This is a genomic window from Curtobacterium sp. MCBA15_012 (assembly GCF_001864935.2).
GTDB lineage: Bacteria > Actinomycetota > Actinomycetes > Actinomycetales > Microbacteriaceae > Curtobacterium.
On sequence record NZ_CP126267.1, the window covers coordinates 401,983 to 630,431 of the forward strand.

Annotated in this window: 209 protein-coding genes, 1 tRNA gene and 2 pseudogenes (2 of these 212 only partly in view); 122 read left to right on the forward strand and 90 right to left on the reverse strand. The window is 72.1% G+C overall.

What is annotated here, in order from left to right:
- The 3 genes from QOL15_RS01910 to QOL15_RS01920 form a co-directional block, all read left to right on the forward strand.
- Positions 1-2,932 carry the 3' portion of a PA14 domain-containing protein gene (locus QOL15_RS01910; protein WP_071246525.1) on the forward strand. It extends 434 nt beyond the left edge of the window, so 2,932 of the gene's 3,366 nt are visible here — the last part of the coding sequence; its start codon lies beyond the left edge, outside the window; the stop codon is at positions 2,930-2,932.
- A 131-nt stretch (positions 2,933-3,063) separates the two neighbouring features.
- Entirely contained in the window at positions 3,064-3,771 is a 708-nt protein-coding gene (locus QOL15_RS01915) for an RHS repeat-associated core domain-containing protein (RefSeq protein WP_139197420.1), read from the forward strand.
- A gap of 4 nt (positions 3,772-3,775) precedes the next feature.
- A complete protein-coding gene (locus QOL15_RS01920; RefSeq protein ID WP_065964829.1) occupies positions 3,776-4,186 on the forward strand; it encodes a hypothetical protein in 411 nt (136 codons plus the stop codon).
- A gap of 410 nt (positions 4,187-4,596) precedes the next feature.
- On the opposite strand, the gene QOL15_RS01925 is transcribed toward QOL15_RS01920, so the two are convergent.
- Positions 4,597-5,415: an SDR family oxidoreductase gene (locus QOL15_RS01925; RefSeq protein ID WP_071246521.1), complete on the reverse strand. Its 819-nt coding sequence runs from the start codon at positions 5,413-5,415 to the stop codon at positions 4,597-4,599.
- A gap of 234 nt (positions 5,416-5,649) precedes the next feature.
- Here QOL15_RS01925 and QOL15_RS01930 point away from each other — a divergent pair, with 234 nt between their 5' ends.
- The 5 genes from QOL15_RS01930 (at position 5,650) to QOL15_RS01950 (ending at position 10,112) form a co-directional block, all read left to right on the forward strand.
- A complete protein-coding gene (locus tag QOL15_RS01930; protein ID WP_071246519.1) occupies positions 5,650-6,537 on the forward strand; it encodes an SDR family oxidoreductase in 888 nt (295 codons plus the stop codon).
- A gap of 282 nt (positions 6,538-6,819) precedes the next feature.
- Positions 6,820-7,107, forward strand: a complete 288-nt coding sequence (locus tag QOL15_RS01935) for a Dabb family protein (protein WP_175473819.1) — start codon at positions 6,820-6,822, stop codon at positions 7,105-7,107.
- Between the two features lie 102 nt (positions 7,108-7,209).
- Positions 7,210-7,935: a phosphatase PAP2 family protein gene (locus QOL15_RS01940; RefSeq protein ID WP_071246515.1), complete on the forward strand. Its 726-nt coding sequence runs from the start codon at positions 7,210-7,212 to the stop codon at positions 7,933-7,935.
- A 192-nt stretch (positions 7,936-8,127) separates the two neighbouring features.
- Entirely contained in the window at positions 8,128-9,468 is a 1,341-nt protein-coding gene (locus tag QOL15_RS01945; RefSeq protein ID WP_083393916.1) for a sensor histidine kinase, read from the forward strand.
- Positions 9,465-10,112, forward strand: a complete 648-nt coding sequence (locus tag QOL15_RS01950) for a response regulator transcription factor (RefSeq protein WP_071246513.1) — start codon at positions 9,465-9,467, stop codon at positions 10,110-10,112. The genes QOL15_RS01945 and QOL15_RS01950 overlap by 4 nt, the downstream gene beginning before the upstream one ends.
- 22 nt (positions 10,113-10,134) lie before the next feature.
- Here QOL15_RS01950 and soxR read toward each other — a convergent pair whose 3' ends face one another.
- Positions 10,135-10,650 (reverse strand): redox-sensitive transcriptional activator SoxR, encoded by a 516-nt coding sequence (gene soxR / locus QOL15_RS01955; protein WP_071246512.1) that lies wholly within the window; start codon positions 10,648-10,650, stop codon positions 10,135-10,137.
- A 155-nt stretch (positions 10,651-10,805) separates the two neighbouring features.
- Here soxR and QOL15_RS01960 point away from each other — a divergent pair, with 155 nt between their 5' ends.
- Both QOL15_RS01960 and QOL15_RS01965 read left to right on the forward strand, forming a co-directional pair.
- Positions 10,806-12,032, forward strand: coding sequence for an MFS transporter (locus tag QOL15_RS01960; RefSeq protein WP_071246510.1), 1,227 nt, complete (start codon positions 10,806-10,808; stop codon positions 12,030-12,032).
- A gap of 53 nt (positions 12,033-12,085) precedes the next feature.
- Positions 12,086-13,063 carry an NAD-dependent epimerase/dehydratase family protein gene (locus QOL15_RS01965; protein ID WP_071246508.1) on the forward strand — a complete coding sequence of 326 codons (978 nt, stop codon included), beginning with the start codon at positions 12,086-12,088 and terminating at the stop codon, positions 13,061-13,063.
- A 1-nt stretch (position 13,064) separates the two neighbouring features.
- On the opposite strand, the gene QOL15_RS01970 is transcribed toward QOL15_RS01965, so the two are convergent.
- The 6 genes from QOL15_RS01970 to QOL15_RS01995 are packed head-to-tail and all read right to left on the reverse strand — an operon-like array spanning position 13,065 to position 19,398.
- A complete protein-coding gene (locus tag QOL15_RS01970; RefSeq protein ID WP_083393915.1) occupies positions 13,065-13,421 on the reverse strand; it encodes a monovalent cation/H(+) antiporter subunit G in 357 nt (118 codons plus the stop codon).
- Positions 13,418-13,759, reverse strand: a complete 342-nt coding sequence (locus tag QOL15_RS01975) for a hypothetical protein (protein WP_071246506.1) — start codon at positions 13,757-13,759, stop codon at positions 13,418-13,420. Before QOL15_RS01975 ends, QOL15_RS01970 begins: the two co-directional genes overlap by 4 nt.
- On the reverse strand, positions 13,756-14,337 hold the full coding sequence (locus QOL15_RS01980) for a Na+/H+ antiporter subunit E (protein ID WP_071246504.1): 582 nt from the start codon (positions 14,335-14,337) through the stop codon (positions 13,756-13,758). The genes QOL15_RS01975 and QOL15_RS01980 overlap by 4 nt, the downstream gene beginning before the upstream one ends.
- Positions 14,334-16,025 carry a Na+/H+ antiporter subunit D gene (locus QOL15_RS01985; RefSeq protein WP_065961480.1) on the reverse strand — a complete coding sequence of 564 codons (1,692 nt, stop codon included), beginning with the start codon at positions 16,023-16,025 and terminating at the stop codon, positions 14,334-14,336. The genes QOL15_RS01980 and QOL15_RS01985 overlap by 4 nt, the downstream gene beginning before the upstream one ends.
- A complete protein-coding gene (locus QOL15_RS01990; RefSeq protein WP_083393914.1) occupies positions 16,022-16,480 on the reverse strand; it encodes a Na(+)/H(+) antiporter subunit C in 459 nt (152 codons plus the stop codon). Before QOL15_RS01990 ends, QOL15_RS01985 begins: the two co-directional genes overlap by 4 nt.
- Positions 16,477-19,398 (reverse strand): Na+/H+ antiporter subunit A, encoded by a 2,922-nt coding sequence (locus tag QOL15_RS01995; RefSeq protein WP_071246502.1) that lies wholly within the window; start codon positions 19,396-19,398, stop codon positions 16,477-16,479. The genes QOL15_RS01990 and QOL15_RS01995 overlap by 4 nt, the downstream gene beginning before the upstream one ends.
- Positions 19,399-19,619: 221 nt before the next feature.
- Between QOL15_RS01995 and QOL15_RS02000 the strand changes: the two genes are divergently transcribed.
- The 3 genes from QOL15_RS02000 to QOL15_RS02010 all read left to right on the forward strand — a co-directional run bounded on the left by QOL15_RS02000 (position 19,620) and on the right by QOL15_RS02010 (position 22,690).
- The gene (locus QOL15_RS02000) at positions 19,620-20,489 is read left to right on the forward strand and encodes an SMP-30/gluconolactonase/LRE family protein (RefSeq protein ID WP_071246501.1); all 870 of its coding nucleotides are present in this window, start codon (positions 19,620-19,622) and stop codon (positions 20,487-20,489) included.
- 17 nt (positions 20,490-20,506) lie between these two features.
- A complete protein-coding gene (rlmC, locus tag QOL15_RS02005; RefSeq protein ID WP_071246499.1) occupies positions 20,507-21,658 on the forward strand; it encodes a 23S rRNA (uracil(747)-C(5))-methyltransferase RlmC in 1,152 nt (383 codons plus the stop codon).
- A 366-nt stretch (positions 21,659-22,024) separates the two neighbouring features.
- Complete coding sequence (locus QOL15_RS02010; protein ID WP_071246497.1) at positions 22,025-22,690, forward strand: transglycosylase family protein; 666 nt, start codon at positions 22,025-22,027, stop codon at positions 22,688-22,690.
- 85 nt (positions 22,691-22,775) lie between these two features.
- On the opposite strand, the gene QOL15_RS02015 is transcribed toward QOL15_RS02010, so the two are convergent.
- A complete protein-coding gene (locus tag QOL15_RS02015; protein WP_071246495.1) occupies positions 22,776-23,831 on the reverse strand; it encodes an LCP family protein in 1,056 nt (351 codons plus the stop codon).
- A gap of 68 nt (positions 23,832-23,899) precedes the next feature.
- Positions 23,900-24,298, reverse strand: a complete 399-nt coding sequence (locus tag QOL15_RS02020) for a MarR family winged helix-turn-helix transcriptional regulator (protein ID WP_071246493.1) — start codon at positions 24,296-24,298, stop codon at positions 23,900-23,902.
- Between the two features lie 72 nt (positions 24,299-24,370).
- Here QOL15_RS02020 and QOL15_RS02025 point away from each other — a divergent pair, with 72 nt between their 5' ends.
- The 5 genes from QOL15_RS02025 to QOL15_RS02045 all read left to right on the forward strand — a co-directional run bounded on the left by QOL15_RS02025 (position 24,371) and on the right by QOL15_RS02045 (position 30,283).
- Positions 24,371-26,497: an efflux RND transporter permease subunit gene (locus QOL15_RS02025; RefSeq protein WP_071246491.1), complete on the forward strand. Its 2,127-nt coding sequence runs from the start codon at positions 24,371-24,373 to the stop codon at positions 26,495-26,497.
- Between the two features lie 12 nt (positions 26,498-26,509).
- Positions 26,510-27,160, forward strand: a complete 651-nt coding sequence (locus QOL15_RS02030) for a GntR family transcriptional regulator (RefSeq protein WP_065961462.1) — start codon at positions 26,510-26,512, stop codon at positions 27,158-27,160.
- A gap of 151 nt (positions 27,161-27,311) precedes the next feature.
- On the forward strand, positions 27,312-28,817 hold the full coding sequence (locus QOL15_RS02035) for an LCP family protein (RefSeq protein ID WP_071246489.1): 1,506 nt from the start codon (positions 27,312-27,314) through the stop codon (positions 28,815-28,817).
- A 96-nt stretch (positions 28,818-28,913) separates the two neighbouring features.
- Positions 28,914-29,474: a sigma-70 family RNA polymerase sigma factor gene (locus QOL15_RS02040; RefSeq protein WP_175473112.1), complete on the forward strand. Its 561-nt coding sequence runs from the start codon at positions 28,914-28,916 to the stop codon at positions 29,472-29,474.
- 26 nt (positions 29,475-29,500) lie between these two features.
- A complete protein-coding gene (locus tag QOL15_RS02045) occupies positions 29,501-30,283 on the forward strand; it encodes an endonuclease/exonuclease/phosphatase family protein (protein ID WP_071246485.1) in 783 nt (260 codons plus the stop codon).
- Positions 30,284-30,343: 60 nt separating this feature from the next.
- Here the strand turns inward: QOL15_RS02045 and QOL15_RS02050 are convergent, their stop codons facing one another.
- On the reverse strand, positions 30,344-31,189 hold the full coding sequence (locus QOL15_RS02050; RefSeq protein ID WP_139197406.1) for a hypothetical protein: 846 nt from the start codon (positions 31,187-31,189) through the stop codon (positions 30,344-30,346).
- A 225-nt stretch (positions 31,190-31,414) separates the two neighbouring features.
- Between QOL15_RS02050 and QOL15_RS02055 the strand changes: the two genes are divergently transcribed.
- Entirely contained in the window at positions 31,415-32,341 is a 927-nt protein-coding gene (locus QOL15_RS02055) for an SDR family oxidoreductase (RefSeq protein WP_065961500.1), read from the forward strand.
- 109 nt (positions 32,342-32,450) lie between these two features.
- Here the strand turns inward: QOL15_RS02055 and QOL15_RS02060 are convergent, their stop codons facing one another.
- Positions 32,451-32,774, reverse strand: coding sequence for a hypothetical protein (locus tag QOL15_RS02060; RefSeq protein WP_065961453.1), 324 nt, complete (start codon positions 32,772-32,774; stop codon positions 32,451-32,453).
- 151 nt (positions 32,775-32,925) lie between these two features.
- On the opposite strand from QOL15_RS02060, the gene QOL15_RS02065 reads away from it, so the two are divergent.
- Positions 32,926-33,603 (forward strand): TetR/AcrR family transcriptional regulator, encoded by a 678-nt coding sequence (locus QOL15_RS02065; RefSeq protein ID WP_139197405.1) that lies wholly within the window; start codon positions 32,926-32,928, stop codon positions 33,601-33,603.
- A gap of 166 nt (positions 33,604-33,769) precedes the next feature.
- Positions 33,770-33,964: a DUF2795 domain-containing protein gene (locus QOL15_RS02070; protein WP_071246479.1), complete on the forward strand. Its 195-nt coding sequence runs from the start codon at positions 33,770-33,772 to the stop codon at positions 33,962-33,964.
- 164 nt (positions 33,965-34,128) lie between these two features.
- Here the strand turns inward: QOL15_RS02070 and QOL15_RS02075 are convergent, their stop codons facing one another.
- Both QOL15_RS02075 and QOL15_RS02080 read right to left on the reverse strand, forming a co-directional pair.
- On the reverse strand, positions 34,129-35,637 hold the full coding sequence (locus QOL15_RS02075; protein ID WP_071246474.1) for a threonine/serine exporter ThrE family protein: 1,509 nt from the start codon (positions 35,635-35,637) through the stop codon (positions 34,129-34,131).
- A 219-nt stretch (positions 35,638-35,856) separates the two neighbouring features.
- On the reverse strand, positions 35,857-36,297 hold the full coding sequence (locus QOL15_RS02080) for an OsmC family peroxiredoxin (protein WP_071246472.1): 441 nt from the start codon (positions 36,295-36,297) through the stop codon (positions 35,857-35,859).
- Between the two features lie 279 nt (positions 36,298-36,576).
- On the opposite strand from QOL15_RS02080, the gene QOL15_RS02085 reads away from it, so the two are divergent.
- Positions 36,577-37,200, forward strand: a complete 624-nt coding sequence (locus QOL15_RS02085; RefSeq protein WP_139197404.1) for a DNA alkylation repair protein — start codon at positions 36,577-36,579, stop codon at positions 37,198-37,200.
- Positions 37,201-37,254: 54 nt separating this feature from the next.
- Here the strand turns inward: QOL15_RS02085 and QOL15_RS02090 are convergent, their stop codons facing one another.
- Positions 37,255-38,067 (reverse strand): polysaccharide deacetylase family protein, encoded by an 813-nt coding sequence (locus QOL15_RS02090; RefSeq protein ID WP_071246468.1) that lies wholly within the window; start codon positions 38,065-38,067, stop codon positions 37,255-37,257.
- Positions 38,068-38,352: 285 nt separating this feature from the next.
- Between QOL15_RS02090 and QOL15_RS02095 the strand changes: the two genes are divergently transcribed.
- From QOL15_RS02095 to QOL15_RS02110, 4 genes are read left to right on the forward strand one after another with little or no spacing between them, the layout of a single operon-like run.
- Positions 38,353-39,543: a zinc-dependent alcohol dehydrogenase gene (locus QOL15_RS02095; RefSeq protein WP_071246466.1), complete on the forward strand. Its 1,191-nt coding sequence runs from the start codon at positions 38,353-38,355 to the stop codon at positions 39,541-39,543.
- Positions 39,544-39,577: 34 nt separating this feature from the next.
- Positions 39,578-40,636, forward strand: a complete 1,059-nt coding sequence (locus QOL15_RS02100) for an NAD-dependent epimerase/dehydratase family protein (protein WP_071246464.1) — start codon at positions 39,578-39,580, stop codon at positions 40,634-40,636.
- Positions 40,637-40,657: 21 nt separating this feature from the next.
- Positions 40,658-41,086: a DUF6314 family protein gene (locus QOL15_RS02105; protein ID WP_065961437.1), complete on the forward strand. Its 429-nt coding sequence runs from the start codon at positions 40,658-40,660 to the stop codon at positions 41,084-41,086.
- Between the two features lie 47 nt (positions 41,087-41,133).
- The gene (locus QOL15_RS02110) at positions 41,134-41,811 is read left to right on the forward strand and encodes a pentapeptide repeat-containing protein (protein WP_071246462.1); all 678 of its coding nucleotides are present in this window, start codon (positions 41,134-41,136) and stop codon (positions 41,809-41,811) included.
- An 18-nt stretch (positions 41,812-41,829) separates the two neighbouring features.
- Here QOL15_RS02110 and QOL15_RS02115 read toward each other — a convergent pair whose 3' ends face one another.
- A complete protein-coding gene (locus QOL15_RS02115) occupies positions 41,830-42,813 on the reverse strand; it encodes an NAD(P)/FAD-dependent oxidoreductase (RefSeq protein ID WP_071246460.1) in 984 nt (327 codons plus the stop codon).
- A gap of 66 nt (positions 42,814-42,879) precedes the next feature.
- On the opposite strand from QOL15_RS02115, the gene QOL15_RS02120 reads away from it, so the two are divergent.
- The 3 genes from QOL15_RS02120 to QOL15_RS02130 all read left to right on the forward strand — a co-directional run bounded on the left by QOL15_RS02120 (position 42,880) and on the right by QOL15_RS02130 (position 44,964).
- The gene (locus QOL15_RS02120; RefSeq protein ID WP_065961432.1) at positions 42,880-43,500 is read left to right on the forward strand and encodes a helix-turn-helix domain-containing protein; all 621 of its coding nucleotides are present in this window, start codon (positions 42,880-42,882) and stop codon (positions 43,498-43,500) included.
- Positions 43,501-43,654: 154 nt separating this feature from the next.
- The gene (locus tag QOL15_RS02125) at positions 43,655-44,338 is read left to right on the forward strand and encodes a hypothetical protein (RefSeq protein ID WP_139197403.1); all 684 of its coding nucleotides are present in this window, start codon (positions 43,655-43,657) and stop codon (positions 44,336-44,338) included.
- Positions 44,335-44,964, forward strand: coding sequence for a hypothetical protein (locus QOL15_RS02130; RefSeq protein ID WP_071246456.1), 630 nt, complete (start codon positions 44,335-44,337; stop codon positions 44,962-44,964). Before QOL15_RS02125 ends, QOL15_RS02130 begins: the two co-directional genes overlap by 4 nt.
- A 203-nt stretch (positions 44,965-45,167) precedes the next feature.
- Here the strand turns inward: QOL15_RS02130 and QOL15_RS02135 are convergent, their stop codons facing one another.
- A complete protein-coding gene (locus tag QOL15_RS02135; protein WP_254780205.1) occupies positions 45,168-45,929 on the reverse strand; it encodes a glycosyltransferase family 2 protein in 762 nt (253 codons plus the stop codon).
- 166 nt (positions 45,930-46,095) lie between these two features.
- On the opposite strand from QOL15_RS02135, the gene QOL15_RS02140 reads away from it, so the two are divergent.
- The 8 genes from QOL15_RS02140 (at position 46,096) to QOL15_RS02175 (ending at position 52,592) form a co-directional block, all read left to right on the forward strand.
- Positions 46,096-47,025 (forward strand): hypothetical protein, encoded by a 930-nt coding sequence (locus tag QOL15_RS02140; RefSeq protein WP_071246452.1) that lies wholly within the window; start codon positions 46,096-46,098, stop codon positions 47,023-47,025.
- Positions 47,022-47,465: a phage holin family protein gene (locus QOL15_RS02145; RefSeq protein ID WP_065961421.1), complete on the forward strand. Its 444-nt coding sequence runs from the start codon at positions 47,022-47,024 to the stop codon at positions 47,463-47,465. Before QOL15_RS02140 ends, QOL15_RS02145 begins: the two co-directional genes overlap by 4 nt.
- Positions 47,462-48,055 (forward strand): DUF3618 domain-containing protein, encoded by a 594-nt coding sequence (locus QOL15_RS02150; RefSeq protein WP_071246450.1) that lies wholly within the window; start codon positions 47,462-47,464, stop codon positions 48,053-48,055. Before QOL15_RS02145 ends, QOL15_RS02150 begins: the two co-directional genes overlap by 4 nt.
- Before the next feature lie 154 nt (positions 48,056-48,209).
- Positions 48,210-48,851, forward strand: coding sequence for an MBL fold metallo-hydrolase (locus QOL15_RS02155; RefSeq protein WP_065961418.1), 642 nt, complete (start codon positions 48,210-48,212; stop codon positions 48,849-48,851).
- Between the two features lie 132 nt (positions 48,852-48,983).
- On the forward strand, positions 48,984-49,664 hold the full coding sequence (locus QOL15_RS02160) for an HAD family hydrolase (protein WP_071246448.1): 681 nt from the start codon (positions 48,984-48,986) through the stop codon (positions 49,662-49,664).
- A 41-nt stretch (positions 49,665-49,705) separates the two neighbouring features.
- A complete protein-coding gene (locus QOL15_RS02165; RefSeq protein ID WP_253181601.1) occupies positions 49,706-50,188 on the forward strand; it encodes a GNAT family N-acetyltransferase in 483 nt (160 codons plus the stop codon).
- A gap of 47 nt (positions 50,189-50,235) precedes the next feature.
- Positions 50,236-50,859: a TetR/AcrR family transcriptional regulator gene (locus QOL15_RS02170; protein ID WP_216093112.1), complete on the forward strand. Its 624-nt coding sequence runs from the start codon at positions 50,236-50,238 to the stop codon at positions 50,857-50,859.
- Positions 50,856-52,592, forward strand: a complete 1,737-nt coding sequence (locus QOL15_RS02175) for an MDR family MFS transporter (protein WP_071246446.1) — start codon at positions 50,856-50,858, stop codon at positions 52,590-52,592. The genes QOL15_RS02170 and QOL15_RS02175 overlap by 4 nt, the downstream gene beginning before the upstream one ends.
- A gap of 378 nt (positions 52,593-52,970) precedes the next feature.
- Here the strand turns inward: QOL15_RS02175 and QOL15_RS02180 are convergent, their stop codons facing one another.
- Positions 52,971-53,978 (reverse strand): LacI family DNA-binding transcriptional regulator, encoded by a 1,008-nt coding sequence (locus QOL15_RS02180; RefSeq protein WP_305405209.1) that lies wholly within the window; start codon positions 53,976-53,978, stop codon positions 52,971-52,973.
- Positions 53,979-54,205: 227 nt separating this feature from the next.
- On the opposite strand from QOL15_RS02180, the gene QOL15_RS02185 reads away from it, so the two are divergent.
- The 4 genes from QOL15_RS02185 (at position 54,206) to QOL15_RS02200 (ending at position 58,536) form a co-directional block, all read left to right on the forward strand.
- On the forward strand, positions 54,206-55,261 hold the full coding sequence (locus QOL15_RS02185; protein WP_305405211.1) for a nucleoside hydrolase: 1,056 nt from the start codon (positions 54,206-54,208) through the stop codon (positions 55,259-55,261).
- A gap of 5 nt (positions 55,262-55,266) precedes the next feature.
- The gene (locus QOL15_RS02190; RefSeq protein WP_065964007.1) at positions 55,267-56,676 is read left to right on the forward strand and encodes an MFS transporter; all 1,410 of its coding nucleotides are present in this window, start codon (positions 55,267-55,269) and stop codon (positions 56,674-56,676) included.
- Positions 56,673-57,530 (forward strand): ribokinase, encoded by an 858-nt coding sequence (locus QOL15_RS02195; RefSeq protein WP_065964003.1) that lies wholly within the window; start codon positions 56,673-56,675, stop codon positions 57,528-57,530. Before QOL15_RS02190 ends, QOL15_RS02195 begins: the two co-directional genes overlap by 4 nt.
- Before the next feature lie 70 nt (positions 57,531-57,600).
- Positions 57,601-58,536, forward strand: coding sequence for a Ppx/GppA phosphatase family protein (locus tag QOL15_RS02200; protein ID WP_065964002.1), 936 nt, complete (start codon positions 57,601-57,603; stop codon positions 58,534-58,536).
- A gap of 78 nt (positions 58,537-58,614) precedes the next feature.
- Here QOL15_RS02200 and QOL15_RS02205 read toward each other — a convergent pair whose 3' ends face one another.
- The 3 genes from QOL15_RS02205 to QOL15_RS02220 form a co-directional block, all read right to left on the reverse strand.
- On the reverse strand, positions 58,615-59,220 hold the full coding sequence (locus QOL15_RS02205) for an antibiotic biosynthesis monooxygenase (RefSeq protein ID WP_065964001.1): 606 nt from the start codon (positions 59,218-59,220) through the stop codon (positions 58,615-58,617).
- Between the two features lie 765 nt (positions 59,221-59,985).
- Complete coding sequence (locus tag QOL15_RS02215) at positions 59,986-60,366, reverse strand: hypothetical protein (RefSeq protein ID WP_065963999.1); 381 nt, start codon at positions 60,364-60,366, stop codon at positions 59,986-59,988.
- A 247-nt stretch (positions 60,367-60,613) separates the two neighbouring features.
- On the reverse strand, positions 60,614-61,633 hold the full coding sequence (locus QOL15_RS02220; RefSeq protein WP_305405214.1) for a Ku protein: 1,020 nt from the start codon (positions 61,631-61,633) through the stop codon (positions 60,614-60,616).
- 89 nt (positions 61,634-61,722) lie between these two features.
- On the opposite strand from QOL15_RS02220, the gene QOL15_RS02225 reads away from it, so the two are divergent.
- The 3 genes from QOL15_RS02225 (at position 61,723) to QOL15_RS02235 (ending at position 65,843) form a co-directional block, all read left to right on the forward strand.
- The gene (locus QOL15_RS02225; protein ID WP_305405216.1) at positions 61,723-62,349 is read left to right on the forward strand and encodes a hypothetical protein; all 627 of its coding nucleotides are present in this window, start codon (positions 61,723-61,725) and stop codon (positions 62,347-62,349) included.
- A gap of 34 nt (positions 62,350-62,383) precedes the next feature.
- Positions 62,384-63,274 carry an SDR family oxidoreductase gene (locus QOL15_RS02230; RefSeq protein ID WP_305405218.1) on the forward strand — a complete coding sequence of 297 codons (891 nt, stop codon included), beginning with the start codon at positions 62,384-62,386 and terminating at the stop codon, positions 63,272-63,274.
- An 85-nt stretch (positions 63,275-63,359) separates the two neighbouring features.
- On the forward strand, positions 63,360-65,843 hold the full coding sequence (locus tag QOL15_RS02235) for an ATP-dependent DNA ligase (RefSeq protein ID WP_305405220.1): 2,484 nt from the start codon (positions 63,360-63,362) through the stop codon (positions 65,841-65,843).
- A gap of 274 nt (positions 65,844-66,117) precedes the next feature.
- Here QOL15_RS02235 and QOL15_RS02240 read toward each other — a convergent pair whose 3' ends face one another.
- From QOL15_RS02240 to QOL15_RS02255, 4 genes are all read right to left on the reverse strand, one after another.
- Positions 66,118-66,291 (reverse strand): hypothetical protein, encoded by a 174-nt coding sequence (locus QOL15_RS02240; protein WP_171898813.1) that lies wholly within the window; start codon positions 66,289-66,291, stop codon positions 66,118-66,120.
- Positions 66,288-67,247: a sugar phosphate isomerase/epimerase gene (locus QOL15_RS02245; RefSeq protein WP_071283500.1), complete on the reverse strand. Its 960-nt coding sequence runs from the start codon at positions 67,245-67,247 to the stop codon at positions 66,288-66,290. The genes QOL15_RS02240 and QOL15_RS02245 overlap by 4 nt, the downstream gene beginning before the upstream one ends.
- A gap of 206 nt (positions 67,248-67,453) precedes the next feature.
- Entirely contained in the window at positions 67,454-68,125 is a 672-nt protein-coding gene (locus tag QOL15_RS02250; protein WP_305405223.1) for a fumarylacetoacetate hydrolase family protein, read from the reverse strand.
- A gap of 32 nt (positions 68,126-68,157) precedes the next feature.
- Positions 68,158-70,629 carry a phosphoketolase gene (locus tag QOL15_RS02255; protein WP_071283493.1) on the reverse strand — a complete coding sequence of 824 codons (2,472 nt, stop codon included), beginning with the start codon at positions 70,627-70,629 and terminating at the stop codon, positions 68,158-68,160.
- Between the two features lie 206 nt (positions 70,630-70,835).
- On the opposite strand from QOL15_RS02255, the gene QOL15_RS02260 reads away from it, so the two are divergent.
- Positions 70,836-71,513, forward strand: a complete 678-nt coding sequence (locus QOL15_RS02260; protein ID WP_071248329.1) for a hypothetical protein — start codon at positions 70,836-70,838, stop codon at positions 71,511-71,513.
- Positions 71,514-71,681: 168 nt separating this feature from the next.
- Here QOL15_RS02260 and QOL15_RS02265 read toward each other — a convergent pair whose 3' ends face one another.
- Both QOL15_RS02265 and QOL15_RS02270 read right to left on the reverse strand, forming a co-directional pair.
- Entirely contained in the window at positions 71,682-72,284 is a 603-nt protein-coding gene (locus QOL15_RS02265) for a DUF1992 domain-containing protein (protein WP_065963850.1), read from the reverse strand.
- Positions 72,285-72,320: 36 nt separating this feature from the next.
- On the reverse strand, positions 72,321-74,135 hold the full coding sequence (locus QOL15_RS02270) for a glycoside hydrolase family 15 protein (protein WP_071249127.1): 1,815 nt from the start codon (positions 74,133-74,135) through the stop codon (positions 72,321-72,323).
- Between the two features lie 582 nt (positions 74,136-74,717).
- Between QOL15_RS02270 and QOL15_RS02275 the strand changes: the two genes are divergently transcribed.
- From QOL15_RS02275 to QOL15_RS02290, 4 genes are all read left to right on the forward strand, one after another.
- Entirely contained in the window at positions 74,718-75,884 is a 1,167-nt protein-coding gene (locus QOL15_RS02275; protein ID WP_071249125.1) for an RtcB family protein, read from the forward strand.
- 148 nt (positions 75,885-76,032) lie between these two features.
- Positions 76,033-76,866 (forward strand): DUF1206 domain-containing protein, encoded by an 834-nt coding sequence (locus QOL15_RS02280; protein ID WP_139197574.1) that lies wholly within the window; start codon positions 76,033-76,035, stop codon positions 76,864-76,866.
- Between the two features lie 169 nt (positions 76,867-77,035).
- Positions 77,036-77,908 carry an SMP-30/gluconolactonase/LRE family protein gene (locus tag QOL15_RS02285; RefSeq protein WP_071249123.1) on the forward strand — a complete coding sequence of 291 codons (873 nt, stop codon included), beginning with the start codon at positions 77,036-77,038 and terminating at the stop codon, positions 77,906-77,908.
- A gap of 44 nt (positions 77,909-77,952) precedes the next feature.
- Positions 77,953-79,104: an alpha/beta fold hydrolase gene (locus tag QOL15_RS02290; protein ID WP_071249121.1), complete on the forward strand. Its 1,152-nt coding sequence runs from the start codon at positions 77,953-77,955 to the stop codon at positions 79,102-79,104.
- A gap of 171 nt (positions 79,105-79,275) precedes the next feature.
- Here the strand turns inward: QOL15_RS02290 and QOL15_RS02295 are convergent, their stop codons facing one another.
- The 5 genes from QOL15_RS02295 to QOL15_RS02315 all read right to left on the reverse strand — a co-directional run bounded on the left by QOL15_RS02295 (position 79,276) and on the right by QOL15_RS02315 (position 83,179).
- Positions 79,276-80,469 carry an NAD(P)/FAD-dependent oxidoreductase gene (locus QOL15_RS02295; protein WP_071249119.1) on the reverse strand — a complete coding sequence of 398 codons (1,194 nt, stop codon included), beginning with the start codon at positions 80,467-80,469 and terminating at the stop codon, positions 79,276-79,278.
- A 24-nt stretch (positions 80,470-80,493) separates the two neighbouring features.
- Entirely contained in the window at positions 80,494-81,294 is an 801-nt protein-coding gene (locus tag QOL15_RS02300) for an SDR family NAD(P)-dependent oxidoreductase (RefSeq protein WP_071249117.1), read from the reverse strand.
- 2 nt (positions 81,295-81,296) lie between these two features.
- On the reverse strand, positions 81,297-81,803 hold the full coding sequence (locus QOL15_RS02305; protein WP_065963833.1) for a Dps family protein: 507 nt from the start codon (positions 81,801-81,803) through the stop codon (positions 81,297-81,299).
- Positions 81,804-81,933: 130 nt separating this feature from the next.
- The gene (locus tag QOL15_RS02310) at positions 81,934-82,446 is read right to left on the reverse strand and encodes a MarR family transcriptional regulator (protein ID WP_083230340.1); all 513 of its coding nucleotides are present in this window, start codon (positions 82,444-82,446) and stop codon (positions 81,934-81,936) included.
- Positions 82,447-82,621: 175 nt separating this feature from the next.
- Positions 82,622-83,179: an NADPH-dependent FMN reductase gene (locus tag QOL15_RS02315; RefSeq protein ID WP_071249115.1), complete on the reverse strand. Its 558-nt coding sequence runs from the start codon at positions 83,177-83,179 to the stop codon at positions 82,622-82,624.
- A gap of 137 nt (positions 83,180-83,316) precedes the next feature.
- Between QOL15_RS02315 and QOL15_RS02320 the strand changes: the two genes are divergently transcribed.
- The 6 genes from QOL15_RS02320 to QOL15_RS02345 all read left to right on the forward strand — a co-directional run bounded on the left by QOL15_RS02320 (position 83,317) and on the right by QOL15_RS02345 (position 89,627).
- Entirely contained in the window at positions 83,317-84,960 is a 1,644-nt protein-coding gene (locus QOL15_RS02320) for a glycoside hydrolase family 13 protein (protein WP_071249112.1), read from the forward strand.
- Between the two features lie 114 nt (positions 84,961-85,074).
- Positions 85,075-87,075, forward strand: coding sequence for a DUF11 domain-containing protein (locus QOL15_RS02325; protein ID WP_071249110.1), 2,001 nt, complete (start codon positions 85,075-85,077; stop codon positions 87,073-87,075).
- Between the two features lie 174 nt (positions 87,076-87,249).
- Positions 87,250-87,891, forward strand: a complete 642-nt coding sequence (locus QOL15_RS02330; protein ID WP_083394102.1) for a DUF308 domain-containing protein — start codon at positions 87,250-87,252, stop codon at positions 87,889-87,891.
- Positions 87,888-88,154 (forward strand): hypothetical protein, encoded by a 267-nt coding sequence (locus QOL15_RS02335; protein WP_065963824.1) that lies wholly within the window; start codon positions 87,888-87,890, stop codon positions 88,152-88,154. The genes QOL15_RS02330 and QOL15_RS02335 overlap by 4 nt, the downstream gene beginning before the upstream one ends.
- A gap of 185 nt (positions 88,155-88,339) precedes the next feature.
- Entirely contained in the window at positions 88,340-88,873 is a 534-nt protein-coding gene (locus QOL15_RS02340) for an RNA polymerase sigma factor (protein WP_254780214.1), read from the forward strand.
- The gene (locus QOL15_RS02345; RefSeq protein ID WP_139197573.1) at positions 88,863-89,627 is read left to right on the forward strand and encodes a hypothetical protein; all 765 of its coding nucleotides are present in this window, start codon (positions 88,863-88,865) and stop codon (positions 89,625-89,627) included. Before QOL15_RS02340 ends, QOL15_RS02345 begins: the two co-directional genes overlap by 11 nt.
- A 139-nt stretch (positions 89,628-89,766) precedes the next feature.
- On the opposite strand, the gene QOL15_RS02350 is transcribed toward QOL15_RS02345, so the two are convergent.
- Positions 89,767-90,678: a LysR family transcriptional regulator gene (locus QOL15_RS02350; protein WP_217641015.1), complete on the reverse strand. Its 912-nt coding sequence runs from the start codon at positions 90,676-90,678 to the stop codon at positions 89,767-89,769.
- Between the two features lie 48 nt (positions 90,679-90,726).
- Here QOL15_RS02350 and QOL15_RS02355 point away from each other — a divergent pair, with 48 nt between their 5' ends.
- Complete coding sequence (locus tag QOL15_RS02355) at positions 90,727-92,013, forward strand: MFS transporter (protein ID WP_083394100.1); 1,287 nt, start codon at positions 90,727-90,729, stop codon at positions 92,011-92,013.
- Between the two features lie 125 nt (positions 92,014-92,138).
- Complete coding sequence (locus tag QOL15_RS02360) at positions 92,139-92,819, forward strand: hypothetical protein (RefSeq protein ID WP_071249100.1); 681 nt, start codon at positions 92,139-92,141, stop codon at positions 92,817-92,819.
- A 58-nt stretch (positions 92,820-92,877) separates the two neighbouring features.
- On the opposite strand, the gene QOL15_RS02365 is transcribed toward QOL15_RS02360, so the two are convergent.
- A complete protein-coding gene (locus QOL15_RS02365; RefSeq protein WP_065964656.1) occupies positions 92,878-93,792 on the reverse strand; it encodes a cation diffusion facilitator family transporter in 915 nt (304 codons plus the stop codon).
- A 66-nt stretch (positions 93,793-93,858) separates the two neighbouring features.
- Here QOL15_RS02365 and QOL15_RS02370 point away from each other — a divergent pair, with 66 nt between their 5' ends.
- Together QOL15_RS02370 and QOL15_RS02375 are read left to right on the forward strand one after the other, a co-directional pair.
- A complete protein-coding gene (locus tag QOL15_RS02370; protein WP_071249098.1) occupies positions 93,859-94,575 on the forward strand; it encodes a DUF4166 domain-containing protein in 717 nt (238 codons plus the stop codon).
- Positions 94,548-95,525, forward strand: a complete 978-nt coding sequence (locus QOL15_RS02375; RefSeq protein WP_071249095.1) for an epimerase — start codon at positions 94,548-94,550, stop codon at positions 95,523-95,525. The genes QOL15_RS02370 and QOL15_RS02375 overlap by 28 nt, the downstream gene beginning before the upstream one ends.
- On the opposite strand, the gene QOL15_RS02380 is transcribed toward QOL15_RS02375, so the two are convergent.
- Entirely contained in the window at positions 95,494-96,519 is a 1,026-nt protein-coding gene (locus tag QOL15_RS02380; RefSeq protein ID WP_071249094.1) for an EamA family transporter, read from the reverse strand. The two genes, QOL15_RS02375 and QOL15_RS02380, sit on opposite strands and share 32 nt — an antisense overlap.
- A 71-nt stretch (positions 96,520-96,590) precedes the next feature.
- On the opposite strand from QOL15_RS02380, the gene QOL15_RS02385 reads away from it, so the two are divergent.
- Positions 96,591-97,505, forward strand: coding sequence for a LysR family transcriptional regulator (locus QOL15_RS02385; protein WP_071249093.1), 915 nt, complete (start codon positions 96,591-96,593; stop codon positions 97,503-97,505).
- A gap of 183 nt (positions 97,506-97,688) precedes the next feature.
- Here QOL15_RS02385 and purB read toward each other — a convergent pair whose 3' ends face one another.
- From purB to QOL15_RS02400, 3 genes are all read right to left on the reverse strand, one after another.
- Complete coding sequence (gene purB, locus QOL15_RS02390) at positions 97,689-99,074, reverse strand: adenylosuccinate lyase (protein ID WP_065964666.1); 1,386 nt, start codon at positions 99,072-99,074, stop codon at positions 97,689-97,691.
- Entirely contained in the window at positions 99,071-99,583 is a 513-nt protein-coding gene (locus QOL15_RS02395) for a low molecular weight protein-tyrosine-phosphatase (RefSeq protein ID WP_065964671.1), read from the reverse strand. Before QOL15_RS02395 ends, purB begins: the two co-directional genes overlap by 4 nt.
- Before the next feature lie 140 nt (positions 99,584-99,723).
- Complete coding sequence (locus tag QOL15_RS02400) at positions 99,724-100,122, reverse strand: phage holin family protein (protein ID WP_071249091.1); 399 nt, start codon at positions 100,120-100,122, stop codon at positions 99,724-99,726.
- Between the two features lie 157 nt (positions 100,123-100,279).
- Here QOL15_RS02400 and QOL15_RS02405 point away from each other — a divergent pair, with 157 nt between their 5' ends.
- The 5 genes from QOL15_RS02405 (at position 100,280) to QOL15_RS02425 (ending at position 105,884) form a co-directional block, all read left to right on the forward strand.
- Positions 100,280-101,359: a histidinol-phosphate transaminase gene (locus QOL15_RS02405; RefSeq protein ID WP_065964669.1), complete on the forward strand. Its 1,080-nt coding sequence runs from the start codon at positions 100,280-100,282 to the stop codon at positions 101,357-101,359.
- Positions 101,360-101,382: 23 nt separating this feature from the next.
- Positions 101,383-102,516, forward strand: coding sequence for a thiamine pyrophosphate-dependent enzyme (locus QOL15_RS02410; RefSeq protein WP_071249089.1), 1,134 nt, complete (start codon positions 101,383-101,385; stop codon positions 102,514-102,516).
- Between the two features lie 89 nt (positions 102,517-102,605).
- Positions 102,606-103,565 carry an alpha-ketoacid dehydrogenase subunit beta gene (locus QOL15_RS02415; protein WP_065965218.1) on the forward strand — a complete coding sequence of 320 codons (960 nt, stop codon included), beginning with the start codon at positions 102,606-102,608 and terminating at the stop codon, positions 103,563-103,565.
- 32 nt (positions 103,566-103,597) lie between these two features.
- Positions 103,598-105,187 (forward strand): dihydrolipoamide acetyltransferase family protein, encoded by a 1,590-nt coding sequence (locus tag QOL15_RS02420; RefSeq protein ID WP_071249087.1) that lies wholly within the window; start codon positions 103,598-103,600, stop codon positions 105,185-105,187.
- Between the two features lie 124 nt (positions 105,188-105,311).
- A complete protein-coding gene (locus QOL15_RS02425; protein ID WP_071249084.1) occupies positions 105,312-105,884 on the forward strand; it encodes a GNAT family N-acetyltransferase in 573 nt (190 codons plus the stop codon).
- Between the two features lie 117 nt (positions 105,885-106,001).
- On the opposite strand, the gene QOL15_RS02430 is transcribed toward QOL15_RS02425, so the two are convergent.
- From QOL15_RS02430 to QOL15_RS02460, 7 genes are all read right to left on the reverse strand, one after another.
- Positions 106,002-106,655 carry an ABC transporter ATP-binding protein gene (locus tag QOL15_RS02430; protein ID WP_065962467.1) on the reverse strand — a complete coding sequence of 218 codons (654 nt, stop codon included), beginning with the start codon at positions 106,653-106,655 and terminating at the stop codon, positions 106,002-106,004.
- Entirely contained in the window at positions 106,652-108,673 is a 2,022-nt protein-coding gene (locus tag QOL15_RS02435) for a hypothetical protein (RefSeq protein WP_065962468.1), read from the reverse strand. The genes QOL15_RS02430 and QOL15_RS02435 overlap by 4 nt, the downstream gene beginning before the upstream one ends.
- A gap of 57 nt (positions 108,674-108,730) precedes the next feature.
- On the reverse strand, positions 108,731-109,120 hold the full coding sequence (locus QOL15_RS02440; RefSeq protein WP_083230237.1) for a lactococcin 972 family bacteriocin: 390 nt from the start codon (positions 109,118-109,120) through the stop codon (positions 108,731-108,733).
- Between the two features lie 93 nt (positions 109,121-109,213).
- Positions 109,214-110,545 carry an esterase family protein gene (locus QOL15_RS02445; protein ID WP_071249082.1) on the reverse strand — a complete coding sequence of 444 codons (1,332 nt, stop codon included), beginning with the start codon at positions 110,543-110,545 and terminating at the stop codon, positions 109,214-109,216.
- The gene (locus QOL15_RS02450) at positions 110,542-112,584 is read right to left on the reverse strand and encodes a bifunctional lysylphosphatidylglycerol flippase/synthetase MprF (RefSeq protein WP_139197572.1); all 2,043 of its coding nucleotides are present in this window, start codon (positions 112,582-112,584) and stop codon (positions 110,542-110,544) included. The genes QOL15_RS02445 and QOL15_RS02450 overlap by 4 nt, the downstream gene beginning before the upstream one ends.
- 123 nt (positions 112,585-112,707) lie before the next feature.
- Positions 112,708-113,907: a sensor histidine kinase gene (locus QOL15_RS02455; protein WP_083230238.1), complete on the reverse strand. Its 1,200-nt coding sequence runs from the start codon at positions 113,905-113,907 to the stop codon at positions 112,708-112,710.
- Complete coding sequence (locus tag QOL15_RS02460; RefSeq protein ID WP_071249078.1) at positions 113,900-114,535, reverse strand: response regulator transcription factor; 636 nt, start codon at positions 114,533-114,535, stop codon at positions 113,900-113,902. The genes QOL15_RS02455 and QOL15_RS02460 overlap by 8 nt, the downstream gene beginning before the upstream one ends.
- 115 nt (positions 114,536-114,650) lie before the next feature.
- Here QOL15_RS02460 and QOL15_RS02465 point away from each other — a divergent pair, with 115 nt between their 5' ends.
- The gene (locus QOL15_RS02465) at positions 114,651-115,379 is read left to right on the forward strand and encodes a GntR family transcriptional regulator (RefSeq protein ID WP_071249076.1); all 729 of its coding nucleotides are present in this window, start codon (positions 114,651-114,653) and stop codon (positions 115,377-115,379) included.
- 25 nt (positions 115,380-115,404) lie between these two features.
- On the opposite strand, the gene QOL15_RS02470 is transcribed toward QOL15_RS02465, so the two are convergent.
- Together QOL15_RS02470 and QOL15_RS02475 are read right to left on the reverse strand one after the other, a co-directional pair.
- Positions 115,405-115,857, reverse strand: a complete 453-nt coding sequence (locus QOL15_RS02470) for a PTS glucose transporter subunit IIA (protein WP_071249074.1) — start codon at positions 115,855-115,857, stop codon at positions 115,405-115,407.
- On the reverse strand, positions 115,854-116,090 hold the full coding sequence (locus QOL15_RS02475) for a PTS transporter subunit EIIB (RefSeq protein ID WP_065962481.1): 237 nt from the start codon (positions 116,088-116,090) through the stop codon (positions 115,854-115,856). The genes QOL15_RS02470 and QOL15_RS02475 overlap by 4 nt, the downstream gene beginning before the upstream one ends.
- Positions 116,091-116,264: 174 nt before the next feature.
- Between QOL15_RS02475 and QOL15_RS02480 the strand changes: the two genes are divergently transcribed.
- The 12 genes from QOL15_RS02480 (at position 116,265) to QOL15_RS02535 (ending at position 126,934) form a co-directional block, all read left to right on the forward strand.
- Complete coding sequence (locus QOL15_RS02480) at positions 116,265-117,530, forward strand: PTS transporter subunit EIIC (RefSeq protein WP_065962484.1); 1,266 nt, start codon at positions 116,265-116,267, stop codon at positions 117,528-117,530.
- A 179-nt stretch (positions 117,531-117,709) separates the two neighbouring features.
- Positions 117,710-118,615 (forward strand): metal ABC transporter solute-binding protein, Zn/Mn family, encoded by a 906-nt coding sequence (locus QOL15_RS02485; RefSeq protein WP_071249072.1) that lies wholly within the window; start codon positions 117,710-117,712, stop codon positions 118,613-118,615.
- On the forward strand, positions 118,612-119,499 hold the full coding sequence (locus tag QOL15_RS02490; RefSeq protein ID WP_171898775.1) for a metal ABC transporter ATP-binding protein: 888 nt from the start codon (positions 118,612-118,614) through the stop codon (positions 119,497-119,499). Before QOL15_RS02485 ends, QOL15_RS02490 begins: the two co-directional genes overlap by 4 nt.
- Positions 119,499-120,419, forward strand: coding sequence for a metal ABC transporter permease (locus QOL15_RS02495; protein WP_071249070.1), 921 nt, complete (start codon positions 119,499-119,501; stop codon positions 120,417-120,419). The genes QOL15_RS02490 and QOL15_RS02495 overlap by 1 nt, the downstream gene beginning before the upstream one ends.
- Entirely contained in the window at positions 120,416-120,829 is a 414-nt protein-coding gene (locus QOL15_RS02500) for a Fur family transcriptional regulator (RefSeq protein WP_083230239.1), read from the forward strand. The genes QOL15_RS02495 and QOL15_RS02500 overlap by 4 nt, the downstream gene beginning before the upstream one ends.
- 10 nt (positions 120,830-120,839) lie before the next feature.
- Positions 120,840-121,535: an alpha/beta fold hydrolase gene (locus tag QOL15_RS02505; RefSeq protein WP_071249068.1), complete on the forward strand. Its 696-nt coding sequence runs from the start codon at positions 120,840-120,842 to the stop codon at positions 121,533-121,535.
- A 592-nt stretch (positions 121,536-122,127) separates the two neighbouring features.
- Positions 122,128-122,364 carry a 50S ribosomal protein L28 gene (gene rpmB / locus QOL15_RS02510; RefSeq protein WP_022903747.1) on the forward strand — a complete coding sequence of 79 codons (237 nt, stop codon included), beginning with the start codon at positions 122,128-122,130 and terminating at the stop codon, positions 122,362-122,364.
- Positions 122,364-122,534 carry a 50S ribosomal protein L33 gene (gene rpmG, locus QOL15_RS02515; RefSeq protein WP_022908193.1) on the forward strand — a complete coding sequence of 57 codons (171 nt, stop codon included), beginning with the start codon at positions 122,364-122,366 and terminating at the stop codon, positions 122,532-122,534. The genes rpmB and rpmG overlap by 1 nt, the downstream gene beginning before the upstream one ends.
- Positions 122,535-122,536: 2 nt before the next feature.
- Positions 122,537-122,842 carry a 30S ribosomal protein S14 gene (gene rpsN, locus QOL15_RS02520; RefSeq protein ID WP_065962491.1) on the forward strand — a complete coding sequence of 102 codons (306 nt, stop codon included), beginning with the start codon at positions 122,537-122,539 and terminating at the stop codon, positions 122,840-122,842.
- Positions 122,843-123,166: 324 nt separating this feature from the next.
- A complete protein-coding gene (locus QOL15_RS02525) occupies positions 123,167-123,454 on the forward strand; it encodes an HU family DNA-binding protein (RefSeq protein WP_058727660.1) in 288 nt (95 codons plus the stop codon).
- A 226-nt stretch (positions 123,455-123,680) separates the two neighbouring features.
- Positions 123,681-125,630, forward strand: a complete 1,950-nt coding sequence (locus tag QOL15_RS02530) for a cytochrome c oxidase assembly protein (protein ID WP_071249066.1) — start codon at positions 123,681-123,683, stop codon at positions 125,628-125,630.
- The gene (locus QOL15_RS02535) at positions 125,627-126,934 is read left to right on the forward strand and encodes an ATP-dependent RecD-like DNA helicase (RefSeq protein ID WP_071249064.1); all 1,308 of its coding nucleotides are present in this window, start codon (positions 125,627-125,629) and stop codon (positions 126,932-126,934) included. The genes QOL15_RS02530 and QOL15_RS02535 overlap by 4 nt, the downstream gene beginning before the upstream one ends.
- Before the next feature lie 83 nt (positions 126,935-127,017).
- Here the strand turns inward: QOL15_RS02535 and QOL15_RS02540 are convergent, their stop codons facing one another.
- On the reverse strand, positions 127,018-127,476 hold the full coding sequence (locus QOL15_RS02540) for a DUF4383 domain-containing protein (RefSeq protein ID WP_175473063.1): 459 nt from the start codon (positions 127,474-127,476) through the stop codon (positions 127,018-127,020).
- Between the two features lie 238 nt (positions 127,477-127,714).
- On the opposite strand from QOL15_RS02540, the gene QOL15_RS02545 reads away from it, so the two are divergent.
- Complete coding sequence (locus tag QOL15_RS02545; protein ID WP_071249060.1) at positions 127,715-128,611, forward strand: phosphatase PAP2 family protein; 897 nt, start codon at positions 127,715-127,717, stop codon at positions 128,609-128,611.
- 259 nt (positions 128,612-128,870) lie between these two features.
- Positions 128,871-130,010, forward strand: a complete 1,140-nt coding sequence (locus QOL15_RS02550; protein WP_071249057.1) for an LLM class flavin-dependent oxidoreductase — start codon at positions 128,871-128,873, stop codon at positions 130,008-130,010.
- Positions 130,011-130,207: 197 nt separating this feature from the next.
- Here the strand turns inward: QOL15_RS02550 and QOL15_RS02555 are convergent, their stop codons facing one another.
- Positions 130,208-130,582, reverse strand: a complete 375-nt coding sequence (locus QOL15_RS02555) for a multidrug efflux SMR transporter (protein WP_071249055.1) — start codon at positions 130,580-130,582, stop codon at positions 130,208-130,210.
- A gap of 1 nt (position 130,583) precedes the next feature.
- Positions 130,584-130,898 carry a multidrug efflux SMR transporter gene (locus tag QOL15_RS02560; RefSeq protein WP_071249053.1) on the reverse strand — a complete coding sequence of 105 codons (315 nt, stop codon included), beginning with the start codon at positions 130,896-130,898 and terminating at the stop codon, positions 130,584-130,586.
- Between the two features lie 112 nt (positions 130,899-131,010).
- Between QOL15_RS02560 and QOL15_RS02565 the strand changes: the two genes are divergently transcribed.
- The 4 genes from QOL15_RS02565 to QOL15_RS02580 all read left to right on the forward strand — a co-directional run bounded on the left by QOL15_RS02565 (position 131,011) and on the right by QOL15_RS02580 (position 135,087).
- On the forward strand, positions 131,011-131,589 hold the full coding sequence (locus tag QOL15_RS02565) for a TetR/AcrR family transcriptional regulator (protein ID WP_071249051.1): 579 nt from the start codon (positions 131,011-131,013) through the stop codon (positions 131,587-131,589).
- Positions 131,590-131,743: 154 nt separating this feature from the next.
- Positions 131,744-132,757, forward strand: coding sequence for a permease (locus tag QOL15_RS02570; protein WP_065962507.1), 1,014 nt, complete (start codon positions 131,744-131,746; stop codon positions 132,755-132,757).
- On the forward strand, positions 132,744-133,682 hold the full coding sequence (locus tag QOL15_RS02575; RefSeq protein WP_071249049.1) for a TIGR03943 family protein: 939 nt from the start codon (positions 132,744-132,746) through the stop codon (positions 133,680-133,682). Before QOL15_RS02570 ends, QOL15_RS02575 begins: the two co-directional genes overlap by 14 nt.
- A complete protein-coding gene (locus QOL15_RS02580) occupies positions 133,672-135,087 on the forward strand; it encodes a hypothetical protein (RefSeq protein WP_071249048.1) in 1,416 nt (471 codons plus the stop codon). The genes QOL15_RS02575 and QOL15_RS02580 overlap by 11 nt, the downstream gene beginning before the upstream one ends.
- Positions 135,088-135,177: 90 nt before the next feature.
- Here the strand turns inward: QOL15_RS02580 and QOL15_RS02585 are convergent, their stop codons facing one another.
- From QOL15_RS02585 to QOL15_RS02620, 8 genes and pseudogenes are all read right to left on the reverse strand, one after another.
- A complete protein-coding gene (locus QOL15_RS02585; protein ID WP_071249046.1) occupies positions 135,178-136,149 on the reverse strand; it encodes an AraC family transcriptional regulator in 972 nt (323 codons plus the stop codon).
- Positions 136,150-136,433: 284 nt separating this feature from the next.
- On the reverse strand, positions 136,434-137,480 hold the full coding sequence (locus QOL15_RS02590; protein ID WP_071249044.1) for an NAD(P)-dependent alcohol dehydrogenase: 1,047 nt from the start codon (positions 137,478-137,480) through the stop codon (positions 136,434-136,436).
- 430 nt (positions 137,481-137,910) lie between these two features.
- The gene (locus QOL15_RS02595) at positions 137,911-138,963 is read right to left on the reverse strand and encodes a glycerate kinase (protein ID WP_071249042.1); all 1,053 of its coding nucleotides are present in this window, start codon (positions 138,961-138,963) and stop codon (positions 137,911-137,913) included.
- 9 nt (positions 138,964-138,972) lie between these two features.
- On the reverse strand, positions 138,973-140,097 hold the full coding sequence (locus tag QOL15_RS02600) for an FAD-dependent oxidoreductase (protein ID WP_071249040.1): 1,125 nt from the start codon (positions 140,095-140,097) through the stop codon (positions 138,973-138,975).
- A gap of 96 nt (positions 140,098-140,193) precedes the next feature.
- On the reverse strand, positions 140,194-140,832 hold the full coding sequence (locus QOL15_RS02605; RefSeq protein WP_139266361.1) for a hypothetical protein: 639 nt from the start codon (positions 140,830-140,832) through the stop codon (positions 140,194-140,196).
- 248 nt (positions 140,833-141,080) lie between these two features.
- Positions 141,081-141,476: a hypothetical protein gene (locus tag QOL15_RS02610; RefSeq protein ID WP_139197571.1), complete on the reverse strand. Its 396-nt coding sequence runs from the start codon at positions 141,474-141,476 to the stop codon at positions 141,081-141,083.
- Between the two features lie 38 nt (positions 141,477-141,514).
- A complete protein-coding gene (locus QOL15_RS02615) occupies positions 141,515-142,189 on the reverse strand; it encodes a hypothetical protein (RefSeq protein WP_071249034.1) in 675 nt (224 codons plus the stop codon).
- A gap of 149 nt (positions 142,190-142,338) precedes the next feature.
- Positions 142,339-143,499 (reverse strand): annotated as a pseudogene (locus QOL15_RS02620) (IS3 family transposase).
- Between the two features lie 141 nt (positions 143,500-143,640).
- Here QOL15_RS02620 and QOL15_RS02625 point away from each other — a divergent pair.
- Positions 143,641-144,084, forward strand: coding sequence for a hypothetical protein (locus tag QOL15_RS02625; RefSeq protein WP_071249030.1), 444 nt, complete (start codon positions 143,641-143,643; stop codon positions 144,082-144,084).
- 457 nt (positions 144,085-144,541) lie between these two features.
- On the opposite strand, the gene QOL15_RS02630 is transcribed toward QOL15_RS02625, so the two are convergent.
- Positions 144,542-144,946: a very short patch repair endonuclease gene (locus tag QOL15_RS02630; protein ID WP_083394097.1), complete on the reverse strand. Its 405-nt coding sequence runs from the start codon at positions 144,944-144,946 to the stop codon at positions 144,542-144,544.
- A 30-nt stretch (positions 144,947-144,976) separates the two neighbouring features.
- Between QOL15_RS02630 and QOL15_RS02635 the strand changes: the two genes are divergently transcribed.
- From QOL15_RS02635 to QOL15_RS02655, 5 genes are read left to right on the forward strand one after another with little or no spacing between them, the layout of a single operon-like run.
- Positions 144,977-149,794 (forward strand): sacsin N-terminal ATP-binding-like domain-containing protein, encoded by a 4,818-nt coding sequence (locus QOL15_RS02635; protein ID WP_217641013.1) that lies wholly within the window; start codon positions 144,977-144,979, stop codon positions 149,792-149,794.
- Positions 149,791-151,308, forward strand: a complete 1,518-nt coding sequence (locus QOL15_RS02640; protein WP_071249028.1) for a nuclease-related domain-containing DEAD/DEAH box helicase — start codon at positions 149,791-149,793, stop codon at positions 151,306-151,308. Before QOL15_RS02635 ends, QOL15_RS02640 begins: the two co-directional genes overlap by 4 nt.
- A complete protein-coding gene (locus QOL15_RS02645; protein WP_071249026.1) occupies positions 151,305-154,496 on the forward strand; it encodes a helicase-related protein in 3,192 nt (1,063 codons plus the stop codon). Before QOL15_RS02640 ends, QOL15_RS02645 begins: the two co-directional genes overlap by 4 nt.
- Positions 154,477-156,309, forward strand: a complete 1,833-nt coding sequence (gene drmB, locus QOL15_RS02650; protein ID WP_071249144.1) for a DUF1998 domain-containing protein — start codon at positions 154,477-154,479, stop codon at positions 156,307-156,309. Before QOL15_RS02645 ends, drmB begins: the two co-directional genes overlap by 20 nt.
- Positions 156,310-156,362: 53 nt before the next feature.
- A complete protein-coding gene (locus QOL15_RS02655; RefSeq protein ID WP_071249142.1) occupies positions 156,363-157,457 on the forward strand; it encodes a DNA cytosine methyltransferase in 1,095 nt (364 codons plus the stop codon).
- Between the two features lie 583 nt (positions 157,458-158,040).
- On the opposite strand, the gene QOL15_RS02660 is transcribed toward QOL15_RS02655, so the two are convergent.
- Positions 158,041-158,111, reverse strand: a tRNA-Gly gene (locus QOL15_RS02660).
- A gap of 249 nt (positions 158,112-158,360) precedes the next feature.
- Here QOL15_RS02660 and QOL15_RS02665 point away from each other — a divergent pair.
- Both QOL15_RS02665 and QOL15_RS02670 read left to right on the forward strand, forming a co-directional pair.
- Positions 158,361-159,452, forward strand: a complete 1,092-nt coding sequence (locus QOL15_RS02665; RefSeq protein WP_065964468.1) for a DUF6177 family protein — start codon at positions 158,361-158,363, stop codon at positions 159,450-159,452.
- Position 159,453: 1 nt separating this feature from the next.
- Positions 159,454-159,789: a hypothetical protein gene (locus QOL15_RS02670; RefSeq protein WP_139197570.1), complete on the forward strand. Its 336-nt coding sequence runs from the start codon at positions 159,454-159,456 to the stop codon at positions 159,787-159,789.
- Between the two features lie 15 nt (positions 159,790-159,804).
- Here the strand turns inward: QOL15_RS02670 and QOL15_RS02675 are convergent, their stop codons facing one another.
- Positions 159,805-161,850, reverse strand: a complete 2,046-nt coding sequence (locus QOL15_RS02675) for a cytochrome c oxidase assembly protein (RefSeq protein WP_071249024.1) — start codon at positions 161,848-161,850, stop codon at positions 159,805-159,807.
- Between the two features lie 110 nt (positions 161,851-161,960).
- Complete coding sequence (locus tag QOL15_RS02680) at positions 161,961-163,058, reverse strand: GNAT family N-acetyltransferase (protein WP_071249022.1); 1,098 nt, start codon at positions 163,056-163,058, stop codon at positions 161,961-161,963.
- A 101-nt stretch (positions 163,059-163,159) separates the two neighbouring features.
- On the opposite strand from QOL15_RS02680, the gene dcd reads away from it, so the two are divergent.
- From dcd to QOL15_RS02695, 3 genes are all read left to right on the forward strand, one after another.
- Positions 163,160-163,750, forward strand: a complete 591-nt coding sequence (dcd, locus tag QOL15_RS02685; RefSeq protein WP_065964215.1) for a dCTP deaminase — start codon at positions 163,160-163,162, stop codon at positions 163,748-163,750.
- 107 nt (positions 163,751-163,857) lie between these two features.
- Complete coding sequence (locus QOL15_RS02690) at positions 163,858-164,367, forward strand: helix-turn-helix domain-containing protein (protein ID WP_217637621.1); 510 nt, start codon at positions 163,858-163,860, stop codon at positions 164,365-164,367.
- Positions 164,364-164,756 (forward strand): DUF86 domain-containing protein, encoded by a 393-nt coding sequence (locus tag QOL15_RS02695; RefSeq protein WP_071249020.1) that lies wholly within the window; start codon positions 164,364-164,366, stop codon positions 164,754-164,756. Before QOL15_RS02690 ends, QOL15_RS02695 begins: the two co-directional genes overlap by 4 nt.
- Before the next feature lie 216 nt (positions 164,757-164,972).
- On the opposite strand, the gene QOL15_RS02700 is transcribed toward QOL15_RS02695, so the two are convergent.
- The 5 genes from QOL15_RS02700 to idi form a co-directional block, all read right to left on the reverse strand.
- Entirely contained in the window at positions 164,973-166,085 is a 1,113-nt protein-coding gene (locus QOL15_RS02700) for a sugar-binding protein (protein ID WP_065964211.1), read from the reverse strand.
- Between the two features lie 84 nt (positions 166,086-166,169).
- Positions 166,170-167,462, reverse strand: coding sequence for a multiple monosaccharide ABC transporter permease (gene mmsB / locus QOL15_RS02705; protein ID WP_065964209.1), 1,293 nt, complete (start codon positions 167,460-167,462; stop codon positions 166,170-166,172).
- Positions 167,459-168,982, reverse strand: coding sequence for a multiple monosaccharide ABC transporter ATP-binding protein (mmsA, locus tag QOL15_RS02710; RefSeq protein ID WP_071249018.1), 1,524 nt, complete (start codon positions 168,980-168,982; stop codon positions 167,459-167,461). Before mmsA ends, mmsB begins: the two co-directional genes overlap by 4 nt.
- Positions 168,983-169,439: 457 nt before the next feature.
- Entirely contained in the window at positions 169,440-170,459 is a 1,020-nt protein-coding gene (locus QOL15_RS02715; RefSeq protein ID WP_065964205.1) for a LacI family DNA-binding transcriptional regulator, read from the reverse strand.
- Positions 170,460-170,648: 189 nt separating this feature from the next.
- Entirely contained in the window at positions 170,649-171,191 is a 543-nt protein-coding gene (gene idi, locus QOL15_RS02720) for an isopentenyl-diphosphate Delta-isomerase (protein WP_065964218.1), read from the reverse strand.
- Positions 171,192-171,212: 21 nt separating this feature from the next.
- Between idi and QOL15_RS02725 the strand changes: the two genes are divergently transcribed.
- The 7 genes from QOL15_RS02725 to QOL15_RS02755 all read left to right on the forward strand — a co-directional run bounded on the left by QOL15_RS02725 (position 171,213) and on the right by QOL15_RS02755 (position 177,884).
- Complete coding sequence (locus QOL15_RS02725; RefSeq protein WP_071249013.1) at positions 171,213-172,271, forward strand: polyprenyl synthetase family protein; 1,059 nt, start codon at positions 171,213-171,215, stop codon at positions 172,269-172,271.
- Entirely contained in the window at positions 172,268-173,185 is a 918-nt protein-coding gene (locus QOL15_RS02730; protein WP_071249011.1) for a phytoene/squalene synthase family protein, read from the forward strand. Before QOL15_RS02725 ends, QOL15_RS02730 begins: the two co-directional genes overlap by 4 nt.
- Positions 173,182-174,819 (forward strand): phytoene desaturase family protein, encoded by a 1,638-nt coding sequence (gene crtI, locus QOL15_RS02735; RefSeq protein ID WP_083394096.1) that lies wholly within the window; start codon positions 173,182-173,184, stop codon positions 174,817-174,819. Before QOL15_RS02730 ends, crtI begins: the two co-directional genes overlap by 4 nt.
- Positions 174,819-175,205 carry a lycopene cyclase domain-containing protein gene (locus tag QOL15_RS02740; RefSeq protein ID WP_071249007.1) on the forward strand — a complete coding sequence of 129 codons (387 nt, stop codon included), beginning with the start codon at positions 174,819-174,821 and terminating at the stop codon, positions 175,203-175,205. The genes crtI and QOL15_RS02740 overlap by 1 nt, the downstream gene beginning before the upstream one ends.
- Complete coding sequence (locus QOL15_RS02745) at positions 175,202-175,696, forward strand: hypothetical protein (protein ID WP_305405291.1); 495 nt, start codon at positions 175,202-175,204, stop codon at positions 175,694-175,696. Before QOL15_RS02740 ends, QOL15_RS02745 begins: the two co-directional genes overlap by 4 nt.
- Positions 175,693-176,619, forward strand: a complete 927-nt coding sequence (locus QOL15_RS02750) for a prenyltransferase (protein ID WP_071249003.1) — start codon at positions 175,693-175,695, stop codon at positions 176,617-176,619. Before QOL15_RS02745 ends, QOL15_RS02750 begins: the two co-directional genes overlap by 4 nt.
- A gap of 221 nt (positions 176,620-176,840) precedes the next feature.
- Entirely contained in the window at positions 176,841-177,884 is a 1,044-nt protein-coding gene (locus QOL15_RS02755) for a Gfo/Idh/MocA family protein (RefSeq protein ID WP_071249001.1), read from the forward strand.
- Between the two features lie 337 nt (positions 177,885-178,221).
- Here QOL15_RS02755 and QOL15_RS02760 read toward each other — a convergent pair whose 3' ends face one another.
- On the reverse strand, positions 178,222-178,962 hold the full coding sequence (locus tag QOL15_RS02760; RefSeq protein ID WP_071249138.1) for an MBL fold metallo-hydrolase: 741 nt from the start codon (positions 178,960-178,962) through the stop codon (positions 178,222-178,224).
- Positions 178,963-179,025: 63 nt separating this feature from the next.
- Here QOL15_RS02760 and QOL15_RS02765 point away from each other — a divergent pair, with 63 nt between their 5' ends.
- From QOL15_RS02765 to QOL15_RS02775, 3 genes are all read left to right on the forward strand, one after another.
- Positions 179,026-179,547, forward strand: a complete 522-nt coding sequence (locus tag QOL15_RS02765; RefSeq protein WP_065964760.1) for a hypothetical protein — start codon at positions 179,026-179,028, stop codon at positions 179,545-179,547.
- Between the two features lie 4 nt (positions 179,548-179,551).
- The gene (locus tag QOL15_RS02770) at positions 179,552-180,610 is read left to right on the forward strand and encodes a YihY/virulence factor BrkB family protein (RefSeq protein WP_065964758.1); all 1,059 of its coding nucleotides are present in this window, start codon (positions 179,552-179,554) and stop codon (positions 180,608-180,610) included.
- A gap of 212 nt (positions 180,611-180,822) precedes the next feature.
- Entirely contained in the window at positions 180,823-181,521 is a 699-nt protein-coding gene (locus QOL15_RS02775; protein WP_071248999.1) for an SDR family oxidoreductase, read from the forward strand.
- A gap of 13 nt (positions 181,522-181,534) precedes the next feature.
- Here QOL15_RS02775 and QOL15_RS02780 read toward each other — a convergent pair whose 3' ends face one another.
- Complete coding sequence (locus QOL15_RS02780; protein WP_071248997.1) at positions 181,535-183,115, reverse strand: ATP-binding cassette domain-containing protein; 1,581 nt, start codon at positions 183,113-183,115, stop codon at positions 181,535-181,537.
- 288 nt (positions 183,116-183,403) lie between these two features.
- Here QOL15_RS02780 and QOL15_RS02785 point away from each other — a divergent pair, with 288 nt between their 5' ends.
- Positions 183,404-183,829, forward strand: a complete 426-nt coding sequence (locus QOL15_RS02785; protein ID WP_065964751.1) for a DUF3151 domain-containing protein — start codon at positions 183,404-183,406, stop codon at positions 183,827-183,829.
- Positions 183,830-184,004: 175 nt separating this feature from the next.
- Here QOL15_RS02785 and QOL15_RS02790 read toward each other — a convergent pair whose 3' ends face one another.
- The 8 genes and pseudogenes from QOL15_RS02790 to QOL15_RS02820 form a co-directional block, all read right to left on the reverse strand.
- Positions 184,005-185,000, reverse strand: coding sequence for a hypothetical protein (locus QOL15_RS02790; protein WP_139197568.1), 996 nt, complete (start codon positions 184,998-185,000; stop codon positions 184,005-184,007).
- Positions 184,997-185,569 carry an SdpA family antimicrobial peptide system protein gene (locus QOL15_RS16650; protein ID WP_139197567.1) on the reverse strand — a complete coding sequence of 191 codons (573 nt, stop codon included), beginning with the start codon at positions 185,567-185,569 and terminating at the stop codon, positions 184,997-184,999. The genes QOL15_RS02790 and QOL15_RS16650 overlap by 4 nt, the downstream gene beginning before the upstream one ends.
- Before the next feature lie 3 nt (positions 185,570-185,572).
- Positions 185,573-186,247 (reverse strand): hypothetical protein, encoded by a 675-nt coding sequence (locus QOL15_RS02795; protein WP_065964748.1) that lies wholly within the window; start codon positions 186,245-186,247, stop codon positions 185,573-185,575.
- Positions 186,248-186,326: 79 nt separating this feature from the next.
- Positions 186,327-186,665, reverse strand: a complete 339-nt coding sequence (locus QOL15_RS02800) for an SdpI family protein (protein WP_083230413.1) — start codon at positions 186,663-186,665, stop codon at positions 186,327-186,329.
- 466 nt (positions 186,666-187,131) lie between these two features.
- Complete coding sequence (locus QOL15_RS02805; protein WP_083230264.1) at positions 187,132-190,248, reverse strand: glycoside hydrolase family 2 TIM barrel-domain containing protein; 3,117 nt, start codon at positions 190,246-190,248, stop codon at positions 187,132-187,134.
- A 2-nt stretch (positions 190,249-190,250) separates the two neighbouring features.
- Positions 190,251-191,186, reverse strand: a complete 936-nt coding sequence (locus tag QOL15_RS02810) for a carbohydrate ABC transporter permease (RefSeq protein ID WP_253181646.1) — start codon at positions 191,184-191,186, stop codon at positions 190,251-190,253.
- 182 nt (positions 191,187-191,368) lie between these two features.
- Positions 191,369-192,286: pseudogene (locus QOL15_RS02815) on the reverse strand (carbohydrate ABC transporter permease); the annotation flags it as partial.
- Entirely contained in the window at positions 192,283-193,647 is a 1,365-nt protein-coding gene (locus QOL15_RS02820) for an extracellular solute-binding protein (protein ID WP_065962782.1), read from the reverse strand. The gene QOL15_RS02820 and the pseudogene QOL15_RS02815, both read right to left, overlap by 4 nt.
- 372 nt (positions 193,648-194,019) lie before the next feature.
- Between QOL15_RS02820 and QOL15_RS02825 the strand changes: the two genes are divergently transcribed.
- On the forward strand, positions 194,020-195,177 hold the full coding sequence (locus QOL15_RS02825; protein ID WP_065962780.1) for a hypothetical protein: 1,158 nt from the start codon (positions 194,020-194,022) through the stop codon (positions 195,175-195,177).
- 216 nt (positions 195,178-195,393) lie between these two features.
- Here the strand turns inward: QOL15_RS02825 and QOL15_RS02830 are convergent, their stop codons facing one another.
- On the reverse strand, positions 195,394-196,599 hold the full coding sequence (locus QOL15_RS02830) for an MFS transporter (RefSeq protein ID WP_071248995.1): 1,206 nt from the start codon (positions 196,597-196,599) through the stop codon (positions 195,394-195,396).
- Positions 196,600-196,686: 87 nt separating this feature from the next.
- Between QOL15_RS02830 and QOL15_RS02835 the strand changes: the two genes are divergently transcribed.
- Entirely contained in the window at positions 196,687-197,475 is a 789-nt protein-coding gene (locus QOL15_RS02835) for a GntR family transcriptional regulator (protein WP_217637644.1), read from the forward strand.
- Here the strand turns inward: QOL15_RS02835 and QOL15_RS02840 are convergent.
- A complete protein-coding gene (locus QOL15_RS02840; RefSeq protein WP_175473136.1) occupies positions 197,462-197,614 on the reverse strand; it encodes a hypothetical protein in 153 nt (50 codons plus the stop codon). The two genes, QOL15_RS02835 and QOL15_RS02840, sit on opposite strands and share 14 nt — an antisense overlap.
- 247 nt (positions 197,615-197,861) lie before the next feature.
- Here QOL15_RS02840 and QOL15_RS02845 point away from each other — a divergent pair, with 247 nt between their 5' ends.
- The 7 genes from QOL15_RS02845 (at position 197,862) to QOL15_RS02875 (ending at position 206,733) form a co-directional block, all read left to right on the forward strand.
- Positions 197,862-198,965 (forward strand): LacI family DNA-binding transcriptional regulator, encoded by a 1,104-nt coding sequence (locus QOL15_RS02845; protein ID WP_071248994.1) that lies wholly within the window; start codon positions 197,862-197,864, stop codon positions 198,963-198,965.
- A gap of 117 nt (positions 198,966-199,082) precedes the next feature.
- Positions 199,083-200,807 (forward strand): ABC transporter substrate-binding protein, encoded by a 1,725-nt coding sequence (locus tag QOL15_RS02850; protein ID WP_175473861.1) that lies wholly within the window; start codon positions 199,083-199,085, stop codon positions 200,805-200,807.
- A complete protein-coding gene (locus tag QOL15_RS02855; protein ID WP_065962774.1) occupies positions 200,804-201,784 on the forward strand; it encodes an ABC transporter permease in 981 nt (326 codons plus the stop codon). Before QOL15_RS02850 ends, QOL15_RS02855 begins: the two co-directional genes overlap by 4 nt.
- 120 nt (positions 201,785-201,904) lie before the next feature.
- The gene (locus tag QOL15_RS02860) at positions 201,905-202,861 is read left to right on the forward strand and encodes an ABC transporter permease (protein WP_071248992.1); all 957 of its coding nucleotides are present in this window, start codon (positions 201,905-201,907) and stop codon (positions 202,859-202,861) included.
- The gene (locus QOL15_RS02865) at positions 202,858-204,645 is read left to right on the forward strand and encodes an ABC transporter ATP-binding protein (RefSeq protein WP_083394093.1); all 1,788 of its coding nucleotides are present in this window, start codon (positions 202,858-202,860) and stop codon (positions 204,643-204,645) included. Before QOL15_RS02860 ends, QOL15_RS02865 begins: the two co-directional genes overlap by 4 nt.
- Positions 204,642-205,514 carry an alpha/beta fold hydrolase gene (locus QOL15_RS02870; RefSeq protein WP_071248989.1) on the forward strand — a complete coding sequence of 291 codons (873 nt, stop codon included), beginning with the start codon at positions 204,642-204,644 and terminating at the stop codon, positions 205,512-205,514. The genes QOL15_RS02865 and QOL15_RS02870 overlap by 4 nt, the downstream gene beginning before the upstream one ends.
- Positions 205,515-205,536: 22 nt before the next feature.
- Positions 205,537-206,733: a family 1 glycosylhydrolase gene (locus QOL15_RS02875; RefSeq protein WP_139197565.1), complete on the forward strand. Its 1,197-nt coding sequence runs from the start codon at positions 205,537-205,539 to the stop codon at positions 206,731-206,733.
- Between the two features lie 307 nt (positions 206,734-207,040).
- On the opposite strand, the gene QOL15_RS02880 is transcribed toward QOL15_RS02875, so the two are convergent.
- Positions 207,041-207,946: an ankyrin repeat domain-containing protein gene (locus QOL15_RS02880; RefSeq protein ID WP_139197564.1), complete on the reverse strand. Its 906-nt coding sequence runs from the start codon at positions 207,944-207,946 to the stop codon at positions 207,041-207,043.
- Between the two features lie 81 nt (positions 207,947-208,027).
- Between QOL15_RS02880 and QOL15_RS02885 the strand changes: the two genes are divergently transcribed.
- Complete coding sequence (locus tag QOL15_RS02885; RefSeq protein WP_071248985.1) at positions 208,028-209,251, forward strand: glycosyltransferase family 4 protein; 1,224 nt, start codon at positions 208,028-208,030, stop codon at positions 209,249-209,251.
- Positions 209,248-209,901 (forward strand): sugar transferase, encoded by a 654-nt coding sequence (locus QOL15_RS02890; protein ID WP_071248983.1) that lies wholly within the window; start codon positions 209,248-209,250, stop codon positions 209,899-209,901. Before QOL15_RS02885 ends, QOL15_RS02890 begins: the two co-directional genes overlap by 4 nt.
- Before the next feature lie 147 nt (positions 209,902-210,048).
- On the opposite strand, the gene QOL15_RS02895 is transcribed toward QOL15_RS02890, so the two are convergent.
- The 10 genes from QOL15_RS02895 to QOL15_RS02940 all read right to left on the reverse strand — a co-directional run bounded on the left by QOL15_RS02895 (position 210,049) and on the right by QOL15_RS02940 (position 223,112).
- Positions 210,049-211,179 carry a glycosyltransferase gene (locus tag QOL15_RS02895; protein ID WP_071248981.1) on the reverse strand — a complete coding sequence of 377 codons (1,131 nt, stop codon included), beginning with the start codon at positions 211,177-211,179 and terminating at the stop codon, positions 210,049-210,051.
- On the reverse strand, positions 211,176-212,420 hold the full coding sequence (locus QOL15_RS02900) for a glycosyltransferase family 4 protein (protein ID WP_139266367.1): 1,245 nt from the start codon (positions 212,418-212,420) through the stop codon (positions 211,176-211,178). The genes QOL15_RS02895 and QOL15_RS02900 overlap by 4 nt, the downstream gene beginning before the upstream one ends.
- A gap of 11 nt (positions 212,421-212,431) precedes the next feature.
- Positions 212,432-213,652 (reverse strand): hypothetical protein, encoded by a 1,221-nt coding sequence (locus QOL15_RS02905; protein WP_175473860.1) that lies wholly within the window; start codon positions 213,650-213,652, stop codon positions 212,432-212,434.
- Positions 213,649-214,917 carry a hypothetical protein gene (locus QOL15_RS02910; RefSeq protein WP_071248976.1) on the reverse strand — a complete coding sequence of 423 codons (1,269 nt, stop codon included), beginning with the start codon at positions 214,915-214,917 and terminating at the stop codon, positions 213,649-213,651. Before QOL15_RS02910 ends, QOL15_RS02905 begins: the two co-directional genes overlap by 4 nt.
- Positions 214,914-216,059, reverse strand: coding sequence for a non-hydrolyzing UDP-N-acetylglucosamine 2-epimerase (gene wecB, locus QOL15_RS02915; protein WP_071248975.1), 1,146 nt, complete (start codon positions 216,057-216,059; stop codon positions 214,914-214,916). Before wecB ends, QOL15_RS02910 begins: the two co-directional genes overlap by 4 nt.
- Complete coding sequence (locus QOL15_RS02920; protein ID WP_071248973.1) at positions 216,056-217,138, reverse strand: NAD-dependent epimerase/dehydratase family protein; 1,083 nt, start codon at positions 217,136-217,138, stop codon at positions 216,056-216,058. Before QOL15_RS02920 ends, wecB begins: the two co-directional genes overlap by 4 nt.
- A complete protein-coding gene (locus QOL15_RS02925) occupies positions 217,135-218,196 on the reverse strand; it encodes an SDR family NAD(P)-dependent oxidoreductase (RefSeq protein ID WP_071248971.1) in 1,062 nt (353 codons plus the stop codon). The genes QOL15_RS02920 and QOL15_RS02925 overlap by 4 nt, the downstream gene beginning before the upstream one ends.
- 107 nt (positions 218,197-218,303) lie before the next feature.
- Positions 218,304-219,710 carry a polysaccharide biosynthesis tyrosine autokinase gene (locus QOL15_RS02930; protein ID WP_071248969.1) on the reverse strand — a complete coding sequence of 469 codons (1,407 nt, stop codon included), beginning with the start codon at positions 219,708-219,710 and terminating at the stop codon, positions 218,304-218,306.
- A gap of 131 nt (positions 219,711-219,841) precedes the next feature.
- On the reverse strand, positions 219,842-220,270 hold the full coding sequence (locus QOL15_RS02935; RefSeq protein ID WP_071248967.1) for a DUF3060 domain-containing protein: 429 nt from the start codon (positions 220,268-220,270) through the stop codon (positions 219,842-219,844).
- Between the two features lie 103 nt (positions 220,271-220,373).
- Positions 220,374-223,112, reverse strand: coding sequence for an Ig-like domain-containing protein (locus tag QOL15_RS02940; RefSeq protein WP_071248965.1), 2,739 nt, complete (start codon positions 223,110-223,112; stop codon positions 220,374-220,376).
- A gap of 205 nt (positions 223,113-223,317) precedes the next feature.
- Between QOL15_RS02940 and dnaK the strand changes: the two genes are divergently transcribed.
- From dnaK to QOL15_RS02965, 5 genes are all read left to right on the forward strand, one after another.
- Complete coding sequence (gene dnaK, locus QOL15_RS02945; protein ID WP_071248963.1) at positions 223,318-225,183, forward strand: molecular chaperone DnaK; 1,866 nt, start codon at positions 223,318-223,320, stop codon at positions 225,181-225,183.
- A 2-nt stretch (positions 225,184-225,185) separates the two neighbouring features.
- Positions 225,186-225,860, forward strand: a complete 675-nt coding sequence (locus QOL15_RS02950) for a nucleotide exchange factor GrpE (RefSeq protein ID WP_071248961.1) — start codon at positions 225,186-225,188, stop codon at positions 225,858-225,860.
- 23 nt (positions 225,861-225,883) lie between these two features.
- Positions 225,884-226,885: a DnaJ C-terminal domain-containing protein gene (locus QOL15_RS02955; RefSeq protein WP_065964182.1), complete on the forward strand. Its 1,002-nt coding sequence runs from the start codon at positions 225,884-225,886 to the stop codon at positions 226,883-226,885.
- 143 nt (positions 226,886-227,028) lie between these two features.
- Complete coding sequence (locus QOL15_RS02960; RefSeq protein WP_065964189.1) at positions 227,029-227,442, forward strand: heat shock protein transcriptional repressor HspR; 414 nt, start codon at positions 227,029-227,031, stop codon at positions 227,440-227,442.
- 139 nt (positions 227,443-227,581) lie between these two features.
- On the forward strand, positions 227,582-228,449 hold the 5' end (the start) of the coding sequence (locus tag QOL15_RS02965; protein WP_071248958.1) for a hypothetical protein. 1,229 nt of this gene lie beyond the right edge of the window; 868 of the gene's 2,097 nt are visible here — the first part of the coding sequence; the start codon lies at positions 227,582-227,584; the stop codon falls past the right edge of the window.

Sequence of the window (228,449 nt, forward strand, 5' to 3'; positions counted from 1 at the left end):
ATGCGCGCCGCCGTCCGGGTCCGCGTACCCGACCGCGGTCACCACGACCGCACCGGGGTCGCAGTCCGACGCCGGGATGCTGTGCCAGATCCTGTACCCGGACGGCACCACCACGCAGCTGTACTACGACACCACCGGACAGCTCGCCCGGGTCGTGGACCCCGGCAACGAGGTCACCGACTTCGGGTACACGCTGAGCTCGAGCAGCGGGACCTACCTGCTGTCGACGATCCGGAACTCCCTCACCAACGACTGGCTGGCTGCGGACAGCAGCCGGAACGCTGCCGGGCCGGTGACGACCGACATCCGCTACGACGGAACCGACCGCGCCACCTCGGTGACGCTGCCCGCCCCGGACGGGGTGACCAGCGCCTCCCGTCCGCAGAAGACGTACGGCTACGGCGCCCCGGACACCAACGGAAACCGCACCAGCACGGTCGACGTCGCCGGGATCACGGTCCCGAACGGGCACGCATCGACGGTGACGATGGACGCCGCGCTGCGGCAGACGTCGGCGGCGTCCGCGTCCGGGCTGACCAGTACCGCGGTGTGGAACAGCCGCGACAACCAGCTTGCCTCGATCGACCCGCAGGGTCGTGAGTCGAGCACCGTCTACGACCAGCAGGACCGCGCGGTCGCCTCCTACGGCCCCGCACCGGCGTCGTGCTTCGGACAGGTGCAGCCCGCGACCGCGATCCAGAACGCCAACGGTCCGCTGCCCACGGGCGGGGTCTGCGCCGGCACCGGGACCCCGGTGGCGCAGACGACGACCGCGATCGACGGGAACCTCCGCGGGCTGGCCGCGTCCTGGTACAACAACCAGACCCTCTCCGGCGCCCCTGCGGCGATGACGCTCGGCGTGCCGACGGCAGCGGGCGCGAACGGTGGGAAGACCGACGGCGCGGTCGACTACGACTGGTCGACCGGCGACAACGCCGTCAGCCCGATGACCACGCCCACCGGGACGGTCGTCGGCGGAACCGGCGGCGCGAACTGGACCGTGTCGTTCACCGGCCTGGTCACGTTCCCGACCGCGGGGACGTACCGCTTCTACACGTGGGCGGACGACGGCACGAAGCTCTGGATCAACGACCAGCTGCTCATCAACGACTGGGGCCCCCACGGCCCGCACGTCCAGGCCGCCACGAAGCCGATCACCGTCTCCGCGGGCCAGAGCCTCCGGATCCGGTTGAACTACCTGCAACAGACCGGGACGTCCCGGCTCGCGCTGGCCATGACGACCGGCAACACGCCGAGCACGTACACCGCAGCGGACGTGGTGCCCGCGTCGATGCTGTCCCCGGCGTACAACCTGGGTACCTCGTCGACGACCGCCGACGCGGTCCCGTCGGGCGCGCAGGCCAGCCAGATCAGTCCGATCACGACGGCCACGACGTACTCGCGTCCCTGGTACGGCACCGTCGACGGCACCACCGTCGACCCCGCCGGCCTGGCCCTGAAGACGTCGACCACCACAGAGGCTCCCGGTGCCGGCTACCTCCGCTCCCTGACCCGGACCCTGCCCGCGCAGGCCGCGGCAGCATCGACGAACGCGTACTTCGGAGCCGCGCAGACGATCAAGGACGCCTACGGCACCACGGACGGACAGATCTGCGGCGTGGACGTGTCCACCCCGCAGAACGGGATGCTCAAGTCGACCACCGGGCCGACGCCCGCGACGGGCAGTGCCGTCGTGACGTCGTACCTGTACGACGTGTGGGGTCGCACCGCCGGGACGAAGACCACCGGCGACGACGACTGGTCGTGCGTGACCTTCGATGCCCGAGGCCGGACGGTGAAGGCGGTCACCGCCGCGTTCAACGGGCAGCCGAGCACCACGGCGACGTCCTCCTACTCCGCCGACGGTCTCACCGCAGCGGTCTCCGACGGAGCGGTGTCCGGGTCCCCGAACGGCTCGACGACCACGGCCAAGACCGACCTGCTCGGCCGCGTCGTCAAGTACGTCGACGTCTGGGGCACCACGACCACCACGTCCTACGACCAGGCTGGTCGGATCACCTCGACGCTGGCGGTGACCGCGGACGGTGTGCAGCACTCGACGGGGCAGTCGTACGACGTGGACTCGAAGGTGACGCAGTTCACCGCGGACGGGAAGATCGTCGCGGTCCCCACCTACCAGCAGGGTGAGGTCACCGCGGTGGCGTACCCGGCGGGTGCCGGGAACGCCGGCAACGGCACCTCGGTCACGGTGACGAAGGACGGTGCCGGTGCACTGACCGGGTTGGCGTGGTCGTTCCCGAACAACCAGCCGCAGGTCACCGACCAGGTGGTCCGGTCCCAGTCCGGTGACGTCCTGAAGGACACCACCGCCCTCGGGGCGGCGTCGAACGCGTCGACGTACTCCTACGACACGGCCGGGAGGCTCGTGGCCGCGTCGATCCCGCGGCACCGGTTGACCTACGGCTTCGGTGCCAGCACGTGCGCCCAGTCGGGTGGGGTCGCTGCGGCCGGGAAGAACGGGAACCGGACGGCTTCGTCGGACCAGCTCCTCGACGCCTCGGGCAACCCGGCGGGTGCGGCGACGCAGGTCGCGTCCTGCTACGACGCAGCGGACCGGCTCATCGGGACCACGGTGACGAACCCGGTCACGGGAGCGACGCCGGTGAACCAGTCCTTGACCGGTGCGCAGCTGGTCTACGACGCGCACGGGAACACGACCACCCTGGCTGACGAGACCCTCGTCTACGACGGGCAGGACCGGCACGTCCAGACCGCACTGACGGACGGGTCGAAGGTGTGTCGTACGTGCGGGACGCGTCGAACCGGATCGTGCAGCGCACGGAGCAGACCCCGAACGGAACGAAGACCGTCACCCGGTACGGGTTCACCGGCGACGGTGACACCCCGGACTTCGTCTACGACGGCGCGAGCAAGCTCACCGAGTGGGACCTTCCCCTGCCGGGCGGGGTGACCGCAGAGCTTCGTGGGACGAGCGCGGTGTGGTCGTACCCGAACATCCACGGGGACATCGTCGCCACCACCGACGGTACAGGGCAGCTCGCATCCCAGGTGCTGCCGGTGTTCGACCCGTTCGGGCAGGTCATGGACCAGGCCACCGGCCTGTTCGGTACGACGACGGCGAACCAGTCCGGGCCGGACACGCAGCAGGGCAACGCCGACTACGGGTGGCTCGGGCAGCACCAGAAGCTCAGCGAACACCTCGGCTCGATCGCCACGGTCGAGATGGGCGCCCGGCAGTACGTCGCAGCACTCGGACGGTTCCTGCAGGTCGACCCCGTCGAGGGCGGCACCGACAATGCCTACGCGTACGTCAACGACCCGTTGAACGGACTCGACCTTGACGGTAACAAAGCGTGGAAGGTGGGGGACTGGGTCAACCTGGCAGACAACATCAGTTCAGGCCTCGGCGTGGCCGCACTTTTCGGCTGTGGCGTCTGCGGCATCATATCGTCCGTCCTCGCCGTCGGTGTTGGAGTGTACAAGCTTTCAAAGGGTGACAAGTCGGGCTGGCTTGATCTAGCGGGAGCAGCAAGTTTCGGCGTGGGGCGAGGGCTTGAAGCGGGAGTCAAGGCCTATCGTGGAGTTCAAGCGGCTTCGAAGGTGGGAAGAGTTGCGCGGAAGGCGGCGGCAATCGGTCGAGCCAGAGGTGCCCGTGTTGCCAAGTACGTGTTCAATTCCCACAAAGCGGCCGACTTTGTTTACGGAGCCGGAAGAGGGGCAACATGGATTCATCAGTCCGTGAGCAACCGGCAGTCTTGGCTTTACCCCCCACGACGCAAGAAACGGTAGAAGGTTGGAGTTGATCGCATTTTTCGCCTTCATCGGGGCGACGGTGATCGTGACGATCACTGGAGTCGCTGCGGGAAGGAGAAGCGCATTGAGGAGCGCATTCCGGAACAACAGAGTTCTTTGGGAAGCGCATTCCGATGAGGAGATGCAGAGGATCCTGGGTGCTCGAGGTGCGCCCTTGATCGCGGTGCATAAGCGGAACTCCCAGCGATATCTCCAGTGGCTCTTCATTGATGACGATGGAGCATACGCAGTCGAGACATGCAAGCTCGACCCTCGGGTCGAGTTCGTCAGTCCGCGATCAGGGCTCACCTTGACGGAGTTGCGCGACCTCACGCGGGAAGCGCGGGTACCGGCCCGCCCCCGGATCAGCTACAGAATCTGGTCGGACTACTTCGACGAGATCGGCAAGTAGCTTACTGACAAGAGGCTCATTTCGACTTCAAGTCGGCGTCGTCCCTGATCCACCCGCCTAACGGCATCTGTTGAAAGCAGGGACAGGGTGTTCCGATGTTCCAAATTCGCTGGCGCAGGCGTGGTATGGGGGTGACGGAGGTCGTCGGACTTCGCGGCCCGGCTACCTCTCGGGATGGTTTTTCCGGGCATCGTCGATCGGCACTACCGTGATGCCCTGCTCCTTCGGCACTCCGGGACCGTGTTGGCAGATTGCGGCGTCGGCCCGCCGAAGCGTCTCCTCAGTAGTTCGTCCTAGCTGGTTCGACGGACGAGCCCCGCGCCTCCGATCGCGAGACGTGGCTCGAGAAGGCAAGGAGGGCGCGCCGCCGGTCCGCACCAGCGACGCGCCCCTCCCACAGTCCTCCCGGATCAGGCCCCGTGCGCCTCCTCCGCGACCGGCTGCCACGCACGCCACGTCGCCAGCCGCGACTCGTAGTCCCGCTCGGCGATGCCCAGCGGTGCCTTGCCGAAGAAGACACGCAGCGGCGGCTCCTCGGCATCGACGACCTTGAGGATCGCGGACCGCGTCGCCTCCGGCTTGCCGGGGTCCGCTGCCGACGGACGCTTCGACGCCGCCTCACGCACCTCGGCGTACGCGTCGAGCTCGTCGCTGTGCTTCGACGACGGACCCGACCAGTCGGTCGAGAACCCGCCGGGTTCGACGAGGGTCACGTGGATCCCGAAGCCCGCGACCTCCTGGGACAGCGACTGCGACAGGCCCTCGAGCGCCCACTTCGACGCGTGGTACGCGCCGACGGTCGGGAAGGCGCTGATCCCGCCGATGCTCGACACCTGCACGATGTGGCCGGAGCCCTGCTCGCGCATGATCGGCAGCGCGGCCTGCGTGACCCAGAGCGCGCCGAAGAAGTTCGTCTCGAGCTGCGCGCGGACCTCGTCCTCGGTGAGCTCCTCGACCATGCCGAAGTGGCCGAAGCCGGCGTTGTTCACGACCACGTCGAGGCGGCCGAAGTGCTCAGCAGCCTGCTGCACGGCGGCCACGTCGGCCTCGCGGTCGGTGACGTCGAGGCGGATCGCCAGGAACGTGTCGGGGTACTGGTCGACGAGCGCCTGGACGTCGTCGGTGTTCCGTGCGGTGCCCGCGACGGAGTCGCCGCGCTCCAGGGCGGCCTCCGTCCACTCGCGGCCGAAGCCCTTCGACGCTCCGGTGATGAACCAGGTCTTGGCCATGTCGCTCCTCGTGTTCGGTTGCGGTGACCCCGGCAGGCAACGCCCGTCGCCCCGGCGCGACCTGAGCGGCCGGGTGACAGGCGGCCGACACCGCCCCCGCAGGCGGTCGACACCGCCCCCGCCGGCGGCCGCCGGCCGCCGCACGACCGGACCACCAGCGCCGGACCACCGGACCACGGCCCCACCGCCCGCCTGCTGACAGCCCGCTCGCCCACCCCCGAGCACCATGGCCCCATGAGCCAGTACGACAAGCGCGACCCGAACTCCCTCTACCCGAAGCCGCCGTTCCCCGAGCAGGAGCAGTCGCTCCCGGGCGCCGCGTACAAGATGGACCCGAAGCCCGACCACGGCGAGGACAGCTACGTCGGCAAGGAGCGCCTCACCGGCTTCCGCGGCATCGTCACCGGCGCCGACTCCGGCATCGGTCGCGCCGCCGCGATCGCCCTCTCCCGCGAGGGCGCCGACCTGGTCCTGTCCTACCTGCCCGACGAGCAGGAGGACGCCGAGCAGGTCCGCGACCTCCTCGAGTCCGAGGGACGCCGCGCGGTGCTCGTGCCGGGCGACATCTCCGACGAGCAGTACTGCCGGGACCTCGTGCAGCGCGCCGTCGACGAGCTCGGTGGCCTCGACACCCTCGTCATGGTCGCCGGTCGGATGGACAGCAACGACGACATCCTGACCCTGACCACCGAGCACTTCGACTCGACGTTCAAGACGAACATCTACTCGCTGTTCTGGCTCACCCAGGCCGCGGTGCCGCACCTCGAGCCCGGCTCGACGATCGTCACGACCGGCTCGATCCAGGCCGCGACGCCCTCGCCCGACAAGGTCGACTACGCGATCTCGAAGAGCGCCGTGAAGACCTTCACCGAGGCCGTCGCGCAGCAGCTCGCCCCGAAGGGCATCCGCGTCAACTCGGTCGCGCCGGGTCCGGTGTGGACGCCGCTCCAGCCGGGTTCCGACGACGCCGAGACCGTCGCGCACTTCGGTGAGCAGTCGCCGTTCGGTCGCCCCGGCCAGCCCGCCGAGCTCGGGGCGGCGTACGTACACCTCGTCAGCCCGGAGTCGAGCTACCAGTCCGGCTCGACGATCACGATCGCGGGCGGCACGCCCGCCTTCTGAGCCGGGTCCGACGCGGCGCACCGGACGACGCAGGTCGCGTCCGACGCGGCTCCGGACGACGCACGCCGCGTCCGACGCGACCACGGGACGGACGGGAGGCACGGTGCCAGCCCGCACCGCGCCTCCCGTCCGTCTCCCGGTCGCGTCCGCGACCCGATGCGCTCGGTCACCTGACGCCGCGGAACGCAGGGGGCGTCCATGCGGAGGCGCGACCCACCGGTGGGCTGTCCCAGTCCGGTGCTGGCAGGGTGGGCGACGACGACGGGAGCGACGATGGCCGGTGTGACGCACGTGGTGCTGGTGGCGTGGGACGGCACGGGCGGTGACGCCGAGCGAGCCGATGCGCTGTGCCGGGAGCACCTGCCCCGGATCGACGGTGTCGAGTCGGTGCGCTCCGGGCCGAGCGTGAGCACCGAGGGGCTCGAGGGCGGCTTCGACTGGATGCTCGTCGTGCGCTTCCGCGACCGGGACGCGCTCACGGCCTACCTCCCGCACCCGGAGCACCGACCGGTCGCCGACCACATCGGCGGGTCGAGCTCCCGCGTCGTGGTCTTCGACGTCGAGGACTGACCCCGGCGGAAGGGGTGCGGCGTCCGCCGGTCCTGTGTGGTCTCTGATGCTTCCTCGGGTGGTGCACCGTCGCGCGCGCCCGTGCCCTGCCACCATGGTCGGATGACCGACGCGCCCGAACTCCGCCGCAGCAGGCGAACGGCCGACGTCGTCGGCATCCTCGAACCGAACCCCTACCCGCTCGTCGCGATCGCCGTGGCCGTCGTGTCCGTGGTCGTCCTGACGATCATCGGGTTCTTCCTCGGAACGGTCGACCTCGGTCTGTCGAAGGCGTTCAACGAGCTGCACGTCGGTGCGCTCGGGGCCTTCACGACCGCGGTCTACCACGTCATCAGCCCGGTGCCGGCGATCGCGCTGACCTTCGTCGTCGCCGGCGTCATCTGGTGGCGGGCACGGGACATCCGGCCGGCGTTGGGTTTCGGGATGACGATCGCGATCACGTGGTTGCCCTCCGCGGCGGTCAAGGAGATCGTGCACCGGGCACGTCCCGACGTGGCGCTCCTGCCGCACCCGTTCCCCGTGCAGCCCGACCCCGGGTACCCGAGCGGGCACACGGTGTACATCACGGCGTTCGTCATCGCGCTCGTGTGGGTCGTCCGCGAGACGCGGTGGCACCGACTGGCGCAGGTGCTCGGCGTCGTGGCGATCGTCGTCGTGTTCCTGTCGGTGTCGATCGACGCCGTGCACTACCCGACCGATGCGGCGGCCTCGGTGCTGTGGGCCCTCGCGGTGACGCCGGCGGCGCGCGTGGTGTGGGTCGACTGGGTGATGCCGAAGGTGCCGATCCTGCGGCCGCGCGAGGGAGCGGCGGTGCCGGTCCGGCGCTGACCGGGACCGCACTGGCACTGACCGGTGCCGCCCCGGCACTGACCGGGACCGGGGGCGCGGTGGCGCCGGTCGGACGCTGACCGGGACCCGGGGGGAGCCCCCACCCGGTCGGAGGGCCCGCCGGGTGCTGCCGGAGGTCACGGACCGCGAGGCTCGAGGAGCACTACACTTCCCGAGTCACGAAGAGGTCTCATGTCCCGCTCCGCCACCGTCCCGCCGTTCGCCGTCGCACCCCGGTTCCACTTCACCACCGCGCTGTTCCGGGCGACCACCTGGCGACAGTTCGCCTTCCACGCAGCGCACCTGCCGATCGCCGTCGCGGCGCTGGCCTGGTTCGCCGTGACGATCGCCGTCGGCGTCCCCGCCGCGGTCACGTGGTTCGGGCTCGTCGTCTCCGCGTTCCTCCTGGGTGGTGGCGCCTGGTTCGCCGCCGTGACCAGACGGATGTCCGCGGCGCTGCTCGAGCAGGAGGTCGCGCCGCCCCGCTTCCGTGCCCGCCGACCGGGGCTGCTCGGATGGGCGACGACGCGGTTGACCGACCCGGCACGCTGGCGTGCGTTCGCCTACCTGCTCGTCGGGTTCGTCGTCACGACGTGCTCGTTCGCCGTCTCGACGGCCGTCCTCGTCACCTCCCTCGGCGCCGTCACGCACGCCGCCTGGGGCCGGTACCTCCCCGCGCAGGTCGGCGCCGACGGCCGTGAGCACCGTGGCGCCCAGCTGCTCGGCACGTTCGTCGACACCGTGCCGATGCAGCTCGCGTTCGCCGCGCTCGGGGTCGTCCTGCTGCTCGCCGTGTGGCCCGCCGTCAACCACGGGCTCGGGTCGCTCCAGCGCGTGGTCATCCGCTCGCTGCTCGGGACCACCCGCCGTGCGGAGCGCCTCGCCCAGGTCACCGCCTCCCGCGACGCGGCCGTCGTGGACGCCGACGCGACCCTGCGCCGCATCGAGCGCGAACTCCACGACGGCACGCAGGCTCGGCTCGTCGGCCTCGCCATGACGCTCGGCGACGCCCGGGACCGCCTGCAGCACGGGCAGGGCGGCGCCGGCGTCGAGGCGCTGGTCGACCAGGCGCACGCGGCGACGAAGGAGGCCCTCGTCGAACTGCGCGCCCTCGCCCGCGGGATCCACCCGCCGGTCCTGGACGCCGGTCTGGAGGCGGCGCTCACCTCCGCCTGCGCGCGTGTGCCGTTCCCGGTGACGCTCCGCACCGACCTGCCGGTCCGCCCGGCGCCGGTGGTCGAGGGCATCGCGTACTTCGGGGTCCTCGAACTCCTGACGAACGTGTCGAAGCACGCCGGGGCGACCTCGGCCGTCGTCGACGTCGCACTGGTCGGCACCGACCTGGTCGCCACGGTGCAGGACGACGGCGTCGGCGGCGCCCACGTCGCACTCACGGCCGAGGACGGGCACGGCACGGGGCTCGCCGGGCTGCTCGAACGCCTGCGCGCGGTCGACGGGTCCCTGCACGTCGACAGCCCCGCGGGTGGACCGACCTCGGTGCGGCTGGTCGTGCCTGCGGGAGCCGCCACGTGAAGGTGCTCATCGCGGACGACAACACGATCGTCCGCGAGGGGCTCGCGGCGCTCCTCCGGGGCCGCGGGCACGACGTCGTCGCGGCCGTCGGGGACGGCGAGGCGGTGCTCCCCGCACTCGCCGCGACACCGGCCGACGTCGTGGTGATGGACATCCGGATGCCGCCGACCCACACGGACGAGGGCGTGCAGGCCGCGGTCCGCGTCAAGGCCGCCCGGCCGGACGTCGGGGTGCTGCTGTTCTCGCAGTACGCCGAGGTGCGGTGGGCGCGCACGCTCCTCGACGTGGCGACGGTCGGCGTCGGCTACCTGCTCAAGGACCGGGTCGCCGAGGTCTCGACGTTCATCGACTCGCTCCAGCAGGTGGCCGCGGGCAACGTCGTGCTCGACCCCGAGGTCGCCGCTGCGCTCGTGCAGGCACCCCGACCGATCCGCGACCGCCTCGACACGCTCACCGCCCGGGAGACCGACGTCCTGCGCCTGATGGCCGAGGGGCGCTCGAACGGGGCGATCGCCGAGGCGCTGTTCCTCTCCGGGGGCACCGTCGAGAAGCACGTCACGGCGGTGTTCGCGAAGCTCGGGCTCGAGGCGGCGCCGGGCGACCACCGGCGCGTGCTCGCCGTGCTGCGCTTCCTCGCCACCTGAGCAGGGCACGGTCGGGCCGGGGTCAGGCCGGGGCTGCCCCGTCGTCCTCGAACGGCAGGAGCCGACGTGCGCCGTGCCCCTCGGCGCCGAGCGCGTCGCCGGGGTTCACCACCAGGCAGGCGTTGAGCGAGACGCACCCGCACCCGATGCACTGCGTCATCTCCTGCTGCAGGCGCTCGAGCTCGAGCTGGCGGGCCCGGAGCCGTGCGCGCCACCGCTCGTTGAGCCGGTCCCAGTCCCGCAGCGACGGCATCCGGTCGGCGGGCAGGGCCGCGAACTGCTCGGCCACCTCGCCCAGGGGGATCCCGAGCCGCTTCGCCACCTGGATGATCGCGATGCGGCGCTCCACGTGCCGGGGGTACAGCCGGGTGCCGCCGGTGGTGCGCTCGGGGTGGATCAGGCCCTTGCGTTCGTAGAAGTGCAGCGCCGAGGCCGCGACCCCGGTCCGGCGGACGACCTCGCCGATCGACAGCAGGTCGGTCGGCCGCGGCGGCGCGGCGTCCGACGGTCCGGTCCTGCCGTCGTCGATCTCCACCATGGTCGAGATCCTACGACCGGTCCGGCACCAGGAGCGCTTGGTACGATCGAGCACGCAATCCGTGTATCTACCGGCCGCCGGCACCCCGGCGGACAGCGGCGGCACCCGATGGGCCCGCCGCTCTCGCACCTGGTGGGCCGAGAAGGCACACCCCCATGCTCCAGGAACGACGCTCCGACGCGTCCCTCGTCTCCCTCGCCGGTCGTTGGTACTTCCCGATCGCCTTCGTCGCGCGGCTGCCCTTCGCGATGATGGTCGTCGGCGTGCTGACGCTCGTCGTCGCCACCCGCGACTCGGTCGCCCTCGGCGGCATCAACTCCGCGTTCGTCGGCTTCGGGTCGGCGCTCTTCGGGCCGCTCGTCGGTGCCGCCGCCGACCGCTTCGGCCAGCGGGCTGTCCTCGTCCCGGTCGGTCTGGCGAACGCCGTGCTGCTCGCGCTGTTGCCGTTCGTCGTCGCCGGCTCGGCCCCCGACCTCGCCGTGCTCGCGATGTCGTTCGGCATCGGTGCGACCGCCCCGCAGGTGGCCCCGATGTCCCGCACGCGACTCGTCGCGATCATCCGGCAGCGGATGGCCCCTCGCCGCCACGAGAAGGTCCTCAGCGGGACGATGGCGTACGAGTCGGCCGCCGACGAGACCGTGTTCATCGTCGGCCCGTTCCTGGTCGGCCTGCTCGCGACCGCGATCGCCCCGTGGGTCGCCGTCGCCGGTGCGGCCGCCCTGACCTTCGTCTTCGTGACCGCGTTCGCCCTGCACCCGACCGGGCGGCTCGTCGTCCGCGGCGGGGACCACGAGGAGACCGCCCCCGCGCGGCAGCTGCTGCGCCCCCGGCTCGTCGTGGTCGTGGTCGGCATCCTCGGCATCGGACTGTTCTTCGGGTCGACGCTCACCGCCCTGACCGCCTTCATGGAGCAGCACGGCGAGTCATCCCAGGCCGGCCTGCTCTACGGCGTGATGGGCATCGGCTCCGCGGCGCTCGCCCTCGGGTCGGCCGCGTTCCCCCGGGCGTTCGGGGTCGGCTGGCGCTGGCTCGTGTTCGGGGTCGTGCTGCTCGGCGGCGCGATCGCCTTCGCCACGGCCGACTCCGTCGTCGCCGTCGCGGTCGTGCTCGGCCTGATGGGCATCGGCATCGGCCCGACGCTCGTCGCGCAGTACAGCCTCGGGTCCGACCGTTCCCCGGTCGGCCGTTCCGCCACCACGATGACGATCCTCGGCTCGGCGGTCATCGTCGGGCAGTCCGTGGCATCCGCCGTCGTCGGCGAGGTCGCCGAGCGGGCCGGCACCGGGGCGGCCATGGCGTTCCCGGCGTACGCGGCGGCGCTCGTCGTGGTCGCGGCGGTCGTGAACGTCCTGCTCAACCGTCGGAGCCCGGTCGCACGCTAGGCACACCGGCCCTGGCCCACGGCACCCGGAGGTGACCCGGGCAGGGTGGGGTCATGCGCATCCTCGTCCTCGGCGGCACCGCGTGGCTCGGTCGGACCGTCGTCCGGCACGCCCTCGACCGCGGCCACGAGGTGACGTGCCTCGCCCGCGGCACCGACGTCCCCGCGGGCGCCCGGTCCGTCGTGGCCGATCGCGACCGCGACGACGCCCTCGCCGAGGTGCTCGACGGCTCCCGCTGGGACGCGGTCGTCGACGTCTCACGGACGCCCGACCACGTCCGGCGGGCCGTCACCGCACTCGAACCCGTCGCCGACCGGTACGTCTTCGTGTCGACCGTGAGCGTCTACGCGTCCCAGGGCGAGCGCGGTGCCGACGAGCGCGCTCCCGTGCTCGAGCCGTCCGACGACCCCGCCGAGTACGGCGCCGCCAAGGTGGCGTGCGAACGTGCCGTCCTCCACGCCTTCGGGGTCGAGCGCGCGTCGATCGCACGCGCCGGACTCGTCGGCGGACCGGGCGACCACACCGGACGCTCCGGGTACTGGCCGTGGCGGTTCGCCCGCGGGGCCGAGACTGGTCGACCGGTGGTGGTGCCCGCGCGCACGGACCGTCCCACCTCGGTGGTCGACGTCCGCGACCTCGCGGCCTGGCTCGTCGGGGCGGCCGAGGGCGGACGAGCGGGCGTGCACGACGTCACCGGCGAGGTCCGCACGCTCGACCGGCACCTCGAGGCAGCACGGACGGTGGCTGCCGCGGACGTCCCGGTCGTGCCGCTGGCGGACGCGGTGCTCCTCGAGCGCGGCGTGGCCCCGTGGGCGGGGGAGCGGTCCCTGCCGCTGTGGATCCCCGACGACGAGCACCAGGGCATGAACGACCGACCGGCGGTCCGTGCGCGATCGGCCGGGTTGACGCGGCGGCCGCTCGCCGAGACGCTGGCGGACGCGCTCGCCTGGGAACGGCAGCAGCCCGTCCACCCGCACGGCGCGGGCCTCTCGGACGACGACGACGAGGACGCGGTCCGCGCGGCCGGGTGAGTCAGTCCTCCGTGTCGTCGACGAGCAGGTCCTCGTGCCGGTAGTCGTTCGACCGCAGCCCCGCACGAGCGATCATGTGCGACGACACCGGCACGAGCACCAGCTGGAACACGAGCACCGGGACGACCACCCACAGTGCCGTCCAGGTCCCCACCGCGACGACGACCGCCGCCAGGGCCAGTGCCAGACCGAGCACCTGCGGCTTCGCCATCGCGTGCAGCCGGACGAGGGGGTCCGGGAACCGGACGATGCCGATCGCGGCGGACAGGGACAGCGCCGAGGCGACGAGCAGCAGCGCGAGGGCGATCCACGCCCGCACGCCGGCGCCCGCGACGAACGACTCCAGGATGGCGATCACGGGCGTTCCTCCTCGACGGCGTGCTCCGGCGTGGTGACGTCGACGCCCTCGTCGGAGGGGTCGGACGACGGGGTGACGATCCGGGCGACCGCGATCGTGGCGAACACGCTCGTCGCGGCGATCACCACGAGGACGGGCACCGCGGTCAGGTCCTGCCGGATCGCCATCGCTGCCGCGATCACGACGAGCGCGGTGGTCAGCACGATGTCCGAGCCGATCATGCGGTCGAGGATCGTCGGCCCGCGGACGATCCGTCCGACGGCCAGCGCCAGGGTCGCCCCGAGCAGCGCGAGGACGAGCAGGACGCCCACGGCCATGACGACGACTGCGGCGCTCATCGGGTGACCTCCGGCAGGGGATCGGACAGTTCGGACACGTCGTGGCGGGATCCGATCGCGCGGATCACGAGCTCGTCGATCCGGTGCGCCTCGGCCTTCGCCGCCTCGACCTGCTCGATCCGCTCGGTGTCCAGGACGTGCAGGAGCAGGCGGCGTCGCGGCAGGTCGACGTCGGCGACGTACGACCCCGGCACGAGCGAGATCGCCAGCGTCGCGAGCGTGAAGGTCATCTCGGAGGTGGTGTGCAGCTGGACGAGCACGATCGAGCTCCGGCGGACGCCTCGCGGTCGGACCGCGACCCAGGCGACGCGGAACGACGCCCGCACGACGAGCCCGGCCCACACGACCAGGAACAGCAGCACGCGCGGCACCGAGAAGCGCTTCGACAGGGGCACCGGCGGCAGGGGCAGCGCCTGTGTCACGAGCAGCGCCACGACCACGCCGCACAGCAGGGTGAGCACGGTCCACGAGCCCCAGAGCAGCGCCCAGAGCACGGTCAGTCCGGCGACGAGCGGCACCTCGTAGCGCCACGCGACGGCGATCCGTCGAGCGTTCGAGATCCGTCGGGTGTCGCTCACCGGGCACCTCCCAGCACGGCCTGGACGTAGCGGTCGGGGGACTCCAGCGACTCGGCCGCGCGGGTCGCGTAGCCGTACAGCGGCCCGGCGACGACGGTCAGGGCGACCGAGCCGAGCACCGCGACCGTCGTCACCGCGACGAGCATGCGGGGCAGGCGCGCCGGTTCCGGCGCCTCGCCTGCGGTGGCCGTCGACCCGGTCGCCGGACGGGAGGCGCTGCTCGCGTGCGGTGCGTCGGTGACGGTGGTCGAGCCTCCAGGGTGGTACGCCTCGCCCGTCTCCTCGGAGACGGTCAGCGGCGCCGGTTCCGGCGACCGCAGGTGCGCGTGCGGTTCCGCCGTGGTCACGTGGGGCGCGGCCGCCTCGGCGGCCGGCTTCGGCCGCCAGAAGGCGGCGTCCCAGACGCGCATGAGCGCGTACAGGGTCAGGAGGCTCGTGAGGACCCCGGCGGCGACCGTCACCCACGCCATCGGGGAACCGTCCTCCGCCGCCGCGCGGAACAGGCCGAGCTTGCCGATGAAGCCGGAGAACGGCGGGATGCCGCCCAGGTTGAACGCCGGCACGAGGTAGAGCGCCGCGAGCAGCGGTGCGGCCTTGAGCAGGCCGCCGAGCGAGCGGCTCGACGTCGTGCCGCCGATGCGCTCCATCACCCCGGACACCAGGAACAGCGTGGTCTGCACGACGATGTGGTGCACCGTGTAGAACACCGCGGCGGCCGTGCCCGCGACCGAGCCGAGCCCGATGCCCATCACCATGAACCCGATGTGGCTGATGAGGGTGAAGGACAGCAGGCGTTTCACGTCGGTCTGCGACACGGCCCCGAGCACGCCGACCACCATCGTCAGCACGGCGACGACGAGCAGGACGTCGTTGAGCTGCGGCCTGGGGAAGATGATCGTCTCGAGCCGGATGATCGCGTAGATGCCGACCTTGGTGAGCAGGCCCGCGAACACGGCCGTGACCGGGGCCGGTGCCGTGGGGTACGAGTCCGGCAGCCAGAACGCCAGCGGGAAGACGGCCGCCTTGATGCCGAAGCCGATGAGCAGCATCGTGTGGAGCAGCAGCTGCACGTGCTCGGGCAGCTCCGCGACGCGCTGCGAGATCTGGGCGATGTTGACGGTGCCCGTCGCGCCGTAGACCAGGCCGATCGCGGCGAGGAAGATCGCCGACGCGATGAGGCTCGTGACGATGTACGTCGTGCCGGCCCGGACGCGCTGCTCGCTGCCGCCGAGGGTGATGAGCACGTAGCTCGCCACGAGCAGCATCTCGAACGCCACGTAGAGGTTGAACAGGTCGCCTGCGAGGAAGGCGTCGAGCACGCCCGCCGCGAGCACCAGGTACGTCGGGTAGAAGATCGTGACCGGGGCGTCCTCGTCGTCGGCGGCGAGCCCCTGCCCGATCGAGAAGAGCAGCACGAGCAACAGGACGCTCGCGCTCACCGTGAGCAGGAGCGCGCTCAGCCGGTCGACCACGAGCGAGATGCCGTACGGGGCCTCCCACCCGCCGACCTGCACGACGATGGTGCCGTGCTGGTCGACGAGCACCATGAGCGTCGCGGCGAGGGCGACCGCGACCGCGAGCACCGCGACGGTGATCGCCCGCTGCAGCTCCTGGTGCCGCAGCAGGCCGAGCGCGATCGCGGCGCCGAGGAGCGGCACGAGGACGAGCAGCGGGACGAGCCAGGTCATCGGGAAGCCTCCTCGGTGGGCTGCGGTGCACCGTCGTGCGGGTCGTCGGCGTCCTCCGGGGACTTCGGGTCGAAGTCCGCCTCGGGGTCGTCGTCGTGGTCGGCGCTGCGGGACCGGCCGATCGCGGCGTCGGCTTCGTCGACCTCGACCTCGTCGGCGCGCGAGAGCTTCCAGGAGCGGTGGATGAGCGCGAGCAGGAACGCGCTCACGGCGAAGGTGATGACGATCGCGGTGAGGGCGAACGCCTGGGGGAGCGGGTCGGTGATGCCCTCGGCGGTCTTGCCGATCGGGGGCCGGCCGGCCGCACCGGACATGATCAGGAGCAGCAGGTTGATCGAGTTGCCGAGCAGCAGGAAGCCGAGCAGCATGCGCGTGAGGGACCGTTCGAGCAGCAGGTAGACCCCGCACGAGAACAGCACCGCCATCGCGATGACGAGCACCAGGGTGATGGTCACACTGCGCTCCCTTCCGGGGTCGAGGCGGCGGCGGTGTCGTCGACGTCGCCCTCGGTGGTGTCGTGCACGGTGGCGCGGGAGTCCTCGAGGCGCTGGCGGTCGACCTCGGCGCCGAGGCTGCGCAGGACGTCGAGCACGAGGCCGACGACCACGAGGTAGACGCCGATGTCGAAGAACGTCGCGGTGACGAACTCGACGTGGCCGAGCACGGGGACGGTTGCCTCGAAGAACTCGGAGTACAGGGCGTCCTTGCCGAAGAAGAGCGGCACGATCGCGGTGGTCGCGGCGGTGGCGACCCCGAGTCCGAGCAGCCGACCGGCACGCACCGGGGCGGCGGCGCCGAGCTCGGCCGGTCCGCCCGCGAGGTACCGCCCGGCGAGGGCGATGCCCGCGACGAGCCCGCCCGCGAACCCGCCGCCGGCGGCGTTGTGCCCGGCGAACAGCAGGTAGACCGACAGCACGACGAGTCCGTGGAACAGCAGCCGCACGACGACGTCGAGCAGGGCCGAACGGCCGGTGGGGATCGCGGCGCTCGTCGGCAGCCAGGCGCGGGGCCCGCCGTCGCGGTGCCGGTCGTCGGGGGAGTCGGGCATGTCCCGGAGGCGGGGCAGCGTGTCCTCGCGGGAGTTCACGAAGATCAGGCTGGCGACCCCGGTGGCCGCGGCGACGACCACCGTCAGCTCGCCGAGGGTGTCCCAGCCGCGCAGGTCGACGAGGGCGACGTTCACGACGTTCAGGCCGTGCCCGAACGAGCTCGTGAGCGCGGGCAGGTCGGGCCAGAGCGGCTCGGCGGTGCGGGCCGATGCGGCCACGACCACGACGATCGCGAGCGTGACGCCGGCGAGCGCGGCGAACAGCGCCCGGACGACCCGGAAGCGCGACGGGTTGGCGGTCGCGATGCGCGGGGGCAGGCGCCGGAGCACGAGCACGAAGGCGATGAGCGTGACCGTCTCGACGACGAGCTGCGTGAGGGCGAGGTCGACCGCGCCGTGCAGCACGAACAGCACCGACATGCCGTAGCCGGTGACGCCGACGAGCACGGCCGCGGCGAACCGGGTCTTCGCGGTGAGGACGGCGATCGCGGCGACGGCCATCACCGCGACGACCGGCACCTGGCCCCACGAGTCGGCGAACCGGACGTGGAACGCCCACGGGCCGCCGAGGACGAGGTTCGCCAGGGCCCCGGCGACGAAGACCGACAGGATCACGGTCAGGTAGTACGGCAGCGAACCGCGCTGGACGCTCGCGGTCAGCCCGGTCGCGAAGCGGTCGAGCCCGCGCATCACGTGCCGGTAGGTGCCGGACGCGCTGGGGGACCCGGCGAGCCGGTGCTGCAACGCCTCGACCGGGCGGCGGAGCAGGAACAGCGCAACACCGCCGACGAGCGTGACGGCGGATATCCCGAGCGCGGGCTCGAGGCCGTGCCACAGCGCCAGGTGCGGGACCTCGCCGTCGGCCAGCGCGGCGGCCCGGGCGGCGGGCTCGATGCCGTGCGCCACGACCGGGGTGAGCAGCCCGAGCACGAGACCGGTGCCGGCGAGGAGGGACGGCACGACGCCGAGGCCGTGCAACCCGTGCGCCTCGGTGTCCGGCACGCCGGGCTTGCGGGCGAAGGTGCCCCAGAGGAAGCGGAGCGAGTACGCCACGGTCAGGACCGACCCGAGCGTGATGCCGACGAGGGCGAACCACGCCCACCCGGCCTGCGGTCCGTGCAGTTCCTCGACGAAGCTGGTGAGCACGGCCTCCTTCGCCACGAAGCCGATCGCCGGCGGGATGCCGGCCATCGAGGCCAGCGCGAGCACGCTGACGACCACGAGCCATGGCATCCGGCGGCCGAGCCCGCTGAGCCGGGTGAGGTCCCGGGTCCCGGTGACGTGGTCGACGGCCCCGACGACCAGGAAGAGCGTCGACTTGAACGTGGCGTGCGCGACGAGCAGGGCCACGCCGCCGAGCGCCACCGCGGGGGCACCCCACCCGGCGGCGACCACGAGGAAGCCGAGCTGGGCGACGGTGCCGTAGGCGAGCAGGAGCTTGACGTCGGTCTGCCGCAGTGCGCGGTACCCGCCGACGAGCATGCCGAGGACCCCGAGCAGGGTGATCGTCTCCCGCCACCCGGTGAGCAGGGCGAAGGCGGGTGCCAGACGGGCGACGAGGTAGATGCCGGCCTTCACCATCGCGGCGGCGTGCAGGTAGGCGCTGACCGGGGTGGGCGCCGCCATCGCCGCGGGGAGCCAGAAGTGGAACGGCACGATCGCCGACTTCGTGAGCGCGCCGAGCAGCACGAGCACGACCGCGACGGGCACGAGCGGCCCGGGACGGTCGACGAGCTCCGGCGCCCGGGCGATGATGCCGGACAGGCTCGTGGTGCCGGCGGTGACCGACAGGGCGACGAGCCCGGCGAGCATCGCCAGCCCGCCCGCGGTCGTCACGACGAGGGCCTGCATGGCCGCGGCCCGGCTGGCGCGCTTCGCCGCGTCGTGCCCGATGAGCAGGTAGGAGAAGACCGTCGTCGCCTCCCACAGCACGAACAGCACGATGACGTCGTCGGCCACGACCAGGCCGTACATCGACCCGGCGAACGCGGTCAGGACCCCGGCGAACCGACCGGTGCCGGGCTCGTCGCGGCCGAAGTACGACGCGCAGTAGACGAGCACGAGGGCACCGACGACGGACACCACGAGGGCGAGCACCCACGACAGGGCGTCCATCCGCAGGGCGATCGCGAGGTCGAGCTGCGGGATCCACTCCCAGCTGCTGGTGACACCGGCACCGAGGGCGCGGGGCGTCTGCACGACCGTCAGGACCGCCGCGGCCGCGGGTGCGAGGGCGGCGACGTAGAAGACGCGTCGACCGAGCAGGGGGGTCAGGGCGGGGACGATCAGGGCGACGATCGCGAACGCGACGAGGACGGAGACCATCGGGCACCTCCTCGGGGTCGGGCTGCAGTCCGGCTCACTGGGCCCTCACAGCCTACGAGCAGGCGGTTGGCAACTCCCTGTACGGCCGGACAGCCGCCGGCTCTGCGGAGCCGACTCCTCAACCACTCTGCCCCGCGCGGCGGCCACGCGTCCGGACCGTGTCCGTGCACGTAGCCTGGGCGGGCCGACACCGGTTCGGCCACCCGTTCGGAGGAGGACCCGTGCAGCTCACCGACCTCGTGCCCGACCCCACCGCGCTCGAGCGGATCGCGACGGGCAGCACCTGGGCCGAGGGGCCGTGCTGGATCCCGGCGACCAGGAGCCTGCGGTGGTCCGACATCCCCGGCGATCGGGTCCTGCAGTGGCACGAGGACACCGGGGAGACGAGCGAGTACGCCACCGGGGTCGAGTTCACGAACGGGCGGGTCCTCGACCGGGACGGGTCGGTCGTGCAGTGCTCCCACGGGCGCCGGCGGGTCGAGCGGGACCGGGACGGGGTCGTGACACCGATCGTCGACGCCTGGGCCGGTGTCCGGTTCAACTCCCCGAACGACGTCGTGGTCGCGCGGGACGGCAGCGTGTGGTTCACCGACCCGGCGTACGGCATCACGCAGCCGCGCGAGGGGCACCCCGGCGAGCGGGAGTACGGCGACCACTGGGTGTTCCGGTGCGGCCCCGCCGGTGAGGACCTCCGCCCGGTGGTGCTCGACTGCGAGGAGCCGAACGGTCTCGCGTTCTCCCCCGACGAGCGCGTGCTCTACGTCGCGAGTTCCTCCGGGGACCGGCCGGTGATCCGCGCGTACGACCGGGACGGTGTGCGCGTGAAGAACGGCCGCGAGTTCGTCCGGCTCGACCCGGGCGAGGGCGTCCCCGACGGCATCCGGGTGGACGAGCACGGCAACGTCTGGTCCTCGACGCACCGCGGGGTGTCCGTGTTCGCGCCGGACGGCACCCGGATCGGCGACGTCCCCGTGCCCGAAGTCGTCGCGAACCTGTGCTTCGGTGGTGCCGACGGCCGCACGCTCTTCGTCGCCGCGACCACCTCGGTCCACCGCATCCGCACCACCACGCGGGACGCGACCGCCCGCTGACGTAGGCTGACCCGGCCATGCAGTGCGACTACTTCGACCGCGGGGTGTGTCGTTCCTGCACCCTGATGGGCCAGCCCTACGCCGACCAGGTGCTCGACAAGGAGCTCCGCACCCGCGAGCTCCTGCACGACGCCGTCGAGCACGCCGGCGGGCCCGGAGCGGTGACCTGGCTCCCGGCGATCACCAGCCCGGAGTCCGGCTACCGGAACAAGGCGAAGATGGTCGTCGGCGGTTCGGTGCAGCACCCGACCGTGGGCATCCTCGACCACCGGCAGCGTGGCGTCGACCTGCGGCGCTGCGGCATCTGCACGCCCGGCATCCAGCGCGCCCTGCCGGTCCTCGCCGCGTTCGTCGCGGACGTCGGGCTGATCCCGTACGACGTCGCCGCGCGTCGGGGCGAGCTGAAGTTCGTCCTCGTCACGGAGTCGCCGGACGGCGAGCTGATGGTCCGGTTCGTCCTCCGCTCCGAGGGGCAGCTGCCGCGGCTCCGCGACCACCTCGACCGGCTGCGCACGGTGCTGCCGCAGGCCGTCGTCGTCACCGCGAACCTGCTGCCGGAGCACAAGGCCGTGACCGAGGGGGACCGCGAGGTCGTCCTCACCGCGCAGGAGACGCTGCCGATGCGCTTCGGCGACGTCACGATGCACCTCCGGCCGCAGTCCTTCTTCCAGACGAACGCGTCCGTCGCCGCACAGCTCTACGACCAGGCGTCGACCTGGATCGACGAGGTCGCACCGGCCAGCATGTGGGACCTGTACTGCGGCGTCGGCGGGTTCGCCCTGCACGCCGCCCGGCCCGGACGGTCGGTGACCGGCATCGAGACCAGCCGCGAGGCGATCCGGTCGGCCGCGCAGTCCGCACGCGAGGCCGGTCTCGCCGACGTCCGGTTCGCCGCCGACGACGCCACCGAGCACGCCCTGCGCGCCCGCCCGGGAACGGTCCCCGAGCTCGTGGTCGTGAACCCGCCGCGGCGGGGGATCGGCGAGACGCTGGCGACCTGGCTCGAGGAGTCCGACGTGCAGCACCTCGTGTACTCGAGCTGCAACCCGGTGACCCTGGCGAAGGACCTCGCCCGCATGCCGTCGCTGCGGCTGCGCCGCGCACGCGTGCTCGACATGTTCCCGCAGACCGGGCACCTCGAGGCGGTCACCCTGCTGTCCAGGGACTGACCAGGAGGTGACCAGGAGACGGACGGGAGGCACGGTGCCAGCCCGCCACGGGCCTCCAGGTCGGCGCATTGCCAGGGAACTGCCAAGGTCGTGTACCCGGGTACAGCCCGATCGCCGCGGATGCGGCGATCGGTGTGTACAGGAACACGGGAGGGGTACGCAACGGTCGAGGGGTCGACTCTTGGTCTCGGTTTGATAACGGCGGCGAGTTTCCTATGGTTGCCGACCGAGGCGCCCCCGGCACGAGACCACTGCCCCCGGAGGCGCACCCCCACAACGTGACCGCGATCGGTCGGGACGGGCAGTGGCGACCGGAGCAGCGCGTGCGCAGCACCCGTGTCCGTGGTCCCGGTGGAGCGATCAACCATGAAGAAGCTTTCTCGTACCCGCACCATCGTCGGCGGCCTGGCCTTCGCCGGCATCGCCGCGACCGGTGTCGGCCTGGCGGCAGCACCCGCGAACGCCGCATCCGGATCGACCTGGGACGCCCTCGCGCAGTGCGAGTCCGGCGGCAACTGGGCCATCAACACCGGCAACGGATACTACGGCGGCCTGCAGTTCAACCTCCGCACCTGGCAGGCGAACGGCGGCGCCGGCAACCCGGCCTCGGCCAGCCGCGAGGCCCAGATCGCCGTCGCCGAGCGCGTCCTCGCCTCGCAGGGCTGGGGCGCATGGCCCGCCTGCTCCGCGAAGCTCGGCCTGAGCGGGACCGCCGGTGCGGCCCCGCAGGCAGCGGCCCCGGCCGCCCCGCAGCAGGCGGCGCCGAAGCAGGTCGCCCCGAAGGCGACCCCGCAGCGCACCGCCCCGAGCACGCCCGTGCAGGCCGCCCCGAAGGCGACCGCGCCGAGCAAGCCCGCCGCGGTCCCGACCAGCGGGAAGACGTACGTGATCCAGTCGGGCGACACGCTCGACAGCATCGCGACGAAGCTCGGCATCGACGGCGGCTACCAGAAGCTGTGGGCCGCGAACACGTCGACCATCGACGACGCGAACCTGATCTACGCCGGCCAGGAGCTCCAGCTCCCCGCCTGATCGACCTCCCGATCCGACACGAGACCCCCGCGACCACGCGTCGCGGGGGTCTCGTGCTGTGCGGGCGGGGTCCCGTCCCGCGAGGTCAGCGGACGCCCGCGCTCCACGTGTCGAGGTCGTCGGCGCGCAGGGCAGTGGACAGTGCCTGGCGGTCGGCCTCGGTCACGGTGACGTACGCCTGGCCGTCCGGGCTCGTGCCGCTGCCCGACGTCGGCATCGTGACCGTGTGCAGGTCGTCGCTGCCGATCCCGCGGAGCGACCACCCGAGGTCGGCGAGGGTCCGCGCGTCCAGGCCCTCGTCGACGGACAGGTGCGCGCTCGTCGCCGCCACGAAGTCCCCGAGCCGGGCGGGGTTCGTGAGCGTGCCCGCCGACAGCGCCTGCTGGAACACGCCGCGCAGGAACGCCTGCTGGTTCCGGACACGGGTGCGGTCGGCATCCGGGAACGCGTACCGCTCGCGGACGAAGGCGAGCGCCTGCTCGCCGTCCAGGCGGTTCGGTCCGGCGACGAAGTCGTGGCCGCGCGACCGGAAGGCGCTGGGCGACTCGACGGTCACCCCGCCGAGGGCGTCGGTCACGTCCTCGAACCCGGCGAAGTCGATCTCGGCCACGTGGTCGATCCGGACGTCCAGGAACTGCTCGACGGTCTGCACCGTCAACGGCACCCCGCCCCACGAGTACGCGGCGTTGACCTTCGCGCGCCCGTGCCCGGGGACGTCGACCCAGGTGTCCCGGAGCACCGAGACGACCGTGACGTCGTGCCGGTCGGCCGGCACGTGCGCGAGCATGAGGGCGTCCGAGCGGCCGCCGCCCGTGCCGTCCCAGGCCGCGCCCCGGGCCGACGCCCGGGAGTCCGACCCGATGAGCAGGACGTTCACCGCGGTGCCGGACGGCGCGGGGCGCTCGCCGGTGGGGAGCGCGTCCGCGATCACGGTGCGGCCGTCGTCGTAGCTGCGGACGAGGTCGCCCACGAAGACGGCCCCGGCCGCGGCGAGCACCGCGGCGACGCCGACGAGCGACGCGACGGCGACGGCCAGGGTGCGGAGGAGCGGACGTCGTCGTCGCTGCCCGGGCGCCCTGCTGGTGCGGGCGGCTGCGGCTGCGGCGGCCTCGGCTGCGCGGGCGGCTCGGCGTTCGGACACGGGACTCCTCGGGTCGGGCCGGCAGGGTCGCCGACTCCGAGGAGGTTACAGCATCTGATATGTGAATGTCACGTACTGCGCAGGACCTGGAGCAGCCGTCGGCGCAGGTCCGGGTCGTCCGGCAGGACCTCGCGCTCGATGTGCCGCGCGGTGTCCCAGGCCCGCTTGCCGGCCTCGGTGACCGCGACGACCCGCCGTCGGCCGTCCTCGGGGTGCGGCGTGCGCTCGACCAAGCCGTCCCGCTCGGCGCGCTCGAGCGTGCGGGACATGGTCTGCGGCTGCACGCGGGCGGTCCGGGCGAGGGTGTCGGCGCCGGTGGGCCCTGTGCGCAGCAGGATGTCGATCGCGACGAGTGCGGCGTGCGTCAGGCCGACGGCGCGCAGGCGTTCGTCCCAGTCGCGCTCGACGGCCCGTGCGGCGGCGGAGAGGAGCCGTCCGAGCGGCCACTCCTCGGCGGACTCGTGCATGCTCGGAGTCTACGGCCGCACCCGACGCCGGAAACTAGTCAGCATGCTGACGATCGGTGTACGCTCGCCGTCGTGTCCCGCTTCCTCCGCATCGTGCTGCCCGCCGTCGTCATCGTGGTCTGGCTCGTCGTCGCCTCCGTCGGTGGCCCGGTCTTCGGCACGATCTCCGACGTCGCCACGAACGACCAGACGTCCTTCCTGCCCGCCTCGGCCGACGCGACGAAGGTGCAGGAGCGCTCGGCGGCGTTCCGGCAGGCCTCGGGCGCCCCGGCGATCATCGTGCTCGACCGGGACGGCGGACTCCGCGACGGCGACCGGACCGCGGCCGAGCAGCTCGCGGCCACGCTCGGCGACCGGAGCGACGTGCAGGGGGTCAGCCCGGTCATCCCGAGCGAGGACGGCGACGCGGTCGAGATCGTCGCGACGCTCACCCAGGACGCCGAGACGGGCGACGCGGTGGCCGCGATCCGCGCGGACGTCGACGACGCCCTGCCGTCGGGGCTCCGTGGGTACGTCACGGGCCCGGCGGGCTTCACGGCCGACCTGACCGAGGCCTTCGCGGGCATCGACGGCATCCTGCTCGGGGTGGCGCTCGCCGCGGTCTTCGTGATCCTCGTCGTCGTGTACCGCTCACCACTCCTGCCGGTGCTCGTGCTCGGCACCGCGACGTTCGCCCTCTGTGCCTCGATCCTCGTCGTGTACTGGCTCGCGGAGGCCGGCGTCGTCACGGTGAACGGGCAGGTGCAGGGCATCCTGTCGATCCTGGTGATCGGTGCCGCGACCGACTACGCGCTCCTCTACACCGCGCGCTACCGCGAAGCGCTCCGGGACCACCGGACCGGCTGGGACGCGACCAAGGCGGCCCTGCGCGGTGCGTTCGAGCCGATCGTCGCCTCGGGCGGCACCGTCATCGTCGGCGTGCTGTGCCTGCTGTTCTCCGACCTCAACTCGAACAAGGCGCTCGGACCGGTCGCGGCGATCGGCATCGCGTTCAGCCTGCTCGCCGCGCTGACCCTGCTGCCGGCACTCCTGCTGGCGTTCCGCCGTGCCGCGTTCTGGCCGCTGCGACCGGCGTACGGCAGCGCGCACCGGGTGCTCACCGGCCCGGACGCGAAGGGCCTCTGGGCGGGGGTCGGGCGGCTCGTGGCGCGTCGGACCCGCACGGTGTGGGTGGTCTGCACGGTCGCCCTGCTCGCGATGGGCGCGGGCGTCGTCGGGCTCCGGGCGGACGGCGTCCCGCAGAGCGACCTGGTGATCGGGGCCTCGCAGGCGCGGGACGGGCAGGACGTCCTGGCGGACCACTTCCCGGGCGGCTCGGGCAGCCCCGCGCAGGTGATCGGCCCGGAGCGCGACCTCGACCGGCTCGTCACGGCGATCCGATCGGTGGACGGGGTCGACGGTGTCGTGGCCGCGGCGAAGGACAGTCCGTCCGGGACCACCCCCGTGGGCAGCGACGCCGCCGGTGCCCGCGGGCCGTCGGTCGACCCGACGGTGTCGCGGGGTGACGTCCTCCTCGAGGCCACGCTCGCCGCGCCCGCGGACTCCGAGCGGGCGGAGCAGACCGTGCGGGACCTGCGGACCGCGGTCGAACGGGTGTCGCCGGACGCCCTCGTCGGCGGCGTCACCGCGACCGCCCTCGACACGAACGACACCGGCATCCGCGACCGCACGGTCATCATCCCGGTGGTGCTCGTGGTGATCCTGCTCATCCTGATGCTGCTGCTGCGGAGCATCGTGGCGCCGCTCGTGCTCATCGGCAGCGTGATCGTGTCCTTCGCGGCCGCGCTCGGCGTCGGCGCGCTCGTCTTCGACCACGTCCTGCACCTGCCGGGCGCCGACCCCTCGGTCCCGCTGTTCTCGTTCGTGTTCCTCGTGGCGCTCGGCGTCGACTACAACATCTTCCTCATGACCCGCGTGCGCGAGGAAGCGCTCCGGCACGGCCCGCGCGAGGGCGTGCTCCGCGGCCTCGGGGCGACGGGCGGGGTGATCACGTCGGCCGGCATCGTCCTCGCGGCGACCTTCGCTGCCCTCGGCGTCATCCCGATCCTGTTCCTCGTGCAGATCGCGTTCATCGTGGCGTTCGGCGTCCTGCTCGACACGGTCGTGGTCCGGTCCCTGCTCGTCCCCGCCGTCGTCCACGACCTCGACCGCCGCGCCTGGTGGCCGTCGCGCCTGTCGCGTCCGGCCCATGACATGTGACACGCTGGTCCCATGCCCGTACCCTCCACGCAGCCGGCCGCCGAGCGGAAGCTCCTCCGCGACACCGTGCAGGACAAGATCCGTGACGCGATCATGGACGGCACGCTCGAGCCGGGCGAGCGGCTCAACGACGACGACCTGATCGCCTGGCTCGGGGTCTCCCGCACGCCGATCCGCGAAGCCCTCGCCGAGCTCGCCCGCGCGGGCCTGATCGAGATGGCGCCGAACCGCTACACCCGCGTCGCGTCGCCGACCAAGGAGGAGCTGCTCGACGCCTACCGCACGCTCGGTGTGATCTACGGCGGCGTCGTCCGGCTCGCGGTGCCGCGCTGCACCGACGACCAGCGCGACCGGATCGTCGCGATGCTCGACGACGTGGCGGCGCGGGTCGAGGGCGACCAGGCGGACCAGGTCGCACGCGAGGGCGCCGACGTCTACGCGCTGTGGGCGGACGCCTGCGGGAACCCGACGCTCGCGCAGCTCTGCCGGGCGACGACGGACGGGCTCGCGTTCCGGCTGCGGGTCCCCGAGCTCGCGGAACTCGTGCCCGCCGAGGTGGTCCTGCCGGAGCTCGCGAAGCTCCGCGCGGCCGTGCTCGCGGTCGACCCGATCGCGGCGGAGCTCGCGATGGAGGCGATCCACCTGCTGCCGGCGCGCGACTGACGCGCGGGTCGCGACGCGACCACACCGACGGACGGGAGGCCCGTGGCGGCGCCGCCACGGGCCTCCCGTCCGTCGGTGGTCCCGTCGCGCCGGCCAGGCGATCCCCAGCGGTTTCCCTGTCCGTTCTGCGACGGGCCGTTATGGTTTCCGGGTGAGCATCGAACCGGAGCAGACGACGCGCCGTGCCCGCCGCGGCCACGTGCCGCCGCGCCACGGGCGCCAGAAGCGAGGGGGCGGGGTCGTCCTGCCCGCGGTCGCCGGGGTCCTCGCGATGGGGTTGGCGCTGACGGGCGGGTACGCGGCGTTCGCGTACGCCAGCCTGTCGAACGGCATCACCAAGATCGACGCGATCGCCCCGCGGGCGTCCGGTGACGACGAGGACGACGTCGACGGCCGGGCGCAGAACATCCTGCTCGTGGGCGACGACCACCGGCCGGACAACGCGACGCCCGAGGAGATGGCGGAGCTCAGCACCGAGTCCGACGGCGGGGCGACGAACACCGACACGATGATCGTGCTGCACATCAGCGCCGACGGCTCGCAGGCCACGATGATCTCGTTCCCCCGCGACTCGTACGTCCCGATCCCGGGCGTCGGCAAGGGCAAGCTCAACAGCGCCTTCTACTACGGCACGCTCAACGGCGGCGGCGACACCGATGGCGCGAAGCTCCTCATCCAGACCATCCAGGACCTCAGCGGCCTGACGATCGACCACTACGTGCGGGTCTCGCTGCTCGGCTTCTACCAGGTCGTCAAGGAGCTCGGTCCCGTCGACGTGTGCCTGAACGACGCCGTGCGCGACCCGTACTCCGGCGTCGACCTGCCGAAGGGCAACTCGACGCTCGACGCGAAGCAGGCGCTGTCCTTCGTGCGCCAGCGGCACGGGCTGCCGAACGGCGACCTGGACCGCAGCGTCCGTCAGCAGTACTTCCTGTCGCAGGAGGCCCGCAAGGTCCTGTCCGCCGGCACCCTCCTCAACCCCGTCAAGATGAACGCGATCCTCAGCGCCGTCGGCGGCTCGGTGCAGACCGACACCGACCTCGTGTCGCTCGCGACGCAGATGCGCAACCTGCGGCCGGGGAACATCAAGTCGGCGACCATCCCGATCCTCGGCACCCCGACGATCAAGGTCGGTGGGTCGTCGCTGTCGATCGTCCAGGTCGACACCGTCGGTCTGCCCGCCTTCGTGCAGGGCCTGGTGGGCGAGCCCGAGGAGTACACGAAGGCGACCGCCGCCGAGCCCGCCGCGACGACCGTCACGGTGCGCAACGGCAGCGGCGTCACGGGCGCGGCTGCCGCGGCCGGGGCGAACCTGACCGCCCGCGGGTTCCAGGTCGGGACCCCCGGCTCGTCGGACACCACGCAGACGACCCAGGTGCAGTACCCCGCGGGTCAGGAGGCCCAGGCGAAGGCCGTGGCCGCGGTCGTCCCCGGCGCCGTCGCCGTCCGCACCGCCGCGGTGACCGGCGTCACGCTCGTGCTCGGCACCGACGGCAAGACGGCCGCCGCGCCCGACGCCCCCGCGTCCGACACCCCGGCGACCGGGGAGTCGGCGCCCGCCGCGGCTCCCGCGCAGCCGGAGACGCCCGCGGGTCCGGACGCCGCACCGAGTGCTGCCGCGCAGAGCTACGGCAAGGACGGCGTCTGCATCAACTGACAGCCCGCCGACAGGGCGCCGGGGAAGTCCCGGGACCCCGTCGTCCCACCGCGCGTCGGTTCGTCACCGACGCGCGACGGAATGTGGAATGTCACGGTGTCCGCCGAACTCCACGCGCTCCGCGACGAAGAGCGTGCCCTGATGACCGCCGTCGCGAACGGTGACCGCCAGGCCTTCACCCGCCTGCACGCCCGGTTCCGCCCGCTCGTCGAGCGCTGGGTCCGTCACCACCTCGTCGACCCGTGGCAGTCGGAGGAGGTCGTGCAGGACGTCTTCCTCGAGGTCTGGCAGCTCGCCGACCGCTACGACCCGCGGTGGTCGGTGGTGGCCTGGCTCCGGACGATCGCGCAGCGCCGGGCGATCGACCGGGTGCGCACGAGCCAGGCGGACCGGCAGCGCGACCTGCGCATCGGCGCCCGGACGGTCGAGCTCGTCGACCACGCCTCGGTCGAGCGTGCCGAGGGCGTGCTCGACCGGATCGCCCTGCATCGCGCGGTCCGGACGCTCCCGCCCCGACAGCGCGAGGCGGTCGTGCTGCGCCACCTCTCCGAGCTCAGCGGCCCGGAGCTCGCGGAGCGGCTGGGCGTCCCGCTCGGGACCGCGAAGACCCGGGCGCGCGACGGTGTCCTGACCCTCCGCCGTTGCCTGACGCCCTGACAGACGTCCCTCGGTAGGTTCGACCTGTGAGCCACGCCGCGCGTCCGATCACCCTGATGACCTACAACGTGAAGAACCCGGACCCCCGGCACGACTGGCCGGCCCGGCTGCCGCTGGTCCTCGACGTGATCCGCCGCAACGACCCCGACGTGCTGTGCGTGCAGGAGGCCTTCGCCCACCAGATGGACGACCTCCGCGCCGGGCTGCCCGACCACGACGACGTCGGGCAGGGCCGCGAGGGCGGCACCGCGGGGGAGCACGCCGCGGTGTTCTACCGGCGGGACCGACTGCGCCCGGTCGACACGGGGTCGTTCTGGCTGTCGGACACCCCCGACGAGCCGGTCTCGAACACGTGGGGCAGCCTGTACCCGCGGATCGCGAACCACGCCCGGTTCCTCGACGCCGAGGGGGAGGCCTTCACGCTCCTGACCTCGCACTTCGACCACGAGGCGAACGACCACGGCGACGACGTCCGGCGCCGGAGCGCTGCCCTCGTCGTCGAGCGGCTCAGCGTGCTCGACGGGCCCCACGTGTTCGCCGGGGACTGCAACGAGCCGGCCGGCGCGGGTCCGGCGTGGCGCGTGTTCACGGACGCGGGCTACCAGGACGCCTGGCTCGCCGCGGGTGACCCCGGGGACCGCACCGCGACGTACAACGACTGGCGCGCGCCGGTCGACTCCGGGGAGCGGATCGACTGGGTCATGACGCGTGGGGTGGCCGGCGTGGACCGCGTGCGCATCGACCACGACGGGCCGGAGACCTGGGCGGCGAGCGACCACTTCCCGGTGGTCGCGACCATCCGGGTCTGAGGGGTCACGGCCCGCCGCGGGGGCTCGCGGTCAGCGGGGCACACGGCGCGGACGCCGGCGTCAGCAGGAGCGCTGCGCGTGCACCGGCATCGGTGACCCGAGCACGCTGACCACGGTGCCGTTCGTCAGCGCCGAGACGCCGTTCGTGCCGGACTCGTCGTCGCCGGTGTCGTGCCCGTCGCCCGCGCCCGCGTCCTGACCCTGGCTCTCGTCCAGGTCATGGCCCTGGCCCTGGCCCGCCTGGCCCGCCTGGCCCTGTCCCTCGGCCGCGCGGTCGTCGGCGGTCGGTGCCCATCCGGCCTCGAGCAGCAGCTGCCAGGCACGGGCGTCACCGTCCCCGAAGGAGACCTTGTCGGAGCGGGGCGCGTCCTGCAGCCGGTCCCCGACGTCGTCGCCGACCTGGACGCCGTCCGGCCCGGTGAGCTCGACCTCCGCGCCCGTGCGCGAGCGGACGCTGTCGCGGAGCACCCGGATCTCGACCGCGTTGCCGAGCGTGCTGGGCGTGGTGAGGGCTGCGACGCGCACGGCCCCGCCCCACGTGTAGGTGGTGCCGGACGGGAAGCACGCGCCGCCGTCGCCGACCGCGGTCTGGGTGCGGGACGGGGTGCCGAGCAGACGGTTGAGCAGGTCGACGGTCGACGCGGCGTCGCGCATGGAGACGTCGGCGACGGTCTTGTCGTCGTCGCGGAACACGAGCGACTCGGCACCGAGCTCGATCGTGTCGATCCGCTTCAGCTTGCCGGCCGAGACGGACACGGACGGGGTCGAGGTCGTGGTGGTACCGGCCGGTTCCTCGGCGGCACGGGCGGACGGCACGCCGCCGATGCCGGTGGCGTCCACGCCGACCGAGCCCGCCGTGAGGGCGAGCAGGGCAGCGCCGAGCGCCAGCTTGGTCCGGAGGGTCACCACTCGACCGTACGGGGCGCCGACCGGCAGGACGACAGGTGTTACCGGATCGCGTCCTGGTCGTCACGTGTTCGTGATCTTCGAGGACACGTCACCCGAGGGCGCCACGGCCTGGCACCGGGACGCCCCACGACCCGTCCCCCCGGGCGCCCCACGGCCCGTGCCCGACCGCGGGGGACACCCGCCTGGGCGGGCCGGGGTCCGCCCGTGCGTAGCGTGCGGGACATGACGGAGCAGCAGAACGACGCGGCAGCGGTGGACCAGTACACGATGCAGGACCCGACGGCGATGTACGCCGACAAGAAGCCCGACGAGCAGTACCTCGAGGGTGCCGGGACCGACGAGGAGATGGCGAAGAACGTCCCCGCGGACCACGGCGAGGACACCTACCGCGGCTCCGGCCGTCTGCAGGGCCGCAAGGCGCTCGTGACCGGCGGCGACTCGGGCATCGGCGCGGCCGTCGCGATCGCCTACGCACGCGAGGGCGCCGACGTCGCGATCGTGTACCTGCCCGAGGAGCAGGAGGACGCCGACCGCATCGTCGGGCTCATCGAGGCTGCGGGTCGCAAGGCCGTCGCGCTCCCGGGGGACATCACCGACCTCGCCTTCTGCGAGGAGCTCGTGCAGAAGACCGTCGACGAGCTCGGCGGGCTCGACATCCTCGTGAACAACGCCGGCAAGCAGCAGAACGTCGACGACATCACGAAGATCTCCGACGAGGAGTTCGACGAGACCTTCAAGACGAACGCCTACGCCACGTTCCGCATCACGAAGGCCGCGGTCCCGCACCTGAAGCCGGGCTCGACGATCATCAACACCACGTCGATCCAGGCGTACGCGCCGTCGCCGCACCTCGTGCACTACGCCGCGACGAAGGCGACCGTGAACAACATGGCCAAGGGCCTCGCCGCCCAGCTCGCGCCGAAGGGCATCCGCGTCAACGCGGTCGCCCCGGGCCCGATCTGGACGCCGCTGCAGCCCGCCGGTGGCCAGCCGCCGGAGGCGCTGCCCTCCGCCGGCGAGCAGACCTACCTCGGTCGCTGGGGACAGCCGGCCGAGCTCGCCCCCGCGTTCGTGTTCCTCGCGAGCGGCGAGTCGTCCTACGTGGTCGGCGAGACGCTCCACGTCGACGGCGGCATGCCGACGCCGTAGTCGTCACCACCCGCGCGACGCGCGTGGGGACGGACGGACGGGAGGCGCGGTGCCGGCTGGCACCGCGCCTCCCGTCCGTCCGTGGGTCGCGTCCACCGGCCGCGACCCGTCAGGAGTCCGCGGCCACCTGTGCGGCCATGCGTTCGAGCAGTTCGCGTGCCGACATGGCCGCGGTCAGCTCCACCTCGACCGGGTTGATGCCGACGGCCCGCTCGAAGGCGCGTCGCCGGGCCTGCTCGGCGACCGGGACCTCGGGACGCTGGGGCAACGCGGCGATCGCACGGGCCGCCGCGGCGAACGCACCGGTCGGTGCACCGAGCTGCTGCCACATGGTCCGGACGTCGTGGGCGACCTGCTCGTCGTCGCCGCCGAACTCGAAGCCGGCCGAGGCCATGGTGGCGAGCCCCTGGGCGATCGGGTCCTCGGGAGTCATGTCCCGATGGTCGCACGGCGCGGTGCACGGACGTCGGGAGGACTCCCGTTGTCCCCCGACATGCCGACACTCGTGCGGGGGGCTGCTGACCCCTCGCCGAACCGGTTGGATGGTCGTGGTGGACAGGACGTCCACGGCGACGGAGGGCACGATGCTCGAACACACCAGCGCGGACACGCAGGCGGCAGCCGCCGCGGCCGCCACCCTGCACCTGCGGATCACGATCGTCGGGGCGACGGTCGACCTGTTGCGCGACGTGCCCTTCCACGAGGCGCACCCCGGCCTGGTCGCCGAGCGCATGGACATCCCGCTCGAGGAGCTCCGTCGGCACTTCCCGTCGTGGGACGGCCTCGTGCTCGCGGCCCTCGACCGGTGGAACGGCGCCCGGATGGACGAGGTCACGCACGAGGTCGGCGACGGGTCGACCGTCGACCTGCTCCGTGCGATCGTGGCCTCGAGCGCCGAGGACCCCGCCCTCATGCGGCTGCTCGTCGCCCTGCTGTCCGTCGCGGGCAACCCCGCGCACCCGATGGCGACGTACCTGCGCTCGCGCTACCAGCTGTTCTACGCGCAGATCAAGCGTGGGCTGGAGCACGACGTCGCGGTCGGTCGAGCCCCGCACACGATGGACCCGCGACGGGGTGCGGAGCAGCTCATCGCCCTGTACGAGGGGCTCCAGCTGCAGGCGCTGCTGCGTGCCGACCTCGACCTCGTCGCCGCGTTCGACCGGGCCGTGGCGCGGCTCGAGCGCGGGTGGATGGAGCGGTACGAGCCCGCTGCTGCCGCCCGGTTCTCGGCATGGCGCGAGGGCGGCAGCTGGGAGATCTGAGCCGGGGAGCGCGCTGCCCGCGACCGGCCCAGCGACGGGCCGTCGGCGCTCCCGTGGGCGGCTGAGCCGCTGAGCGCGCTGGGCCGCTGAGCCGCTGAGCGCGCTGCCCGCGACGGCGCGCAGGGGTGCGCGCATACTCAGTGGGTCCCCGAGCGAAGGAGCCGACATGGCAGCACCGAACCCGATCCAGGTCCAGAAGTACCTCAGCGGCATCGACTACCCGGCGTCGAAGGACGACATCGTGTCGAAGGCCGAGCAGGAGGGTGCCGACGGCGACGTCCTGGACGCCCTGAAGAACATCCCGGACGGCGACTACGACGCCCCCACGGCGGTCTCGAAGGCCGTCTCCGACGCGGGCTGACGCACGCGTGGCGGCGGGCCCGGGGCTCGCCGCCGCCCCCGCCCGTGCGGACGCCGTCCGATCTCACGCGCTGGGCGACGGCTCACGGCCCGACACGGGCGTGAGGTGTCGCCCAGCGCGTGACGTCGTCGAGGGGTCGGCAGGCACCGCCCCGCCCACCGCCGTCAGCGCGGCCGCGGACCCCGGGGGACGGTCCCGTTGCCGGGGTCGTACCCGGTGTCGCGCAGGACCGGGATCGCCCTCGTGTCGTTGTGGACCGAGTGCACCGTCACGCGGCGGGCACGGCGCAGGGCACGCCTGGCACCGGGCGTCGCGAGCAGGCCGCCGAGCACGAGCCCCGCTCCGATGCCGAGCGCGACCGACACCGCCGCGACGAAGTCGATCGCCGACCCGGACGAACCGGACATGAAGTCGAGCAGCGCGCTCGACACCGCGACACCGGGCAGCAGTGCTCCGCAGAACGCCGGGACCGCGATCGCCGCCACCGCCGTCCGCATCCGTGCGGCCGCGATCGTGGACAGGACGCCGAGCACCACCGATGCGAGGAACGTCGCCCCGAGCAGCGGCAGGCCCAGGTGTCGCATGCTCCACAGTGCCGTGCCGGACACCACCGAGAACACCACCGCGACCGGGATCACGCGCGCGCTGGCCTGCTGCACGAAGCAGTTCGCCGCCGCGGACACCACCGTCAGCGACAGGGATGCCCAGAGCGGCAGCGGGCGCAGGGCGATCCCGGACGGGTCGACCTCGATCCGGAGCCACTGCAGCACCGCGATGCCCGCCGGGACCCCGACGACGATCGCGGCGATGACCAGGCCGATGTAGAACGCCCGGGCGACGGCCATCGCCCGGAACCCCGAGATCGCGTCCTGCGCCCACGTCACGAGCGACACGTGCGGCAGCAGCAGGACGACCAGGGCCGCGACCATGGTGGCCGCTCCCGTCGCGGTGAGCACGTCGGCCCAGATCGCCAGGGTGCCGAGCGCCGAGGCCACGGCGGCCTGCGCACCGGACACGAAGAACTGCGGGAAGCCCCGACCGGTCAGCCACCGGCCGGACAGGATGATCCCGAGCATGAGGACGAACGCGCCGATGCCGGCCCGCCACCCACCGCCGGCCTGCATCGCGATCGACGTGCCGAGGACGGACAGGCCGACGTCGGCGAGCCAGGTCGGCCACCGCGGCGGCAGGCGGAGCACGGCGACGAGGGCGCTCACGGCCGAGGTCATGTCCCGCTCGCCGTGCACGAGGTCGTCGACGATCTGGTTCGCGCGGGCCAGCCGGTCGAGGTCGGAGCCGTCGGACTGCACCGACCGGACCTTGACGAGCGGCGGGCCCTCGGACGGGGCGTACTGGATGGTCACGGAGCTGCCCGAGAAGTCGAGGTCGAGCGGCGCGAGGTTCCACTTGGTGGACACCGCGACGACGGCGGTCTCGACGCTGCGGGTGTCGGCCCCCGAGGCGAGCATGACCTCGGCGAGGTCGAGGCAGAAGTCGACGATCTGCACCGGCGAGTACTGCTCGCGAGGCCGGGTGTCCGGCGTGACGTCCTCGTACAGGGTGCCGCGCAGCCGGGCCCGGGCGTCGCGGATGTCGTGCTGCGCGAGGGCGCGGACGCGGGGTCGTGGCGGGCGGCTCGGCCGCGGGACACCGGGGAGGAACTGCTCGGCCATCCCGCCATGGTGCCAGTCGTGGTCCGCCGAGTCCGGGTGCGGGCTGAGCGCCGCCGGTGGCGGCGCGGGGCGTCTGCTCGGCGCGGGCTGACGTGCCCGGGCGGGTCGCGTCCTGGTGGTGCCCCGTGACGGACTGGAGGCGCGGTGCCAGCCGGCACCGCGCCTCCAGTCCGTCACGTGCGTCCGTCACGTGGTGACGTCCGTCACCCCGGGTGGGGACTACTGCTCGAAGGTCGCCTTGAGCGCGATGTCGACGCCGGTGAGCGCCTTGCTGACCGGGCAGGTCGCCTTGGCTTCGTCGGCCGCCTTGAGGAAGGTGGCCTCGTCGATGCCGGAGACCTCGCCGCTGACGGTGAGGGTGATGCCGGTGAGCTTGAAGCCGCCGTTGCTGTCCGGGCCGAGCGAGACGTCGGCCTTGACGTCGAGGGCCTCGACGGTGCCGCCGGCCTCGCCGAGGACGGCCGAGAACTGCATCGCGTAGCAGGCGGAGTGGGCTGCGGCGATGAGCTCCTCGGGGCTGGTGGTGCCGCCGGCCTCGTCGGCGGCGCGCTTCGGGAAGGAGACGTCGTAGGTGCCGACCTTGGAGCTGGACAGCTCGACCTGGCCGGAGCCGTCCTCCAGGCCGCCGTTCCATGCGGTGCGTGCGGTGCGCGTGGGCATGCCGTTCCTCTCGTTGCGGGGGTGGCGTCGGTCCCGGCGCCGAGTCAGAGTCAATCGGAGAACGAGCGTTCTCGCAACCGGCTCTCGGGGAAGACGCAGGCTGCCCGCGACGGGTGCGCAGACCGGCCAGGAGGGTCGTGTCGATGGAGCAGGAATCGTCGGGTCGGGGCCGCGCACCCGACGGTTGCTGCTCCATCCGCGGTGGCAGGCCGACCGTCACGGGCGGGCGGGCGCAGGACACGTGTGGAGCAGGACCGCGCGACGACTACCGTGTCCGGGATGCAGACACGTGACGCCGAGGCGGTCCTCGCCGCCCTCGCCCGCACGTCCGGCGACGTCCCGGGGGCCCGCCGGGTCGCCCGGCAGTTCGCCGACCTCGACGCGGGCGAGCGCTCCGCACTGCTGTGGAGCGAGGACGCCGGGGCCCGGCTCGTCGCGGTCCTGCTGCTCGTGCAGGCGATGCGCGATCGGCCCGACGCCGAGCTGACCGACGAGTACCTCGCCGCCGCGAAGGCCGAGCGGTTCGAGGACCCGGCGCTGGTCGACCTGGCAGCCGAGGAACTCGTCGGCGCCCCGCTCGTCGGCGGCTCGACCGGGCCGCTGTTCGCGCTCGCGAAGTCCGACGTGGCGATGGTCCGGCGGATCGCGGTCGTGGCGACGCTGGCGTTCGTGAAGCAGGGCGACGCCGAGGTCCCGCTCGGGATCGCCGGTCGGCTCGTGCGGGAGCGCACCGAGACGGTGCAGTCGGCCCTCGGGTGGGTGCTCCGCGAGACCGGGAAGCGGGCGTCCGAGGCGGCGCTCGTCGCGTTCCTCGAGCGGCACGGGCGGTTCCTGACACCCGCGGCCCGGGCGACCGCGACCGAGCACCTGCCCCCGGCGGAGCGGGACCGGCTGCGCGGCTGACCGCCCAGCCTCCCCGCCGCCCGCACCCTCGCGCGCCACGCGGGCCGGACGGCGTCAGCGCGCGAAGACGTCGTCGAGCGTGTACGTCGCCAGACCCCGCTGCTCGAGCAGGGCGTGCAGCCGCGGCAGCGCCTCGATCGTGCCGGGGTGGTTCGCGTGCCCGATCACGATGTGCGCCGGCTGGAACCACTGCTCCGCGAAGCCGAGGATCTGGTCCGCGGTGATGTCGCCCGAGTCGGCCAGGGTGCCGTACCAGAGCAGGGGCGTGGTGTAGCCGACGGCCGCAGCGGCCCGGTCCACCCGGGCGTCGTGGTAGCCGAACGGCGGCCGGAAGTACGGCTTCGCGTCGACGCCGAAGGTGTCCTGGATGAACGCGTGGTTCCGCGTCAGCTGGTCCTGGACCGCCTGGTCACCGAGCTTCGTCAGTGCCGGGTGGTCCCACGTGTGGTTGCCGAGCTGCACCTGCCCGGAGGCGACGAGCGGCCGCAGCAGGTCGGCGTGCTCGGTCCACGCCGGGCGGACGCCGTTCACGAAGAACGTCAGACGCGTGCCCGTCTCCGCGGCGAAGCGGGCGTAGGCGCCGACGACGTCCGAGGAGGCCCCGTCGTCGACCGTCCAGGCGATCCCCGGCGTACCCTCGGGGAGCCCGGTCACGGTGCCGGGCGGCAGCGGCACCTTCGTCAGCGTGGGCCGCGTCGGCGTCGGCGTCGGTGTCGGTGTCGCCGTGTGCGTGGGAGAGGAGGGCGGCCGCGCCGACGGGGAGCGTCGCGGCCCGTCGGACCCCGGTGAGCAGGCCGCGAGGAGCCCGGCGGCGAGGGTGCCGGTCGCGCTCGCGAGGAGCGTCCGGCGCGTGGTGCTGTGGTCCATCGCGCCCAGCGTGACGCGCGCGGGGTGCGGCGCGCATCGGCGGTCGGGCGGAGACCGCGCTGGCCGACCGGCCATGACGTCGGACACGGGACGGGAGGCGCGGTGCGGGCCCGCCCCGCCGGCGCGGTCGGGCGACGAGGCCGGAACCGGACCACGGTGCGGGCCCGCACCGACGGTGCGGCCCGGGACGGGGCTGGGAACGCACCACGGGGCGGGCGCGTACCGACGAGGGTGACGTGGGTCGCGCCTCCAGGCCGGCCCCGAGCTCCACGAGAGGAACGCGACGTGCGCGCACTGACCTGGCAGGGCACCGAGAAGGTGTCCGTCGAGACCGTCCCCGACCCGACCATCCAGGAGCCGACCGATGCGATCGTGCGGATCACGTCGACCGCGATCTGCGGCTCCGACCTGCACCTGTACCGGGTCCTCGGCCCGTACATCGACAAGGGCGACGTCCTCGGGCACGAGCCCATGGGCATCGTCGAGGAGGTCGGCTCGGCCGTCACCAACCTGAAGGTCGGCGACCGCGTCGTCATCCCCTTCAACATCTCGTGCGGCCACTGCTGGATGTGCCAGCACGGCTTCCAGTCGCAGTGCGAGACGACGCAGGTGACCGAGTACGGCACCGGCGCCTCCCTGTTCGGCTACACCAAGATGTACGGCCAGGTCCCCGGCGGGCAGGCCGAGTACCTGCGCGTGCCGCACGCCGACTACGGCCCCATCAAGGTGCCGGACACCGGTGCCGACGACCAGTGGCTCTTCATGAGCGACATCCTCCCGACCGCCTGGCAGGCCGTGCAGTACGCCGACGTGCCCGAGGGTGGCACGCTCGCGGTGCTCGGCCTCGGCCCGGTCGGCCAGTTCGCCGCGCGGATCGGCAAGCACCTCGGCTACCGGGTGCTCGCCGTCGACCCCGAGCAGGTCCGCCGCGACCTCGGTGCGAAGCACGGCATCGAGGTGTTCGACATGTCGGACGACCTCGTCCCGCAGCTCGTCGACCTGACCGACGGCCGCGGGCCCGACGGTGTCGTCGACGCGGTCGGGATGGAGGCGCACGGCAACCCGGTCGCCGGGTTCGCGCAGCGCGCCGCGGGCCTGCTGCCCGACAAGCTCGCCCAGAAGGCGATCGAGACGGCCGGCGTCGACCGGCTCGCGGCGGTGCACACCGCGATCGACCTGGTGCGCCGCGGCGGCACGGTGTCGCTCTCGGGCGTGTACGGCGGCATGGCCGACCCGATGCCGATGATGACGATGTTCGACAAGCAGATCACGATCCGCGAGGGGCAGTGCAACGTCCGCCGCTGGGTCGACGACCTCATGCCGCTCGTGTCCGACTCCGCCGACCCGCTCGGCACGCTCGACCTGACCACCCACCGGGTGTCGCTCGAGGACGCGCCGCACATGTACTCGGTCTTCCAGAAGAAGGAGGACGGCTGCATCAAGGTCGTGCTCGACCCCGCGATGGCCGCCGCCTGATGACGGCCCCGACCGGACCCGGGCGGGTGCGCTGATGCGCGTCGTCGTGGTGGGCGCCACCGGCAACGTCGGTACGGGCGTGCTCCGACGGCTCGCGGCTGCGCGCCTGGCCGGGGACGGTCGGGCCGGCGAGGCCGACGGCCTGCAGGTCGTCGGTGTCGCCCGTCGTCTGCCCGACGCCCGGGTCGCGCCCTACGACGTGGCGGAGTGGCACCGGGTGGACGTCGGTGACCCGCACGCGGTCGACGCCCTCACCGCGGTGTTCCGGGATGCCGACGCCGTGGTGCACCTGGCGTGGGCGCTCCAGCCGACGCACGACATCCCGGCGCAGCACCGGACGAACGTCACGGGGACGGCGAACGTCCTCGAGGCCGTCGCGCGCGCCGGCGTCGGGCAGGTCGTCGTGGCGTCGTCGGTCGGCACCTACCGCGGCGTCGACGTCGCGGGCAAGCGGACCCCCGTCGACGAGTCGTGGCCCGCGACCGGGATCCCGACGGCGACGTACTCGGTGCACAAGGCCGCGAACGAGGCCGCCATGGACGACTTCGAGCGGGAACACCCCGACATCGTCGTCACCCGATTGCGGCCCGGCCTGGTGTTCCAGCGCGGGGTGGCCGCCGAGCTCCGCGGGCTGTTCCTCGGGCACCTCGTGCCGATGCGGATCGTCCGGTGGATCCGCTGGGCCGTGCTGCCGCTGCCGTACCCGTTCGTGTTCCAGGCCGTGCACGCCGACGACCTCGCCGACGCGTACTGGCGCGCAGTGGACCGCCGAGCGGCCGGGGCGTTCAACATCGCCGCGGCCCCCGTCCTCACCCCGCCCCGGGTGGCGCGGGCGTTCGGCATGCTCGGCGCGGTCCGGGTGCCGCTCCGGCTCGTCCGCGGGCTCGTCACGCTGACCTGGCGGCTCCGCCTGCAGCCGACGGACGCCGGGTGGGTCGACATCGCCGCCGGGGTGCCCGTCATGCGCACCGACCGCGCCCGGGCCGAGCTCGGGTGGGAGCCGCGGCACTCGGCGGAGGAGGCCCTGCGGGTGCTCGTCGACGGCTTCGCGGACGGCGCGCACGTCGCGGCGTCCGGGCCGTTGCGGGGCTGACCGGGGTCGTACCCTGGTCGGGTGCTGACGCCGACGGACCTGCTCGGGGAGTGGCGCCTCGACCGGACGATCGAGGACCGCCTCGCCGGGCAGCACGGGACCGTCACCGGGACCACGACGCTCACCGCGACCGCTCCCGACGAGGTGCGCTGGGACGAGTCCGGCACGATGACCCTCGGCGGCCGCACCACCCCGGTGTCCCGGACGCTGACCGTGCGCCGTGGCCCGGACGGCACGTGGACGGTGCACTTCTCGGACGGACGGGTCTTCCACCCGTGGACCTGGGGGTCGACGGTCGAGCACGCCTGCGCGCCGGACGACTACCGGGGGATCCTCGACGGCGACCGGACCCGGTGGACCGTGCGCTGGGTGGTGGCGGGCCCGGCGAAGGACCACACGCTCGACAGCGTCCTGACGCGGCCCGGCAGCCGGGGTCGCACCGAGTCCTGACCCGCGGCCCGTCCCACCGCGTCGGTCGTCCGCGGCAGACTGACCGCATGGCCCGCAGAACCTCGTCCCCCGACGGCACCGACGCCCCGCGCCTGACCGCGACGGCACCGACCGACCTCGAGGACTGGACGCCGGCCCCCGGTGACCTGCTCACGGGCGACCGCGTCGAGGGCAAGCGCATCGGCGTCCTCGACGTCGCGGGGGAGCGGCTGCCCGACGTCGAGCTCGAGGAGTGCGTCGTCGACACGCTCCGGGCGGACGACACCGACCTGCGCGGCCTGCGGGTCCGCGACTCGACGATCGAGACCCTCGACGCCCCGGTCCTGCGGGCGTCGAGCAGCTCGTGGCGCGGGGTCCGCATCGGCGGCGGTCGCGTCGGTTCGGCGGAGCTGTACGACGCGGAGCTCAACGACGTCGTGTTCACCGGCCTGAAGCTCGGCTTCGTGAACCTGCGCGGCTCGACCCTCACCGACGTGGTGTTCCGCGACTGCGTGATCGACGAGCTCGACCTCGGCGACGCCCGGCTGCTGCGGGTGTCGTTCGAGGGGTTGACGATCCGCGCGGTCGAGGGCACCGGGACCCGGGTCGAGCACGTCGACCTGCGCCGCGCGGACCTCGACCGGGTCGAGCGGCTGGAGGGCCTGCGCGGCGCGACGATCGGCTCGGACCAGCTCTTCGCGCTCGCCCCGCTCCTCGCCGCGCAGGCCGGCTACCGCGTCGGCTGACCCGCCGCCCAGGCCGGGTTACCGCGTCGGCTGACCCGCCGGTACCGCGGCCAGCGCCGCCGCGAGGTCCGCCCGCACCAGGTCCCCGTGCACCGCGGCCCCCGTCTGCGTCCCCGCCGCGGCCGAGGCGATCACGGTGGCCATCGGCGTGGTGACGTTCCCGGCCGCGTAGACCCCGCGCACCGACGTCTGCCCGGTGCCGTCCACCGGGAGCGTGCCGCCGAACCGGAAGCCGTCGACCACGAAGTCCTCGACCGCCAGCCCGAGCCCGTCGAGGTGCTCGACGCGGGGCTCGGCCGTGCTCGACGCGGCCAGGGCGTCGAGCGCCACGACCTCGCCCGACCCGAGCCGGACGCCGGTGAGGCGACCCGCGTCCGACTCGACCCGTGCGACCCGTTCGTCGCGCACGGTGATCCCGCGCGCTGCGAACCCGGCCCGCGCGGTCGCGTCGACCAGGTCCGGGTCGGCGACGAACGCCGTCACCCGGTCGCTCAGGGTCCGGAACATGAGCGCGTGGTGCGGCCCCGTCGGCGAGGTCACGAGCACACCGATCCGCTGGTCGCGGACCTCCCACCCGTGGCAGAACGGGCAGTGCACGACGCCGCGCCCCCACTGCTCCGCGAGCCCCGGCACGTCCGGCAGCACGTCGACGGCGCCGGAGGCGACGACCAGCCGACGGGCGGTGACGCGCCTGCCGGAGTCCAGCGTGACCGAGAACGCGACCGCGTCGGGACCGTCGGTCGGTGTCGCGGACGCGGCCACGATCCTCCCGTCCGTCACCGCGACGCCGTAGGAGACGACCTCCTGCCGACCGATGCGGTGCAGCTCGCGGGGCGCGACGCCCTCGCGGCCCAGGTAGTTGTGTGCGCCCGCCGCGGGCGCGTTGCGCGGTTCGCCGGAGTCGACGACCAGGACGGACCGGCGTGACCGGCCGAGGATCAGTGCTGCGGACAGGCCGGCGGGGCCACCGCCGATGACGACGACGTCGAAGTGGTTCTGCATGCGGACACCGTCCCGCCGTGCGTGCCGCGCTGGCAACCATCCTTGCCGGTCTGGCAACATGGCGGCATGGACACCAGCCGGGAGGAACGGATCGCCACCCGCACGACGGCCCAGGTGGTCGAGGCGGTCGGCCCACGACTCCGCGCCCTGCGTGCGCGACGAGACGTCACGCTGGGCGCGCTCTCCGAGCGCACCGGCATCTCCGTCTCGACGCTGTCCCGGCTCGAGTCGGGGCAGCGGAAGCCGACGCTCGAACTCCTGCTCCCGCTCGCGAAGGCGTACCAGGTGCCGCTCGACGACCTGGTCGGGGCGCCGCAGACCGGGGACCCGCGCGTGCACCTCAAGCCCGAGCAGCACGGCGGACGCGTGGTGGTGCCGCTCACCCGACGCACCGGGGGTGTCCGGTCGTTCAAGCAGCTGTACCCGCCCGAGCCCCCGACGGCCGACCGCACGCAGCGCACGCACGAGGGCTACGAGTGGCTCTACGTGCTGTCCGGACGGCTGCGGCTGCTCCTCGGCGACCGCGACTTCGACCTCGGGCCGGGTGAGGTCGTCGAGTTCGACACGCACACGCCGCACTGGGTCGGCAACACGAGCGACGAGGTCACCGAGGTGCTCTGCCTGTACGGGCCGCAGGGCGAGCGGGCGCACGTGCGGTCCCGCCCGGGGCGCAGCGACGGGGCGTGACCGCGGGCCGGGACGGACGTGGTCGGAGCCGCGCGGCGGTGTCGTGCAGCGTCGATGCGTCGGCGTCGATCCACCGTGGAACATGACATTCGGAATGTTCTCGGCGCTCGGGCCCGACGATGGCACCTCCCTGTCCCCGACCGGAGGAGGCACCGTGCCCCGTTCCCCCCGTCCCGTCCGCCTGGCGCTCGCCGGCACCGTGATCGCGCTCGCCGCGTGCGCGGTCGCCCCGGCCACCGTCGCCAGCGCCGCCCCGACCGTGCCCGCGTCCGCCAGCACCGCCGCGGACCGTCCGCTCGTGACCTCGTTCGCCCAGCAGACGTTCGTCCGCGACCAGCTCGTCGTGGTCCGGGTCGCGCTCGGGCTGTCCACCCCGAACCCGGTCGACGTCCGCGACGACCAGGGCCGCCTCGTCGCCACCACGCCGACCGGCGGGCAGACCTCGCTCATGCTCCGCCCGGACGGGCAGGACCACGCGCGCTACACGGTGGTCTCCCGCGACGGCGCCGAGCGCACCGACACGATCACGGTCGACTTCTCGGGGCTGCCGCTCGACGCGCCGTCCGACCACACCGACACCGACGAGGTCCAGCGCATCTCGCGCGCCGTCGCGGGCGGGTCGCTCGACCACACCCTGCGCGTCACGGGTGTCCCCGGTGCGACGATCACCCTCACGGTGAACGGTGTCGCGACCTCGGCGACGGCCGACGCCACCGGCAGCGCGGCACTCCCGGCGCACTTCACCCCCGGGCAGAACGCGATCGCGCTGTCGCAGTCCCTCGGCGCGAAGCAGTCCGTCGTCCGGACGTACGGCTACCAGCTCGGGGGCGGCCGGTGAGCGCCCGCCGCCTCGGGGTGACCACGGCCCTCGTGCTCGGCGTCGGTGCCGCCCTCGTCGTACCGACCGCCGCCACCGCGGCGACCGCGACAGGGGTGCCCACCCCGACCGCTCCGTCGACCGTCGCCGCGGCGTCCGCGCACGCCAGCGCGCTGCACGTGGACGCGGTCCGCGCCACCCGGACCGGCTACACCGTCCTGGTCAGCGGCGGGACGCCGTACGCCTCGGCGAGCATCCGTACCGCGCTGCCGCACTCCCCGGTCCACGAGGAGTGGCTCGACGCCGACGGCTCCGGGGTGTTCTCGATCCGCGCGTCCACGGCGTTCTCGTTCGGCGTGGTGATCGAGGACGAGACCGGCGCGCGCCTCGAGACCGTCGTGGGTTCCGGGCGGCGCGGTGACCAGGGCCTCGCTGCCGTGGTCGAGCACCGGGACTGGTCCGGCCCGGTCGTCCGGGTGGCGGGCGCCGACGGGTTCGCCGTCGTGACCGACGAGCACGGGCGGGAGCTCGGCGCCGACGTGGTCGGGGCGCTCGGCCTCGACACCGTGCAGCTGCCGTCCTCGGTCCGCGCCGGTGACGTCGTGCACGTCGCGGTCGACGGTGAGACGGTGTCGCTGCGGGTCTGACCCGTCGGCACTCCCGTGCCGTCACCGCACCCCCGGTCCCGCCGTGGACCGGGGGTGCGGTGCGTCCGGGCCAGCGGTGCTTCCGGGGCCGGCGTGCGTCCGGGCCAGCGGTGCTTCCGGGGCCGGCGTGCGTCCGGCGTCAGCGGTGCGACCGGGACCGATGGCGTGTCGGGGAGCACCGTTCGTCCGGTGGTGCGTCCGGGTCAGCGGTGCGTCCAGCGCCCGCCGGCCCGACGCCGGAACGCGACCCGGAACCGCCGCGCCCACCGCCGCACCGGGTTCGCCCGCCGCCCGTTCACCCGGAACGTGTGGAACGCCCGCCGCGTGCGGAGCAGCGCCGAACCGATGCCCGAGAACGGCCGCGCCGACACCTCGACCGTGAGCGCACGGTCGACCACGACCCGCCAGGCCGGGTCGAACGCCATCGCCAGGTCGACGTCGTCGTGCACCTCGGGGTCGTCCCGGTGCACGCGCCCACGGGCCGCGGTCCAGGTCGAGCGCCGCAGGGCCGTCGCCGAGCCGAACAGGGGCGCCCGCCCGAGCGCCGACCAGACGAGCAGGAAGTACGGGCCCATGTAGAGCAGGTCCCACACGCGGCGCACCACGGGACCGCCGTCGTAGGGGCGTCCGGGACCGGTGACCGCGACGACGTCGGACCGCTCGAGCAGCCGCAGGGCGGTCGCGATCCACCCGGGCGGCGGGACCGAGTCGGCGTCCAGGCGCACGATGACGTCGCCGGCGGCGTGGTCGTACCCGCGGGCGGACGCCCGGGCGATGCCGCGGACGGGTTCGTGCAGCACGACCGCCCCGGCACGCCGTGCGACCGCGACGCTGTCGTCCGTGCTGCCGTTGTCGACCACGACGACCTCGTCGGGCGGTCGGGTCTGCGCCGACAGGGCACGCAGACAGCGGGCGAGGTGCTCGGCGTCGTCGAGCACCGGGACGACGACGGTCACACTCGGCACCCCTGCGATCCTGCCGCAGCCGCGCTGGACGGACGGCAGGATCCGCGTTGCACGGACGGATCCGCGCTCCGTGGCGTTCCTGGGCGAGGCCGCAGTGCGGTCCGCGCACGGTCGGCTCCAACGCCCCGGGTGACCTGCCCGTGGCGACCCGACCGGAAGGCCGACCATGACCACGAACCCACCCGGGAACGACTCCGGGACGCCCATCCACGACGCGACGGCAGCGGCCGAGGGCCACGAGGTGCGCCCCGGCGTCTTCGTCCCGTCCTTCGCCGGCGGCTCGACCGACACCCCGTCCGGCGACAGCACCTTCGACGACGCCGCCTTCGACGACACCGTCCGTCGCCCCGAGGGCTTCGACGACGTCGAGCCGCTCGACGCGCTGCCCGCCGACGAGCAGCTCCCCGCGACACCGTCCGCCGCGGGCGCCGCTGCCCCCGTGACGTCGAGCACGACGACCGGCGGCGGCTTCGACGACGCCGTCGGCGGCCCGCTCGGCGGTCCGTCGTCCGGCATCGGCGGCACGACCGGCTCCGTCCCGAGCACCGGCGGGCCGACCGGCGGCGACTCAGGCTCCGGATCCGGTGGCAAGGCCGACGCAGCCAAGGGTGCCGCCCAGGACGTCGCCGGTGACGCGAAGGCCAAGGCGGCCGACGTCGCCGGCACGGCCAAGGAGCAGGCGGCCAACGTCGCATCCGAGGTCGGTGACCACGCCAAGCAGCTCTACGGCCAGGCGTCCGAGACGCTCAAGGGCCAGGCCGCCGACCAGCAGCAGCGTGCCGCCGGGGGCCTCCGCAGCCTCGGCGAGCAGCTCGGTCGGATGGCCGAGAACGACGACGAGCAGGGCGTCGCGTCGAAGGTCGTCCGCGACCTGTCGACCCGTGCCACCTCGGTCGCCGGCTACCTCGAGGACCGCGACCCCGGTTCGCTCCTCAGCGAGGTGAAGTCCTTCGCCGCGAAGCGCCCCGGAACGTTCATCGCGCTCGCCGCCGGCGCCGGGCTGCTCGCCGGCCGCCTGACCAAGGCGCTCACCGCCGAGGTGAAGCACGAGAAGGAAGCCGAGCACCACACCGACGGGACGGTGGACGGCGCATGAGCCAGAGCACGCCCGGGGGCTTCCCGGCCGCGGAGCCGTCACCCGAGGAGCGCGCGGCCACGACCCCGCTCGGCCAGCTGCTGTCCGACGTGTCCCAGGACCTGTCGACGCTGTTCCGTCAGGAGGTCGCCCTCGCCAAGGCCGAGCTGACCCAGTCGGCCAAGAAGGCGGGCAAGGCCGGCGGCATGTTCGGCGGCGCCGGACTCACCGCGCTGTTCGCCCTGCTGTTCCTGTCGATCGCCGCCTGGTGGGGTCTCGGGTACCTCATCGGCAACGCGTGGTCGGCGGTCGTGATCGCCGTCGTGTACGGCATCGTCGCGGCGGTCCTCGCCGTCCGCGGCCGCCGGGAGATCAAGGAGATCCAGGGCGCCCCGCAGACGGTCGAGACCGTCAAGGAAGTCCCCGAAGCACTCAAGCCGAACACCGGGAGGAACCGATGAGCACCCCAGATGAGATCCGCGCCGACATCGAGCGCACCCGCGGCACGCTCGGCTCCGACGTCGACGCGCTCGCCGACAAGGTCAGCCCGTCGTCGATCGCGCACCGCCAGACCGAGAAGGTGAAGAGCCGCTTCCAGGGCGTCCGCGAGTCCGTCATGGGCGCGGCCGACTCCGCCCGGTCGAGCGTGTCCGGCTCGGCGTCGAGCGTGTCCGACTCGGCCTCCGGCGTCGCCGGGCAGGCGAAGGACGTCGCGCACCAGGGCGTCGCGAAGGCGAAGGGCAACCCGCTCGCGGTCGGCCTGATCGCGTTCGGTGCCGGGTGGCTCGTGTCGTCGCTGCTGCCCACGACGGACAAGGAGGAGGAGCTGGTCGGTGAGCTGAAGGACCGCGCCGCACCCCTCGTCGAGGACGTCAAGGAGCAGGCGAAGGACGTCGGTTCGCAGCTCGGGGACGTGGCGAAGGAGCACGCGCAGGACCTGAAGGGCACCGCGCAGGACGCGGCCCAGACCGTCAAGGACGAGGCGCAGGGCGCCGCGTCGGACGTGCAGGACCACGCGAAGAGCGCTGCGGACGACGTGCGCAGCAACTGACGGTCGCCACGACCGCGACCGTGACCACGGTCGGACGGGAGGCGCGGTGCCAGCCGGTACCGCGCCTCCCGTCCGTCCCCTGGTCGCGTCGCGACTGAACGGGCCCTCAGAGCGCGACGGCATGCCGTCGCGCGGCCGGGCGTTGACTGGTGCCATGCAGCTGACGAAGTACAACCACGCCACGGTCGTCCTCGAGCGGGACGGCGCGACCATCGTGCTCGACCCCGGGACGTTCACCCCCGAGGCGGCCGACCTCGTCCGTGCCGCCACCGCGGTGCTCGTCACGCACGAGCACTTCGACCACCTCGACGTCGATGCCGTGCGCGCCGGGCTCGCCGCGAACCCCGCGCTCGTCGTCCGCGGACCCCGTCCGGTCGTCGACCAGCTCGGCGACCACGACGGACGCGTCGTCGCGGTCGAGGCCGGCGACTCGTTCTCGGTCGGGCCGTTCGCGGTGCGGGTGTTCGGCGAGGAGCACGCCGTGATCCACCGGGACGTGCCGGTGGTCGCGAACGTCGGGTACCTCGTCGACGGTGCCGTGTTCCACCCCGGCGACGCGTACCTGGCGCCGGGCGTGCCGGTGTCGACGCTCCTCATGCCGACGAGCGGTCCGTGGACGCACATGGCCGAGGCCGTCGACCACGTGCGCGCGGTCGCGCCGGAGCGTGTCGTGCAGATCCACGAGGCGATGCTCAGCGAGGTCGGGCAGCAGTCGACCGCGCGGTTCCTCGGGCCGGAGATGCTCGGGACGGTGCCGGTGACGATCCTGGCGTCGGGGGAGTCGATCGAGGTCTGAGCGACCGGGCCGGCCGGGCGGGCGCGCGCCGGGCGGGTGCGGGCTGCGTCGGGCGCGCAACCGGGTGCCCCGGTGCCGGTCGGTCGCCTGCGCCTGGGCGGGCACCGGTGAGAGGGGGAGCAGGCTGGACGGATGGCTGACGCTCCCACGACCGCTGTCCTCTTCGACATCGACGGCACCCTCGCCGACTCGAACTACGCGCACATCGACGCGTGGTGGCGCGCCTTCCGGGCGGCCGGTGAGTCGGTGGACGCGTGGCGCATCCACCGCGCGATCGGCATGGACTCGGGCCGGCTGCTCGAGGAGCTGCTGCCCGACGCATCCGACGAGGTCCGCGACCAGGCGAAGCAGTTCCACACCGCCTACTACTCCGAGCACATGCCGCAGCTGCGCCTGCTGCCCGGGGCGCGCGAGCTGCTCGAGGAGGTCGCCGCGCGCGGGCACGCGGTCGTCCTCGCCACGAGCGCGCCCGAGTCCGAGTTGTCCGTGCTCCGCGAGCTCCTCGACGCGGCCGCGTGGGTGACCGCCGAGACGAGTGCGGAGGACGTCGGCGAGGCCAAGCCCGCGCCCGGCATCGTCGAGGTCGCGCTGGACAAGGTCGGCGTCGACCCGTCGCGAGCGGTCATGGTCGGCGACGCGATGTGGGACGCCGAGGCGTCCGGCACGGTCGGCGTGCGGTGCGTCGGCGTGATGACCGGCGGCATCGGCGGCGACGAGCTGCGGGGCGCCGGGGCCGCGGTCGTGTACGACGACGCGGCTGCCGTGCTCGCGGCGCTGCGGGCGGGCGAGGGGCCGATCGCCGAGCTCGGCTGAGGCGCTGGCGCCGTCGCCGGCGCGTGCGAGGATGGTCGATCGTGATCACGATCGAGCGCGTCGGCTGGGACGACCCCCGTGGCGTGGAACTCCGCGCCACCATGGACCAGGAGATGCACGAGCGCTACGGGCCCGGCAACGCCGGTGAGGACCCCGCCGTGAACGCCGAGCGGAACCGCGTGCTCGCCGTCGATCCGGCGACCGTGATCTCCTCGGTCCTGGCCATCGACGAGGACGGCAGCGCCCTCGGGCACATCGCCGTCCGGTGGCTCGGCGACGAGGTCGAGCTCAAGCGCCTCATCGTGCTCGCCGCCGCGCGGGGCAAGGGCGCCGCGACCGCGCTCCTGGCCGAGAGCGAGCAGATCGCCCGCGAGCAGGGCGTCGCCCGCGTGATCCTGCAGACCGGGGACAAGCAGCCCGAGGCCGTCGCCCTGTACGAGAAGACCGGCTGGGAGCCGATCCCGATCTACGAGCCGTACGCGGCGACCATGCCCTTCTCGCGCTGCTTCGCGAAGGCCCTGTAACCCGTCCTCCTCTTGCACTCTCAGCGCCAGAGTGCAATTCTTGCCCGGTGAGCACCACCGAACGCACCCGCGCGCTGCGCCGACGCATGGTCGTCGAGGCACGCCGGGCGACGATCGAGCACGGGCTGCACGGCTTCACGATCGAGCAGCTCTGCGAGACCGTCGGCGTCTCGCGGCGCACGTTCTTCAACCACTTCGCGTCGAAGGACGACGCCGTGCTCGGCATCGAGCAGGGTGCGTCGGAGCAGATGCTCCGCGCCTACGCCGAGGGCTCGCTCGTCCCGGGCGACCTCGACCCGCTCGGGTCGATCGTCGCGCTCGCCATCGAGCAGATGCACGTCGTCGGGCTCGACCGCGCCGACGAGGCCCTGGTCCGCCGGGTCTTCGAGCGCGAGCCCGTGATGGTCGCGAAGTTCCTCGCCGCCGCCGACGTCCAGCTCACCGCGGTGGGCCGGGCCGTGCGGGAGCGCTTCGGCTGGACCGACCCCGACGACCGGCGCGCCCAGCTCGTCGCCGAGGCCGCCGCCGGCCTGCTCAAGGTCACCGCCGGCACCTACTTCGACGACGCGTACGACGAGGCGACCGGCCCCACGTTCGACGTGTTGCTCACCGAGAACCTCCGCCAGTTCAGGGCGGCCGTCACCACCACCGGACAGGACCACACCGCATGAGCGCGACCGCGCAGGGCACGAAGCGTGCCCGCCCCGGATCCGACGGCCCGCTGCTCCTCACGCAGCGCCGCATCTGGATCATCTTCTCCGCCCTGATCGCCGGCATGCTGCTGTCGAGCCTCGACCAGACCATCGTCTCCACGGCGATGCCGACCATCGTCGGCGAGCTCGGCGGCGTCGCGCACCAGGCGTGGCTGACGACCGGGTACCTGCTCGCCTCGACGATCGTGATGCCGATCTACGGCAAGTTCGGTGACGTCCTCGGCCGCCGCAACCTGTTCCTCGTCGCGATCGCGCTGTTCACGATCGCCTCGGCCGGGTGCGCGTTCGCGGGCGACTTCACGCAGCTCGTGGTGTTCCGCGCCATGCAGGGCCTCGGCGGCGGCGGCCTGATGATCCTGTCGCAGGCGATCATCGCCGACATCGTGCCGGCCTCGGAGCGCGGCAAGTACCTCGGTCCGCTCGGCGCGATCTTCGGGCTCTCGGCGATCGGTGGCCCGCTGCTCGGCGGTTTCTTCGTCGACCACCTCACCTGGAACTGGGCGTTCTACATCAACATCCCGGTCGGCATCGCGGCGTTCTTCGTCGCCTGGTTCGCGCTGACCCTGCCGACCAAGAAGGCCGAGAAGAAGATCGACGTGCTCGGCGTCGTCCTCATGTCCGCGGCGACGACCTGCCTGGTGTTCTTCTCGGAGTTCGGCGGCAGCAAGGACCACGGCTGGGACGCCCTCGAGACGTGGGCCTGGTTCGCGGGACTCGTCGTCTCGGCCGCGCTGCTCGTGCTCGTCGAGTCGCGCGTCGAGGACCCGGTCCTGCCGATGTCGTTCTTCCGCAACCGCACGTTCCTGCTCGCGACCGGCATCGGCCTCGTGCTCGGCATCGGCATGTTCGCGGCGATCGGCTTCGTCCCGACGTTCCTGCAGATGGCGTCGGGCACCTCGGCCGCGGTCTCCGGTCTGCTCATGCTCCCGATGATGGTCGGCCTCATCGGCACCTCGATCGCGTCCGGCAACCTCATCACGAAGACGGGTCGCTACCGGCTGTTCCCGATCGTCGGCACCGTGCTCGTCGCCCTCGCGATGCTCGCCATGACGCAGCTCGCCGCGGACACCCCGATCTGGCTCATCTGCGCGTACCTGTTCGTCTTCGGCGCCGGGCTCGGGCTCATCATGCAGGTGGTCGTCCTCGTCGCGCAGAACGCCGTCCCCGCCGACCAGGTCGGGACCGCGACGTCGACGAACAACTACTTCCGCGAGGTCGGCGCCTCCCTCGGCACCGCGGTCTTCGGTGCGCTGTTCACCGCCCGGTTGACGAGTGCGCTGACCGACGTGTTCACCTCGGCCGGCGGCTCGGCGACCGACGCGGCGTCCTCCGCGGGGAGCATCGACCCGGCGACGGTCGCGAAGCTGCCCGAGGCCGTGCAGGACGGCATCGTGAACGCGTACGCCGACTCCCTGGCGCCGGTGTTCTGGTACCTGCTGCCGTTCATCGCGATCGCGTTCCTGCTCGCCCTGTTCCTGCCGCAGATCACGCTGTCGGACACGGCCGGCATGGTCGCCCGTGGCGAGGCCGTCGGCGGCGCCGAGGCCGACGAGCTCGAGCGGGCGCAGCGCGCCGGCCGGGCCGGCGCGACGGCTCCCGGCGCGGCCACGAGCGCGGCCCCGGACAGTGCCGACGGCACTGCCGACACGGAGGTCGGTGCCGACGCGGAGCGCGGGGCGCCCCGCGCCTGACGCGCTCGGCCACACCGAGCGGTCGCGGTGACCACGTGACGGACGGGAGGCGCGGTGCCGGCTGGCACCGCGCCTCCCGTCCGTCCGCGCACCCGCCCACCGCCCCTGCCGCGCCGGTCCAGTCCCGTCACCCGCCGCCCGTCACCCGCCACCCGCCACCCGCTGTCCGCCGCCCGCCGTCCGCTGGCGGGCCTCTCGCGAAAGCGACAGATCACAGCCGACTGTCGGCGGCGATCTGTCGCTTCGGCAGGGGTGACGGCCGACCCGACACGGGATCTGTCGCCCTCGCGGGGACGACGGCTGACCGACGTGGCCCGGCCCGGCCCGTGATCTGTCGCTTCGGCGACGGCAGGGGACGAGCGTGCGGACCGCGACCCGTCAGCCGCCGGTGCTCGCGCGCCGCACCAGGCGCGTCGGCAGCGCGACGGGCTCGGGTGTGGTCCCGTCGATCGCGGCGAGGAGCCGGAGCGCGGCCGCCCGACCGAGCTCCGCCCCGGGCAGGGCGACGCTCGTCAGGGCCGGGGCGGTGACCGAGGACGACGGCAGGTCGTCGAAGCCCGCGACCGCGAGATCCTCGGGCACCCGCAGCCCCATCGCGCCGGCGACCCGCAGCACTCCGTAGGCGAGCGTGTCCGCGGCGGCGACCACAGCGGTGACCCCGTCCTCGTGCCAGGCCTCGATCGCGTGCTCGGTCGCGGCGGCCGCCGCGTCGACGGTCAGGTCCGCCCGCGCGCCGAGCTCCGAGACGGTGATGCCGGCGGCCGCGCAGGCCTCGTCGAACAGCCGGTGCCGGACGCCGAACGTCGCGACGCGCGCGGTGCCGTCGAGGTACGCGACCCGCTCGTGTCCCCGTTCGCGCAGGTGGGCGACGAGCTCGTCGATGCCCAGGGTCAGGTCGTAGTCGACGGCGACCGCTCCCGCCGGGGCGTCCGGGGCGTCGAGCAGGACGACCGGGACGGCGGCGTCGAGGACCTCGCCCGCGGCCGGGGCGTCCACGAGGATGCCGGCCGGACGCAGCCGCTCGAACCGGCGCAGGTCCGCTGCGGACGGCTGGGCGCCGCGCTCGGTGACGGAGAACACGAGCTGGTGGCGGTCGCCGAGCGTGTCCCGGACGCCGCGGATGACCTCGGCGAAGAACGGGTTCGACAGGTCGGGGGCGACGAGGACGACCAGGTCGCCGGTGCCGCGGGCCAGGGAGCTCGCGGCGTGGTCGACGACGTAGCCGAGGTCCTGCACGGCCTCGCGGACCCGGGCGGCGATCGGTGCCGAGACCCGTCCGCGCTCCTTGCCGTTCACCACGAGGGACACCGTCGCGATGCTCGTGCCGGCGCGCTCCGCCACCATCGCCGCGGTGACACGGCGGGCCGGGAGGGCGGAGGACGGCACCCGACGAGCCTAGCGACGCGACCGGCCGACCGAGGCGAGAACCGCTCGGCGAGTTGACGTCAAGCGTTTGACGTGGTGTGATGTCAAACGCTTGACGCGCCGTGCCGGAGTTGGTTCCTCCACGTCACGGACCCCACCGCGTCAAGCACAGACATCCGTCCGCCCGAGCGCGGACACCCGGACACGAGCCGTCCGACCCCGATCCCCGACGAAGTGGAGCGCCCAAGGTGCCCGATGCAACGAAGCAGAAGATCATCCTCGACTGCGACCCCGGCCACGACGACGCCGTCGCCATGCTGCTCGCACACGGGAGCCCCGCGATCGAGCTCCTCGCCGTGACGACCGTCGTCGGCAACCAGACCCTGCCGAAGGTCACCCGCAACGCCCTCGCCGTCGCGCGCATCGCCGGGATCACCGGGGTGCCCTTCGCCGCCGGCAGTCCCCGACCGCTGCTCCGCGAGATCGAGGTCGCCCCCGAGATCCACGGCGAGAGCGGCCTCGACGGGCCGATGCTCCCCGAGCCGTCCTTCGCGCTCGACGAGCGGCACGCGGTCGACCTCATCATCGACACCGTGATGGCGCACGAGCCGGGCACCGTCACCATCGTGCCGACCGCCGGCCTGACGAACATCGCGCTCGCCGTCCGCAAGGAGCCGCGCATCGTCGAGCGGGTCAAGCAGGTCGTGCTCATGGGCGGCGGCGTGCACGTCGGCAACTGGAGCGCGGTCGCCGAGTTCAACATCGTCATCGACCCCGAGGCCGCCGACATCGTGTTCCGCGCCGGCTGGGACGTCGTCATGGTCGGCCTCGACCTGACGCACCAGGCGCTCGCCACCCCGGAGGTCGCCGCGCGCATCGCCGCCGTCGGCACCGGGCCCGCGGCGTTCGTCGGGGAGCTGCTCGACTTCTTCGGCAAGGCATACGAGGACGCGCAGGGCTTCGACTCGCCGCCCGTGCACGACCCCTGCGCCGTGGCGTACGTCATCGACCCGACGATCGTCCGCGCCGTGAAGGTCCCGATCACGATCGAGACCCACGGCACGCACACGCTCGGCATGACCGTCGCCGACTTCCGGTCCCCGGCGCCCGAGGACTGCCGCACGAGCGCCGCGATGGAGCTCGACCACGAGCGCTTCTGGGACCTCGTCGTCGACGCGCTCGAGCGCATCGGCGAGACGCCCGACACCGGGTGGACCCCGCGTGCGGCCGCCGAGGCGGTCGCCGACACCGACACCGACACCGACACCGACACCGACGTGACCGTCGTCGCGCAGGAGCGCTGAGCGCCGTGACCACCACCTCGACGACGAAGTCGACCGCCGCCCTCACCGCGGCACTGCTCGCGGCGTGCATCGCGTTCCAGCTGAACGCGAGCATGCTCAGCCCCGCGCTGGCGACGATGGCCGACGAACTCCGCACCGACGACGCCACCATCGGGCTGTCGCAGACGCTGTTCTTCACGATCGCGGCGCTGTTCTCGCTGTTCCTGCCCCGCCTGTCCGACATCGTCGGGCGCAAGCGGGTCCTGCTCGCCATGCTCCTCGTGATGCTCGTCGGCAGCGTCGTCGCCGCGCTCGCGGTGAACGTGCCGATGCTGTTCGTCGGCCGGATGATCCAGGGCGTCACCGGACCCGTCGTGCCGATCGGCCTGCTCGTCCTGCGCAACGAGATCGCGGACCCCAAGCGCTACGGCGCCGCCCTCGGCCTGCTCACCGCGGTCAACGGTGGCATCGCCGGCGTCGACGCCCTGGCCGGCGGCTGGATCGCGACGCACTTCGGGTTCCGCGGCATCTTCTGGGTGATCGTCGTCGTGACGGCGGTCGCGGCGCTCATGGTCGCGCGCTGGGGCGTCGAGTCCCGGCCGTCGGCGGGCACCCGGATGGACTGGGTCGGCGTCCTGCCGCTCGTCGTCAGCGTCGGCGCGCTGTTGACCGCGTGCAACGAGGCCGGCAAGCTCGGCGCGGCGAACTGGGCCCTCGTGGTCGGCGGGATCGTCGTCGCGCTCGTGGCGTTCGGGGTCTTCTGGGCGATCGAGTCGCGGGTCCGGGAGCCGCTCGTCGAGACCCGGTACCTGCGCCGTCGCGGCACGTGGGCGCTGCTCGTCACGACGCTGCTGACGATGACGGGCGTGTTCGCGGTGGTGAACGGCCTGGTCACGAGCCTCGCGCAGAACCCCGACGTCGGGTTCGGCATGGAGCCGGACCTCGCCTCGCTCGCGTTCCTCGTGCCGTACGCCCTGGTCGGGTGGATCGTCGGACCGTTCGCCGGCCGGCTCGCCCCGACCCTCGGGTACCGGGCGGTGCTCCGCGTCGGCCTGGTCGGCAGCATCGTCGCGACCGTCGTGATGGCGCTCGTCGGCGTGCACTCGCTGCCCGTCCTGGTCGCGGCCACCGTCCTGATCGGCATCACCTACGCCGGTGTCGCGAACATCATCCTCAACGGCCTCGGCATCGTGCTCTCGCCGGCGTCGAACCCCGGGTTCCTGCCCGGCCTGAACGCCGGTGCGTTCAACCTCGGTGCGGGCATCAGCTTCGCGGTCCTGCCGGCGCTGCAGACCGCGCTCGGCACCGGTGGGTCCGCGGGCACCGCGGGCTACTCGGGTGGCATGCTGCTCGGTGCCGTGATCACCTGCGCGGCCCTCGCCACGTCCTTCCTCATCCCGCGCCCGGCCTCGGCCGAGACAGGAGTCACCGCATGAGCGGCATCGTCGTCGTCGGCAGCCTCAACGCGGACCTCGTGGTCCGCACCGAGCGCTTCCCGCAGCCCGGGGAGACCCTGCACGGGTCCGACCTCGCGGTCCTGCCCGGGGGCAAGTCCGCCAACCAGGCGGTGGCAGCCGGGAGGCTCGGGGGAGCGGTGCGCATGATCGGTGCGGTCGGCGACGACGGGAACGGTCGACTGCTCCGCGACTCCGTCGCGGCTGCCGGGGTCGACACGACGCTGGTCGCGTCCCGCGAGGGCGTCGCCACGGGCACCGCCGTCATCACGGTCGACGCCGCGGGCGAGAACACCATCGTGATCTCGGGCGGCGCGAACGCCACGCTCACGCCGGACGACGTGCCCGCCGACGCGTTCGACGGCGCCGGGGTGCTCGGCCTCTGCCTCGAGGTCTCGATCGACGTCGTGCTCGCCGCCGCGCGGGCCGGTCGGGCGGCGGGCGCCACGGTGCTGACGAACCTGTCGCCGTTCGGGGCCGTGCCGCAGGAGCTGCTCGACCTGACCGACGTGCTCCTCGTCAACGAGCACGAGGCCGCCGAGCTCGGCGACCACGGCGTCGCGCGGTCGATCGTCACGCGCGGCGGTGCCGGGTGCGTCGTGCACGACGGCGACAGCGCACCCGTCGAGGTCGCGGCCGTCCGGGTCGACCCGGTCGACACCACGGGCTGCGGCGACGCGTTCATGGGTGCGGTGGCGCTCCGGCTCGACGCGGGGGACTCCCTGGTCGAGGCAGCGCGGTTCGCGGTCGGTGTCGGGGCGTACGCCGCGACGAAGCCGGGCGCACAGGCCTCGTACCCGACCACGTCGGAACTGGAGTCCTTCCTGCGGGGCTGAGCCGGGCCTCCCGTCCGTCCTTCCCGGCCTCCCGGCCATCCGGGGACAGCACGGCCGCTAGCGTTGTGCCATGCGCGTGGGAGTCCTCGACATCGGGTCCAACACCGGCCACCTGCTCGTGGTGGACGCCCACGGCGGGGCGGCGCCGCTGCCGGCGTCGTCGTTCAAGCAGCCGCTGCGGCTCGCCGAGCACCTCGACGACTCCGGCGCGGTGACCCCCGAAGGCGTCGACGCCCTGACGTCGTTCGTCGCCGAGTCCGTGCGCGTCGCCGAGGACCGCGGGTGCGAGGACATGCTCGCGTTCGCGACCTCGGCCGTCCGCGACGCGGTGAACTCGGACGCGGTGCTCGCGCACGTCGAACGGGAGACGGGTGTCGAGCTCGCCGTGCTCTCGGGCGGGGACGAGGCGCGCCTGACGTTCCTGGCGGTGCGGCGCTGGTTCGGGTGGTCCGCCGGACGCCTCGCGGTGTTCGACATCGGCGGCGGTTCGCTCGAGATCGCCGGCGGTGGCGACGAGGCGCCGGACGTCGCCTGGTCGATGCCGATCGGCGCCGCGCGGCTCGCTCGCACCTACTTCGCCGACGGCACACCGAGCGAGGACGACGTCCGCCGCATCCGACACGAGATCCGGGTCGCGATCGCCCGTGACGCCGGGCTGCTGCTGCGCTCCGGGCGACCGGACCGTGCCGTCGCGACGTCGAAGACCTTCCGGTCGATCGCGCGCATCTGCGGTGCGGCACCCTCGGCGGCCGGCCCGCTCGTCCCGCGCGCGCTCGACGGCGCCGAGCTGCGGCGCCTGCTGCCGTCGCTGCTGACGAAGTCGGTCGCCGAGCTGGCCGCGCTGCCCGGCGTCTCGCCGAGCCGGGCGCACCAGGTCGTGCCGGGCGCGCTCGTCGCCGAGGCGTGCCTGGACATCTTCGACCTGCCGGCGCTCGAGATCTGCCCGTGGGCGTTGCGCGAGGGCGTCATCCTGGAGCGGCTCGACCAGCTGTCGGTGCTCGGCTGAGACGGTCCGGCGGCGTGAGCCGCTGCGGCTGGCGGTGGACCGGCGTCGGCCGCAGCGGCTGGGGCCCGGTCGGCGGGGTCAGCCGGCGCGCGGCGGGGCGAGCAGCCAGGGGCGGATGAGCTTCGTCACGAAGGGCAGCACCCAGAAGGTCATGATCGGCGTCAGCACGAGCGTGGTGACCAGCACCCGGGGCAGGACCGCGACGTGCGCGAACGCGGGGACGAGCCAGGCCATCAGGTACGTGAAGGCGAGGTTCACCGGGAAGAAGCCGAGCCAGATGCTCACCGCCTGCTTCCACCGCGGCGGGGCGCTCGACTCCGGGGCGTCGGCCGGGGCGTCGAACCAGCCCTCGATGCCGGTGCGCTTCTCGACGCGGGACTCCACCACGAGGTCACGCCCGAGGTCGAGCCAGCGGAGGCGGTCGTCGGAGTTCTCCCACGTCGCGAGCTGCTCGTGGTCGGCGAAGCGGTAGAGCATGTGCCACTCGCGGCTGGTCGCGTGCGAGCGGACCCACCCGGAGCCGAGGAAGCCCGGGTAGCGGTTCGCCAGGTTCACGCCGGACTGCACCCAGGCGGTGGCCTCGGGGATGCGGTCGGGTTCGACGAGACGGGTGATGGACACGGTGACGGGCGGGCCGGCGGTCACGGATGACGACTGCAGGCTCCCAGGCTCTTGTGGAGTCATGGGGACAGTCTCCCGGACGCGTGTTTCGGGTTCGTGACGGCGGGGTCGGTCGTCCAGCGTCAGCCCGTGCAGGGTCATCGCGGCGACGACGTCGGGATGGTGGCTCGTGAGCGGCCCGACCTCGACGTCGCGGAGCAGGGCGCTCCGCTCGCCGTCCGTCGAACGTTCGAACACCGTCCAGAGCTCCAGGTCGGATCCGTGCCGCGAGAGGAACCGGACGCCGTCGAACGTCGGGTTCGCCGCTGCGTCCGTCTCCGTGTAGACGGCGAGGCCGACCTGCTGTGTGAGTGCACGGCGCTCCGCGATCTGCAGCGCGGCGGCATCGAAGTCCGGGAGTCCTGCGGACCGAGCAGCCCCGAGGAACCTCGGGCGCAGTTCCGCGATCGTCGCGGCGGCGGAGACGTCGCAGTAGACGCCGAGGAGTCGCGCTCGAGCGAGTCGCCTGGCATGGAACCAGGACGCCGGGATCGTGCCCGCGCTGACGGTCGGGTAGAGCGCGTCGACCTCGTCCTCATCGATGCCGGCCAACGCCTCGTGCAGCTCCGGGTCCGGACGGAACTGCGCGAGGACCTCGACCAGGGCCGCGTACGCCGAGGACGCCGCGTAGGTCGTCCGGTATGTCCGGTTCGGCGCGTCCCACCGTCCCGGGAAGGTGCCCCCGTCCGCCCACTTCCAGTCCACCCACGCCCACGGCGACGGCGCACGGCCGACTCGCCAGACCGGTGCAGCGGGAGTCTTCGTCGCGAACGCCCCCATGCGCGGCGGTCAGGCGTTCCCGACGAAGGAACGTGCGGCGGCGAGGACGCGGGGACCGGCCTCGTCGAGGTCTCCGTCGCGGAGCACGCGCGCTGGTGAGGTGTCCTCGAGTCGCGGGTTGAGGCCCTGGAACCAGGCCTGCGCCACCCGGTCGCCGTCGTTCGACGCGATGAGCTCGGCCACACGGAACGTGAGCTTGAGGCGCTGCTCGACCGTGCTCGACGGGCGTCGACCGCCCGCCTCGGCCCACTGGTGCACCGCGCGGGTCTCGTTCACCCCGGCGATGAAGGCGACGAGCTTCGAGCCGAGCACCGATCGGAGCTCGTCGACGATCTCGGGGAGGTCGGCGCGGACGGAGCGCTCGAACGCCTGGAGCTCTGAGGTTGCCATACCGTCCAAGATAGTCGTCACTGGTCGGATCACGACGAGATGCCCACCCCGATCACAGCTGCAGGGAGGTTCCGGGCATGAGCGGAACCAGCGGCGAGCGCGCTGCTCTTCTCGGGCAATGTGCTGTTCGTGTTCGACGTCGTGGTCGGGGACGTCGGCGGGGTCGTCGGGAGTGTGGTGGTGTTCGTGGGGACGGCGGCGCTGTGGGTGTCGATCCCGCTCGCACTCCGCGGACGAGCAAGGACGGCTAGCTGGCCTGCTTCTTCGCCGCTGGCTTCTTCGTGGCGGGCGCCTTCTTCGCGGCCGCCGTCGTCTTCTTCGCTGCCGTCGTCTTCTTCGTCGCCGTGGTCGTCTTCTTCGCGGGCGCCGCCTGCTCCGTGCTGCCGGCCTCCTCCGGAGCCTTCTCCTGGCCGGCCTTCCGTGCCGACCCGCCCTGCCCCCGTGAGCCGGACGACGGACGCGACCCCGATCCTCCAGACCGCTTCTTGTCGACGGACGCCCGCAGGGCGGCCATCAGGTCGATGACGTCCCCGCCCGCGTCGTCGTCCTCGTCGTCCGAGCGCTCACCGAAGGTCTCCGCGGTGTCGACGTCGTCGCCGGCCTCGAGCTTCGCGTCGATGAGCTGCTGCAGCTCCTCCTGGTACGCGTCGGTGTAGCGGTCCGGGTCGAAGTCGGTGGACATGCTGTCGACGAGGGACGACGACATCTTCAGCTCGTTCGCGCTGACCTTGACCGACGCATCGAGGGCCTTGAAGTCGGGAGCGCGGACCTCGTCGCCCCAGAGGAGCCCCTGGAGCAGGACGACGTCGTCGTGCACGCGGAGGACCCCGAGCCGGGTCTTCTGCCGCAGCGTGAACTGCACGATCGCGAGCCGGTCGGTCTTCGCCAGGGTCTCCCGCAGCAGGACGTAGGCCTTGGGGGAGCGGGAGTCGGGCTCGAGGTAGTACGTCTTCTCGAACATCATCGGGTCGACCTGGTCGACGGGCACGAACTCCAGGACCTCGATCTCGTGCGACTGCTCCTGGGGGAGCTGCTTGAAGTCCTCCGGGGTCAGCACGACGGTCTTGTCGCCGTCGTCGTAGGCGCGCTGGATGTCGCCGTACTCGACCTCGTGGCCGAACTCGCACACGCGCTTGTACCGGATGCGGCCCTTGTCGTCGTCGTGGACCTGGTGGAGCGACACGTCGTGGGTCTCCGTCGCCGCGTACACCTTGATGGGCACGTTGACGAGCCCGAACGCGATGGAGCCCTTCCAGATCGACCTCATGCGCACATGATGCCCGCGCGGGTGCGGACGGGCGCTCAGTTGTCGGCGGATCGGCAGCTGTGGTCGGCGGAGGGCGTAGCCTCGCGCTCATGACGGGGGAGCAGGACGGCACTGGCGAGCAGGACCGCACGGGGGAGCAGGACCGCGTGGCCGACCGCATCGACGCCGCGGGGTGGTGGCAGCTCGTCGGGCTCGCGCTCGTCGGCGCGCTCGTCCCCCTGGTCTTCTTCGTGATGTTGGACGTCCCGACGCCCTGGACGGCCGTCGTCGTGCTCGGGCTCGTCCTCGCGGTCGTGCTCCCGGCGTCGCAGGTGTGGAACTGGTCGCGACGGGGTGGCCGTGCCGAGGTGGTCGAGACCCGACGCTGGATCCGCGCGGGCAGCGTGCCGGCGGACGTACCCGAAGCCGTCTGGCGGCCCCGCGTGCAGCAGTGGACGAGCGACCTGGGACGGCGCCGCGTGAGCGGTTGGTTGTCCGCCGTGGTCGCTGCGCTCTGGACGCTCACGGCCGTGACCGGGTCGCCGCAGAACTGGGGCCTCGCCCTGGTGTGGGCGCTCATCGCCGCCGTCGGGCTCGTCGGGGACCCGGGCGGCCGCGCCGCGGCCGGACGGCTGCTCGCCGCGCCCGTCCGCTCGTCCGCCGGACACGTGTCCGGGAACGGGGGCCGCGACGCCGACACCACGCACCAGGCGGGCCGCACCTCCGACCACCCCTGAGACCCGTCCCCGCCACCGCGAGCACCATGGGCCCATGAGCCAGCTCGACAAGCAGGACCCGCGCTCGCAGCACCCCCGTCCGCCGTTCCCGGCGCAGACGCAGCAGGGTGCCGGCCTCGCGAGCGCGATGGACCCCACGCCCGACCACGGCGAGTCGAGCTACCTCGGCACGGGCCGGATGCCCGGTTACCGGGTGCTCGTCACGGGCGCCGACTCCGGCATCGGGCGCGCCGCGGCGATCGCGATGGCGAAGGAGGGCGCGGACGTCGCACTGAACGCCCTACCCGACGAGCTCGAGGACCTCGAGCAGGTCCGCGACGTCGTCGGCGACCTCGGCCGCAGGGCGGTGCTGCTGCCGGGCGACCTGACCGACGAGGCGTTCTGCGCGACCCTGGTCCGGGACGCCGTGAGCGCGCTCGGCGGCCTCGACGCCCTGGTGCTCGTCGCCGGACACCAGCAGGTGCACGAGGACGTCACGCAGCAGTCCACCGAGGACTTCGACCGGACGATGAAGGTCAACCTGTACTCGCTGTTCTGGCTGGTGCGGGCGGCGGTGCCGCACATGGCGCCGGGCAGCGCGATCGTCACGACGAGTTCGGTCTCGGCGCACCAACCGCAGGACCGGATGATCGACTACGCGGCGACCAAGGCCGCGATCACCACGTACACGAACGGCCTGGCCCGGCAGCTCGCGGCGAAGGGGATCCGGGCGAACACGGTCGTCCCCGGGCCGGTGTGGACGCCGCTGCAGCCGACGAGCTACCCGGGCGACGAGATCGCCCACTACGGCGAGGACACCCCCTTCGGCCGTCCCGCGCAGCCGGTCGAGCTCGGCAGCGCGTACGTGTACCTGGCGGGACCGGAGTCGTCGTACACGTCCGGCAGCACCCTCACGGTGGCGGGAGCGACCGGGGTCGCGCTGTGAGCGCGACGAGCGCCGGGCGTGCCCGCGCGGCCCGATCCCGCACCGCGCGGGTCCGCGCGGCCCGCCCCCGCCGGGCGGCCACCCCGTGAGCCCGGTCTCCCGCCGCACCACGGTCCTCGTCGGCGACCGTCGGCTCGCGCTGTCGAACACCGACAAGGTCCTCTACCCCGCGACCGGCACCACGAAGGGGCAGGTGATCGCCTACTACGAGCGGGTCGCCCCGTGGATGATCCCGCACGTCAAGGACCGTCCGGTCACCCGGAAGCGCTGGGCGAACGGCGTCGACGGCAAGGTCTTCTTCGAGAAGAACCTGCCCGACTCCGCCCCCGAGTGGGTACGGCACCACACGATCGCGCACAAGGAGCACGACACCGAGTACCCGGTCGTCGACGACCTGCCGACGCTCGTCTGGATGGCGCAGCAGGCCGCCCTCGAGCTGCACGTCCCGCAGTGGCGCTTCGGCCCGCGCGGAGCGCAGCAGCACCCGGACCGCCTCGTGCTCGACCTGGACCCCGGCGAGGGCGTCGGCCTCCCGGAGTGCGTCGAGGTCGCGGTCGCCGCCCGCGAGCTCCTGCGCGGCATGGGCCTGGACCCGTACCCGGTGACGTCCGGGTCGAAGGGCATCCACCTGTACGCCGCCCTGGACGGGCGGGCCACCGCGCAGCACGTCTCGGACGTCGCGCACGAGCTCGCGCGGGCGCTCGAGCAGGACCTGCCCGACCTCGTGCTGTCGTCGATGGGCCGCGCCGAGCGCGCGGGCAAGGTGTTCGTCGACTGGTCGCAGAACAACGGCAACAAGACCACGATCGCGCCGTACTCGCTGCGCGGCCGTGACCGGCCGACGGTCGCGGCGCCACGGACCTGGGACGAGCTGACGACGAAGGGGCTCGCCCAGCTGGAGCTGGCCGAGGTCCTCGACCGCCTGGAGGCGCGTGGGGACCTCCTGCACCCGGTCGCGTCCGCCTCGCTGTCGGTCGGGAGGCCCGACTCCGGTCACTGGGACGGCGACCGGACCCAGCGTGCGAACGCCGCGGAGCAGCCGGGTCGCGACCGGCTGGCCGCCTACCGCGCGAAGCGCGACGCGTCGCGCACCCCGGAACCGGTGCCCGAGGACGCGCCGACGGTGCGGCGGGACGGGAAGCCGACGTTCGTCGTCCAGGAGCACCACGCCACCCGGGACCACTACGACTTCCGGCTGGAGCACGAGGGCGTCCTCGTCAGCTGGGCGCTCCCGAAGGGCGAACCGACCGACCCGGGGAAGAACCACCTCGCGGTGCAGACCGAGGACCACCCGCTCGAGTACGGCGGCTTCGAGGGCACGATCCCGCACGCCGAGTACGGCGGCGGCACGGTGACGATCTGGGACGACGGCACGTACGAGCTCGAGAAGTGGCGCGAGGGCGAGGAGGTCATCGTCACGCTGCACGGCCGGACGAACGGCGTCCGACGCCTCGCGCTGCTGCACACCCGGGGTCGTGGGCGGGACGGCGACGAGAAGAACTGGCTGATCCACCGCACGAAGGACCAACCCGACCGCACGGCGGACGGTGGCGGCGGGGCGGACGTGAGCCGCGCCTCCCGTCCGGCCGGGCGACCGGACGCCGGACGCGAGCCGACCGAGCGCCGGGCCATGCTCGCGTCCCCGGCGACGGGCACACCGACGTTCGACCCGGCGCACTGGGCGTTCGAGATGAAGTGGGACGGCGTGCGCGCCCTCGCGACCGTCCGCGACGGGCGGGTGACCCTGCGCAGCCGCAACGACAACGACCTGACCGACCAGTACCCGGAGCTGCAGGAGCTCGCCGAGCGGGCCGGTGTCGACGGCGTGTTCGACGGCGAGGTCGTGGCCACCGACGACCGGGGCCGCCCGTCCTTCGGGCTGCTGCAGGGCCGGATGGGGCTCACCCGGCGGCGGGAGGTCGAAGCGGCCCGCGCGACCACACCCGTGCAGCTGCTGCTCTTCGACGTGCTCGAGGCCGACGGGCACGACCTCACCCGGCTCGGCTACGACGCACGACGTGACGCCCTGACGACCGTCGTGGAGCCGGGCGGTGCGATCGCCGTGCCGCCCGCCGCCGCGGGGGACTTCGCCGCCGCCGTCGCGGAGTCGGCGGCCCGCGGGCTGGAGGGCGTCGTCGCGAAGAAGCGGTCCTCGCGGTACGCCGAGGGCCGCCGGTCCGAGGCCTGGGTCAAGGTGAAGCACCACCGCACGCAGGAGGTCGTCGTCGGCGGGTGGAAGCCCGGGGCCGGTCGACGCGCCGGCGGGGTCGGGTCCCTGCTGCTCGGGGTGCCCGGCCCGGACGGGCTGGAGTACGTCGGCAAGGTCGGGACGGGGTTCAGCGACCGCGACCTCGACGCGATCGCCGCGGTGCTGCGGTCGCGGGAGCGGAAGACCCCACCGTTCGTCGACGTCCCGCGGGCGGACGCCCGTGACGCGCACTGGGTGCGTGCGGACCGGGTCGGCGAGGTCGTGTTCGCCGAGTGGACGGGTGACGGGCGGCTCCGGCAGCCGTCGTGGCGCGGGTGGCGGCCGGACAAGGCACCGGGGGACGTGGTCCGCGAGTCGTGAAGACGGCCCGTGCGCCGGATCAGGGGACGCACGGGCCGCCGCCGAGGCGCCGTGGTCGACCGTCCAGGGGGGGAGCCGACCACGGCGCGTCTCGTCGCCCGCAACGTCGTCGGTCCGGGCCGCCGGGACCCCCACGGTCCCGGAACTCACTGGTGTGACGAGTCGGACCGGGGATTCGTCACACCCGGATCGGAGATTCCCGGCGACGGCACGACGGAGCGCCCGGGAGCTGGTGCTCCCGGGCGCTCTCGGCGTCCGTCCGGTGGGGTGCGGGTCAGGCCGCGGGGGCCGGGCCGTCCGCCGGAGCTGCGTGGTCTGCGGCGGGCAGGTCCTCGTCGATCAGGTCCTCCTGTTCGGGGAGGTCGACCTCGGCCGCCGCGGCCTTCGCCTCGTCGATGGACTCCTGCGAGCGGCGGAGGAGGGCGTCGTCTGCTGCGTGATCCGTCATGGGGCCGACGGTACGCCGGGGCGGCTGCGCCCGTGTCCGTGCCGGTGCGGGGTCGGCTCGAAGTCGACGGCGGACGTCGGGGCGGGGGTGGACGGCATGGCCGGGGCGGCCGGTTCGTCGGCGGCGTCGGCCGCGTCGAGCACCGCGCGGGTCGCCGCGGCCGCGGTGCGCAGGGCGTCGGCGAGCGGCATGGCGCGGTGGGCGGCCGTCCGGACCTCGACGCCCCACGGTTCGTCGTGGCCGAGCCCGCGGAGGACCCGGACGAGCCCGGGCAGGTCCCACGCCCCCGCGCCGGGCAGGTACCGGGCCGTGCGGGACTCCTCGGCGAGCGTCATGCCGGACGGGGTGTGCAGCAGGCCGTCGCTCAGCTCGACCGCCGCGAGGACCCCGGGGGCCACGCCCTGTGCGATCGACGCGAGCGTGGAGCCGCCGCGGAGCGCGTGGGCGGCGTCGAGCAGGAGCCCGGCGTCGGGGTGGTCGGCGGCGCGGACGAACCGCGACGCGCGCTCGACCGTCGGCAGGTTCGACCACGGTTCCGGTTCGAGCACGAGCTGTGCGCCGACGGTCGCCGTCCGGGTCGCGAGGTCGACGAAGTCGTCGAGCAGCGCGGTCGGGGAGAGCGGGCGGACCCGGCCGTCGGCGTGCGCGACGACCTGCCACGCACCCAGGGCCGCTGCCGCCTCGAGCACGACACCGCGGTCGGCCTCGTCGTCGGGTGTGCGGTCGGGGGAGGCCCACCAGCGGTCGAGCGGTCCGAGCTGCACCCAGACGATGCCGGCGCGGTCCAGCACCCGCCGCAGCGCCGCGAACCCGGTGGTGGCCCGGACCTCGTGCAGGTCGTCGAGCGAGAGGGACAGCCCGGCGAACCCGGCGTCCCCGACGGCACGGACCCGGTCGGCGACGGGGGCGTCACCGGCCCAGGTCCAGGACGTCGCGAGCAGGTCGTGTTCCCGCACGGCGCACCTCCTGGCTCCGGACGGGCTCCGTCGCACGTGCCACGGCTGGTCGTCCTGGTGGATCGGCGTCACCGGTCCCCGACGCCTGGGTCCGTGGTACGCCGTCGGTCTGCGCGGGCTCCCAGCCGGGCGTGTCGCGGGCTCGGTCCGGTCGAGTCGGGCCGGGCTGGTGTCGTGTCGTGTCGTGTCGTGCCGGCCCGGCCCGGTCAGGTGATCGTCGTGCCGACGCTCCCCACGCCCGCGATGCGCCCCACCAGGACGTCGCCCCGTCGCAGCGGTCCGACGCCCTCCGGGGTGCCGGTGAACAGGAGGTCCCCTGGTGCCAGCGCGACCGACCGGGAGAGCTCGGCGAGCGTCTCGGCGACCGACCAGAGCTGGTCGCCGAGGTCACCCGACTGGCGCAGCTCGCCGTCCACGTGCAGCGTCACCGCGCCGGAGGTCGGGTCGACGCCCGCGGCCGGGACGAGCGTGCCGACCGGGGCCGACGCGTCGAACCCCTTCGCCAGGTCCCACGGCCGCCCCAGTCGCTTCGCCTCGGCCTGGAGGTCGCGGCGGGTCAGGTCGAGGCCGACGCCGTAGCCCCAGACGAGGTCGAGCGCGCGGTCGACCGGGACGTCACGCCCACCGGCGCCGAGGGCCACGACGAGCTCGACCTCGTGCTCGAGCTGCGCGGTCTGCGGCGGGTACGGGGTGTCCGCACCGTCCGTCACGACGGCGCTCGCCGGCTTGGTGAAGAAGAACGGCGGCTCGCGGTCGGGGTCGTGCCCCATCTCGCGTGCGTGCGCCGCGTAGTTCCGGCCGACGCAGAACACGCGCCCGACCGGGAACCGGCCGCCCGTGGTGGTCGGCAGGGTCGGGCGCTCGGGTGGAGGGATCACGGAGTCGTGCACCCCTCCACCCTGGCACCGGGTCAGGCGCCCGGTGCCGCGTCCTCGGTCTCGCCGGCCCCGGGGTCGCCGCCGGTCCCGCCGGAGGTCGGTTCGTCCTGCGGCCAGCCGGCGAACTCCCACCCGGCGAGCGAGGGGTGGTCCTCGCCGCGGGTGTACGCGAAGGTCCGCGCCGCGTCCCGCGCCTCGGTCAGCTTCGCGAGGAGGTCGGCGTGCGCCTCGGCGTCGACGCGGGTCAGCGCGTCGTGCGCCAGGGCGAAGCGGTCCATCTCGCTGAGCATGAGCATGTCGAACGGGGAGGTCGTGGTGCCCTGCTCGAGGAACCCGTGCACGTGCAGGTCGTCGTGCCCGTGCCGGCGGTACGTCAGCTGGTGCACGAGCGACGGGTAGCCGTGGAACGCGAACACGACGGGGGTGCCCGGCAGGAACACCTCGTCGTACCGCTCGTCGCTCACCGGGTGCTCGTGCTTGCGCGGGTCGCCGAGGGACAGCAGGTCGACGACGTTCACGAAGCGGACGCCGACCCCGGGGGCGTGGTGCCGGATGATGTCGGCCGCGGCCATCGCCTCGACCGTCGGCACGTCACCGGCGCTCGCGAGCACGACGTCGGCACGGCCCACCTGCTGCTCGGTCCCGGCCCACTCCCACACGCCGAGGCCCGCGTCGGCGTGCGCGACGGCGTCCTCGAGCGACAGGAACACCGGCTCCGGGTGCTTGCCCGCGACGATGACCTCGATCCGGTCGGTCGTCTCGAAGGCGTGCGCGGCGACGGCGAGCAGCGTGTTCGCGTCGGCGGGCAGCTTGATCCGGACGAGGTCCTGCTGCTTCGAGGCGACGACGTCGAGGAACCCCGGGTCCTGGTGCGAGAACCCGTTGTGGTCCTGCCGCCACACGTGCGACGACAGCAGGATCGACAGGTTCGACACCGGTGCGCGCCAGTCGATGTCGGTCGACGACTCGAGCCACTTGGCGTACTGGCCGACCATCGAGTCGATGATGTGGGCGAACGCCTCGTACGTGTTGAGCAGCCCGTGCCGCCCGGTGAGCACGTAGCCCTCGAGCATGCCCTCGAGCAGGTGCTCGGACAGGACCTCGACGACCCTGCCCTGTGCACCGAGGTGCTCGTCACCGGGGCCACGGCGCGCACGCCAGACCCGGGAGGTGACGTCGAACACCGCGTCGAGCTTGTTCGAGATCGTCTCGTCCGGCCCGAACAGCCGGAAGGACGACCCGTTGCGCTCGACGAGCTCGGCGAGCCACGGTCCGAGCGTCGCCGTCGAGCTGGCAGTCGTCCCGGCCTCGACGCCGTACGGCTCGAGTGCCGGACGGTCGAGCGGCGTGCGGATGCGGCCGCCGTTGGCGTGCGGTGTCGCGCTCATGCGGTGCTCGCCGGTCGGACGGATGGTCGTCATGATGCCGATCGGCTGCCCGTCGGCGTCGAAGAGCTCGTCGGGGCGGTAGGACCGCATCCACTCCTCGAGCTGCTCGCGGTGTCCGGCGTCCTCGCGGACCGCGGGCAGCGGGACCTGGTGGGCGCGGAAGGTGCCCTCGACACGCTCGCCGTCGACCTCCTGCGGACCGGTCCAGCCCTTCGGGGTGCGGAGCACGATCATCGGCCAGCGCGGGCGCAGGTCGGCGGCACCGGCTGGCTGCCCCGCGGCGGCACGGGCCGCCTGGGCGCGCGCGGCGGCCTGGATGTCGTCGATGGACGCCAGGGCGCGGCGGAGGGCACCGTCGAACAGGGCGTGCACGGCGAACGGGTCGTGGTCGACCCGCGCCGAGTCGACGACGATCGGGTCGTAGCCGAGGCCGCGGAAGTAGGCGGTCAGGTCCTCGTCGGGGATGCGCGCGAGGACCGTCGGGTTCGCGATCTTCCACCCGTTGAGGTTGAGGATCGGGAGCACGGCACCGTCGGACACCGGGTCGAGGAACGTGTGCGCCTGCCAGGAGCCGGACAGCGGACCGGTCTCGGCCTCGCCGTCGCCGACGACGCACGCCACCACGAGGTCAGGGTTGTCGAGCGCGGCGCCGTACGCGTGCGCGAGGGAGTAGCCGAGCTCACCGCCCTCGTTGATCGAACCGGGCGTCTCCGGCGCCGCGTGCGAGGGGATGCCGCCCGGGAACGAGAACTGCCGGAAGAACTTCCGCAGCCCCTCGGGGTCGGGGGTGATGTCGGGGTACAGCTCGCCCCACGTGCCCTCGAGGTACGCGTTCGCGTTCATCGCCGGTCCACCGTGCCCCGGGCCGCACACGTAGAGCAGGTCGCGGTCGGTCTCCGCGATGAGGGCGTTGCAGTGCGCGTAGACGAGGTTGAGCGCCGGGGACGTGCCCCAGTGCCCGAGGAGTCGTGGCTTGACGTCGTCCGGGTCGATCGGGCGCGTCAGGAGCGGGTTGTCGAGCAGGTAGATCTGCCCGACCGTCAGGTAGTTCGCGGCGCGCCACCAGGCGTCGATCGCACGGATGCGGTCCGTGCTCGCGATGTGTGCAGGAGCCATGGCACCACGGTACGGAACGGGGGACAGCCACTGCCCAGGAAGTCGGACCAAACCGTTCGGTGGGGGGTGTCGAATCACCTGCACAAGCCGGGAAACACCCGGAGCGCTCACCAGCCGCAGGTAGCTGGTTCTCCACCCCTGTTCGGGGTGTGTTCGGCGCGCATCCAGGGATTCGCGCCGAGCGCGACAACGAAAGGAACGCAGACATGCGCAAGAGCCTCAAGACCTCCATCACCCTCGCCACCACGGGTGCGCTCGTGCTGGGCGGTGCCGCGTTCGGTGTCTCCGCCGCGCAGGCCGACGGCAGCATCCACACGGTCTCGTCCTCGTCGTCGAAGATCCCCGGCCCGGTCGCTTCGGTGCCCGAGGTCAAGGGTGGCAACACCGCGGTCGCGCTCGACAAGGGCTTCACCGACGCGCTGACCTCGCTGGGCCTGACCCCGGGTGTGTCGGGCAACGCGAAGCTCGAGAACGGGTCGGTGTCGTTCCCGATCACCGCCGGTTCGGTGACGTACTGGTCGCCGGACGGCAACTACCGCCCCTACGTGCAGGGCCTGCTGGACCACGACGACTCGGGGCTGACGCTCTCGGCCGGTGACACGACGGTGACGCTGGAGAACTTCGTCGTGAACCCGGGCTCGTCGAAGCTCTACGGTGACGTGTTGGTCAACGGTCAGGTCGCCGTGTCGAACGCGTACCTGTTCTCGCTGCACGGTGGCACCCTGAAGCCGCTCCAGCTCGAGGGTGACAACGCGATCCTGACCGGCACCACGGTCCACGTCTCCGACGACGCCGCGAAGCTGCTCAACAGCACCTTCAAGACCGACGCCGTCAAGGGTGGCCTGCTCGTCGGGACCGCCACGATCACCGCCCAGATCAAGTAACACCCAGCACCACCAGCACCACCAGCACGACACGCGAACGGCGCCGCCCCCGATCAGGGAGCGGCGCCGTTCCACGTCCACGGCCACACAGTCGCCGCGCCCGGAGCCGGGCACCGCCACCAGCACCAGCAGCAACACCAGCGGCACCACCAGCAGCAGCGAGCAGCCTCAGCCGCGCCGCCACCACCGACGGGGCCGCGCCGCCCGCTCCGCCGCGAGCCGCTCGGCCGCCGCCCGCTCGTCGGCCGCGGCCCGTTCCCGACGGCGCTCCCGCCACCGGTCCACCTCGGCGTCGACGTCCCGCATCGGCGTGACCACGGGTGGCCCGCCGAGCAGCTGCCTCCTGGCCTCCTTCACGCGGGCGTTGAAGTCCACCAGGACCGCACGCACGTCGTCCTCGGCACGCAGCGCGTCGAGGTGGTCGTCGAGCTCAGCGTCCTCGGTGCGCAGGGCCAGGGCGGGCGGTGCGATGCCGCGGATGTCCTCGCGCTCGATCTTCGCCTTGATCCACCAGTCCGGGTCGTGCTGCCCGTCGTTGCCCGGCAGGGGCTTGCCGCGGTAGGGGTTGCCCTCGAAGACGCCGCGGCGGTCGGCCTCGTCCACGAGTGCCCGGGCGAGCGGTCCGACGTCCTGCGCGCGGAGCAGCCGGCGTTCCTCGCGGACCTCGTCCGGGTCGAGCGTGCCGCGCTCCACCTCGCTGTCCACGAGCTGCTGGTACCGGTACCGAGCGGCTCGGCGGAGCCGGTCCATCCGGGCGTCGACGTCGTTCATGGTCGCTCCATCATGCAACGCGCCGACGACAGCCGCTCAGGACTCCGCCGCGACCTCCTCGATGGTGAGCGCGGCCTGGATGAGCGCGAGGTGCGACAGCCCCTGCGGCAGGTTGCCCATGAAGTCGCCGTCCTCGCTGATCATCTCGCTGAACAGCCCGACGTCGTTCGCCTGCTCGACCATCTCGTCCATGAGCTCGCGGGCGTCGTCGACCCTGCCGACGCACGCCATCGCGGCGGCGAGCCAGAACGAGCACGCGACGAAGGGTGACTCCTCGCGGTCCATGCCGGAGTACCGGTAGACCAGGGGACCGCGTTGCAGCTGTTCCTCGACCGCGCGGATCGTCGACTCCATGCGCGGACCGCGGTCGAACGCCGACATCGCGTGCAGCAGGATCGAGGTGTCGAGCGCGTCCGATCCCGGGTACATCACGTAGTGGCCGCGTTCCTCGTCCCAGCCGTGCTCGGACACCCACTGCTCGATGAGCTCGCGGTTCTCGACCCACTTGTCGCGCGGGCCGTCGATCATCCCGGCGTCGTGCAGCTCGACCGCGGCGTCGAGGGCCTGCCAGCAGCCGATCTTGCTCGACACGTAGTGCTGCGTCTCCTGCAGTTCCCACATGCCCGAGTCCGCCTCGGGCCAGCGGTGGCAGGCATCGTCCGCCAGGCGCTGGAGCACGCCGGCCGTCGCGCGGTCCAGGACGTTCCCGGCCCGGACGTACTGCCGCATGATCTCGAAGACGTCGCCCCAGACGCCGAGCTGCAGCTGGTCGCCGGCGCGGTTGCCGACGGTGACCGGACCGATGCCGTTCCAGCCGGGGACGTCGCGTTCGTCGACCTCGTCGGTCTTCGTGCCGTCCAGGCGGTAGAAGATCGGCATGGTCTCGTCGTGCTCGCCGATCGTGCGCATCACCCACGACACCGCCGCGTGCGTCTCCTCGCGCAGGCCGAAGCGGGTGAGGGCGTGCACGGTGTACGACAGGTCGCGCACCCACGCGAAGCGGTAGTCCCAGTTCTTCCCGCCGGTGCGGTCCTCGGGCAGGCTCGTGGTCGGGGCCGCCGCGATCGCGCCGGTGGGCGAGTAGATGAGCAGCTTCAGGGCGAGCGCGCTCCGCTGCACGGCCTCGGCCCACGGCCCGTCGTACGAGAACTCCTCGGACCACGTCGACCAGTTGTCGATCGTGCGGTCGACCGCGGCGAGGGTGCGCTCGGGCTCGGGCAGGAAGATCGGTTCGTCCTGCGTGCCGACGATCGTCAGGATCGACTTCGAGCCCTCGCTCGTCGAGAACCGGCCGGAGAACCGTGGCCCGTCGTCGTGCACCGGCTCGAAGCCCTGCTCGACGATCGCGATCGTGATGCCGTCGATGCCGATCACCGTGCCGTTCGCCGTGTCCAGGCGTCGCGGCTCCGCGGTGTTCAGCAGCGTGCCCGGCACCACCGCCCACTCCATCTCGACCGAGCCCTCGACGCCCTGCACGCAGCGGCCGACCTCGGCCCACGGCAGCCGGCCGGCGACGCCCGTGACCATCGCGTCGGTGACCGTGCAGGAGCCGGAGTCGGTCGTCCACGTGGTGACGAGCACGTTCGTGCCGGGCAGGTAGCGGCGCTCGACCGTGGCGTCGCCGGTCGGTCGGAGCGCGACGTGCCCGCCGTGCTCGGCGTCGAGGATGCTCGCGAAGACGGGCGGTGAGTCCATCGCGGGGATCGGCAGCCAGTCGATGCGGCCGTCCAGCGCGACGAGCGCGACCGTGCGGCCGTCCCCGATCGCGCCGTACGAGCGGAGCGGGACGAAGCCGTCGGTGCGCTCCTCGTTGTCGTGCGCGTCGGGGGTGTCTCGCGTCCGCTCGGTCATGGCTCCAGCCTGCCCGCGGGTGCGGGGTGACCCCCAGGCGGGCGTACCCCGCGCGCACAGGGTGGGTCGCGCCTCCCGGCCGTCCCGTTGCGCACCTGCCGGACCGTCACCTCCGCGGTCGTCCCGACCCCGCGCGGAGCCGTCCCGCGATCCGCGGCGATGCCGACCGCAGCGCGACACGCCCGGGCGTCTTGTGCCGGCCGGGCGTGTCGCACTACTGTCGGTCCTCCTGCCGGACGTCGTCCGCGCAGCGCCCGCCCCGGGCACCCGCCGGAAGGAACGCGATGCACGCCGTGCAGCACCTCGACATCCGCGACGAGCGTCAGCTCGCCGCGCTCGTCGCGCTGCCCGTCACGCAGTACGCGAGCGATTCCCTCCGCGAACCCGCGTAGGCACGGACCGTCTCCCGACGCCCCGTGCCCACCCGGCCCGGGGCGTCCCTCCCGTCTCCTCCACAGGTGCTGTCGCACCGGCCTGGAGGCGCGGGTCCCGTCCGCCCCGGACCGTCACCACGACGGCCTCCCGCCGTCACCACGACGGCCGTCCGGCCGTCGTCGACCGTCACGACGAAAGGCGACGACGATGCAGAAGATCACCGACCGATTGCTCAGCTGGGCCTCGATGCTCGAGGAGAACACCGAGCAGCAGGCCCGCACGACGGCGGGGATGCCGTTCGTGTACCCGCACCTGGCGCTCATGCCCGACGCGCACCTCGGCCTCGGCGCCACCGTGGGCTCGGTCATCCCGACCCTCGGCGCCGTGATGCCCGCGGCCGTCGGCGTGGACATCGGCTGCGGCATGATCGCGGTCCGCACGCAGTTCACCGCCGGTGACCTGCCGGCCGACCTGCAGCCCCTCCGCGAGCAGATCGAGCGGGCCGTGCCGCTGTCGGCGGGCGCCTCGAACCGGAAGATCGTGGCGACCGCAGCGCCGCGGATCGCGGAGCTCGAGGCGATGGCCGAGCGGGCCGGCTTCGACCCGACCGGCGTGCACGGCGGCTGGCGGAACCAGCTCGGCACGCTCGGCTCCGGGAACCACTTCATCGAGGTGTCCCTGGACGAGCAGGACCGGGTCTGGCTGTTCCTGCACTCCGGGTCGCGGGGCGTGGGCAACAAGATCGCGCAGCGGCACATCGCGGTCGCGAAGCGCATGATGCAGCGCTGGTGGATCGAGCTCGCGGACCCCGACCTGGCGTACCTGGTCGAGGGGACGCCGGAGTTCGACCGGTACATCGCCGAGCTCCGGTGGGCGCAGCACTTCGCCCTGCTCAACCGCGAGGAGATGATGGACCGGGTCGTCCGGCAGCTGTCCGAGGTCGTCGGCGCCCCCGTGGACGAGCAGGAGCGGATCAACTGCCACCACAACTTCACGCAGCGTGAGACGCACTGGGGCAAGAGCGTGTGGGTGTCCCGCAAGGGCGCGATCCAGGCGCGGGCCGGGCAGCCCGGGCTCATCCCCGGGTCGATGGGCACGGCGTCGTACGTCGTCGAGGGCCTCGGGAACAAGCCGTCGCTCGAGTCGTCGCCGCACGGTGCCGGGCGGCTGTACTCGCGGTCGGCGGCGCGGCGGACCTTCACGCACGACGAGCTCCGCGCGGCGATGGTCGGGATCGAGTACCGGGACACCGACGCGTTCCTCGACGAGATCCCGGCCGCCTACAAGCCGATCGACCAGGTGATGGCGGACGCGACCGACCTGGTGGCGATCCGGCACACGCTGCGGCAGGTCGTCAACGTCAAGGGCGACTGAGGTCGCGGGCGGGTCCGGGTCGGCCCTACCCGTCCGTGCCGGCCCTGCCCGTCTGGACGGGGTCGGCCCGGGCGGAGCCGGCGGTGGCCCGGCACGGACACGGGTGGCTCCGACGGACACGGGTCGCTCCGACGGGCACGCTGGTCGGGTGAGCAACCAGACGGAACGAGCAGCACGCGAGACCGGACGACAGGCGCGGCGCGCTGCCGACAGCAGGTGGTTCGAGCTGACCGCACGCGCCGGCTTCGTCGGGAGCGGGGTCGTGCACCTGCTCCTCGGGTACCTCGTGGTGCTGCTCGGCGTCGGCAACGGCTCCTCCGGCCGCGAGACCGACCAGTCGGGCGCACTGCAGCAGCTCGCCGCGGTCCCCGGCGGGATCGTCCTGCTCTGGGTGGTCGCCGTCGGCACCGCGGCGCTGACGCTGCACCTGCTCGTCGAGGCCGTCGTCGGCGGGCGGTCGGACTCCGCACGCGGCTGGGCCGCCCGCGCGAAGGCCGTCGGGAAGGCCGTGGTCTACGGCGTCGTGTCGTACTCGGCGGTGACCTTCGCGCTCGGCGCCGGCAAGAGCTCGAGCGGGTCGAGTCGGAGTGCCGCGGCGACGGCGCTCGCGACGCCCGGCGGGGTGTTCCTGCTGCTCGCGGTGGCGGCCGTCGCGGTCGTGGTCGGGGTCGCCCTCGTCGTGATCGGCTGCCGTCGCTCCTTCTGGAAGCAGCTCGTCCGCCCGCGACAGCCGCTCGACCGGGTGGTCTCCGTGCTCGGCACCGTCGGGTACGTCGGCAAGGGCATCGCCGTGGTGGTCGTCGGCGTGCTCGTCGCCGTGGCCGGCTTCCGGAGCGACCCGGACCAGGCCTCCGGGCTCGACGGGGCGTTCGATGCACTGCACGGGCTGCCCGCCGGATCCGCGGTGCTCGTCGCGGTCGGCGTGGGGTTCCTGGCGTACGGCGTCTACAGCTTCTTCCGGGCGCGGTACGCGCGGCTCTGATATACTGGCTGCGCTCGCCTCCTGCTGGGGGGACCGAGAAGCAGAGCCGGTGCAGCTGGGGTATACCAGGTCCCGGCTCTTGCGCTGTCCGGGGGTCCATGACCGACCGATCCCACGCGCACTGAACATGTTGGACGCGCGCGGAGGTGACCGGCGGTAGGGACGGAGCATGGACAACGCGACGACCGGACCCGTGACCGTCTTCTGCGACGAGCAGGCGGTGCTCGTCGAGAGCATCGTCTGGGACCCGACCACCGAGCGCCTGCGCTGGACCGACATCACGCTCGGCCTGCTCACCACCGCCCGCGCCGACGGGACGGTCGAGTCGAGCGTGCCGCTCCCGCCGCCCCTCGCGAGCTTCCAGCCCCGCGTCGGCGGCGGCTTCGTCGCGGCGCTCGGCGACACCGTCGTGCTCACCGACGAGCAGGGGGTCGTCGAGCGGGAGCTCACCCGGGTGCAGCACGCGACGGCCGGCATGCGGTTCAACGAGGGCAAGTGCGACCCGTTCGGGCGCTTCCTCGTGGGCAGCATGGACCTCACCGACCAGGACCCGGCGGGCGCGCTGTACTCCGTCGAGCCGGACGGGACGACCCGGGTGCTCCGCGGCGGCTTCGGCGTGACGAACGGCATCGAGTGGTCGCCCGACGGCAGCACGATGTACGTCACCGACACGAGCACGAGCACGATCTACCGCGCCTCCTACGGCCCCGAGGGGGACCTCGGCGAGCTCGTCCCGTTCGTCAGCGGCGCCGCGCACGACGGCCTGGTCCGGGACGACGAGGACTGCTTCTGGACCGCCGTGTACGGCAGCGGCCGCGTCGAGCGGTGGAGCGCCGCGGGGGAGCACCTCGAGACCGTGGAGGTCCCGGCGCCCAACGTGACCTCGGTGGCCTTCGGCGGGCCGGACATGTCGACGCTCTTCATCGGCACCGCGCGCGAGAACATGACCGAGGAGCAACTCGAGCAGGCGCCGCACTCCGGGGCGGTGTTCGCCGTGCCGACGCGGGTGCGAGGCTCCTCAGCGTCCGCGTTCGGCGGCTGAACGGACGGTATCGTGGGCGGTCGCCAGCACCACAGGAGGCCGACGTGCACGACGAGGACCACCCGGACGCAGCACGACCCGCCGCGCCGGCACCCGACGCCCCCGCGGCGAGCGCCGCGCCGGCACCCCAAGCCCCGCCGGCCCCCGACCCCGCCGGTGAGCTCTCCGACGCCGAGGACGCCGACGTCACGGTCCGCGTCGACCGCATCGCCGTCGACGGCACCTACGTCCGGGTGAGCTCGATCGGCGCACCCGGCGACCGGGCCTTCGTGCTCGTCGCCGGCCTCGGCATCGCGTCGACCTACTACGAGCGGCTCGCCCCACACCTCAACGAGCACGGCCCCGTGCACGCGCTCGACCTGCCCGGCTTCGCGGGCGTCCCGCGCTTCCGCGGCGGAGTGTCGATCGAGCGGTACGCCGACGCCGTCGAGCAGGTCCTGCGCGAGCTGCGACTCGAGGACCCGGTGCTCGTCGGGCACTCGATGGGCACGCAGGTCGTCACCGAGGTCGCCGCCCGCAACCCCGGTCTCAGCGACCTCGTCCTGATCAGCCCGGTCGTCGACCGGTCGGCGCGCACCATCCGGCAGTCGGCGTTCCGCTTCCTGCGCTCCGCGCTGCACGAGCCGGCGGCGGTCCGCTGGCACGCCGTGACGGCCTACGCCCTCTGCGGCTGGCACTGGTTCCGCCGGGTCCTGCCGCGCATGATCGCGTTCCCGATCGAGGAGCGCGCAGCCGACGTCCGCGCCCGGACGCTGATCGTCCGCGGCGAGCACGACGCGATGGTGCCGCGCGACTGGGTGCGGTCGCTCGCGCGGGTCTTCCCGCACGCGGTCCTCCGCGAGGTCGTCGACGGCGCGCACTCGGTCATGCACGCGCAGGCCGACGCGGTCGCCCGGCTCGCGGTCGCGCACGTCGACGGCCGCATCGCCGACCGCGGGGTCGGGTCGCTGCAGCGGGTCCGCGACCACACGACCTCGTCGGACCTGGCGCGGCTCGGGGCGGCGGACGCCTGGCTCGTGTTGAAGTCACGGTTCCGCGAGCTGTTCGGCATGGCGCGCGGCGACGACGAGGCCCTCGAGGAGGCCAAGTCCGCGCACGCGGTCGCGATGGCCGACGGCGACGGTATCCCGGTGGACCCGTCGGACCGCCGCGAGGTCGTCGACGAGGTCGCGCCGGAGGTCCGCGACCGCTCCTGACGGCCCGCCACCGTTCCGGTCCAAGGGCCGGGCCACGTCCGCGACGTGACCCGGCCGGCGGTGCCGCCCACGGCCGTGGACGCACGCACGGGAGGCCCGGTGCCGGTCCCACGGACCGGCACCGGGCCTCCCGGCGGTCACCACCACGGCACGTGGCGGCACCGCGCGCCGCTACGGGGTGATGCGTCCCGGCAGCGCGTCGCGCGTGAGCGCGCTCGCCTCGGCGAGGACCTTGCGGGCCTCGTCCGTCTTGTCCCAGACGTTCCAGAGCAGCACGCCGCGGACGGTGTCGTCGTCGTCCAGGTAGTAGACGACGCCCGTGACGTTCGGCTCCTGCCAGTCCTCGACGGTGTGCAGCGCGGTCGAGACCTGGCCCACCGCCTCGTACCCGGCGTCGAAGACGTCCGAGTAGAACATCGGCGTGTGGTCGTAGGTCTCGTCGGCGTCCGCGAGGTTCCGGCCGGCCTGCCGACCCTGCTGCTGCGCGTTGTCGACGTGCTCGACGCGGCGCGTGCCGAGGATGCGGTCCGGGTACTCCGCGACGTCGCCCGCGGCGAACACCGACTCGTCGTCCGTGACCAGGGTCGAGGACACGACGATGCCGTCGTGCACCGTCAGGCCGGCATCGGCGGCGAGCTGCGTCTGCGGCTCGATGCCGAGCCCGACCACGACCGCGTCGGCCTCGAGGGTCGAGCCGTCGTCGAGCGTGAGCGTCACCCCGGTCGCCGTCTCGGAGCCCTCGTCGACGCGACGACCGAGCCGGAGCTCGACGCCGTGGTCGATGAAGCGCTGCTGGAACGCGCGTGCGAGCCCCTCGGGGAACATGCGGGCACCGACGACCTCGTCCGGGTCGACGAGCGTGACGCGGGCACCGTTCTGCACGATGCCGGCCGCGACCTCGGTGCCGATGTACCCGCCGCCGACGACCGCGACGTGCGCGCCGGCGTCCGCGAACTCCCGGAGCTTCCGGTAGTCGGCGGCGCTCCGGTAGTCGAGGACGCGGTCGGACGGGGCGAGGCCGGGCAGGCTGCGCGGCTTGCCGCCCGTGGCGAGGAGGAGCCGCTCGTAGCCGTGCGTCGCGCCGTCGGCGGTCGTCACGGTCTTCGCGGCGCGGTCGATCCCGGTCACCCGCGAGCCGAGCAGGAGCGTCGCGCCGGTCTCCTCGGTGTGCAGGTCGACCTTCTCGTCCCAGCTGAAGTCCGGGTCGGTCCACAGCTTCTTGGACAGGGCGGGGCGGGCGTAGGGCGGGTCGACGTCCTCGCTGAGGACCCCGATCGAGCCGTCGGTGTCGAGTTCGCGGATGCCGCGGGCGGCGGCGTCGGCGACCATCCCGCCGCCGACGATCAGGTAGCGGAAGTCGGTCATGGTGCTCCCAGGCGTGAGGGTGGACTAGATGGTGGCGACCGAGCCGGAGTCGACCCGGTAGTTCGACCCGTTGACGAAGCTCGCGAGGTCGGAGCACAGGAAGGCGACGACGTTCGCGACCTCCTCGGGCTCGCCGCGACGGCCGAGCTCCATGTACGGGCGCTCCTCGTCGAGGAAGCTCGTGATGGCCTCGTCGACGGTGGTCCCCTGCTGCTCCGCGCGCTTCTTCATCATCGCGTCGGTCATCGGCGTGTGGATGAAGGCGGGGCTGACGGTGTTCACGAGCAACCCCTCGGACGCGTACGAGCGCGAGAGGCCCTTGGCGAACGACAGCACACCGGCCTTGGCGGCGCAGTAGGGCAGTTCGTCGTCGTAGGGCTGCGAGGCGTCCTCGGACACGAGGTACACGATGCGTCCCCAGCCGCCGTTCCGCAGGTCCCCGATGAACTCGTGCGTGATCCGCACCGGGCCCATCAGGTCGACGTCGATGGTGTCGAGCCAGCCCTGCTCGTCGATCTCGTGGAACATGCCCTGCGCGCCGGTGATGCCGGACGACTGCACGAGGATGTCGATCTCGCCGACGGAATCGCGGACCCGGTCGTGCAGGGTCGCGAGGCTCGCGGCGTCGGTGACGTCGGCAGCGAAGGCGAAGAGCTTGCCGGGCGGGGCCTCGAGCTGGTCGGCACTGGTGTCGAGACGGCTCTGGTCGAGGTCGGAGACGACCACGGTCGCACCCTCCGCGAGGAGGATGCGAGCCGTGTTCCAGCCGATGCCGGAGTCGCCCCCGAAGACCAGGGCGGTCCTGCCCTGGATCCCGAGGTCCACGGTCAGGAGGCGGTGGAGGCTTCGGCGGTCGCCGGGCTCGTCGCGGCGGCGAGCGGCGTGCGCGGGGAGCGGTTCTCGGCGGAGACCATCCAGGCGAGCTGCTCGAGGCGCTCGATGAAGCCGTGGAGCAGGTCCGCGGTCGTCGGGTCCTCCTCGTCGACCTCGTCGTGCACGTCGCGCATGGTGCCGGTGGCCTGGTACAGGCGGAGCGTCACGAGGTCGATGGCGTCGTGCGTGGCGACCTCGCCCTCGGGGAACGCGTCGAGGTGGGTCGACTGCGCGACGGTCGCGGCGCGGCCGTCCGGCACGGCGTAGAGCGCACGCATGCGCTCGGCGGTGTCGTCGGCGAACTCACGGGCGGCGTCGACGATCTCGTCGAGCTGCAGGTGGAGGTCGCGGAAGTTGGTCCCGAGGATGTTCCAGTGGGCCTGCTTGCCCTGCAGGTGCAGGTCGATCAGGTCGACGAGGACCTTCTGGAGGTTTGCAGCGAGCTTGTCCGATGCGTGCATGATCGGCTCCTTCCGGATCGGTGACCCTTCCGGTCTACGCGGTCCGGTCGTCGACGTTCCCAGAGCACGTGGAGTCGGCGTCCCCCGTGCCGCCGCCGTGCACCACTCGCCGGGCGGGCGCGGGCCGGTGTCAGTGCGCGGGTGCGGGGTCGACCTGGTCGACGGCGCCGCGCATCCGCTCGAGGAAGGTCGCGACGGCCCGTGCCTCGTCGGCCGACATGCCCTCGGCGATCGACATCATGCGGCGGTGCATGACCCCGAGGGTGGCCCGGACCTCGTCGTCGGTCTCGGTGGTCGGCGTGATCACGAGGGCCCGGCGGTCGGTGGGGTGCGGGTCACGGCGGACGTGCCCGGACCGCACGAGGCGGTCGATGAGGATCGTCGTCGAGGCCGACGAGATCTTCAGGTAGGCGGACAGGTCCTTCGGCTTCACGATGCGGTCCGCCCGCTGGGCCTGCAGCAGGTAGCGCACCGCGAGCAGGTCGGTCTCGCCCATGCCCATCGAGTCGCGCGTGCGCCGACGCATCGCGGTCTCGGCCGCGCGGTACCGGCGCAGGGCGTTCAGCACGGCGACGCCGCGGCGGGTGGCGTCGTCGTCGGGGAACCAGTACCCCGACGCCTCGGTGATCTCCTGCGTCGACACCTGCACAGGGTAACCCGCCTGGTATCTCGTCCGTCTAGTGATCCGCGGTCCGCGGAGTGATCCGCGGTCCGCGGCTCCGCGCGCGCGGACGACGGACGGGAGGCGCGGCACCCGCCGGCACCGCGCCTCCCGTCCGTCACGTGGTCGCGTCGCGACCGGTGGCGCGACCCGCGGGTCAGGCCGCCGCCGGCTCCGCGGCCGCGTCGGCGAGCGCGCGCAGCGCGCCCTGGACCTGCTCGACGACCTCGGCGTCCTCACGCGGGTGGGTCTCTGCGAACCGGACGACCGACTGCGGGATCGCGACCGCGACGTCCTCGAGGACGCGGGCGCCGGCGATCCCGGCGACCTTGCGGGCGTCGTCGTGCGCCCAGACGCCGCCGTACTGGCCGAAGGCCGAGCCGATGACGGCGAGGGGCTTGCCGGACAGCGGCGAGGCGCCGAACGGACGCGAGCCCCAGTCGAGGGCGTTCTTCAGCACGGCCGGGATCGTGCCGTTGTACTCGGGCGTCACGAGCAGCACGGCGTCGGACGCGGCGACCGCGTCCCGGAACGCGACGGCGGCCGCGGGCGGGGTGTCGCCGTCGATGTCCTCGTTGTAGAACGGCAGGTCGACGATGCCGTCGAACGTGGTGAGCTCGATGCCGTCCGGGGCGTGCTGGTCGGCCGCCTCGGCGAGCTTGCGGTTGATGGAGCCGGCGCGGAGGCTGCCGACGAGGACCAGGACCTTCGTCATGGGAATCCCTTCGCTCGGTGACCGGGTGGTCACGTCTGTGGTGTCCCGCGCGACAACGCACGCGGCGGCGTCCGTGTTCCCGACCCGCGTCCGCGGACCCTGTTCCCCGTCGGTGGACGCGTCGGTAGGTTGACCGGGTGAGCACGCTTCGGACGCCCGCCAGCAGCCCCCGCACCACCGACCCGGACTGGTGGCGGCAGGCCGTCGTCTACCAGGTGTACCCGCGCAGCTTCGCGGACTCCGACGCCGACGGCCTGGGCGACCTCGCCGGGGTCACGAGCCGCGTGCCGTACCTGGCGGCGCTCGGGGTCGACGCGATCTGGCTGTCCCCGTTCTTCCCGTCGCCGCTGGCCGACGGCGGCTACGACGTCGCCGACTACCGCGACGTCGACCCCCGCCTCGGGACGCTCGCCGACGCCGACGCGCTCGTCCGGGCCGCGCACGAGCACGACGTCCGGGTGATCGTCGACATCGTGCCGAACCACACGTCCGACCAGCACGAGTGGTTCCGGGCCGCGCTCGCCGCCGCGCCCGGGTCGCCGGAGCGGGCGCGCTACGTCTTCCGCGAGGGTGCGGGCGAGTCGGGGGAGCTCCCGCCGAGCGACTGGGTGTCGAACTTCGGCGGCAGCGCCTGGACCCGCGTGCCGGACGGCCAGTGGTACCTGCACCTGTTCGCGCCCGAGCAGCCCGACCTGGACTGGTCGAACCCCGAGGTGCGGGCCGACTTCGAGACGACGCTGCGCTTCTGGTCGGACCGCGGTGTCGACGGCTTCCGGGTCGACGTGGCGCACGGGCTCGCGAAGGACCTGTCCACGCCGTACCGGCCGTCCGACGAGGACCACCTGCCGCTCGACGGCTCCGACCCGCTGTACGACCGCGACGAGGTGCACGAGATCTTCGCCGGGTGGCGCACGGTGCTCGACGAGTACGACCCGCCGCGTGCCGCCGTGGCCGAGGCGTGGGCACCGGCACCCCGAAGGGTCCTGTACGCCCGGCCGACCGAGCTCGGCCAGGCCTTCAACTTCGACCTGCTCGAGTCGCCGTTCGACGCCGCGTCGTTCCGGTCGCTCATCGAGCAGAACCTGTCGGCGTCGGCCGAGTCGGGGGCGTCGAGCACGTGGGTGCTGTCGAACCACGACGTCGTCCGGCACGCCACCCGGTACGGCCTGCCCGACGGCACCGACACCGATGCCTGGCTGATGACGGACGGCACCGAGCCGCCGCTCGACCGCGACCGGGGGCTGCGGCGGGCCCGGGCGGCCACGCTCCTCGTCCTCGCGCTCCCCGGCTCGTCGTACGTGTACCAGGGCGAGGAGCTCGGCCTGCACGAGGCGCCGGCCATCCCGCACGACCTGCTGCAGGACCCGAAGTGGCTCCGCACCGGGCACACGGTCAAGGGGCGGGACGGCTGCCGTGTCCCGATCCCGTGGACCCGCTCCGGACCGTCGTTCGGCTTCGGCGACGTCGCACCCCAGCTGCCGCAGCCGGCGGACTTCGGTGCGTCCTCGGTCGAGGCGGAGGACGGTGACCCGGACTCGACGCTGTCGATGTACCGCGCGGCGACCGCGGCCCGTCGGCGTCTGCAGGAGGGCGAGGACCTCGCGTGGGTCGAGGCCGGCGCCGACGTCGTGGCGTTCGCGCGGCACGACGGCTGGCGCTCGGTGACGAACTTCGGGACGGAGCCGGTGCGCCTGCCCGAGGGGACCGTGGTGCTGGCGTCGGGGCCGCTCGACGCCGGGGACGGGATGCTGCCGGGCGAGACGACGGTCTGGTTGGGCTGATCCCTCGGCGCTCGTTCCTCGCTCCTTCCTCCACACGGGCGGTGGCGGGTCGGGTCCTCCACAGGTGCGCCACCGGGCCCGTGACGGGGCCGCGCCGGTCGCGACGATCGGGGCATGAAGCCACACATCTCCAGCCCCGGCGTCCCATCGACCTCGTCCCCGTCCCGCCCCGGACGCCGTCCCCCGACCGCCGCTCGGCTGAGACGTCGTCGCCCGGTCCTGTCCGGTGTCGGTCTCGCGACCGCGCTCGGACTCCTGCTCGCCCCCGCGTTCCTCGCGTCGTCGTCCTCGGCCGGTTCGCTCGCGTTCCCGTACACCGACGACTTCTCCACCGCGGCCGGCGGCACGCTGTCCGGGGACGCCCAGGTCGTCGGCGGGCGGCTCCGGCTGACCGACGCCGTACCCAGCCAGGCGGGCGCGTGGTCGACCGACGACACCTTCGCGTCCGACCTGGGGCTCGACATCGAGTTCGACTACGCCATGCACCACGACGGCCCCACCGTCGGCGCGGACGGCCTGCTGCTGTTCCTCGCCGACGGCGCGGCACCGCAGGGTGTCGGGGCGACCGGGGCCGCGCTCGGCTACGCCTGCAAGGACTCCTCGGCGGAGGGCGCGGAGTCCCCCTGCACCGAGCCGGGCCTGCCGGGCGGGTTCGCCGCCGTGGCGATCGACCGCTACGGCAACTTCTCGCTGCCGCTGAACGGCTCCGGGCCCGGTGCCGCCCCGGACGCGGTCGTGGTCCGCGGTTCGGGGAACGGGACCACCGGCTACCGCTACGTCGCCGGTGCCGCCGCGCCGTTCGGCACCGCCACCGAGGGAGCCACGCCCCGGACGGTCCGCGTGACGCTCCTGCCCGACGGTGCGGGACACCTCGCGCTGACGGTCCGTGTCGAGATCCCGGGCGGCGCGCTCCGCACCGTGCTCGACCGGGTACCGCTGCACGGTGACGGCCAGGCCCCGCTGCCGTCGACGCTCCGACTCGGGTTCGCCGCGTCCACCGGCACGTTCGTCGACGTGCACGAGGTCGACGAACTGCGCGTGCGGGTACCCGTGGACCTGTCGGTCGACCAGGCGCTCCAGCCGACCGTCACACCGGGCGAGCGCGTGTCGTACGACGTGACCGCGCACAACGCCGCCCTGAGCCACTCCGACCCGAGCCCGCTCACGGTCGACGTCCCCGACGAGCTCACCGACGTGTCGTGGACCTGCCGGGGCGAGGACGGCGGTGCGTGCGGTGCGGCGAGCGGCACCGGTGACGTGGCCGTCGACCTGGACCTGCCGCACGCAGCCGGGGCGACGGTGACGGTCACCGGCACCGTGCCCGCGGAGGCGCAGGGACGACTCACCAGCACGGCGACGATCGCCCCGGCGAGCGGTCTCCAGGACACCTACGAGGACGACGACGTCTCGACCGTGTCCACCGAGGTCGACCGGGACGACACGGGCGGGCCCGAGCCGGTCGCGGAGGCCCAGGTCGCGACCGAGAAGTCGGTCAGCCCGGCCACGGGGGTCCACCCGGGTGACGAGGTGGCCTACCGGATCACGGTGCGCAACGACGGCCCCGGGACCGCGGAGGACGTGGGCGCCACGGACGAGCTGCCCGCCGCGATGCGGTTCAGCGGCTCGGACGACGACTGCACGGCATCGGGGCAGCTCGTGACCTGTCGGTCGACGGACGACCTCGCCCCGGGCGGACGGCGGGACTTCGTCGTCCGGGCGGTCCTCGACGAGGACTACCGCGGCGACGGCTCCGACGTCGTGAACGTGGCGACCGCGTCCTCGGCGACCGACCCCGACGGCGGGGACCCCTCGCCGGCGGTCCCGATCGGGGTCGAACAGGGCGGTGACGGCGACGGTGACGGCGGCGGACCCGGGCAGACGGCGTCGCCCACCCCGGCGGCACCGGGCGGAGCCGGGCACACCCCGGGACCAGCGGCGGCCGGCTCCCCGTCGACGGGACGTGGCGGCGCACTGGCGTACACGGGCGCGGACGGCCTCGGCGCCCTGGGCGTCCTCGCGGGGGTCGGTGTCCTGACCGGCGGCGGGGTGTGGTGGGCGGCGCGTCGGCGACGTCCGAGTACGGCGGACGCGGTGTCGGAGACCGGCGCTCCCTGACCGGCGGCGTCGTCGTGCCGCGGGAGGCTCGGAGCGGACGCGCCCCGAGCCCCCCGGCGGCCCCGTGCAACGGCGACCTCGAGCCCGCTCAGGCTCGGGGCTCCCCGCCCGGTCTGCTCGGAGCGGGGCCGGCGGTAGGATCGACCCACCACCCGCATGCCCGAAAGAGGTCTCGTGTCCGACTCCCTGGACGACGCCGGCCAGCGCGCGCGGTACTGGCCGATCCCCGTCCTCCGGGCCGTCCCAGCCGCGGTCATGGCCCTCGTCATCACCTTCTCGTCCAACCACGCAGCCGGCTACGGCCTCGTGCTGTTCGGGGTGGTCGCGCTGGTCGACGGGCTGGTCCTCGGCTTCGCCGGGCTCCAGCGGATGGTGGACGACACCCGGTCGCGCCGGACGACCCTGGTCCAGGCGGCCGTGTCGGTCGTCGCCGGCGTCGCGGCGTTCGCGACGAGCGGCCTCGGACTGCCGGCCTTCATCGCGGTGATCGTGGCGTGGGCCGTGCTGACCGGGGCACTCGAACTCACCCAGGGGCTGCGTGCCCGGGGTCGGTCGCCCTTCTCGCGGGACTGGACGACGATCGGTGGCCTGACGCTGCTGCTCGCGGTCGCGTTCCTGCTGACCCCGCCCGACTACTCGCAGCAGCTCGGCGGCATCGAGAAGGTGTCCGGCACCCTCGACGCGCCCGTCGTCCTCGTCGGCCTGCTCGGCGCCTACTTCGCCATCGCGGCGGTCTTCCACGTGATCGCCGGCCTCTCGCACAAGTGGGGCACGGCCTCGCCCGCCGCTGCCCCGGACGGAGCACCACACGCATGACCACCCCCAGCCGCCGCGATCGTCTGCGCCCCGCCGAACTGCTCGTGATCTCCGCCGTCGTCGCGGTGTTCGTCGGGTTGGTCGTGCTGTTCTCGACCCGTGAGTTCGAGCTCAGCCTCGTCTTCCTCGGTGTCGCCTTCATCGTCGTCGTGGTCGTCCTCGCGATGCTGCAGCTCGCGTCGTCGAGCGACCAGGACGACAACGACATGCTCGGCGGACACAAGACGCCCACCGAACGCACCGAGGGCGACGACCACCACTGACCCGCGGCGGCCGCACCTGCCGGGCACGGCCCGCTGAACGGCCGGCCCGCTCACCCGCTGCACTGCCGGCCCGCTGACCCGCCGGTCCGTCCACCGCGCCACGCCCGAGGTCACGATCTCGGCTCGGACCTGTCATGATCGCGGGTCGCGCCGACACCTCTGCAGTGGAGGGGTGTGATGTGGACGTGACCACGGAGACGGACGGCGCGATCGTCCGGGCGATGGCCGAGGGCGACCGGACGGCGCTCGCACGGGCCTTCGACCGCTACGCCCCGACGCTCACCCGCTACGCGTGGGCGCTCGTCGACGACCGGCAGGACGTCGAGGAGGTCGTGCAGGACTCGTTCCTGACGCTCTGGCAGCGCTCGTCGACCCTCGAGCTGCCCGCCGAGACGGTGCTCCCGTGGCTGCTCGTCGTGTGCCGCAACCACGCCTTCAACGCGGGCCGCAAGCGCTCCCGACACCGGGCGGACGAGCTGCCCGAGACCCTCGCGGCGCCCGACGACCACACCGAGGCGGCGGAACAGCTCCGCTGGGTCCGTGCCGAGATCGCCGCGCTCCCCGACCTCGACCGCCGCATCTGCGAGCTGTGCCTGCTCGAGGGCCACTCCTACGCCGAGGCGGCGGACCTGCTCGGCCTCACCGTCGGTGCGATCACGCAGCGGGTCTCCCGCAACCGACGTCGACTGAAGAAGGAGGTGATGCACGATGGACACTGAACCTCCCCAGGGCGACGACCTGCAGCGCATGCTCGTCTCGATGAAGCGGAACGTCCTCGACGGCGCCGCCCCACGACCGAGACGACGACGAGGACGCCCGGGCATCGTGGTCGGGGTCGTGGCGCTGCTGGCGCTCGGCACCGCGACCGGTGCGGTCGCCCTGACCCTGTCCCAGCAGGACCGTCCCGTCGCCGCACCGGTCCGGACCGAGGACCCCGCGCCGGCCCCGTCCGCGACGACCCCGACGTCGGCACCCGTCACGGACCGACCGAGCCCGCGACCGAGTCGGACGGCCGCCAGCACGACCGCGACGATCCCGACGGACTGCCGGTCGGTCGTGCCGGCGTCGGACTACGACCGATTCTTCGGCGACGTGCCGCTGGCGACGATCGTCGCTGACGGGAAGGTGTCCGCCCTTCCGCACCGCGACCCGGTCGGCGCACCCCCCACGCTCTCCTGCCAGTGGCGGGACCCGGGCGCGGACATCACCGGTCTCGAACTCACGATGGGCACGGGTACACCGGAGCAGATCGCGGAACTGGAGCGCGGCACGTTCGACGGGTGGTCGCCGACGTGCGAGGACGACGCCGACGGAGCCCGCGTCTGCCGCGCTTCCAGGACCGACCCGACGTACGGAACGGACTGGGCACGGACGACCTACGTGCGCGGCGACACCTGGCTGGCCGTGGACCAGTCGAACTTCCCGACGAACGGGCTCCTGCCCGCGGTCGTCGGGGAGGTCTGGGGGGACTGACGGCCCGGGAGGCGCGTGGCGGCGACGACCCGCGCCTCCGGTCCGCCGGTGGGACGCGACGACCGCGCCCCTCCCGACCCGGACCGGACGCCCCGGAAATCCGTCGCGCCCGGATCGTCCGACGTCCCTGGGTGGCGCGTCAGCCGCACCGGGCCGCGACGACGTCGCGCGCGAGCGTGCGCGTCGCCCGGTTCGGCTCGGTGTCCGACCGCATCGCGAGCCCGATCCGCAGCGGTTCGACGTCGTCCTCCAGCTCGAGCACCGCACCGTCGTAACGGACGCCCGAGTCCGGCACCACCCCGACCCCGAGACCGGCCGAGGCGAACCGCACCACGGCGGGCATGTCGTTCATCTCGGCGACGACCCGGCGCCGGATGCCCGCCCGGTCCAGGGCCGCGTCGAGGATGAGCCGGTTCCCGAACCCGTGCGCGGTGTCGACGAAGGGCTCGTCCGCCAGCTCCGCGAGCGACACCGAGCGGCGCCCGGCGAGCGGGTGGTCCGGTGCGACGAAGACCCGGAACGGCATCTCGCGCAGGGGCTCGACGTGGATCCCCGACGGGACCGCCGGCAGGCCGCAGTAGGCCAGGTCGAGCCGCCCGGCAACGAGGTCCTGCACGAGCCCGGTCGTGCCGGACTGTGACGTCATCAGCTCGACCGTCACGAGCGGGTGCCGCTGCCGGAACCGCCGCAGGACCCCGGTCAGGTCGACGACGTCCATGCTCGTGAAGATGCCCAGGCGGACCCGACCGCGCAGGTCGGCGTCGTCGACGACCGCGAGGTCGCGCATCCGGTCCAGCCCGTCGAGGACGGCGCGGGCGTGGGGGAGCACGTCCTCGCCCGTCGCGGTGAGCACGAGCCCGCGCCCGGTCCGGTCGAACAACCGGGCACCGAGCGTCCGTTCGAGCGAGGCGATGCCGGCGGACACCGTCGACTGCGCCGCCCACAGCCGCTCGGCCGCACGCGTGACGTTGCCCTCGGCGGCGACGGCGACGAACTGTTCGAGCAACCGGGTCTCCATCGCCCCATCATCGACCAGTTCGATGGCGGGCAACAAGTGCATCCGTTGGACTCGATGCCGCGCGGGCGGCACCATCGGAGCATGTCCTCGACCACCGGCCCCGTCACCACGTCCGCCCCGACCGCACCCGTCGTGCGTGCGGCCCAGCACGTCACCGCCCCGCGCGGTCACCGTGCGCACACCCGCCGTCGGCACGGCTTCGGCTTCTGGGCGGTCGCGTTCGCGTTCCTGTCGGTGATGGCCTTCGCGACCGTGCCGGCTCCGCTGTACGTGATCTACCAGGCGCGGGACGGCTTCCCGACCTTCACGACCACGGTCGTCTTCGCCGCGTACGGCGTCGGCGTGGTCGCGTCGCTGTTCCTCGCCGGACACCTCAGCGACGTGCACGGTCGACGGCCGCTCGTGCTCCTGTCGCTGGCCGTCGAACTGCTCGCGGCGGCGCTCTTCCTGGTCTGGGACGACGTCGCCGGTCTCGTCGTCGCACGACTCGTCACGGGCCTCGGCGTCGGACTCCTCACCGCCACCGCGACGGCGCACCTCGCGGAGCTCCGCGTCCGGGCGACCGGCTCGTCGGCATCCGCCGGGGGCGCGAGCGTCGCGGCCGGCGCGGTGAACCTCGGCGGTCTGTCGCTCGGCGCCCTCGTCGGCGGCGCCCTCGCCGAGTTCGTCGGGCAGCCGCTCGTCGTGCCGTACGTGGTGTTCGTCGTCGCCCTGGCCGTCGCGTTCGTGCTCGTCCTGGCCGCGCCCGAGACCGTCGACCGTCCCGAGCAGCCGGTGCCCTACCGCCCGCAGCGCATGCAGGCCCCCGAGGGGCAGGCCGGCACGTTCTGGGCCGCGGGTGCCGCCGCCTTCGCCGCACTGGCCGTGCAGGGGCTGTTCACCTCGGTGGCGCCGACGTTCCTCGGCACGACGTTCCACGTCACGGACCGGCTCGCCGCGGGTGCGACGACGTTCGGGGTCTTCGCCGCGAGCGCGCTCTCGCAGATCGTCTTCGCGAAGCTGTCGCAGCGCCGTCAGGTCCGGCTCGGGCTGGTGCTGCTCGTCGTCGGGCTGGTCGTCCTCGCGGTCGCCGCGGTGGTGCTCCAGGTCGCCGGCTTCATCGGCGGCGGGGTCGTCGCCGGTGCCGGGGTGGGCCTGCTCTTCCGCGCGTCGATCGCCCGCGCCGGTTCGCTCGTCGGGCCCGAGCAGCGCGGTGGTGTCCTCGCCGCGACGTTCCTCATCGCCTACGCCGGGCTCACCGTGCCGGTCGTCGCCGTGGGTGCTGCCCTGCTCGTCGTCCCGACGCTGCCGGTGCTCCTCGCCTACGTGGTGTTCGTGGTCGCGCTCGCCCTCGTCGCCGGCACCCGACTGGCGGCACACGCCGAGTGAACCCGGCTGGCGGCCCGCGCCGAGTGAACCCGGATGGCGGCCCGCCCCGGGCGAACCCGACCCGACCCGACCCGGCCGCAGGCCCCGCGGCACGCCGGCCTCCGCCCCGCCGCCATACTGGGGGCATGCCCCGCACCCGACAGCGCTCCGTCCTCACCGGCGTCGCAGCGGTCGTCGCGGCCGGACTCGTCGCGGCGGGCATCGCACTCACCACCCAGCGCAGCGGTGACGACCCCGTGCTCGGCGGCGGGGAGCCCGCCGTCACGACCACGGTGACCGCCGCGGGCCCCGACACCACCAGCGGCCCCGATGCCACCAGCGGGACCGGCGGCGGCGGCACCGGCTCCGGCACCGGCCAGGGCTCGCCCGACGGCACCGTCACGATCACCCGCGAGGGCCCGGACCTGCCGGGCGGTTCCGTCCTCGCCCGCTGCGACACCGACTCCCGCCGGGTCGTCGCCCGCTACGACACCGCCGCACTCGGCGAGGTCGTGCTCCAGTGCGGCGACTCCGGGCAGGGCTACGAGCACATCCGCGTCCGGCACACCGAGGACTGGCAGGACGTCGTCACGGGCCACGGCAGCCGCGACTGGGACGACGCCATGCTCACCGCGGTCGGCACGGTCCTCGGGTCCCCGCGGTCCGGGTACCCGGTCGACGCCGGCGACGGCAAGGTCTGCTACGCGGCACCCGTCCGGTTCGACGACGGCTCGCGTCCCGATGCCGACCCGTTCGTCAAGGTCATCGTCTCGGCCACCACGGACCGCGTGATCACCGCCTACCCCACGCGCACCGACGGCTGCTGACCCACCCGGCACCCGCGCCACGACACGGCGGCGACCGCCCGGCACGTGCAGGTGCGACCTACGCGTGCACCTCGTGCTCGTGCCGCCGGTGCGACACCGGCTCGAGCTGGAACGTCGAGTGCTCGACCGGCACGTCGAAGTGCTCCGCCACGCACCGCTGCAGGTCGTCGAGGATCCGCGGGGCGTGCGCCGTCGAGAAGCAGTGGTCGTCCACCACGACGTGCGCCGTGAGGTTCGGCACCCCGGTCGCCACGAGCGTCGCGTGCAGGTCGTGCACCTCGATCACGTGGTCGAGCTCGAGGATGTGCCCCCGCACCGCCTCGAGGTCGAGCCCGGGCGGTGTCGACTCGAGCAGCACGTTCGCCGTCTCCCGCAGCAGGCGGATCGCCCGCGGCAGGATGAGCAGCCCGATCAGGATCGCCGCGATCGAGTCGGCGCGCTCCCAACCGGTGACCGCGAGCACGACGGCGGCGGCGATGACCGCGACCGAGCCGAGCGTGTCGTTGAGCACCTCGAGCCGTGCCGCACGCGACGTGAAGGTCTCGCCGGAGGCCCGGAGCAGCACCGCGTAGGCGACGAGGTTCCCGACGAGCCCGACGACACCGAACACCAGGAGGGGACCGGCGTGCACCTCGGCCGGGACGAACAACCGCTGCACGGCCGACACGAGGACGAAGACGCCGACCGCGAGCAGGACCGCCGCCTGCGCCGTCGCGCCGAGCACCTCGGCACGCTGGAAGCCCCAGGTGCGCTGCGCGGTCGGGGACCGGCGGGCCAGTCGTGTGGCGACGAGCCCGATCGCGAGCCCACCGGTGTCGACGACCATGTGCCCGGCGTCGACGAGCAGTGCGAGCGAGCCGGTCAGGACCGCCCCCACGACCTCGGCGAGCAGGATGCCGGCCGAGATGCAGAACGCGACGAGCAGGGCGCGTTCCGACGCGTGTCCGTGCCCGTGCGAGTGGTCGTGGCCCATGCGCCCCATCGTAGGCAGGACGGCAGACGCCCGCGTGGACGCCCGGCGCCGTGCCAGGATCGCCACGTGACCCGGTCGCCGTACGAGCTGAGCGGGCCCGCCGAGGTGCTGGCCCGTCTGCACCCGCGCCTGCGCACCTACTTCGGCGCCGTCCCGCCGGGCCACGTCGGCCGCGGCGAGGGCGTCTTCGCCGTCGTCGGCACGCCCCGCCGATGGCTGTGGCCCCTGCTCGCACTGTTCGCGCGTGACGGCGTCGTGTTCCCGGTGTGGGAGCGGGACGTCCCCTTCACGGTCGAGAACCGTCCGGCCCGCGTCCGGCGCGGTGCGGCCGACGGCCGGGAGGCCCGCCCCGCGGTCCGCGCGCACCGTACCTCCCGCTTCCGCGCCGGCGACCGCACGATGGTGGACGCCATCACCGCCGAGCCCGAGGGCCTGGTCGACCACCTCGGTCGCCGTGGGCGCGTCAGCGCCCTGCTCCGGACGGAGGTCGACGCGGACGGGCCGGACGCGGGCGCCCTGCGCCTCGTCTCCACGCGCGTGACGTTCCGTGCGCTGGGACGCGGATGGGGCCTCCCGGTCGTCGTCGCCCCGCGTGTGACGCTCGTGGAACGATTCGATGACGATGCCGACGTGCAGCGCGTGTCCCTGGTGCTGGCGGCACCGCTGGTCGGCACGCTGTACCGGTACGAGGGCGCGTTCCGGTACGCGGTCGTGCCCGACGACGCGGCCGGTGCCGCGCCAGGAGGGGGTACCACGTGGTCGAGCAGCAACCGAGGGTCGTGATCGCGGGGGCGAGCGGCTTCGTGGGACGGCACCTGCGCCAGGCGCTCGTCGACGACGGCTACGAGGTCGTGACCGTCGGCCGGACCGGCGACGCGGTGTGGGGCAACACGCTGCGCATCCGTGCGCTCGTCGACGGGGCTGCCGTCGTCGTGAACATGGCCGGCAAGAGCGTCGACTGCCGGTACGGGCGCCGCAACCGCGCCGAGATCCTGCGGTCGCGCGTCGACACGACCCTCGAGCTGGCCGAGGCGATCCGCACGGCCGAGCACCCGCCGCCCCTGTGGCTGAACGCCTCGACGGCGACGATCTACCGGCACGCCGACGACCGCCCCCAGGACGAGGCGACGGGCGAGCTCGGCGAGGGCTTCTCGGTCTCGGTCGCCCGGGCGTGGGAGGCCGCGTTCTTCGGGGCCGACCTGCCGCGCACGCGTCGGGTGGCGCTCCGGATGGCGATCGTCTTCGGCGACGGCAGCGCGCTCGTGCCCCTGCTCCGCCTGGCGCAGGCCGGGCTCGGGGGCCCGCAGCTCGACGGTCCGTGGTTCCCGACGCCCGGGCGGCTGCGAGCCGGGACGTACCACCACGACCGGCACACGCACGGGCGGCAGCGGTTCAGCTGGGTGCACGTCGACGACGTCGTCGGTGTGGTCCGGTTCGTCCGCGACCACGAGGAGGTCACCGGCCCGGTGAACGTGTCGAGCCCGGAGCCCTCCGACAACCGCACCGTGATGGCGACGATCCGCGAGTCGGTCGGCCGGCGTTTCGGCCTGCCGACGTGGCGGTGGATGCTCGAGCTCGGGGCGTTCGCGATCCGGACCGAGTCCGAGCTCGTGCTGAAGAGCCGGTGGGTGGTGCCGACCCGCCTGCTCGAGGCGGGCTACGCGTTCCGCCACCCCGACCTGCGCGGGGCGCTCGCCGGGATCATCGCCGAGCGGCGGGAGCACCGGGGCTGACCGGTGCCGGGCCGCCCGCCGGGTCGTCCGCCGGGGGAGCGGCAGGGCCGTCCGCCGGGGGAGCGGCCGGGCGGTCCACCGTCGGTGCGCCGTGCACCAGCGGGGCCCCGACCTCGGGCGCGCCCACCACCCGCGCGGTCCGCGAGGACCACAGCACGGCGACGACGACGACCGCACCGGCGACCACCTCGACCACGTCGGGGACCTCGCCGAACGCCGCCCACGATGCGAGCACGCCGATCACCGGCACGAGCATCGAGAACGGCGCGACCGTGCTCGAGGGGTACTTCCCCATCAGCCGCGACCAGATGCCGTACCCGACCAGGCTCCCCGCGACGACGATGTAGAGCAGCCCGAGGTCGGCGGGCAGTGCCGCGGGCGTCAGGGCCGTCCCGAACGCCCGACCGACGCGCTCGGGTCCCTCGACCAGCAGCGACAGCGCGAGCATCGGCACCGGCGGGACGACCGCCCACCACAGCGTCAGGTGCAGCGGGTTGACCGGACCGGTCCGCCGCGTCGCGACGTTGCCGAGCGCCCAGCCCAGCGCGCCGCACAGCACGAGCACCACGGGCAGCAGCGCCGCGGTCTGCGCCCGGTGCACCGCGATGACCCCGAGGGCGACGACGGCGACCGAGACGCCGACGACCTGCCGGGCGCTCAGGCGCTCGCGGAGCAGGACACCGGCGAGCACGACCGTGAACGGCGCCGACGCCTGGATGACGAGCGACGCGAGGCCCGTGGGCATCCCGGCCGCCATGCCGAGGTACAGGAATGCGAACTGCAGCACGCCGAGGGTCGACCCGACGAGGACGATCCACCGGAACCGCACCTCCGGCCGCGGGACGAACAGCACCGTCGGGACGGCGAGCAGCGTGAACCGCACGGCCGCGAGCAGGAACGGCGGCCAGTGGTCGAGCGCGATCGCGGTGGCCGGGAAGTTCAGGCCCCACGCGACTGCGACGACGAGGGCGAGGACACGGTCACGGATGAGCACCCGTCGATCGTCCCGCACCCGAAGCGGTAGCACCAGCGAACGGATCGACAGCGTCGTTGTAGGGTCCCTGCATGGTCGACTTCGACATCGCCCTGCTGCCGGTCCTCCGGGAACTCGCCGAGCGGGGCAGCGTCACCGCCGTCGCCGCGGCCACCCACCGCACGCCGAGCGCGGTCTCGCAGCAGCTCCGGACGCTGCAGCGGCAGGCGGGCGTGCCGCTCGTCGAACGGGTCGGCCGCGGGGTCCGCCTGACCGAGCACGGCCGGGCGCTCGCGGGCATGGCGACGGGCGTCGCGACGGCCCTCGCGACCGTCGAGGCGTCGTGGGCGGAGCACCTCGCGGGCGTCACCGGCACGGTCGACCTCGCCGTGTTCCCCTCGGCCGCGGAGCTGCTGCTCCCCGGGCTCCTGACGCGCGTCCGGGAGCACCCGGGCATCGTGCTCGCGCTGTCCGACGTCGACGTCAGCGAGGGCGAGTTCGCCCCGCTCACCGCCGACCACGACGTCGTGATCGGGCACCGGCCGGACGGCGCCCGACGCCCGGACGACAGTGCGGTCGAGACGATCGCGCTGCTCCGCGAGCCGCTCGACGTCGCCCTGCCGCTCGACCACCCGCTCGGCGGACGGCAGCGCGTGCGGATCGAGGAGGTCGTCGGCGAGCCCTGGATCGGCGTGCCCGAGGGCTACCCGATCGACCGGGTGCTCACCGCGACGGCGGGCGCGACCGACACCCCGCCGGACGTCGGCTTCCGCACGATCCACCTGCCCGTGATCGAGAACCTCGTCGCGGCCGGGCACGGCGTCGCCCTCGTACCGCGGTACACCTCGCGCACCCGGGCCGCCGGACGCTTCCACCTGGCGGAGCTGGCCGAGGTGCGCGCCGGCCGGCGCATCGAGGCGCTCGTGCGGCCGGACCGTGCGGTCCGCCCCGCGGTCCGGACCGTCCTGGAGGCGCTGGTCGCCGAGGCGCGCGCGGTCACCGCCTGAGACGGTGCGGTCCGCGCCGGACCGGCACCGCGCACGGCGGCGCGGTCAGCGCCGGAGCCGCACCGCGCCTCCCGGCGGTCACACCGTCCGAGACGGTGCGGTCCGCGCCGGACCGGCACCGCGCCTCCCGTTCCGACCCGATCCGGAACGGAACGCGACGGGCCGGACCCGACACGACCGGTCTCAGACGTCCAGGTGGTCGACCAGCTCGTCCGCCAGCCCCGTGTACGTCGCCGGGGTGAGCGCCGTCAGGCGCGCCTTCGCCCCGGACGAGATGTCGAGCCCGTTCACGAACGCCACGAGCTCCTCCTGCCCGATGCGCTTGCCGCGCGTGAGCTCCTTGAGCATCGCGTACGGGTCCTCGATGTTCGACTGCCCTGCGGTGACCTCGGCGCGGATCACGGTCTGGACCGCCTCGCCCAGGACCTCCCAGTTGCGGTCGAGGTCCTCGGCCAGCCGGGTCTCGTTCACGGCGATCTCCCCGAGCCCGCGGCGCAGGTTGTCGAGCGCGAGCAGCGAGTGCGCGAACGCGACCCCGATGTTCCGCTGCGTCGTCGAGTCGGTCAGGTCGCGCTGCAGGCGGGAGGTGACGAGGGTCTCGGACAGCGTCGAGAACAGCGCGGACGAGATCTCGAGGTTCGCCTCGGCGTTCTCGAACCGGATCGGGTTGATCTTGTGCGGCATCGTCGACGAGCCCGTGGCGCCGGCCACCGGGATCTGCGTGAAGTACCCCATCGAGATGTAGGTCCACACGTCGGTCGCGAGGTTGTGCAGGATGCGGTTGGCGTGCCGGACCCGGTCGTACAGCTCGGCCTGCCAGTCGTGCGACTCGATCTGCGTCGTCAGCGGGTTCCACGTCAGGCCCAGGCCCTCGACGAACTCCTTCGACAGCGCGGGCCAGTCGGCCTCGGGGTCCGCCGCGAGGTGTGCCGAGAAGGTGCCGGTCGCGCCGGAGAACTTGCCGAGGTACTCGCTCGCCTCGACCTGTGCGAGCACGCGCTCGAGGCGGTAGACGACCACCGCGAGCTCCTTGCCGAGCGTCGTCGGCGTGGCCGGCTGCCCGTGCGTGTGCGACAGCATCGGCACCTCGCGCAGCGACGTGGCGAGCTCCCGGAGCCGGGCGACGACGCCGCGGTACGCGGGGAGCCAGACCTTCTCGACGGTGTCGCGCACGGTGAGCGCGTAGGACAGGTTGTTGACGTCCTCGCTCGTGCACGCGAAGTGGGTGAGCTCGGCGATCGCGTCGAGCCCGAGCTCGGACAGGCGACGGCGGACGAAGTACTCGACGGCCTTGACGTCGTGGCGCGTGGTGGCCTCGATCTCGGCCAGCTCGGCGATCTGCTCGCTGCCGAAGGTCTCGACGACGCGGCGCAGTGCGGCCTTGTCGTCGACGCTGAGCGGCGAGGTGGTGAACATCGCGTGGTCGGTCAGGAAGACGAGCCACTCGACCTCGACCACGATGCGCGCCCGGTTGAGGCCGGCCTCGGAGAGGTGCTCACCCACCGTGTGCACGACCGGGTAGTACCGCCCGTCGAGCGGGCTGATCGGCTGCGGGGGAAGGGGGGTCATGGGGCTCCCTGACGGACGGCCGGCTCGAGTTGGCGGAAGAGCGCCCGGCAGGCCCGTTCGACGGTCGAGAGCACTCGGTCGAACTCGTGCCGGTCCGCGTAGTACGGGTCCGGCACGTCGGCCTGCTGGGGCCAGGCGTCGTCGTACCGCAACAGGAGCGTCACCTTGGCGGCGTCGTCCATGGTCGGTGCCCACGAGCGCAGGACGCGTTCGTGGGAGCGGTCGAGTGCGACCACCAGGTCGAGGTCCGGGAACCGGTCCGGGTCGAACTGGCGGGCGCGATGCCTGCTGCCATCGTATCCGCGCGCTGCGAGGGCCGCGATCGTGCGCTCGTCGGCGGGTTCGCCGACGTGCCAGTCGCCGGTCCCGGCGGACTCCACCTGGAAGCGGTCGGCCAGGCCGGCGTCGGCGGCGATCTGCGCGAACACGATCCCCGCCATGGGGGACCGGCAGATGTTGCCGCTGCAGACGAACGAGACGCGGAACGGGGCGTCGGCGTCCGTGGTCATGTGCTCATCATGGCGGACGGCGGTGCCGTCCGCGACGGTGGTCCGGTCGGGAGGCGCGGCGTGGGCCGTCGGGACCGCCGTCGCCGCGTGGGTGGTCGCGTCGGCGCGGGGCGCACGCGGGGTCGGCTCGGCCGGGTCCGTCACCGACGGCGGCGGTCGAGCACCGGCCGGACGAACAGCCCGATCAGCCACGAGAACACGGCGAGCACGAACGCGCCCACGATGCCCCAGCCGAACGACTCGACCTGCAGGCCGAAGCCGATCACGTCCGAGATGCCCGCGACGATGAGCAGCAGCACCGCGTTCACGACGAGCGAGATCAGCCCGAGGGTCAGGACGTAGAGGGGGAAGGCCACGACCCGGATGACGGTCCCGACGACGGCGTTCACCAGGCCGAAGACGAACGCGACGAGCAGGAACGTCAGCACGACGGCGGTGGTGTCGCCGGTGCCGAACGGGTCCACGGTGACGCCGCTCACGATCAGGGTGGTGAGCCAGAGCGCAACGGCGTTGACGACGAGGCGGACGAGGAATCGCATGCCGCCATGATGCCCGCGGTTCCCTCGGGGAGGCTCCGTGGCATCGATGTGGCGCCACCTCCCCGCGGTTACGCTGCGGTGACTGACGCGCGCGTGCACATCCGGCGCGCGTCCACGGGCACTGCATCGCGGTCCTCCCCGCCGTTACGCTGGCTGCGTGACTGACGCGCGCGTGCACATCAGACCCGAGATCGCGGTCCTCCCCGCCTACAAGCAGGGCCGCCAGGCCGCTGCCGACGCCTACAAGCTCTCGAGCAACGAGAACCCGTTCCCGCCGCTCCCCGGTGTCGTCGAGGCGGTGCACGCGCAGACCGCGTTCAACCGCTACCCGGACGCCACCGCGCTCGCCGTGCGCACGGTCCTCGCCGACCGGTTCGGCGTCGGTCCGGACGAGGTCCACGTCGCACCCGGCAGCGTCGCGATCCTGCACGAGCTCGCCCGTGCGGTGAGCGGCCCCGGTGACGAGGTCGTCTACGCGTGGCGCTCCTTCGAGGCCTACCCCGGCGTCGTGACCGTCGCGGGCGCCACGAGCGTGCAGGTGCCGAACCGTCCGGACGGCGGCCACGACCTCGACGCGATGGCCGACGCGGTGACCGAGCGCACGCGCATGGTGATCGTCTGCACGCCGAACAACCCGACCGGCCCGGTCGTCACCGACGCCGAGTTCGCGGCGTTCATGGCGCGCGTGCCGGCGTCGGTCCTGGTCGTCCTCGACGAGGCGTACGCCGAGTTCGTCACCGAGCCGACGGCCGTCAGCGGGACGCCGCTGCTCGGGCGGTACCCGAACCTCGTCGTGCTCCGGACCTTCTCGAAGGCGTACGGCCTGGCCGGGCTGCGGGTCGGGTACGCGGTCGGTCCGGTCTACGTGCTCGACGCCGTCCGGGCCTGCGCGATCCCGCTCTCGGTCACCGCGCAGGGGCAGGCCGCGGCGCTCGCGAGCCTCGAACGCGAGGACGAGCTGCTCGGACGCGTGTCGGAACTGGCACGTTCCCGCGACCGCATCGTCGCCGCCCTCCGCGAGCAGGGGTGGCCGGTGCCCGACGCGCAGGGCAACTTCGTGTGGCTCCCGACCGGAGCGCACACCGCCGACGCCGCCGAGCGGTTCGACCGTGCCGGCATCATCGTCCGCGCCTTCGCGGGGGAGGGCATCCGCATCTCGATCGGCGAGCACGAGGCTGTGGAAACGCTCCTCGAAACGGCACGGTCGCTTGTGGCGGACCTCCAAGCAGCCCACTAGTGGCTGGCACTAACCTGGCTCGCATGTCATTCCGCGCCGCGGCACCCGCGACGACCACCGTCCGGATCCTCGACCCCGAGGGCCGGTTCGTGGAGACCGACGAGAACGCCGAGTACGCCGCCGCAGCGCGGGCGATCCCGGACGAGACCCTGCTGGCGATGCACCGCCGGATGGTCCTGACCCGTCGGTTCGACCACGCCGGCCACAACCTGCAGCGCACGGGCCAGCTCGGCCTGTGGGTCCCGAGCCACGGGCAGGAGGCCGCCCAGGTCGGCTCCGTGTTCGCGCTCCGGGCGCAGGACCACGTCTTCCCCTCGTACCGCGAGCACGCCGTCACCACGCACCGCGGTGTCGAGCCGATGGAGATCATCGCGATGTACCGCGGGCAGACCCACGGCGGGTGGGACCCGGACGAGCGCGGCAACACGCACGTCTCCACCCTCGTGATCGGCTCCCAGACGCTGCACGCCACCGGCTACGCCCTCGGGCAGAAGCTCGACGGCGTCGTCGGCACGGGCGACCCCGACGTCGACGCGTGCTCGATCGTGTACTTCGGCGACGGCGCGACGAGCCAGGGCGACGTCAACGAGGCGTTCGTCTTCGCGGCCTCGACGCAGGCCCCGGTCGTGTTCTTCCTGCAGAACAACCACTGGGCGATCTCGGTCCCGGTGTCCACGCAGTCCCCGACGCCGCTCGTCGACCGCCCGCGCGGCTTCGGCATCCCGAGCGTCCTCGTCGACGGCAACGACGTCCTCGCGTCCTACACGGCCTCGGTCGTCGCGACCGAGCACGCCCGCAGCGGTCAGGGCCCCGCGTTCGTCGAGGCCGACACCTACCGCATCGGCGCGCACACGAGCTCGGACGACCCGAGCCGCTACCGCGGTGACGACGAGCTCGAGGAGTGGGTCCGCCGCGACCCGATCGCCCGCTCGGCCGCGTACCTGCGCAGCAAGGGCGTCACCGACGAGCAGCTCGCCGCGTTCGACGAGGAGGGCGAGGACATCGCCGCCGACGTCCGCCGTCGCACGGTGGCACTCACGCCGCCGCCCGTCGACGTCATGTTCCGGAACGTGTACCGCGAGCCGCACCCGCTGGTCGCCGAGCAGCAGGCCTGGCTCGAACGGTACGAGGCCGCCTACGAAGGGGGCTCCCACTGATGAGCACCACCGAGCAGCTCTTCGACTACACGCTGCGCGCCCACCCCGGCGCGGGCGAGGTCCCGAGCGACCCCACCCCCACCCTGCCGATGGCGAAGGCGCTCAACGCCGGCCTCGCCGCCGCGCTCGAGGCGGACGACAAGGTCCTGCTCATGGGCGAGGACATCGGCCAGCTGGGCGGCGTCTTCCGCATCACCGAGGGACTGCAGGAGCGCTTCGGCGCCGAGCGCGTCCGGGACACCCCGCTCGCCGAGGCCGGCATCATCGGCACCGCGATCGGCCTCGCGCTGCGCGGCTACCGCCCCGTCGTCGAGATCCAGTTCGACGGCTTCGTGTGGCCCGGCTTCGACCAGATCACCTCGCAGCTCGCCAAGATGCAGAACCGTCTGCCGGCGCACATGTCGCTGCCGGTCGTCATCCGCATCCCCTACGGCGGCCACATCGGTGCCGTCGAGCACCACCAGGAGTCCCCGGAGGCGTACTTCGCGCACACCCCGGGCCTCCGCGTGGTCAGCCCGAGCACGCCGAACGACGCGTACTGGATGATCCAGGAGGCGATCGCTTCGAAGGACCCGGTCATCTTCCTCGAGCCGAAGTCGCGCTACTGGCCCAAGGGCGAGGTCGACCTCGTCGGCGGCCACGTCCCGATGCACACCACGCGCGTCGCCCGCACCGGCACCGAGGTCACGCTCGTCGGCCACGGTGCGATGGTCGCGACCCTCATGCAGGCGGCCGAGCTCGCCGAGACCGAGGGCACCAGCTGCGAGGTCATCGACCTCCGCTCGATCTCGCCGATCGACTGGGAGCCGCTGTTCGCCTCGGTGCGCAAGACCGGTCGGCTCGTCATCGCGCAGGAGGCCTCGGGCTTCGTGAGCGTCGGCAGCGAGATCGCCGCGACGGTCGCCGAGCAGTGCTACTACACGCTGCAGGCACCGCCGCTCCGGGTCTCCGGGTTCGACGTGCCGTTCCCGGTGTCGAAGCTGGAGCACCTGCACCTGCCGGACGCCGACCGGGTCCTCGAGGCCGTCGACCGCGCACTCGCGTACTGACCGATCCGACACTGGACGCTGAAGGAGCCGAAGTGGCCGTCGCCGAATTCCCCCTGCCCGACGTGGGCGAAGGCCTGACCGAGGCCGAGATCGTGCAGTGGCGCGTCGCGATCGGGGACGAGATCGCCGTGGACCAGGTCCTCGTCGAGATCGAGACCGCGAAGTCCCTCGTCGAGCTGCCGTCGCCGTTCGCCGGCACCGTCACGGGGCTGCTCGTCTCCGAGGGCGACACGGTCGAGGTCGGCAAGCCGATCATCCGGGTCGAGTCCGACGCGTCGGTCGCCTCGGGCGCGCCCACCGGCACCCCGACGGGAGGCGCGGCCCCCGTCGCCGACGCCGCTCCGGCATCGCCCGTGGTCGCCGCCGCCCCGGCTCCCGCACCGGCCGCACCGGCCCCGGTCGCCCAGGCCCCGGTCGCGCAGACCCCACCGGCACCCGCCGCGACCCCGGCCCCGTCGCCCGCAGCGGCCGCGCCGCAGGCGCGCCACACCGCCGCGGACCCCGAGGTCGCCGACCACGCGACCGTCGTCGGGTCCGACGAGTCGTCGGGCGCCGTCCTCGTCGGCTACGGCTCCGCGACCACGTCCCCGTCCCGTCGCAAGCCGGGCGCGCGCCGGGCCGCAGCGCTCGCGGCCGAGGCGAGCCGCGCCTCCAGTGCGGACGCGCAGGCGGCTGCCGAGGCCGCGTCCGACCCGGGCGAGGACACCACGGCCGAGGCGGTCGCGGCGCAGGGCAGCCGTCCGCGCAAGGCCGTCGTCTCCGGGCAGGTCCTGGCGAAGCCGCCGATCCGCAAGCTCGCGAAGGACCTCGACGTCGACCTCGGCGAGGTCGTGCCGACCGGCCTCGCGGGCGAGGTCACGCGCGACGACGTCATCCGGCACGCGAAGCAGGCCGGCGTCTTCCGCAACATCGAGACGCCCGAGTGGGGCGACGTCCGCCGCGAGACGATCCCGGTCAAGGGCGTCCGCAAGGCGATCGCGACCGCGATGACGACGTCGAAGTTCACCGCGCCGCACGTCTCCCTGTTCGTCGACGTCGACGCGACCCGCACGATGGAGTTCGTCAAGCGCCTGAAGTCCTCGCCGACGTTCGCGGGCGTCAAGGTCTCGCCGCTCCTCGTGTTCGCGAAGGCCGTGATCTGGGCCGTCCGCCGCAACCGTTCGGTGAACTCGACCTGGACCGACCAGGAGATCATCGTCCACCACTTCGTGAACCTCGGCATCGCCGCGGCGACCCCCCGCGGGCTCATCGTGCCGAACATCAAGGACGCGCAGGACATGTCCCTGTTCGAGCTCGCGAAGGCGCTCGAGGAGCTCACCATCACCGCGCGTGACGGCAAGACCACGCCGAAGCAGATGGCGGACGGCACCGTGACGATCACGAACATCGGGGTGTTCGGCATGGACACCGGGACGCCGATCCTCAACCCGGGCGAGGTCGCCATCGTCGCGATGGGCACGATCAAGCCGAAGCCGTGGGTCGTCGACGGCGAGGTCCGCTCGCGCATGGTGACCACGATCGGCGCCTCGTTCGACCACCGCGTGGTGGACGGCGACGTGGCCTCGCGCTTCGTGCACGACATCGCCTCGGTCATCGAGGAGCCCGCGCTCCTGCTCGACTGAGCCGGTGAGCCGGTGAGCCGGTGAGCCGGTCCGGGCGGTGCGGGGGACCGCATGCTCGGGCCGGATCGCGCGGACGTCGCGTGGTGTCCACCCGGTTGTCGGTGGGGCGGACGATGATCGGGTCATGGTCCACCAGCTCCTGACCCCACAGCAGGAGATCCGAACGGGTCGCCTGGTGCTCGCGCCGCTCACGCCGGCCGACATCGACGTCGTGCACGCGCTCTTCTCGGACGCCCGCACGTGGACGCACCTGCCCTCTGGCCGGCACGCGCACCGGTCGTCGACGGTCGACATGGTGCAGCGCAAGATCGGTGGCCGGGCGCGCCACGGGCTCGGCTCGTGGGCGGTCCGCACGACCGACGGCGCGTTCGTCGGGGTCGGTGGGGTCGACATGACCGCCGGGCACGTCTGGAACCTCGGCTACCGGCTCGTGCCGGAGGCCTGGGGCAACGGGTACGCCGTGGAGCTCGCCCGTGCCGCGGTGGACGAAGCCGCTCGGGTGGCACCGGACGTCCCGGTGACCGGTCGGGTGCTCACGAACAACCCGTCCTCGGCCGCGGTGCTCCGGCGCTCCGGGCTCGACCTCGTGTGGCAGGGCCCCGCGTCGGTGACCGCGCCCGCCGGGGTCGAGGGGCAGGTCTGGGCCGACCGTCCGCTCGCACCCGCGCAGCGGTCCTGGCTCGTCGCGAACGCCTGACCCGCCGGCGAGGGCCGCTCTTCGCTGGCGGCCCAGCGCCGATCGAGCAGCGTCGGCCGCTCAGCACCGATCGGGTCGGCAAAGGCCGGTCAGCACGGATCGGTCAGCACGGCCCGGTCAGCGCCGAGTCTGCGCAGTGGTCGGTGCCGCCAACTCGACGGTCCGTGTCGCCCGCGCGACGACGGCGGACGCGTGGGTGGCGATCAGGACCGCCGTGCCGCCCCTGGCCAACCGCTCGAGGTGGTCGAGGACGAGCGCTGCGTTCTCGTCGTCCAACGCACTCGTCGGCTCGTCGGCGAGCACGACCTTCGGGCGTCTGACGAGGAGTCGCGCGACCGCGGCCCGCTGTTGCTCACCGCCGCTGAGCCGGTGGGTCCGTTCCGTTCCACGCCCGTCCAGGCCCACGGCGGCGAGTGCCGCCGCCGTCGTCGGCCCATCCGACGCGACGGCACCGTGACGATTCCGTGCGAGGTCCACGTTCGCAGCCACGGTCAGGTCGGGAACGAGGCCGAAGTCCTGGAAGAGGTACCCCAGCACGTCACGTCGGACGAGACGCGCCCGCCGTGCACTGCGACCGGCGTCCCTCCCGTCGATGACGACGGAGCCGGAGTCGACCGTGTCGATGTGCCCGACGCAGTCGAGCAGCGTCGACTTGCCGGCGCCGCTCGGACCGGTGACGGCCACGACCTCGCCGGGACGCACCGAGAAGGACAACCCGCCCCAGAGGATCGTGGACCCGCGCCGTTTCTCGACGTTCCGGACCTGGATCACCGTGTTCCCGCCCCTCGAGTCCGATCGTTCCTGCGGGCCGTCACCACGACGAGCGTCGAGCTCGCGCACGCGACGACCAGGACGGCTGCGGCCGCGAGCGCCGCAGCCGTCGGTGTCCCGGCGGCGACCGGGTCGAGCACGGAGGCGCGGCCGGTACCGTCCGGAGCTCGGTCGCCCCACTGCCCGAAGGCGCAGAGGAGGGCGACGGAGGCGAGTCCTGCCTCTGCGAGGAACAGCGCACGATCGGCGCGGAGCGGGTGCAGGCCGGAGGCCGAGGCCAGGAACCGGGCGCGACCGTGGCGACGGCGCGTGACGACGATGGCTGCCCCGGCGAGCGCGCCGGCGACGAGGACGTCGCTCGCGACCGCGGCGGCACCGACACCGGTGTCGAGCAGGGCGGAGCGGGCCTCCTCGGCAGCCGCCTGTCCGACGTCGACGACGGCGCTGAACTCGTCCCCGAGGGCCGAGTCGCGGATCGCGCGTTCGGCGACCGCCCGGGACCGGAACAGGACGTCGCCCGTGGACGTCCACGAGCCGAGTTGGTCCGCGGTGAAGGCCGAGGCTGGGTCCCGGACGACCACGAGCACCGCGTTCGGGAGCCACGCCCGGGACGAGGTGTCGCCGGGGTAGGTGTACAGCTCGTCGGAGCGGAGGGTCCCGATCGCTGTCCGGGCGGCCGCACCGCCTGCACCCCGGAGCTCCCAGGCTCCGAGCGCGGCCACCAGTGCCTCTGCATCGAGGTCGCTCCGCGGCGGCAGCCACACGGCGACCTCGGCGTCGTCGGTGAGACGCGAACCGTCGGCCGCGCGCACGTCCTGGAGGCGGAGGTACTCCGGGTCGACGAAGAGCGCGGGGACCGTCGTCCCGTCACGCCCCGACGAGACCTCCGCGGGCGCGGCCAGCAGGGCGCCGTGTCCTCGGAGCGCGTCCGCGGCGAACCCGCCGATCCGGTCCCAGTACTGCTGCGTCTCCACCGGTCGGGGATCGGGCGTGACCCAGAGCTGGACTGCGGCTCCGGCCGCCCGGAGGTCGCGTGCGGCGGTTCCCGATCGCAGGGCGGCGACCGACCCGGAGAGGTCGAAGACCGCGGAGACGAGCAGGAGCAGGACGGGAACGCGAGCGAGGTGTGCGAGCACCACGATCGTGCTGCTCGGCCGCGCTCCGCGGAGGGCCGTCGTCAGCGGGAGTCGACAGGCGAGGACCGTCCCCACGATGTGCGCGAGCACCACCGGCGCGAGGAGTGCTGCGCCGAGCAGGCCGGTGGACGCCGCCAGGGTCGGCGCCCAGGAGGCCCGGCCCGTGAGCCAGAGCCCGAGCAGGACGGCCGGCGTGCCGACGAGCACCACGAACGCGACGATCCGCGCTTCGACCAACTCACTCCGGAGGACTGCGATCGTGCTCCGACCGTGGGTTCGCCTGACGGCGGCTCGCCGTGGCGAACCGATCGTGTCCACCAGGCACAGGGCGACGCAGCCGGAGCACATCGCCGCGACGAGACCAGCGGTACCGGCCGGGCCAGCGCCGAGGCCGATGCGGTCGGCGAAGGACGTGGTCGCGGAGGTCGTCTCGTACCCGACGTCGGCGAGGGCCGCGGCCACCGCCGTGCGGCCTGCGGGGGCGCCGAACACCTCGTAGGTCCCGACGGGATCGTGGTCGACCAGCGCGGTCATGGGCCGGACGCGGGTCGCGACGCCGGGCCAGAAGTCGGTGTAGCCGTCGCGCAGCCAGGCACGGCCGGCTGAGCCCGGGGCGGCGGTGACGAGCGCGGTCCGCCGCGACTCGGGGTGTTCCCGGTCCGCGATCGTCCGTACGACGGTCGAACCGGTCGCATCTGCGGCCTCGCGCAGGGCGTCGGCCACTCGGCCGTTCGATGCCGGAGCGCTGCCGGCGACGGCCGTCACGGTCGACGACGCCCCGACGAGGCCCGACTCGCTCACGACGGCGAGACCGACGCAGGCGAGCAAGAACGCCAGGACCGGGGGGATCGCGTAGGCGATCCCGACTGGGCGGAGGGTCATCGGAGCTCCTCGTTCCGGACGAGGACGGGTCCCGCTGTGCAGGACCCGCCCCGCCGCTCAGCAGTTGTGGTAGTAGGCCTGGTTGCCGCTGGATGCCTTGGGGGTCGCCGCGTAGGCGTACCGCCCGCCCGGGATGCCGGTCACCCGCTTGCTCTTCTTGCCGATCGCGGTGGCTCCGTGGCACCGCGATTCACGGAAGTAGTTCGACCAGGCGCTGCCGCCGCTGACACCCCACTGCCAGAAGCTGCCGCCCCCGCCGTCGCTGCGCGCGCCGGTCCCGGTGATCGTGCGGGAACCTCCCGACGGATCGGTGATGACGGTGCCCCCGGCTTCGGTCCCGTTCCCCAGGACCTCCAGCGGACCGGCCGATGCCGCGGTCGCCGTGGCGGCGACGAGTGCCGCGGTCAGGCCGAGGCCGATGATGCTCTTCGCGATCGTGTGGTGCATGTTCCCCCTCGTGTCGTGTGCTCGGTGGCGAGCAGGACAACCCTGGCAGCGGAGGAGCCGATCGTCAAGAGTGTGATGTATCGGTAGGTGTCATCACCCGGTGGGTGCCGGCAGCGCCGCCAGCAGCGCGTCCGCGAACGGCGTGACGTCCGTCCGGAACGCCCACTGCACGGTGTTCCAGTCATGTCCGCTGCCCGGTGCCGTCGAGGCGGTCACCCGGGCGCCGGCAGCGGTCGCGGCGTCCCCGAGCTGCTGCGCGTTCTTCGTGAACTCGGCGTCGGACGACCCGGCCGCGAGCCAGAGCGCGTGCCCGGCGAGACCCTTCGCCTGCATCTGCGCGATCGGGGCGGCCGCCCGCCACCGCGCGACGGACCCGCCGAAGGCCTGGTCGGCGCTGTGCCGGGCGGAGATGTCGATCGGCTGGAGCTCGCTCGACACCGCCAACGCGGCACCGAACTGGTCCGGGTGCCCGGTGAGGAACTGCATCGAGCAGGTCGCCCCCTGCGAGAACCCGGTCAGGCCCCACGCCCGCCGGTCGGTGGTCGCGGGCAGGTGTGTCGTGATCCACGCCGGGACGTCCTGCGTGACGTAGGTGTCGACGTTCCCGAGTCGGGAGTCGACGCACATCGTGTTCAGGCCGGGCGTCGAGAGCTGGTCGACCGACACCACGATCGGTGCGCGCCCGCCGTGGGTGCGCGCGTACTCGTCGAGCGGGGTGGCGAGCTGGCCGGCCGTGAACAGGTCGCTCGGGGAGCCGGGCTGGCCCGAGAACGCCAGGACGACGGGGAGCGGGGCCGGGTCCGGGACGAGGGCGGCCGGCGGCAGGTACACGACCGCGGGCCGTGCGTGGAAGCCGGACCGTGTGCCCGGGATCTCCGTGGTGTAGACCTGGCCCGCCGCGGGCATGGTCGGGGTCGCGGGGGCGGACGCCTGGCTCGGGGTCGCGCCGGACGAGGGACGTGCACCGGCTCCGAGGGTCGGGTACGGGTTCGTCTCCACGACGGTGCCGAGCGTCGGGTACTTGGCGAACTCGACGTTGATGCCGAGGGCGGGCACGACCAGCGCGGCCGGGACGAGCACGATCGCCAGGGCCCGTCGCCACCCGCCGCCCTGCACGATGCCGGTGACGGCGAGGGCCAGCCCGGCCCCCGCGAACGCGCTCCACATCTGCGTGACCGGGCTCAGCGCGACGCCGAACAGGTCGACGACGTGCGTGGTGACGAAGCACGCGACGAGCAGCAGGAGGGCGCCGCCGGCGGCGACCGCCGCGCGGAGCCCGACCGACTTCCACGCGGAGCGGTCACGCCACCGGCGCACGGCCGGCAGGAGCACCGCCAGGGCGAGGACGACGAAGGCCGTGTCGATCGGGACGAGCTTCGACGGCGCCTGCAGCTGGGTCGCGAGCAGCCACTCGGTGGGGCTCACGGGCGCGGTGCGGCGGGCACCGGCGTGGCCTGCGTCGTGGTGGCGGTGTGGGCCTGGCGGAGCGCCCAGAGGTGCTTCGGCCGGAGCCCGGGGACGTACGCGCTCGTCAGGGCGCGGGCGACGCGGGGGACCTGGACCGCGGACGGGACGACGAGCCAGAGCGGTTCGTGCCGGGCGCCGAACTTCTCCTTGAAGCGCTGCAGCGACCGGAACCCGTACGCGGGCTCGAGCAGGCGTGCGAGCAGCTTCGAGCCGCGGGCGACCAGGGGACCGGCGTCGTCGTGCACGGCGAGCGGCGTGCCGGACAGGCTGATCGTGGTGAGGCCGGCCTCGCGGGCGCGGAGGGCGGTCCGGGCGATGAGGAACTCCATCACACCGGGCATCCCGTCGTCGCCGCGGCGCATGACGTCGAGCGTGTAGCCCACGAGCGAACCGTGCTCGTAGACCGGCAGCCAGCTCGTGACGGCCGTGACGTGGCCCTCGGCGGTGACCGCCAGGAGCAGCCGGACGGCCGGGTCGTCGAGCTCGCGGAGCCCGCCGAGCGTGAAGCCCATCTCGGGCAGGCGGCGGTCGGCGGCCCACCGGGCGCAGATGGTCTCGACCTCGGCGCGCTGTGCGTCGTCGAGGGCACCGAAGGTCGTCCACTCGTCGCGGAGGCCCTCGCGGTCGGCCCGGTTCGAGGCCGTGCGGAGGTCCTGGCGCTTCTTGCCGCGGAGGTCGAACGTGGTGACGTCGAGGACGGACTCGACGCCGACGGGCAGCGCGGTCCAGCCCTGGGCCGCGAGGAGCTCGCGCACGGGCTCGTGCACCGTGGTGAACGCGGGGATCCAGCCCTGGCGTGCGCAGAAGGCGGTGAACGCGTCGATGACGGCCGCGCGGTCCTCGGCGGCGCAGGCGGGGTCGGAGACCGTCAGCGCGACGTCGCCGCAGACCCGGTAGGCCACGGCACCGCGTCCGGCCCGGTCAGCCCAGGTCGCGTTGCCCTGCCAGGTGCCCATGTGCCCGAGCGATCCGGCGTCACCGCTGCGGAGCATGCCGCGGAAGTCCTCGGCGCACGCGCTCGACGCCCGGAAGCGGGCCCGCACGAGCCGTCCGCGCAGCGCCACCACGGCGAGCAGCACGCCGGCGGGGACGATCCACGCCCCGAGCAGCGTGACCTGCCACTCGACGGCGTCGACCCCGAGCCCCTGCCACTGCACCGCGTCGTCGGTCATCGGCTCGATGAGGAACACGTCGGAGAGCACCGCGGTCAGGGTGAGGAGGACCCCGGCGGCCAGGACGACGCCGGCACGACGACCGCGCTGCACGAGCCACGCCGAGCCGAGCAGCAGCAGACCGACGACGAGCACGGCGCGGTCGCTCATCGCGTCGGCGAACGGTGACAGCACGCCGTCGGGCTCCGGCACGACCAGGGTGACGAGCGTGCCGGCACCGAGGGCGACGAGCGTCGCGACCACCAGGGTGCGCGGGTTCCAGGGGGCGTCGGCCGCCGGTCGGGTGGTCCGGTCGGACCGGGAGGCGCGGTGCACGACGAGCGCGCCGGCCGCGGTCCCGAACAGGGTCGCCAGGGCACGGGCCAGGTCGGAGCCGTGTCCGGCGAAGAGCACGAGGGTGAGCACCACGGTCCAGAGCACCGTGCGGGTCCGGCGACGGCGCTGCACCGGCATCGCGGCCGACGCGGCCCCGAGGAGCGCGGTCGCGACCATCGAGGGGGCGAACAGCGGCTGTCCGGCGGCGAACTCGGCGTGCGCCTCGCCCATCGCGGCACCGAGGGTCACGGTGAGCAGCGTGACGAGGACCGCGGCGACCGGTGCGGCGACCCCGATCAGCAGGGTCCGGAGCGACCCGAAGCTGCGTTCCGCGAGGCCCGCGGCGAACACCACGGCGACGAGTGCGACGACCGCGACCGGCGGGTGGTGCGGGAAGTCCGGCTCGGCGTGCGCCATCCGGGCGGTGACGAGGAGCACCGGCGCTGCGACGGCGACGGCGACGGTCACGGGGGAGCGACGCAGGTGTGCGATGAGGGTTTCGGGTGCCACGGTGTCATCACACCGGACGGCGCGGTCGTCCCGCATCGGACCGGGGCGTGAACCCGGGTGGCCGATCGGCCACCCGGCGTCCCCCTCGGGGCACGCCTCGAGGACGAGGTGCGGCACGGCGGGTCAGCCGGCCGTCGCGAGCGGCAGGTGCTCGACCGGCAGGCGCAGGTGGATCGCGAAGCCGCCGTCCGCGCCGCGGCCGGACGTCAGGCTGCCGCCGAGCAGCGACGCCCGCTCGCCGAGCCCGATCAGTCCGAGGCCGGATCCGGGCAGCTCGAGGCGGTCCGCGCAGGCCGGTCCGTTGACGAGGTCGACGACGACCTCGTCCGCCTCGATCCGACCGGTGACCCGGACGGCGGCGCCGGGGGCGTGCTTGCGGACGTTCGTCAGGCCCTCCTGCACGAACCGGTAGACGGCGCGCTGGACGGGCAGGGGGAGCGTGTCCGGCAGGTCCACGGCGACCTCGGTCGGCAGGCCGCTCGCGGCGACGAGCCGGTCGAGGTCGGCGAGCACCGGCTGCGGCGCGATCTCGCGGTCGGTGCCGCCCGAGGCGCGGAGCACCTGCACCATCTCGCGGAGCTCCTGCAGCGTGACGACGCACAGCTGCCGGATCGTCCGGGCGAAGTCGCGCTCGCGGGCGTCACGGCCGGCCATCTGCACACCCCCGGCCTGCACCGCGATGAGCGTCACCTGGTGCGACACGACGTCGTGCATCTCGCGGGCGAGCAGAGCACGCTCGCGGGACAGTGCGACCTCGGCCCCGCGGCGCCGCTCCTCGACCCGGGAGGCCCCGAGCTCGGCGATGCGGTCCACGAGCACCGCACGGGTGCGGACGAGCATCCCGATGGCGAGCGGGCCGAGCGCGAAGATGAGCGCGTAGACGGTCGAGACGACGATCTCGTCGAGCTGCTGCGGCGGCCCCACGACGAAGCCGCTGAACCCGACGAACTGCACGACCGCGGCGAGGAGCATGAGCCACCGCCGGTCGGTGCGCTCGCCGAGGGTGAAGAGCGCGATGCTCGCGGCGACGACGCCCGAGCCGATGAAGAGCCCGGGCATCGTGAGCGCGAACGTCAGCACGGGCAGGCGGCGCCGGAGCACGAGCGCACCGGCGGCGACGAGCGACAGGGTGCGCTCGGTCGTCGTCGTCCCGGCGATGTCGAGCGCGGCGTCCACGACCGCGGCCGCGACGAACAGGGCGTCGACCAGCCACCAGGGTGTCCGGCGGGTGCGCACCCAGCGCAGGCCGGCGTCGACGAGTCCCTCGAGCCTCCCGTCCGCCCGCCACAGTGCCCGGGTGACGCGGCTGACGGGACTAGCCATCGAGCAGCCCGGCCTCGGCCGCGCGCAGCGCGAGCTGGACGCGGGTCGTGACGCCGAACGCGGCGAGGAGGGCGCGGACGTCCTCCTTCACGGTGCCGGTGCTGACGCCGATGCGCTGGCCGATCTCCGGGTTGCTCGCGCCCTCGGCGACGAGCCGGACGACGGTGTGCTCGCGGGGCGACAGGTCCGGCGCCTCGACCGCGGGGTGCTGGGCGAACAGGCGGGTGCGGTCCACACCGGGCGCCAGGACGATCCCGCCGCGGGCGAGCGCGCGGACGTACTCGGCGAGCGACTCGGGGTCGGTGTCCTTGAGCAGGAAGCCGGACGCCCCGGAGTCCATCGCGCGGGCGACGACCTGCGTGTCGGTGTCGAACGTGGTGAGCATCGCGACCGCGGGCGGTTCCGGGAGCTCGCGCAGCTGGGCGAGCACCTCGAGGCCGTTCACGCGCGGCATCCGGACGTCGAGCAGGACGACGTCGGGCCGGTGCCGCCGCACGGTCTCGACGGCGTCGACGTCCCCGCTCGTGGCGAGCACGTCGATGTCCGCCGCGGCACCGAGGATGAGTTCGAAGCCGTAGCGGACGAGCGTCTCGTCGTCGACGATCACCACCGAGGTCACGCGCGTCATCTTGTCACGGCGTTGGCGTTCTCCGGACGAATCGATACTGTGAGGGCAACTGGTCATGTCCGCGCATGACCACCTCCACGACCACCATGCCGCGCGACCGAGCACGAGGGACCGGATGACGAGCCGCATCACCGAGGGTGCCGAACCGAAGCACCAGCAGCTGCGGCGCATCCTGCTCGACCTCGCGACGAAGCGGCTCGCACCGGGCGCGGCGATCCCCTCGGAACGGCAGCTCATCGCCGAGTACGGCGTCTCCCGCATCACCGTGCGCGAGGCCCTCGGCCAGCTCGTCAACGAGGGCTACCTGGAGCGGGTCCGCGGCAAGGGCACCTTCGTGGCGCACCGGCCCGTGCAGTCGACGCTGCACCTCGCCTCGTTCACCGAGGAGATGCGCGCGCTCGGCCACGTCCCGACCACGGTCGTGCTCGTGCGCGAGGAGAAGGTCCCGCCGGCCGACACCGCGGCGGCCCTGCGGCTCGACGGCGACGTCGCCGCCCACCACCTGAAGCGCCTCCGGATGGCCGACGGCGCACCGGTCTCGGTCGACGACGCCTGGTTCTCGGCGGACGCGTTCCCCGGGCTGCTCGACCAGGACCTGTCCGGGTCGGTGTACTCGCTCGCGGCGGTCGAGTACGGCAGGCCGATCGACCGCGCGCAGCAGACCGTGGCGGCGACGCCCGCGTCCGACGACGTCGCGACGCTGCTCGGCACGCGGACGGGAGCGCCCCTGCTCGAGTTCGACCGGGTGTCGTACTCGGGGGACCGGCCCGTCGAGCACAGCCGCTCCTGGTACCGCTCGGACCGCTACCGCGTGCAGATGGAGGTCACGGCGACGTCGCCGTGACCTCCCGCGTGGTGCGCCGCCCGGTTCAGACCGTGTAGAGCGTGGCGCCCTCGTCGACCGTGGTGCCGACCGTGCCCTGGTCGACCGAGTCCGGCGCGCTGCCGAGCACCACGACGGGGCACACCGGCGAGTACCCGGCGGCCGTGATCGCCGTCGGGGTGAAGCGCACGACCGGGTCGCCGGCGCGGACGGTGTCGCCCTCGGCCGCGAGCAGCTCGAAGCCCTCGCCCCGGAGCTTCACGGTGTCGATGCCGACGTGCACCAGGACGTCGGTCCCGGCCGAGCCCTGCAGCGCGAACGCGTGCGGGTGGAGCTTGACGATCGTGCCGTCCACCGGGGCCACCGCCGTGACCGGTCCGTCGACGCCGGTCGGGTCCACGGCGACGCCGGCCCCGACGAGCTGTCCGGCGAAGACCGGGTCCGGCACGTCGGCCAGCGCGACGACCGGACCCGCGAACGGGGTCCGGACCGCCGTCACAGCTCGTCCTGGATGTCCTGCGCGAGGTTGTCCGCGACCGGGCCGACGATGACCTGCCAGCCGGTGCCGCCGCCGACGACGGCCTGCGCGCCCGCTGCCTGCAGGGCGGCCTTGTCGACGAGGTCGCCGTCCTCGACCTCGACGCGGAGGCGCGTGATGCAGCCCTCGACCTCGTCGATGTTGTCGGCGCCACCCAGTGCGGCGATGATGTCGGCTGCCTTGATCTCGGCCATCGTTTCCTCCTCGTTACGGCTTCGTGGAACGGGTTGACACCCACTCGGTTCGGGATCAGACTACGGAACTGGTCATGACCGGACAGGACCGGAGCGGCGTCACGCCGAGCGTACCGGTGTGGTCTGACCCGCTCAACTCCCCGACAGCTCCACCCGACGACGAGAGGAACGCCGATGAGCACTGCTGCTGCCACGGACGTGCCGGAGAAGAAGACCCCGAAGAAGCAGTCCAAGCTCTTCGCCAACGCACAGCGGCTCGGCCGCAGCCTGCTCCTCCCGATCGCGGTGATGCCGGCCGCCGGCATCCTGCTCCGACTCGGGCAGAGCGACATGCTCGGTGCGATCCCCGGGTTCGCCCAGGGCGCCTCGATCATCGCGGCCGCCGGCAACGGCGTCTTCACCTGGCTGCCGCTGCTGTTCGCGGTGGGCATCGCGATCGGCTGGGCGAAGAAGTCCGACGGCACGACGGCGCTCGCCGCGGTCGTCGGCTACATGGTCATGTACCAGGTGTTCGCGGCCATGTCGCCGATCGTCCTCGCGGGTGTGAAGGACGCGAACGGCGCCCAGGCGACGATCAACTTCGGTGTCCTCGGCGGCATCGTGATGGGCCTCGTCTCGGCCGGGCTCTGGACGCGGTTCCACCGCACGAAGATGCCCGACTTCCTCGGCTTCTTCTCGGGCCGCCGCCTCGTGCCGATCCTCGCGGCCGTGGCCGGCCTCGTCATCGCCGTGCTGATGTCCTTCGTCTACCGCTACTTCGACATCGCGCTGACCGCAGCCGGTCAGGCCGTCGCCGACAACGCCGTGCTCGGTGGCGGGGTGTTCGGGTTCGTCAACCGCATGCTCATCCCGATCGGGCTGCACCAGCTGCTCAACTTCTTCCCGTGGTTCCAGCTCGGCAGCTTCACGAGCGGCGGGGTGACCTACCACGGCGACATCGCGCGCTTCCTCGCCGGCGACCCGACCGCGGGCATCTTCCAGACCGGGTTCTTCCCGATCATGATGTTCGCGCTGCCCGCCGGTGCGCTCGCGATCTGGCGGAACGCGAAGATCCAGAACCGCAAGCTCGTCGGCGGCATCATGATCTCGGCCGCGCTCACCTCGTTCGTGACCGGCATCACCGAGCCGCTCGAGTACTCGTTCATGTTCGTCGCGTTCCCGCTCTACGTCATCCACGCGTTCCTCACGGGGACGTCGCTCGCCCTCGTGAACGCGCTCGGCATCCGCGACGGGTTCTCGTTCTCGGCCGGCGCGATCGACTACGTCCTGAACTTCGGCAAGGCCGAGGGGGCGATCTGGCTCATCCCGATCGGCCTGGCGTACGCGGTCGTCTACTACTTCCTGTTCTCGTTCGTGATCAAGAAGTGGAACCTCCGCACCCCCGGGCGCGAGGAGGACACGATCGCCGAGAACACGATCGACGCGGCCACCAAGGCCTGATCGCCCACGCGACCGCAGGGCGGACGGGAGGCGCGGTGCCGGCTGGCACCGCGCCTCCCGTCCGTCCGTGGGGACCGACCGACGCAGGCCGACCCGCATCGGCTCCACCCGCCTCCCTGAGTGCACCTGCATGAGAGCGGTTTTGACAATCGTTATCAGGAAGCCGTAGCGTCGACGTCATGACCAGTCGCCTCCTCGCCCTGCCGCTCATCGCCGGCGCCGCCGCCCTCGCGTTGACGGGATGCGCGACGTCCTCAGCGTCCGGGAACGCGAGCGACGACGGGACCGTCCGCGTCGTGGCATCGACCAACGTGTACGGCTCGATCGTGCAGTCCGTCGGCGGGAAGGACGTCGAGGTGACGAGCATCCTCAGCGACCCGTCCCAGGACCCGCACTCGTTCGAGTCGAGCGCGAAGACCCAGCTCGCGGTGTCGAAGGCCGACCTGCTCGTCGAGAACGGCGGCGGCTACGACGACTTCATGACGACGCTCGCGAAGGCCTCGGGCACGAAGGCTGCGACCATCGACGTCGCCGAGCTGTCCGGCCTCGACCACGGCGGCGAGTTCAACGAGCACGTCTTCTACGACTACCCGACCATGGTGAAGCTCGTGGCCGAGGTGCAGCAGCGCCTGACGAAGCTCGACTCCGCGCAGGCCGACACCTTCGAGACGAACGCGAAGGCGCTCACGGCCAAGCTCGACGACCTCGAGTCGCAGACCGCCGCCGCGAAGGCCAAGGTCGACGGCGAGAAGGTGGCGTACACCGAGCCCGTGCCCGGCTACCTGTTCGACGCCATGGGCCTCGACAACGTGACGCCCGAGAAGTTCTCCGAGGCGATCGAGGAGGGCGACGACGTGCCGCCGGCCGCGCTCAACGAGACCCTGCAGCTGTTCCGCGACAAGACCGTGCGGATGCTCGCGTACAACGAGCAGACCTCCAGCCCGGAGACCGAGCAGGTGAAGCAGGCCGCCGACCAGGCCGGCATCCCGGTGGTCGGTGTCACGGAGACGCTCCCGAAGGGGGAGGATTACGTCTCGTGGCAGCAGGCGAACATCGACGCGATCCAGGCGGCGCTCACGAAGTGACCACCGTCCAGGCTCCCTCGCGGACCGCTGCGGCCGACGGCCGCGGCGGTCCCGCCGTGCTCGCGCTCCGCGACGCCGCGCTGTCGTACGGATCGCGCGCGCTCTGGTCGCACCTCGACCTCGACGTCGCGCCGGGGGAGTTCGTCGCCGTGCTCGGGCCGAACGGCGCCGGCAAGACCTCGCTCCTGCGCACCGTGCTCGGCCAGCAGCGGCTGACCAGCGGCACGATGTCGTTCCTCGGCCAGCCCGTCCGTCGCGGGCACCGGCGCATCGGCTACATCCCGCAGCAGCGGCTGATGGAGTCCGGCACGCCGCTCCGGGCGCGGGACATGATCGCGCAGGGCGTCACCGGTTCACGGTGGGGCGTGCTCCCCGCCTCCCGGGCGGAGCGCGCCCGGATCGACCGGATCCTCGACGAGGTCGGCGCGACGGCGTTCGCGGACGCCCCCGTCGCCGAGCTGTCCGGCGGCGAGCAGCAGCGCACCCGCGTGGGACAGGCCATCGCCGCCGACCCCGCACTGCTCCTGTGCGACGAGCCCCTCATCTCGCTCGACCTGCGGCACCAGCGCGGCGTCACCGAGCTCATCGACCGGCAGCGGCGGCAGCAGGGCGCCTCGGTGCTCTTCGTCACGCACGACGTGAACCCGATCCTCGACGTCGTCGACCGGGTGCTCTACATCGCGGGCGGCCGGTTCCGCATCGGCACCCCCGACGAGGTCCTGCGCGCCGAGGTCCTCAGCGACCTCTACGGCACCCCCGTCGACGTCGTCCGCACGATGGGCCGCATCGTCATCGTCGGCGGCAACGAGGCCCACGACCAGGTCGGCGGCCACCACTGCGACCCCGACCCGCACGCACCGACACCGGACGAAGGGCGGATCTGATGGACGTGCTTTCGACCGTCTTCTCGTTCCAGGACTACGGCGAGCTCCTCGTGCTCGTGCAGAACTCGATCTGGGCCGGCGCCGTGCTCGGCATCGTCGGCGGGCTCATCGGGCCGTTCGTCGTCGCGCGGAACATGCCGTTCGCGGTGCACGGCATCTCCGAGCTGTCGTTCGCCGGGGCCAGCGCCGCGCTGCTGTTCGGCGCGAACGTCGTCACCGGCTCGCTGGTCGGCTCGGTCGTGGCGGCGCTGCTCATCGGACTGCTCGGTTCCCGCGCCCGCGACCGGAACTCGATCATCGCCGTGCTCATGCCGTTCGGCCTGGGCCTCGGGATCCTGTGCCTCGCGCTCTACCGGGGACGCGCGGCGAACAAGTTCGGGCTGCTCACCGGGCAGATCGTCTCGGTGGACAACCCGCAGCTGACCTCGCTCGTCGTGGTCTCGGCGATCGTCGTGGTGACGCTGCTGGTGATCTGGCGCCCGCTCATGTTCTCGTCGGTGGACCCGGACGTCGCCGCGGCGGCCGGGGTGCCGGTGCGCACGCTCGCGCTCGTGTTCATGCTCGTCCTCGGGCTCGCGACCGCGGTGTCGGTGCAGATCGTCGGCGCGCTCCTCGTGCTCTCGCTGCTCGTGACGCCGGCCGCCGCCGCACTCCGGCTGACGTCACACCCGGTCGTCGTGCCGGTGCTGTCGACGGTCTTCGCCGTGGTGTCGGTCGTCGGTGGCATCCTGCTCGCGATCGGCGGCGGGCTGCCGATCAGCCCGTACGTGACGACGATCTCGTTCCTCATCTGGGTGGTCTGCCGGATCGTCGGGACGCGACGGGACCGGCGTGGACGCGACCGCGTGGCGGGCCGCGAGCAGGACGGCGGGGGCGAGCCGCGCCTCCAGGCCGACGACAGGGAAGGGGTGGCAGCGTGAACGCCGTGCAGAAGCCGAAGCGGAACACCTGGCAGCGTGAGGCGGTGCGCACCGCGCTCTCGAGCACCGAGGGGTTCGTCAGCGCGCAGGCGCTCCACCAGCACCTGCGGGACGACGGGTCGACGATCGGACTGGCGACCGTGTACCGGGCGCTGTCGGACCTGGCGACCGAGGGCGACGCCGACTCCCTGCAGCAGGACGGCGAGTCGCTGTACCGCGCGTGCACGACCGACGCGCACCACCACCACCTGATCTGCCGGAACTGCGGCCGGACGGTCGAGATCGAGGCCGACCCCGTCGAGCGGTGGGCGCAGGACGTCGCCGCGGCGAACGGGTTCACGAACGCCAGCCACGTCGTCGACATCTTCGGCGAGTGCGCGGTGTGCACGGCGGCACGGACCGCCGAGTAACCTCCCCGCCATGCACGTCATCCTGGTGCCCGGGTTCTGGCTCGACGCGAGCGCGTGGGACGAGGTGGTCCCGGTGCTCCGTGCGGCCGGGCACTCCGTCCAGGCGGTCACCCGCGTCGGGGACACGCTCGACGAGCAGGTCGCCGGGATCGTCGCGGTGCTCGACGACGTCGCCACGCCGGACGAGCCGGTCGTGCTCGCCGGGCACTCCGGCGCCGGCCCGATGGTGCTCATGGCCGCCGACCAGCGGCCCGCGCTCGTGGCGCGCCTGCTGTACGTCGACACCTTCCCGGGACCGGACGGGGCGAGCATCAACGACGAACTGCCCGCGGTGGACGGGGTCGTCCCGCTGCCGTCCTGGGACGTGTGGGAGCCGGCGACCGTGCGCGGGATGACGCCGGAGCTCCGGCAGGCGTTCGAACGTCGGGCGGTCCCGGAGCCGCCCGCGGTCACGACCGACCCGTTCCACTACGCCGACCCCGCCCGGCACCGGATCCCCGCGACCGTGGTGTCGTGCGAGGTGCCGGCCGCCGACCTCGCCGCGATGGTGGCTGAGCACCACGCCTGGACGACCGAGCTCGTCGCGGTGGAGGACCTGACGATCCTCGGGCTCGAGACCGGGCACTGGCCGATGTTCACCGCGCCGGAGCAGCTCGGTGCGCTCGTGGTGCAGGCGTTGGCGCCGGAGCCGACCGCGGCGCCGTAGGGCCCGGCGCAGCGGCGCGGGCCGCGGCGCGGGCCGCGTCCGCCGCGAGCGAGCGAGCGGGCGGGTGGCGCGGCGCGGGCGCTCGGCGGTGCTGGCCGCGTCCGCGCGAGCGGGCAGGACATGCCGCGGCCGTTCGCCGTGCGGGCGGAAGCCGTCGTCGCGAGCCGTCGAGCGGGCCGGAACCGGCGCACTCGGCGAGCCGTCGAGCGGGCCGGAACCGGCCCACTCGGCGGGCCGTCGAGCGGGCCGGAACCGGCGCACTCGGCGAGCCGGCGCCTGCGTGGCGGACGCGCACCGCGCCTCCAGGCCGGACCGACGCACGGCCCGGGCTTGCGACACGCGCGGCCGTCCCGTAACGTTGTCCCCTGGTCCGCCGCGTCCGCGTGGCAGACCCAGTTGTTCCAAGCCCTCCGACCGTCGCGTACGCCGCGGTCGCGCGGCGCTCTCGGCCCTTCGACAGGGTCCGCGGGCCTGGGCGGTGCGCACAACCCCCTCGCTGGCAGCCCGGTCACGGACCGGTCGACAGCGCGTGCGTACCAGGCAAGTGACCTTGGGAGCGGCCGTCCGGTCGCTCGGTACTCAGGAGGAAACCATGGCAGCAGTGTGCCAGGTGACCGGAGCCACCCCCGGCTTCGGACACAACATCTCGCACTCGCACCGCCGGACGAAGCGCCGCTTCGACCCGAACGTGCAGAAGAAGACGTACTACGTGCCCTCGCTTCGTCGTAACGTCACGCTCACGCTCAGCGCAAAGGGCATCAAGGTCATCGACGCACGCGGCATCGAGTCCGTCGTCAAGGACCTCCTCGCCCGTGGGGAGAAGATCTGATGGCCAAGAAGGGTCAGGACGTTCGTCCGATCATCAAGCTCCGCTCGACGGCGGGGACCGGGTTCACCTACGTGACCAAGAAGAACCGTCGCAACAACCCGGACCGTCTCGTGCTCAAGAAGTACGACCCGGTGATCCGCAAGCACGTCGACTTCCGTGAGGAGCGCTAAGCATGGCGAAGAAGAGCAAGATCGCGAAGAACAACCAGCGCGCCGAGGTCATCGCGCGCTACGCCGAGCGTCGTCTCGAGCTGAAGAAGGCCCTCGTGGACCCGAACGGCTCCGACGAGTCCCGTGAGGCAGCCCGCGTCGGCCTGCAGAAGCTGCCCCGCGACGCGTCGCCGGTCCGCTACCGCAACCGTGACGCCATCGACGGTCGCCCCCGTGGCCACCTCGGTGAGTACGGCATCAGCCGTGTCCGCTTCCGCGACATGGCCCACCGTGGCGAGCTCCCCGGCATCACGAAGAGCTCCTGGTAAGCAGCACTCCGCGCGACGCCCCGTCACCCCTCCCGGGTGGCGGGGCGTCCGTCGTTCCCGGGCCCGGACGGTCCCGTCGTGGTCGCTGAGGGCGCCGGAGGGCCGTCACGGCCGTCACATCGGTCACTCAGGCCCCTCCAGACCCGCGACAACCCCGGAAATCCGGGCGAGTCGGTCCTCCACGGGCAGTCCGGCTGGTAGGTTCACTGACGGTTCCGCCGGACGTCCGCGCCCGCCGGAGCCCCACGTCCAGGGCACCCGCCCGGGACGGGCGGGCGTCCCGGACGTCCCACCGACACTGCAAGAAGTCCGAGGAGGACACCCATGGCTGACAAGTCACTGAACCGCACCGAGCTCGTCGCTGCCGTCGCGCAGGAGTCCGGCCAGAGCCAGGCCACCGTCAACGGCGTCGTCGACGCGCTGTTCAGCGTCGTCTCGTCGTCGGTCGCCGACGGCACCAAGGTGACGATCCCGGGCTGGATCGCCTTCGAGAAGACCCACCGCGCCGCGCGCACCGGCCGCAACCCGCAGACGGGTGACGCCATCGAGATCGCCGCGAGCGACTCGGTCAAGGTCAGCGCCGGCTCGAAGCTCAAGGCCGCCGTCAAGTAAGACCGCTGCACCACCGGAAGGGACGGCCTCGGCCGTCCCTTCCGTCGTTCCCGGGTGCGGCCCAGCGGGTCCGTCGGCGCATCCTCGGGTCGCGCGCGCGTGCGCGGGCGTGCGCACCCGCGCCCGGCACGGGGTCGCCCCCGCACCGGACGGGAGGCGCGGGTCGCCGTCCACAGGTCCGGCCCGCGGTTGGGTGGTCGCTCCGGGCAGCGCCTAGGCTTGCCGGGTGGATCGGATCGCACGCATCGCCGGCCCCGCCGTGCTGTTGCTCGTCGGGTTCGTGTCGCTCCTCGTCGCCCTCGTGGCCGGCGGGGGAGCGGACCGCGCGCTGATCGCGGACCCCGGCGCCCTCGTACGCTTCGGACTCCCCGTCGCGCGCCTCGTCGTGGACCTGTCCGCCGCCGCGACCATCGGGGGCCTGGCACTCACGACGGTCGGGCTCTCCCGCACGCATCCGGAGTGGGACCGCGCCATCGACGTGACCGCCGGAGCGGCCGGCGTCTGGACGGTCGCCGCCGCGGTCACCACCTTCTTCACGTTCCTCAGCGTCGCCGGCTCCCGGGTGAGCCTCGACGACCAGTTCGGCCAGTCGATGGGGGTGTTCCTCACCGGGACCGACCTCGGGACCGCCTGGCTCGTGACGGTCCTCGTCGCCGCCGCGGTCACCGTCCTGTGCTTCGCCGTGCGCGGCCGCGGCATGGTCGCGCTCACGGCGGGCGTGGCGCTGATCGGCCTCGTCCCGCTCGCACAGCAGGGGCACGCGGCGGGCACGGCGAGCCACGACGCCGCGGTCACCGCACTCGGGCTGCACCTCGTCGGGGCCGCGCTCTGGGTCGGCGGTCTCGTGCTGCTGGTGCTGCTGCGCGGCGTCCTGTCCGGTGACCGCCTGCCGCTGGTCGTGGCCCGGTACTCGAGCATCGCGCTCGGGTGCTTCGTCCTGGTCGCGGTCTCCGGCGTCGCCTCGGCGCAGATCCGCGTCGGGGCCTTCTCGAACCTCGCGACGCCCTACGGCGCGCTGGTGCTGGTGAAGACCGCTGCGCTCGTGGTGGTCGGCGTGCTCGGCGCGGTCCAGCGTCGACGCGCGATCAGGGCACTCGACCGCGCGCCCGGTCGTCGCGGTCCGTTCTGGACGCTCGTGCTCGTCGAGCTCGCGGTGATGGGCGTCGCGAGCGGCTTCGCGGTGGCGCTCGGACGGACGGCGACCCCGATCGACCAGGTCGCCCCGAGCAAGACCACGAACCCGGCGCCCGCCGAGCTCCTGACCGACGACCCGCTCCCCGCGGCACCCGGCGCGTGGGGCTGGCTGACCGCCTGGAACGTCGACCTGTTCTGGCTCATGGCGGCCCTGCTGATCGCAGCGGCGTACACGGCCGGAGTCGTCCGGCTGCGTCGCCGCGGGGAGTCCTGGCCCGTCCGCCGCTCGGTGGCCGCCGGCATCGCCCTCGTCACCCTGGTCGTCGCGACCTCGGGCCCCCTGCACACCTACGACCGCTTCCTGGTCTCGGCGAACGTCGGCGCGCACGTCCTGCTCGGCGTCGTCGTCCCGGCGCTGCTCTGGGCGGCTGCACCGGTCGTGCTGGTCCGGCGGGCGGTGCACCCCCGAACGGACGGCAGCACGGGCGTGCGGGAGTGGACGGGGATCCTCGTCGACAACGCGACCGTGCGCTACCTGGTGCAGCCCTTCCCGGCATTCGTCCTGCTCGCCGGGGTCTGGTGGGCCCTGTACGGCACGCAGGTGCTCCGCTGGTCGGTCAGCGACCCGTCCGGGCGCACCCTGGTGGACGTCGCGCTGCTGCTCGTCGGGCTGCTCGCGCTGCCGACCCTCCTGACGCCGGTCGCCGCGGGAGCGCGCACGGCATCGGTCCCCGCGGTCCTGGTCCGGGTGGTCGGCGCGGCGGTCGTCGCGGCGGGCACGGTGTCGCTCGGCATCGCGATGCAGGGCGCCCTCGGCCTGCTGCAGGCGTCGTGGTTCGGCGCGATGGGACGGACCTGGGGGCCGGAGCCGCTCGTCGACCAGGCGCGCGGCGGCGTCGTCCTCGTCGTGGCCGGGGTCCTGCTGCTCGTCGCGGTGGTCGTCGTCGACGTCCTCCGGCTGCGCCACGACCGGTCGGGCACGGTCGACGACGACGGCGCGCACCACCGCGCCGTCGTGCAGCACGAGGGAGACCCCCGGTGAGCGTCGAACTGAGCGACGAACAGCGCGCGGTCTTCGAGTACGTCGAGACCACCCGCGACCACGTGTTCATCACCGGCCGGGCGGGCACCGGCAAGTCCACCCTGCTCAACCACCTGTCGTGGAACACCGAGAAGCAGGTCGTCATCTGCGCGCCGACGGGGGTCGCGGCCCTCAACGTCGGCGGACAGACCATCCACTCGCTCTTCCGGCTGCCGATCGGCCTGATCGCCGACGCCGAGCTCCGCCAGGGGCCCGAGACGCGCAAGCTCCTCAACACCATCGACACGCTCGTCATCGACGAGGTCTCGATGGTGAACGCCGACCTGCTGGACGCGATGGACCGTTCGCTGCGCAAGGCCCGCGGTCGGCAGTTCGAGGCCTTCGGCGGCGTGCAGGTCGTGATGTTCGGCGACCCGTACCAGCTGCCGCCGGTGCCGGGGGACGGTGACGAGCGGGCCTACTTCACCGACCACTACCGGTCGATGTGGTTCTTCGACGCGAAGGTCTGGCTCGAGGCGGAGCTCAACATCATCGAGCTCGCGACCGTGCACCGCCAGCGCGACGACGCCTTCGCCGCCATGCTGACCGCCGTCCGGCACGGGCGGGTCACCGCGGAGATCGCCGGGCAGCTCAACACCGCCGGCGCCCGACCGGCACCCGACGACGCCATCACCCTCGCCACGCGCAACGACACCGTCGCGCGGATCAACAAGGCCGCGCTCGACCGGCTCCCGGGCAAGCTCCGGACGGCGAAGGCCGACGTGAACGGTGACTTCGGCGGCCGGAACTACCCCGCCGACGCCGCGCTCGAGCTCAAGCCCGGCGCGCACGTGATGTTCCTGCGCAACGACCCCGACCAGCGGTGGGTGAACGGCACCCTCGGCGTCGTCACGACCATCCGCGACACGGTCTGGGTCGACGTCGACGGGGAGTCCTTCGAGGTGCAGCCGTCGGTGTGGGAGAAGTTCAAGTACTCGTACGACCCCGACAAGAAGGAACTCAAGAAGGACACCGTCGGGGAGTTCCAGCAGTTCCCGCTCCGCCTGGCCTGGGCGGTGACGATCCACAAGTCGCAGGGGTCGACGTACGACCGTGCCGTGGTCGACCTGGGCAACCGGGTGTTCAGCGCGGGGCAGACCTACGTGGCGCTGTCCCGGTTGACGTCGCTCGAGGGGCTGTACCTCACGCGGCCGCTCCGCCCGCAGGACATCATCGTGGACCTCGACGTGCGGCGCTTCATGTCCGAGGCACCCCGGATCGTGGCCACGCAGCTCGAGGCCGCGAAGCCCGACACCGACGTCTGACCGCCGAGCGGTCGCACCGGTCCCGACACGACGACGCCCCGCCCACCGGAGTGGACGGGGCGTCGTGGCGTTCGGGCGGTGCGTCAGGCCTCGACGGTCCGGGCGGCGCCGCGGATCGCGCGGATGTTCTCCTTGTCGGCACCGAGCGCGGTGAGCAGGAGCACGACGCCGACGATCGCGTGGAACAGGTTGTCCGCGAAGGTCAGGGCGAAGACGTTGGCGGAGGTCTCACCGAGCACGAACCCGTACACGGCCATCACGACGAGCACGATGCCGACGAGCAGGTTGCCGTTGCGGGCACCGATCGTGGTGCCGAGACCCGTGATGAGCAGGACGACGGCGAGCATCACCCAGAGGAGGCTCATCGCCGGGTTCACGCCGAATGCGTTCCAGAGCATCCCGCCGTGGCGGCTGAAGAAGCCCGGGTCGCCGTCGGCTGCCAGGAAGAAGCCGAGGAAGCCCCAGAGCGCGAGCAGGCCGCCCGCGGTCAGGGCGAGGCCGCGGTTCGGCGACGCGACGATGCTCGGTTCCTTGATGGCCACTTCGGTCTCCTCGTCGTACAGGGTGGTCGCGCCGGACCCGCCGGCGGAGGGAGCCGGTGCGTCCGATCGCGGTGCGCGTGCGGTGCGGCCGTCGTGCTCCGAGGGAACTGCTCCCTGGCTCACAGGCGCGGACCGGCGGACCAACGGTATCGTGTCCGACCCCGACCGTCCGAATCGCACCCGAGGAACCAGGCGCACGATGAGGCCGACGACCGCCAACCCGACGAGAACCAGACCGGTGACCCGCACGCCCGAACGCAACGCGCCCGAGTCGCGTGGACCGAGTGTCTCGCGACGGCTGCGGTGGGGGCTGTTGGCGGGTCTCGGGTTCGTCATCGTGCCTCTCGTCTACGCGGCCGCGGTGCTGACGTCGACGGGGCAGCGGGTCGAGGACGCCGCACTGGGCGGTGTCCGGGAGTCCGACCTCTTCGGGTCGGACACTGCGCTCAACGTCATCTCGGTGCCGGTCATCCTGTTGCTGGTGGTCGTGATCGCCGCCGTCGCGTTCGCACGACGACGGCTCGCGGTGGGGCTGGGAGCCGGTGTCGTGGTGCTCGCATCGGCGGCGACGTCGACGCTCGTGAAGCGTATCGCCGAGCGCCCTGAGATCGCCCAGTCGACGACGCCGAACTCCTTCCCGTCGGGGCACGCGACGATCGCCCTGGCCGCGCTGTTCGCCGTCCTGCTCGTCACCCCGCGGCGCTTCCGGGCCGTCGTCACGCTCGTCGGTGCGGCCTACGCGGTGTTCGTCGCGAACCAGACCGTCGTCTACGGGTGGCACCGGGTGAGCGACATCGTGGGGGCGTGCGGCATCGCCCTGTTCTGGCTCGGCGTGGTCCGGCTCGTCGGGCCACGGGTGGACCGCGGTGAGCGGGGCGACCGCGACGGCGACCGCGGACCGCGCCGCATCGTCACCGTCGTGCTGCTCGGCGCGACCGCGGTGACGTTCCTGGTCGGTGTCGTGGCGCTCGTCGTCGGGCTGACCGGCGGCTCCGACGGCCACGACGCGATCCTGGCCGCGGGCCGGATGGCCTCGAGCGCGAGCGTCCTCGCCGTCGTGGCGGTGGTGTGGCTCGCCGACGGCCAGCACCACGTGACGCGCTCGGACGTGAGCGCACCGCCCGCACGGGCCTGACGCGCCCGAGCGCACCGCTCGCACGGGCCTGACGCGCTCGAGCCCACCGCTCGCACGGGCCTGACGCAGTCGAGCCCACCGCCCGAACGGGCCCGACGTGCGCCCGAGCCCACCGCCCGCCCGCTCGGACCCCGCACCAGGCTGGCGGGAATGCCCCGCCCTGCGCTACGTTGTACCCACCAAGTCGATGCAAACGTATCGACCGGCGCCCCTCGCGAGGACGAGCCCGGCGCACCCAGCAAGCCAGGAGGCGAGCACCATGCAGTTCGGGATCTTCACCGTCAGCGACGTCACGACGGACCCCACGACCGGCCGGACGCCGGACGACACCCAGCGCGTCCGCGACATCCTGACGATCGCCGAGCACGCCGACCAGGCCGGCCTCGACGTCTTCGCCACGGGTGAGCACCACAACCCGCCGTTCGTGGCCTCGAGCCCGACGACGATGCTCGGGTACCTCGCCGGCCGGACGAAGCACATCACCCTGTCGACGAGCACGACGCTCATCACCACGAACGACCCGGTGCGCATCGCCGAGGAGTACGCGATGCTCCAGGTCATCTCGGACGGCCGCATGGACCTCATGATGGGCCGCGGCAACACCGGCCCGGTCTACCCGTGGTTCGGTCAGGACATCCGCCAGGGCGTCAACCTGGCGATCGAGAACTACGCGCTGGTCCGCCAGCTCTGGGAGAACGACGTCGTCGACTGGCAGGGGAAGTTCCGCACCCCGCTGCAGGGCTTCACGTCGACCCCGCGTCCGCTCGACGGCGTCCCGCCCTTCGTCTGGCACGGCTCGATCCGCACGCCCGAGATCGCCGAGCAGGCCGCCTACTACGGAGACGGCTTCCTGCACAACAACATCTTCTGGCCCATCCAGCACACCGAACAGATGGTGGGGCTGTACCGGCAGCGCTTCGAGCACTACGGGCACGGCACCGCCGACCAGGCGATCGTCGGGCTCGGCGGGCAGTTCTTCGCGCGGAAGAACTCGCAGGACGCGTGGGACGAGTTCCGCCCGTACTTCGACAACGCCCCGGTCTACGGCCACGGCCCCTCGATGGAGGACTTCACCGCCCAGACCCCGCTCACCGTCGGCTCGCCGCAGCAGGTCATCGACCGGTACGCCGCGATGAAGGACCACGTCGGCCACTACCAGCGCCAGCTGTTCCTGGTCGACCACGCGGGGCTGCCGCTCAAGACGGTGCTCGAGCAGATCGACATCCTGGCCGAGGACATCGTCCCGGAGCTCCGGCGGATCAACGAGGAGGGCCGCCCGGCCCACGTGCCGTCCGACCCGCCGAGCCACGCCCAGCGCGTCGCCGCGGCCCGCGAAGCGGGCACGGCCGGCAGCGACCACGTCGCCGCCGTCGACGAGTTCACGGGCGCGTCCATCTGACCGCTCGCGTGACCGCGTGACCGCGTGACGGACGGGAGGCACGGTGCTAGCTGGCACCGTGCCTCCCGTCCGTCACGGGTCGCGCCCACTCGCGGAAGCGACCGATCAGCGCGGAAGCGACAGATCGTGGAGGCGACAAGTCGGCGCGGAAACGACAGGTCGGCGCGGAAGCGACTGTTCAGCGCGGAAGCGACAGATCAGCGCGGACCGTCGGCGTGGATCCGTCGCGCTCGCGAGGATCCCCGTTGCGCGGGGCGGGCCGGCACGAGCTTCAGGCCGACCACGCAGCCGACGATCCCGGCGATGAAGAGCAGTCGCAGGACCGTGACGGGTTCGGCGCCCGTCGCCATGCCCCAGAGCACGGTGAGGGCCGCGCCGGTGCCGGTCCACACGGCGTAGGCGGTGCTGATCGGGATGTGCTTCACGACGTAGCCGAACGCCACCAGGCTGACGACGATCGTGACCGCGAACACCGCCGTCGGACCAGGCTCCGTGAAGCCGTCGCTCCGACCGAGCGCGGTCGCCCACACGGTCTCGAGGGCGGCGCTGACGAACAACACGAGCCACGCCACGTCAGCTCACCACCTTGAGGCCGACGACGCACGCGACGAGGCCGAGCACGAGCGCGACGCGTGCGAACGACGCGGCCTCCTGTCGGCGGAGGATCGCCACGACGACCGTGAGCGACGCCCCGATCCCGACCCAGACGGCGTACGCGGTGCCGACCGGGATGGCCTTCATCGCGAACGCCAGCCCGACCATGCTCAGTGCCATGCCCGCGACGAAGACGATCGTCGGGACCACCTTCTTGAAGCCGTTCGATGCGCTCAGCGCGGTGGCCCACACTGCCTCGAGCACGCCGGACAGCACCAGGACGACCCATGCCATCGAGCACTCCCTTCGTTCCGACCGGTTCGTTCCCGCCGGTGAGTCGCACGAGTGTGCGACTCTTGCTCGGGCGACGGTAGCACGAGTCGTACGACCGTGCGAGTATGGACGGGTGACCACCCGCGAGGACCTCGAGCAGCGCCGACTCGACGTGTCGGACGCCGCCTGCCGTGTGCTCGCGCGGGACGGCCTCGGGGCCCTCAGCGTCCGGGGCGTCGCCGCCGAGGCCGGCCTGCCGCCGAGCACCGTCCGCTACGTGTTCCCGACCCAGGCGGCGATGCGCGAGCACGCGATCACCCTGGTGTTCGACCGCACCCGGGAGCGTGTCGACGCGATCCCGGCCGGGCTGCCCGACGACGAGACCGCGCGGCGGATCCTCGTCGAGCTGCTGCCGCTCGACGTCGAGCGCGTGGTCGAGCTCGACGTCTACCTGGCGCTCGGGAACGCCGCGCTGACCGACGCCGAGCTCCGGCCGGCCCTCGACCGCGTGGTCGCCGAGATGCGCGGGTGGTGCGACCGCATCGTCGCGCTGGTCGGTGTGCCCGACGCGCAGCGCATCGACGAGGCATGCCGACTGCACGCCCTGGTCGACGGTCTCGCGGTGCACGTCACGCGGCTCGCCCCGGGGGAGTCGGGCGAGTGGGCGATCGAGATGCTCGACCGGCACCTGGCGGGGCTGCCGACGGGCTGACACCGGATCCGGTCGCCGCGAGCACCGCACCCGCCGACGCCGGCCGCGCGGCCGGTGCCCGTGGTCTGCGCGGCCGGTGCCCGTCCGCCGCGGCGGGTGCCCGTCGTCCGCGCGGCTCAGGGAGCGTGCCCCGGCGCTCGCCTATCCTGTCCGGGTGACGAGCGCCCCCACTCGCCCCACCCCGACCCGCACGCTCACCGGCCCCGGCCTGGTGCTGCTCGCCGTCGTGGTGCTGCTCGGCGTGCGCGCGTTCTCGCCGAGCGTCGGGAGCACCGGACTGCCGGACGTCGTGCAGGACTTCCTGACCCTGGCGATCAGCGTCGTCGTCGAGTCGCTCCCGTTCGTGGTGCTCGGCATCGTGCTGTCGATCGTCGTCGAGGTGTGGGTGCCGGTCGGCGTCCTCGAACGGCTGCTGCCCGAGCGACCGATGCCACGGCGTGCGGTGATCTCGCTCATCGGCATGCTCTTCCCGGTCTGCGAATGCGGGAACGTCCCGCTCGCCCGCGGACTGATGCTGCGCGGCTTCACCCCGGCCGAGGCGGTCACGTTCCTGGTCGCCGCGCCGATCCTCAACCCGCTCGTCATCATCAGCACGGCGCAGGCCTTCGGGTGGTCCGGCTGGATCCTGGTCGTGCGCATCGTCGGCGGCTTCGTCCTCGCGAACCTGGTCGGCTGGATCGTCGCCGCGCACCGCCGCCCCGCGGACCTGCTGCTGCCCGCGTTCGAGGCCCGGTGCCGTGCCGCCGTCGGGGCTCCGCGCTCCCGGAACCGCTGGCGCGAGAGCGCGGCCCAGTTCGGTGGCGAGACCGCGACGATGATGCCCGCGCTGTTCGTCGGCGCCGGGCTCGCCGCGGCGATCCAGGTCGCCGTGCCCCGGTCCACGCTCGTGTCGATCGGCGCGAACCCGGTGCTGTCCGTCGCCGCGATGATGCTGCTCGCGATGACCGTGTCGCTGTGCTCGAACGTCGACGCCTTCTTCGCGTTGTCCTTCGCCTCGACGTTCCTGCCGGGGTCGATCACGGCCTTCCTGCTCATCGGGCCGATCATCGACGTCAAGATGATCGCCCTGCTCCGGACGACGTTCCGCGCACGCTTCCTGGTGCTGCTCGCCGTCGTCTGCGTCCTGTTCACGGCTGCCGTCGGGTTGGTGATGAATGTCCTCGTCTGACAAGGCCCCGGCGTACCTGGGGCTCGGGTCCGTGCTCGCGGTCTCGGTGTGCACGCTCTGGCTCGCGGCGGTCGGGCACCTCGACCTGTACATCAACCCCCGCTACGACCTGTTCACCGTCGTGCTCGCGATCGTGGCCGTCCCCGCGTCGGTCGCCGGGCTGGTCGTCGTGGCGCGGGGGCACGGGCACAGCCACGGCGACGACGAGGACGGGCACGGCCGCACCCACGAGCCCGACCACGAGCACGGCGACGGCGGTCATCCCCACGAGTCCGACCACGAGCACGGCGACAGCGCGCAGGCGCGGGCGCGCATGCGGGCGCAGGCCCGTGGCCACCGCGCGCCTGCGCGCAGCCGAGCGAGCGCCCGCCGTGCGACCCGCACCGTGCTCGGCGCCGCCGCGGCCCTCGTCACGGTCGGCATCACGGTCGCGATGCTCGTCCTGCCCCCGACGACCCTGTCCGCACGCACGGCACAGCAGCGCAGCGTCGACAGCCCGACCCTGTCGAACGCCTCCGGGACGCAGGACGTCGCCCTGCTCGGCAGCGCCGGCGTGGACACCTCGCAGTACGGCGTGAAGGACTGGGCCGCGCTCGTCCGCCAGACCACGGACACCTCGGCGCTCGTCGGCAAGCCCGTCGAGCTCACCGGCTTCGTGGTCCCCGGCCGGGGTGACGCCTTCACCCTGACCCGCTTCGTGATCAGCTGCTGCGCCGTCGACGCCCAGCCGGTCGGACTCGGGGTCGTCACCGGCGACGGGTCCGGCGCGGGCGGGTCCGGCAGCGACGTGCCGGACTCCGGTCAGTGGGTGCGCGTGACCGGCAAGCTCGCCGCGAACCCCGACCCCTCGGCCGACGCCCGGATCGTCGTCCGCGCCGCGAAGGTGCAGGACATCGAGCAGCCCGCGGACCCGTATGAGTACTGACGTCACCGCGGGGCCGCTCCGCCGTCGGCCCCGCGACCGGTTCCGCCGGCGGCTCGTCGCCTCGCTCACGGTCTTCGTGCTCGTCGGTGCGGTCGCGGCGGTCGTCGGCTCGCAGCAGGGACCCCGGCTGCGTGACGTGTCGTACGACCCGTCCGGCCTGGTGTCCCGTCCGGCGCAGCGGGTCATCCTCACCGCGAACCAGGCACTGCAGCGGGTCGCGGCGGACGCGGTCACGGTGACGCCGTCGGCCCCGCACACCGTGACCTCGAGCGGCAACACCATCGCCGTCGAGTTCGCCGGACCGTTGGCGTACGACCGTTCGTACGAGATCGCGGTCGACGGGGTCCGGGCACCGGGCCAGCCCGCGACCTCGGAGCTCCGGACCACGATCCGCACGGGCAGCACCGACGTCCTCGCCCTCGTCCCCGCGACGGGCGGCGGGAAGGACCGGATCGTCCGCCGGTCGCTCGACGCCGGCGGCGCCACGACCGTGTACCAGGCGACCGGGATCACCGAGTACGCGCGCCTCGGCCGCTCCCTCGTCGTGGTCAGCGGCACGGACGGCAGCTCCGCGGTCGACATCGTGCCGCTCGCGGGCGGGGTGCAGGACGACTCGGTCCCCGTGGAGCACCTGACGCTGCCGAGCCGCGACGGCCGGGTGACCGCGCTGCACGTGGCCGACGACGGCGCCTCGTTCGGGTTCGAGTACGCCGACACCACGACCGGGCAGTCCCGCGACGTCGGGCTGTACGTCGTGGACATGACGGGCACGCACCTGCCGCTCCCGGTCGGCGAGGACGGGAAGGCCCGCGCGGGTGCGACCCCGATCACGGTCGCCCAGTGGGCGTACGTGCCGCGCACCGAGAGCGCCCTCGTCCGGACCGGCTCCGACGACCTCGTGCTGATCGACGTGAGCGGCCGCGTGGAGCCGGTGCGCCTGGGGAGCGCGACGTACCTGCACGGCTTCGTCGGCTCCGGCACCTCGGCGGTGGTCGAGACCGGGACCGGCATCGTCCGCCTCGACCTGACCGACGGGAGGCGGACGCCCCTCGTCGCCCCGGCGGCGAGCACCGACGCGGCGTACCTCGGCCGGATCGCCCAGCTCGACGACCGCACCTACGTGCGGGTGGTGGGCGACGTGCGGGCGGACGGGACCCTCGCGCAACGGATCGTGCGCGTGGAGGGGAGCCGCGCCTCCCGGCTGCCCGTGGTGGTGCCGTCGGACGCGAGCGTGACGGCGGTCTGCCCGTCGCCGAACGGTCAGTTCCTGGCGGTCACGACGCGCTCCGCGTCCGGCGACCTGGTCAGCATCGTCGACGCGACGTCCGGGGCGCTCGAGGCGAGCATCGACGCCGGGTCGGTCGACTGGTGCGGCGCGCTCCCGTCGGGCGACGAGATCGGCTGACCGTGACGGGCGACGCAACGCGGGCCGGGCAGCGCCGACGCAACGCGGGCCGGGCAGCGGCGACGCGACGCGGGCCGGCGGGCCCGCGTGCTACCGCCGCAGCGTCTGCTTCGGGTACTCCCCGAACCGCCGCAGGTACTCGCCCGAGAACCGTCCCATGTGCGTGAACCCCCACCGTGCGGCGACGTCGGCGACGGACACCTGTCCGGGCTCGGCGCGCAGCAGGTCGTCGTACGCGCGTCGGAGCCGGACCTCGCGCAGGTACTGCATCGGCGTCCGGTCGAGCACCCGCTGGAACGACTCCTGCAGCCCGCGCACGCTCAGGTCGGCCGCACGGGCGATGTCCGAGACGGTGAGCGGCTCGTGGGCACGCGCGTGGATGAGCTCGACGGCCGCCCGCACCCGGTGGTGCCGGTGCTCGCCCCAGCCGACCGGTGCCGGTTCGCCGTGGAAGCGGTAGAGGTCGAGCAGGGACCGCACGACCTCGCGCTGCGACTCGTGCCAGGCGAGGGAGTCCTGGCCCTCCTCGCGGAGTGCGCGCACCGAGCCGGACACCGCGGCGCGCCACCGGTCGATCGCGGCGGGCTCCGGCGGGGTCAACCGGTCGAAGGCGAGCGTGCCGTCGACGAGGTACCGCTCGGCGGCCACGTCGAGCACGAGGGCGCGGTCCAGGTGCACGAGCCGCTGGTCCCAGTCCCGGTAGTCCATGTCGAACCGCTGCTCGACCGGGAACAGGGTCGGCACGCCGGGCTGCATGCGGACGGCGTTCCGGCCGGCGTCGACGGTCGCGGTGCCGGAGTCGATCCACTGGACGACGACCTGGCCCTCGACGGCGACGTCGCCGCGCAGGGTGCCGTGCATCTGCGAGCGTCGGATGCTCATGCGCTCGTCGCCGATCGCGACGTAGCGGTACCAGAAGTCGTCGTCGACGTGTGCGGAGTGCCACGTCTTGCCGGCGTACATCCCGGCGAGGTCGGCGATGGCGGCGTCGGTGTCCGTGCCGGACACCGAGACGAGGGAGCGCGGCCCCTCGTTCGTCGTGCCGTTCGGTCCTGATTCCATGCGTCCAGCCTCCCGCTCCTGGCCGCAGAGCGCACGGCCTCGCGTACGACGGCCTGGCCACCCGCGTTCCGCGGACAGCGGCGGGACCGACGGACGGGGCCGCCGGCCCGCGTCCGCGGACAGCGGCGGGACCGACGGACGGAGCTGGTGGCCCGCGTTGTGCGGACAACGGTCGGACCGACGGACGGGAGGCGCGATGCGGGCCCGCACCGCGCCTCCCGTCCGTCTCCCGGTCGCGTCGCGGACGTGACCGGACCGCCGGGCGCGACCCGGCGGCGGGCCGGTCAGGCCAGGGTGGCCGCGTCGATGACGAAGCGGTACCGGACGTCCGAGGACAGCACGCGCTCGTACGCCTCGTTGATCTGGTCGGCGCTGATGAGCTCGGTCTCGGGCAGGATGCCGTGCTCGGCGCAGAAGTCGAGCATCTCCTGGGTCTCCGCGATGCCGCCGATCGCCGAGCCGGCCCAGCTGAGCCGGCGCGGGATGAGCGCGAAGGCCGGGACCTCGAGCGGCTCGGACGGGGCGCCGACGTTGACCAGCGTGCCGTCGACCTGGAGCAGACCGAGGTAGGCCTGCATGTCGAGCTTGGCCGAGACGGTGTTGATGATGAGCTCGAACGAGCCGGCGAGCTGCTCGAACGTGGCGGGGTCCTTCGTGGCGAAGTGGGCCTTCGCGCCGTAGCGGAGCGAGTCCTCCTGCTTCGAGGTCGTCTGCGACAGCACGGTGACCTCGGCGCCGAGCGCGACCGCGATCTTCACGGCCATGTGGCCGAGGCCGCCCATGCCGACGACGGCGACCTTCGAGCCGGGGCCGACCTTCCAGTGGTGCAGCGGCGAGTAGGTCGTGATGCCGGCGCAGAGCAGCGGCGCGACCTTCTCGATGTCGAGCGACTCCGGGACGCGGAGGACGAAGTCCTCCTTGACGACGACGGCCTGCGAGTAGCCGCCCTGCGTGATCGTGCCGTCGGCGCGGTCGACGCTCGCGTAGGTGCCGGTGTTGCCCTCGAGGCAGTACTGCTCCTGGCCGGCGCGGCACTGCTCGCACTCGCCGCACGAGTCGACCATGCAGCCGACGCCGACGCGGTCGCCGACCTGGTGCTTCGTGACCTCGCTGCCGACGGCGACCACGTGGCCGACGATCTCGTGGCCGACGACCTGCGGGTACTGGATGGGGCCCCACTCGCCACGGACGGTGTGGATGTCCGAGTGGCAGATGCCGGCGTAGGCGATGTCGATCTCGACGTCGTGCGGGCCGAGGTCACGGCGGGTGATGGTGGTCTTGACGAGCGGCTCGGTGGCCGACGGTGCCGCGTACGCGTTGACGGTGCGCATTGGTCTCCTCGTGGTGGTGCTTCGCGGGCCGGGTGCGGCCCGCGGTCCAGTGTGGACGCGCGCCCTCGGGACAGGGAGGTTGCGATGGGGTCCCCCTGTCGTGCGGGGGCGGGCGTGTCACGGGTGGTGCGGCCCGGTCGCGCCGGGTGGTGCGGCCCGGTCGCGCCGCGAGGTGCGGTCGGTCGCGTCGGTACGGCGTGCCCGGTCGCGTCGGCGCGGCGTGCCCGGCGTGGTCCGCGTTGCGCCCGCCGAAGCGACAGATCCCGGGTGGCCGCGCCGGTCCTCCTCGCCGAAGCGACAGATCCCGGCGGATGGTTCGACGGGAACTGTCGCTTTCGCGAGCCGCCGCGCCCGCCGCGCCCGCCGCGCCCGCCGGAACCGCCCCCGCCGCGCCCGCCACGTCCGCCGGAACCGCCCCGGCCGCGCCCGCTCAGCTGACCAGCCGCGCCAGCCGCTGCCCCGCGATCGTCGCGAAGCGCAACGGATCCCGCAGCGCGTCGTCCGGCTCCCCGGTCGTCTGCGTCGCGAGCACCACGAGCGAGGCCGCCGCGTCGAAGGCGTCGAGCGGGGCGTCGACCTCGCCGGCCACGAGCAGCGCCCGGGCCTCCGGAGCCCGCTCGGCCCGGAGCGCCAGCACGACCGACGGCACCTTGCCCGCGGCGCTCTGCGCGTCGAAGCGTCCCTCGCCGGTGACCACCACGTCGGCCCCGTCGAGCAGCCCGGGCAACCCGAGCAGCTCCGCGACCGCACGCGCCCCGGGCACGAGCGTCGCGCCCCACACGAGCAGCCCGAACCCGACGCCGCCCGCGGCCCCGGCCCCGGGGGTCGCCGGGTCGACCGACGGGAACCGGCCGGCCCACTCGGTCAACCGGGCCTCGGCGTCGGCGACGCGGTCGGCCGCCAGGCCCTTCTGCGGACCGAACACGGCCGCGGCACCCGTCGGCCCGAGCAGCGGCGACACCACGTCGGTGAGCACGACGACGCCACCGGCCGGGAGCGGACGGAGCCCGGCAGTGCCGGACCCGGCGACGTCCAGGCCCAGCGCCTCGAGCACCGGTCGTCCCCCGTCGGTCGAGGCGCTCCCGCCGATCCCGAGCACGAGTCCGGTCGCCCCGGCGTCGAGCGCCGCGGCGATCGCCTCGCCGAACCCGCGGCTCGTCGCCGTCTCCGGCCGCAGGTCCCCGCCGAGGAGCGGCAGCCCGCTCGTCGCCGCGAGCTCGACGACCGCGCGGCCGTCCGGCAGGCGCAGCCAGTGGGCGTCCACGGGGTCGCCGGCGGGGCCGGTCACCCGGACCGGCACCCGCTCGGCGTCGGGGAACGCCGCGGCGAACGCGTCGATCGTGCCCTCGCCACCGTCGGCCGTCGGTGCGGCGACGACGTCGTCGTCCGGACGCTCGGTCAGCCAGCCGGCACGGACAGCCGTGGCGACCTCGGCCGCGGTCGCGGTGCCCTTGAAGGAGTCGGGAGCGATGACGATGCGCACCGCGCCACGCTACCGGGACCGGAGCGCGAACCGGGGATGCGGTGCCCCGCCGGTGGCCAGGTCGGCGACGAGTTCGCCGAGCAGCGGCGCGAACTTGAACCCGTGACCGGAGAACCCGGTCGCGACCGTGACCGGCCCGCGGCGGTCGAGCACGAAGTCCTCGTCGGGCGTGGTGTCGTACAGGCAGCTGATGAAGGTGGGCCGGGTCGCGTCGACGCCGGGGACGTACCGGGCGACGTACTCCTGCAGCCTTGCGGCCTCGCCCGCCCGAGGCGTGTGGTCCCGGTCGTCGGGGTCGACGACCGGTCCGGTGCCGTGGAACCCGACCTTCACGCCCTCGCCGGGCGTGAGCAGCCCGTACACGTCGTCGCCGTCCGCCCAGTGCACGAACGACGGCCACGCCGCGTCCGGCAGGTGGCTGGGGAAGTGGGCGGGCTGCTCCTGGGTGACGCGGACGGCCGGGAGGCGCGCCCCGCGTGCCGCGAGCACGTCGCCCACCAGTGTGGGCGCCCACGACCCCACGGCGGCGACCACGGACCGGGTCCGGACCGTCTCGCGCTCGCCGGCTGCGCCGACGAGCGACACCTCGACGGTGTCGCCGCAGTCGACGAGCCGCTCGACCCGCGTCCCGTAGCGCAGTTCGGCGAGGCCGGTCGCGGACGCCCGGTCGAGGAACGTCTCGATCGCCACCGCCGACCGGATGCGCCCGGCCGTCGCGTGGGCGAGCACGTGCCCCTCGAAGGCGATGCCCGGCCAGCGCGTGGCGGCCTCGGCGGGGGAGAGGCGCTCGTTCGGGATGCCGGCGTCGTCGAGCTCCCGCGCGATCGCGTCGACGACCTCGGGACGACCGTGGTCGACGGCGCCGGTGCGGTCGAGCAGCGTCGTACCCGTCTCGTGCTCGAGCGCCTCCCACAGCGCGAGCGCGCGGGTCGTCAGCGCGACGTACTCCGGGTCGGTGTAGCCCTGCCGGAAGATGCGGGTCGCGCCGTGCGACGAGCCCTCGTGGTGTCCGCGCGGGTGCTGGTCGACGAGCAGGACGCGCTCGCCGCGGTGGGTCAGGGCGTCGGCGGTCGCCGCTCCGACCACCCCGCCGCCGACGACGACGTGGACGGCAGCGGGGTCGGTCGTGGGCATGGCGCGATCGTAGTGCGGACCCCCGGCACGGACGACCTGGCCCTCCCGGGTCCGTCCGTGCCGTGCCCGAGCGCCGACGGGCTCAGCTCGACGGGCTCAGCTCGTCGGGACCATCTCGGCGTAGAAGTCCTTCGCGGTGACCTGCGTGCCGTCGTTCCCCGAGGCGGCGACCCGCACGTACTCCAGGTCGAGGGTCGGCGTGGGGTCGGTCACCGAGAATGCGCACCAGCCCGATCCCGACTGGCCCTGGTCGACCTTCTCGAGCGGCGGGTACCCGGCGTCGCGCATGGCGTCCTCGATCACGGTCGTCGTGCCCTGCGAGGCGTACGACTCGGTGCGCCCGTGGGCCTTCACGCGGAGCGTGCCGCAGTCGACCGTCGAGTAGTACTTCGTGCCGGCGGTCACGGCGACGTGCACGAGCACCTGTTCGTCGTCGTCCCGGTCCGCAAGGCCCGACTGCGCCGAGGTCCACGGGAACTTCCGCACGACCTGGTCGGCCTGCACCTCGTGGCCCATCTGGTCGTCGACGATCTTGTCCGAGGTCACGGTGACGGCGCCGGAGGCGACCGCGTCCCCGGTGGCCGCGGGCGTCGGGGAGGGCGTCGACGCGGCAGCGCTCCGCGTCGTGGTCGGGCGGTCGTCGTCGGCGCGGTCGGCGGCGCCGGTCGAGCAGCCGGTCAGGGCGAAGGCGACGACGGCGATGCCGGCGACGGCCAGGGATGCGTGGTGACGCATGGTGTCCTCTCGGTCGTGGACGCCGAGGGACACGGTCCGCCCCCCAGCGGTGCCGCGGCCTCTGGTCGGGCAGCCGTGGCGGAGTGGTCGCGCGGCCGCACGCCCCCGCGTGCGCCCCGGCGCCGCCCCGCAGGCCGGCCGCGCTCGTGGTGACCGAGGCGCGTCGACGCTACCCCATCTCGGGGGTGCCGGTACCGCACGCCCGGTTCGACGGAGTACCGGTCGGGCAACCCTGGACGTGGAGCCGGTCAGTTCGAGGACGAGCGGACGAACAGGTAGTCGGGACGCGGCGCGTCCAGCGTCCCGACGAAGAAGCCGAGTCCGTCGCCCGTCGAGTAGCCCTGGCGCACGAACCGATCGGAGTAGTAGAACCGAACACCGGCCGAGTCTCCCTCGGCCACCGTCCACCGTCCGGAGAAGCTCGTCGGGCCGCGACCGTCCGCACAACCAGGAGGGCTCGTCGCCTCGTCCCGGGTCCGGCATGCGAGATCGATCGGGATGTTGCTCGCTGTGTACGTCCGGTCCGCCGACACGACGAACTCGGCAGTGTGGTCACCGTCCTCACCTTGGAGGACCCACGTGCCGGTGTAGTCCTGCTGCGCGGGCTGTGCCGGCACGGCGCACCCGGTCAACGCGAGGGACATGACCGCGATCGTCGTCGCGACTGCCGTCCGGCGCCTCGTCACCACTTGACCTTCTCCGTCCACGTGAACTCTTCTGTGACGCGCGAGAACGGGCCGTGGTCACCAGCGGCTCGGTTCAACGCACCGTAGTCGAGCCCGGGAATCCGCAACGCCGAACCGAGGGTGGTCTCGTTCGTCGCGGTGTACTCGACGACGGCGGTCCCGTCATCGCCCTCGCCACCGGATCCCGGAGCGGACCCGGGCGCCGGTGTGCTCCTGGCGCGAGCCTTGTAGGCCGTGATCGGGAACGCCGGGACGTCGACCTTGCCGCTGCTGGGTGGGGGTTCCTCACCGAAGATGGCATCCCAGGTGCTGTCGACGAGGTCCGCACGGCGTGCGAAGACGCGGTCACGCCACGCGCGGGCCGTTCGCCGCCGCGTGTTCTCCTCGCGAGCGGCGTCGCTGAGGGCACGGATGCCGCTCGCGGTCTCGCCGAGCTCGGTGGCGAGTTCACGCGCGTCCTCCTGCGCGATCGCCGCATTCGCGCGGAACGTCTCGGCGAATCCGCCCGCGATGTCGGCACTGGCCTGGGCGACGAGCGCTGCACGGGGCGACGACTGGAGTTCCACCGTCGTCTTCGCCAGATCGCACTCGTGAGCGAGGTCCTCGGCAGTAGAGAAGTCGTACGTCAAGTCCGGCAGCGCGTACGCGGTCAGGTCGGTCGATCCAGTCACCGTTGTGTTCCCCCATGGAAAGCGGTGTTGCCCCTGGAGAACCCAACGCAGACGAGCCGCGTTCTTCGCAGATCGACACTGCCGTCCACACGAAGCGGGGAGGACAGGACGGAATGTGGGACTGCTGCAGGTTTGGTTGACTCGTTCGTTTAGGCCGCGAGTGCGACCGTTGGGTTGATGATCGTCTCGTACTCGATCGGGGTCAACTTCCCGAGACCGCGCTGGCGTCGTTTCCGGTGGTAGGTCGCCTCGATCCAGGTGATGATCGCGAGCCGGAGCTCTCGCCTGCTCGCCCACCGTCTCCGGTTCAGGACGTTCTTTTGCAGGAGGGCGAAGAACGATTCCATTGCAGCGTTGTCGGCGCACGCGCCGACTCGGCCCATCGATCCGAGGAGCCCGACGTCGCCGAGCGCGGACGAACTTCTTCGACCGGAACTGGCTGCCGCGATCCGAGTGGACGACCGTCCCGGTCGGGTTCCGGCGGTGCACTGCCATTTGCAGGGCCGCGACGGCGAGCGAGGACCGCATGCGATCGCTGATCGAGTAGCCCACGATTCGGCGCGAGCAGGCGTCCTTGATCGCGCAGAGGTAGAGCTTGCCCTCCCCGGTCGGGTGCTCGGTGATGTCCGTCAGCCAGAGCTTGTCGAGGTCTGGAGCTGTGAACGCTCGCCGGACCCTGTCGTCGTGCACCGGCGGTCCTGCTTTCCGGGTCAGGCCGCGCTTCTTCGAGTGCAGGGACCAGAGCCGCTGCTGTGAGCACAGCCGCCATACCCGCCGTTCCGATGCTCGATGGCCGGCCGCGACGAGGTCGTCGGCGATGAACCGGTACCCGAACGTCGGATCGTCCCGATGCGCATCGATGGCGGCGTTGGTCAGGTGCGCGTCGTCCCAGTCCCGCTTGGACACGGGGCTGGCGCGCCACCGATAGAACGCCTGCTTCGAGAAGCCCAGTACCCGGCAGGCCACCGCGACAGGAACACCGTCGTCGGCGAGTTCGAGGACCAGCGGGTAGATCATTTTGGGAGTTGTGACTGGGCGAAGTACGCCGCTGCCCGGCGGAGGATCTCGTTCTCCTGCTCGAGCAGCCGGATCCGTTTCTGCGCCTCCCGCAGCTCAGCCTGCTCCACCGCTTTCGCCGACGGCGACGCAAGAGCACCGACGCCATCGTCGCGGTCCGCGAGGCGCAACCAGCGGGCCAGGCAGGACTCGGACACACCGAAGTCCTTCGCGACCTGCCGCACTGACGTCTCGCCCTTCCGGGCGACCGCGATCACGTCACGGCGGAACTCTTCCGGATACGCCTTCACCATGGCGCACATCCTTCCAGCAGGAGCTAATGCCCCTACCTGTCAGGAGTCAACCAAACCTGCAGCAGTCCCACCCGTGAGCAGTTGCAGGCCTACGTCGACGAAACCACCCCACGAACACCCCGCGTCCCACACGTTGACCCGGTGGACGCGGCGACGGTGCCGGAAGCGTGGTGGCAGTCCACACAGGCCCGCATCCGCCGGCACCTGCTCGATACGACTCTCACCGAAGCCGACGCTGCAGCGGTGTTGCAGATCAGCGTTGGCGAGGTGGGTGAGCTGTTCGCGTCAAACCGGCTGATGAGCTTCGACCTCGACGGCGAAGAACGCATCCCCGACTGGCAGATACTCCGCCCAGCCCTCCCCGAGTTCGGCGACCCGTCCACGCTGCTGCCCGGCCTCGACGTCCTGTACGCGGCGGCACCGCAACCGCTGCTCGACGCGGCAGCGATGACCGAGTTCATGACTACCCCCCGCGACTTCCTCACCATCAACAACGAACCGCTCACACCGCTCGACTGGATACGGCAAGGCCGACCGATCGCGACGATCGTTGCCCTGTTCCGCGGACGGCGGTGGCGATCGTGACGGTCCGACCCGGCCGGTTCCTTCTCAACCTGTCGTTCGACGTCGACGGGTTCATGGGCACGTGATCTTCGGCGGCCCAGTCAGCACCGACCTCGGGCGAGTCATCATCCGCAGCGACGCCACCGGCACCGGCTACGTGCACACGGCGACACCCGCGACGGGTGGGAACCCTTCCTCACCGAAGCCCGACGGATGGTCGCCCTCGTTCAACTCAACACTCCGGAAGAGCGCCGCTGAGTCCAGGGATCTCGTGCGCCACCGTCGAGTACTGCCTGCGAACCGACCCCGCCAACCTCCCGGCACCCGAGCCGGAGGAGCAGCTCGGTAGCGCGACAAACGACAGATCCCCGTGGTGGGAACCGCTCGACAACCTGCAGCAGGCCAAGGACTGGGGCAGACCCTGAATCCCGCCTAACCTATGAGGCGGCCCAGTACGCTCTTGTTGCGGCGGGTGTGCTTAGCTCGATCCGACCGCTTTGCTGATCGCTTCCGCAACGGCGGCCGAAGCCTCGTGCTCCCAAAAGCGGAGCACGGCCCACCCCGCCGATTCAAGCGAAGCAGTCGTCTCCAGATCGCGCTCGATGTTCCGGTCGAGCTTCGGCCCCCAATAGTCGGCGTTCGCCTTCGGCCGGGTCGCGTGGATTGGGCAGCCGTGCCAGAAGCAGCCGTCGATGAAAACGGCAATGCGCTTCCGCGTGAAGACGATATCCGCACGACGGCGTCCGCCGAGCGGCGCGAAGTCGACACGGTAACGGAGCCCGGCGGCATGCAAGAGTCGGCGGACTGCGAGCTCAGGCGAAGTGTCACGCCCGCGGTTCCTCTGCATCGAGCGGCGCGAGCCCTCACTAGTTGCCCACGACATGCCAATAGGCTAAGACGAAGCGGAACGTCGGTGGGTGCCGATATTGTCGACTTGAATATCTGGGGTGCGATCAGGAAGGTGGCGATGGCGACAGCATCATGGGGGCCGGACGGTTCGCTCGTCGCCGAGATTGACGACCAGTTCGCGAGCGCGATCGCCGCGTATGCCGCGAAGCCGACGCTGATCACGGAGCATGCCAACCACGAGGAGTCGATCCGCACCGGCGGGTACGCGAACCGCACGCTTCTCGAGCTCGTGCAGAACGCTGCGGACGCGATGGCTGGCACGACCGGCGATTCCGCGCTTGGGCGGGTCGAGATCGTGCTCGATCCTGCGTCGAAGGTGCTGTATTGCGCCAACTCGGGCAGGCCGTTCTCGAAGACCGGGCTCGTCGCGATCACGCACGCCCATCTCAGCGGGAAGCGCGGCGACGAGATCGGACGATTCGGCCTCGGGTTCAAGTCGGTGCTAGCCGTCACCGACTCTCCGCAGGTATTGAGCCGCTCAGTCTCGCTCGAGTTCAACTCGTCCAAGGCGCAGGCGGCGATCAAGGGGATCGGCTCTGCCGATCGGCGTCTCCCTGTTCTTCGCACCGCGACCCTGCTGGATGCCGAGGAACTATTCGGCGTCGACCCCATCGCGCGCGAACTCGCATCCTGGGCGACCACGATCATCCGGCTGCCGGGCGTCGAGAACATTGACCGACTCCGTCGCGAGATGGAGACGTTCTCCTCCGAGTTCCTACTTTTCGTCAGCGCCGTACGTGAAGTCCGGCTCGCGGTGCTCGGCGACAAAGGCTTCGCTACGAGCCACGCGTCCAGGGACCTCGGGGGCGGTCGATTCAGGATCGAGCGCCCGGACGCGACTGGCGACGAATGGCTCGTGAGCGACCGCATGCACGCCCCGAGCGCAGCGGCTCGGCGAGAGGTCGGCGAGGCCGTTTCGCGCGACGAGATCAAGGTCAGCATCGCGATACCTGTCAGGCCTCGGCGCGCCAATCCGGAGACTGGCGACGCCGGTACGCAGATTGGACAGTTTTGGAGCTACTTCCCGCTGCAGGACCGAACATCTGCCACAGCGTTCTTCAACGCCCCGTGGAGCGTGAACGATGACCGCACCACCCTGCTGCGCAACGGCTACAACCGCGAGATTCTCGCGACGCTCGCCGAGATGTTTGTCGAACTCCTTCCGCAAGTCAGCACGACTGAGGACCCGGCTGCCCAGCTCGACTACCTCCCGGCGCGCGGTCGTGAGGCCATCTACTTTGGCGACGAGGTGCTCTGTGCGCTCGTGCCACCGTTGGCCGTTGCGAACCCGTTGATCCCGGACGGAACCGGCGTGCTCCGCGCTCCCTGGGAGCTGACGCCGCTGGATCTGACATGCGAGTGGAAGATTCCGGAGATCGCTCACGAGGCATGGACCGCGTCGCCGAACACCGGTAAGGACGTCCCGCACTGGCGGTGCTACAGCTCCACTCAACGCATTGCACGTCTTCGTCAGCTCTTCGCGGTGAGCGTCGATCCCGAGAAGTTCGACGAGGACGGGCGCGATATGAAGCGCGCGCTGGAGGTCGCGCCGAAGCGTGGCATCCAGTCCTGGCTCCGCGAGTGGGCGGAGGGCAAGGACGTCGAGTCCGCGGCGAACGCCCTGAAGGTTGTCATCGGGAATCGCGGCGCGGAGGAGGCCGAAAGGGCGCGGGTCATCCCCACGACCGAGGGGTTGCGCTCGCTCGCGGATCGCTCGCTGGTGTTCCTGTCAAAGGCGGACGACCTGGAGATCGAAGGCGCGGTGTTCGTCCTGCCGCGGTTCCTGGCGTACCCGGGCATGGAGAAGGCGCTCCGCAACGCGGGCTTTCGCGACTTGGACCCGGTGGCGATCCTCACGGCCCGGCTCGCCAAACTGACGACCACAGCCAGCCCCGAGATGCAGGAGAAGTTCTGGGACGCGGCCCTCGGCGTCAGCACCGGGGAGGCCATCTCCGCGGTTCGCGCTCACCAGAACGCGCAGGTGCGTGTACCGACACGTGACGGCGGCTGGCACTGGCCGCAGCAGGTCCTCGATATCGACGGCGACCTGCCTGCGGCCGACGGAAGTCTGCTCCTCGACCGTCAGCGATGCGTCCCAGCGCTCGCTCACGACTTGGGCGTTGTCAACGCGCCCGTTCGCGAGTACTCGTTCGAGGATGAGGCCGCGGCTGACGAGTATCAGGACTGGGTGATTGCGGACCTCAACAGCCGACTGACGCCGGGCGACCGCCCGATTGAGCGGATCACCCTATACCCGAGCCAGGGTCACTCCGCCGGACCGTTCTCGGCCCTGCTCCTGCTGCAGCAGGCCGGGGCGCCGGATCAGCTGCGCGAGTCGTGGACCCGGGGGCTCCTCGAGTTCGGCGATGCGCCGTGGGACTGCGAGGACACGGCAACCGGCGTTTCGTACCGCGTGAAGTCGCCGCTCCGCTGGGCTGCAGAGCGAGCAGGTCTGCTCCGCACGACGCGCGGGTTCAGGCCGATCAACGACGTGGTCGCGCCGTCCCTGGTGGAGTATCGGGATCTGCTCCCGCTCTATGAAGGGCCGCGGGCCGTCGTCGAGACGCTCCATCTCCCGCAGGAGCTGGCGCTAATCCCGGCGGGCGTCCTGCGGGATGCGCTCGCCGTCGATCTGCTCCCGCCGCAGTTCGACGACGAGCTACTCGTCCGATTCATCCTGGAGACCGTGCCGCTCGCATACCCGGAGAGCCGGCCTCCTTGCGTTCCGGCGCGGGTCGGACGAGTGCTCGAATCACGGCCCACCGGCACCGTTTACCTGGCGACCGACGACGAGCAGCGCGACTATCTGGCGCAGCACCAGCGGCCGCATCTGAAAGCGTCGGAGTCTCAGGCCGAACGGCTTGTCGCAGAGGTCGGGTGCAAGCGCTTCGCGGACAGCTTCGCGTTCTCGATCCGTATCGACGGGCAGCAGGACGCCGAGCGCCTGCTCGATGTGTTCACCGGACTCCGCGGCTGGCCGAGCAGGGACGACCTGGGTAATGCGACGTTGTCGAGGGCCGAGTCGGTCGCGAAGTGGGTCACAACGGAAGACGGCGTCGAGCCTCAGTCGCTCGACTCGTATCGAGACGGAGTGAACCTCGTGGTCGTGACGGCGCTCGACGAGAAGGCGACGCTGCGGGCGGCGAATGAGGCATTCGATCTCGGCCTCAACAACGCCGACGTCGAGCGCGTGCTCAAGGTCGGACTCGAACATCACCTCGAGCTGATCCGACAGGAAGCGCTGGCGGCATCGACCGATACCGCGCGTCTCGAGGTCTACTTCGGCGAGGACGACTTGCGAGAGAAGCTCCCAAAGGGTCTCTGGCAAGGGCTTGAGGCCCAGGGTCTCGTCTCGAAGAAGACCTCGGTGGCTGAGCTGTGTCTCTCCGTATACGGCAAGGATACGATCCGCGAGCTCGCCGATTTGTTCCGTCGGGAGGGCTTCCCGGACGTCCCGGACCAGTGGGCCGGCGGAGCCGCGACGATCACCTGGCTCCGGAAGATGGGTTTCGGCTCGGAGTTCGCGGGGCAGCGCACGCGGCGTCAGGACGCCGAGTTCGTCGTTCCGGGGGCGACGATTCTGCCCGCGCTCCACGACTACCAGTCACGCATCAGCACGGAGCTCCGGTCGACGCTGCTCGAAGTAGGGGAGGGCAGCCGCAGGGCCAAGGCGATGGTCGAGCTGCCCACCGGCGCCGGAAAGACTCGTGTCGCGACGGAGACCATCCTCCAGCTGTTCATCGATGGGACTCTCCGCGGACCAGTGCTCTGGATCGCGCAGTCGCAGGAACTGTGCGAGCAGGCGGTGCAGACTTTCAGCGAGGTCTGGCGCGGACTCTGCACCGAGCAACGTGTCGATATGCCGCTGACCGTCGGCAGGCTCTGGGAGAGCAACGATGTTCAGGAGCCGGACACCGCCCTAAGCGTGGTGGTCGCGACGGACGCGAAACTCGAAGTGATTCTCGGGAGCGCCGAATACGAGTGGCTCAGCAGGGCCGCGGCGGTGTTCATCGACGAGGGCCACGTCGCGGGTACCTCGACAAGGTACACGCGCATCCTCTCGTGGCTGGGCGTCGACGGCCGGAGCTTCGCACGACCGCTGATCGGCCTATCGGCTACCCCGTTCAAGGGGACATCGGCTCAAGCCACGGATCAGCTCGCCGCTAGATTCGGACGGAGGAAGCTCGCCGCCTTTGAGGAGAACCCTTACCAGGAGCTCGTCGCGCTAGGCGTGCTCGCCCGCGTGAAGCACGACGTTCTGCAAGGCGCGAAGGTGCGGCTGTCGGACAACGAAGCCCGCGAGGCGATGAGGACCAACCGCGTCAGCGTTCAGGTGCTCGATCGGGTCGCCGCCGATCACGCGCGGATGGGCGTCCTTGTCGAGAGCATCAAGAACCTGGAAGCCGAGCGCGGTCGATCCGTTCTCGTGTTCACGCCGAATGTCTTGTCCGCTCAGGTGCTCGCCGCCACACTGCGATACCGCGGCATCGAAGCAGCGTCCGTGAGTGGGCAGACCGGCCGACAGGAACGGCGCGACGTGATCAAGCGATTCAAGGACGGTGAGATACAGGTGCTCGCCAACTGCGACCTCCTTACCCAGGGCTTTGACGCGCCCGGCGTGACGGCGCTGTATATCGCGCGCCCGACCTTCAGCCCGAACGCCTACATCCAGATGGCCGGGCGCGGCCTCCGCGGGCCGAAGAACGGCGGCAAGGAGGAATGCCTGATCGTCGACATGGCCGACAACTTCGGCAGCGATGACATCAATGGCCTGCTCGGGTTCCGCGAGTACGAAGAGCTGTGGCAGGAGCAGCAGTCGTGATCCTGAGCCCCGACCTGCGGGACATCGAGCGCACCGCGCAAAGCGACGCCGAGCGCAAGCTTGCCCGGCTACTCCAGGCCGTGGAGAGTGCTGAGGCGGTCGCGTTCCATTCGGTCAAGCTGCGGACGGCTCCGGTCAAACAGATGGCCGAGGCCGACTTCGTCATCCTCTGGAAAGGGGTTGCGATCATCGCGGAGGTCAAAGGCGGCGGCGTGAAGAAGTTCGAGGGCGCCTGGTACACCATCGACAGGAACGGCGACAATCACAAGCTGAAGTCGTCGCCCATCGACCAGGCGCGGGATGCGATGTTCGCACTTCGCAATATCCTGAAGGAGGACGGACTCGGCTGGTTCCCCTCGGAGGCCATTGCCGTCACGCCGGACATCGACCAGCCGCCGACCGATGTTGCGTGGAAAGCGACACACTGGCTGGCGAAGGAGTCGATGACCGCCGACGCGCTGTCCTCCGCGCTCGACGCAGTAGCCCGTTCGGCGTCGGCTGCCCCCAGGGGTGTGCCCACGGCCCGTGTCGATGAGCTGCGGGAGGACCTCTTCGGGGAATTCTCGCGACTCCCCGTCATCGATGCTCAACGCGGAGCCGTGATCGACGAGCAGAACATCGCGACTGCCGATCAGGCACGGGTGCTCGCCGGTCTGGCGAAGAATCAGCGCATCCTCGTGCTCGGCGGCGCGGGAACCGGGAAGTCGGTGGTCCTCGCCGAGGCTGCGAAGCAGGAGGCAGCGGCGGGACGGTCCGTCCTCGTGACGTTCAGGTCGCCGGGACTTCGTACGTTCTTCGAGCCCCGGCTCGCCGGGCGGGCAATCGAGGTGCGCGAGTTCGACGCCATAGATCCCAATTCCCGGTTCGATGTGCTGCTGGTCGACGAGGCCCAGGATCTGATGTACGTCGACGCCATGGATGTGCTCGACGGGGTCGTCGCAGGCGGCCGGGAGCGGGGCCGCTGGAGGATGTTCCTCGACCAGAACAACCAGGCACACGTCGACGGCCGCTTCGATGAGGATGTGTTCGAGATCGTCCGCACCGAAGGCATCGAGTACGACCTGAGCAAGAATGTCCGCAACACCCGGGCGATCGTCCACATGGTCCAGGAGTACCTGGGTGCCGACGTCGGCGACCCCGGGATCGTCAACGGCGAGCGCATCCAGTGGGAGACCGTGCCGGAGGGCGAGTCACGTGCGCAGGCGCTCCGGATCGCGAAGTCGTTCAAAAGGGGTGGCGTCAAAGCGGCGGACATCTGGGTGCTTCCGGCCTCCGCTGCCGAGTCACTGGATGAAGTCGTCGACGGAATCCGAGTCCGCAGCCCGAGGGTCGCGAAGGGACTCGAGGCGGAGCATGTCATCGTCTGCGAGCTTCCGACGGAATACTCGGACGCGGCGCTCGCGGCACTGTATGTCGCGGTGACGCGAGCTCGCGTGACCCTTCGCGTCGTCTGTACCGATGCTGATCGTCGACGGCTGCAAACGATGGTGCGCAGGGTGGGGGTGAAGGCATGACGCTCACGGCGTCTCAAGCACGCGCCTTTAAGCATCTGCGAGCGGCCTACGTCGGACCCGAGCAGGGCGAGGACGAGGTGCTCATCGAGAATCGCCCGTCGCTGCAATACGCGGTCGGCATGCTCTTCCCGGTGGATGACGAGGTCGTGGCTCAGCACAGGGTCGCCGCAGGTGAGAGCGATTCGCAGCAGCTCGTCATGGCGGACGTCGAAGAGGGCGATGTCGAGGAGGACGACGCGACGAGTCCGCTCGCCGAGGACTGGCGACCGTCATCTGCCGCAATCTCCTTCGTCACCGACTCCGAATCCGTGCTCTGCGACTTTTCCGCTGGCACATATGCGCTAATCGAGGATGACGGGCCGCAACGCTGGCAGCGCACCGGTCACGAGTTCCGCAACATCGAGCTCGTGCGAGACAATGCGCAGCTGCAGCAGCTGTCCGCCAGCAATGTCCCGTTCGAGATCGGCACCCGCTGGCGGCCTTACGGCGCCTCGAACTGGCTCGTCACTCTCCACGTCCGACTTCGCACGAAGACTACTGGCGAGGACCGGAGTGATATTCCCCTTATGCTCTTTCAAGTCGAGCTGTCCGCCCGCCCGGCCGATGGTGGTCGCATCCTCGAGTACGACGTGTCACGAGCGATCGACGTCGACCCGGAGGCCGCCGAGCTGCGTCTGCGGTATCGGGGCCGCAAGGTCTTCGCCGTCGGGCACGGCATGGCCGCCGACTGGGAGACCGACGAGGCTGGTGACTGCATTCGGATCAAACTCGACCCGGTGCCGCACTTCGTCGTACCGGCGATCGAGCAGACCGGCGGCGACAAGCTCGGCGGTCGCGCCCGACTTGCGCTCGATCTCGCGTTCCTCGCGGCGCTCGACTCGGAGCCGGCGCCGGTGCTGGAAGCACTGGAGTCGTTCGTGGAATCCTTCTCCGCGTGGGTCGCGGATCAGCGCGCGCAGGCGTCGGAGCTAGGTGCGAACGCCGAGTCGATCGTCGAACGCGCGGGAATCACGGCCACCCGCATGCGGCAAGGGATCGATGTGCTCGCGGACCCTGAATCGGCCGCGCTCCGAACCGCCTTCGCACTCGCCATGTCGGCAATGCGCCTGCAGATGCGTCAAGCAGCTCTCGGTCGCGGCGAGAAGCACCCGTCGCCTTCCTGGCGTCCGTTCCAGCTCGGCTTCCTCCTGGTGTCGCTCGCTTCGACCGTCGACGACACCCACCCTGACCGATCGCTGGTCGATCTGATCTGGTTCCCGACCGGCGGCGGCAAGACCGAGGCGTATCTGGCGCTCGCCGCCATCGTGATCTTCCTGCGTCGGCTCGAGCACGGGCCGGCCGGTGGAGGGACGGCGGTGATCACCCGATACACCCTGCGCCTGCTCACTTCCCAGCAGTTCCAGCGGGCGGCGTCCCTGATCTGCGCAATGGAGCTGCTCCGCGCGACGGATCCGAGGGTGAAGGGAATGCCGAGGTTCTCGATCGGCCTCTGGGTCGGCAACGAGGCGACGCCGGGTACCCGTGCCGACGCGAGGTATGCGCTCGACCGGCTCTACAAGGCTCAACACCCGCAGGACGCGAACGAGTTCCAGATCACGGAGTGCCCCTGGTGTCTGACCGAACTCGTCCCGATCAAGAAGGATGACGCGCGCCGGCTGTATGGAGCGCGTCAGGTCGGCAACGACGTCGCCTTCCGGTGCGTGAACCCGGCCTGCGAGTTCGCCCTTCGAGACCTCCCGATGAACGTCGTCGACGAGCTGCTCTACGAAGAGCCACCGACCTTCCTGCTGGCCACGGTCGACAAGTTCGCCCGACTTCAGTTCAAGGACTCAGCCGGGCGACTCCTCGGGATCGGCACACCATATCGGCAGCCGTCGCTCATCATTCAGGACGAGCTGCACCTGCTGTCCGGTCCGCTCGGCACGACCGTCGCCGTATTCGACGCGGTCATCCAACTCCTAGTGAGCAGCGCCGACTCCATACCGAAGATCATCGCGTCGACCGCCACAATTCGCGCCTCCGGCTCTCAAGTGAAGGGTCTTTACGGTCGGAAAGTGGCGCTCTATCCGCCTGCCGGGATCGACGGCGACACCACGTTCTTCGCCAGCCCGGTGGCCAGCGGCGAGGGTCGCCTGTACGCCGGGATGATGCCGCAGAGCGTGTCGCAGGCCACTGCCCTCGTCGCCGCGGCTTCTCCGCTCCTCGAACTGCCGCGTGTCCTCATCGGGACAGATGGAATCGGCGATCATGCGGACCCCTACTGGACCTTTGTGATGTACCACAACAGCCTCCGGGAGTTGGGGCGCACGGGGGCACTGCTCCTCGACGACGTCAACGGCCGACTTGGGACTCGTGCGGACCGGCTCGGGCTCGAGTTGAGGACAGTGCACGCGGACCGCGTGCTCGAGCTGACGAGCCGCCGTGGGCCGGAAGAGCTGCCGAAGGACCTCCGACAGCTCCGCCTCAGCGCAGACAAATCCGACGATGCGGTGGACGCGGTGCTGTCGTCTAACATGCTGTCGGTCGGAATCGACGTTCAGCGGCTCGCCCTGATGCTGATGGTCGGACAGCCGAAGACGACGGCGGAGTACATCCAGGCGACGAGCCGAGTCGGCCGTGGATCCGTGAACGGCATTGTGGTGACCCTGTTCCGATCGAATCGCGCTCGTGACCGGTCTCACTTCGAGACCTTCCGGGGGTACCACGAGGCGCTTTACCGGAGCGTCGAACCGACGAGCGTCACGCCCTGGTCGCTCTCTTCGCGGGATCGCTCGCTGGCCGGTGCGCTCATTGCGCTGCTTCGGCACGCTGTGCCGGTGCTTTCCGGGGACGCTGACGCAGGCGCCTTTGATCTATCAGACGCCCGCTTCCTAACCACGGTGGAGGGGCTGATCGAGCGATTCCGCGATCTGGTCGGTAAGTCCGAGGAGGACGAACAATCCGCGGTCGACGACCAAGTCTGGAAGCTCCTCCGGGAGTGGGACCGGAAGGCGGGGGAGGCTCGCGACGCCGGCGATCTACTCCGATATGAGCATCGCCAGGCTGGGGACCGGGCGCTGGTGAAGCGTTTTGGGCAGGATGGCGGTGAATGGCTGGTCGGTGACTCGATGCGCTCTGTCGAGCCGAATGTTGCGGTCGAGGTGCAGGAGCCCGAGCGGGAGGTGCGACGTGCAGAAGATCCGGCATGATCTCCGCCTGTCGGAGACGGTGTCCCCGTTCGGCGTCGGTGCGATCGTCGACATCCGAGGGGAGTCGCTCATCGCTCCGGACACCTCGTGGTGGAACCGTCAGGTCGCACCGGAGGTCCACTGCGACCGCCTCGTCGACCAGCTCATGCAGCCTGGACGGCCCCGTCCGCTGCTCCGTCAGGCCCCGTCTCATGCCGGGAGAGCCGGACAAGAGACCGCGAGTCTGCCCTACTGGCGATTTCCGGCATGGCGCTTCTGCGAGCGATGCCTCAAGCTCTCCAAACTGACCACTATCGACAAGGGACGTTTCCGGAACCGGTGCGACTGTGGCGGCGTGCTCGTACCGATGCGATACGTGGCAGTCTGCAAGACGGGCAGTCACGTCCAGGACGTGCCTTGGTTCATGTGGTCTCACCGCGGGCACGACAAGGGCGTGACAGAGGAGGTCCGTGTCTGTCGTGCGTACACGGAACTCCGCTTCGTACGTTCGAACACGAGTGGCGAGGGGCTCGCCTCTCTTCGAGTCGTCTGCGATGGGTGCAAGCGCTCGCGACCGTTGTCCGACCTCGTAGGCGAGGGAGCGCTTCACCGCGACGGCATCCGATGCGAGGGGCGTCAGCCGTGGGAGCCGGAGGACTCGGTGGCCGAACCGTGCGATGCGGACCTCGCCGCGGTCCAGCGCGGCGCGACCGGCAACTACATCGCGGATCGCGTCTCCGCGCTCGACATCCCCGAGGAGAAGACGGCGTCGGAGGAGCTGATCGATAAGGTGCGGGCGCATGACTACTTCCAGCGACTGGTCGACGACAACGGCGGGCCGAAGTCCGAGATGATCGCGGGCTGGATCGCGGAGGAGCTTGATGTCGGCGCCGAAACGGTCTTGGCGGTGGCGCTGGGTGGCGAGCCATCCGAAGAGATTGGGATGCGCGCGCTGAAGGACGGCGAATGGGCCGCCTTCGTGAAGAAGATCATCGCAGGCAAAGATCGGGAAGTCAGCGACTTCGTCGTCGACGGGTGGTCCGGTGGGTCGATCACGTCCGGACCGTCTGAGCTGCGAGGTGTGATCTCCGGGATCGGACAGGTGCATCGCGTCCGCGAGGTGCGCGCACTGAAGGGGTTCCGCAGGCACAGCGCCGCGGCGGCTTTCGTCAGCGCAGACCTGGAGCAGGACCCGAAGCAGCGGCCCGTGTATCCGTCGCTGGAACTATTCGGCGAGGGGATCTTCCTGCGGTTCGACGAGGACGCGCTACGGGCATGGGAGTCACTCTCGGATGTGCAGGCTCGCGCACGCATCCTCATGGATCGGCGTGAGCGGCTGGAATGGGCCCGTTCGCGTCTCGACGTCCCGGAACCTCGCTTCATCGCGCTACACACCATCGCCCATCTGCTGATCCGTCGCCTCGCGTTCGCGAGCGGCTATTCCTCGGCGGCGCTGCAGGAGCGGGTTTACGCGAGCACGGAACGGTCCGACAATACGGCGGGCATCCTCATATACACTGCGGCTGGCGACGCGCAGGGCACCCTCGGAGGTCTCGTCCGCTTGGGTGCCCCGGACCTGCTGATCCCGCTACTCGTCGCGTCGCTCGACGATGCCGACGTGTGCTCGAATGACCCTGTGTGCATTGAGAGTGATCGGCAAGGTTCGTCCCAGCTCAACCTCTCTGCCTGTCATGGTTGCGCGCTCGTGAGCGAGACGTCCTGCGAGACAGGCAATCGTCTGCTCGACCGCCAGCTCGTGCTCGGCGGTGGCGAGGTCACAGGACTGCTCGGGGGGGTGCTGCCCGCCGTTCGCGCGTCAATGGGAGCGGCCTGATGCCTGCGCCGGCGCGCCGGCGCTGGCCGGGCCAGCGGACTGCTTACAATGACATGGTGACCCCAGATATCGCAGTCCTGGACCTATTCGCCGGGGCCGGGGGCCTCACAGCGGGAGTTCATGCTGCGTCAGATCGGTTCACAACGGTTGGCGCCGTCGAGTGGGATCAGGCCGCCGCTGCATCTTATGAGGCGACTTACGGCAAGGGCGTCGTCTTCGCCGGCGATATCAAGGAGTGGCTCAAGGGTGACGTGCCGCGTGCGGATGTCATCATTGGCGGCCCGCCCTGCCAGGGTTTCTCGAGTCTAGGTAAGCAGGACGTCGAGGATGAGCGGAACTTCCTCTGGCGCGAGTACGCCCGGACGATTCGCCGAGCGATGCCGAAGTACTTTGTTGTCGAGAATGTCGCCGAGTTCAAGAAATCTCCGCAGTTTGACCTGTTCCGGGAGGCCACCGCGAAGGGCGGCATGCTGGCCGATTACGCCTTCGAGGCCAAGGTCTATAACGCGGCCGACTTCGGTGCTGCTCAGACTCGTCGACGGACCGTCATCATCGGTTATCACCGTGACCTCGGTTTCCCGGGGGAGCTCGAGCTGACGCATTCCGCTGACCCCGAAAGCGATTTGCCCGGTTGGGTCACGGTGAAGGACGTGCTCCGAGATGTGCCGCGGACGCCAGACCGCGACCCGGTGTTCGACGCGCTCCGTACCGAGTTCAAAGGCAAGGAGTACGCCGGGGACTTTGCTGTCCGCGACCTCCACTGGAGCCGGAACTACACGCAGCTGTCGAAAGATCGGTTTGCCGTGATCCCGGCGGGCGGAAACCGCCGCGACCTCGAAGCGTATCCGCACCTCATGGCGCCGTGCTGGACCAAGCACAAGACGGGCTCCGGCGATGTGATGGGGCGGCTTCACTGGGACCGTCCGTCGGTCACCATCCGCACCGAGTTCTTCAAACCGGAAAAGGGGCGGTACATTCACCCCGAGGAGCATCGCGCGATCACGCACTATGAGGCAGCGCTGCTTCAAGGGTTTGGTTCAAAGCACCGCTTCGTTGGCTCGCGTACCGATATCGCTCGACAGATCGGGAACGCGGTGCCGATCCCGCTCGGTACGGCGATCGGGCGACTGCTCGCCAGCGTTCTCTGACCCTGCAGGCAGAATGCTAGGAGCCCCCAAAATTTCGTGAGCTTGGGACCTGGCATCGAGGGTTACCCGAGGGTCGGGCAACAGTGGCCATGCGGGGCCACATCCCACTCCGGGAAGAAACGAACCGCGGGGCCGTGTCGCTGACTACCCCGCCCTACCGCGCCGTCCCGGAGGCATTAGCTCGCAGTCGCGAGCTCTAGTCAGCCTTCCCTGCGCGGTGGGGAGTGTAGCGCCGCTGATCTGTGCCAAGGTCGCGCTCGGGTTGCGGTTACCCTCCCTGGCCAGACGGCCGTGCTGGAGGGCGGCCAACTCGTAGAAGTCGGCGGCCTTCTTCGAGTCGTCAGTGGCTTGAGCCGCTCGCACTCGCTGACCTTGCGGCCAGAGGCGAAGGCGATCTTGCCGCTGGCGATCGTCTCGGTGCGTTTCATGGCGACCGAAGCCTTGCCAGGGGATGGGCGGCGCCGTCCTGCGCGGCGTCGGCAAGCTAGCCCTGGGGCGCGTTTCGAGGGCTGGAGTCTCAACTACTTCGAGAGAAGTCTCACTTGAGTTGAGAAACGACACGGAAGTCCTGAACGGAGAGGAGAGCGAGTGACGGGAATCGAACCCGCGCTACCAGCTTGGGAAGCTGGAGTTCTACCATTGAACTACACTCGCGCATCCCGCCGGACGGGACGCCACAAGCCTAGCGGATCCCGCGCTGGACGCCAGCCGTGTGCACCCCGCGCGTCGCGCGGCGGACGCGAGCCGCGCCTCCCGGCCGGCCCACGCGGGCACCGTGCGCGACACGTGTCGCCGCCATGCGCCTCCCCGTGTCTCCCCTGTGAGGTGCGCACCTCCACGGACAGTCCGGGGGCCCGTGTGTACCGTCCAGGGGGATCGAGCGCCCTACCCGAGGAGGACCGGATGGTCAGGCATCCCCTCATCGACGACGTGGTCGGCCCCGCCATCGTGGTGCGGTCCGCGTCGCCGGTCGTCTGGTTGACCGAGTCCCTCGCCGCACTGCTGCGACGGGCGTCGGAGTCCGGCCGCACGGTCGTGCTCCGCACCGGCCAGGAGGCGGCGCTCACCCCCGCCCTGCGGCACGCGCTGGGCGCACACAACGCCGCATGGCTCGTGGACGGCCCCGGCGGATCGCTGCGGGACGGCAGGACCGGCGTCGCCGCCTCCGGCGTCGAGGACGTCGTGCACCACGGACCGGAGCTCCTCGGACCGCCCTCGCCGGAGCACCCGGTCTCGACCGGGTCGGTCCGGCAGATCAGCATCGACCTGACCCTGCGGCACCACGCGGACCGCGCGGTCGACATCGGGGCCGCGATCGAGGCGTTGTGCGACACCACCGGGTCCTGCCCGGCGTGGTGGGGCACCAGCGAACCGCTCTCCGTGCCGTGGGACCGCTGGGTCGTCACGCAGTACGCCAAGCACGAGGCGCCGGACGTCTCGACCTCGTACGCCGTCGGCGACGGGTTCTCGGCGACGATGACGGCGCACCTGACCGACGGGGTCGTCGTCGAGACGATGTCCGCCGTGCTCACGATCCCCGAGGACGGCGCCGACCCGGCACTCGCGTCCCGACTGCTCGACGCGGTGCACCGCGTGGCCGACGAGGTCGACCCGGTGTTCGGTGTCGTGATGCAGCGACGCGGGGACGCCGACCACCTCGTCCGGGCCGTCGCGCACGGCGAGCCGTCGCCCCTCGCGGTCGTCGTTGGTGCCGAGGCGACCACGTTCCTCGACCGCGACGGTGAGTGGCCCCCGCCCCGCACGAGCACCTCGGTGTTCGGCGCGGGCGGGCTCGTGGTCCGCTTCGACGACGGGTGGGAAGCGCTCGAGGCCTTCCTCGACCGGATCGACGAGGACCGCTTCCTGCAGCTCGTCGGCGGTGCCCCGCTCGACCCCGCGCATGACGAGGGCGCACTCGACGGGCACGACCGCGGCACGCACGCGGGCTCCGGCGTCCGGGACTCGGCGCAGCGGGGCGGTCAGGGTGCCGCGTGACGTGACGCTGCTGTGCCGCGGGCCGGTCGAGACGCGCGACGTGGCGGAGGCGCTGCTGCTGCACGACGACGCCTGGGGTGTCCGGGCCCTCGACGACGGTCCGGTGCTGCAGGTGTGCCGCGACGCGACGCACCCGGTGATCACGGTGCTCGGCGTCCGTCGTGTGGACTCGCTCGACGAGGTCCGGCGGATCCTGCCCGACGCCCCGGAGATGGCGACGCCGCTGTGGTGGGTCGACGCGGTCGCGCCGATCGGGGACGCGGGGGAGCCTGGCATCGACGCGGCACTCGAGGCCTCGTTGGACCTCGACGCCGTGTGCATCGTGCACGGCGACTGAGGCCCGGCCAGCAGGTCAGTCGCGGTCGTGCATCGCGGCGAGGCGGTCGTTGTACGCCTTGAGGTCGGCGTCGCCGTCGCGCTCGGCCTTGCGGTCGAGGCGCTTCGCGTCGCGCTTGTCCGACCGCACCCAGTTGCGCACCACGAGCAGCGCGACGAACACCATCGGTAGCTCCGAGGCGCCCCAGGCGATGCCACCGCCGGTGTGCTGGTCGTCGAGCAGTGCGGCGTCGTTCGTCTGGCCGAGCGCGTGGAACCAGTCGATCGCGAACACCGACTGCGAGGTCATGACCGCGACGCCGAAGAACGCGTGGAAGGCCAGGGTCGCGAGCAGGGCGATGATGAGGATCGGGTACGCCGGACGCTTCGGGCCCGGGTCGACGCCGACGAACACCCAGAAGAACAGGTAGCCGCTGAACACGAAGTGCACGACCATCGCGACGTGCCACTCGTGCGACTGCATCGCGTACTGGTAGGCCGGGGTGAAGTAGAACACCACGAGCGAGCCCGCGAAGATCACGCCGGCGACGGCGGGCTTCGCGAGGAACTGCATGTAGCGGGAGTGCGTGAAGAGCATCAGCCACTCGCGGGCGCCGCGGGACCCGTCGTTCCGGACCGGCAGCGTGCGGAGGGCGAGCAGCACCGGGCCGCCGAGCACGAGCGGCAGCGGCACGAACATCATGAGCAGCATGTGCTGGAGCATGTGCGACGAGAAGTGCACCATGCCGTAGACGGCCGGTCCGGCCGAGGTGGTCCAGGCGAACAGGGCGCACCCGAGCAGCCACGCGATCGTGCGGCCGACCGGCCAGGAGTCGCCGCGCTTCCGGAGCGTGCGGACCGCGAGCAGGTACCAGCCGGCGCCGACCACGGCCAGCGCGAGCCAGACCCAGTCGATGTGCCACTGCGTCAGGTAGGTCTGCACGGTCTGCGCCGGCGGGTAGGGGAAGCCGAGCAGCCCGGAGCGGGTGTCCTGACCGGTCTCGGGCGTCTGCGGGATCGGCGGCTGCGAGCGCGACACCGCGACGGAGACACCGATCGCCACCGCCATGAACACGATCTCGGCGAGGGCGAACCGCACGAACAGGCGTCGGTCGAGCGGGGCGCGCAGGAGCCCGGGCACGAGCTTGCGGCGCTGCACGACACCCGCCAGGCCGAGCGTGACGAGCACGACGGCCTTGACGGTGATGAGCCAGCCGTAGCTCGTCGTGACGAGGTCGAGCGGCCCGGTCAGCCGCAGCGAGGCGTTGACGATGCCCGAGAACGCGACCGCGGCGAACGCCCACCCGGCGAGCGTCGAGTACCGGGCGACGACCCGGCCGGTGGCGCCCTTGGTGCGGGTGCGGAGCACGACGACGGCGACGAGTCCGCCGGCCCACACGCAGACCGCGACGAGGTGCACGGCGAGCGAGTTCACCGCGTTCGCGTGCTCGAGGGAGCCGGCCGCGTGCCCGGACAGGGCGAGGGGGAGCAGCGCGAAGAGCCCGAGCACGGTCGCGACCGCCAGGGTGGTGACCCGGGTGGCGAACGCGGCGACGAGCGTGGCGAGCAGGATCGCGACCGCCGACACGACGAGTGCCTGCCCGATCTCGACCTGGAACGCGAAGAGCAGGAAGTTCCGGGCGAACACCGGGTCCGTCAGCGGGACGCCGAGGGTGTTCGCGCCGGTGAGCACGATGCCGACGACCGCGGCGAGGAACCAGACCGCACCGGCGGCGGCACCCCAGCGAGCGGCGCGGTGCTGCACGCTCGACATCGCGCCGTGGTCCTGCTTCTTGGCGGGGAGCGCGAACGCGGCGACGACGAGCAGGCCGATCGTGAGCGCGGCCGTGGTGTCGTGCACGACGCGGGCGACGGGCAGGCCGTACTCGACGAGGTCACCCGCCGAGACGAGCTGCTGGCCGGCGGTGAACGCACCGGTGAGCGTCATGCCGAGCACGGCGCACGCGACGGCGAGCGGGATCGCGATGACGAGGACCGTCGCGACGGTGGTGTTCCGGGCGGTGACGGGGGCGGGGTCCGGTGCCGTGTCCCCGGGCTGCGTGGCGGCTGACGTGACGGTCATGACCGTCCAATGGTAGGTGCCCCACCTGACACCCCGCCCCGGTCCGACACCGGCCCTGGACCGACACCCGCCCCCGGTCCGGGTGCCGTCGCACACCCGGGCCCCGGTGGTCAGTCGCGGTGCTCCCAGATCCCCTCGCTGCCCACCCCGACGAACCCGACGGCCTCGTTGACGTCGAGCATCGGCCGGTTCTCCTCGGCGTTGAACGTGATGATCGACGGCCGACCGGGGTGGTCCCGCTCCACGGTCTCGATCCCCACGACCTTGAGCAGCCACCCGAGCCGGTGCCCGCGGTGCTCGCGCAGCACGAGCGTGTCCCACTGCATGACGGCTCGGGACGGGCCGTGCGGCACCTTGAGCTGGCTGAAACCGGCCAGGGTGGTGCTCGCGACGTGCTCGACGGCGATCGTCAGCATCGCGTGGGGCCCGCCGGCGAGCTGCTCCTCGGACTCGCGCACGCGGTCGGCGGTCCAGACGTCCTCGGGCTCCGCCATGTCGCCCGAGGGGGCGTCGGTGCTCATCCGGGTGTGCAGGACCGCGACCCCGTCGAGCCACGCGTCCGGTGTGCGGTCGGTCCACGTGTGCACGCGGTACCCGGGCCCGGCGGCGGCCGCAGCGCGGTCGTGCAGGGCGCGCACGACGGACCGGTCGGCGGGGAGCCCGAGCCGACTGATCCGGTTCACCTGTCCGAAGTGCCAGCCGCGGCCGGTCAGGAACCGCACCCCGGCCTCGTCCTCGGGGACCGCGCCGAAGCCCGTCGGCGCCGGGACGAACCCCGGGCCCGACGCGGGACCGACCTGGCGGGAGACCGCGTACGTCTTGCGCTGCGTGCGGCCCTCGGCCCGGGCGATCCCCTCGATGTGGTCGGCGAGCAGCGTCCCGATCCCGCGGCGCTGCCGGTCCGGCCGGACCCCGACCGCGATCCAGCAGTTCGTCGTGCCGGGCTCGGACTTCGTGTCGTACGAGCCCGACCCGACGACCGAGCCGTCCGGGTCGCGCACGACGAACAGGCGGCTCGGCGACCCGGGCTCGTGGCACATCGGCAGGTACTCGGCCGGCTTCCAGGACAGCTCGGTGAGTCCGTGCACCGCGACCTCGGCGGCGTCGGAGACGGCCAGCCAGTCGCGGAACGCGCGGACGCGCTCCGGGTCGTCGTCCATCGTCGTCGGGACGACGAGTTCCTCGACGACTGTTCCCTGCTCGGTCATGGTGCCCCCGCTGTCGGCCGGTCGGACGGCCGTCCTCCGCCGCCCGGTGGGCAGCCGACCACCATACCGACGCCGCACCGCCTGCCGCTAGGCTTCCACCCGTGCTGCTCTCCGACCGCGACATCACCGCCCAGCTCGCTGCAGGCCGGATCGGCCTCGACCCGTACGACGGCTCGCTCGTGCAGCCGTCGAGCATCGACGTCCGGCTCGACAAGTTCTTCCGGCTGTTCGACAACCACAAGTACCCGCACATCGACCCCGCGGTGGACCAGCCCGACCTGACCCGCCTGGTCGAGACCGACCCGGACGAGGCGTTCGTCCTGCACCCGGGGGAGTTCGTCCTCGGCTCGACGTTCGAGGTCGTGACGCTGCCCGACGACATCGCCGCACGGCTCGAGGGCAAGAGCTCGCTCGGGCGCCTGGGCCTGCTCACCCACTCGACGGCGGGCTTCATCGACCCGGGCTTCTCCGGCCACGTCACGCTCGAGCTGTCGAACGTCGCGACGCTGCCGATCAAGCTCTGGCCCGGGATGAAGATCGGGCAGCTCTGCTTCTTCCAGCTGTCGAGCCCGGCCGACAAGCCCTACGGCTCCGCCGAGTACCAGTCGCGCTACCAGGGGCAGCGCGGGCCGACCCCCTCCCGGTCGGCCATGAACTTCCACCGCGCGGACGTCTCGCAGCGCGACCACTGACCGCGGGATCCGCACGGACGGGGTTCGAGCGACCCCCGCGTCCTCGTCATCTGGAGACGCTGGACGAACCGTTCCACTGTATGTGACATTCCGTGTACGGTGGCGGCATGGCCCCAGCTCCATCCCGTGTCCCGGTCGACGCGTCCCAGCTGCTCCGCCACGCCCGACGGCGAGCGGGACTGACGCAGGTGCAGCTCGCCGAGCGGGCCGGGGTGACCCAGAGCGTCATCAGCACCTACGAGAACGGGCGTCGCGAGCCCTCCCTGGCGGCGCTGCAGCGGCTGCTCCACGCCGCGGGTTTCGACGCGGTGGTCGACCTCCGGCCGGCGCCGGCCGAGCCCTCGCTCCGCGACCGCATCGCCGCCGTCCGGGACGACCTGCTGGCCGTCGTGGCCGAGTGCGGGGCGTCGAACCCCCGCCTGTTCGGCAGCGTCGCGCGCGGTGACGACGGACCCGGCAGCGACGTCGACCTCATGGTCGACCTGCCGCCCGACTCGGGCATCTTCTGCCTGCTCCGGATCCAGGACGCCGCGGAGCGCCTGCTCGGCGTGCGCGTCGACGTCGCGGACGCCGCCGGGCTGCGTGGCTCGGCCCTCCGCGAGGCGGTGCCGCTGTGAGGAGCCGGCGCGAGCACGCGTGCGGTGCGGTCCCGCGGTCGCTCGCGGACCGGCTGGACGACGTCGACCGGGCGTGCGACGCCGTCCTGCGGCACGTCGCCGACCCGACCCTGCCCGAGGAACTCGTGCACGACGCCGTGCGGATGCGCCTGGTCGAGGTCGGTGAGGCCGTCCGCAGCCTGCCGTCGTCGGTCACGGCTGGCGAGCCGTCGATCCCGTGGTCGCGCGTCGCTTCGTTGGGGGAGCGCCTGACCCGCCGGTACTTCGACACCACCCCGGCGATCGTCTCCGGGACGGCCCGCACCGACGTCCCGACGCTCCGCGACGCGGTGCGACGCCTCCGCGCCGCGCACTGCGCGTCGGCTGCGGGGGCCGACCCGACCGGCTGACGGACGGGAGGCCCGTGGCGGCCCCGCCCCGCGCCTCCCGTCCGGCTGACCGACGGACGGGAGGCCCGTGGCGGCCCGGCCCCGCGCCTCCCGTCAGCCGCGCCCTGCGCCGACCGCGCGCGCCCGTCGGACGGGCCCGCCCGCGGGACGCGGGACGGCCCCGTCTCGCCGAGGCGAGACGGGGCCGTCCAGTGGTGCGGTGCTGCGGAGCGGGTGTCAGCCCTGCTTCGCGAGGTCCTCGAGGGTGCTGTTGCCCTTGTAGGCCTCGACAGCGTTCTCCTTGGTGACCAGGACCGGGGTGAGCTCGACGGCCGGCACGATCTTCTTGCCGTTGTCGTTGTTCTTGTCCTCCTTCGTCTCCGGCTTCTTGCCGTCGGCGAGGTCGGACACCAGGTCGATGGCCGCCTGGGCCTCTTCGGTGGTGTTCTTGTAGATGGTCGAGTACTGCTTGCCCTGCATGATCAGCGGGATCGACGCGGTCTCGGAGTCCTGACCGGTGACGATCGGGTTCGGCTTGCCGGCCGCGGCGGTCGCGGTCAGGATCGCACGGGCGAGGGTGTCGTTCGGCGACAGGACGCCGTCGAGCTCGGTGTTCGTGTACGACTTCGTCAGGATGTCGGTCATGCGCGACTGGGCGTTCTGCGCGAGCCAGCCCTGCGTGTTGGTCTCCGAGAAGCTGGTGCGACCCGAGACGACCTTGACGGTGCCGTCGTCGATCTTCGGCTGGAGCACGTCCATGGCGCCGTTGAAGAAGACCTTCGCGTTGGCGTCGTCGGGCGAGCCGGAGAAGAGCTCGATGTTGTACGGGCCGTTCGGCTTCTTGGCCTTCATGCCGTCGAGCAGGGCCTGGGCCTGGAGCTGGCCGACCTTGAAGTTGTTGAACGCGACGTAGTAGTCGACGTTCTCGGTGTTCAGGATGTTGCGGTCCCAGGCGATGACGACGGCGCCGGACTTCTTGGCGGCGGCGACCTGCGTGCCGAGCTGCGAGCCGTCGGCCGCACCGATGATGATGGCCTTCGCACCCTTGGTGACCATCGACTGGATCTGCGCCTGCTGGTCGGGGACCGGGTTGCCGGCGTTCGCGTACTGGATGTCCGACTTGAAGCCGGCGTCCTTGATCGACTTCTCGAACGCGGCACCTGCGAGGACCCAGTTCTGCGAGGTCTTGGCGGGGAGCGCGACGCCGATGAGGGCGCCCTTCTCGATCTTCACGTTCGACGCGCCGTCGGACGAGCCGGAACCGGAGTCGTTGCCACGAGCCGAGCAGCCGCTGAGGGCGAGGCCCGCGACCAGTGCCAGACCGATGCCGGCGATGAGCTTCTTGCGCATGAGATTGCTTTCTCTTCGTTGAGGAGTGGTGCTGTGTGGTGAGGGATCGTGCGGCCGGCCACCGGGGTGGCCGACCGCCACGCGTTACTGGATGTTGACCTTCTCCGGCTGGTCCTCGATGGACCGCGGCTGCTGGGCGGCCACCGTGTTCTGCTCGGTGTCCTTCCGCTGGAACTGCTTCAACATCCCGCCGATCAGGGACGGACGGCCCTGCGACTTCGAGTAGACGTCGAAGGCGACGGCGACGAGGAGGACGAGACCGCGGATGATCTGCACCTTGTTGGACTCGAGGCCCACCAGGGAGAGACCGTTGGACAGGAGCGCCATCACGAGGCCACCGATGATCGACCCGGAGATCGTGCCGATACCACCCGCGACCGCGGCGCCACCGACGAACACGGCGGCGATCGCGTCGAGCTCCCAGCCGGTGCCGTCGGCGGGGCCTGAGGCGCCCGAGTAGCCGACGAAGACCATGCCGGCGATCGCGGCGAGGATCGACATGTTCATCATGACGAAGAAGTTGACCTTCTTCGCGCTGACGCCGGACAGGACCGCGGCGTTGGCGTTGCCACCGACGGCGTAGACCTGGCGACCGAAGATCGTGTTCTTGGTGAGGAAGCCGTACAGGATCGTCAGGACACCGAGGATGATCGCGACGATCGGGATCGACGTGCCCGCGGGGCCGTGGCCGAACAGGTACGTGGCGACGAGGGTGACGGCGACGAGGATGCCCGTGCGGACGATCGAGACCCAGAGCGGGACGACCTCGGCCTGCATCTTCTTGCGACGCTGGCGGCCGCGGAACTCGAGGAAGACGAGCACGAGGCACGTGATGATGCCGAGGATGACCGTGCCGTTCGAGAACCCGAAGTCCGGGCCGAAGTCGGGCAGGTAGCCCGAGCCGATCTGTGCGTAGTCGTCCGGCACCGGCTGCGAGGTCGAGTTGCCGATGATCTGGTTCGCACCGCGGAAGATGAGCTGGCCGGCCAGGGTCACGATGAAGGCCGGGACCTTCACGAACGCCACCCAGAAGCCCTGCCACGCACCGACCGCCGCACCGACCGCGAGGCCGAGCAGGATCGCCGCCCACGCCGGGAAGTGCCACTGCGCCATCGACTGCGCCACGATGATGCCCGTGAACGCGGCGACCGAGCCGACCGACAGGTCGATGTGGCCCGCGATGATCACCATGACCATCCCCAGCGCGAGGATGAGGATGTAGGAGTACTGCAGGAACACGTTGATGATGTTCGTGGGCTCGAGGATGAGCCCCTTCGTGAGCACGGAGAAGATCACCAGGATCGCGACGAGCGCGATGATCATGCCGTACTGGCCGATGCTGTTGCCCTTGCCGAACAGCAGTTTCAGGTTCTTCATGAGACGGTGGCGCCCTTCCGCGCGGAGGTCATGCTGCGCATGAGCGTTTCTGGATCGGCCTGGTCTGCGGGGACGTCAGCCGTGATCTGGCCCTCGAAGATCGTGTAGATCCGGTCGGAGAGGCCGAGGAGTTCGGGGAGCTCGGAGGAGATGAGGATGATGCCCTTCCCCTGTGCCGCGAGCTGCTGGATGATGCCGTAGATCTCGAACTTCGCACCGACGTCGATGCCGCGGGTGGGCTCGTCGAGGATGAGCAGGTCGGGGTCCGTGAACATCCACTTGGACAGGACGACCTTCTGCTGGTTCCCGCCGGAGAGCTTGCCGACGTTGTCCTCGACCGAGGGCACCTTCGTGCGGAGCATCTTGCGGTACTTCTCGGCGACGTCGTACTCCTGCAGGGAGTCGACGACACCGCCCTTCGAGATCTTCGGCAGGTCGGCGGAGACCGTCGAGCGCTTCACGGTGTCGAGCAGGTTCAGGCCGAGCGCCTTGCGGTCCTCGGAGACGTACGCGAGACCGTTCGCGATCGCCTGCTGGACGTTCGCGACCTTGATCTCGCGGCCGTCCTTGATGATCTGGCCGTCGAGGAAGGTGCCGTAGGAGCGACCGAAGATGCTCATCGCGAGCTCCGTACGGCCGGCGCCCATCAGGCCCGCGAAGCCGACGATCTCGCCGCGGCGCACGTGGAAGTTCGAGCCCTTGGCGACGAGGCGGGCGGAGTCCTGCGGGTGCTGGACGGTCCAGTTCCTGACCTCGAAGAAGACCTCGCCGATCTTCGGCGTGCGGTCCGGGAAACGGCTCTCGAGCGAGCGGCCGACCATCCCGCGGATGATGCGGTCCTCGTTGACGCCGTCGCCCTTGACGTTGAGGGTCTCGATCGCCTTGCCGTCACGGATGATCGTGATCTCGTCGGCGATCTGCTCGATCTCGTTCAGCTTGTGGCTGATGATGATGCTCGCGATGCCCTTGGACTTCAGGCCGACGATGAGGTCGAGCAGGTGCTGCGAGTCGTTCTCGTTCAGGGCCGCGGTCGGCTCGTCGAGGATGAGGAGCTTGACGTCCTTGTGCAGGGCCTTGGCGATCTCGACGAGCTGCTGCTTGCCGACACCGAGGTTCTTGATCTGCGTGTCCGGGTCCTCGTCGAGGCCGACGCGGGCGAGCAGGTCCTGGGCGCGCAGCTGGGCGGCGGTCCAGTCGATGACGCCGAAGCGTCCCGGCTCGTTGCCGAGGAACAGGTTCTCGGTGATCGACAGCTCGGGGATGAGCGCGAGCTCCTGGTGGATGATGACGATGCCGGCCTGCTCGGACTGCTTGATGTCCTTGAAGCGGACCTCGTCGCCCTCGTAGACGATCTCGCCGCTGTAGGTGCCGTACGGGTAGACGCCCGACAGCACCTTCATGAGGGTCGACTTGCCGGCGCCGTTCTCGCCGCAGATCGCGTGGATCTCGCCGGCGCGGACGCTGAGCGACACGTCCGAGAGCGCCTTCACACCAGGGAACTCCTTGGTGATCGAACGCATCTCGAGCAGGGTCTCGGCGCTGGTGACGGACCTGGTTGCCAGGTCCGGTCCCTGTGGGGTTGACGCCACGGTGCATCTCCTTCTGCCGCTGCAGTGCGGCAGTCCTTCGGGTGGTGAGGAAGCGGCAGTGGGGGCGCAGGAGACCTGCGTGGACCCCGTTGTCGCGTCCGGTGCCCGCCCTGGCCGGCCCGGTGGGCCGGGATGTGACGGTCATGTGACCGTTCACATCGGCGGAACGGAGGTAATTTACGCACAGCGCCGAGGGGGCTGTCAATTCGGTTGGGTCGCGTTTCTGTAACGGCCCGCGCGATCCGGCGGAAGCCGCGCGGGTCCGGCCCCCGAGGTGGGGGCACGGGAGGCGCGGCGCGGCCCGGTCGCGCGTCCCTCGACCCGCCACGGGGCGGACGGGAGGCGCGGTGCGGCCCCGCCACGGGCCTCCCGTCCCGGCGCGGTCGCGTCAGCGGCGGCGCGGTGCGCCGGTCGACCCGCGCACGACGAGCTGCGGGACGAGGTCCACGGGCCGGAGCGCCTGCTCTGCGGCGGGGAGCAGCAGCTCGACGCAGCGACGGCCGAGCTCGGGGAAGTCGACCTGCACGGTGGTGAGCGGCGGCCAGAGGTGCTTCGCCTCCGGGATGTCGTCGTACCCGACCACCGACAGGTCGCCCGGGACGTCGAGGCCGTAGGAGCGGGCCGCGTGCATGACCCCGAGCGCCATCGCGTCGTTCGAGCAGAAGATCGCCGTGCAGTCCCGGTACCGCAGCAGTTCGCGCCCCGCGTGGTAGCCGAAGTCCGCGGTCCAGTCGCCCAGGATCGGTGGGACGACGGGCATGTCGCGGTCGCTCATCTCGCGGAGGAAGCCCTGCATGCGGGCCTCGGCCTCGATCCAGTCGCGCGGGCCCGCGATGTGCCGGACGTACTCGTGCCCGAGGTCGAGCAGGTGCGCGGTCGCGAGCCGGGCCCCCTCCATCTGGTCGACGAACAGGGTCGTCGGGCCGTCGCCGACGCTCGTCCGCAGCGCCACGTACGGCGTGCGCATGCCGAGTTCCTCGATGAGGTCGAACACGCGCTGCTGGGGCGCGATGACGATGATCCCCTCGACGTCCTGGTCGAGCAGGTGCCCGAGACCGTCCCGGACCGCGGCGTCCGTCGCGTCGGCGATGTTCGACGTGGTCACCGAGTACCCGCGCGACACCGCCGCGTCCTCGATGGCCTGCATGGTCGCGGCCGGGCCGTAGTGCGAGCGCTGCGCCGTGAGGACGCCGATCGTGTGCGTCCGGCTCGTGACCAGTGCCCGCGCTGCACGGTTCGGCCGGTACTGCAGCTGCTCCATCGCCGCGAGCACCTTGTCCCGGGTCTCGGCACGGATCGCGTCGGAGTTGTTGAGCACCCGCGAGACGGTCTGGTGCGAGACGCCGGCGACCCGCGCGACGTCGCGGATGCTGGGCGATCGCGGTTGCTGTGTCCGCGGTGACGCCATCGTTGCTCTCTCCCGCTCGGGGCCGTGGCACCTCGATGTGCACGTTCACATTCCGAGCCAGATCATTATGCACGGGAGTCGGCTGCGCGCCACCCGACCCCGGCCGACGCCGTCAGCGGGACGCGCCCGGGGCGCACGCACGGGAGGGTCGAGGCGGGACCGCCACGACCCTCCCGTTCGTCGACGTCGTCAGCGCGTGACGTGCAGTCCCTGGCGCTCGAGCTCGGCGAGCTGCCACCCGAGCCACGGGCTCCACGCGAAGGGCGCACCCGCGACGGACTCGCGCAGCGCCTCCTCGGAGACCCACGCGTACTCGGCGACCTCGTCGTCCGCGGGGGCCGGCACGTCGTCGGTCACGGCGCGGAACACCGGGCAGACCTCGTTCTCGACGATGCCGGAGGCGTCCACCGCGCGGTACCGGAAGTCGGGCAGGACGAGCTCGACGTCGCGGACGGTGATGCCGAGCTCACGGGATGCACGGCGGGCGACGGCGTCCTCGAACGCCTCGTCCGGGCCTGGGTGCCCGCAGAACGTGTTGGTCCACACGCCGGGCCAGGTCTTCTTGCTCAGGGCGCGGCGGGTCACGAGGACCTCACCCGCGGTGTTCCGCACGTGGCACGAGAACGCGAGGTGGAGCGGCGTGTCGGTCGTGTGCACCGCGAACTTGTCCGCCGTGCCGACCGGGGTACGGTCATCTGCCAACAGGACGACGGTTTCCGGGAAAGTGTTCATCTGCACCGATAGATTAGGCCAATGAGCGAGGAAGCGGCCACCGTGGCCCAGATCGACCTCGCGCTGGTCGACGACTGCATCGAACGCTTCTTCGCGGTGTCGTCGGCCCGCGCGCAGCGGTTCGGCCGACCGTCCGAGGAACTCTGGCGAGTCCTCCGCAAGGCGAGCATGGGCGGCAAGCGGTTCCGCCCCCGCATGGTGCTGACCGCCTACGGCTTCCTCGGCGGCACCGACGACCACGCCGCGGCCAACGTCGCCGCGGCGTACGAACTCCTGCACACCGCCCTCGTGGTGCACGACGACGTCATCGACCGCGACTGGTCCCGTCGTGGGCAGCCGAACGTCGCCGGGGCGTTCCGCGACACCGGGACCACGGGTGGCCTGGCCCTGCCGACCGCCGAGCACCGCGGGGTGAGCGCGGCCGTCATCGCCGGTGACCTCGCCCTCGTCGCCGCCGCCCGGTTCATCGAGGCGTCCGGCGTCACCGGGGAGCGACGCTCCCGTCTGCTCGAGATCCTCGACGACGCGGTGTTCGCGAGCGCCGCGGGCGAGATGACCGACGTCGACCTCGCGCACGGCGTGATGCCCTCCGTCGACGAGGTCCTCGCGATGGAGCGCGCGAAGACGAGCGTGTACTCGTTCGAGGCACCGCTGCAGTCCGGCGCCGTGCTCGCCGGGGCCTCCGACGAGGTGGTCGAGGCCCTCGGTGCGTTCGGCCGCGAGATCGGCATCGCGTACCAGATCGTCGACGACCTGCTCGGGGTCTACGGCGACGAGACCGCGACCGGCAAGTCCGTCCTCGGCGACCTGCGCGAGGGCAAGCGGACCATGCTCATCGCGTACGCCGCGACCACCGACTGCTGGGACGACATTGCGCCGTACCTCGGCGACCCGGGCCTCACCGAGGAGCGCGCCGCCGAACTCCGTGCCACCCTGGAGACCTGCGGCGCCCGATCGGCTGCCGAGTCCAGGATCGCCGAGCACGCGGCCCTCGCCCGTGCCGAGCTCGCAGCCCTGCCCTACGACCTCGCCGACCGCCTGGAGGCACTCGTGACCGAACTGCTGGAGCGCGTGCGGTGACCCAGACCGCACCACCGCGTCTGCCCCTCTACGACGCGACGGCCGAGGCTGCGTCCGGGGTCGTCATCGAGCGCTACTCGACCTCGTTCGGCCTGGCCAGCCGCCTGCTCACCAAGGACACGCGGGAGCACATCCGCAACGTCTACGCCCTCGTGCGCGTCGCCGACGAGGTCGTCGACGGCCCCGCGACCGAGGCCGGTCTCGACCACGACCTCGCCCTCACGGTCCTCGACGAGCTCGAGACCGACACCGAGCGCGCGATGGCGCACGGCTTCTCGGTGAACCCCGTCGTGCACGCCTTCGCCCGGACCGCCCGCACCACGGGCTTCGGTCCCGAGCTGACGCAGCCGTTCTTCGCGTCGATGCGGATGGACCTCGAGCGCACCGAGCACGACCAGGCCTCGTTCGACCGCTACGTGTACGGCTCGGCCGAGGTCGTCGGCCTGATGTGCCTCCGCGCGTTCGTGCACCGTGCCGGACGACCGACCTTCGACGACACCGTGCTCGTGGACGGCGCGCGGGCCCTCGGCGCCGCGTTCCAGAAGGTCAACTTCCTCCGCGACCTGCACGCCGACTTCGAGGTGCTCGGTCGCTCGTACTTCCCGGGGGTCGACATCCGCTCGTTCGACGAGGCGACGAAGCACCGCCTGGTCGCCGACGTGCAGGCCGACCTCGACCGCGCCGCCCTGACCGTGCCGCTGCTGCCGGCCGACGCGCGCAAGGCCGTCGGGCTCGCGCACGCGCTGTTCCAGGAGCTCAACGACCGCATCGCGGCGACCCCGGCGGACCGTCTGGTCACCAGCCGGGTCCGGGTGCCGAACCCGGTCAAGGCGCGGCTGGCCGCGCAGGTGCTCGCCGGACGCGCGCCGCTCGCGTCCCGGGCTGCCCACCACCGGACGGGAGGCGCGCGATGACCCCGCCACGTGCCTCCAGGCCGACCGCACCCACCCGTCGACGCACGGTGCCGGCCCGACGCGTCGTCGTCATCGGCGGCGGGATCAGCGGACTGGCGTCCGCCGCGCTGCTCGCGCGGGACGGCTACGCCGTCACCGTGCTCGAGCAGCGCGACCAGCTCGGCGGTCGCGCCGGCTCGTGGGAGCGCGACGGCTTCCGGTTCGACACCGGGCCGTCCTGGTACCTCATGCCCGAGGTGTTCGACCACTTCTTCCAGCTGCTCGGCACCTCCGCCGCGGCCGAGATGGACCTCGTGAAGCTCGACCCGGGGTACCGCGTGTACTCCGAGGGACACGACGAGCCGATCGACCTGCTCGCCGACCGCGAGGCGAACATCGCGCTGTTCGAGTCGATCGAGCCCGGTGCCGGCGAACGGATGCGGGCGTACCTCGACTCCGCCGAGGACACCTACGCCATGGCCGTGCGTCGGTTCCTGTACACGACGTTCCAGGACCTCACGAAGCTCGCCGCGCCCGACGTGCTGCGGCGGCTCCCGAAGCTCGCCCGACTGCTGCTCCAGCCGCTGTCGACCTTCGCGTCGAAGGCCGTCCGGGACCGGCGCCTCTGGCAGGTCCTCGGCTACCCGGCGGTGTTCCTCGGCACGAGCCCGTACGCGGCGCCGAGCATGTACCACCTGATGAGCCACCTCGACCTGGCCGACGGGGTGCTCTACCCGAAGGGCGGCATCACCGAGGTGATCGCCGCGGTCGAGCGCGTCGCCCGGCGCGAGGGCGTCACGATCGCCACGGAGTCGCCGGTCGAGCGGATCCTCGTCGAGGACGGCCACGTCACCGGCGTCGTGCACCGCGACGCTTCCGGGGAGCGCCACACCGTGCCGGCCGACCTCGTGGTGAGCGCCTCCGACCTGCACCACACCGAGCTGCACCTGCTCGACGCCGAACACCGCAGCTACCCCGAGGCGCACTGGCAGAAGCGCGACCCGGGGCCGAGCGCCGTGCTCGCGTACCTCGGCGTCGACGGTCCCGTGCCCGGGCTGCTGCACCACACCCTCGTCTTCACCGAGGACTGGGAGGCGAACTTCGGCGCGATCTTCGGCAAGGACCGGCACGTGCCGGACCCGGCGTCGATCTACGTCTGCGCCCCCTCGCTGACCGACGACACCGTCGCGCCCGAGGGCACGAGCAACCTGTTCGTGCTCGTCCCGCTCCCCGCCGACCTGTCCATCGGCAAGGGCGGCATCGACGGGGCCGGCGACGCCGAGGTGGAGCGGATCGCCGACCGCGCGATCGACGTCATCGCCGAGCGCGCCGGTGTGCCCGACCTCCGCGACCGCATCCGGGTCCGCCGCACGATCGGGCCGCAGGACTTCGCCGACGACTACAACGCCTGGAGCGGCTCGATGCTCGGGCCGGCGCACACCCTGGCGCAGAGCGCGTTCTTCCGCGAGAGGAACGTGTCGAAGAAGGTCGACGGCCTGTACTACGCCGGTGCCTCGACGACCCCGGGCATCGGGCTGCCGATGTGCCTGATCAGCGCCGAGGTGCTGCTCAAGCGGATCCACGGCGACACGAGCACGGAGCCGTTGCCGACCCCGCTGCCGTCGCCCGTGGGTGCGGCGCGGACCACGGACTGATGCCGGGGGTCTACCTCGCCGGGCTCGTGGTGTCGATCGTCGGCGTGGCCGTGCTCGACGCGCGCCACCGCCTGTTCTTCTGGCGGGCGCCGTGGCGCGCGGCCGCGGTGATGGTCGTCGGCCTCGCGTTCTTCCTGGTGTGGGACGCGGCCGGGGTCGCGCTCGGGATCTTCTTCATCGGCCAGCAGGACCTGCTGACCGGCGTCCTGCTCGCACCGGAGGTGCCGCTCGAGGAGCTCTTCTTCCTGGTGCTGCTCTGCTGGACGACGATGGACCTGGTCGGGGCGGTGCGGCCGGTGCTCGAGCGCCGTGCGGCCCGGAAGCGCGCAGCGGTGGACGCACCGGCCCCGGTAGCGCCCGGTGCCTCCACCCGGGGTCGCTCGTGAGCGGCGCCGGCACCGCGACCTACGCCCTGCTCGCCCTGCCGTTCTTCGCCGCCGTGGTGGTCGTCGCGGTCGTCGCCGGGGTCGTCGCAGGCCGTCGCGCCCGGGCAGCGGGACGACGGTCGTCGGCCGGGCCTCGGGTGGCCGTGGTGACGTCGGTGGTCGTCGGCGTCGTGCTGGTCGCGATGACGATGGTGTTCGACAACGTCATCGTCGGGCTCCGGGTCGTGGCCTACGACTGGTCGCTCGTGTGGGGTGCGAAGATCGGGGTGATCCCGGTCGAGGACCTGGCCTACTCGGTCGCCGCGGTCGTGCTGCTGCCGAGCCTGTGGGTGCTGTTCGACCGGACGGGCGCGCACGACCGGACCGCCCCACGCGACCGGACGGGCGCGCACGACCGGACCGCCCCACGCGACCGGACGGGCGCGCACGACCGGACCGACCGGCGCCCCGCGCCCGACCCGACCGCCCCGCGAGCCGAGGACCCCGAGTGAACGCCACCACCGCCTCCCGTCCGTCGACGCTGCGCGCGCTCTTCGTGTCCTCCCGGCCGATCAGCTGGGTGAACACCGCCTACCCGTTCGGTGCCGCCTACCTGCTCGGCAGCGGGGTCGGCGTCGCGGGCGGCGGCGGGTTCTCCCTCGTCGCGTTCCTCGTCGGCGTCGTGTACTTCCTCGTGCCCTACAACCTGGCGATGTACGGGATCAACGACGTCTTCGACTACGAGTCCGACCTGCGCAACCCGCGCAAGGGCGGCGTCGAGGGGGCCCTGCTCGACAAGAGCGTGCACCGCGCGACGCTGTGGGCCGTGGTCGTGACGAACGTGCCGTTCCTCGTCGCGCTCGTCGTGCTCGGCGCGCTGAGCGGCAACGGTCCGTGGTCGTGGTTCGTCCTGGCGATCAGTGTGTTCGCGGTGGTCGCGTACTCGGCGCCGGGTCTGCGGTTCAAGGAGAAGCCCTTCCTCGACTCGCTCACCTCGTCGACGCACTTCGTGTCGCCGGCGCTGTACGGCCTCGCGCTCGCCGGACCGCACTGGACCGGGCAGCTCGTCGCGGTCTGCGTCGCGTTCTTCCTGTGGGGCGTGGCCTCGCACGCGTTCGGTGCCGTGCAGGACGTGCTGGCCGACCGGGCCGGGGGCATCGGGTCCGTGGCGACGGTGATCGGTGCGCGCGCGACCGTGCGCCTGGCGTTCGCCGCCTACCTGGTGGCCGGGGTCGTGCTGCTGTTCTCGGCGTTCCCGGGGCCGATCGCCGCCGTCGTGGTGGTGCCGTACGCGCTCAACGTGCTGCCGTGGTGGAACGTCACCGACGCCGGGGCCGAGGCGGCGAACGCGGGGTGGAAGCGCTTCCTCTGGATCAACTACCTCGCGGGCTTCATCGTCACGATGGCGCTCATCGTCTACGCCTTCACGCACTGAGCCGGGCGCCCGCGTGCCGGGCGCGCGCGCTCGTCCCCGGTGCGGATGGAGCAGGAAACGTCGGGTCGACCCCACGCACCCGACGTCTTCTGCTCCATCGGCGGACCCGCCCGACGCCCGGCGCGCCCGTCCCGCCTGCGCCCCGGCACCCGCGGCCCTGACAGACTGGTCGGACGCGCCGCGGGAGTCGTGGCGCACCGCAGTCACGAAGGAGTGCCCGCATGACGGTCCGCATCATCCACGTCGGTCTCGGAGGCTGGGGCGGCAACTGGGCCCGCACCGCCGTCCCGCAGGTCAGCGAGGTGGAGGTGGTCGGGCTCGTCGACCCGAGCGCGGCGACCCTCGAGGCCGTCCGCGCCGACCTCGGCATGCCGGCCGGCAGCGCGTTCGCGTCCCTCACCGAGGCGCTCGCCGCGGTCGAGGCGGACGCCGTGCTCATCACCGCGCCGGCCGTCACGCACGTGCCGCTCGCCCTCGAGGCCCTCGACGCCGGCAAGCACGTCCTCGTCGAGAAGCCCTTCGCGAACTCCACCGAGGAGGCACTCCGCGCCGTCCGCCGCGCCGAGGAGCTCGGGCTCGTGCTCCAGGTCAGCCAGAACTACCGCTGGTACCCCGCACCCCGCGTGGTGCAGGAGCTGCTCGAGGCCGACGCCGTGGGCGAGATCGCCTCGATCGACGTCGACTTCCGGCAGTGGGACAACGACGAGTCCGCGGAGACCTACCCGCACTACCGGTTCCCGCACCCGATGATCAACGACATGGCGATCCACCACTTCGACCTGATGCGGATGATCACCGGACGCGAGGCCGTGCGCGTCTACGCCCGCTCCTCGTACCCGTCGTACAGCAAGTACCAGGACGAGGCGATCACCTCGATGGTCATCGAGCTCGAGGGCGGCCTCGTCGTGAGCTACCGCGGCAGTTGGCTGTCCCGGGCGCCGCGCACCGCGTGGGCCGGCGAGTGGAGCATCCAGGGCGAGGACGGCGAGCTCTGGTTCACGAGCCGTGACGGGTCGCCGAGCGAGGTCGCGGGGGACCGGGTGACGCTCCGGACCGACCAGGACGCCGAGGCCGAGGTGGTCGAGCTTCCGACCATGCAGCACACGGACCGCCAGGGCGGGCTGCAGGCGTTCGCGCGCTCGGTCGAGGGCGGCCCGGCACCCGAGACGAGCGGGCGCGACAACCTGCGCAGCCTCGCCGTGATGGAGGCCGCTGGTCGCTCGGCGGTGTCGGGCGTCCCGGAGGACGTCGTCCTGCCCGAGTAGCGCGCGCCCGACCCGGCCCGCCGGCGTGCTCGGCGTCCTCGGCGGGTCCGGGCGTACCGGGTCGTTCCGTCCGGTCAGGGATGCCCGGTTCCGGCAGGGACGCTCGGTTCCACCAGGTGTCGCGGGCGCTCCGGCAGGGAGCGCGCACCAGGGTTCGTGGCGACGGACGGGAGGCGCGGTGCGGGCCCGCACCGCGCCTCCCGTCCGTCGCCGCCCACCACCAGGGCCGCGCTCGCCTCCCGGAACGCGCTCGTGTCCGCCGCGTGCCGCGTGCCGCGTGCCGCGTGCCGCGTGCCGCGTACCGCGCCAGCCGCGTGCCTGCCGCGTGCCTGCCGCGCTACGCGACCCCCGCCGTCCGTCGCGCCTGCGCGACCGCGGCCCGCACCCCGCGCGACCACGCGGGCCCGTGGCCGGGCAGGACGTGGCGTGCCTCGGTGTCCTCCAGGCGCGCGAGCGAGGCGACCGCGGTGTCGACGTCCGCCGTCGCGGCCGGGGCGACCACGCGCGGACCGATCCCGCCCGTGTACGGGTCGAAGGTGACGAGCGCGTCCCCGACGACCACGGCGTCACGGTCGGCGAAGTGCAGCGCGACGTGCCCGTCGGTGTGCCCGGGCGTCTCGATGATCCACGGGGTGCCCGGGACCTCGGCGCGCGAGGCGAGCGGCAGCGTGTCCGCGACCCCGTCGACCGTCAGCGCACCGGCGACGAGCATCCGGCCGAGCGGGGCGAACCCGCCCGGGTGCACCGCGACGAAGCCGAACCGGTTCGTCTGCGGGCGGTACGAGTACGGGTGCGCGGCGAGCTCGCGGTCGCCGGGGTGCACGTACACGGGCGTGCCCCACTCCCGGTGCATCCGGGCGGCCGTGCCGACGTGGTCGAAGTGCCCGTGGGTGAGCAGGAGCGCCTCGACGCGGGCGGGCGAGTAGCCGAGCTCGTGCACCGCGAGCAGCAGGTGCGGCCAGACGGCGGGCAGCCCGGCGTCGACGACGAGCAGCCGGTCGCCGGTCTCGACGAGGTAGGTGTTGGTGTGTGCGAGCTCGAGGCGGTGGATCCCCTCGGCGACGTCCCGGATCAGCATGCGGCGCACGCTAGACGGCTCCTGCTGAGCACCGGCGCGGACCCGTCCTGGTAGGCAGATTGCATGGCCAAGGACAGTCTCCCCGAGCTGGAACTCGCGAACGTGCGCACGCGCGAGCGGTTGACGGACAGCGTCACCGAGATCAAGCGGCGCGCGAACGTGCCGGCACGCACCCGGCTCGCGGTCGCGAAGGCCCGGCAGCGCTGGCACCGTGACCCGACCCCGCTCGTCGCGATGGCCGTGACCGCCGCGACGGGCGTCGCGGCGATCGTGCTCGGTGCGCGCATCGGTCGGACCGACGCCGGCCACCTCGACCAGCCTCCGGCGCAGACGGCGTTCACCGCGCTCCTGCCCTTCGGCGCGCGCGGGGAGCCCGACCCCGACCAGGCCCGCGGTGGCCGGAAGGGGCGGAAGGCCCGACGCAAGGCGGCGGAGGAGTCGCTCGAGCGCGACCCGGTGCACAAGAACCGCGTCAAGCAGCGCGCCGGCATCTCGGCGGTGCAGCGCCGTGCGACGGCGAACCGGAAGCAGGCCGCGAAGCGGTCGAAGGCGGCGGCGAAGGCCCTCGCGAAGGCGAAGGGCTAGGGCCATGGCGCGCAAGGACCACGACACGGACCGCAACCAGGGCAAGCCGGCGCCGGACGACCCGCGCAAGCCGGACAGCCCGACCGACCTGACGAAGCCGTCGTTCACGTACACGCTGAAGAAGACGCTCCGCGAGTTCACCGGCGACCAGTGCACCGACCTCGCGGCGAGCCTGACGTACTACACGGTCCTCGCCCTGTTCCCGGGCCTGCTGGCGATCGTCTCGATCCTCGGGCTGGTGTCCGATCCGCAGAAGACGATCGAGACGCTCCTCGACGTCGTCCGCAACGTCGGCGGTGGACAGGTCGCCGACCTGCTCCAGGACCCCATCGAGGGTCTCGTCCGTTCGCCCGCGGCCCCGGTCACGTTCATCGTCGGTCTCCTCGGTGCGCTGTGGTCTGCCTCCGGGTTCGTCGGCGCCTTCGGCCGGGCGATGAACCGGATCTACAACGTGCGCGAGGGCCGTCCGATCTGGAAGCTCCGCCCGACCATGCTCGGCGTCACGGTGTTCACCGTCGTGCTGCTCGTGGTCGGCCTGCTCGTGCTGCTCTCCGGGCCCCTGGCGCGCACGTTCGGTGACGTCGTCGGCCTCGGGGACGCAGCCGCGCTCGTGGTCTCGATCGTGCAGTGGCCGATCCTGCTCGCGATCATGATCGTGATCGTCGCGGTGCTGTACTACTGGGCGCCGAACATCCGCCAGTCGAAGTTCAAGTGGGTCAGCGGTGGCGCGCTCGTCGCGATCACGATCTGGGTCGTCGCGAGCGTCGGCTTCGGCTTCTACGTCGGCAACTTCTCGAACTACAACGCCACGTACGGCTCGCTCGGTGGCGTGATCGTCTTCCTGCTGTGGATCTGGATCACGAACAACGCGCTGCTGTTCGGCGCCGAGTTCGACGCCGAGCTCGAGCGTGGGCGCCAGCTGCAGGCCGGCATCCGTGCCGAGGAGGACATCCAGCTCCCCGAGCGCGACACCCGGCAGATCGAGAAGCAGGACGAGCAGCACGCGAAGGACGTCCTCGAGGGCATCCGGATCCGCGAGAGCGCGGGGCGCGAGAAGGACTGACCGGCAGCGGTCGGAGCGGAGGGCGGCGCGGGAGCGTCGCCTTCCGGTCGGGTCGGAGGGCGGCGCGGGAGCGCCACCGTCCGGTCGGGTCGGAGGGCGGCGCGGGTGCGCCGCCCTCCGTCGTTCCTGCACAGGCGGCAGGTCGGGTGGTGCCGTCCACAGCCTGGAGGCGCGGTGCCGGTCCGTCCCACGCCGTCCGTAGGCTCGTGGCCATGACCGACACCGCACCTGCCGCCAGCCGTCCGACCGCACTCGTCACCGGGGCCACCCGGGGGATCGGCCGGGCCATCGCGATCGAGCTCGGCCGCACGCACCACGTCGTCGTCGGCGGCCGGACCGCCGAGGCGGTCGATGCCCTGGTCGCCGAGCTGCCCGACGCCTCGCCGTTCGTGGCCGACCTCGGCGCGGGGGAGACCGCCCCGCTCCCTGAGCGGCTCGACGTGCTCGTGCACTCCGCCGGTGTGGAGCAGGGCACCCGCGTCGGCGACACCCCGCGCGCGGTCTGGGAGCAGGTGTTCGCCACGAACGTGTTCGCCGTCGCCGAGCTCACCCGGCTGGCGCTGCCGGCACTCCGTGCAGCCCGCGGCATCGTCGTCCCGATCAACAGCGGGTCGGGCTTCACGGCGGGCCCCGGCGGCGGTGTGTACGCGGCGTCGAAGTTCGCGCTGCGGGCCTTCGCCGACGCCCTGCGCGAGGAAGAACGGGCGAACGGCGTGCGGGTGTCGAGCGTGCACCCGGGTCGGGTCGACTCGGACATGCAGCGCGCCCTCGTCGAGAAGCTCGGCGAGGAGTACGACACCGACTACTACCTGGCACCCGAGGACGTCGCCGCCGCCGTGCGCACCGTCGTCGACCTGCCGGAGCGGGGGACGATCGAGTCGCTCGCGATCCGGCCGACCCGACGGCGGTAGCGCCGCCCTGGCGTCACGACAGGGCGACCCGACCGGTCAGGTCGAGCCGGTCGAGGAACGCCTCGTCGTGGCTGACGACCACGAGCGCACCCCGGTACGCCCGGAGCGCGGCGACGAGCTGGTCGACGCTCGTCAGGTCGAGGTCGTTCGTCGGTTCGTCCAGCACGAGCAGCTGCGGCGGCGGGTCCGCGAGGACGAGTGTCGCCAGCGCGACCCGGAACCGCTCACCGCCGGACAGGGCCCCGGCGACCCGGTCGACCGTGTCCCCGCGGACCAGGAACCGTGCCAGGCGGTTGCGGACCTCGGCGTCCGGGACGTGCGGTGCCGCCCGTCGCACGTTGTCGAGCACGGTCGCGGTGTCGTCGAGCGTGTCCTTCCGCTGCGGCAGGTACGCCGCCCGGTCCACGAACGACACCGCCGCAGTCCCGGGCAGCGGGTGCTCCCGAGCGCCGGGCGCCCCGACGAGCTGCTCGAGGAGCGTGCTCTTGCCGACGCCGTTGTCCCCGACGACCGCGATCCGCTCCGGACCCTGCACGACCGTCTCGCGCCCGTGCACCGTGAGGGCGGCGATGCGCCGTGCGGCGGGCACGTCCGGGTCGGGGAGCGCCACGTGGATCGCCTCGTCGTCGCGGAGGCGGAGTTCGGCCTCCCGCACGGACGCGAGTGCCCCGGACTCGGCCGACGCGTGCGCGACCCGGAGCCGCCCGGCGGTCTGCTCGGCCTGCTTCCGCAGCTCGTTCGCCAGGATCTTCGGCATCGACCGGCCGGCACGCGCGCCCGCCCTCGCCCGGCGCGCGATCGTCGTCTCCGCCTCGATCCGCTGCCGTTGCTCGGCCCGGTGCCGCTGCTCGGCGACGCGGACCTCGCGCTCGACCGCGGCCTGCTGTACGGCGAGGTGCTCCTCGAACGCGCTGAACGTGCCGCCGAAGACGGTCGCCGTCCCGCCGCGGAGCTCGACCGTCTCGTCGACGTGCTCGAGCAGCTCTCGGTCGTGGCTGACGAGCACGAGGGCCCCGTCCCAGGTGTCGACCAGGTCGAGGAGCGCCGCCCGTGCCCGACGGTCGAGGTCGTTCGTCGGCTCGTCGAGGAACGCGATCGGACGACCGCGGAGCCGGATGCCGGCGACGGCGGCGAGCACGGCCTGGCCACCGGAGAGCGTCGTCGCCGGGCGGTCCAGGTCGTCGCCGTCGAGTCCGGTCCCGGCATCCGCGAGCGCGGCCGCGGCACGCTCCTCGAGGTCCCAGTCGTCGCCGACGACCTCGAACTCCTCGGCGGACGCCGTCCCGGCGAGCACGGCACGCAGCGCGGTGAGCGTCGGACGGATGCCGAGCAGGTCGGCGACGGTGTCGCCGGGGCGGGCGGCGAGCCGCTGCGGCAGCAGGTCGACCGGACCGGTCGTCCGGATGCTGCCCGACGTGGGGTGGAGCTGCCCCGTGACGAGCCGGACCAGCGTGGACTTGCCGGCCCCGTTCCTCCCGACCAGGCCGGTCCGGCCCCGGCCGAAGGCGGTGGTGAGGTGGTCGAGCGCGACGGAGCCGTCGGGCCAGGTGAAGGTGACGTCGTGCAGGACGACGGAGGGGGTCGTTGCGGGCATGGAGGTGCCTCCCGGATCGTGAGCTGGGCGCACGACACCGGACCCGCGGCGACCCGGAGGGGTCGGCGACGCGGATGCGCCCGACGGGGCGCGACGATCACGGTGTCAGCGCGAGGACTGCGCGGTACCGGTGGTCGACTGCACTGCTGCTCTTCCGTCGGGGGACCCCCGTGTCCGCCACCCGTGCCGTCGGTCGGTCTCCCGCCCCGGCAGCCCCGTGGTGACGACGAGGTGACGTCCACCGTACGGGCGGACCCGACCGCAGGCAAGAGGTGACAGGCTGGAGGCATGCCGGAGAACCTGCTGCCGAACCCGACCGCGAACCCCGCGACCCTGCTGCCCGAGGAGCCGGAGGTGACCGCGGCGCTCGCCGCCGACGCCCCCGTGGCGAGCGTCGTCGTGTCGCACCCGTCCTCGAGCCTGGCGTGGGCGCTGCTCGCCGACGAGGCGTGGGAGCGCGGCGCGACCCTGGAGTCCTACGCCTACGCCCGTGTCGGGTACCACCGCGGCCTCGACGCACTGCGGCGGGCCGGCTGGCGCGGTGCCGGGCCGGTGCCGTGGTCGCACGAGCCGAACCGCGGCGTGCTCCGCGCGCTGTTCGCCCTGCGCCGGGCAGCCGAGGCGATCGACGAGCCGGGCGAGCCCGAGCGGCTGACGGACTTCCTCGACCAGAGCGACCCCGAGGCGCTGCGCGCGCTCACCGCGGGGGAGTAGCGCGGGCGCGCTGCCCGCACCGCGCTGCCCGCACCGCGCTGCCCGCACCGCCCGCTGCGGCTGCGCCCGCGCGGCCTTTCGCCGAACCGAAAGCACCTTGCGCCACGGGTTTCCGTGGCGCGAGGTGCCTCCCGTTGTTCACGAGCAAGTCGCGGCGAGGCACCCCGCCGCCCCTTCACTCGTCCGACCGGACTCGTCGAGGGGCAACCAGGAGCGGACGCTCAGGGCGCTTGTCAGGACCAAGAGATCGAGGCTCGGTCCGGCGGAGGGCGCGGCACAGCGCCCAGGGCATTGCGTCTGAAGAGCGCCACGTGATCAGAAGCACGAGGCCGATCATCGAGATTGCGAATGTGACGAGCCCGAGCACCAGAGCGAAGACCAGATGCATGGTGGCGGACAGTGCCAGCGTCATCAGACGGGCGTTCCGACGCCTCGCGGTCAGGACGGAGAACGCGAGGACGTACTCCGTCACGATGACGCCCCAAGTAGCGGCCTGAAGGAGCGGGGCATGGGAAAAGGCGGCCTCGAGCAGGGAGCGAATCTCAGCCCGAGCTCCGAAGTTCGGCTGCTGTAGCCAGAACCAGAGTGCGCTGCCATCAGCCCAGATCGGATGCGTCTGCTTCACTACGGCTGCTTCCAGGTAGACGTACGCCAGTTGCACCTTGAGCGTCACCAGCAGGACTTGACTCGGAATGTGCCGGAGGGCTGGGATACCTGAACTGCGCGGTCGCCACCCGAATGCGCGCCAGTCAGTCGCGCACACCAGTGCAAGCACGGCGGTAACGCTCGCGGTGAGGTAATCGCCACCTTCGATGCCAACTGTGTTGGACGCAAGGGTGAACGCGGCATAAGCATGCAACGGTGCGGCTAGGCCGGGTACAGCGCCTACGAGCGTGGGCAGGCACAGCAGGACGAGCAGCCAGCGGACGACGTCGGCACTGGACGGCTCAGCCAGGCAGAACGCTCCGAGCGCTGCAAGCCCCGTGCAGTTCGACGGTCTCAGCCCCGGCGAGGAGGGATCGTGCAGGAGGACCGACGCATCGTTCACCGCGAGGACAACAACGGTCGAAAGAGCCAGCACCGACCGCGCGACCGATAGCTGCAATCCGTGCGGCGACCTCGCCCAGTAGCGAAGGACTGCGGCGCCGAGCCCTTCTGCGGCGTTGCTCAACTTCCGGTACACAGTACGTGCGCCCTTGTGATGCTTCCCGGTGGCGGAGTGCGGAAGCGAGCGAAGGCAAGCGGAACAGGTGGCTGTCGGATCAGCAGGAGTTCGCCGCAGAGAGCCTTCGATGAGCTGTGCATCGACACTTCCGGATCCCGCGATGTGCGAGTGGGCTCGCAACTGGCGGGTCGCCTCACGTTGCGGCATCGGGACCAGGAAGTGTTGTCGGGGAGACTCTCGAGCAAGTACGAGAGATCTTGGTCAAAGTTGCGTGCGTGTCGCGACAGGCCGTATGCATTGTCGGGCGCGGAGGTCACGTTGCCCTCGTCGATCACCCACCTGCCCTGCCGCAAGTGAGCAACTCGTACGATGTCTTCCCGCGCGTCTCGTGTGAAGAAGCCCCAGCCCTGGCGGAAGATCTGCGCAACGGTGCGAGTGGCGATGCCGTTCCCGGACGGGTCACTGACAGTCTGCGGCGCTTTGTTCCCGAGGAACGAAAGCAGACAGAGAAGGATGCATCCGGTGCAGCTGACGGTGGCAACCAGCACGGTCGTGGCGAGTTTGCGATTGCGCATTCCTCAGGCGAAGAGGGCAGCGAGGCGAGCGGCGACTTCCGTTTCGCGGAGACGAGGGTAGTGCTCCGCGACCTTCGACGGATCCGCAGTCGGAAGGCCTTCAGTCGAGGTTGTCGTCATGCGTGAGTTCCAGACTCCGTTGTTGGTCCAGAGGCCGTTCTGGTTGACCACGATGTTCACGTTCCCAGCAACGTTGAAGTTCACTCCGGCGATCACGGTGCCGACGGCGATGGCCAGGACGAGGGCCGCCGCGCAGACTGTCGGACCACAGACGCGCGCAGAGTCTTCTCGAGCCCCGGCCTTGATCGCCTCCGGGTAGTTCGACTGGAGGGACGAGAAGAAGGCGTCTCGAAGACCGGAGAAACCGTTGAGGACTTCGTACGGATCGCCGGACTGAACCTCGTCGAGAGCCGTGGTGGTCTCGTAGGAAGGGTTGTGGAGGACATCATCGACGATGTGGTCGGTGAATCGCTCGTAGTTCTTCCGGTCATCGGCAGTCAAGCTGTCGGGCAGGCGTACCTCTGTGTCGATCTCGTGTGCCAGCTTGCCCTGACCAAAGATCAGACCGCGCACGATCTGCTCGTCGGTGTACAGCCGCGACTGGGAAGCTGCGGCAGTGGACAAGCCCGCTGCGGCGATGGTGGCACCGAGCGCGACCGTTGCGATGATCTTCTTCATGGCGTCTTCCTGATGGTGACTGGTGAGGGAGAGTGCGTCCGGTCTCGCGAGATGCCGCCGGAGAGGTCGCCGTGAGCGGTCAACGCTCGTCGCAGCGCTGTGCCGCTCGGCTCGCGATGACCGAGCCTGCGACCACCAAGGCCAGACCAGCGACCATCCCGATGAGGACAGCGGCATCTGCGACAGCTTTTGTTGCGAACGCGTTCAACAAGCCCCCGCCCACGAAGCAGAGGCCTGCCCCGTCGAGCCAGAGCCTGGCCGCGCGATGGCCAGCTCGCCATGTCCCGTCCGATTTCATGACCGATCTGATTCGGATGCCGGCTGCGCCGTTCGGCCCGAGTACGCCTCGGGCGGCGAGTTCTGCCACGACGCCGACGACGACTCCGCTGAAAGCGAGGGCAAGCCCGGACAACTCCATGTCCCCAGTGAAACGTGATGTACCATTTGAGTCAAGGCTTCGGTGCCGGATATGTCGCAAGTCGAATGTTGCAGCAGCTGCTGCGCCGGAAGGTGATCCCGAGCGCCCGGGGTCCGCCGTCGATGCGAGACTGCAGCGCAGATGAACCCTCTCGGGGCGTGGTGCGCTTCGAAGCCAAGTGTCAGAATTCGCCGACAGGGGCCGCGGTCCACGCAACTGACTGCCGATCAGTCCCGTGCTCTGCTTCGATGCCGGGCCCTCGGACTCACCTCCGCGAGCGTCGGGCGCTGTGGTGCCGAGCGACTCTGCGGCACAACGGAAAGCACCTCACGCCACGGCGAACCGTGGTGCGAGGTGCTTCCCGTTGTGCGCGAGCAGACCGAACCGCGGAACGGCGCGGCCGCCGCCCGCGGGCGCGGCCCGGCCCCGCGACCGCCCGCGGCCCCGCGCCCGCGGCCCGCCCCCGCTACCCCAGCACCACGCTCCACGAGAACGCCTGCGGCCACAGCTGGTGCTCCGGCAGCACGTCGAGCCCGCACGCCCGCGACCCCAGCCCGTGCTGCGCCGCGTCGAGGTACAGGTACGCGTGGTCCGGCGTGGGCAGCTCGTACGGGTGCATCGCCCGGGTCAGCTGCTGCGCGGTCCACGGCGAGAGCGTGAAGCCCGCCCGGTGCGCCCCGACGGAGGTCACGGTGAACGGCCCCACCGACAGCGCACGCAGGGACGGCCGGTGTCCGGTCTCCTGCGGCATCGAGTACTCGACCCCGAGCGCACGCACCGGCGCCGAGAACCGCCCGACCCGCGCGGCGTGCGACGAGTCGGCGTACGACTCCGCCGGTCCGGTGCCGAACCAGGTCGCCTCGTCGTCGAGCAGTGCCGCGGGCAGGTCGAACCGCACGCCGATCCGGGGCCAGGTGACGTCCCACGCGCCGAACGGCACCGCGTCGGTCTGCAGCAGCAGCCCGGCGTCCGTCAGGGTCCAGCGGTGGGTGACGTCGACGCCCCACCCGCTGTTCGCCGCGGCCACCCGCACACGCTGCTCGAGCCCGTGCTCGGTCCGCGTCACCGCGACGAGCCGGTGCGTCAGCCGGTCGAGGCCGCGCTCGCGCCACCGGGTGGCCGAGGGCGGCGCGGTCGGGTCGCCGACACCCTGGGTGAGCACCGGGTCGGCCGTCTCGTAGCCGCCCTGCGAGGCGAGGCTGTCGTTGTCGGTCGGTGCGCGCCAGAGCTCGAGCCGCGGTCCGGCGACCTCGTGGCCCTTCCAGGACACCAGGTCACCCCGGGCGGTGAAGGTCCCGTCGCCGAGACGGTCGCCCTCCCACCCGGTGCCGGAGGCCCGTGGTACGTCTCCCGGTCGGCTCGCGACGAGCCGCTGGGTGCGTGCGACGACGTGGCCGGTGTCGGCCCACGCGGTCGGCCCCGCCAGCTCCGCGGTCACGTCGAACCACAGTTCGTCGCCGGGGGCGAGTGCTGCGGTGTCGGCCGCGGCGGCGAGGACCTCGTCGGGGACGGGCACCGTGGCCGACTGCCGGGCGGCGACCACCCCGGGCGCGAACCGGCCCGACGACTCCACGACGCCGTTCCGGCTGAGCGTCCAGCAGAACCGCAGTCCGGCGGTCGACGCCGAGTGGAAGCGGTTCTCGACGAGCAGCGTGGTGTCGGACACCGAGAACCGGATCGGCGCGACGACCGCGGCGAACTCGGCCAGACCCGGGGTCGGGGTGTCGTCGGGCAGCACGAGACCGTCCATCACGAAGTTGCCGTCGTGCACGACCTCGCCGAAGTCACCGCCGTACGCGTAGTAGTCCTCGCCTGACGCGGTCCGGGCGAGCAGCCCGTGGTCGCGCCACTCCCACACGAAACCGCCGTGCAGGCGCGGGTACTTGTCGACGAGCGCCTCGTACTCGGCGATCTGCCCCGGGCCGTTGCCCATCGCGTGCACGTACTCGCAGTGCAGGAACGGCTTCGACCGCTGTCGGGCGGCCTCGGCGGGACCGCAGCCGAGCAGCGGGGTCGCGGGGCCGCCGCCGATCGACTCGGTCTCCTGCAGCGTCGGGTACATCCGCGAGTACACGTCGGTGTAGGCGCCCGTGTAGTCGCCCTCGTAGTGCACGGGCCGCTCGTCGTCGCGGTCGTGCACCCACTGCGCCATCGCGGCGAGGTTCCGCCCGGTGCCGGACTCGTTGCCGAGCGACCACATGACGATGGACGCGTGGTTCTTGTCCCGCTCGACCGTGCGGGCGATCCGGTCCAGGTAGGCGTCGCGCCACGCGGGGTCGTCGGAGGGGTTGCCGACCCAGTCGGTGAACAGGAAGCCGTGCGTCTCGAGGTCGCACTCGAGCACGACCCAGAACCCGAGCTCGTCGGCCAGGTCGAGCACGCGGGGGTGCGGCGGGTAGTGCGAGGTGCGGATCGCGTTGACGTTGTTCCGCTTCATGAGCGCCATGTCCGCGCGGGCGTGCTCCTCGTCGAACACCCGGCCGCGGACGGGGTGGGTCTCGTGCCGGTTCACACCGTGGAAGACCACGCGCTCGCCGTTCACCAGGAACCGGTCGCCGACGATCTGCACCGTGCGGAAGCCGAGGCGCAGCGACACGGTCTCGCCGCCCGTCCGCCCGCCGGCCGCGGTGCCGGTGGACACCTGGGCGTCGTACAGCCGCGGGAGCTCGGCGCTCCACGGCTCGACGCCCTCGACCGTGATCGGTGCGACGTCGTCGGCGGTGGCCCACGTGACGTCGACGTCGAGCGAGGGCACGGTGAACCGCACCGGGAACGCCGCGTCGAGCGTCGGGAACGTGATGGTGCCGGTCCCGGTCGACGGACGGCCCGAGGCGGCGGTGCCGGCGGTGGCGGCGTCCCCGAGCGTCGCGGTCCAGCCGGCGCGCACGAAGACGTCGTCGACGGGCGCGGTCGGCCGGGCGAGCAGCGTGACCGACCGGAAGATGCCCGGCAGCCACCACTGGTCCTGGTCCTCGAGGTACGAGGCCGCACTCCACTGGTGCACGCGGACGAGCAGCTCGTTCTCGCCCGGCACCAGCAGTGCGGTCACGTCGAACTCGGTGGCCAGGCGCGACCCGGTCGACCACCCGACGAGCTCGCCGTTCAGCCACACCCGGACGTGCGACTCGACCCCGTCGAACCGGAGCAGCACCCGGTCGGCCGCGTCGAACGACGACGGCAACGAGAACGTTCGGCGGTGGTCACCGGTGGGGTTCTCCTCCGGCGGGTGCGGCGGGTCGATGGGGAACGGGTACTGCAGGTTCGTGTAGCTCGGCGCACCGTGTCCGTGCAGGACCCAGTGCGACGGGACGGGGATGCTGCCCCACTCGTCCTCCACCCCCGACGACGCTCCGGACGGCGCCGAGGCCACCCCCGGCACCGGGACGTCCGCGACCGGCGACCACCGGAAGTCCCACTCCCCGTCGAGCGACAGGGACGGGGCGTCGGTGTGGAGCCACGCCCTCGGGGCGAGCCGGGTGTCCGAACCCGGTGCCGTCGAGGCGAGTTCGGCGAGCGCGGTCGCGGCGGGGTCGGAGGCGGCTGCCTCCGGGGCGGAGTGGGTGGAGGACGAGTGAGCAGCGATGGTCAACCCTTGACCGATCCTTCCGTGAGGCCCCCGCGCCAGAAGCGCTGCAGGACGATGATGGCGATGACGAGCGGGATGACCGAGACGAGCACCCCGCCGGTGGTGAGCTGGTAGAACTCGGGCAACCGGTCCACCTGCGCGCGCCAGTTGTTCAGCCCCAGTGTGATCGGGTACAGCTTCTGGTCTGCCAGCATGATGAGCGGCAGGAAGAAGTTGTTCCAGATCCCGACCACCTGGAACAGGAACACCGTGACGAGCGCCGGCGTCAGCTGGCGGAGCACGATCGTGTGGAAGATCCGCATCTCGCCGGCGCCGTCGATGCGCGCCTGCTCGAGGAGTGCCGTGTCCACCGATGCCGACGCGTACACCCGGCACAGGAACAGGCCGAACGGCGACACCAGGCTCGGGATGAGCACGCTCCAGTACGTGTCGGTCAGGCCCATGGTCGAGAACAGCAGGAACAGCGGCAGCGCCGTCGCGGTCCCCGGCACGAGCACACCGCCGAGGATCGTGCCGAACACGAGCTGGCGGCCGCGGAACTCGTACTTCGCCAGGGCGTACCCGCCAGCCGCGGCGAAGTAGGTCGCGAGGACCGCGCCGACGCCGGAGTAGAGGACGCTGTTCGCGATCCACCGGACGAAGATGCCGCCGTCGTACGAGAACACCTGCTGGATGTTGCTGAACAGGGCGAACTCGCCGCCGAACCAGAACCCGTTCGTCGCGAACAGCGCGCCGGTCGTCTTCGTGGCGGCGATCACGACCCAGTACAGCGGCACCAGGAAGTAGACCGCGACGATCACCAGGATGGCGGTGACGACGATCTGCGAGGTCGGGGTCCGGTCGAGCTTGCGCCGCTGGTGCGCGGTGATCGACGTGGTGTCGACCGGGAGGGCGTTCTGCTTCGTCGCAGGTGCCTCGATCGCTTCGCTGGTCATGCTTCCGCCCCCTTGCGGTCAGCCGGGAGGCCCGTGGCGGCTCCCGTGGTCGTGCTGCGGTGGGCGACGCCGGTCGCCGGGCGGGTGGGCCCGCCGGTGGTACCGCGCGTCTGGAGGGCGCGCCGCGCCTCCCGGCCGTCACGCTTCGCGCGACGGTCCTGGTCGCGTTCGTGCTTCGGCGGACGGTTCGTCAGGGCGAGGAACGCGAACGACAGGACGAACGCGGCCAACGCGATGATCACGGCCTGCGCACTCGCGACGCCGTACTCGTTGAAGGCGAACGCGTTCGTGTAGGCGGCGTAGTTCGGCGTGTACTCGGTGTCGATCGCCGGGGCGACCGTGGACAGGATCTGCGGCTCGGCGAAGAGCTGCAGCGTGCCGATGATCGAGAACACCGTCGTGAGGACGAGTGCCGGGGCGATGAGCGGGATCTGGATCCGCCAGGCGACCTGGAAGGGGCCGGCGCCGTCCATCTTGGCAGCCTCGTAGACCTCACCGGGGATGGACTTCAGCTGCGCCACGATGATGAGCATGTTGTAGCCCGTGTAGGTCCACGTGACGATGTTCGCGATCGACCACAGCACGCTGTTCGCGCCGAGGAAGTCCGGCTGCAGCCCCACCGCCTGGAGCAGGTCGATGATCGGGGACAGGCCGGGCACGTACAGGAACGACCACAGGATCGTCGCGATGACGCCCGGGACGCCGTACGGCATGAAGTAGACCGCGCGGAAGAACGCCGGCCAGCGGGCGCTCGCCGACTCGAGCAGGAGCGCGAGGATCGTGCACGCGATGATCATCACCGGCACCTGCACGATGCCGAACAGGAGCATGCGGCCGATCGACGCGACGAACCCGGAGTCCTGCAGCGCGATCGCGTAGTTGTCGAAGCCGGCGAAGCGGCCGGTGACGCCGTCCTCGCCGAAGAGCCCCTCGCGGTCGACGGTGGTGAAGCTCTGGAACAGCGCGCTGATGATCGGGATGATGAACGTCAGGACGAACAGCGCGAGGAACGGGGCGAGGAGGATCCACGGGGCGCGCTTCTGGGCGCTCGTGGCCCTGGTGCTCGTGCGGTAGCCGGAGCGCGGCTGGGTGGCGGTCATCGTGCCGTCCTCACGCTGAGGCCCTTGTCCTTGAAGGACTGGACGATCTCCCGCTGGGCGAGCTCGACGGCGTCGGTCAGCTTCAGGCCGCCGGTGAGCTTGCGCCGGAACTGGTTCTGCAGGCTCGTGAACGCCGACTGGGTCACGGGGGACCACGACCAGTCGATGTTCTGCTCCTTCGCCGCGGGGGCGAAGACCTCCTCGTTGTAGTCCTGCCCGGAGAACCACGCGCTCGGTTGCTGGCGCGCTGCTCCGATGTAGTCCTTCGCGGGGGACCACCCGATGCCGCAGTACTTGATCATCGCGTCGATGCCCTCCTTCGACGTGGTCATCCAGGTGATGAACTCGAGCGCCTCCTTCGGGTGCTTCGCGTTCGCCAGGACCGCGGCGCTCGAGCCGCCGATCGCGCTCGAGCCGAACCCGGACGCGTCCCACTTCTGCATCGGCGCGACCTTCCACTTGCCCTCGCCGCCCTGGATGGACTGGATGAGGGCGTCGCCCCAGCTCGCGCTCGTGACGGCGGCGATCCGACCGTTCGCGCACGCGGCGTACCAGCCGGGGGTGTAGGCGCCGGCCGAGGTGTCGACGAGCCCGTCGTCGATGCAGCCGTCGAAGAACGCGGCGACCCGCAGCGTGGCGTCGTCGGTCATGTCGATCACCCACTCGTCGCCGTCGACCTTGAACCACCGCGCGCCGGCCTGCTGGGCGTACGCGGCGAAGGGCGACGCGTCGGCGACCGGGAACACCTCGAGGTAGTTCTGCTTGCCGGTCTTCCGGACCTTGTCGGCCAGGACCTTCCACTCGTCCCACGTCGTCGGGGGTTCGCCGCCGGCCTGCTCGAGGATCGCGGTCTGGTAGTAGAAGCCCATCGGACCGGTGTCCTGGGGGATGCCGTAGACGCCGTCGACGAACTCGACCTGGGCCCAGGCGGCGTCGTCGTACTTCGACCGGAGGTCCTTCGCGCCGTAGCGGGCCAGGTCCACCAGGCCGTTCGCGAGCATGAACTCGGGGATCTGGCGGAGCTCGACCTGCCCGATGTCCGGACCGCCGCCGGCCGCGAGCGCGGAGTACATCTTCTGGTACCCGCCGCTGTTGCCGCCGGGGATCCAGTTCGCGGTGACCTGGATGCGGGGGTTCTTCGCGTTCCAGACGTCGCAGACCTTCTGCAGGTCCTTGAGCCACGCCCAGTACGTGATCTGCACGGTCTCGCCACCGGCCGCAGCCGGGATCACCGCCGCCTTGTTCACGTTGGTCGAACCCGGGACGGCACAGCCGGCGAGCAAGCCCGCCGCAGCCGTGCCGAGCCCGAGGCTGAGCAGGTTTCTTCTCGACAGCTGTCGTCCAGATGGTGTTGGCGTCATTGCCTGAGCTCCGGTTCGTCGTCGGATCGGGTTCTCCGCCAGTAGAGCACGGAACCGAGCGCCGCTGTGTTTTCACGAAGGCGTTCACGGCTTTTCACGGCTGGTCGTTACCTGGGCCGGTAGGGGCGGCGGGAGGCGCGCCGGTCGGTGGTCGGTGGTCGGTTGTTGCTGGTTGCTGGTTGCTGGTTGCTGGTTACGGGTCGCTGGTTACTGGTCGCTGGTCGCTGGTCGCTGGTCGGCGGTCGCACGGAGCCGCCTCGGCTGGGTGTCGGCTCCGAGCCGTGGGCACGCCCGGCCGGGCAGGGGGATGGTGGACCGCACACGACACGTCGGGGTTCGTGACGCCCCGGCGCACCGCCGAGAGGAGCTGTCATGACGTCCACCAACGCGACGAGCGAACTGCACGGGATCCTGGGGGAGCGGCTGGAGGGCGGTGGCACGTGGGCGTGGGCCTACGCCGACGTGTCCGGCAACGTCGAGGACCCGCGGCGGCAGGCGGCCCTGAAGCTCCGGGCGGTCGAGGAGTCCCTGCGTGCCCAGGGCGCGAGCGCCGACGTGGTGGACACGATCGCCGCCGAGTTCGAGCAGGAACCGGGCGTCCCGTCGCCGGTGGCCCGGTACGTGCTCGTCCACGACGGCGAGCTCGTCCTCAGCGAGGTGCTCCCCGGGCACCTGCACGGTGCCGAGGCGATCGGTGTCGGGGCCGTGCCCGACCTCGTGCCGCTCGTCGCGCACCGCCCGATCGACCTGCCGTTCCTGGTCGTGCACGTCACCCGTGAGGGCGGCACCCTCCGCGCCTACCGCCTCGGCCACGCCCCGTCGGTCGTCGACGAGCAGCAGGTGCAGGGCCGCACCGACACCCTGCACTACGCGAAGGCCGGGACCGGGTGGAAGCAGCCGCACTGGCAGGCCCACACCGAGGAGATCTGGAAGCAGACCTCGGCCGAGGTCGCCGGGGCCGTGGACGAGGCCGTCCGCCGCCTGCGCCCCGGGCTCGTCGTCGTCGCGGGGGACGTCACCGCGCGGGAGCTGCTCGTCAAGGCGCTCTCCACCGAGGCGCGTGCGCTCGTCACCACCGTGCCCGTCGACCCGCGGTCGGACGACGCGGCGCGGCAGGCGTTCGTCGAGCACGTCGAGATCGCCCTCGCCCGGGTGATCGCCACCCGCCGGCACGACCTCGAGGACCTGCTCCGCACGCACGTCGGCCGCGGCGACAACCTCGCGGTGACCGGACTCGGCTCCGTGGTGTCCGCACTGCAGCAGGCGCAGGGGTCGGTCGTGGCGCTCGACGCCGTCGCGGTCGGGGACCGCACGCTCCTGGCGCTCGCCGGCGCCCCGTGGGTCGCGACCGCACCGGAGCAGGCCGCCGGGACGCCCGTGGTCGGTGCGGTACCCGCCGTGTGCGCGCTCGTGCGGGCGGCGGTGCTCACGGACGCCGAGCTCGTGCTCGTGAACGCGGCGTCGCTGCCCGGCGGTGCCGCGGCCGCTGCGCTCCTGCGCTGGCCGGTCGGCCCCGCCGTCCCGGCCTGACGCCCGCTGTCCTGCCGCCCCGCTGTCCTGCCGGCCCGGCGGCACCGAGCGTGCCGTTTCCGTCACACTCGGCGCCGCCGGGCGACCGCCCGTGCCCGCCCGGCGGGACGCCGACGGCATGTCCTGCGCACTCGGCCCTCGTCGGTTGCCCGGTTGCCCGGTTGCCCGGTCGCCCGGTCGCCCGTCCCCGTCCGATCGGTGGCCGGTGCGGGCGCGTCAGTCGTGCGAGCGGTCCGTGCGCGGCACCAACGGCAGCGCGAGCAGGGGCAGCACGGCGACGATCCCGAACGACGCCGCGAACCCGAGCGCCCCGACGAGCGCGCCGACACCCGGGCCCACGGCGCTCGCCGCGAGGAACTGCCCGGTGTTCTGCGTCCCGAGCGCCCGGCCCGACCACGCGGGACCGGCCGCCTCGGCGACGGAGGTGTACGCCAACCCGTTGTCCGCCACGGTCACGCTCGTGGCGACGAGCAGGAACACGGCCGCCGCCGCCCAGTGCGACACGTCGACGAGCGCCATCACCCCCATCACCACCGCTGCCGACACCGCGACCACCCGGAGCGGTCCGACGCGTGAGCCCGCACGGTCGCTCCACGCCCCGACGAGGATCCGCCCGACCGCCCCGACGAACTGGGACGCCCCGACGAGGAGCCCCGCCGCGGGGGTCGACCACCCGAGCCCGACGAGCCACACCAGCCCGTAGGTCGACAGCGTGAACTGGGGCACCACGAGCAGCACCGACACCGCGTGCAGCCGCCACAGGAACCCGGACGACCGGTACGGGTTCGCCGACGCCTCCGATCGCAGGCCGGGCCCCGCACCGAGCGGATGCGCCGGTGCCGCGGCTCGTGCGGGTCGCGGCGGGTCGACGATCCCCACGGCGCACAGCACGGTGAGCACGGCGCACAGGACGAACGGCAGCACGAGCGCGGCCCGGATGCCTGACCCCTCCGGGAGCTGCGGGACGGTGACCGCCGCGAGGGTCACCCCGAGCGGCTGCGACATCTGCCGGATGCCCATCGCCAGGCCGCGCCGCTCCTTCGGGAACCACCCGACCACGACCCGGCCGCTGGCGGCGTTCGTGGACGCGCTCGTCATCCCGGCCGCGAGGAACGCCGCCCCGAGCAGCACGGGGTCGCCCGCGGACAGCCAGGCCGCCACGACGGTGAGCGTGGTGAGCGCGAGGCCGCCGGCGATCACGACCCGTTCGCCGACCCGGTCGGTCACCGCGCCCCAGGCGATGAGCGTGAGCACGAGGCCGACCGTCGGCGCCGCCGCGAACAGTCCGGCGGAGGCGAGTGGCATGCCCTGCGCGAGCAGGTGCGGGATGAGGAGCGCCGGCGCCGAGACCACGAGGGTGCCCGCGGCCTGTGCGGCGACCCCGAGGGCGAGCATCGTCCATGCGCGGCGGGGTGTGGTCATCGGTGCAGCCTGTCGTTCCGGGGCGGTACCAGTCGGTACACCGCGACGGTATACCAATCGTGGCGGAACGCACTAGGCTCGTCTGCCGTGACCGACACCGATGCAACGACGGCCGACGCGGCGACGTCCGACGCCGCCCCGGTGTCCCAGACGACCCAGCTCTACGACAACCTGCGCGAGGCCATCCTCACCCTCGACATCGCCCCGGGCGAGCGCATCTCCGAGCGTGGGCTCGAGGGGCGCTTCCACGCCTCGCGGACCCCGGTGCGGGCGGCCCTGTCGCGGCTCGAGCGCGAGGGACTCATCCTGCACGAGGGTCGCTCGTGGACGGTGACGCCGATCGACCTCGACGAGATCGCCTCGCTCGCCGAACTCCGTGGCGTGCTCGAGCCCGCGGCCGCGCGTCTGGCGGTCGAGCGTGCCTCGGCAGACCAGCTCGACGAGGTCCGCGCGCACCTCGACCAGCTCCGCAGCACACCGGACCGCGAGGCCGGCATCCGCATGGGCTCGACGTTCCACCTCGACCTCGCCGCGCTGGGCGGCAACCGGTTCGTCACCGACGCCATCGCCGACGCGCTCACGCGGCTCGAGCGCACGCGCTGGATCGAGGTCCGCACCGCCGAGGCCCGCGAGGCCGCGTGGGAGGAGCACAGCGCGATCCTCGACGCGGTCCGCGCGGGCGACGCCGACCGTGCCGCCGAGATGCTCGCGGCGCACGTCGCCGGGACGAACGAGCGGCTCCTGACGTTCATCGCCCAGGAGCGGCGCCGTCTGCGGGGCGCGGGCATGGCGATCATCGGCTCCGCGCTGGAGACCGAGACGGTTCCCGGGGCGGGAGCCGACCCGGAGGCCCCGCCGTCGCTCAGGGACCGCTGACCGAGTCCGTCCCCTCGAGGTCCTCCACGGCCCACGCGGCACCGTGGTCGGATCGGTCGAGCAGCGCGTCGCGCACCTCGGCCTCGTCCGTGGTGAGGCGGATGGCGTGCTTGCTGCCGGAACGCGTCGACTGTGACATGTTTCCTCCTGTGTGCGTGGGCATCGGGTGGTGCAGGCCCCCGGCCTGCTGATGCGCTTCCTCACGGGACGTACTGAGGTCGCATCAGTGTGCCGCGCCCTGTCCGCGGAGCGCAAGCACTTCCGGCCACCTGTGGACGCAGGCGCTTCCGCCCACCTGTGGAGGAGCCGCCGCCGCGGCCGTGCCTAGGATGGTCCGTCCGCGCAGGGGCGCGGCTCGGTCACGGAGGACGGACGGGAGGCGCGGCATGGGTCCGCAGCGCACGGCGCCGCCCACGGTCTACGACGTCGCGTCCGAGGCCGGCGTCTCGATCGCCACGGTCTCGCGCGTGCTCCGCACGCCCGACGCGGTCCGCGAGGGCACCCGCGACCGGGTCCAGGCGGCGATCCGCACGCTCGGCTACGTCCCGTCCGGCAACGCCCGAGCCCTGGCCGGCAAGCGGACCGGCGTGGTCGGTCTCCTGCTGCCCGGGTTCGACGTCGTGCCGGACGAACGGCCCGACCTCGTCACCGACGGCGGCGTGCGCGTGGTCGACGACCGGCGGCACGTCACGCAGCCGACCGCGTCCGCCCTGTACTTCGACGAGGTCCTCCGCGGCGCCGAGGTCGAGGCGTGGCAGCGGGGGCTCGCGCTCATGGTCGCCGCCGGGCGTGGACCGTCCCGCGACGTCGTCGTGAACGACGTCGCCGGTCGGGTCGACGGGCTCGCGGTCATGGCCCAGACAGTGCCGGACGAGCTGCTCGACCACGTCGCCCGCCGGATCCCGGTCGTGGTGCTCGCCGACGACCGGCGTTCGCACGGCTTCGACTCGGTGAGCGTCGACAACACCGCCGGCATGCGCACGGTCGCGTCGCACGTCATCGGCCGGCTCGGCATCCGGTCGCTCGCCTACCTCGCCGGACCGATCGACTCGCCGGACGACATCGAGCGGTCGGCGGGCTTCCGGCAGGCCCTGGCCGACCACGACCTGCCCGCGTCCTCGGTGCGCGTCGTGCACGGTGACTTCGGGCGGGTGCGGGCGCGGGAACTCGCGGTCGGGCTGCTCGACGGACCCGAGGTGCCGCGCGCGATCGTCTGCTCGAACGACCAGTCGGCGCTCGGTGTGCTCGACGCGGCGGCGGCGCGGGGCGTACGGGTCCCCGACGAACTCGTCGTCACGGGGTTCGACGGCATCGACGCGGGACGGTTCTCGTCGCCCCGCCTGACGACCGTGCACCAGCCGATGGCCGAGCTCGGTCGTGCTGCGGTCCGCGCGATCGTGGACCGCCTGGAGCACCGCGACGGACCACCGCGCGCCGTGCGACTGCCGGTCGAGGTCCTGCTGCGCGAGAGCTGCCCGCCGTCCGTCTGAGGGGCGTCCGCGCCGCACGCGCCGTGTCGCCCCGGGAAACAACGCGCTCGCTTGCATCGCGCCATGTAAGCGCATACATTGACCACGTACCCACTCGACACGGAGGTCGACCGAGCAATGACGCTTCCCCCACAGCGCCGCCGCCGTCGCGGACGCCTGACGGCCGCGCTCGCCGGCATCGCCGTCGTGGCCCTCGCCGCCACCGGCTGCAGCATCCAGGTCCGGTCCCAACCGGACCCGAGCATCGGCAAGGACACGATGCTCATCAACGCGGACCGCGGCAACCCGCTGTTCGACCGCAACTTCAACCCGTACATCTCGAACGCCCGCACCGCGAGCAAGTGGATGTACGAGCCGCTCATCGAGATCAACCCGCTCGACGGCAAGGGCACCCCGTGGCTCGCGAGCTCCTGGGACCTCCCGGACGCGCGGACGATCGACATGACGATCCGGAAGGGCGTCGAGTGGTCCGACGGCACGCCCTTCAGCGCGAAGGACGTCGTCTTCACGTTCGACCTGCTCAAGAAGTTCCCCGCGATGGACGTCAAGGGCGCCTGGCAGCACATCGACCGCATCGAGCGGGACGGTGACCACGTCGTCTTCCACCTCAAGGGAGAGGACGTGCCGAGCCTCAACATCATCGGCGCGACGTACATCCTCGGCGAGCGGCACTACGGCGGGGTGAAGGACCCCGTCACGTGGCGCGACCCGAACCCGGTCGGCACCGGCCCGTTCGTGCTCGGCAACTACTCCGACCAGCAGTACTCGATGGACAAGAACCCGCGGTACTGGCAGGCCGACAAGATCGCGATCGAGCACCTCGTCCTGCCGGCGACGAACACGCAGCTCGACACCGTCACACGCGGCTACGACTGGGCGTACTCGTTCATCTCCGACGTCAAGGGCACCTGGGGCGCGGCCGCCGACACCAACAAGTGGTGGTTCCCGGCCGGCGGCGTCATCGGCCTCATCCCGAACCTGACGAAGGCGCCGTACGACGACGTCAACGTCCGCAAGGGCATCTCGTACGCGCTGAACCGCGACGACATCGCCGAGACGGCGTCCGAGGGCAACCTCAGCGCCGCGGGGCAGACCGGCCTGATCCTGCCGAACCAGGAGCAGTTCCTCGACCCGTCGATCCCGGACAAGGGCCTGATCACGCAGGACACCGAACGGTCCCTCGCCGAGTTCGCGAAGTCCGGCTACACCCAGCAGGGCGGCAAGCTCGTCAAGGACGGCAAGCAGCTCGAGATCAACCTGATGACCGCGAACGGGTACTCGGACTGGCTCCGCGCCGCCCAGCAGGTCCAGCGCGACCTCGGGAAGATCGGCATCAAGGTGAACCTGCAGGCGCCGCAGCCCGCCGGGTACCAGCAGAACATCAACAACGGCAAGTTCGACATGGCGATGGGCGGCATGGGCAACGGCGACGTGTTCCAGGCCTACAACTCGCTGCTGTCGAGCGACTTCTACCAGCCGGTCGGCAAGTCGACGGTGAACAACTACGAGCGCTACCGCGACGCGGACACCCAGAAGCTCCTCGACGAGTACCGGGGCACGACCGACCGGGCCGAGCAACAGCGGATCCTCGACCAGCTGCAGCGGATCGTGTACGACGAACTGCCCGTGATCGGCATGTACTACGGCGGACTCTGGGGACTGTTCAGCGACGCGAAGTTCGTCGGCTGGCCGAGTGCCGAGGACCCGTACATGGCGCCGCAGAACTACGACTCCGCCCCGCTGCTCATCTTCACGAAGCTCCGGCTCCGTGACAGCGCGGCCGGCAAGGCGATCCTCGACGAACAGCGCCAGAAGACGCAGCAGACGGAGGCAGGCAAGTGAAGTACGTCCTCCAGAAACTCGTCCTCTTCGTCCTCACCCTGTGGGCCGCGGTCACGCTGAACTTCGTGCTCCCGCGCCTCATGCCGGGCAGCCCCTCGGACGCCGCACTCGCCAAGCTCAGCCAGAACGGTCCCGTCACCGACGCGACCAAGAAGGCCATCGAGGCCCAGCTCGGCGTCCCCAGCGGCAACCTCTGGGACCAGTACGTCAGCTACCTGCACCAGGTCGTCACCCTCGACTTCGGCACGAGCTACACGTTCTACCCGCAGCCCGTCGGTGACCTCGTCGGCCGGGCCCTGCCGTACACGCTCGTCCTCGTCGGCACGGTCACGATCCTCGCGTTCGTGATCGGCACGCTGATCGGCGTCGCGGCGGCCTGGAAGCGCGGCACCTGGCTCGACTCGCTCCCGACGCTCTCGGGCTCGTTCATGTCGACGTTCCCGTACTTCTGGACGGCGCTCCTGCTGCTGTTCTTCCTCGGCTACGTCCTGCACTGGTTCCCGACCACCGGGGCGTCCTCGGCGACGAGCACCCCCGGTTGGAACGGCGAGTACGTCGGCGACGTGCTCCGGCACGCGATCCTCCCGGCGGTGACGATCCTGGTCACGAGCCTCGGCGGCTGGATCATCGGCATGCGCAACGCCATGATCAACACCCTCGGCGACGACTACGTCACCTTCGCCGAGGCGAACGGTCTCCGCGGCCGCACGGTCGCGATCCGGTACGCCGCACGGAACGCGATCCTGCCGAACCTGACCGGCTTCGGCCTGGCCCTCGGCGGTGTCGTCGGCGGCTCGGTCCTGGTCGAGCAGGTGTTCGGCTACCCGGGCATCGGCTACCTGCTGTTCAACGCCGTGATCGGGCAGGACTACCCGCTCATGCAGGCCCTCTTCCTGATGATCACCGTGTCGGTGCTCATCGCCAACTTCATCGTGGACGTCCTGTACGGCGTCCTGGACCCGAGGACGCGCCGATGACCAACAACCTCACGAAGGCGGCGTGCTGCGCCGACGACAACCACCCGAGGACGCGCCGATGACCAACAACCTCACGAAGGCGGCGTGCTGCGCCGACGACAACCACCCGAGGACGCGCCGATGACCAACACGCGCACACCCGACACAACCGTCGCAGTACGCACACAGGACGGGCCGGAACAGCAGGCCGCCCCCTCCAGGTGGAAGTCCGTCGGCCGCCAGTTCGGCGTCGTCTGGAGCAACACCAAGGCCCGCGTCGGCATCTGCATCCTCGGCTTCTTCGTCCTGGTCGCGATCGCCGCCCCGCTCCTCGCCCCGTACGGCGCGAGCCAGAACGGCTTCGCCCGCAACGCCGACGCCAGCTGGGCGCACTGGATGGGCACGACCGCCGCCGGCGAGGACGTCCTCTCCCAGATCATCTACGGCGCCCGGGTCTCGGTGCTCGTCGGTGCGGTAGCGGGCTTCCTGTCCACGTTCGTCGCCGTCGCGATCGGCCTGAGCTGGGGCTACATCCGCGGCTGGGTCGCCGAGGTCATCGGGTTCGTCGTGAACCTGTTCCTCGTCATCCCGGGCCTGCCCCTGATGATCGTGATCGCGGCGTACCTCCAGAACGGCGGCATCGCGGTCATCATCGCGGTGATCGTCGTCACCGGCTGGGCATGGGGTGCACGCGTGCTCCGCTCCCAGACGCAGTCGCTCCGCAGCCGTGACTTCGTGACCGCCGCGCAGTTCTCCGGCGAGGGCGCGACCCGCATCGTGTTCCGCGAGATCCTGCCGAACATGACGAGCCTCATCGTCGGCAGCTTCTTCGGCGCCGCGACGAGCGCGATCCTCGCCGAGGCGGGCCTCGAGTTCCTCGGACTCGGCGACTCCTCGATCGTCAGCTGGGGCACGATCCTCTACTGGGCGCAGAACTCGAACGCGCTGCTCACCGGCCAGTGGGTCCTGCTGTTCGCCCCCGGTCTCTGCATCGCCCTCCTGGCGATGAGCCTCACCCTCATCAACTTCGGCGTCGACGCCGTGTCCAACCCGCGACTGCGCGAGGGCGCGCGCCGCAAGAAGGAGGCAGCAGCATGAGCGGCCAGACACCCGACGTGACCAGCGACGGCCTGGAGGCCCGTGGCGGCGCCGCCACGCGCCTCCCGTCCGACGCCACCCACGCCACGCAGGACGTCCTGCTCGACGTGCGCGACCTGTCGGTCGTCTACGAGTCGGCCGGCCAGACGGCCGTCCAGGCCGTCGACCACGTCTCGTTCAGCCTGCGCAAGGGCGAGTTCGTCGGCCTGGTCGGTGAGTCCGGCTCGGGCAAGTCGACCCTCGGCTACGCGCTCACCCGGCTGCAGAAGCCGCCGGCGCGCACGAACGGCGGCAGCATCGTCTTCGCCGGGAGCGACATCCGCGACCTCGACGCCGAGGCGCTGCGCCAGCAGCGGCAGGGCGGCTTCGCGATGGTGCTGCAGTCCGGCATGAACGCGCTCAACCCGGTGCGGACCGTCCGGAACCACTTCGGCGACGTCTTCAAGGCTCACGGCCACGTGCCGCGGGAGCGCTGGGACGCCCGGATGCGCGAACTCGTCGGCAAGGTGAAGCTGCCGGAGTCGATGCTCGCGCGCTACCCGGGGGAGCTCTCCGGCGGCATGCGCCAGCGCGTGTCGATCGCCCTCGCGCTGTCCCTCGAGCCGCAGCTCATGGTGTTCGACGAGCCGACCACGGCCCTCGACGTCCTCGTGCAGCACGCCGTGATGGACACCATCATCGAGCTGCAGCGGTCCGAGGGGTTCACCGCGGTCCTCATCAGCCACGACCTCGGCATCGTGCTCGAGGCGACCGAGCGCGTGCTCGTCATGCACGAGGGGCGGATCGTCGAGGACGGCCGCTCGCTCGAGGTCCTCCGCGACCCGCAGGACGACTACACGAAGATGCTCCTGTCGCACTACGCCGACCCGCGTGCGGAGGTCGTGAGCCTGCCGGGCTTCCCCGACCGCTCCCTGCGCGACCCGTCGGCCACGCGGCAGGAGACGACGTCGTCGTTCAGCACGGTCGGGTCGCGCGAGCGCTCCGCGGCGAAGAACCCGATCGTGGTCGAGCACCTCGTGAAGACCTACCCGGCACCCCGTCGCGGCGAGCAGCCCGTGCAGGCCGTGCGCGACGTCTCGTTCACGCTCGAGCCCGGGCAGTCGCTCGCCCTCGTCGGCCAGTCCGGCTCGGGCAAGTCGACGATCGCGAAGATGCTGACCGGCGTCGAGCAGCCCACCAGCGGCACGGTCCGGTTCGGCGACACCGACGTGGCGAAGCTCGGCAGGCGCGGCCTGAAGGACCTGCGTTCCGAGGTGCAGATGGTGTTCCAGGACCCGTACGCGGCGCTCAACCCGCTGCACACGGTCGAGTACACGCTGTCCCGGCCGATCGCGAACTACACCGGGCTCCGCGGCCGGGACGCCCGGCGCCGGATGCTCGAGATCCTCGAGACCGTGGGCCTGACGCCCGTCGAGCAGTTCGCGCAGAAGCTCCCGCACCAGCTCTCCGGCGGGCAGCGGCAGCGCGTGGTCATCGCCCGGGCGCTCGCGAGCGACCCGCAGGTGATCATCGCCGACGAGCCCGTCTCGATGCTCGACGTCACGCTGCGCGCCGGCGTGCTCGCGCTGCTCGAGGACCTGCGGGAGCAGTGGGGCGTCTCGCTCCTCTACATCACGCACGACCTGCTCAGCGCGCGCCTCATCACCGACGACGTCATGGTGCTGCACGACGGCGCCGTGGTCGAGCGCGGCCGCACGGCCGAGGTGCTGCAGCACCCGCAGGACGACTACACGGTCGCGCTGCTGGACGCGGTGCCGAACCCGCGGCGGACACTGCTCGCATGAGCACGCTCCACGAGTTCCCGTCCGTCCCGCCCTTCGGCCACCTGCCCACGCCCGAGGGGGTCGACGTCGTCGGCGTCGACCTCCCGGTCGGGCGGCTCACCGCCTACCGCGTGGTCCCGTCCGGGCCGTCGAAGGGCACGGTCCTGGTCGTCCCCGGGTACACCGGCTCGAAGGAGGACTGGCGCACCTTCATGCCGCTCCTCCGCGAGGCCGGCTGGACCGCGGTCGCGATCAGCCGCCGTGGCCAGGCCGACTCCGCCGCGCCCACCTCGCCCCGCGACTACTCGCTCGAGCAGGAGGCCGCCGACGTCGTCCGGGTCGCCGCACTGCTCGACGACGGCGCGCCCGTCCACCTGATCGGACACTCGCTCGGCGGCGTGATCGCCCGCGCGGCCGCCATCGCGTCGCCGCGGTCGTTCCGGAGCGTCGTGCAGTTCTGCTCCGGCCCGTACGGCTGGCCCTACCGCAAGGTCACCGAGCTGACGATCCTGCACGACACCGCCGGCGACCTCCGCACGCTGTTCGACGCCACGAACCCGCTGTGGGCCGGCCGTCCCGACGAGGAACTCCCCGACGACGTCCGCATGGTGCGCGACCGCTTCGACGCGACCAGCCCGCTGAGCGTCGTCGCCGGCGGCCACATCCTCGAGGACCACACCGACAGCTCCGCCGAGCTCCGCGCGACCGGGCTCCCGGTCCTCGTGGCGCACGGCGAGTGGGACGGCGCCTGGCCGATCCCGTGGCAGCGGCAGATGGCCGAGGACACCGGCGCACGCTACGAGGTCGTCCCCACGAGCTACCACGGACCCCACGTCGAGAACCCCACCGCGACCATCGCGCTGTTCGACGACTTCCTGTCGGCGCACTGACGCCGACGCACCGAGAGGACCCATCATCACCACGCTGCAGTTCCCCGACGGCTTCCTCTGGGGCGCCGCCACCGCCGCCCACCAGATCGAGGGCAACAACGTCAACAGCAACTGGTGGGTGCACGAGCACGAGCCCGACACCACCATCGTCGAACCCTCCGGCGACGCCGCGGACAGCTACCACCGCTACCGCGAGGACATCAGGATCGCCGCCGACCTCGGCCTGAACTCCTACCGGTTCAGCATCGAGTGGGCGCGCATCGAGCCCGAGCGCGGCCACGTCTCGCGTGCCGAGATCGACCACTACCGCCGCATGGTCGAGGCCTGCCACGAGGCCGGCATCGAACCGATCGTCACGCTCATGCACTTCACCGTCCCGCGCTGGTTCGAGCGCGACGGGTTCTGGCGCGCCGACGACGCCGCCGACCTCTTCGCCCGCTACACCGAGGCCGCGCTCCCCGTCGTGCAGGACGGCGTCCGCTACGTCTGCACGATCAACGAGCCGAACATCGCCGCGATGCTCGCCGGGGGCGAGGACGCCGCGAACCTGGTCGCGTACGGGCTCCCCAACCCGGACCTGCACGTGGCCGACCAGCTGCTCGCCTCGCACAAGCGCTCCCGCGAGGTCCTGTCGCAGGTCTCCGGCCTGCAGTCCGGCTGGACCATCGCGACGCAGGCGTTCCGCGCGAACGGTGAGCCCGGGTCCGAGCAGATGCTCCGCGAGTACGGGTACCCGCGCGACGACTGGTACCTCGAGCAGGCCGCCGGCGACGACTTCCTCGGCGTGCAGGCCTACACGCGCACGTTCATCGGCGCCTCCGGGCCGGTCCCGGTCGCGGAGGACGTCGAGACGACCCTGACCGGGTGGGAGTTCTACCCCGAGGCCTCGGCCGACGGACTCCGCAGCGCGTGGGAGCTCTCCGGCCACGTGCCGCTGATGATCACCGAGAACGGCATCGCCACCGCCGACGACTCCCGCCGGGTCGCCTACACCCAGGGCGCCCTCGAGGGGATCCACCGCTGCATCGAGGACGGCATCGAGGTCCTCGGCTACCAGCACTGGTCCCTGCTCGACAACTACGAGTGGGCCTCCGGCTACCGGCCGACCTTCGGGCTCGTGGCGTGGGACCGCGAGACCTTCGCGCGCACGCCGAAGGACTCGGCGCGCTGGTACGGGAAGGTCGCGCAGGCGAACGCGCTCGAGACGCGTCGCGACTGACGCGGCCCGCTGACGGACGGGCGCGCCCCGCTCGGCGGCGCGGGGGTCCGCCGAGCGGACCCGCTGACGGACGGGCGCGCCCCGCTCTGCGGCGACGCGGAGCGTTGCGCGGGGCGCGCCGACCGAGCCTGCGAGGGAGGACGGTGTCAGCTGGCACCGCGCCTCCCGTCCGGTCCCGGTCCCGGACCCGACCCCGCCCCCGATGGAGCAGTCGTCGTCGGGTCCGCCGGCGTGACCCGACGACGACTGCTCCATCGCGGGCCGTGTCGCGTTCCGCCCGTCGGCCCCGCGGGTCGCGAGCCGGGTGTCAGACGGCGGGGTCGTCGGTGGCGGGCCGGTCGTACCAGGCGAGCAGCGCCTCCTCGGCCCGGCGCGCACCGCGCTCGCGCGCGAGGTCGAGCGCCGTGCGGCCCTCGGCGTCCGGCACCGTGACGTCCGCGCCGCGTTCCAGGAGCGCCTCGATCGTGCCGCGTCGGTCGAACCACGCGGCGGCGTGCAGCGGGGCGAAACCCCAGCGGGGGTCGACCTCGTCGATGCCGGTCGGGTCGACGCCGAACCCGTCCAGCTCGAGCGACAGGCCCCCGACGTCACCGTGCCCGGCCGCACGGACCGCCGGCGCTGCCCACTCCAGCCAGCCGTCCGGCACCGGACCGTGCCAGCCGTGCGCCGGACGCTCCCCGAGGTCGGTCCACACCTGCTCGTGCACCGGCCGCACCGCGATCGCGACGTCCCGGAAGTGCACCGCGAGCTCGCCGGTGGGGGAGAGGAGCAGCCGGAGCTCCCAGACGTCGGCGTCGACGTGGGCGATCTCACCGCGCGAGACCTGCACGTCGCCCGCCAGGACGGCGAGCGGAGCGGTGTCGGCCGGTTCGAGCACGGCCCGCTCGAAGTCGAGCGTGACCTGCGCGTGGTTCCAGCGCCGCCACAGACCGTCCGGGGTGTCGAGGACCTCGTCGGTGCGGACCACCACGACCGCCCGGACCGACCGGGTCGGGGCGTCGTCGATGCCTGCCGTGTCCTGGGCGCCGGACGGGGTCTGCTGGTCGGTGTCGTGCCACGCGGCGATCCGGGCTTCGTTCCAGGTCACGGAGGCGAGGGCCGCGACCGATGGTGGGGCGTCGGTGACCAGGCGGGCGAGGTGTTCGGCGTAGCCCTCGACGTCCTCGAACGAGACGTACCCGACACCGGGCCAGCCCACTCGACTCCATCGCACGCTCCGACAATACCGGGGCGGGATGCGTCCGGACGGCGCTCCTCTGTGGACATACCGGACACAAGATATTAGAATTCTGGGATGGCAACCCGATCGACGCACCTTCGAGTCACCATCGTGACGCAGTACTACCCGCCGGAGATGCAGGGCTGGATCCCCGCCTCCGTTGCGCGCGGCCTCGCGGAGCGGGGTCACGACGTCACCGTGGTGACCGCGTTCCCCAACTACCCCTTCGGCCGGGTGTTCCCCGGTTGGAAGCAGCGGTTCCGGCACGCGGAGCGGGACGGGGCGGTCACCGTCCGTCGCGTGCCCATCGTGCCGGACCACTCGAGCAGCGCGCTCCGGCGCATGGTGAACTGCCTCAGCTTCGCCGCGTCCTCGCTCACGCGCACCCTCGACGCCCGGCATGCCGACGTCGTCTACGTGCACAGCGCACAGCCGACAGCCGCGATCGGCCCGATGCTGTGGCAGTTGCTGTTCCGCACGCCGTACGTCCTCCACGTACAGGACATCTGGCCCGAGTCCGTCACGGGGTCCGGATTCGTCCGGAGCGCGAGAGCCGCGAAGGCGGCACAGGTCGCGCTCCTCGCGTGGCTCCGCCGACTCCACCGGCGCGCCGCGCACGTCATCGCGATCGCTCCGGGCGCTGCTCGACTCCTGGTCGAGCGGGGGAGCAGGGACGCGGACACGTCCGTCGTGCTCAACTGGGCGATGCACCTCCCCGAGCCAGCAGCGCGTGACCGCGACGGAACGACGACGATCGTGTACGCCGGCAACCTCGGCCCGAACCAGGGTCTGGACCCGATCATCCGAGCCGCCGCGCGCTGCCGCGATCTGCACGACCTGCGCTTCGTCTTCGTCGGCGACGGGATGGCTGCCGACGACCTCAGAGCCACCGCGAGTGAGATCGGCGCGACGAACATCGACTTCCGACCAGCGGTCGCGAGAGAGGCGATGCCGGGCGTGCACGCGGGTGCGGACTTCGAGATCGTCTCGTTGGCGGTGGCACCGATGTCGCCGATGACCATCCCCTCCAAGCTCCAGGACGCGCTCGCCAACGGGGTGCCCGTGATCGCTGCGGTCTCCGGTGACGCGGCGGAGATCGTCCGCGAGGGCGCAGCCGGGTTCGTCGTCGACCCGTCGGACGTCGACGCGATCGAAGCCGCCTTCCGGGCAGCGCACTCGACCGTCGGAGCGGAACGCGACCGGATGGCCGCGAACGCTCGTCGCGTCGTCGAACAGCGGATGCACCCCGGTCCTGCGATCGACCGCATCGAGCAGATCCTGTCGGAGGCAGCCCGATGACCCGTCGTCGGCGGGAGCGCTCGTGGGCGCACCGGAAGCGGCTGCTCGACCAGATCGTCGCCGTCGCGCTCCTCGTCCTGCTCGCACCGCTGTTCATCGTCGTCGCCGTCGCCATCCGCTGCGAGGGGAGCGGACCGGTGATCTACCGACAGACACGACCCGGCCTCCACGGAGTCCCCTTCCAGATCGTGAAGTTCCGGACCATGCGCCCCGACGCCGAGCTCGAGCGGCTGGGAACGGACGGCGACCACCTGCGGATCACCCGGCTCGGGCGCCTGCTCCGCACCACGAGCATCGACGAGCTCCCGAACCTCGTGAACGTCGCCCGCGGCGAGATGAGCATCATCGGGCCGAGGCCGCTCCTGATGTCCTACCTGCCGCTCTACTCCGAGCGACAGGCCAGGCGGCACGAGGTCCGGCCGGGGATGACCGGACTCGCACAGGTCAACGGTCGCAACGACTCCGACTGGGACACCCGGTTCGACCTCGACGTGGCCTACGTCGACGGGTGCTCGTTCCGGCTCGATGTCCGCATCCTCGTGGCCACCGTCCGCACCGTCCTGACGGCACGCGGCGTGTCCGCGCCCGGGCACGCGACGATGGTGCGGTTCACGGGCGTCGATCCGGGGAACGAGCGCGTGAGCGTCTGACCCCGAGCACGACGAGACCCCGGCACGGACGACGTGCCGGGGTCTCGTCGTACCGGGTTCCCCGGCACAGATGACGTGTCGAGGTCTCGTCGTCCCGGGAGATCGCTCCCCCCCCCCCCGCACACCGACTGTGTCGAGGTCAGGCCGTCAGAGCCCGAGTGCCAGCTCGAAGACGTGGGGTGCCGGCCGGGCCGAGCGCCAGGCGTCGTAGGCATCGGCCGCGTCCGTCGCACGCCGTGTCAGGGACACCTCGTCCTCGCGGGCGAGCTGCTCGAGGACGTCTGCCCATCCGTCGTCGGGCACGACCTCCCCGCCGCCGGCCGCGACGCGTCCGGACCACGGCGTGGTGTCGGGGAGCAGGACCGGGCGCCCGACCGACATCGCCTCGACGATCGTGTGTCCGAAGTTCTCACCGGCCGTCGCGGTCACCATGGCGTGCGCGTCCTCGATCGAGGCGAGCACCTCGTCGTGCGTCCGCGTTCCCCGGAACTCGACGCGGACGTGGCCGGGCAGCGCGCGGGCGAGGGCCTCGCACTTCCGCCCGTACGCCTGATCGTCGACCGGGCCGACCACGACGAGACGCACCGGCACGGAGACCTCCGCGAGTGCCTCGAGCAGCAGGTGCGTCCGCTTCTTCGGACTGATCCGTCCCACCGTGACCAACTCGAGTCGACCGGCCACCCGGACCGGCGAGCGCCTCGCGACCGCGGGCAGCATCGTCTCGTTCTCCCGCACGACGACCACGGCGTCGTCACCCACCACCGCCCGGATGTTCGCCGCCTCGAGCTCGGTGGACGCGTGCCAGACGGTCCGACGGAACAGCCCCGCGTGACGGGCGAGGGTGAGGTACCGGTGCTTCTTCGCCTGCTGCAGCGCGAGCGCTCCCGGGTCGAACTCGCCACGGGGCGCGACGAGCAGCCGTCCGCCCCGTGGTGTCGCGCATCGCTCCAGGAGCGATGGGAGGATGCCGAACAACGGATCGAACACGCTGTTGGCGTAGGTGAGGTCGGGACGAGGACCACGCCTGATCGCCCGAGCGAGCCGCAGGGTGCCCGTCGGCCCGCCGGTGTCGAGGAAGTGGACGGTGCGGTGGGCGTCGCGGACCGGCGACCGAGGGACGTCGAGGCGCACACGCGCCTGGAGGTCGCGGTCACGGGTGAGCACCTCGACGTGCATCCGAGACGGTGCCGCACGCGTCAGGGCGTCGAGCGTGCGGATCGGTCCGCCGCCGGCGACAGCGGGCGGGAAGTACGGTGCCAGGACCCGGACGGCGGTCACCGGTCCGCCCCCCGCTCGGAGTGGCGTTCCACCGCGCGGGCGAGGGACGCACGCCACGCCCGTTCCGCCACCGCTCGGGCGTAGGTCCGCTCGACGTGTGCACGCGCGCGGCGTCCGCGCGCGTCGGCGTGCTCGCGGTCGCGGACACCGTCCGCGAGCGCTGCCGCGAAGGCAGCCTCGATCGTCGGTCCGAACGGCACGAGCGTGCCGACGTCCGAGGGGACCGCCTCGGTCGCTCCGCGGGTCGCGGTCGTGACGACGGGCAGGCCGGAGGCCATCGCCTCGATGAAGACCACGCCGAACCCTTCCTCTCGGGAAGCGAGGGCGAAGAGCGACGCGCTGCGCAGCAGCGTCGCGAGTTCCTCGTCCGAGGGTGAGCTCAGCACGTCGACGACGTCCCGGAGTCCGAGCTCGTCGATGAGCTCCAGGTCCGCGGTGGGCAAGGTGTGCCGACCGGCCAGCACCAGACGGTTCCGCAGGCCGTGCTCGTGTCGAGCGATCGCGTAGGCGCGCAGGAGCGTCCGGATGTCCTTCCGAGGGTCGTTCAGGCGACCGGCCATGACGACGGGGCCGTCCGCGGCGCGGCGCTCGGCTGGCCGGTGGACGTCCGTGTCGACCCCGAGCGGGAGGACCTCGACGATCTGACCGGTGCGCTCCCGCAGGACGTCCGCCATCGACGCGTTGACCGTGACGATGGTCCCGGCCAGGTCGAGGGCCCGCGCGTCGTACCGCGCCGTCGCGGCCGTGTTCGCGCGCAACAGCGCACCGCGGACTCCGCGTGTGACCGCGAGCCGAGCCGACCGTTCCTCCTCGACGAGGGATGCGACCTTCAGCACCCAGGGGATGCGCACGTCCCGCATGACGGATCCGATGGCCGGGGTCCCGGCGATCACGAGCGCGGCATCACACTCGTCGATGACCTCGGTCAGGACACGGCGTGGCCGGTACCGGTTCGACTCGAGCTCGGGAAGCACCGTCCCGACGTCCCAGACCTCGTGGCCACCGAACGTCCGTGATCGGGCCGTCGGGCCGCGGAGGAGCGAGGCCGGGCGCAGCGGAGAGGCGTGTTCCGGAGCGCCGCGGAACATGCGAGGGGACACGAACCGGACGGCCCACCGCTCGTCGTGGGGGACGTGGCATCCTCCGAACGCCGATGCCACGAAGTCCGCCACGGCGGCGAGGCCCCCGCCTCGAGCTTCAGGGGTGCGGTACTCGGGTACCACGATGGCGAGAGTGCGCAAGGGCGGCTCCTTCACGAGAGGCCCGGACCGGGCCGGGGACGAGGTGCTGACGAGGGGGCGACGAGCGTCGCGAGACTCCACCACCACGCGACGGCGCCGAGGACGGTGACGACAGCGGCAGCGGCGACGATCGCGTCGATGCCGTGCGACGCGGCGATGATCACCGCGGGCAGTCGCACCGCGGCCGTGGCGATCCTGACCGACACGATCCGACGACCGTTGCCGATCGCGCGGTGCGCGACCTCGGGGACGGCCGCGACCATCTGGAAGAACAGCTCGACGGCGGTGAGCAGGAGGACGGGCTCGACGGTCCTCCAGGTCGCACCGAGCAGTGCGCTGCCGAGGCGGTCGGGCGCGGACGCGAGGAGGACGAGGGCCGGCAGAGCGAGCCCCGACAGGACCGCGGTGTCGATCACGAACGGACGCAGACCGCATCCCGATCCGAGGTGCTGGACCGCCCGGGGGATGAGCACCGCGCGGGAGGCGGACAGCGCAACGGTCACCGGGCCCGCGAGCGTGCCGGCTCCGCGGAGCGCTGCGGCGACCGACAGGCCGCCGATCGCCGTCGCGATCCAGGTGACGAGCTGCACGACGCCGCTGCCGATCACCGTGTCGCTCGCGAAGGCGATCGACCGTGCGTGCGTCACCGGCGTCCTCGCCCACGACGGGACCACGTCCGAACGCGTCACAGCCGCAGCCGTGTACCCGATCAGCGCGCCGCCACCGGCCCAGAGGGCGAAGGCGGTGAGGCCGTCCCACGCGCCGAGGAGCGTCCCGACGAGGGCGATCACGCTCGCCGTGCACACGACCGTCTCGAGGACGACCGCCTGCCACGCTGCCCCGGTCGCGAGCAGGACCGCCCGGACGCACTCACGGAGCGTCAGGCCGTGCGCGACGACGGCTCCCGTGACCAGGTAGGCCGACCCGGTCGCCACGCCGGCGCCGAGCAGTACGACCGCCCCGACGAGCCCCATGACCGACGCCCGACCGAGCATCCTGGTCCCGCGGGGACGACGGTGCGCGTCCGCGACCAGGGGATCGGTCACGGCCGACTTGCTGAGCGCCGTCAGGAGGACCAGAGCGGCCACGGCGACGCCGAACCGACCGGTGTCGTCGACGGAGGACGTCCGCGCGACCGAGACCGCGACGAGCAACCCGGAGGCGCTCGCGAGCGCCGTCGCGGTGAGGGCGGCGACCGCACGACTCCGGATGACCCCGGGCAGGCGCCTCACGACTGCCGCACCGTCGACGTGGGAGTCACTCGCGTCGGGCGGTCCCCCCGGACGGGTGATCGCCGAGCCCACACCTGCAGCGCCACGAACACCGGAAGCGTCGCGACGAGCGCCTGCAGCGCGCCGATCGTCGAGTCGGGCGGTGTCCCGAACCACGAGAGCGGGCCGTTGAGAGCGAGCGTGAAGAGGACGAGGGCGTACGGACGCCGCGCGATGCCGGACCACGGCCGGAGCGTCATCACGAACGCCGCGTACCCGGCGTACAGGAGCACCACGGCGAAGGCTCCCCAGAAGAACCACACGGTCGCCACCGGGAGGAACGTGTACGACGAGAAGGGTGCGCCGCCGAGGTACTCGTTGATCAGGTTGCCGGACGAGAGCGCACCGCGGTCGGGGTCGAGGAACCGGGGCACGAGGCCGTACCGGACCACCTCGCCGAACCCGGGCTGGCCGAGCTCGTGACCGGGCCCCAGGTCGGCGGCGCGGCCGATCTGCTCGTCGAAGCGGAGCCGGTCGCTCGCCGTCACGTCGGTGCTCACGTCGATGCCGTTCGCGAGCCGCAGCTGGTTCCGCACGGCGAAGACGGTCGGCCAGACGACGGCGACGAGCCCGATCGAAGCGACGATCCACGACCGCGGCACGAGCTCGGTGAGGTACGCCAGGGCGGCCAGGAGCACCAGGAACGCGACCGCGCGCACCGTGATGGTGGTGACGGACGCGGAGACGACCTGTGTCAGCAGGAGCGCACCGATCCAGCGGAGGACGCCAGCTCGGCTCAGACCCCCCGTGTGCCGGGCCGTGATGAGCAGCGCCAGTGCGACCGCTGTCCACGAGGTGAAGGGCGTGAGGACGGCGGCAGCGCCGGAGGGGAGCTCCCCGTCGACCTGCGATCGCAGTGTCCCCGCACCCAGCACGACGGAGGCGAGGGTCGCGGCGATCGCGACGACGCTGACGATGCGCGCGAGCACGGCGAGACGCTCCGGGTGCCAGGCCGACACGGACGGGAGCCGGGGGGACGGGTTGCGCGGGGACGTCGCGGCCGGCCTGCCGGAGCGGCGTTCGGCGACCGCGATCGACGCGACCGCGGCCTCGACGGCGAACGCCCCGGCGATCGCGAGCGCCGACGTCCGGATGATGAAGTCGGTCTCCGGGTTGCCGTACCAGACCGCCGTCGGCAGGAAGAGCAGCACGTACGGAGCAGCGACGGCGAACGTCGTCGGGAAGCGCAGCGCGAGCTGACGACCGACGGATCGCGTGGCGTTCACGGTCGACGCCGGATGCCCAGGTTGGCGTGGTGCGCGTGCGCGGTGCCGAGGATGAACCCGACCACGCGGCGGGCCGTGTCCGGCACCGCGTACTCCGCCGGTGCCGACTGCCGTGTCGTGGCGGTGGCGCGAGCGAAGCGAACCGCTTCGGTCACCGACCGGGTGGCGACCCCGGCGGTCACCACCGAACCGGTGTCGATCGCCTCCGGACGCTCGATGCGCTCGCGGAGCGTGACCGCCGGGAACCCGAGCATGACGGACTCCTCGCTGATGGTGCCGGAGTCCGACAGCACCACGAACGCCGAGCGCTGCAGCGCGATGTAGTCGTGGAAACCGAAGGGCTCGTGCAGGATCACCCTCGGCCAACGGCTCGCGTCGATCCCGGTCAGGGACCTGCGCGTCCGCGGGTGGGTGGACACCAGGACCGGCAGGTCGTGCTCGTCCCCGACGGCCTGGACCGCATCGAGCAGTGCGATGAGTCGTTCCGGGTCGTCGACGTTCTCCTCGCGATGCGCGCTCACGAGGACGTAACCGTCCGGCTCGAGTGAGTACTGCTCGAGGGCGTCGCTCGCCGCGATGGACGCGCTGTGGGCGGCGAGTACCTCGCAGAGCGGTGACCCGGTCAACACGACGCGGGCGGGGTGGATCCCCTCCGACAGCAGGTTCCGTCGCGCGTGCTCGGTGTACACGAGGTTGTAGTCCGCGACGTGGTCGACCAGGCGCCGGTTCGTCTCCTCCGGGACGTTCTCGTCGAAGGACCGGTTGCCGGCCTCCATGTGGAACACCGGGATGCGCATGCGCTTCGCGATGATCGCGGCCAGTGCGCTGTTCGTGTCCCCGAGCACGAGCACGGCGTCGGGCCGCTCCGCCAGCAGGACCTGCTCGGTCTGGCGCAGGACGTCGCCGAGGACCGAGCCGAGCGAGGACGTGTCGATCGACAGCAGGTGGTCGGGCTGGCGCAGTCCGAGGTCCTCGAAGAAGACGTCGTTCAGCTGGCGGTCGTGGTTCTGCCCGGTGTGGACGAGGACGTGGTCGCACGTCCGTTCGAGCAGGTGGATGACCTCGGACAGCCGGATGAGCTCCGGCCGGGTGCCGACGACGGTCAGGACCTTCGTCCGGGGGCGGGTCGTGTTCGTGGTCATGCGGGGTCCTGGATCGTGTCGGGTCGGGCAGGGTCGAAGAGCTCGTTCGTCCAGAAGAGCGTCACGAGCGGTGTGTCGCCGGTGTTGGTGAGGGAGTGCGCCCACAGGGTCGGCATGTCGACGGCGACGGGTCGGTCTCCGCTCACCCGGATGGTCCGGCGTTCGTCGGTGAGCACGCGCCGGAGGGTGATGCGGGCCTCGCCCTGCACCACCACGAAGCGTTCGACCTTCCGACGGTGGAAGTGGTCGCCGCGGGTGACGCCCGGAGCAGTGGTCGACACACCGGTCTGCCCGGGACCGCCGTGTGCGCGGACGATCTCCGTGAAGGTGCCCCTGTGGTCGGTCGACGCTGTCAGGGGGTGCACCGGCTCGAGCACCGAGGCGTAGGAGCGGTACGTGTTGAAGAGGTCCCGTTCGAACGGGGAGTCCAGGGCGGGGATCTCGCCGCGGCGGTAGACCTCCGCCTGCGCCGTGATGCGTCGGGCCAGGTCGGGGACGGAGACGGTCGTTCCTCGACGGTCGAGTTCGGCCTGGTCGATCCAACCGGACAGGGCCTCGGCCACGTCCTGCGCGTGCACGAAGGTGCGGACGTCGTCGGAGTCGATGGTCGGTCGTTCGCCCCTCGCGATCCGGTGGCAGAAGGTCTGCGTGACGCCGTTGTGGTAGGGCGTCCCGTGCTCGCCGAAGACGTTCTGGATCACGAGGTCGACGAACTCGGCCTCCCACCGAGCTGCTGCCTCCGCCAGCACCGCCGCCGCACGGGACTTGCCCTCGGTGTAGGGGTTGGTGCCGCGCATGCCGCTGTTCGCGTAGACGAGGCGCCGCGGCCGGGCGCCTGCTGCGTCCAGGGCGGACACGAACCGACGAGCGAGTTCGACGTTGCCGTCACGGACGTCGTGGTCGGAGCCCCGGGAGATCCCGGCCACGTGGATCGCGGTGTCGACGGCACCGAGGCCCCGGACCGCTGCGGGACCGCTCGTCGTTCGCAGGTCGACGTCGATCCACGGCCGCCCTTCGGCGTGCAACACCGTCCGGAGGTGCCATCCGATCAGGCCGCCGCGCCCGCTGACGGCGATCACGCGGCGATCCTGACCAGGTCCCGCCCAGCACGCGCCAGCTCTGCGCGGACCTCGGGCAGGGAGAGCAGGAGATCCTCGACACCGCGCACGTCCAGGCGCTCGACGCTGTGCGAGTCGTAGGCGATCCGGTCGGTCTGGGCAGGGTCGCCCTCGTCGACGTACGCCGAGTAGTTCAGGTCGCGGACGTCCGCGGGGATGCGGAAGTAGTCACCCATGTCCTGCGCGCGGGCGAGTTCCTCGCGGCTGGCGAGCGCCTCGGAGAGCTTCTCTGCGTGTCGCGTCCCGATCACGCGGAACGGTTCGCCCGAGAGGCCGAACAGGTTGGCCAGCGCGCGTGCGAGGTCCCCGATCGTGCACGATGCGGCCTTCTTCACGAACAGGTCACCCTGGTTGGCGTGCACGAAGGCGTGCTCGACGAGGTCGACGCTGTCGTCCAGGGACATCATGAACCGGGTCATCTCGGGGTTCGTGACGGTGAGCTGCTGGCCGCGGCGGATCTGGTCGATGAAGAGCGGGATGACCGAGCCGCGCGAGTACATCACGTTGCCGTAGCGGACGCACGACACGATCGTTCCGGACTCGTTGTTGTTCAGACCGAAGGACAGCGCGACCTTCTCCATCAGCGCTTTGCTGATCCCCATCGCGTTGACCGGGTACACGGCCTTGTCGGTGCTCAGGCACACGACGGACTTCACGCCGGCCGCCTCGGCCTCTGCCACGACGTTCTGGCTGCCCAGCACGTTGGTGCGCACCGCCTCGAGCGGGAAGAACTCGCACGACGGCACCTGCTTCAGCGCAGCCGCGTGGAAGACGTGGTCGACACCACGGACCGCTCGACTGACGCTCTCCGGCTCACGCACGTCGCCGAGGTAGAAGCGAGCGCGCGGGTCGTTCAGCTCGTTCCGCAGCTGGTCCTGCTTGGCTTCGTCGCGGCTGAGGATCCGGACCTCGCCGACGCCCCGGGCGAGGAGACGCTTGGTGACGGTCTTGCCGAAGGAACCGGTGCCGCCGGTCACGAGGACACGGGAACCGACGAGGGAGGCGGTGTTGAAGGTCATGATGGTCCTGTCTTCACTGGATCGTTCTGGCTTGAGGTGGTTGGTGCGGCCGGCCTGGAGGCGCGACGCGCGTGACCGCATCGGCCTGCGGCGGTGAGGTGGTTGCGTCAGTCCGCGACACGCGTCCCACGGACCGGGCGGAGGTCTGCCCGGGTCAGGTCGGCCGGAGCGCCGAGGTAGCCGTAGCTGTAGCGCTGCTGCGGAGCCTTCGCCATCGTCACGGCGAGGCCGAGCGTGTGGGCGTCTGCGCGTTCCAGCACGGCCAGTGCGTCGCGGAGTTCGTGCGTGTGGGACCGCCGGGCCGCGGTGACGACGATCGCTCCGGAGCAGGCCGCGGCCAGGACCGCAGCATCCGTCACCGGGAGCAGCGGCGGCGTGTCGATGATGACGTAGTCGTTGTCGGCGGCGAGCGTTGCGAGTATCTCGGTCATGCCCGTCGAGGCGAGCAGGTCTGCGGGGTTCGGTGGCAGGGGTCCCGTGGGCAGGACGGTTCCGGTGTCCCCCCACGGGACCGCGACGTCATCGAGCTCGGCGCGGCCGATCAGGACGTCGGTCAGTCCGGCGTGGTTGTCGATGTCCAGGCGGTCGGCGACGGCCGGACGTCGGAGGTCGCAGTCGACGATCGCGACCCGGGCGCCGCCCTCCATGAGCGCAGCGGCCAGGTTCACCGTCGTCGTCGTCTTGCCCTCGCTGGCGTTCGCCGAGGTGATGACGAAGACGCGCCCGTTCTCGCTCCGGCCGAGGAACCGGAGGTTCGTGCGGAGGGCGCGGAAGGCCTCGGCGAACACTCCCCGGCGGTCGCCCTGGATGAACACCGGGGTCCGGTGCAGTCCGTTCCACCTCGGGATGACACCGAGGACAGGACGATCGGTCACGGACTCGACCTCGGAGCGACCGCGGATCTTCGTGTCGAGCAGCTCGCGCAGCATGGCGCCGATCACGCCGAGGGTCAGACCCCCGGCCACCCCGAGGAAGGCGCTCTTCGTGGTCTGTGGGGTCGCACGGTCCTCGGGCACGACGGCGGGTTGCACCGTCCGGATGGACACGGGGCTGGTCGATCCGGCGCTGGCCTGCTCGAGGTCGTCGGCGACGAGCGCCGTGAAGGTCGCACTGATCGCGTTCGCGATCTCCGCGGCGCGATCGGCCGAGGTGTCGTTGACCGTGAGGTTCAGCAGCACGGTGTCGTTGGGCGACGACGCCCGGACCCGCTGAGCCAGGTCCTGCGCGCTGAGGTCGAGACCGAGGTCGTCGATGGCGCGCTGGAGCACACGCGGGGTGGTGATGATGTCGGCGTACGACCGCACGCGCTGCTCGGCGGCGTTGCCACCCTGCACGATGTCGGTGGCCGATCCCTGCTCGGCAGCGGCAACGGTGACGTAGAGGCGCGCGGTTGCGTCGTAGGTCGGAGTGGTCAGTGCGAGCTGCAGGCAACTGGCGGTCACGCCGAGGGCGAGTCCGCTCAGCACGACCGGCCAGCGGCGGCGCAGCGCGTGGAGGATGTCGGGGAGATCCATGTGGTCCTGTCGTCGAGTTCGTACTCAAATCCTAGCACGTGAAATATGAAACGGGCAATGCCCGACGTGCTACGCGTACGACGAGGGCCAGCCGGTTGCCCGGTGGCCCTCGTGCGCGTGTGTGTGGGGTGTCAGTCGACGGTGTTGCCGGCGCCTTGGTCGTCGGTCTCGGGGGTGCCCGTCTTCACGTGGACTTCGTTGTTCGAGCCGAGGAGGAGGACGGAGTCGACGGTGTCGGCGGTGATGGTGTTGTTGCTGCCCTCGACGACGAGGGTGGTGGCCTTGCCGATGGTGATCGTGCTTCCGGCGGCGGTGACCGCGACGGCGGGGCACTCCTCGATCGAGCGGGTGGTGTGCTCGCCGCTGAGCACGGCTTGCTTGCCGTCGCATGCGTTGTCGTACGCGGTGGGCGCTCCCGGGTCGGAGGCGGGGGCGGTGGTTGAGGCAGTCGGGGTCGGTGTCTCGGCGGTGGCGTCGGTGTGCTGCGCGGAACACCCGGTGAGGAGCAGCGCGGCGACGGTGACGGTGAGGAGCGCGGTGGTGCTGCGTCGGATCGGCATGAGTGTCCTTCGTGAGTCGTGGAGGCGTGTGGGGGCCGGTGTGTGGGCGTGGGTCGGCGGCCGGTCGGAGCGGTGCTCCGGCCGGCCGCCGTGGGTCGGGGTGCTACTGGGTGATGGTGAGGGGGACGCGGACGGTGTCGACCTTGTCGCCGGCGTCCTCCTGGACGATGCGCACGTTGTACTTGGTGGGGAGTGCGCCCATGTTGCGGTTGATGGTCCACTTGCCGCGGGCGTTCGCGATCCCGGTGGTGGGGTTCGCCGGGTTGTCGCCCCAGACGTAGATCGTGACCTTCGTGCCCGGTGTCGCGGTGCCGGTGAAGGTCTGGATCCCGGCCGTGGCGGTGCTGTCAGCGGCGGGGCTGGTCACCGTCAGGTCGGCGGGAGCGCCGACCCAGCCGTAGGGTGCGATGCGGATGTTGTCGATCTGGTTGACCTTGCCCTGGGCTGCGGGTTCCTGACGGACCGCGATCCGGTCGTAGTTCACATTCGCGAGCCCGCGTCGGATCTCCCACTTCCCGGTCTTCTCGTCAGCCTTGGTCGTGATGTTGTAGGACTCCACGGCGGGGTTGTCGAGACCGAACGGGTTGAACACGATCGTCGCGCCTGGCGTTGCGGTGCCGGCGAAGACCTGGTCACCGGCGTTGAAGAAGTCGCCGTCCTTGAAGTTCGTCAGTTCCAGGTCGCCCGGCTGGCCGACGCCGTCGTAGGGGCGGAGGTTCCAGTTCGTCAGCTCGTTCGTCACGCCGGGCTGCGCGGTCTGCTTCACGGACACCAGCGGGTAGGTCGTGTCAGCGAGTCCGCGACGGATCTCCCAGTTGCCCCACTGGTCGACCGTGGTGGTCTGGTTGTAGGAGGGGTTGTTGAACCCGTGGACGTTGAACGTGATCGTCGCGCCGACGGTTCCGCGGCCGGTGAACAGCTGCTCGCCGGGCACGAAGGTGCCGTTCTTGACGTGGGAGCTGATCTGGACCGACTCCGCGGTGATCGGCGCGGTCGAAGATGCGGTGGTGTCGGTCACGAGGGCGCCCTTGGACTTCGCCGTGGCCACGAGCTCGACCGTGCCCGAGCCCAGGCCCGTCAGGTTCCTGGTGAAGGAGCCGTCATCGTTCGCGACGGTGAAGGTGTCGATCTGCTTCCCACCGGAGGTGATCGTGACCTGGGCGCCCTTCGAGGACTGCCCGGTCACGGTCAGCGCGCCACCGGTGAAGTTCGTCGGGGCGTCGATCGACACCGCGTCGCCGTAGTCGGCGTCGGTGGTGGTGGTCTGCGTGCCGTCGATGCCGGTCTGCTCGACCGTCAGGGTGTGCTTGCCGGCGCCGAGCGGGTCGATCGGCAGGGACCACTCGCCGTTGCTGCCCACCTTCGCGGTGCCGAGCGTCGTGGTGCCGTTCTTGACCGTGATCGTGGCGCCGTCGACACCGGTGCCGGACACGGTCGCCTTCTTGGTCACATCCGCGTCGAACGACACCGCCGCGGTCGGGTCGGCGACCGTGGACTTGCCCGGGTTGACCGTGAGCTCCGCAGTCGTGCGGTTGTAGCCCTTGCTGATGCCCTCGACCACCAGGTGGTACTCACGGTCCTCGAGGTCCCGGACCACCGCCCGGTAGGTGCTGCTGGTGCCGGCGACGGTCTGGGCGAGCACCTGGTCGGCGTGGCCCTTCTCGTAGACCTTCACCATCGAGCCGGACTGCGCGGCGCCGCGGACGGTGAGGAGGTCGCCCGGGTCGAGCTCGGCCTCGTCGGCCGGGGAGGTGATCGAGACCCCGGAGCCGTAGTCGAGCGACACGCTCTGCGGGGTGGCGTCCTCGCCGCGGATCGTCTGCGTGACGGTGAGGTCGTAGGTGCCGGGCATGTTCGGCGCGTTGACGGAGATCGAGTAGGTGCCGTCGTCGGCCGACGTGGTCATCGCGATGCGCTTCTCGCCGTGGTAGACGTTGATCGCCGTGTCCGGGGTCGCCGTGCCGCTGATCGTCGCGACCTCGTCGACCGCGGAGCCGAACGCGCCGGTCGCGACCAGCGGGGTCACCGGGAGGTCGACGGTGACATCGCTCTCTGCGATCACGTCGCCGCCGTCGTAGGCAGCGAGGTGGACCGTCGTCTCGCCGAGCGCGAGGTTGCGCAGCGCGGCGGGACCCCACTTGCCGTCGGTCACGTCCTGGTCGTCGACGACCTGCTTGCCGTCCTTGTTCGTGTAGGAGACCTCGACGGACGTGGCCTCGTCGGGTGCGATCCCGTCGACGAGCTTCGCCGTCCCGTTCTCAAGATCGACGTCGCCGACGGACGCTGAGAGCCCGAACGGGGACTCGACGAACTGGAAGTCCTTGGACGACGGCCGCTCCCAGCTCCACGACAGGTATGTCGTGTAGTAGGGGCTCATGTTCGACGTGAGGTACCGGCCTTTCTCGGTCCGCGGAAGGCCATTGTCGATCGTCCACTTGATCTCCTGGTACGGACCCGGCCTCTCGCAGGGCGTCGCGTGGGTGTCTCGCCTGTCATCGTATGCGGTGTCAGCGGAGAAGCACCGGTCGCCGGTCGCGAAGGTCCAGAACTGCCTCCCGTCGATGATGCCGGCGCGATGCGCGACGAACGTCGGAGTCGCCTGACGTGCGTCTGCAAGCGAGTCGAAGTGGACGACGTCCATGTTGCCGTACGAGGGAGGCTTCGGCGCTTTGTAGCCGTCGCCGTCACGAATGATGAGCTGGAACTCGGTGCCCTCCACGATCGTCCGGGACGCCTTGTCGCCGGCAGGTGCGGCCGTAGCCACTGGCCCGAAGCTCAGCCCGGTGGCGATGGTGGCTGCCGCGACGCCGGTCGCGGCCGCGGCTTTGAGGAATGACTTCATGAGAGGAGGGAATCCTTCAGGTCGGGCCGCGGAGACCGCGGCGGATGCTGTACGTCAAATATAACATACGCAATGTTCGCCCTGCATCGCACGAGCCCACCCACGACTTGACACGACGCGACTCAGGTCTAGACTTGAGTGCAGCGGACGCAACTCCGCGTAGGCTTCAGCAAGACCACGCACCCGATCGAAGGAGCACCAACACATGGGACGTGCAGTAGGCATCGACCTCGGAACCACCAACTCCGTCGTCTCCGTACTCGAAGGTGGCGAGCCCACCGTCATCGCCAACGCCGAGGGGCTCCGCACGACGCCCTCGATCGTGGCGTTCACGAAGGACGGCGAGGTGCTCGTCGGCGAGACCGCGAAGCGCCAGGCCGTGACGAACGTCGACCGCACCATCGCGAGCGTGAAGCGCCACATCGGTACCGACTGGAAGGTCGACATCGACGGCAAGAGCTACACGCCGCAGGAGATCTCGGCCCGCACCCTGGGCAAGCTCAAGCGCGACGCCGAGCAGTACCTCGGTGAGGACGTCACCGACGCGGTCATCACCGTCCCGGCGTACTTCAACGACGCCGAGCGCCAGGCCACGAAGGACGCCGGTGAGATCGCCGGCCTCAACGTCCTCCGCATCATCAACGAGCCGACCGCCGCGGCGCTGGCGTACGGCCTCGACAAGGGCAAGGAAGACGAGCTCATCCTGGTCTTCGACCTCGGTGGCGGCACGTTCGACGTCTCCCTGCTCGAGGTGGGCAAGGACGACGACTTCTCCACGATCCAGGTCCGCGCGACCTCGGGTGACAACCGCCTCGGCGGCGACGACTGGGACCAGCGCATCGTCGACCACCTCGTCAAGAAGTTCAAGGACGAGCACGGCGTGGACCTGTCGACCGACAAGATCGCGAAGCAGCGCCTCAAGGAAGCCGCCGAGCAGGCCAAGAAGGAGCTGTCGTCGCAGATGTCGGCGAACATCCAGCTCCCGTACCTGACGCTCACCGCCGACGGCCCCCTGAACCTCGACGAGACCATCTCCCGCGCGCAGTTCGAGCAGATGACCTCCGACCTGCTCGACCGCACGAAGAAGCCCTTCAACGACGTCATCAAGGAGGCGGGTGTCTCGGTCAACGACATCGCGCACGTGGTGCTCGTCGGCGGTTCGACCCGCATGCCGGCCGTGGCCGAGGTCGTCAAGTCGCTGACCGGCGGCAAGTCCCCGAACCAGGGCGTCAACCCGGACGAGGTCGTCGCCGTGGGCGCCGCGCTGCAGGCCGGTGTCCTCAAGGGCGAGCGCAAGGACGTCCTGCTCATCGACGTCACGCCGCTGTCGCTCGGCATCGAGACCAAGGGCGGCCTGATGACGAAGCTCATCGACCGCAACACCGCGATCCCGACCAAGCGGAGCGAGACCTTCACGACCGCCGACGACAACCAGCCGTCGGTCGCGATCCAGGTCTTCCAGGGCGAGCGTGAGTTCACCCGTGACAACAAGCCGCTCGGCACGTTCGAGCTGACCGGCATCGCCCCGGCTCCCCGTGGTGTCCCGCAGGTCGAGGTCACGTTCGACATCGACGCCAACGGCATCGTGCACGTGTCCGCGAAGGACAAGGGCACCGGCAAGGAGCAGTCGATGGTCATCTCCGGCGGCTCGTCGCTGCCGAAGGAGGACATCGAGCGCATGGTCCGCGAGGCCGAGGAGCACGCCGCCGAGGACAAGGCCCGCCGCGAGGCCAACGAGCGTCGCAACCAGGCCGAGCAGCTCGTCTACTCGATCGAGAAGCTCATCAAGGAGAACGACGACAAGCTCCCCGCGGACGTCAAGTCCGAGGTCCAGGGTGACGTCGACGCGCTGAAGTCCGCCCTCGCGGGTGAGGACGACGACGCGGTCAAGGCCGCCTACGACAAGCTCAACGAGTCGCAGGGCAAGCTCGGCCAGGCGATCTACAGCCAGCAGGACGCGGGTGCCGCGGCCGGTGGCGAGCAGGCCACGGGTGACCAGGCGCAGCAGGACGACGAGGACATCGTCGATGCCGAGGTCGTGGACGACGAGGACGACAAGGACAAGAAGTAACGATGACGGACCGCAAGGACAACGTGCCGAACGAGTCTGTTCCTGAAGACCCGGCGCCCCAGGTCGAGGGCGACGCCACCAACGCACAGGAGCCCGAGGACCTCATCGAGGCGGAGGGACCGGACGTGGAACTCCCCACGGACGGCCCCGCCGCCGGCGGCCCCGACGCCGACGTGACGGACGACCTCTCGCCCGAGGACAAGGCCCTGCTCGACGACGCTGCGCGCGGCATCGCCGAGGACAAGCTGTCCCAGGACGACCGTGACCTCGTCGCCGACATGCGCGCGGACATGCTCCGAGCACAGGCCGAGCTGGTGAACTTCCGGAAGCGCGTCGAGCGTGACCGCGAGGCCAACCGCGACGCCGTCATCGCCGAGGTCGTCCGGGCGCTGCTCCCGGCGCTCGACGACCTGACCCGCGCGGAGGCCCACGGCGACCTCGCGGACGGTCCGATGCAGGTCATCGGCCAGAAGATCCGCGGCGGCTTCGAGAAGTTCAAGCTCGTGCAGATCGGCGAGAAGGGCGAGACCTTCGACCCGAACGTGCACGAAGCGATCGTCCAGCTGCCCACGCCGGGTGCCACCGACCAGACCGTCGCGGACGTCGTGGAGCCGGGCTACAAGCTCGGCGACCGCGTCCTCCGTGCGGCCAAGGTCGCCGTGGCGGTCCCGGCCTGAGACCCGGGAGGAGGTAGGGATTCATGGCCAGTCAGGACTGGTTCGACAAGGACTTCTACAAGGTCCTCGGCGTCGACAAGACGGCGAGCGACGCTGAGCTGAAGAAGACCTACCGGAAGCTCGCGCGGCAGTACCACCCGGACTCCAACCCGGGCGACGCCGCCGCCGAGTCCCGCTTCAAGGAGATCAGCGAGGCCTACTCGGTGCTCTCCGACAAGGAACAGCGCGCCGAGTACGACCAGGTCCGCGCCATGGGCTCGGGCGCCCGCTTCACCGCGGGTGGCCCGGGCCAGGGCGGCGGGTTCGAGGACGTCTTCGGCGGCATGTTCGGCCAGCAGGGTGGGCAGCGCGTCCGCTTCGGCCAGCAGGGCGGACGCGGTGGCGCCGGCGGGTTCGAGGACATCCTCGGCGGCATGTTCGGCGGGGGCGGCTTCGGCCAGAACTCCGGCGGCTACCGCGGCTTCGGCGGCCCGACCAAGGGCCGGGACGTCACGGCGTCCACGACGCTCGACTTCGCCACCGCGATCGCCGGCGACACGGTGAAGCTGTCGCAGGGCAACGGACGGCCGGTCAACGTCCGGATCCCGGCGGGCGTCGCGGACGGTCAGAAGATCCGACTGCGCGGGCGCGGGGAACCGTCGCCCGACGGCGGTGAGGCCGGTGACCTCGTGGTCGCGGTGAGCGTCCGGAAGCACCCGGTCTTCGAGCGCGACGGGCTCAACCTCCGTGTGGACGTGCCGGTGACGTTCGTCGAGGCGGCGCTCGGCGCGACGATCCAGGTCCCGACGCTCGGCGGCGAGCCCGTCAAGCTGAAGGTCGCGCCCGGCACCCCGTCGGGCCGCGTCCTGCGCGTCAAGGGGCGCGGCGTCACGACCAAGAACGGCACGGGCGACCTGCTCGCGACCGTGCAGGTCGCGGTGCCGTCGCACCTGTCCGACAAGCAGCGCGAGGCCGTCGAGGCCCTCGCTGCGACCCTGCCGGACGAGGACCCCCGCGAGGACCTCCTCGCGAAGGCGCGCGGCTAGCACGAACCGTGCGCGCCACGGGCGCGCGCGACACAGCACGACCCGGCCAGGAGGCGCGGCGCGGCTCCGTCAGGAACCCGCACCGCGCCTCCAGGCTGGGAACCGGACCACGCGGACGACGGAAGGGGCGATCGATGACCGACATGGACGAGAACTCGCCCGTCTTCGCGATCGCGACGGCGGCCGAGCTCGCCGAGATGCACCCGCAGACGCTGCGGCAGTACGACCGGCTCGGCCTCGTCGTGCCCGGCAGGACCCGCGGTGGGTCGCGGCGGTACTCCATGCGCGACATCGCCCAGCTGCGGGAGATCGCCCGGCTCGGATCCGAGGGGGTGTCGCTCGAGGGCATCCGGCGGGTGCTCGACCTCGAGAACGAGAACCGCGCCCTGCGTGAGCGCGTGCGGGAACTCGAGACCGCCCTCGCCGACCAGCTCATCAACCGGCCCGGCGCCCGCGTGTTCGCGGCGACGACGACCGGCGCGGCGATCTCGCTCAAGGCCGGGTCCCGTCCGCAGCGGAACACGCAGATCGTCCTCTGGCGACCGCCGCGCCCCTGACCGGCGCTCGGTCGGGCTGCTCGAGAGGGGCGATCGCGCACCTCATGGCACAGTGATGTACCACTCGACCAGATGGTCGGCCTGATCCCTACCGTTGACGCGACTCGTCCGAGTCGAACGACGATCGACGGAGGATCCCATGCGTTCCCGACCCCCTGTCCTCGCCGCGCTCGCCGCGGTGCTCACGACCCTCGGCCTCGTGCTCGGCCCGGTCCCGCTCGCCGCGGCGGCCGGACCGGACGCCGTGCCTCCGACGGCGACGGCAGCCGACGGCGGCGCTGCGGCCGATCGCGCCGCTGGCGACGCTGCCGCCGTCGCTCCGGCCGCTGGCGACGCTGCTGCCGGCGCTCCGGCCGCGACCGATGCCACCGCTGCGAGCGACCCCGAGGCTCCTGCCGACCCCGACCAGGGCGCGGACGACCGCGCCGTCCGGCCCGAGCCCCGCGTCGTCGCGAACACCCCGACGGGCGTCAGCCTCACGCCGATCGACTCCCGCACCTACCGGGTGACCGGGAAGCCGCGGTGCGGTCTGCTCGAGACGACCTGCCAGATCCACGTCGGCGACGTCGGCGGGGACTACCACTGGGACGGCGGCACCTCGGAGGCGACCTTCGCGGCCTGGCCGATGGGCCAGACGCGCACCCCGACGTTCTGGACGTACGCCTGCATCGGTGCGCTGTGCAAGAACTCCGCGAAGGTCTCCGGGACGCCGGTGACCCGGCCGTACCAGCAGATCGGGCTGTCGGTGCACCTCGACGCGCAGGACGACGCCCGCCGCACCGCCCGGGTGTCCGGCGAGGCGACCGCGAACGCCGTCATCAAGCGGAACGGCGTGCAGGTCGCCGCCGCGCCGCCGGTCGGGACGGTCGGCAAGTGGTCCGCGACCGTGACCGGGCTGTCGGTCGGCGCGAACGTCCTGACCTTCGAGCAGTACGTCGACGGCGTCCGGCGCGACACCGCCTCGGTGACCGTGACCATCGCGGAGCCCGTGCAGCCGGGCCAGATCA

What these genes read in the sequence shown, in the direction of transcription:
- QOL15_RS01915 (WP_139197420.1), top strand. Translation starts at nt 3,064, where the DNA reads ATGGACCAGGCCACCGGCCTGTTCGGTACGACGACGGCGAACCAGTCC.
- QOL15_RS01925 (WP_071246521.1), bottom strand. Translation starts at nt 5,415, where the DNA reads ATGGCCAAGACCTGGTTCATCACCGGAGCGTCGAAGGGCTTCGGCCGC.
- QOL15_RS01930 (WP_071246519.1), top strand. Translation starts at nt 5,650, where the DNA reads ATGAGCCAGTACGACAAGCGCGACCCGAACTCCCTCTACCCGAAGCCG.
- QOL15_RS01940 (WP_071246515.1), top strand. Translation starts at nt 7,210, where the DNA reads ATGACCGACGCGCCCGAACTCCGCCGCAGCAGGCGAACGGCCGACGTC.
- QOL15_RS01945 (WP_083393916.1), top strand. Translation starts at nt 8,128, where the DNA reads ATGTCCCGCTCCGCCACCGTCCCGCCGTTCGCCGTCGCACCCCGGTTC.
- soxR (WP_071246512.1), bottom strand. Translation starts at nt 10,650, where the DNA reads ATGGTGGAGATCGACGACGGCAGGACCGGACCGTCGGACGCCGCGCCG.
- QOL15_RS01960 (WP_071246510.1), top strand. Translation starts at nt 10,806, where the DNA reads ATGCTCCAGGAACGACGCTCCGACGCGTCCCTCGTCTCCCTCGCCGGT.
- QOL15_RS01965 (WP_071246508.1), top strand. Translation starts at nt 12,086, where the DNA reads ATGCGCATCCTCGTCCTCGGCGGCACCGCGTGGCTCGGTCGGACCGTC.
- QOL15_RS01975 (WP_071246506.1), bottom strand. Translation starts at nt 13,759, where the DNA reads ATGAGCGCCGCAGTCGTCGTCATGGCCGTGGGCGTCCTGCTCGTCCTC.
- QOL15_RS01985 (WP_065961480.1), bottom strand. Translation starts at nt 16,025, where the DNA reads ATGACCTGGCTCGTCCCGCTGCTCGTCCTCGTGCCGCTCCTCGGCGCC.
- QOL15_RS01995 (WP_071246502.1), bottom strand. Translation starts at nt 19,398, where the DNA reads ATGGTCTCCGTCCTCGTCGCGTTCGCGATCGTCGCCCTGATCGTCCCC.
- rlmC (WP_071246499.1), top strand. Translation starts at nt 20,507, where the DNA reads ATGCAGTGCGACTACTTCGACCGCGGGGTGTGTCGTTCCTGCACCCTG.
- QOL15_RS02010 (WP_071246497.1), top strand. Translation starts at nt 22,025, where the DNA reads ATGAAGAAGCTTTCTCGTACCCGCACCATCGTCGGCGGCCTGGCCTTC.
- QOL15_RS02020 (WP_071246493.1), bottom strand. Translation starts at nt 24,298, where the DNA reads ATGCACGAGTCCGCCGAGGAGTGGCCGCTCGGACGGCTCCTCTCCGCC.
- QOL15_RS02030 (WP_065961462.1), top strand. Translation starts at nt 26,510, where the DNA reads ATGCCCGTACCCTCCACGCAGCCGGCCGCCGAGCGGAAGCTCCTCCGC.
- QOL15_RS02055 (WP_065961500.1), top strand. Translation starts at nt 31,415, where the DNA reads ATGACGGAGCAGCAGAACGACGCGGCAGCGGTGGACCAGTACACGATG.
- QOL15_RS02060 (WP_065961453.1), bottom strand. Translation starts at nt 32,774, where the DNA reads ATGACTCCCGAGGACCCGATCGCCCAGGGGCTCGCCACCATGGCCTCG.
- QOL15_RS02065 (WP_139197405.1), top strand. Translation starts at nt 32,926, where the DNA reads ATGCTCGAACACACCAGCGCGGACACGCAGGCGGCAGCCGCCGCGGCC.
- QOL15_RS02070 (WP_071246479.1), top strand. Translation starts at nt 33,770, where the DNA reads ATGGCAGCACCGAACCCGATCCAGGTCCAGAAGTACCTCAGCGGCATC.
- QOL15_RS02075 (WP_071246474.1), bottom strand. Translation starts at nt 35,637, where the DNA reads ATGGCCGAGCAGTTCCTCCCCGGTGTCCCGCGGCCGAGCCGCCCGCCA.
- QOL15_RS02080 (WP_071246472.1), bottom strand. Translation starts at nt 36,297, where the DNA reads ATGCCCACGCGCACCGCACGCACCGCATGGAACGGCGGCCTGGAGGAC.
- QOL15_RS02085 (WP_139197404.1), top strand. Translation starts at nt 36,577, where the DNA reads ATGCAGACACGTGACGCCGAGGCGGTCCTCGCCGCCCTCGCCCGCACG.
- QOL15_RS02090 (WP_071246468.1), bottom strand. Translation starts at nt 38,067, where the DNA reads ATGGACCACAGCACCACGCGCCGGACGCTCCTCGCGAGCGCGACCGGC.
- QOL15_RS02100 (WP_071246464.1), top strand. Translation starts at nt 39,578, where the DNA reads ATGCGCGTCGTCGTGGTGGGCGCCACCGGCAACGTCGGTACGGGCGTG.
- QOL15_RS02110 (WP_071246462.1), top strand. Translation starts at nt 41,134, where the DNA reads ATGGCCCGCAGAACCTCGTCCCCCGACGGCACCGACGCCCCGCGCCTG.
- QOL15_RS02115 (WP_071246460.1), bottom strand. Translation starts at nt 42,813, where the DNA reads ATGCAGAACCACTTCGACGTCGTCGTCATCGGCGGTGGCCCCGCCGGC.
- QOL15_RS02120 (WP_065961432.1), top strand. Translation starts at nt 42,880, where the DNA reads ATGGACACCAGCCGGGAGGAACGGATCGCCACCCGCACGACGGCCCAG.
- QOL15_RS02140 (WP_071246452.1), top strand. Translation starts at nt 46,096, where the DNA reads ATGACCACGAACCCACCCGGGAACGACTCCGGGACGCCCATCCACGAC.
- QOL15_RS02145 (WP_065961421.1), top strand. Translation starts at nt 47,022, where the DNA reads ATGAGCCAGAGCACGCCCGGGGGCTTCCCGGCCGCGGAGCCGTCACCC.
- QOL15_RS02150 (WP_071246450.1), top strand. Translation starts at nt 47,462, where the DNA reads ATGAGCACCCCAGATGAGATCCGCGCCGACATCGAGCGCACCCGCGGC.
- QOL15_RS02155 (WP_065961418.1), top strand. Translation starts at nt 48,210, where the DNA reads ATGCAGCTGACGAAGTACAACCACGCCACGGTCGTCCTCGAGCGGGAC.
- QOL15_RS02160 (WP_071246448.1), top strand. Translation starts at nt 48,984, where the DNA reads ATGGCTGACGCTCCCACGACCGCTGTCCTCTTCGACATCGACGGCACC.
- QOL15_RS02175 (WP_071246446.1), top strand. Translation starts at nt 50,856, where the DNA reads ATGAGCGCGACCGCGCAGGGCACGAAGCGTGCCCGCCCCGGATCCGAC.
- QOL15_RS02195 (WP_065964003.1), top strand. Translation starts at nt 56,673, where the DNA reads ATGAGCGGCATCGTCGTCGTCGGCAGCCTCAACGCGGACCTCGTGGTC.
- QOL15_RS02200 (WP_065964002.1), top strand. Translation starts at nt 57,601, where the DNA reads ATGCGCGTGGGAGTCCTCGACATCGGGTCCAACACCGGCCACCTGCTC.
- QOL15_RS02205 (WP_065964001.1), bottom strand. Translation starts at nt 59,220, where the DNA reads ATGACTCCACAAGAGCCTGGGAGCCTGCAGTCGTCATCCGTGACCGCC.
- QOL15_RS02215 (WP_065963999.1), bottom strand. Translation starts at nt 60,366, where the DNA reads ATGGCAACCTCAGAGCTCCAGGCGTTCGAGCGCTCCGTCCGCGCCGAC.
- QOL15_RS02220 (WP_305405214.1), bottom strand. Translation starts at nt 61,633, where the DNA reads ATGAGGTCGATCTGGAAGGGCTCCATCGCGTTCGGGCTCGTCAACGTG.
- QOL15_RS02225 (WP_305405216.1), top strand. Translation starts at nt 61,723, where the DNA reads ATGACGGGGGAGCAGGACGGCACTGGCGAGCAGGACCGCACGGGGGAG.
- QOL15_RS02230 (WP_305405218.1), top strand. Translation starts at nt 62,384, where the DNA reads ATGAGCCAGCTCGACAAGCAGGACCCGCGCTCGCAGCACCCCCGTCCG.
- QOL15_RS02240 (WP_171898813.1), bottom strand. Translation starts at nt 66,291, where the DNA reads ATGACGGATCACGCAGCAGACGACGCCCTCCTCCGCCGCTCGCAGGAG.
- QOL15_RS02255 (WP_071283493.1), bottom strand. Translation starts at nt 70,629, where the DNA reads ATGGCTCCTGCACACATCGCGAGCACGGACCGCATCCGTGCGATCGAC.
- QOL15_RS02260 (WP_071248329.1), top strand. Translation starts at nt 70,836, where the DNA reads ATGCGCAAGAGCCTCAAGACCTCCATCACCCTCGCCACCACGGGTGCG.
- QOL15_RS02265 (WP_065963850.1), bottom strand. Translation starts at nt 72,284, where the DNA reads ATGAACGACGTCGACGCCCGGATGGACCGGCTCCGCCGAGCCGCTCGG.
- QOL15_RS02270 (WP_071249127.1), bottom strand. Translation starts at nt 74,135, where the DNA reads ATGACCGAGCGGACGCGAGACACCCCCGACGCGCACGACAACGAGGAG.
- QOL15_RS02275 (WP_071249125.1), top strand. Translation starts at nt 74,718, where the DNA reads ATGCAGAAGATCACCGACCGATTGCTCAGCTGGGCCTCGATGCTCGAG.
- QOL15_RS02285 (WP_071249123.1), top strand. Translation starts at nt 77,036, where the DNA reads ATGGACAACGCGACGACCGGACCCGTGACCGTCTTCTGCGACGAGCAG.
- QOL15_RS02295 (WP_071249119.1), bottom strand. Translation starts at nt 80,469, where the DNA reads ATGACCGACTTCCGCTACCTGATCGTCGGCGGCGGGATGGTCGCCGAC.
- QOL15_RS02305 (WP_065963833.1), bottom strand. Translation starts at nt 81,803, where the DNA reads ATGCACGCATCGGACAAGCTCGCTGCAAACCTCCAGAAGGTCCTCGTC.
- QOL15_RS02315 (WP_071249115.1), bottom strand. Translation starts at nt 83,179, where the DNA reads ATGACGAAGGTCCTGGTCCTCGTCGGCAGCCTCCGCGCCGGCTCCATC.
- QOL15_RS02325 (WP_071249110.1), top strand. Translation starts at nt 85,075, where the DNA reads ATGAAGCCACACATCTCCAGCCCCGGCGTCCCATCGACCTCGTCCCCG.
- QOL15_RS02335 (WP_065963824.1), top strand. Translation starts at nt 87,888, where the DNA reads ATGACCACCCCCAGCCGCCGCGATCGTCTGCGCCCCGCCGAACTGCTC.
- QOL15_RS02345 (WP_139197573.1), top strand. Translation starts at nt 88,863, where the DNA reads ATGGACACTGAACCTCCCCAGGGCGACGACCTGCAGCGCATGCTCGTC.
- QOL15_RS02355 (WP_083394100.1), top strand. Translation starts at nt 90,727, where the DNA reads ATGTCCTCGACCACCGGCCCCGTCACCACGTCCGCCCCGACCGCACCC.
- QOL15_RS02360 (WP_071249100.1), top strand. Translation starts at nt 92,139, where the DNA reads ATGCCCCGCACCCGACAGCGCTCCGTCCTCACCGGCGTCGCAGCGGTC.
- QOL15_RS02365 (WP_065964656.1), bottom strand. Translation starts at nt 93,792, where the DNA reads ATGGGCCACGACCACTCGCACGGGCACGGACACGCGTCGGAACGCGCC.
- QOL15_RS02385 (WP_071249093.1), top strand. Translation starts at nt 96,591, where the DNA reads ATGGTCGACTTCGACATCGCCCTGCTGCCGGTCCTCCGGGAACTCGCC.
- purB (WP_065964666.1), bottom strand. Translation starts at nt 99,074, where the DNA reads ATGACCCCCCTTCCCCCGCAGCCGATCAGCCCGCTCGACGGGCGGTAC.
- QOL15_RS02395 (WP_065964671.1), bottom strand. Translation starts at nt 99,583, where the DNA reads ATGACCACGGACGCCGACGCCCCGTTCCGCGTCTCGTTCGTCTGCAGC.
- QOL15_RS02400 (WP_071249091.1), bottom strand. Translation starts at nt 100,122, where the DNA reads ATGCGATTCCTCGTCCGCCTCGTCGTCAACGCCGTTGCGCTCTGGCTC.
- QOL15_RS02410 (WP_071249089.1), top strand. Translation starts at nt 101,383, where the DNA reads ATGTCATTCCGCGCCGCGGCACCCGCGACGACCACCGTCCGGATCCTC.
- QOL15_RS02415 (WP_065965218.1), top strand. Translation starts at nt 102,606, where the DNA reads ATGGCGAAGGCGCTCAACGCCGGCCTCGCCGCCGCGCTCGAGGCGGAC.
- QOL15_RS02425 (WP_071249084.1), top strand. Translation starts at nt 105,312, where the DNA reads ATGGTCCACCAGCTCCTGACCCCACAGCAGGAGATCCGAACGGGTCGC.
- QOL15_RS02435 (WP_065962468.1), bottom strand. Translation starts at nt 108,673, where the DNA reads ATGACCCTCCGCCCAGTCGGGATCGCCTACGCGATCCCCCCGGTCCTG.
- QOL15_RS02440 (WP_083230237.1), bottom strand. Translation starts at nt 109,120, where the DNA reads ATGCACCACACGATCGCGAAGAGCATCATCGGCCTCGGCCTGACCGCG.
- QOL15_RS02455 (WP_083230238.1), bottom strand. Translation starts at nt 113,907, where the DNA reads ATGGCTAGTCCCGTCAGCCGCGTCACCCGGGCACTGTGGCGGGCGGAC.
- QOL15_RS02460 (WP_071249078.1), bottom strand. Translation starts at nt 114,535, where the DNA reads ATGACGCGCGTGACCTCGGTGGTGATCGTCGACGACGAGACGCTCGTC.
- QOL15_RS02465 (WP_071249076.1), top strand. Translation starts at nt 114,651, where the DNA reads ATGACGAGCCGCATCACCGAGGGTGCCGAACCGAAGCACCAGCAGCTG.
- QOL15_RS02475 (WP_065962481.1), bottom strand. Translation starts at nt 116,090, where the DNA reads ATGGCCGAGATCAAGGCAGCCGACATCATCGCCGCACTGGGTGGCGCC.
- QOL15_RS02480 (WP_065962484.1), top strand. Translation starts at nt 116,265, where the DNA reads ATGAGCACTGCTGCTGCCACGGACGTGCCGGAGAAGAAGACCCCGAAG.
- QOL15_RS02485 (WP_071249072.1), top strand. Translation starts at nt 117,710, where the DNA reads ATGACCAGTCGCCTCCTCGCCCTGCCGCTCATCGCCGGCGCCGCCGCC.
- QOL15_RS02495 (WP_071249070.1), top strand. Translation starts at nt 119,499, where the DNA reads ATGGACGTGCTTTCGACCGTCTTCTCGTTCCAGGACTACGGCGAGCTC.
- QOL15_RS02505 (WP_071249068.1), top strand. Translation starts at nt 120,840, where the DNA reads ATGCACGTCATCCTGGTGCCCGGGTTCTGGCTCGACGCGAGCGCGTGG.
- rpmB (WP_022903747.1), top strand. Translation starts at nt 122,128, where the DNA reads ATGGCAGCAGTGTGCCAGGTGACCGGAGCCACCCCCGGCTTCGGACAC.
- rpmG (WP_022908193.1), top strand. Translation starts at nt 122,364, where the DNA reads ATGGCCAAGAAGGGTCAGGACGTTCGTCCGATCATCAAGCTCCGCTCG.
- rpsN (WP_065962491.1), top strand. Translation starts at nt 122,537, where the DNA reads ATGGCGAAGAAGAGCAAGATCGCGAAGAACAACCAGCGCGCCGAGGTC.
- QOL15_RS02525 (WP_058727660.1), top strand. Translation starts at nt 123,167, where the DNA reads ATGGCTGACAAGTCACTGAACCGCACCGAGCTCGTCGCTGCCGTCGCG.
- QOL15_RS02550 (WP_071249057.1), top strand. Translation starts at nt 128,871, where the DNA reads ATGCAGTTCGGGATCTTCACCGTCAGCGACGTCACGACGGACCCCACG.
- QOL15_RS02560 (WP_071249053.1), bottom strand. Translation starts at nt 130,898, where the DNA reads ATGGCATGGGTCGTCCTGGTGCTGTCCGGCGTGCTCGAGGCAGTGTGG.
- QOL15_RS02575 (WP_071249049.1), top strand. Translation starts at nt 132,744, where the DNA reads ATGTCCTCGTCTGACAAGGCCCCGGCGTACCTGGGGCTCGGGTCCGTG.
- QOL15_RS02580 (WP_071249048.1), top strand. Translation starts at nt 133,672, where the DNA reads ATGAGTACTGACGTCACCGCGGGGCCGCTCCGCCGTCGGCCCCGCGAC.
- QOL15_RS02585 (WP_071249046.1), bottom strand. Translation starts at nt 136,149, where the DNA reads ATGGAATCAGGACCGAACGGCACGACGAACGAGGGGCCGCGCTCCCTC.
- QOL15_RS02590 (WP_071249044.1), bottom strand. Translation starts at nt 137,480, where the DNA reads ATGCGCACCGTCAACGCGTACGCGGCACCGTCGGCCACCGAGCCGCTC.
- QOL15_RS02600 (WP_071249040.1), bottom strand. Translation starts at nt 140,097, where the DNA reads ATGCCCACGACCGACCCCGCTGCCGTCCACGTCGTCGTCGGCGGCGGG.
- QOL15_RS02605 (WP_139266361.1), bottom strand. Translation starts at nt 140,832, where the DNA reads ATGCGTCACCACGCATCCCTGGCCGTCGCCGGCATCGCCGTCGTCGCC.
- QOL15_RS02610 (WP_139197571.1), bottom strand. Translation starts at nt 141,476, where the DNA reads ATGTCCCTCGCGTTGACCGGGTGCGCCGTGCCGGCACAGCCCGCGCAG.
- QOL15_RS02630 (WP_083394097.1), bottom strand. Translation starts at nt 144,946, where the DNA reads ATGTCGTGGGCAACTAGTGAGGGCTCGCGCCGCTCGATGCAGAGGAAC.
- QOL15_RS02645 (WP_071249026.1), top strand. Translation starts at nt 151,305, where the DNA reads ATGACGCTCACGGCGTCTCAAGCACGCGCCTTTAAGCATCTGCGAGCG.
- QOL15_RS02655 (WP_071249142.1), top strand. Translation starts at nt 156,363, where the DNA reads ATGGTGACCCCAGATATCGCAGTCCTGGACCTATTCGCCGGGGCCGGG.
- QOL15_RS02665 (WP_065964468.1), top strand. Translation starts at nt 158,361, where the DNA reads ATGGTCAGGCATCCCCTCATCGACGACGTGGTCGGCCCCGCCATCGTG.
- QOL15_RS02675 (WP_071249024.1), bottom strand. Translation starts at nt 161,850, where the DNA reads ATGACCGTCACGTCAGCCGCCACGCAGCCCGGGGACACGGCACCGGAC.
- QOL15_RS02680 (WP_071249022.1), bottom strand. Translation starts at nt 163,058, where the DNA reads ATGACCGAGCAGGGAACAGTCGTCGAGGAACTCGTCGTCCCGACGACG.
- QOL15_RS02690 (WP_217637621.1), top strand. Translation starts at nt 163,858, where the DNA reads ATGGCCCCAGCTCCATCCCGTGTCCCGGTCGACGCGTCCCAGCTGCTC.
- QOL15_RS02700 (WP_065964211.1), bottom strand. Translation starts at nt 166,085, where the DNA reads ATGCGCAAGAAGCTCATCGCCGGCATCGGTCTGGCACTGGTCGCGGGC.
- mmsB (WP_065964209.1), bottom strand. Translation starts at nt 167,462, where the DNA reads ATGAAGAACCTGAAACTGCTGTTCGGCAAGGGCAACAGCATCGGCCAG.
- mmsA (WP_071249018.1), bottom strand. Translation starts at nt 168,982, where the DNA reads ATGCGTTCGATCACCAAGGAGTTCCCTGGTGTGAAGGCGCTCTCGGAC.
- QOL15_RS02715 (WP_065964205.1), bottom strand. Translation starts at nt 170,459, where the DNA reads ATGGCGTCACCGCGGACACAGCAACCGCGATCGCCCAGCATCCGCGAC.
- idi (WP_065964218.1), bottom strand. Translation starts at nt 171,191, where the DNA reads ATGAACACTTTCCCGGAAACCGTCGTCCTGTTGGCAGATGACCGTACC.
- QOL15_RS02725 (WP_071249013.1), top strand. Translation starts at nt 171,213, where the DNA reads ATGAGCGAGGAAGCGGCCACCGTGGCCCAGATCGACCTCGCGCTGGTC.
- crtI (WP_083394096.1), top strand. Translation starts at nt 173,182, where the DNA reads ATGACCCCGCCACGTGCCTCCAGGCCGACCGCACCCACCCGTCGACGC.
- QOL15_RS02740 (WP_071249007.1), top strand. Translation starts at nt 174,819, where the DNA reads ATGCCGGGGGTCTACCTCGCCGGGCTCGTGGTGTCGATCGTCGGCGTG.
- QOL15_RS02755 (WP_071249001.1), top strand. Translation starts at nt 176,841, where the DNA reads ATGACGGTCCGCATCATCCACGTCGGTCTCGGAGGCTGGGGCGGCAAC.
- QOL15_RS02760 (WP_071249138.1), bottom strand. Translation starts at nt 178,962, where the DNA reads ATGCTGATCCGGGACGTCGCCGAGGGGATCCACCGCCTCGAGCTCGCA.
- QOL15_RS02765 (WP_065964760.1), top strand. Translation starts at nt 179,026, where the DNA reads ATGGCCAAGGACAGTCTCCCCGAGCTGGAACTCGCGAACGTGCGCACG.
- QOL15_RS02770 (WP_065964758.1), top strand. Translation starts at nt 179,552, where the DNA reads ATGGCGCGCAAGGACCACGACACGGACCGCAACCAGGGCAAGCCGGCG.
- QOL15_RS02775 (WP_071248999.1), top strand. Translation starts at nt 180,823, where the DNA reads ATGACCGACACCGCACCTGCCGCCAGCCGTCCGACCGCACTCGTCACC.
- QOL15_RS02780 (WP_071248997.1), bottom strand. Translation starts at nt 183,115, where the DNA reads ATGCCCGCAACGACCCCCTCCGTCGTCCTGCACGACGTCACCTTCACC.
- QOL15_RS02785 (WP_065964751.1), top strand. Translation starts at nt 183,404, where the DNA reads ATGCCGGAGAACCTGCTGCCGAACCCGACCGCGAACCCCGCGACCCTG.
- QOL15_RS16650 (WP_139197567.1), bottom strand. Translation starts at nt 185,569, where the DNA reads ATGCGCAATCGCAAACTCGCCACGACCGTGCTGGTTGCCACCGTCAGC.
- QOL15_RS02795 (WP_065964748.1), bottom strand. Translation starts at nt 186,247, where the DNA reads ATGAAGAAGATCATCGCAACGGTCGCGCTCGGTGCCACCATCGCCGCA.
- QOL15_RS02800 (WP_083230413.1), bottom strand. Translation starts at nt 186,665, where the DNA reads ATGGAGTTGTCCGGGCTTGCCCTCGCTTTCAGCGGAGTCGTCGTCGGC.
- QOL15_RS02810 (WP_253181646.1), bottom strand. Translation starts at nt 191,186, where the DNA reads ATGACCAGCGAAGCGATCGAGGCACCTGCGACGAAGCAGAACGCCCTC.
- QOL15_RS02820 (WP_065962782.1), bottom strand. Translation starts at nt 193,647, where the DNA reads ATGACGCCAACACCATCTGGACGACAGCTGTCGAGAAGAAACCTGCTC.
- QOL15_RS02825 (WP_065962780.1), top strand. Translation starts at nt 194,020, where the DNA reads ATGACGTCCACCAACGCGACGAGCGAACTGCACGGGATCCTGGGGGAG.
- QOL15_RS02830 (WP_071248995.1), bottom strand. Translation starts at nt 196,599, where the DNA reads ATGACCACACCCCGCCGCGCATGGACGATGCTCGCCCTCGGGGTCGCC.
- QOL15_RS02840 (WP_175473136.1), bottom strand. Translation starts at nt 197,614, where the DNA reads ATGTCACAGTCGACGCGTTCCGGCAGCAAGCACGCCATCCGCCTCACC.
- QOL15_RS02845 (WP_071248994.1), top strand. Translation starts at nt 197,862, where the DNA reads ATGGGTCCGCAGCGCACGGCGCCGCCCACGGTCTACGACGTCGCGTCC.
- QOL15_RS02850 (WP_175473861.1), top strand. Translation starts at nt 199,083, where the DNA reads ATGACGCTTCCCCCACAGCGCCGCCGCCGTCGCGGACGCCTGACGGCC.
- QOL15_RS02860 (WP_071248992.1), top strand. Translation starts at nt 201,905, where the DNA reads ATGACCAACACGCGCACACCCGACACAACCGTCGCAGTACGCACACAG.
- QOL15_RS02865 (WP_083394093.1), top strand. Translation starts at nt 202,858, where the DNA reads ATGAGCGGCCAGACACCCGACGTGACCAGCGACGGCCTGGAGGCCCGT.
- QOL15_RS02870 (WP_071248989.1), top strand. Translation starts at nt 204,642, where the DNA reads ATGAGCACGCTCCACGAGTTCCCGTCCGTCCCGCCCTTCGGCCACCTG.
- QOL15_RS02885 (WP_071248985.1), top strand. Translation starts at nt 208,028, where the DNA reads ATGGCAACCCGATCGACGCACCTTCGAGTCACCATCGTGACGCAGTAC.
- QOL15_RS02890 (WP_071248983.1), top strand. Translation starts at nt 209,248, where the DNA reads ATGACCCGTCGTCGGCGGGAGCGCTCGTGGGCGCACCGGAAGCGGCTG.
- wecB (WP_071248975.1), bottom strand. Translation starts at nt 216,059, where the DNA reads ATGACCACGAACACGACCCGCCCCCGGACGAAGGTCCTGACCGTCGTC.
- QOL15_RS02925 (WP_071248971.1), bottom strand. Translation starts at nt 218,196, where the DNA reads ATGACCTTCAACACCGCCTCCCTCGTCGGTTCCCGTGTCCTCGTGACC.
- QOL15_RS02930 (WP_071248969.1), bottom strand. Translation starts at nt 219,710, where the DNA reads ATGGATCTCCCCGACATCCTCCACGCGCTGCGCCGCCGCTGGCCGGTC.
- QOL15_RS02935 (WP_071248967.1), bottom strand. Translation starts at nt 220,270, where the DNA reads ATGCCGATCCGACGCAGCACCACCGCGCTCCTCACCGTCACCGTCGCC.
- QOL15_RS02940 (WP_071248965.1), bottom strand. Translation starts at nt 223,112, where the DNA reads ATGAAGTCATTCCTCAAAGCCGCGGCCGCGACCGGCGTCGCGGCAGCC.
- dnaK (WP_071248963.1), top strand. Translation starts at nt 223,318, where the DNA reads ATGGGACGTGCAGTAGGCATCGACCTCGGAACCACCAACTCCGTCGTC.
- QOL15_RS02950 (WP_071248961.1), top strand. Translation starts at nt 225,186, where the DNA reads ATGACGGACCGCAAGGACAACGTGCCGAACGAGTCTGTTCCTGAAGAC.
- QOL15_RS02955 (WP_065964182.1), top strand. Translation starts at nt 225,884, where the DNA reads ATGGCCAGTCAGGACTGGTTCGACAAGGACTTCTACAAGGTCCTCGGC.
- QOL15_RS02960 (WP_065964189.1), top strand. Translation starts at nt 227,029, where the DNA reads ATGGACGAGAACTCGCCCGTCTTCGCGATCGCGACGGCGGCCGAGCTC.